Source organism: Burkholderia sp. AU33803, assembly GCF_002223095.1.
Taxonomy (GTDB): domain Bacteria; phylum Pseudomonadota; class Gammaproteobacteria; order Burkholderiales; family Burkholderiaceae; genus Burkholderia.
In genome coordinates, this window is sequence record NZ_NKFJ01000006.1 from 1,133,626 (window position 1) to 1,364,311 (window position 230,686).

Consider the following 230,686-nt stretch of genomic DNA (forward strand, 5'->3'; position numbering starts at 1 on the left):
TCCAGCAGCGGCCGGTCGACGTATTGATGATGCCGGCCAGCACGGCCGGATCGATCCCGAGCGCCGCGCCGAGCGCCATCGCCTCCGATACGCCCATCATCGAGATCCCGAGCAGCAGGTTGTTGCAGATCTTCGCGATCTGCCCGGTGCCCGTGCCGCCGCACTGCACGACGTTCTTGCCCATGTCGAGCAGCACGGGGCGGATGCGCTCGAACAGCGCGGCGTCGGCACCGACCATGAAGGTCAGCGTGCCGGCCTGCGCGCCGCCCGTGCCGCCCGACACGGGCGCATCGGCGAGCGGGAAGCCGCGCTGCGCGGCGGCCTCGGCCACCGCGCGCACGGTGCCCGGATCGATCGTGCTGCAGTCGATCAGCGCAGCGCCGGCGCGTGCGCCGGCCAGCACGCCGTCATCGCCGAGGTAGACCGCGCGCACGTGCTGCGCGGCCGGCAGCATCGTGATCACGATCGCGCCGCGCGCGGCCGCTTCGCGCGGCGAGCCGGCGGCCGTCGCGCCGGCGCGCACCGCGACGTCCACTGCGTGCGCGTCGAGGTCGAACACCGTCAGCGCGTGGCCGGCTTTCAGCAGGTTGGCGGCCATCGGGCCGCCCATGTTGCCGAGTCCGATGAATGCAATTTCCATGTGCAGGCTCCCGGAGTCAGCGCAGCGCGATCGTCGTGTTCACGCCGCCCGCCGTCGCGTCGTCGTCGAACCAGCGCGCGGTGACCGTCTTCGTCTGCGTATAGAACTGCACGACCTGCTTGCCGTACGGGCCGAGATCGCCGAGCTTCGAGCCGCGCGAGCCGGTGAAGCTGAAGTAGGGCACCGGCACCGGGATCGGGATGTTGATGCCGACCTGGCCGATGTCGATCTCGCTCTGGAACTTGCGTGCAGCCGCGCCGCTCTGCGTGAACAGGCCCACGCCGTTGCCCATCGGGTTGCGGTTGACGAGCGCGATCGCTTCGTCGAGCGTGTCGGCTTCGAGCACGACCACCACCGGCCCGAAGATTTCCTCCGTGTAGATCGACATGTCGGTCGTCACGCCCGAGAAGATCGTCGGGCCGACGAAGTTGCCCTGCTCGTAGCCGGGCACCTTCACGTTGCGGCCGTCGAGTTCGAGCTTCGCGCCGGCCTTCACGCCTTCGTCGATCAGCGACAGGATGCGTTCCTTCGCGGCCTTCGACACGACCGGCCCGACGTCCGTGCCGGCTTCCGCGCCCGCATTGACCTTCAGCGCCTTCGCCTTTTCGACGAGCTCCGGCAGCCAGTCGCGCGCCTTGCCGACCAGCACGACGACCGACGTCGCCATGCAGCGCTGGCCGGCCGCGCCGAAGCCCGCGCCGACGAGCGCGTTGATCGACTGTTCGCGATGCGCATCGGGCAGCACGACCGCGTGATTCTTCGCGCCCATCATCGACTGCACGCGCTTGCCGTGCTGGCTGCCCAGGTTGTACACGTGCGTGCCGACGCGCGTCGAGCCGACGAACGAGATCGCCTTGATGTCCGGGTGCGTGCAGAGACGGTCGACCACCGTCTTGCCGCCGTGCACGACGTTCAGCACGCCCGGCGGCACGCCGGCCTCGATCGCGAGTTCGACGAGCTGCATCGTCGACAGCGGATCCTGCTCCGACGGCTTCAGCACGAACGTGTTGCCGCACACGATCGCCATCGGGAACATCCACAGCGGGATCATGCCGGGGAAGTTGAACGGCGTGATGCCCGCGCACACGCCGATCGGCTGGCGCAGCGTGTAGGTATCGACGCCGCCCGCGACGTTCTCCGCGAATTCGCCCTGCTGCAGCGTGCCGATCGAGCACGCGTGCTCGACCACTTCGAGGCCGCGGAAGATGTCGCCCTGCGCGTCGGGCAGCGTCTTGCCTTGCTCGGCCGTCAGCGTGTGCGCGATCCGTTCGAGATTGCGGCGCACGAGATCCTGGAACTTCAGCATGATGCGCAGCCGCGCGCCGATCGGCGTCGTCTTCCAGGTCTGGAACGCGCGCTGCGCGGACGCGATCGCGGCATCGACCTCGTCGAGCGTCGCGAACGGCACGCGGCCGATCACTTCCTGCGTCGCCGGGTTGACGATGTCGCCCCATTCGGCGCTTTGCGATTCGACGAACGCGCCGTCGATCAGCAGCTTGGCGGTGGGCAGGGCGAGGGTGGTCTGGGGAACTGCGGCGTTCATGGATGTCTCCGTAAAGCGGTGTGACGACGAAAAGGGTGTCTGCTTGCGCCGCGCGTGCATGCGCGGCGGGCAGCAGGCTGAACTGAAGTCGATCGAATGCGGGCCGGCGCGCTCACGCACGTGCCGGTCGCATCAACGCGGTACACATGAGCGCGAATACGCCGAAGCCGACGAGGTACGCGATCACGTAGTGCGGCTGGCCGCCGCCGGCCTTGAGCAGCGACGTCGCGATCATCGGCGCGAAGCCGCCGCCGATCACGCCGGCGAGTTGCACCGACAGCGAGATGCCGCTGTAGCGGATTTCCGCGGGGAACTGCTGCGCGAACAGCAGCGATTCCGGCGCATAGAGAATCGGGAACACGACGCCGAGGCCGAGCACGATCGCCCACCACGCGTACGACGTCTGCTGCGTGCCGAGCATCATGAAGAACGGCGCGGCGAACGCGCACATCAGCACGAGGCCGATCGCGAACATCCGGCGCTGGCCGATGCGGTCGCTCAGGTGGCCGCACAGCGGCATCGTGACGAGCGACAGCGCCGCGCCGGCCGTGATCGCGTGCAGCATCTCGGCCTTCGGCAGGTGCAGCTGCTGCGTCGCGTAAGCGAGCGCGAACGTGACGACCATGTAGAACCAGGTGTTCTCGGCGGCGCGCGCGCCGACGATCGTCAACACCTCGCGCGGATGGCGGCGCAGCGCGGCCGTCACCGGCGACTTCTCGGCCTTGCCCTGGCGCTGCATCTTCTCGAAGTCGGGCGATTCGGGCACCTTCGCGCGGATGAACCAGCCGAGGCCGACGAGCGCGATGCTCGCGAGGAACGGCACGCGCCAGCCCCACGACAGCATGTCGGCTTCCGGCAGCGCGGCCACCGCGGCCATCGCGACCGACGACAGGATCAGGCCGAGCCCGACGCCCGTCTGCGGCAGGCTGCCGAACAGCCCCTTGCGGCCCTTCGGCGCGTGTTCGACGGCCATCAGCACCGCGCCGCCCCATTCGCCGCCGACCGCCATCCCCTGCAGGAAGCGCATCGCGATCAGCAGCGCGGCGGCCCAGTAGCCGATGCGATCGTACGACGGGATCAGCCCGATGATCATGCTCGGCACGCCCATCAGCAGCAGCGTGATCATCAGCATCGACTTGCGGCCGATGCGATCGCCGAAGTGGCCGAACACGATGCCGCCCATCGGCCGGCCGATGAAGCCGACCGCGAACGTGCCGAACGCGGCCAGCGTGCCGACGACCGGGTCCAGCGACGGGAAGAAGATGCGGTTGAAGACGAGGGCGGCGGCGGTGCCGTAGAGGAAGAAGTCGTACCACTCGATCGTGGTGCCGGCCATGCTGGCCCAGCCGGCCAGCAGGTAGTGCTTCGCGGTGCGCTCGGGCGCCGGCGTCGCGATGGTCGCATGCTCATCGAGGGTGGATCGGGTCTGCATGGTGTCTCCGGTTTTATTGCCCGCGGCTCATGGTCCGCAGGTCACGGTCGAGTATAGTTATGCGCAGATTCATGATGTACCGATAAAGAAACCGGTTGGATGTGCATTTATGCATATCGACGTCCGGCCCGGAGACATAGGGTCTGTTTGCATATGGAACGCCCATGCGAATGCCCGAAATCGCTCGTAGGGCAAGAAGTGAGGAGCGCCGTTTGGCCGAGCCAAACAAGCGACGAGCGACGCCGCCATACGGGCGATTTCGGGCATTCCCGTGACATGTTCTTTTTAGTTTGGGGTTGCCACGAGAACGGCCGCTCGCCGCGTTGCGCTCCTTGCGAATACGTCAGTATTCGCGGCGTCACGCGCCTCGCGAGCGGCCGTTCTCGTGGCAACGCATGGGCGTTCCATATGCAAACAGACCCTTACCCCTTTTTCCCTCGCTAATGCGACACGCCACCGAGCCGGTTTCCGGCAACCTGAACTGGGACGACCTGCGCTTTTTCCTCGAAGTCGCGCGCACGCAGCGCGCGAGCGGCGCCGCGAAGCGGCTGGGCGTCGACTACACGACCGTCGCGCGGCGCATTCGCGCGCTGGAGGCCGCGATGGGCACGCTGCTGTTCGACAAGTCGCGCTCCGGCGGCTTCACGCTGACGGCCGAAGGGCAGCGGCTCGTCGCGTATGCGGACGCGATGGAGACGACCGTGCAGTCCGCGTGCGACCAGGTCGCGAACACGGGCGAGGCGCTGTCGGGCCATGTGCGGATCGGGTCGACGGAAGGGTTCGGCTGCTTTTTCCTCGCGCCGCAGCTCGCGCAGTTTCGTGCCGAGCACCCGCACGTGACGGTCGACCTGCTGCCGGTGCCGCATTTCGTCAACCTGCCCAAGCGCGAGGCCGACCTCGCGATCACGCTCGAGCGGCCCGAGCGCGGGCCTTACGTGGTCACCAGGCTGTGCGACTACCAGTTGCGGCTCTATGCGACGCGCGACTATCTCGCGAACCATGATCCGATCACCTGCACCGACGATCTCGCGCAGCACGCGTTCATCAGCTACGTCGACGATCTCGCGTTCAGCAACGAGCTGCTGTACCTGGACCGCGCGGTGCCGGGCGCGACGGCCGGGCTGCGCACGACGAGCGTGATCGCGCAGTATTTCGCGGCGTTGCAGGGCGGCGGGCTCGCGATCCTGCCGTGTTTCATGGCGGCCACGCAGCCGGCGCTGGTGCCGGTGCTGCCGGACGACGTGGTCGTCACGCGGTGCTTCTGGCTGACCTGCCGCGAGGATCTGCGCAAGCTGCGGCGCGTGACCGCGCTGTGGGATTACCTGCGCGCGGCGGCGGACGCGAATCGCGCGCTGCTGTCGGGGGAATCGGGGAAGCTGAGATTCGTCGGCGAGCCGGAATAGCGCGTGACGTGGCCGCGGCGAAGGCGGTTGTGCGATTCATTGCGTGAACACGACCCGGCGGCGAACCTGCCGGCAAGCGAAGCATTGAAGAATCGGGGAATCGGGGAACCGGGGGCAAGACAGATGGCATTGACGCATGCGGGCAAGGTCTTCGTGGTGTGTGTGGCGGTCTTTGCCGTGGCCGCTTATTGGCTCGCGTCGCGCATGGTGCGCCGCCAGTCCGGCGCCAGGCGCGGTGCGAAGGGGGCGGCGAATTGCGGCGCGGTCGCATTCTGGTGGCTCGTGTGCTTCTGCCTGGTGTCGCTGTTTTTCCCGTTCGCGTACTGGATCGGCGACGAACTCTACGTACTGGCCGTCTCGCCGAAATACGAGGCGACTGTCGTGTCCTACACGTCCGAGTGGGATACCTGCGAGCGCCGCGACAGCGACGGGCGGACCGAACGGTATCAGTGCCTGAAATACACGTCGATACTGGAAGCGGCGCTGCCCGACGGCAAGCGCGTGGTGATGCCGGGCAACGTCCGTTCCGGCGGCGCGCCGGAAATCGGCGAGCGGATCGATGTCGTGTTGCCGCCCGGTGCGGATCAATGGCACGAACGCAGCGTGCGCAGTGTCGGCCTGCTGGCCGGCGGCGGGCTGATGGTCGCGATGATCGGGTACTTCCTCTACCTGATCGCGGCGTACGGCGCCGGCCGGAACATCGACCGCGCGGCTCGCTTCGGCGTGGCGGTGGTGATGAACGGGCTCGTGCCGCTCGGCGCGCTGCTGATGGAAATCGGATTCCTGAGCGTGCCTTACCGCTACTGGGCGCGAGGGAATCCGGAAGATTGGCCGGTGTGGGTGCTGGCGCTCAGCCTGCTGTTCGCGCTCGCGCTGCTGCCGTTGCTGCTCATCTACGCGCGCACCGCGTGGCGGGCGGTCGTGAAGTAACGGAGGCGGCGGGGCGGTTGTGCCATCATTGCCGCACCGACAGCCGCCAGGAGACGGTCGTGGAAATTCATTCGCAGTGGACGTTCGATTGCCGGCCCGAGCATGTCTGGCCGCATTTCCTCCATGCCCGGATGGACGACACGCGGCCGTTGCTGTTCCGCCTCGGCGTGCCGAAGCCGGTCAGTTGCCGCGTGCTCGAAGGCGTGCCGGCCGTCGGCAACACGCGGCAGTGCACGACTGATCGCGGCACCATCGACCAGCGGATTCTCGTGCTCGACGAGCCTCGCCGGCTGCGTTACCGGATGGTGGCGTCGACGGTGTGGTGCCGCGACTGGGTCGGCCTGCTCGAGGACGAATTCACGCTGACGCCGATCGAAGGCGGCAGGACCCGCGTCGAGCGGCGCACCGTGTTCAGTGCACGCGGCCTTTTCAAGCCGGTTCGGCAGATCGGGTTGTGGCTCGCACTGCAGCAGGCGCACCGGTATGCGGCGCGCAACTGGCGGCGCCTCGCGATGGCGGCGCAGGGGCGAGCGGTCGAGACGGCGTCGGCGCGCTAGGCTTTGGGAGCCGGCGCCCCACGAGCCGCCGGCCACCCCGCGACCGCGCACCGGAACCCGGTTTTCAACGCGGGCATTCGAGCCGGTCCGCGAGCTCGTTCAGATCCCTGACGTCGAAGTCCCACGCATCATCGGCTTTCAGGTCGGTCGTCTGGCCCGGGCCGTGTTCGGTCGGCCGCAGCACGAACGCGGTCGACAGCCCCTGCCGGCGCGCGGCCGCGAGATCGCCGTTGTGCGCGGCGACCAGGCACAGCTCGGCCGGTTCGACGCCGAGAATCTCGACCGTATCGCTATACACCTGCGGCGACGGCTTGTACGCGCGGACCACCTCCGCACCGAGAATCGCATCCCACGGCAGCCCCGCGCGTTTCGCGACGTCGACCATCAGCCGGATGTTGCCGTTCGACAGTGGCGCGATGATGAAGCGTCGCTTCAGCCGTTGCAGCGCCGCGACGGCGTCGGGCCACGGGTCGAGGCTGTGCCACGCGAGGTTGAGCGTGTCGATGTCGGCGTCGGGCACGTCGTCGATCCCGTAGCGGTCGAGCGTGCGCACCAGGTTCTCGCGGTGCAGGACGTCGAGGCGCACGTAGCGGCGGCGGCCGCTGCGGATTTCTTCCATCGACGGCGAATATTCGGCCCGCCACGCATCGGCGAATTCGAACGGGTCGAGCGCGGGGGCATGGCGGTCGAGGAACGCGGCGGCGCCGCGTGCGACGCCGCTTCTCCAGTCGACGATCGTTCCGAAGACATCGAAAACGAGCGCCTTGATTTCGGTTGTGGGCATCATGCGATCCTTTGCAGCGGCAGGTGATCGGGCATGGGCCGCTGCGTTGTCTACACGAACGAGCGCGGCCTTCCGCCGACATTAGATCATGTATGCAAGGGTACGCGCTGTGGCTGCGGCCCGTATCGGGTCAGCCGGCGTGCCGCTGGCACGGCGCAAACCGATGTTGCGCGAGTTGCAGCAGCACGCAATCGACCGCCTCGCCGGTTTTCGCGTTTCGGCCTTTCCCCTCGATGCGGAAGTCGTTGCCGGCGACCCAGGCCGCGTCGGTCGTGCTGTCGCTGGAAAACAGATAGTCGCCGACGGCCGTGTCGCTGTCGGCGAAGTTGGCTGACCACGTTTTCAGATCGAGTGCGGGGCCGTATGTCGCCCGCATGGCGCCAAACCGGATGCCGATCACGTTGGCGGGCGGCGCGTCATGATCGACGCCGAGCCACGACAGCATCCAGTTGCCATCGTTGCCGCGGTTGACGCGGGTGACGGCGGGCCAGTCGATCGCGCCAATCGTCCTGGGCGCGGCAAGCGCGCATTGATAGAGCTGCCGCTGCGTGGAGTCGGGTTGCCATCGCATCACGACACTGTCGGGTGCGCAGGACCAACCGTCGATGGTTTGCGGCCGGGTCAGCGTGACGCTCCAGACGTCGGCATCGAAATCCTGGCGCAGAAGCCCCTTGATTTCCAGCGCGCCCATTCTGACGCTCGTGTCGGACCGTGCGCCGATAGGCTGGCGGTTCCAGAATCCGCCGCCGGTCTGCACGTATTGCACTTTGCTTCCAGCCGGAAACGACACACCGGCCACGACGACGGGGCGATCGGCCGTGCCGTCGACGTGATGCCCCGGTGTGCCCAGAAACTGATCGAGCGCGCCCCAGCCGAACAGGACGAGTACTGGCAAGCTGAAGAACAGCAGCGTCAGCCCGCCGCGTTTGCCGGGCGGCTGCTTGCGCAGGAGCCACGAGACGGCACCCGTCAACAGTGCCCAGACCACGAAGAAAATCAGCAGGTAGAAGGCCAGATCCACGACCCCACCCAGCTCGCCGGCTTCGGCGTTGCAGATCGAGGGTGCGAGCAGCGGCAGCGTGAGCAGGGGGCGGACGGGAGGAGTCTTTATTTCCACGAATTCGATCCTTGTCTGTGGCAGGCATATTGGTTGAAAAGTCGACCCGCCACGCATGCCGCACATACTATCCGACTGCACAAGCGAATCGTGGCCGAGCAGTCGCCTTGCCTGTTCGTGCAGTCGGCCCGCGCGTTCGAGCTCGCCGCGAGTGCGGGGGAGCGCGTCGGCCGGTTGACGCTGAAGCTGTCGACGATGCCTGAAACGGTCGGCGCGCTGTATGCGGCGCCCTCGAGCGGGTCGGTCGCGGCCGCGATCGACGCGTTGAAGGCCGTGACACGCACGCATCCCGGCATGGACGATTGAATGCGAATGGAGCACAGCGCCGCCACAATCTGACAAACCGTTTGCAAAAGCGGTGCGCGCAACGCGTGGCGCTGCCCCGGGCCGTCGCGCCGCGTGCAAGTCTTTCGGCGAGCTGACTGTCGGCTGCGAGCACCGCATCGACCACGCGTAACCCCTGATGCACGTGGATGCGCCGCTGGTCACGGATTGGTGTTAAATGTATTTCGGCGCGCGTTGGCACCGCGCGCAATACGGGGCGCACCGGGCATCGGCGTAAACCCGGAGCGAAATTCGGCACGAAGGATCGAAAACGAATCGGGCGCATCAGACCCGATCGGACAGACGGCAGGATTCATCTTGAATACCGAACCGCAAAGTTCTCGTTACAGTCCCGGGCTCGCGGCGGAAGTGCTCGCATCCGAGCAAAGCGTGCTGAGGCTGATCACGCGCAACACACCGCTGCCGGAACTGCTCGTCGAGGTCTGCCGGCGCGCCGAGGCGTTGCTCGGCGACGGCGCGTCATGCACGATCCTGCTGCTCGATCGCGACGGCGTGCACGTGCACGTCGGTGCCGCGCCCTCGCTGCCGGTGCGGTACAGCACGGCGATCGAAGGCGCGTCGATCGGGCCTGCCGCCGGCTCGTGCGGCACGGCGATGTACCTGCGCCGGATGGTCGTCGTCGAAGACATCGAAACCGATCCCCTGTGGGCCGACTACCGGGCCGTCGCATTGCCGCTGGGCTTGCGCGCGTGCTGGTCGGTGCCGTTCCTCGACGACGCGGGCGTCGTGCTCGGTGCGTTCGCCGTCTATTACCGCACACCGCGCCGGCCGGGCGACGAGGCAACGGAACTGTTGCGCGACATCGGCAACAGCGTCGGCCTCGCGGTGCACCAGGACCGGATCGCGCGACAGCTCGCGCGCAGCGAGGAACATCACCGGCTCGTGGTCAACAGCCTGAACGAAGGGATCGTCGTGGTGTCGCGCGACGGCGTCGTCGTCGCGAGCAACCCGAGTGCGAACCGGATGATGCGCGTGAAGGGCGACCTCGTCGGCCGGCGGCTGTCGACGGTGATCCTGCGCAAGCTGCACGAGGACGGTACGCCGATCGCGCCGGACGAGTGGCCGAGCCGGCGCGCGCTCGAGACGGCCACGCCGATGCTCGGCTACACGGTCGGCTTCGGCCTGGCGGACGGCGACATCATCTGGGTGCGCGGCAACGCGGTGCCGATCGTGAAGCCGGGCGAGCAGCAGGCCGATTCGGTGATCGTGTCGTTCAACGACATCGGCCCCGTGCGCGAAGCGCAGCAGCAGTTGCGTTACCTCGCGACGCGCGATGCGCTGACGGGCCTCTACAACCGCCGCTGGCTGGGCGACCGCATGCGCGAGCTGTTCGGCGGACACGATGCGGCGGGCGGCCCCGCGCGCGTCGCGATCCTGTTCATCGATCTCGTCGGTTTCAAGAAGGTCAACGACACGGCCGGCCACGACGCGGGCGACGCGCTGCTGCGCAGCGTGGCCGCGCGGCTCGCGGCCTGCGGCGGCGGCCAGCACGCGCTGACGCGGGTCGGCGGCGACGAGTTCGTGATCCTCGTCGACGACTGCGACGATCCCGACCGGCTCGAGGTGCTCGCGCGCGAGGTGATCGACGCGATCGCGAAGCCGTTCGCGATCGCGAACAACGAATACTGGCTCGGCGTGTCGATCGGGATCAGCGTCGCGCCGCGCGACGGCGACGATGCCGTCACGCTGATGCGCAATGCCGATTCGGCGATGTACGACGCGAAGCAGCGCGGCCGCAACCACTTCACGTTCTTCACCGCGCAGCTCAACCTGCGGCTGCAGCGCCGCTTCGCGATCGAGCAGTCGCTGCGGCGTGCGTTGTCGTCGGACATGCTGCGGCTCGCGTATCAGCCCGTCGTCGACGCGCGCAGCGGCCGCACGGTCGGCGCCGAGGCGCTCTTGCGCTGGACGAGCCCCGAGCTCGGGCCGATGTCGCCGGCGGAGTTCATTCCGGTCGCGGAAGATACGGGGTTGATCGTCGCGATCGGCCAGTGGGTGCTCGAAACCGCGTGCCGGCAGGCGGCCGAATGGCGCCGCACGATCGCGCCCGACCTGATGCTGGCCGTCAACCTGTCGCCGCGGCAGTTCCATGAAGGGCTCGTCGAATCGGTCGGTCGCTGCCTCGCGCAGACGCGGCTCGATCCGTCCGCGCTCGAACTCGAGATTACCGAAGGACTGCTGATGAACGACACGGACACCGTGCTGCCGATGCTCGAGGCGCTCACGGACATGAACGTGCGGATCTCGGTCGACGATTTCGGCACCGGCTATTCATCGCTTGCGTACCTGAAGCGCTTTCCGCTGCACAACCTGAAGGTCGACCGCTCGTTCGTGTCGGGCGTGCCCGATCATCACGACTCGGTGGCGATCACGCAGGCCGTGGTCGCGATGGCGCATTCGCTCGGAATGAAGGTCACGGCCGAAGGGGTCGAGACGCAGGCGCAATCGTGGTTCCTGCAGCAGATCGGCTGCGACATGCAGCAGGGCTATCTGTTCAGCCGCCCGCTGGATCCGGGCGACTACGCGCGCCGGCTCGGCGCCGTGTGAGCGCGGCGCGCGTTCGGCGTTCGGCGCTCAGTCGACGCGCGGGCCGCCGAACCCGCCGGGGACCGGCGTCGTCGGCGTCGCATCGATCTCGACGCGGTTCTTGCCTTCGTGCTTCGCGCGATAGAGCGCGCGGTCGGCGGCTTCGATCAGCAGCGTCGTCGGCAGGCCGGGCATCGGCACGATGGTCGCGCCGCCGATGCTGATCGTCACGGTGTTGCCGGTCGACGAATGCGCGTGCCGCAGCCGCAGCGCCTCGACCGCGAGGCGGATCTTCTCGCCGAGCAGCCGCGCGGCGCCCGGCGACGTGGCCGGCATCACGACCGCGAATTCCTCGCCGCCGAAACGCGCGGCGAGATCGCCCGACTGGCCGAGGCAGCGCTCGATGGTCGACGCGATCTGCTTGAGCACGCTGTCGCCCGACACGTGGCCGTACGTGTCGTTGTACAGCTTGAAGTTGTCGACGTCGATCATCAGCAGCGACAGCTCGCTGCGCTCGCGCGTGCCGCGCCGCCATTCCGCGGCGAGGTATTCGTCGAGATAGCGCCGGTTCGACAGCCCGGTCAGGCCGTCGGAATGCGTGAGGCGCCGCAGCTCGAGATTGGCTTCGAGCAACTGCTGCTGCGATTGCCGCAGCGCGCGGTAGGCCTCGTCGCGTTGCAGCAGGTTCATGTACGAGCGCGAGTGGTAGCGCACGCGTGCGACGAGCTCGATGCGGTCGGGCAGCTTCACGAGGTAGTCGTTCGCGCCGGCGGCGAACGCGGCGCTCTTGATCACGGGCTCTTCCTGCGTCGACAGCACGATGATCGGCACGTCGCGCGTCGCCGGATTCTCGCGGTACGCCCTCACGAGGCTCAGCCCGTCGGTGCCGGGCATCACGAGGTCCTGCAGGATCACGGTCGGCCGTGTCTCGATCGCGGTGGCCATCGCGTCGTCCGAACGCGGGCAGTAGTGGAAATCGATGCCGTCCTCGTCGACGAGCGCGCGCCGCACGGCTTCCGCGACGATCGTCTGGTCATCCACCAGCAGCACCATCGCCGGCACGTCGACGGGCGGCGTGTAGGGGCCGCCTGGCGGGCGAGTCAGGTCAATCGTCATGGTCGATGCGGGTTGTTGCGGTTGTTGCAGGGGCGGACATGGGTGTTGCGCGTGTTCATCGTCGGGCTCAGATTCTCGCGAGCGCCGCCAGCTCGCCCGCGATGCGCCCGAGCGGCAGGATCGCGCGTGCCGCGCCGAGCGTCGCGGCCGCTTTCGGCATGCCGTACACGGCGCTCGTCGCCTCGTCCTGGGCGATCGTATGGTAGCCCTTCATCCGCAGCGCCTTCAGGCCGATCGCGCCGTCGCGGCCCATCCCGGTGAGCAGCACGCCGATCACGCGGCCGGGCCAGTGCTCGGTCAGGCTGTTGAAGAACACGTCGACCGACGGGCGATACGGCGTGGCGGCCGGTTCGCGCGTGTATTCGAGCGTGCCGGCACGGGTGATGCGCAGATGGTCGTCGGTCGCGGCGAGCAGTGCGACGCCCGGCTGCGGACGGTCGCCTTCGCGCGCGACGCGCACGGCGAGCGGTGTCTGGCCGTCGAGCCATTGCGCCATGCCTTCGGCGAACGCGCGGTCGACGTGCTGGACGATCACGATCGGGGCGCTGAAATCGGCCGGCAGGCCGCCGAGGACCGACGCGAGCGCGCCGGGGCCGCCGGCCGAGGCGCCGATCGCGACCAGCGGGCCGCCGCCGGCGCGGGCGGCCGTGCCGGCGAGGCGCGTGCCGCCGGGCGCGTCGAGCAGGCGGCCGATCTGGTCGATCTTCGCGAGCAGCAGGCGGGTCGTGTCGCCGGCCGCGCCGTCGCCGAGCCGCGGCGTATCGACCGCGTCGAGCGCGCCGGCGCCCATCGCCTCGAACACGCGCCAGGCATTCGCGCCGATGCAGCTCGTCACGATCAGGATCGCGCACGGTCGTTCGGATCGCATGATCCGCCGCGTCGCTTCGATCCCGTCGAATTTCGGCATGATCAGGTCCATCAGCACGACGTCGGGCGGCTGCGCGGCGCACAGCTCGACGGCTTGCGCGCCGTCGGTCGCGACCCACAGCACGCGGTGCTCGGGCCGGCGCGCGATCGCGCGGCGCATCGCCTCGACGGCAAGCGGGAGGTCGTTGACGATGCCGATGTTCACAAGCGGAATTCTCCGGTCGGTTCGTAGTGTTGGAGGTGGGCCGGGTTCATGGAAGGGGCTGCCTGTTCGGCGCCGCCGGACGGCATCGGCGGCCGGACGGCACGACATTCTTTTCGGTTGGCGACGCCCGCATGCTGTCATGCGGCGCGGGCGGCGGCAATCGAAAAATTCGCGCATGGTGCCGTTTCAGTGCGTTTCCTCTATGACGGTGCGTGCCGGAAGGCCCGTGAAAGCCGGTCTCCGCTGGCAGGCGGACGGTACGCCGTGCGATCATGACGCGCCCTCCGCGACACGGAATCCGCCGAACGACATGAGCCTGAAGCCCCGTTTTCGAATGACCGTGCGTGCCCTCGCCGTGTGGTTGTGCATCGGGCCGCCGATGACGTTTGCCGAAGCGGCCGAACCCATTGCGTGGCCGTCGGGCTGGGAAGTGTCGCCAGGTCCCGCACCGACCACCCGCGCCGGCAAGACGCTGCCCGGTTCAAATGACGTCGCGGTGAAACGTGGCCCATCGGGCACGGCCGAGGCGGTGATTTCGCTGATGCGGATCGTCCGGACGGATCACGGCGCGGCCCGTCTCGATCACGAGTTCGACACGATGCAGCACACGATCGTCGACGGTTACCGCCATCGCGGCTGGACCGCGCAGTGCACGTCACCCGGGCAGATGGCGCTGGGCGGCCGTGCGGGACTCGCGACGACCTGCGACATGCATCGCGCGGATGGAACGGCGATCCGGCAGACGCTCGTCGCGACGATGAGCGAGACGACCGTGTACGGGCTGTCCTATACGGCGCCTGTCGACCGGTTCGACGCGAGCAAGCCGGAATTCGATACGATGCGCGCGCATTTGACGGTGCAATAGCGCGCGATCCCTCCAGGCGCGACGAAGCGCGCCGACGCGTTCATGACGGAACGCGACCGCGCCGGCAACCGGGCGGTCGCGAACCTGCCGAGGATCTTCACGCAGGCCGACTACCGGCCACTGCGCGCGGGTCGGTGGTTCGGCATGGGCGCCGGGACACCGGCCGCGTAGCGCTCGCGCCCGCCCGTCATCCGCTTCGACGGGCGAGGGCGGAAACCGGTCGCGCACCCGATGGGCGGCCGCGCGGTCAATGGCTGCGCGCGTACCCCTGGATCAGCGCGCGCATCATCCCCTCGACCGTCGCGTCGAGCAGGTCGGCTTCCTGCTCGGACTCCTCGACGAGCGCGGCATACGCGGTCGCGAGCGTCACGCGATCGACCTCATGGCGTTGCTCCATCAGCGTCACCATCCCGTCCTTCGCCAGATGAGCGGAGAACGCGCGGCTGCCGATGGTCTGGAATACGTCAATCATGGCGGCTCTCCCGTCCGTTGCCGATGCTTTCCAGTGTAGTCGGCGCACCGAGGCTCCGCCACGCGCGACGGCCCGCTGCACGCCGCCGGCCGGGGCGCTGACGCGCGTGCCACGACCGGCGCGCTCGCGCCTTCCGGCCATCCCCCGATTCCTCGGACGAAACCCCACCGACACATGGCCCAGGCACCGTGTTCGCACGCTTCAACGTTTACCCGAAGCAGTAAATTGTCGACTTTTTGTCGATAAAGTCTCGTGTTAGATTGCGCCGTCAGAGCCCGGTCCAAACCGGGCAGGCGGCGCAGGCCAAGGCGCCGCGCGTCCGATCCAAGGAGGAGCAATGCTGGTGCTGATTGGGGTGCCGATCGTCGTGATCGGTTTTGCGCTGCGCTTCAACGCGCTGCTGGTGGTCACGATCGCGGGGCTCGCGACGGGGCTGGCGGGCGGGCTGAATCTCGTCGATATCGTCAGCGCGTTCGGCAAGGCGTTCACCGAAAACCGCTACATGGGGCTCATCTGGCTGACGCTGCCGGTGATCGCGCTGCTCGAGCGCAACGGGCTCAAGGAGCAGGCGAAGCGGATGATCTCGCGCGTGCAGGCAGCCACTACGGGCCGCGTGCTGATGCTGTACTTCGTGCTGCGCCAGGCGACGGCCGCGCTCGGCCTCACGTCGCTCGGCGGCCATGCGCAGATGGTGCGGCCGCTGATCGCGCCGATGGCGGAGGCCGCCGCGGTCAACCGGCATGGCGAACTGCCCGAATCGGTGCGCCAGCAGATCCGCGCGCATGCATCGGGCGCCGACAACGTCGCCGTGTTCTTCGGCGAGGACATCTTCATCGCGATCCAGTCGATCCTGCTGATCAAGGGCTTTCTCGAACAGAACGGCATCTCGATCGAGCCGCTGCACCTGTCGGTGTGGGCGATCCCGACCGCGATCGCCGCACTGCTGATCCACTGCACGCGCCTCGCGTTGCTGGATCGCCGGCTCACGCGCGGTTTCGGCCTGGTGGGGCAGGAGGGCACGCGATGATCGGCCTCGAATCGCTGTACACGCTCGCGGGGCTGATGTTCGCCGCGTTCGCCTACTTCAACCTGACGGATCGCACGAACCCGCGCCGCGTCGTCAATTTCGCGTTCTGGGCGATCTACGCGGCCACGTTCCTGTTCGGCGCGCTGCTGCCGCATTTCGTGACGGGCTGCCTTGCGATCGCGCTCGCGGTGATCGCCGGTTCGGGCAAGCTCGGGCGCGGCAAGTCCGATGAAGCCGGGGAGGCCGCGGCCGTGCGGCGCGAGACGCTCGCGCAGCGTTTCGGCAACAAGTTGTTCCTGCCCGCGCTGCTGATTCCGGTCGTCACGCTGATCGGCACGTTCGCGCTGAAGCTCGTGCCGTTCGTCGAGCAGAAGAGCGTGACGCTGATCTCGCTCGTGCTCGGCACGCTCGTCGCGTTCGCCGTCGCGCTCGCGATGCTGCGCGATTCGCCCGTGCATGCGGTGAAGGAGGCACGCCACACGATGGACGCGGTCGGCTGGGCCGCGATCCTGCCGCAGATGCTCGCGGCGCTCGGCGCGCTGTTCGCGGTCGCGGGTGTCGGCGGCGTGGTGTCGGGGCTCGTCAGGGAGTGGGTGCCGATCGATTCGCCGCTCGCGGTGGTCGCGGCCTACACGGTCGGCATGGCGCTGTTCACGATGATCATGGGCAACGGCTTCGCCGCGTTCCCCGTGATGACGGCCGGCATCGGCCTGCCGCTGATCGTCCACCAGTTCCACGGCAACCCGGCGATCGTCGGCGCGATCGGGATGCTGAGCGGCTTCTGCGGTACGCTGATGACGCCGATGGCCGCGAACTTCAACATCGTGCCGGCGGCGCTGCTCGAACTGAAGGACAAGAATGGCGTGATCAAGGTGCAGTGGCCGACGGCCTTGCTGCTGCTCGCCGTGAACACGCTGCTGATGTACGCGTTCGCATTCCGCTTCTGACGAGATCCCCATGACCGACCGACTGACCCCCGAACTCGCCTCGAAATTCGCGTCGCTCGCGCTCGCGCACCTGACCCGCGAATATCCGAACAAGCTGACGCATGCGCTCGAAGGTCCGCACGACGTGCAGGGGCCGCGCGCGTTGCACCCGATCTTCTACGGCAGCTACGACTGGCACTCGTGCGTGCACGGCTACTGGCTCGTGCTGCGCGTGCTCGAACGCTATCCGGCATTGCCGGAGGCCGAACGCATCGTCGCGATCGTCGATGCGCACTTCACCGACGCGAACGTCGCCGGCGAGCGCACGTATCTCGCGCGGCCGCACAACGCCGGTTTCGAGCGGCCGTACGGCTGGGCGTGGCTGCTCGCGCTGTCGGCGCAACTGGAGCGGCTCGCGCTGAAGGGGGCGATGCCGCAGGCCGCGCGCTGGGCGAAGACGATGGCGCCGCTGACCGACCTGTTCGTGTCGCGCTTCGAGACCTTCCTGCCGAAAGCGACCTATCCGCTGCGCGTCGGCACGCACTTCAACACCGCGTTCGCGCTGGCGCTCACGCTCGACTTCGCGCGCGACACGCAGCGCGACGGGCTCGCGGCGCTGATCGTCGATACCGCGAAGCGCTGGCACCTGAACGATGTCGCATGCCAGGCGTGGGAACCGTCGGGCGACGAATTCCTGTCGCCCGCGCTGATGGAGGCGGAGCTGATGCGGCGCGTGCTGCCGGCTGCCGAATTCGACGGCTGGTTCGCGCGCTTCCTGCCCGATCTCGCGCGCGGCGAACCGGCGACGCTGTTCGAGCCGGCGACGGTCAGCGATCGCAGCGACGGGAAGATCGCACACCTCGACGGGCTGAACCTGAGCCGCGCGTGGTGCCAGCGCGCGCTCGCCGGCGCGCTGCCGGAAGATGATGCGCGGCGCGCGAAGCTGCTCGACGCGGCCGACCGGCATCTTGCGAGCGCACTCGCGCACGTGGCCGGCGACTACATGGGCGAGCACTGGCTCGCGACGTTCGCGTTGCTCGCGCTGGAGGCGTAGCGCGCGAAACCCCGCCGGCGGCAAGGTCTTCGGCACGCGGCTATACTCGCCGCTCGGGCCGTATCGCGCAGCATGCGTTGCGCGATGCGGCCATCTGTTTCCCTGCCGCCTCGCCATGGACAAGCTCATTTCCTACGTCGCCGCGATTCACGGACTCCCGGGCCCGGTGTCGATCGTGTCGCACACGACGTCGCACGATCGCTGGACCGACGACGATGTCGAAGTCATGCGCGACGAAACCGAATACCGCTTCGACAACGGCGCGATCGTGCGCCGCTCGGTCGAGCAGGATCGCGCGCCGTCCGACCTGCTGTGCGCGGAATGCTGGATCGACTACGACGTGCTGCGCCATCCCGATGCGCAACCGATCGGCCCGACGCGGATCACGTTCGACAACGCCTGCCGTGAGACTTTCTGGCTGCGTTACCACCTGGCTTGAAAATTCCAACGCTTTCGCGCATCACGGCAATCAACCCGGCGGCGCGCCCTCGGCCGCATGCAGCAGCGGCGCGAGCCGCGTCGCCGCTTCCCGCATTTTCGGCACGTTCTCCAGCAGGTCGTTGAGCGTCGCGCGCGCGGTCGGCGCATGCACGGCGAGCGCCGCGAGCACGCGGCCGCTTGCTGCCTCCTTCACCGGCACCGCCACCGCCACCATCCCGCGCACGAACTCCTCGTTGTCGATCCCGACGCCACGCGCGGCGAGCCGATCGAGCTCGGCCGCGAGCAACTGCGCATCGGTCAGCGTCCGGTAGGTCATCTTCTTCAGCGTGAGCCGCGCGAGCATCGCGTTGCGCTCCAGCGCATTCAGCTGCGACAGGAACAGCTTGCCGCTCGCCGTGCAATGCAGCGGCACGCGCATGCCGGGCCGCATCTCGAGCCGTAGCGGCTCGGTCGTCTCGACGCGTTCGACGTACAGCACCGTGTCGCCGTCGAGCGCGGTGAGGTTGCAGGTCTCGCCGAGCACGTCGACGAGCGAGCGCAGCACCGAGCGGCAGCCGCGCGTGAAGGTGTTGTTCGACAGTGCCGCGAGCGCGAACTGCGCGGCGCGCGGGCCGAGCGCGATGCCGCGATCGTGGCCGCGCGAGTCGGGCAGGTGGATCACGTAGCCGCGCGTTTCGAGCGATTCGATCAGGCGCAGCAGTGTCGCCTTCGGGATATGAAGCCGCGCGGCGAGCTGCGACAGCGTGTAGGGCTGGCCGGCCGACGCGAGTGCTTCGAGCACCGCGAGCGCGCGCAGGACGCGCGCGTCGTCGGCGGGCGCGCCATCGGGCGGCGCGGGGGCGGTTTCGCGCATGTGTCTCCTCCGCCGGGATCGGCGTGCGTCCCGGGATGGTGTGTGCGACGGAAATGAAACAAATTGAACGGTTTTTGTACCACATTCGCGGCGTGGACAATAAATCGGCTTGTACGCGTTCCGTGGGCTCAATAAATTTGGACGAAACATACCGGATTTTTCCAAAACCCCGGAACGGAGACACGAATGACACGCAGCTTCGACTATGTCGTGGTCGGCGCGGGATCGGCCGGTTGCGTCCTCGCCAACCGGCTGTCCGACGGCGGCCGCCATACGGTGTGCCTGCTGGAAGCGGGCCCCCCCGACCGCTACATGTGGATCCACGTGCCGATCGGGTACGGCAAGACGATGTTCCACCCCGTGTACAACTGGGGCTTCCACACCGATCCCGATCCGAACATGCACAACCGCCGCCTGTACTGGCCGCGCGGCCGCACGCTCGGCGGCTGCAGTTCGATCAACGGGCTGATCTACGTGCGCGGGCAGCAGCAGGATTACGACCACTGGGCCGCGCTCGGCAATCGCGGCTGGAGCTGGCGCGAGTGCCTGCCGTATTTCCGCAAGCTCGAACACAACACGCTCGGCGAAGGGCCGACGCGCGGCACCGGCGGCCCGCTGTGGGCGTCCGCGATCCGGCAGCGGCACGAACTCGTCGATGCGTTCGTGGCCGCGTCGAACCGGCTCGGCGTGCGCACGGTCGACGATTTCAATACGGGTGACCAGGAGGGCGTCGGCTATTACCAGCTCACCACGCGCAACGGGCTGCGCTGCTCGACGGCGGTGGCCTACCTGAAGCCCGCGCGCGGGCGGCCGAACCTGCACGTCGAAACCGATGCGCAGGCGCTGAAGGTGCTGTTCGACGGCGCGCAGGCGTCCGGCGTGCGGTACGTCCAGCATGGCAACGTGCACGAGGTGCGCGCGCTGCGCGAGGTGATTCTCGCGGCCGGCGCGCTGCAGTCGCCGCAACTGCTGCAGGTGTCGGGCGTCGGGCCGGCCGCGCTCTTGAGCCGGCACGGGATTCCGGTTGTCGCCGATCGCGCGGGCGTCGGCGAGAACCTGCAGGATCATCTGCAGATTCGTCTGATCTACGAAGTGACGAAGCCGATCACGACCAACGACGAACTGCATTCGTGGATCGGCCGCGCGAAGATGGGGCTGCAGTGGGCGCTGTTCCGCGGCGGCCCGCTCGCGATCGGCATCAACCAGGGCGGGTTGTTTTGCCGTGCGCTGCCGGACGAATCGGCGACGCCGGACATCCAGTTCCATTTCTCGACGCTGTCGGCCGATTCGGCGGGCGGCAGCGTGCATCCGTTCCCCGGCTGCACGTATTCGATCTGCCAGCTGCGGCCCGAATCGCGCGGCACCGTGCGCATCCGCACCGACGATGCGCGCGACGCGCCGTCGATCCAGCCGAACTATCTCGACACCGAGCGCGACCGCCGCACGACGGTGGCCGGCGTGCGCTTCGCGCGACGCGTCGCGGCCACCGAGCCGATGGCGCCGCTGATGAAGCGCGAGGTGCGGCCGGGCGCGGACGCGCAGACCGACGACGAACTGCTCGAGTTCTGCCGGGAATACGGGCAGACGATCTTCCATCCGTCCGGCACCGCGAAAATGGGCGTCGCGAGCGATGCGCTCGCTGTCGTCGACGAGCGGCTGCGCGTGTACGGCACGCGCGGGCTGCGCGTGGTCGACTGCTCGATCATGCCGACCCTCGTATCGGGCAACACCAACGTGCCGATCGTGATGGTCGCCGAGAAGGCGTCCGACATGATCCTCGAGGACGCGCGCGAGGCCGATCGCGGCCGCAGTGTCGCGCCGGCCGCCGAGGCGCTCGCGTAGCGCGTCGCCACGCATCACCCCGCGTGGCCCGTGCGCCTGCGCCCGGACGGCCGCCGCGCGTTCATCGATGCCCCCGCCGGTACGGCGCCGGGGCAGGTTGCGGCGCATCCTTACCTGGAGAAGCTCGCATGGCAATCGATTCCCGGGTCGTCCGACGCGTGGCCGCGGCCAGCGTGATCGGCGCGACCGTCGAGTGGTACGACTTTTTCCTGTACGGCGTGGTCGCCGGCATCGTGTTCGACAAGCAGTACTTTCCGGCCGGCGACGCGTTCGTGTCGACGATGCTCGCGTATGCGACGTTCGCGGTCGGCTTCGTCACGCGGCCGCTCGGCGGCTTGCTGTTCGGCCATCTCGGCGACCGCGTCGGGCGCAAGTCCGCGCTGATCCTGACGATGCTGATCATGGGCGTGTCGACGGCCGGCGTCGCGTTCCTGCCGACCTACGCGCAGATCGGCATGTGGGCGCCGGTGCTGTTGCTCACGCTGCGCGTGCTGCAGGGCATCGGCCTGGGCGGCGAGTGGGGCGGCGCGGTGCTAATGGCGTACGAGTACGCGCCGCCGCACCGGCGCGGGCTGTATGCGAGCCTGCCGCAGATCGGGCTCGCGATCGGGCTGTGCCTCGCGGCCGGCGTGGTCGCGGCGCTGTCGCGTGCGCTGCCGGACGCCGCGTTCCTCGCGTGGGGCTGGCGCGTCGCGTTCGCGGCGTCGCTGCTGCTGGTCGCGGTCGGCTTCTACATCCGCACGCGCGTGGCCGATACGCCCGAGTTCGTCGCGCTCAAGCGCCAGCGGCGCGCGACGAAGCTGCCGGTCGTCGAGCTGCTCGCCCACTATCGTCAGGCGATCCTGCTCGGGATGGGCGCGCGCTATATCGACGGTGTGTTCTTCAACGTGTTCGCGGTGTTCTCGATCGGCTACATGACGCGCAACCTGTCGATTTCGCGCGGCGACGCGCTGCTCGGCGTGATGAGCGCGGCGGTCGTGATGTGCGTGTTCATCCCGGTGTTCGGCGGGCTGTCGGACCGGCTCGGCCGTGCGCGCGTGTACCGGTGGGGCGCGACGCTGTGCGGGCTGTCGGTGCTGCCCGCGTTCTGGCTGTTGCAGACGCAGTCGACCCACCTGCTCGCCGTGTGGCTCGCGCTGGTGATCCCGTTCGGGATTTTCTACGCGATGGCGTACGGGCCGGAGGCCGCGCTGTTCGCGGAGCTGTTCGACGCGAACGTGCGTTACACGGGGATTTCGTTCGTCTACCAGGTGTCGGGCATCTTCGCGAGCGGCCTCACGCCGATCGTCGCGACCGCGCTGCTGCGCATGAACGGCGGGGCGCCGTGGCTCGTCGGGGTTTACGTGATGTTGTCTGCACTCCTGTCGATCGTGTCCGCACGGGCGATCGAGAAGCGCGGCGGCGTGGACGGCTTAGCGGTGCGCGCGATGTGACGGTGGAAGGGGCGGATAGGGCAGGGCGCGGCGTGGGGGCGTATCGGCGGCCCGGTCTTCCGGCGGCGTCGTGCCTGCGCCGCTGACCGACGCTGTCTGCCGGTCGCCCGCTGCCGCCCGCCGTTCGGTGCCCCGGTCGTCCGGCCGCGTCGTGCTCATGCTGCCGCGCCTTGCCGAGCGACTCCGTCTGCCGTCTGCCCGAGGTGGCCCGACGTTCAGCGTCCCGATCGCCCGGTGGCGTCGCGTCCACGCCGCCGATCCTTTGTGACCGACGCCGCGCACCTGTCGCCGGCTGTTACCAGCCGTTCGACGCCCCCACACGCTGGTCCAAGCGAATCCGGCCCACTGGCCCTACCTGCGACAAATCGGCCTGCCTACACTTTCCTCGACAGATCGCCGCATTGAAGCATCTGCACACGATCGACCCGAAGAGAACGATCAGGAGACAGGCATGACCAACAGGCAGTCGGCAGCATTCGCCCGTGCGGCGAGCGCGCGCCCCGCATCAGTCAGTCGAATCGCCTCGTGCGCCCGTTGCGGCGCGGCAGGCCAGCCCGTGTCGGAGGTCTGAGCATGTCGACCCCTTCCATCGAACGCACCGCGAGCGGCTTCGCCGGCGGCCGGCCGAGCGATACGCGTTACGACCCGACCTACGATCCGCTCGTGTCGCCGGGGCCCGGGTGCGGCAAGCAGTACGCGCCGACCTACTGGGTCGCAACCGCCGGCACCCCGCCGCCCGATGACGGCCCCGTGACGCGCGATCTCGATGTCGACGTCGCAATCATCGGCGCCGGCTACACGGGCCTCGCGACCGCGCTGTGCCTCGCGCGGGATCATGGCATCAAGGCCGTCGTGCTCGAAGCCAACCGCACGAGCTGGGGCTGCAGCAGCCGCAACGGCGGGCAGGGGCAGAACGCGTCGGGCCGGCTGTCGCGCTCGCAGTGGATCGAGCGCTGGGGCAAGGATGTCGCGCTGAAGATGCACGACGAGATCCTCGAAGGCTTCGAGCACTTCAAGTCGCTCGTCGCGGAAATCGACTGCGACCCGCAGCCGGGTGGCCATTTCCTGATCGCGCATCGCCCGCGCATCATGGCCAGGCTCGCGGCCGAGGCGAAGGTGTGGAAGGACGTGTTCGGCTATCCGTCCGAGCTACTGAGCGCCGAAACCTTCCGTCGCGAATTCATCAACGATCACGAAGCGGCCGGCGCGCTGCACGAGCCGAAAGGCATCGGCATCCACGCGCTGAAGCTCGCGTTCGGCTACCTGCGTCTCGCGCGCGAAGCCGGTGCGAAGGTGCATACGAGCAGCCCGGTGCTCGGCTTCGAGACGATCGATGGCGTGCACCACTTGCGTACGCCCGGCGGCGTCGTGCGGGCCCGCGCGGTGGGCATCGCGACCGGCGCGTACACCGCGCAGACGCTGCATCCGTCGCTGCGCAGCAAGGTGATGCCGATCCTGTCGAACTCGATGGTCACGCGCCCGCTCACCGACGCGGAGATCGACGCGTGCAATTTCCGCACGACGCAGGTGCTGACCGATACGCGCACGCTGCGTTTCTACTACCGTTTCCTGCCCGATCGCCGCTTGCAGATCGGCAGCCGCAGCGCGATCACCGGTGACGATGCGCCGAACCCGCGTCACTTCGAATTGCTGAAGGAAGGGATGGCGCGCAAGTTTCCCGCGCTGCGCGGCGTGGAGATCGACTACTCGTGGTGGGGCTGGGTCGACGTGAGTCACGACATGATGCCGCGCGTGTGCCAGCCCGACCCGCGGCAGTCGGTGTACTACGCGCTCGGCTACGGCGGCAACGGCGTGTCGTACTCGCAGCAGGCCGGCCGCCGGCTGGCCGAGCAGATTGCGGGGAAGGGCGCCCGCCAGACGCTGCCGATCTTCACGTCGCCGCTGCCTGGCCACCCGTTCGCGCCGTTCCGGCGCATCGGGCAACGGATGCTCTACCTGTCTTACTTCAGGAATGACGAAAAGCCCTGAACGCAGTGCCTATCGCCCGGCGTGACGTAACGCGTGCCGGGCGGTCGAACACAATAAAAGCAATAGAAATCCGTGCGGCCGGGGCGGCAGGCGCCCTTGCACGCGCCGTCGCCGGCGGCGCCCGCGCTCACTCGATGGTGGCGTGCGGGCGGCGTCCGGACAACTGGATATGGAGAAGACATGCAACCCTCGAATCAGAGTGACCTGAAGTGTGGACTCAAGCAGCGCCACATGACGATGATCGCGCTTGGCGGCGTGATCGGTGCCGGGCTGTTCGTCGGCAGCGGCGTGGTGATTCAGCAGACCGGGCCGGCCGCGATCCTGTCGTTCCTGATCACGGGCGGGCTCGTCGTGCTCGTGATGCGGATGCTCGGCGAGATGGCATGCGCGATGCCGGCCGTCGGTTCGTTCTACGAATACGCGCGGCTCGCGTTCGGCAACTGGCGCGGGCCCGGCAAGATGGCGGGCTTTCTGACCGGCTGGATGTACTGGTATTTCTGGGTGATCGTCGTCGCGCTCGAAGCGGTGGCGGGCGCGAAGCTGATCCAGTTCTGGCTGCCCGATACGCCCGCGTGGATCATCAGCCTCGCGCTGCTGGTCGTGCTGACGCTCACGAACCTGATCTCGGTCGGCAGCTACGGCGAGTTCGAGTTCTGGTTCTCGTCGATCAAGGTCGGCGCGATCATCGTGTTCCTGTTCCTCGGCGGCCTCTACGTGCTCGGCCTGTGGCCCGCGTCGATGCACACGACGTCCGTGCTGCCGACGCTGCTCGGCCACGGCGGCTTCATGCCGCTCGGCATCGGGCCGGTGATGAGCGGGGCGGTCGCGGCGACCGGCTTCTACTTCGGTGCCGAGATCGTCACGATCGCGGCGGCCGAGGCGAAGGAACCGGCGAAAGCGGTTGCGAAGGCCACCAATTCGGTGATCACGCGCGTGCTGGTGTTCTACGTCGGCTCGGTGGCGCTCGTCGTCGCACTGGTGCCGTGGAATTCGCATCAGATGGCCACGCCGTACGTGAGCGCGCTCGAAGTGATGGGCCTGCCGGCTGCCGCCAACGTGATGAACGCGATCGTGCTGACGGCCGTGCTGTCCGCGCTCAACTCGGGCCTCTATGCGGCGTCGCGGATGCTGTTCGCGCTGACCCGCCACGGCGACGCGCCGGCCGCGCTCGCGAAGGTCAACAAGCGCGGCGTGCCGGTGCGCGCGATCCTGCTCGGCACGGTGTTCGGCTACGTGTCGGTGGTGATGTCGTACGTGTCGCCCGATACCGTGTTCGCGTTCCTCGTCAATTCGTACGGCACCGTCGCGCTGTTCGTGTACGTGCTGATCGCGTTTTCGCAACTGCGCCTGCGCAAGCGTCTCGACCCGGTGGCCGCCAGCAAGCTGCGCGTCAAGATGTGGGCGTATCCGTACCTCACGTGGGTCGCGATCATCGGGATGGTCGGCATCCTCGTCGCGATGGCGTTCATCCCCGACCAGCGCAAGCCGCTGTGGCTCGGTGTCGCCAGCCTCGGCGTGCTGATCGTCGCGTACGGGCTCACGCGCCGCAGCCGCCGCGAGCCTCTCGACGACAGCGAACTGCTCGCCTATCCGCCGCGGTGATGCACGGTCATGCGCGGTAACGCCTGACCACGAAGGCCCGGCCCGCGTGCCGGGCCTTCGTGCATGCGGCTTCCGGCCCGAGCCGACGGATGGCCGGGGCAATTATCGGGGCAACTATCGGGCTGACCGATAGCACCGATCAGAGGATGCGACTTTATGTCGGCCGCGTGCCGGCATAGCATGGATGAACCGATTCACGGGTGCGCCCTGCTGGGCGCGCCCTCATCCGCGAATCCGCGAACGAGGACAGACGATGGAACATCGGGCACGCGAGCGGGACGAGCAGGCCGAGATCAAGACGACGACGTGCTACATGTGCGCGTGCCGCTGCGGCATCCGCGTGCACCTGCGCGACGGCGAGGTGCGCTATATCGACGGCAATCCCGCGCATCCGTTGAACCAGGGTGTCATCTGCGCGAAAGGCTCGTCCGGCATCATGAAGCAGTATTCACCCGCGCGGCTCACGCAGCCGCTGATGCGCAAGCCGGGCGCCGAGCGCGGCGACGCGCAGTTCGAGCCGGTGTCGTGGGAGGTCGCGTTCGACGTGCTCGAAAAGCGTCTCGCACACCTGCGCGCCACCGACCCGAAGCGCTTCGCGCTGTTCACCGGCCGCGACCAGATGCAGGCGCTCACCGGGCTGTTCGCGAAACAGTTCGGTACGCCGAACTATGCGGCGCATGGCGGGTTCTGCTCGGCGAACATGGCGGCCGGGATGATCTACACGATCGGCGGTTCGTTCTGGGAATTCGGCGGCCCCGATCTCGACAACGCGAAGCTGTTCTTCATGATCGGCACCGCGGAGGACCACCATTCGAATCCGCTGAAGATCGCGCTCGGCAAGTTCAAGCGCGCGGGCGGCCGTTTCATCGCGATCAATCCGGTGCGCACCGGCTACGCGGCGATCGCCGACGAATGGATTCCGATTCGCCCCGGCACCGACGGCGCGCTGTTCATGGCGCTGATGCACGAGCTGATCGCGCGCAACGCGTTCGACCTCGAATTCGTGTCGCGCTTCACGAACGCGGCGGAGCTGGTCGACCAGCGCGACGGCGCCGACACGTTCGGGCTGTTCGTGCGCGACGCCGGCGCGCCGGAGGTCAACGCGCTGTATCCGCAGAACCGGATGTGGTGGGACACGAAGACGAACCGCGCGGTGCTGCATCACACGGAAGGCGCGGCGCCCGCGCTCGACGGCCGCTATACGCTCGACGACGGCACGCCCGTCGCGCCGTCGTTCACGCTGCTGCGCGAACAAGTGGCCGAATGCACGCCCGAATGGGCGGCCGACATCACCGGCATCGCGGCCGACACGATCCGCCGCCTGGCGCGCGAGATGGAGACGGTCGCGCGCGACCACGCGATCGAACTGCCGGTGCGCTGGACCGATTCGTGGGGCAAGGAACACGAATCGGTGAAGGGCGTGCCGATCGCGTTCCATGCGATGCGCGGGCTCGCCGCGCATTCGAACGGCTTCCAGACGATCCGCGCGCTCGCCGTGCTGATGTCGCTGCTCGGCACGATCGACCGGCCGGGCGGCTTCCGGCACAAGGCGCCGTATCCGCGCGCGGTGCCGCCGTCGGCGAAACCGCCGAACGACCCGGCGCAGATCAAGCCGAACACGCCACTTGCCACCGGCCCGCTCGGCTGGCCCGCCGGCCCCGAGGATCTGTTCGTCCATCCGGACGGCACGCCCGCGCGGCTCGACAAGGCGTTCTCGTGGGAATACCCGCTCGCGGTGCACGGGCTCATGCATTCGGTGATCACCAATGCGTGGCGCGGCGATCCCTATCCGATCGACACGCTGCTGATCTTCATGGCCAACATGGCGTGGAATTCGTCGATGAACACGACGGAAGTGCGCAAGATGCTGGTCGACAAGCGCGACGACGGCGAATACCGGATCCCGTTCCTCGTCGTGTGCGATGCGTTCGCGTCGGAGATGACGGCGTTCGCCGACCTGATCCTGCCCGACACGACCTACCTCGAACGGCACGACGTGATGTCGGTGCTCGACCGGCCGATCTCCGAATTCGACGGTCCGGTCGACTCGGTGCGCGTGCCGGTCGTGCCGCCGACCGGGGAATGCAAGCCGTTCCAGGAAGTGCTGATCGAGCTTGCGAGCCGGCTGAAGTTTCCGGCCTTCACGACCGCGGACGGGCAGCGCAAGTATCGCGACTACCCGGATTTCGTCATCAACTTCCAGACCGCGCCTGATTCCGGCACCGGCTTCCTGATCGGCTGGCGCGGCAAGGACGGCGACAAGGCCGTCGTCGGCGAACCGAATCCCGACCAGTGGAAGCGCTACGCGGAGAACAACTGCGTGTATCACCACCGGTTGCCGGAGCCGCTGCAGTACATGCGCAACTGCAACGGCCCGTACATGCAATGGGCGGTCGACAACGGGATGCGCAAGTTCGGCGTGCCGATCGTGATCCAGCTCTACTCGGACGTGATGCAGAAATTCCGGCTCGCCGCGCAGGGCCGCACGTCGGGCCGCCAGCCGCCCGACCATCTGCGCGAGCGCATCGCGCGCTATTTCGATCCGCTGCCGTTCTGGCATCGCTCGCTCGAAAGCGGGCTGACCGATGCGGGCCGCTATCCGCTCGCGGCGATCACGCAGCGGCCGATGGCGATGTACCACTCGTGGGATTCGCAGAACGCGTGGCTGCGCCAGATCCACGGCGAGAACCACCTGTTCGTGAACCCGGTCACGGCCGCCGCGCAGCGGATCGACGACGGCGCATGGATCTACGTCGAATCGCCGTGGGGCAAGGTGCGCTGCCGCGCGCGCTACAGCGAGGCGGTCGAGCCCGGCACCGTATGGACCTGGAACGCAATCGGCAAGGCGGCCGGCGCGTGGAACCTCGGGCCGCAGGCGGGTGAGTCGCAGCGCGGCTTCCTGTTGAACCACGTGATCACCGACGAGCTGCCGGATGCGGCGCGCGGCGGTGCGCGGATGTCGAACTCCGATCCGATCACGGGGCAGGCCGGCTGGTACGACGTGCAGGTGCGGATCTATCCGGCCGAAGCCGATGCGACGACGACCTTGCCGCAGTTCGCGCCGATGCCGGCGCTGCCGGGCACGCCGCGCGTGCTGCAGCGCGTGCAGGCGTATTTCGCGGGAACCGGCGCATTCGCCGCGCGGTTGCGGCGCGCGGCGTCCGCCGGCCCGAAGTCTGAAGATCGCTGATCGAAGGAGCACCCCATGACCCAGATGGCCCTCGTCATCGACCTGAACGTGTGCGTCGGCTGCCATGCCTGCGTGACGAGCTGCAAGGAATGGAACACGTCGGGCGAAGCCGGCAGTCTCGCCGATATGCGCCCGTACGACGACGATCCGTCCGGCACGTTCTTCAACCGCGTGCAGACCTACGAAGCGGGCGTGTTCCCGATGACCGACACGATTCACTTCCCGAAGTCGTGCCTGCACTGCGAGGATCCGCCATGCGTGCCGGTATGCCCGACCGGCGCGAGCTACAAGCGCAAGTCGGACGGGATCGTGCTGGTCGACTACGACAAGTGCATCGGCTGCAAGTACTGCGCGTGGGCATGCCCGTACGGTGCGCGCGAGCTCGACGAAGGCCGCAAGGAGATGACGAAGTGCACGCTGTGCGCGGACCGCATCGACAACCAGGCGCTGCCCGAGCGTGACCGGAAGCCGGCCTGCGTGCTCGCGTGCCCGACGTCGGCGCGGCTGTTCGGCGACGTGCACGATCCGGAGTCGGACGTGTCGCGCGCGATCCGCGAACGCGGCGGCTATCAGCTGATGCCCGAATGGGGCACGCAGCCGTCGAACCACTACCTGCCGCGCGTGAAGACCGAAGCATCGTGCGGGTGCGGAAGTAGCGGCGGGTGCGGCAGCGCATCGAACGGCATCGGCGAAGACGATTCATTCGAGGCCCGCGCGACGCGCGGCGACATCGATCTCGTGTCGCTCGCGACGCAGCGCTGAACGCCAAGCCCTTCACTCATACGAAAAACCGGAGTCCCCATGCGCCCAGCCTTTTCGGTCGTTTTCCTCACCACCCTGTGCGGTGCGGCACAGGGTCTGCTGCTGACGCTCGTGATCGTCGAGGCACTGGCAAGCGCGGCAGGCGTCGATATTGCCGCGTCGTTCTACGTGACGGGTGCCGCGCTGTCGGTTGCGCTCGGCGCACTCGGCCTGCTGGCGTCGTTCTTTCATCTCGGCCACCCCGAGCGGGCCTGGCGCGCGATCGCGATGTGGCGCACGTCGTGGCTGTCACGCGAATGCATCGCGCTGCCGGTGTTTCTCGCATGTGCATTCGCGTATGGCGCGGCGCACCTGCTCGGCTGGCCCGGCACGTTGCTGATCGGCGCGGTGGGCGCGCTCGCGAGCGTCGCGCTGTTCGTATGCACCGCGATGATCTACGCGTGCCTGCGCTTCCTGCAGGAGTGGGCCAGCCCGCTGACGCTCGTGAACTTCGTGCTGCTCGGCTGCGCGTCGGGCTGTACGCTGGCGACGGCATGCGCCGCGTGGCTCGCGCCGGCGCTGGTCGGCCGGCTTGCGATGGCAGCCTGCGTGCTGACGCTCGCGGGCGGCGTGGCACGGCTCGCGTCGCTCGCGCGCAATGCGCGGCTGCGGCCGAAGTCGACCGTGCAGAGCGCGACCGGGATCCGAAGCGACAAGGTCGAGCAGAAATCGCGCGGCTTCACGGCCAGCGCGTTCAATACGCGGGAGTTCTTTCACGGGCAGGGCAACGGCACGCTGCACGCGGTGAAGGCCGGCTTCCTGATCGGTGCGTTCGCGGTGCCGTTCGTGCTGACCGGCGCGGGTGCGCTTGCGCTCTCGCCGACGTCGGTCGCGGCCGCCGTCGCGCTCGGCGCGGCATTCGTGATCCAGTATGCGGGGCTGGTCGCGGAACGCTGGTTCTTCTTCGCGGATGCGCGCCATCCGCAGAACATCTACTACCAGCGCGCGTCATGACGTTGCGCGTGCGCCGCCACGCCGTGCGGGAACTAGAACGTTTCCGCGAGCGCGCGCGCTGCTTCCTGCAAACGCGGCACGTGGTCGAGCAGCTGCGACAGCGGTGCGCGCGACACGGGCGCATGCACGGCGACCGCGGCGATGCACGCGCCGTCGTCGCCGACGATCGGCGCCGCGATGCACACGATGCCCGCGACGAATTCCTCGTTGTCGATCGCGACGCCCTTGTGCGCGGTGCGGTCGAGTTCGGCTTCGAGCAGCTCGGGGTCGGAGATCGTGTTCGGCGTGTAGCGCGGCAGCGCCAGTGCGCGTACCAGCGCGGTGCGTTCGTCGCGCGGCAGCAGCGCGAGCAGCAGCTTGCCGCTGGCGCTGCAGTGCGCGGGCACGCGCGAGCCGGGCTTCAGGTCGAGGCGCAGCGGCCAGTCGGCTTCGACGCGGTCGAGATAGGCGACTTCCGTGTCATGCAGCGCGGTGAGGTTGCAGGTTTCGCCGAGATCGGCGACGAGCCGTTCGAGGATCGCGTGGCGCAGCCGGCGCGCGCCCGCATGCAGTATCACGCCGGTGCCGAGCCGCGCGAGGCGCGGGCCGATCGCATACGCGTTCTTGCGGCCCGGCTCGCGGATCACGAGGCCGCCGGCTTCGAGCGACGCGAGCATCCGGTGCAGCGACGCCTTCGGGAGATCGACTTCGCGCACGAGATCGGCGAGCGACACGGCGTCGCCGGCCTGGACGAGATGTTCGAGCAGCGCGAAGGCGCGCAGCGTGGGCGTATCCGCGGGCAGCATGGCAGGCGTTCCGGAAACTGGATGGCGGCCATTGTACCGAACGGCCCGGCAGGCCGGCCGCGTGGGGCGGTGGGCGCGGCAACCCGGCACGCATTTTCAGCGATGGAACGAATCGTTCCATAAACGCGACCGGCGCAGGCGCGACGATCGATGCCCGCGCGGCCAGCAACGACAGCAACGACAGGAGCGCAACGCAATGGATGGGGTGGCGAACAAGCCGGACTGCATGGTGCCGGTCCGCGAACGGTTCGGGTTCGATTCAGACCTGATGGTGCCCGCGTTCAGCACGCGCGACGACCACGTGCCCGATATCGACGACGCCTACCGCTTCAACCCGGACGTCACGCTCGCGATCCTCGCGGGCTTCGCGCGCAACCGCCGCGTGCTCGTGCAGGGGATGCACGGCACCGGCAAGTCGACGCATATCGAGCAGGTCGCTGCACGGTTGAACTGGCCGTGCGTGCGCGTGAACCTCGACGGCCACATCAGCCGGCTCGATCTGGTGGGCAAGGATGCGATCGTCGTGCGCGACGACGTGCAGGTGACCGAATTCCAGGAAGGGATCGTGCCGTGGGCGCTGCAGCGGCCGGTCGCGCTGATCTTCGACGAATACGACGCGGGGCGGCCCGACGTGATGTTCGTGATCCAGCGGATTCTGGAGCGCGACGGCAAGTTCACGCTGCTCGACCAGAACCGCGTGATTCACCCGCATCCGTCGTTCAGGCTGTTCGCGACCGCGAACACGGTCGGGCTCGGCAACCTGAACGGGCTCTACCACGGCACGCAGATGCTCAACCACGCGCAGATGGACCGCTGGAACGTGGTCGCGACGCTCGACTACCTGCCGCGCGACGAGGAGATCGGCATCGTCCGTGCGCGCGTGCCGGAACTCGCGGACGAAGCCGGCCGCCCGCTGCTCGAATCGATGGTGAGCCTCGCGGAGCTGACGCGCAACGGTTTCGCGACCGGCGACCTGTCGACGCTGATGTCGCCGCGCACGGTGATCAACTGGGCCGAGAACTGCCAGATCTTCCGCGATCCGGCGCTCGCGTTCCGGCTCACGTTCCTGAACAAGTGCGACGACGCGGAGCGGCCGGTCGTCGCCGAGTATTACCAGCGCTGTTTCGGCGAGGAGCTGGCGGTTGCGTCGCGTGCCGGCGGCGGCGAGCCGGGGGCAGGGCGGTGAGCGCCGATCGCGATGCCGCGCGCCGCACGTCGGCGCGCGAAGCGCTGGGCGCGTCGACGGTACGCGCGCTGACGCGTGACGCGGCGCTGCATTACCGGGCGGGCCGCGTGTGCCGCGGCCTGCGGCCGTTGCCGATCCATGCGCCGCACCTGCGCGCGCAGGCCGCCGACGACGATCTCGCGTCGTGGCGCGGTGCGGCCGACGGCGTCGCGCTGCGCATCCTGCATTCGGATGCGGACCTGCATCGCGCGTTGTCCGGCGACGATCCGGTCGAACGCGTGCTGTTCGAGATGCTCGAGCAACTGCGCTGCGAATCGCTCGCGCCGCCCGCCATGCGCGGTGTCGTGCAGAACCTGCGTCATCGCTTCGAGACCTGGTCACGCGCGTTTCATCGATCGGGGCAGGCCGACACGCATGTCGGGATTCTCGTGTACACCGTCGCGCAGATCGCGTGGTCGCGGCTGACGGGCTGGCCCGTGCTCGAAGAGACGGAAGACCTGATCGAAGCGTCGCGCGCGGCGATCGTGCCCGAGATCGGCGTGCAGCTTGCCGGGCTCAAGCGCTGCCGGCACGATCAGCGCGCCTTCGCGGAACACGCACTCGCGCTCGCGAAGTGTATCGCTGCGATGATTCGCGACGCGCGTGCGGCCGTCGTGGAAACGGAGACGGAAGACGCGCGCGAGCAGGACGACGCGTTGACGAATTTCTCCCTGTGGGTCGATTTCGACGAGACTGGCGTCGATATGCCTGCACTCGTGGAGACGGGCGACAGCGTCGTGCTGCAGGGCGGCGATGCCGTCTATCGTGCCTATACGACGCGCTACGACCGCGAGCTTCGACCGGCCGCGCAGATCCGCACGGCACTGCTGCGCGAGTACCGCGACCGGCTCGACGGCCAGGTTGCCGCGCAGCGGATCAACGTCACGCGGCTCGCCCGCGTGCTACGCGCGGCGCTCGTCGTGCCGCAGGCCGACGGCTGGTCGTTCGGCGAAGAGCATGGCCGCCTCGACGGCCGCCGGCTCGCGCAACTCGTCAGCTCGCCGGCCGAACGGCGGCTGTTCCGGCTCGAACGCGTGCGGCCGCACGCCGACTGCGCGCTCGCATTCCTGATCGACTGCTCCGGGTCGATGAAGACGTGGATCGACGGCGTCGGGCTGATGGTCGACACGCTGGCCCGCGCGGGCGATGCCGCCGGTCTCGCAACCGAAGTGCTGGGCTTCACGACGCTCGCCTGGAACGGCGGGCGCGCGCGGCAGGACTGGCTCGCGCGCGGTAAGCCGCGTCATCCGGGCCGGCTCAACGAAACCGGCCACCTGGTGTTCAAGGACGCGGATACCCGCTGGCGGCATGCGCGCACGGGCATTGCCGCGCTGTTCAAGGCCGATCTGTTCCGCGAAGGGGTGGACGGCGAAGCGGTCGAATGGGCGTGCGCGCGGCTCGCGGCGCGGCCGGAGGCACGCAAGATCCTCGTCGTGATCTCGGACGGCAGCCCGATGGACGGCGCGACGGCGCTCGCGAACGATCCGTTCTACCTCGACAACCATCTGAAGCAGGTCGTTGCGCGCCAGGAGTCGGCGGGCCGCGTCGAAGTGCTCGGGTTGGGCATCGGGCTCGATCTCGGCCCGTATTACCGGCACCGGCTCGCGATCGATCTTGCGTCGGCGCCCGATATGAAGCGGCTCGTCGAAATCGCCGGATGGATCGGCGCGCGGCGGTGATGCGGATGTCTGCATTCGAAGCGCAGGCGTCGAGTCCGAATCGATTACCGGGACCAAGGCGGTTCGACGTAGCGCACGCCGCGCGGCATCAAGCGCGATGCAGCAACGGCGGCAACGACGTCGCGATCAGCCCGAGACCGATCGCCATCAGCACGCCGAACGCAAGCCGGCGCAACGCGACCGGCGACAGCGGCGGCGGGTACTGGCGGGCGGCCACCGTCGTCAGCATCACGACCGGCGTCGCGATCGCGGCCAGCAGCCAGATGTCGCGATCGAGCTGGCCTTCGCATGCGCTGTACAGCACGCGCGTGGCCGAGGTCGTCGTGAACAGCACGATCAGCGCGCAGCGGATCTGCACGAGCGTCAGCGGCTGCCGGTAGAACTGGAAGATCAGCGGCGGCCCCGACACGCCGAACATCCCGCTCAGCAAGCCGCCGAACAGGCCGCTGACGAAGAAGCTGCGGTTGTCGGAGCGCTCGGTGAGCGGCGTGGGGCGCAGCGCCGCGCTCAGGCCGCCGTACAGCACGACCGCGCCGAGGATCAGCTGCAGCAGGTCGGCCGCCGAGCGGCTCAGGCATTCGAGCAGCAGCACGCCCGCGACGACGGACGGCAGGATGCCGAGCGTCGCCGCCCCGACCGCGCGCCAGTCGATGTGATGCAGCCGTCCGGGCAACGCGGTCGCGCCGTTCGCGAGCGACACGACGCTCATCAGCGTGGCGACGGTCGCAAGCGGCGCGAGCCCGAAGCCGCTCGTCGCGCCCATCACGATCATCCCGAGCCCGAAGCCGGTGACGGTCTGGAAATAGCTGCCGGCGCCGATCACCGCGATCAGGATCGCCAGTTTGTCGGCGGTCATGCGTGTGCGGCCTCGCCGGTTGCGGCGCGCTGCGCGGCCGCTTGCGCCTGGACGGTGGTTGCCGCGATCACGTGATACACGTCGTCGGCGCTGCAGCCGCGCGACAGGTCGTTCGCGGGCCGGCGCAGCCCTTGCAGCAGCGGGCCGACGGCCTTCGCGCGGCCGATCCGCTCGGCGAGCTTGTAGCCGATGTTGCCGGCTTCGAGGCTCGGGAACACGAGCACGTTCGCGTGGCCGCCCACCTGCGAATGCGCGATCTTGCGCTCGGCGATTTCCGCGACGATCGCCGCGTCGAGCTGCACGTCGCCGTCGATCGCGAGCGCGGGGCGGAGTTCGCGCACGTGTGCGGTCGCGGCCGTTACCTTGTCGACCGCCGCGTGATGCGCGCTGCCGCTCGTCGAGAACGACAGCATCGCGACGCGCGGCTCTTCGCCGAGCAACGCATGCGCGCTGTCGGCGGCGGCCATCGCGATCTCGGCGAGCTGATTGGCGTCCGGATCGACGACCAGCGCGCAGTCGGAGAAGATCAGCCCGCCCTTGATCGTGTGGAACGGTTCGCACAGCATCATCAGGAAGAAGCTCGACACGATCCGGAACGCCGGATCGACGCCGATCAGCTGGATCGCTGCGCGCACGACGTCGGCCGTCGCATGCACGGCGCCCGCGACCGAACCGTCCGCGTCGCCGAGCCGCACCATCAGGTTCGCGTGGCAGAGCGGGTCGAGCACCGCGCCGCGCGCGGCAGCGGCCGTCATGCCCTTGTTCTTGCGCAACGCATGCAGCGTGTCGGCATAGGCGTCGCGTTGCGTGGCGGTGGCCGGATCGACGAGCGTCATGCCGGCGAGATCGATCGCGTCGCGCGCGGCCGCCGCGTGAATGGCCGCACGGTTGCCGACGAGCACGATGCGGGCGATACCGTCGCGGGTCGCGCGCGCGGCGGCCTGCAGCACGCGCGGATCGTCGGCTTCGCACAGTGCGATGCGCATCGGCTGGCGGCGCGCGACGTCGAGAATGCGGTCGAGGGCTTTCATCGTTCGCTCAGAGAAAAAGAAAAAACGGCCGGATGCGGCGGCCCGCACGGGGCACGGCGTCCGGCCGGAGGGCCGGCCTCGCGAGCGGGGCGCGCGGCCGGCAACGGGGTTGCGTCGACGACGCGGCGTTACACGTAGTCCTTGTACTTGTCGAGCATGCGAACCGGCTTCGACAGCGCATCGCGACGGAACGGATCGCCGAGTTCGCGCGTGCACATGATCTCGATGATCGTGGTCTTGCCTTGGTTCATCTGCATGTCGATGGCGCGCTTGAGCGCCGGGCCCACATCCTCGAGGCGGTCGACCGTGATCCCTTCGGCGCCCATCGCCCGCGCGATCGCCGCGAAGCTCTGGTTGTCGAGTTCACCGGCGACGAAGCGGCGGTTGTAGAAGTCGACCTGGTTCTTCTTTTCCGCACCCCATTGACGGTTGTGGAACACGACGGCCGTCACCGGGATGTTGTGACGCACGCAGGTCATCGTTTCCATCAGGCTCATGCCCCACGCGCCGTCACCCGCATACGACACGGCCGGGCGGTGCGGCGCGGCGACCTTCGCGCCGATGATCGTCGGGAACGCATAGCCGCAGTTGCCCCAGCTCATCGCTGCGAAGAAGCTGCGCGGCTTGTTGAAGCGCAGGTAGCTGTTCGCGACCGAGTTGATGTTGCCGATGTCGGTCGACACCATCACGTCCTCGGGCATCGCCTTCTCGAGCTCGCGCAGCACCTGGCGCGGATGCAGGTACTGGCCGCCGCTGAACGGCTTCTCGTGCTTCTGTTCCTCGATCATGTCGAGGCTGTACGCGTCGCGCTCGTGCGTCCAGTCGTCGAGTTCCTTTTCCCACGCGGCCTTCTCGGTCGCGATCTGGTCGGCGCGCTCGCCGCGCGAGCCGTCGCACGCGAGCGTGCGGCCTTCGAGACGTTGCGTGAGTGCGATCGCCGCGGCCTTCGCGTCGCCGCAGATGCCGACCGAGATCTTCTTCACGAGGCCGAGCATCTTGTGATCGGCGTCGATCTGGATGATCTTCGCGTCCTTCGGCCAGTAGTCCATTCCGTGCTGCGGTAGCGTGCCGAACGGCCCGAGGCGCGAGCCGAGCGCGATCACGACGTCCGCGCGCGACAGCAGCTTCATCGCCGCCTTCGAGCCCTGGTAGCCGAGCGGGCCGCACCACAGCGGGTGGTTCGCCGGGAACGAGTCGTTGTGCAGGTAGCTGTTGACGACCGGTGCGCCGAGCCGTTCGGCGAGCGCCTTGCATTCCTCGATCGCATCGGCCATCACGACGCCGCCGCCCGAGATGATCACCGGGAACTTTGCCTGCGCGATCAGCGCGGCCGCGTCGTCCAGGCTCTGTTCGCCGCCGGCGCCGCGATCGAGCCGGCGCGGTTGCGGAATCTCGACCTTGACCTTGCCGTAGAAGTAGTCGCGCGGGATGTTCAGCTGGGTCGGACCCATCTCGGCCTGCGCGCGGTCGAAGCAGCGCGCGGTGAATTCGGCCATCCGCGCCGGGTGCGTGACGTGGCCCTGGTATTTCGTGAACTCCTGGAACATCGGCAACTGGTTCGCTTCCTGGAAGCCGCCGAGGCCGATCCCCATCGTGCCGGCTTCCGGCGTGACGATCACGACCGGGCTGTGCGCCCAGTACGCGGCCGCGATCGCCGTCACGCAGTTGCTGATGCCGGGGCCGTTCTGGCCGATCACGACGCCGTGGCGGCCCGACACGCGCGCATAGCCGTCGGCCATGTGGCCCGCGCCCTGTTCGTGCACGACCGGGATCAGCCGGATGCCGGCCGGCGCGAAGATGTCCATCGCATCCATGAACGCGGAGCCCATGATGCCGAACATGTCGGTCACGCCGTTGGCCGCGAGGGTCTCGACGAAGGCTTCGGACGGCGTCATGTCCTGCGGACCGTTCGCCGATGCACGCAGGGAAGTGGATTGTTCGCTCATGGGTTGTCTCCGATTGTTCAATTAATGGAACGTCTTGTTCCAGATGCTATTTGCTGGGGAAGGCCGGTCAAGTCATTCCGCCCGCTGCCGGGGAATGTGGAATGAAATGAATCGATTCGTTTCAAAATGCACGTGGGGCACGGTGGCCCGGCCGCTGCGCTCAGGCCGGCTGCTTCGGCCGTTCCTTGCGGAAGGCGCGCTTGACGGCGATCAGTCCGTCGCGGAATTCGAACAGGTCGCAGCCTTCGGCCTCGATGCGCCAGCCTTCGGCGTGCGTGCCCGTGAACACCCATTCGGAGACGCCGCGCTCGCCGGCGACGGTGTGGCGGCCGTGACCCCAGTGCGCGTCGGGGAAGGTCTTGAACACGGCTTCGAACGCGGCGCGTACCGCGTCACGGCCGACGAAACGCGTGCCGTGGATGTCGGGGCCGCCGGCCGCGTCGAACACGCAGTCCTCGGTCATGAAGCCCATCAACGCATTGGTGTCGTGCCGGTTGAAGGCGTCGGAAAATGCCGCGAGCGTGGCGGCCGTGACGGGGGCGGTGAGCGTGTCTGCCATAACGTGTCTCCTGTCGAATGGTGAGCGGTGCGCAAGGCGCTGGCGCGCATGCGGCACGCGGTATCGACACGTTAGTGAGCGCTCGTTTTTGGCGGTAGCGCCAGTGGGGGGGATTCGCTTGGGCCAGCGGGAGAAGCCGGGGGCCGGTGCGCCTGTCTACCGGCGCCCGGTGGGTGCCCGCCGGCGGGTTCGTTGATACGCATCGACGGAAATCATCGGCGCGGAGCAATGGGCAAAAGGATCAGCCGCAGGGGAGTATCGCGAATGCGTCGCCGTTGCGCGATGAGTCACGGCGGCCGTGGGCCGCACGGCAGCAGCACCGGCCGGCGAGGGGATACATCGGAAGGCCCGATGCATCCCCGACGGTCAGGCGGGCATCAGGAAGCCGCCATCCCGATCCCGAACACATGCATCTTGCCGGCGCTCACCTGGCGCGGCAGCACGATGCTCGTCACCACCTTGCCGGGCGGCACCGGAATCTTCTGCGCGAAGATGTAGGTCTTCACGTTGTCCTGCTGACCGCTGCCCGAATTGCGGTATGCCATCGTGACGGCGATCGCCGCGCTGGCATGCGCGCTGCCGCCATTCAGCGTCCAGTCGTCGAACGCCAGCGTCACAGCCTGACTCGATCCATCCGCAAAATTCAGCTGCGCCGTGCCGCTGCTCGGGCCATTGTTGGCCGAGCCGAGCACCACCACGCCGGTGCCGGCCGATCCCGGCGGCAGCATCACGGTCTGGCCGACGGTCACGGTGTTGTCGAGCGAGAGCGGCCCGCCCGCCACCGCCACGCTCGCGCCGGCCACCGCGAACGGCTTGCCGGGCTGCACGCCCGCCGCTGCCAGCGCATTCAGCGAGTAGCTGAACAGGCTGCCGTCGAAGTCCGCGCCCTGGCCGTCGGTATTGGTCGCGCCGTCCGCGCTGAAGCCGCGATTGTTGTAGCTGTCGACCGCGTTGACCGCCACCGGCACGCCGAACGACGGCGGCTGTTTCCGGCTGCCCCATTGCGACGGCGTGCTGCCCATCGCGAAGTGCAGCGTCGCGCCGTTCGCGATGTCGTCGTAGGCGACCCACGGCACATCGTGGGCGCGACCGTTGATCGACAGCGACTGCACATAGCTGGACGCAGGCGCGCCCTCGGCGCGAATCCGCCACGTGCGGCCGTTGCCGAGCCGCACATCGATCTGCGGGAACTGCGGGCTGCCGATCGCCAGGCCCGCGACGCCGGGGATCTGCGGATACAGGCCCAGCGCACCCCACACATACCAGCCCGACACGGCGCCGAGGTCGTCGTTGCCCGGCAAGCCGTCGGGGCCGGTGCCGAACGCGCTCGCGAGGATCTGCTGCACCACGCGCTGCGTGCCCGACGGCTGCCCGGCCCAGTTGTAGAGCCAGGGCACCTCGAAGGTCGGCTCGTTGCCCATGTAGAAGTTGGGCAGGCTCAGGCCGGCATTGAGCACCGTGAAGAACTGGTCGAGCCGCGACGTCACCGCCGCATTGCCGCCCAGCTGCGCGAACAGGCCGGTACCGTTGTACGGCACCATCCACGTGTACTGCTCGGCATTGCCTTCCACGTAGTTGTCGCCGCTGCTCGGCGTCTCGGGAATCCACGCGCCGTTCGACCGGCGCGCCGCGATCAGCGGCGGCGTCAGCGCGGTATTGAGCAGGTTCTGCCAGTAAGCCGAGCGGCTCAGCAGCATGCGCTGCGTGGCGGTATCGCCGAGCGCGCCGGCGAAGCGCGAGATCGCGAAATCGCTGCTCGTGTATTCGAGCGTGGACGAAGCCTGTCCCCACTCGCCGTTGGTGATGTAGCCGGTCTGCAGGTAGCTCGCGCGGCCACCGTTGGTGGTCACGTTGTTGCAGGCCGTGCCGGGGATGTTCGCCATCTTCACCATGTGCTGCAGCGCGGACCGCGTATCGAAGCGCCGCGCGCCGAACGCATAGGCATTCGAGACGATCAGTGAACCGGCGTCACCCGGCATCACGCCGTCCTCGACGTTGTCGTTGACCCAGTGCGGAATCGCGCCGCACTGGTCCGCGTCGTTGATCAGCGACTGGATCATGTCGCTGGTCTCGGACGGGTTGAGGATCGACTTCAGCTGGATCAGCGAGCGGTAGATGTCCCAGCCCGAGAACGACGAATACTGGGCCTGCTGGCCCTTGGCGACCTGATGCACGGTGTTGTCGAAGCCGATGTACTGGCCGTTCACGTCACTGAAGATGCTCGGTGCCCACAGCGCGTGATAGAGCGCCGTGTAGAACTTTTTCTTCGCGTCGAGCGTGCCGCCCGCCACGCGGATGCTGTTGAGGCGGTCGTTCCAGATGCGGTCGGCCTGCGTGCGGACGCCCGCGAAGTCCCAGCCGCGATTTTCCGCGTCGAGGTTGGCTTTCGCGTTGGCGACGCTGACGTAGGAGAGTCCGATCTTCATCCTGACCGTCTGGCCCGAGCGGAAGCCCAGTTGAGCCACGCCGTGCGAAATCGACGCCGACGTGAAGGCCTGGTCGAAGGCGGCGTAGAAGTAGACGGGCACCGGCACCGAGTTGCCGCAGAAGCCGCCGCCGATCGTGCTGCCGGAGATGGCGCTGTCGGAAACTTGCGTGATGGCGCCCGTGGTCGAGGTCTTGGTGTTGGTGCGGGTCGCGTCGAGTACCAGCAGCGCGGGTTTGCCGGCCGGGTACGCGAATTGGCCGAAGCCGGTGCGCAGCGTAGCGGTCAACTCCACCTTGATCTGCGAGTCGAGCAGCACGGAATAGTAGCCGGGCCTGGCCGTTTCGTTCGCATGACTGAAGGTTGGCGCGAGCTGCGTCGGGTCGGTGGTCGGCATGACCGGAAATTCGCCGTTGTTGCCGCTGCAGCCGGCACCCGGCATGTGCGTCAGGCTGAAACCCTGGATCGAGTGGATGTCGTAGTAGTAGCCGGCGGGCGAGTTCGGCTCCTGGCTGTTGCTCGGCGCCGGCGTGGTGTTGGTGTCGGGCGCCCACTGCACCATGCCCGACGGCAGGCCGGCGGCCGGTTCGACGCTGCCGGCCTGTCCCGCCGGCACCGGGTTCGGCGAGTTGCTCGCGAGCGTGCCGATCAGCGGATCGACGTACTGCGTCAACGACAGGTTGCGGTTGTCATCGAGATTGGTCGTATCGGCCGCGGCATCCGACGGGCGTGCCGCCAATACCGACGCCGCGGTTCCGTCGCTGCCGTCACCGCCTCCGCACCCGCTCAACGTGCACGCCGCGGCCAGGATTGCCGCGAGCGTCGTGAATCGAATCATGATCGCCCCTCCGGTTGTCCACGCACTTTTTTCTTTGGCAATCCAGTCGATCGAACCGTTGCTGCGTCGTCGCTTGTTGCCGTCTTTCAGCGTCGTAACACTAGGATTTGGACGAATCCGTTGTCAATCGGATTTGGAGAGTTGTAATGTTTTTATTGGATTTACTAAACGAATCGAAACGCAATGAATTCAGGCGATGTCGTGTTGAAGTCGCACTGTATCGGCGTGTGGGAGCGAGTGGCGTAGGCGGAGTTCGATGAGGCAGCGGAACATCACCTGTTGGTCGAAGCGATGCGTCTTGTGCTCACGTCTGCGGTTCATCGATACCCGACGAGGCGGTCAGCACGCATGTGGCCGTGAGTCACGCTGCAGGATGACTCGCGGCCGATCGTTGAAACTGTTTTTCCAGCTGCAGCGCGCAAAACATGCGTGCTTCCAGGTGAGTGCGCCGTGCCGGCGCACGACGCCTTTTCGCCGCCGGTCAGGCCCCCGGACGTTGCGAACGCACGCATTGCGCGAGCGCCCGCACGCCCGGTTCGATCCGCTCGAGCGGGATCGCGGAAAACCCCATCCGGAAGCAGCGCCGCGCGTCGCCTTCATCGTTCATGAAGAACACGCTGCCCGGCTCGATCAGGATGCGGGCTTCCTGTGCATCGGCGGCGAGGCGCGTCGCATCGAGCCACGGCGGCCCCTCGACCCAGCACGACGCGCCGCCCGTGACCGGCACGTAGCGCGCTTCCGGCAAGTGCGCATCGAGCGCGGCCATCAGCGCCTGCGAGCGCTCGCTGTACGCATGCGCGAGCCGGCGCAGCAGCGCGTCGTGATGACCGAGCGCGAGAAAGGTCGCGAATGCGCGCTGGATATACGCAACCGGGTGGCGCACCATCAGCCGCCGCAGCGCGCGCAGTTCGCGGATCAGCTCGCGCGGCCCGACCACGTAGCCGAGCCGCAGCCCCGGCGCGAACGTCTTCGACAGGCTGCCGACGTAGATCACGCGGTCGGCCGTATCGAGGCTCTTCAGCGCCGGATGCGGCGTGCCGGAGAACGTGTTCTCGCTCTCGTAGTCGTCCTCGATGATCACGAAGTCATGCTGCTGCGCGCAATCGAGCAGTGCGCGGCGGCGTTCGACCGGCATCGTCGCGGTAGTCGGGCACTGGTGGCTCGGCGTCACGTACACGTAGTCGCAGCGCGAGAGCGTCACGCCGAGCGCGTCGGGCGCGATCCCGTGGCCGTCGACGGGCAGCGGCAAGAGCCGTGCGTTGCGGTTCTCGAAGATGTTGCGCGCATCCGGATAGCCGGGGTTCTCGAAACCGACCGTCGTGTGCTTGCCGCACAGCAGGTCCGCGATCAGGTACAGCGCCTGCTGGCAGCCGTTCGTGACGACGATCTCGTCCGGCATCGCGAACACGCCGCGCCGCGGCAGCACGCGCGTGCGGATCTGCTGGATCAGCGATTCGTCGTCGCGTTCGATCAGGTCGGGCGCCCAGTTGCGGATCTCCATCACCGACAGCGCCTTCAGGCAGCATTCGCGCCAGTCGTTGGTCGGAAACAGCGACTGGTCGAATTGCCCGTAAATGAACGGATATTCGTAATGCTGCCAGTTCGCGGGTTTCACGATGTTGCGCTGCCTCGACGGCGGATGCGCGATGCGCTTGTCCCATGCCGGGCGGCCTGGAGCTTCTTCGCTGCCGCCCGGCTGCACAGTGGGCTTGGCGGCCGAGAAGCCGGGCACGCCCTCGAGCATCTTCGGGTTCACGAAGTGCCCGCTGCGTTCGCGCGAGATCAGGTAGCCCTCTTCGACGAGCATCTGGTACGCGAGCACGACGGTGTTGCGCGCGACGCCGAGCTGGTCGGCGAGCTCGCGGCTCGACGGCAGCGCGGCATCGGGCGCGAGCTGGCCGTCGAGGATCGCGGCCACGAGCATCCGCCGGATCTGGTCCTGCAGGCTCGACGCCGACGACCGCCGGAACTGCTGGGCCCATAAGGCGGTCGGGGTACGACTCGGCATGCTTCCTCCTGTGATCGGTACGGGAAACGCGAGGCGGTGCGCGTGGCGTGCGTGCGGCCCGCGAGGGGCGCGATGTCGCGAGAATACGCGCGCCGCGCCGCGGATGTGGACTCAATGAAAGGTACCGTCTGGCACTACTGCGCGCCGACGTGGCAAGACGATACTCAAACCGTCGCCGCTGGACGATCCGGATTAGTCCCCGGTTCGCGGGCGCAGGGAGGCGTGCGCGCATCGCGTTCGTCTGCAACGTGATGCCAGGGAGAGGCGCGCCATGCACGTCGTCGTGTTCAGGGATCGCTGCGAACGCGTGATCCGCATCGTGTTCGACGATGCACGTGCGACGGCGGTCGCGTATCGCGACGACGAGGCGATCGGCGAACTCGGCATCGACGACGACAGTGGCGGTGCGGTGCGATCGCCGTCGCTCACGCGGCTGTACGTCGAACCCGCGTATCGGCGCAGCGGCATCGCGCACACGCTACTCGCGTGCGCGTCGCGCGAATTCGGGCGGCCGATCCGCATCGATGCCCTTGCGCGTGAATGGCCCGATACGCCGGCCTGGGCGACGCTGTGCCGCTGCCTCGAATACGAAGGGCTGGTGGTGGTGCGCTAACCGACAGCGTGACCACGATCACGCTGCATCAAGACGGAGACGACATGAGCACGGTCCTGAAGCCGATTCCCGCATCCGACGTGCGGCACGAAGCGCTGCGCATCGACGGGCAGCGCGTGTGGCGCGACGCGGTCATCGACGTGCGCAACCCGTACGACGGCACGCTGGTCGGCACCGTGCCGAAGGCGACGCTGGACGACGTGCGGCGCGCGTTTGCCGCCGCACGTGCCTACCGGCCGACGCTGACGCGCCACGATCGCGCGGCGATCCTGCGCCGTGCGGCCGACATCGTGCGTGCGCGCACGGCCGAGATTGCAGCGCTGATCACGGCCGAGGCCGGCCTGTGCATCAAGGATTCGACGTACGAAGCGGGGCGCGTGGCCGACGTGCTGACGTTCGGTGCCGGTGAAGTGCTGAAGGACGACGGTCAGATCTTCTCGTGCGACCTGACCCCGCACGGCAAGAAGCGCCGCGTGTACACGCAGCGCGATCCGCTGCTCGGCGTGATCTCGGCGATCACGCCGTTCAATCACCCGATGAACCAGGTCGCGCACAAGATCGTGCCGTCGGTGGCCACCAACAACCGGATCGTCGTGAAGCCGTCGGAGAAGGTGCCACTGTCGTGCTACCTGTTCGCGGACATCCTGTACGAAGCCGGCCTGCCGCCGCAGATGCTGCAGGTGCTCACCGGCGACCCGAAGGAGATCGCCGACGAGCTGATCACGAACCCGGCGATCGATCTCATCACGTTCACGGGCGGCGTGTCGATCGGCAAGTCGATCGCGTCGCGCATGGGCTACCGCCGCGCGGTGCTCGAACTCGGCGGCAACGATCCGATCATCGTGATGGAAGACGCCGATCTCGACGAAGCGAGCACGCTCGCGGTGTCGGGTTCGTATAAAAACTCGGGCCAGCGCTGCACGGCGATCAAGCGGATGCTCGTGCACGAGGCGGTGGCCGATCGCTTTACGGAACTCGTGGTCGAGAAAACGCGTGCGTGGTCGTACGGCAATCCGTCCGATCCGTCGGTCGACATGGGCACGGTGATCGACGAGGCCGCCGCGAAGTTCTGCGAGCAGCAGGTGAACGACGCGATCGCGCGCGGCGCGCGGCTGCTGGTCGGTAACGTCCGCGACGGCGCGCTGTATTCGCCGACGGTGATCGATCGCGTGACGCCCGACATGCCGCTCGTGAAATACGAAACCTTCGGCCCCGTGTCGCCGATCATGCGCTTTCGCGACATCGACGAAGCGATCCGGATGTCGAACAGCACTGACTACGCGCTGTCGTCGTCGGTCTGCACGAACCGCTTCGATCACATCACGCGCTTCATCACTGAGCTGGAAGTCGGCAGCGTGAACGTGCGCGAAGTGCCCGGCTACCGGCTCGAAGTGACACCGTTCGGCGGCGTGAAGGATTCGGGGCTGGGCTACAAGGAAGGCGTGCAGGAAGCGATGAAGAGCTTCACGAACGTGAAGACATACTCGCTGCCGTGGTGAGCGCGGCGGGGAAGGGCGCATCGCGCCCGCCCGCCGCCAACCGCATTACTGATAGAAGTTGAGCGTGACCATCGCCGAACGGCCCGGCGCCCACGTCGCGTAGATCGGATACGCGCTCGAGTAATACTTCTTGTCGAACAGGTTCTGCACGTTGAGTTGCACGTCCATCGTCTTGTTCACGCGCCACGTCGCGGCTGCGTCGAAGCGTGCGTAGCCGGGCGTCCATTTCTTCGTCGTCGCCGATACCGACGCATAGGTCTGGCTCATCACCGTCGCACCGGCGCCGAGCGTGAGCTTCGGCAGCACGTCGTAGCTCGTCCACAGCGTGAAGTTGTGCTTCGGCACCATCACCATCGGCAGGCCCGATGCGCCCGGGCTGCCGGGGCCGGCATCGGTCGTGATCGCGTTCAGGTACGAGTAGCCGCCGAACACGTGCCACTTCGGGCTCAGGTTGCCCGCGAAACCGAATTCGACGCCGCGCACGCGCTGCTTGCCCGCGTTGACCGTGTGACCGAGGCCGTCGCTCACGCGTGCGTTGGTCTTCTCGGTCTGGAACAGCGCCGACGTCAGCGACAGCTGATCCTGCAGCACATCCCACTTCGCGCCGATCTCGATGTTGCGCGAGCGTTCCGGCGCGAGATCCTGGTTCGTCGCGGTGATCTGGTCGGTGCCGCCGCCGAGGCCGCCGTTCGAACCCGGCGGGTTCGACGACGTGCCGTACGACGCATACAGGCTCACGTTGCTCACCGGCTTGAACACGAGGCCGAACTGGTAGCTGAACAGGTTCGACGTGTTCGACAGGTCGGCCACGCCGGCCTGCTTGCCGGTCGTGTCATAGCGGTCGAAACGCAGCCCCGTGTTGAACTGCCAGCGCTCGGACAGCTTCACGGTATCGAAGAGGTACGCGGAAACCGTGTCGGTGCGCGTGTTCGTCGTCGCGCCGGGGAAGCCCTTGTCGCCGTTCAGCACGATGTTGCCGGTCCACGGCATGTTCGGGTTCCAGCCGCCCGCGAGCGGCGTGCAGTTGCCGGCCACCGAGCACGGGCCGCCCGAGCGGATGTTGTTGCCGGCCGAATCCGACACGAGGTAGCCCTCGTAGCGCGCCTGCTCATGGCTGAACTCGACGCCGGCCGTCATCGTGTGCTTCATGCCGAACAGGCTGGCGCTGCCGGTCACTTCGGTCTGGTTCGAGAAGCCGTTGAGCGCGTACTTGCCGCTCTTCGCCTGCAGGCTCAGCATGGCTGGGTTCGACGCGAGGATCTGCGGGTTCGTCGCGACGTAATCGAGCGTCGAGCGGCCGAACATCGTCGTGTTCTTCAGCTTCCAGTCGTCATTGAGCTTGTGCTCGACGCGCACCTGGGCGGTGTCGGTCTGCCCGTAGCGGTAGTCGCGCGTGTTCAACCCGAAGAACTGCCCGCGATCGGTCGGCACCGGCGTGCCGCCCGACGCGCGGAACGGCACGCTGAAGTCCGGCATGTCGTACGAGTTCATGTGGTAGTAGCTGACCGTGACCGTGGTCGGCGTGTTCAGCCCGAACACGATCGACGGCGCGACGCCCCAGCGCTTGTTGTACACGTCGTTGCGGCCGGCCTGGTTCGCGTCGTGACCCATCACGTTCAGGCGCACGGCCGTCGTGTCGTTGATCTTGTGGTTCGCGTCGACCGTCGCGCGCTTGTAGCCATCGGTGCCGAAGCCGATGCTGCTGTTGATGAAGTTGTCGTTCTTCGGCGTCTTCGTGACGATGTCGATGCTGCCGCCCACCGAGCCGCGGCCCGCGTAGACCGAGTCGGGGCCCTTGATCACGCTGATCTGCTCGACCGCGAACGTTTCGCGGTTCTGCAGCCCCGAGTCGCGCATCCCGTCGACGAAGATCGAGTTGCGCGATTCGAAGCCGCGGATCACCGGGCGATCGGCCGACGGGTTCGCGGCCGCATCGCCGCCGAGGAACGTGATGCCCGGCACCGTGCGCAGCGCGTCCGCGAACGACGTGACGTTCTTTTCCTTGATGAGTTGCTCCGGGATCACCGTGACCGAGCGCGGCGTGTCGAGCAGCGGCGCGGTGAACTTGTACGACGGCGAACGCTTCACCTGCATGTCCGACGGCGCGGTCGACTTGACGTTGATCGTCGGGAGCGTCGCCTGCACGTCGGCGGACGGGGCCGGCTGATCGGCGGCGGGTGCGGGAGCAGGGGCGGTTTCGGCGGAAGCGAGCAGCGGGGTCAGGAACACGGAGCAGGTCAGCGCCGACACGAGGGCGCGAGGCCTCGTCTTGAACTGGGCGGGCATATCGAGAGGCAGCAGAAAATTCGGTGAGCGGGCGCGTCTTCTCGATGCCGGGCGGCAGCACGGAACATCGGAAAACGTCAATGTAAATGCGTATGATTCGCGTTTGCGGTCGCAATTGTACGGATTGGTACTAATTCTGTAAACGATCGAATGGGTTTTGTACTAATTTGGTCAGGCTTTCGTGGGGGACGGATTGCCTTTGCGTGGCGTGCAACACCACTTTCCATCACCGGCCAATGCGCGGCGGCGGGGACTCGATACACTGCCGTACCGGTTGGACGGGCCCCGGCAAGCAGGCCCCGAGCATGGAGACAACACACGATGGACACCCAACGCGCAGCAGTCGTCACGTACCGAGGCGATGCGATCGAGAACACGCACGTCGCCCATGTGGCGGTGGTCGATGCACGCGGCAGGTTGCTGGCCCGGTTCGGCGATCCGTTCCGGATGACGCTCGCGCGCTCGGCGGCCAAGCCGGCGCAGGCGCTGTCGGTGATCGAGACGGGCGCGCCCGAGCGTTTCGGCTTCGACGATGCGGATATCGCGCTGATGTGCGCGTCGCACAGCAGCGAGGACCGGCACATCGAACGCACGCGCGCGATGCTCGCCAAGGTCGCCGCTCACGAATCGGACTTGCGTTGCGGCGGCCATCCGCCGTTGTCGGACGCGGTGTACCGCGCATGGATCAAGCGCGACTACACGCCGACCGGCGTGTGCAGCAACTGTTCGGGCAAGCACGTCGGGATGCTGGCCGGCGCGCAGGCGATCGGCGCCGCGATCGCCGATTACCATCTGCCCGAGCATCCGATGCAGGTACGCGTGAAGCACGTGGTGGCCGATGCGTGCGGGCTGCGCGACGACGAGGTCGAGTGGGGCATCGACGGGTGCAACCTGCCGACGCCGGCGTTTTCGCTGGACCGGCTCGCGCGGCTTTACGCGTCGCTGGCCGACGGGGCGGACACGGTGGAAGCGGGTGGAGGCGACATCACCGGTCGCGTGCGCGCGCTGGCGCGCATTCATCATGCGATGACCGCGTATCCGGAGCTGGTTGCCGGCGAAGGGCGCTATTGCACGGTGCTGATGAACGCGTTCGACGGGCAGGTGGTCGGCAAGCTCGGCGCCGATGCGTGCTACGGGATCGGCGTGCGGGCGTCCGAGCGCACGCGGGCGCTGGGCGCCGACGGCGCGCTCGGCATCTCGGTGAAGATCGAGGACGGCAATCTCGACGTGCTCTACATGGTCGTCAGCGAACTGCTCGAGCGGCTGCAGATCGGCACGGCCGAGCAGCGCGCGCCGCTGGCCGGCTTCCACCGGCCGCGGATGCTCAACACGCAGGGTGTCGAGATCGGGCACGTCACGTTCCCATTCGAATTGCAGGCGGCCTGAACGGCGCGGATGCACGGCTGCGCGGCTGCCGGTGGTCCGCGACGCGGGCCGTGCGCAGCGGCGCGAACCTGACCCAGGGCGCGTGCGCTACACGCTCGCGCCGCGAATCTTCGCCAGCTCCAGCGCTGACAGCTCGCCGATATGCGCGAGGTGTTCCGCGAGAAAGTCCTTCAGCACACGCAGCTTCGCCGAACTGCGCCGGTTCGCCAGGTACGCGATGTAGATGTATTCGCCGGTCAACCGGTTCTGCAGCCGGTAGCGCGGCAGCACGGCTTCGAGCCGGCCGCTCGCGAGCAGGTCGCGCACCAGCCAGATCTCGAACTCCGCGATGCCGAGCCCCGCGCAGGTCGCTTCGAGCAGCAGCTCCGAATGGTCGGTGACGAGGTTGCCGGCCGGCAGCACGCTGTGATGCGCGTCGCCGTTCACGAGATCCCAGCGCGGATCGCCTTCCGGATGCACGTAGCGCAGGCAGTTGTGTTGCTTGAGGTCGTCCGGTGTGGCCGGGCGCCCGCAGCGGTCGAGATAGCCGGGCGTCGCGCACAGGATGCTGTCGTTGCGTGACAGGCGGTGGACGACGAGGTTGTCCAGGTAGTTCTCGCCCTCGTGAATGTCGAGATCGAAGCCGCCGGCCACGAGGTCGTTGTGGTTGTCGGTGAGCCGCACGTCGAGCTGGATCGTCGGGTAGCGCGCGAGGAACGGCGCGACCAGCGGCGCGAGATGGCGGCGGCCGAACGCCACCGGCGCGGTGAGCTTCAGCGGGCCGCTCGGCTGCGCATTCAGCTCGGCGACCACGCGCAAGGTGTCGTCGAGATCGGCGATCAGCGTGACCGCGCGTTCCAGGTAGATATGGCCGGCTTCCGTGAGCGTCACGCTGTGCGTGGAGCGGTGCAGCAGCGCGACGCCGAGCGCCTCCTCGATCGCCGTGACCTTGCGTGCGACGGTGGACGTCGACACGTGCATCTCCTTGGCGACCGCCGAAAAACTCCCCGTTTCGACCACCCTGACGAACGCGCGCATCGCGCCCATGTGATCGATGCCGGTTTCCCTTGCGCCTTTTTTCATTCGAGTCTCGTTGTTGCGTCCCACGCAAAACCGCTTTCGATAATACAGAAGTGAGGTTGTTTTTGCAAAGGCATAGAATGCGAACCCGTCGCATCGGGAAGCGACGCACGACGAGCGGCACGAGACACCCAGGAGGGCACGATGGCAGAAAACGGCTTCCGCGTCGAAGCGGATCTTTTAGGTAAGCGAAGCATTCCGAACGAGGCCTACTACGGCGTCCATACGCTGCGCGCGAAGGAGAATTTCGACATTTCGGGCCGCACGATCGCGTCGCTGCCGTACCTCGTGATGGCGCTCGCCGCGGTGAAGGAGGCCGCGGCCGACGCGAACTGCGAACTCGGGCTGCTGCCGCAGCCGCTGCGCGATGCGATCGCCGCCGCGTGCGTCGAGATCCGCGAAGGGCGCCTGCACGACCAGTTCGTCGTCGACATCATCCAGGGCGGGGCCGGCACGTCGACCAACATGAACGCGAACGAGGTGATCTGCAACCGCGCGCTCGAAATCATGGGGCACGCGCGCGGGCAGTACGAATACCTGCATCCGAACGAGCACGTGAACCTCGCGCAGAGCACCAACGACGTCTATCCGACCGCGATCCGCGTCGCGACCTGCTTTGCGGTCGAGCACCTGCTCGAAGCGATGGCGCGCCTGCGCGATGCGTTCGCGGAGCGCGCCGACGCGTTCGCCGGCTTGCTGAAGCTCGGCCGCACGCAGCTGCAGGACGCGGTGCCGATGACGCTCGGCCAGGAATTCTCGACCTACGCGGTGATGCTGACGGAAGACATCGCGCGCCTGCAGGAAGCCGGCTGGCTGATTCGCGAGATCAACCTCGGGGCGACCGCGATCGGCACGGGGATCACCGCGCATCCGCAGTACGCGGAGAAGGCGCTCGCGGCGCTGCGGCGCATTACCGGTCTCGACCTGAGCACCGCGCCGAACCTGATCGAAGCGACCCAGGATTGCGGCGCGTTCGTGCAGGTGTCGGGCGTGCTCAAGCGGATCGCGGTGAAGCTGTCGAAGATCTGCAACGACCTGCGGCTGCTGTCGAGCGGCCCGCGCGCGGGGTTCGGCGAGATCAACCTGCCGCCCGTGCAGGCCGGCTCGTCGATCATGCCGGGCAAGGTGAATCCGGTGATCCCGGAAGTCGTCAACCAGGTTGCCTTCGAGGTGTTCGGCAACGACCTGACCATCACCTTCGCGGCCGAGGCCGGACAGCTTCAGTTGAACGCGTTCGAGCCGGTGATCGCCTGCGCGCTGTTCCGCAGCTTCAGCCACCTGACGGCTGCCTGCACGACGCTCGCGCAACGCTGCGTGAGCGGCATCACCGCGAACCCCGAGCGGCTGCGCGAAACGATGGAGCGCTCGGTCGCGCTCGCGACCGCGCTGAACCCGTACATCGGCTACAAGCGCGCGACCGCCGTGGCGGCCGAAGCGCACGCGACCGGCAAGTCGATCCGCGAGGTCGTGCTGGAGCGTGAGTGGATGACCGCTGCGCAGGTCGAAGAAGCGCTGCAACCCGAAGCGCTGATCCGGCCGCGCGTGCTTTGACGCCGGCCGCGCGGGCCGCCGCGGCGTGACGCCGGCGGCCTGCGCGCGGCTGCATCCGACGCGCCCCCGCGCGGGGCGCGACACATCAAGAAACAACGGAGACACACGATGACCCACAGCAGCGAGCGCCCGGCCGATTCGGCCGGCGGCGCGGATTCCCGACATGCCGACCCCGATGCGATGTTCGCGTCGCACGAAGCCGGTTATGCGAAGCAGTTGAAGCCCCGGCACGTGCAGATGATCGCGATGGGCGGCGCGATCGGCACCGGCCTCTTTCTCGGTGCGGGCGGGCGCCTGCAGCACGCGGGGCCGGCGCTCGCGCTCGTGTACCTCGTCTGCGGCGTGTTCGCGTTCCTGATCATGCGCGCGCTCGGCGAGCTCGTGATGCACCGGCCGACCAGCGGCAGCTTCGTGTCGTATGCGCGGGAGTTCATGGGCGAACGCGCCTCGTTCGTCGCGGGCTGGATGTACTACCTGAACTGGGCGACCACCGGCATCGTCGACATCACCGCGGTCGCGATCTACATGAAGTACTGGGCCGTGTTCACGGACGTGCCGCAGTGGGTGTTCGCGCTCGGCGCGCTCGGGATCGTGTCGGTGATGAACATGATCGGCGTGAAGGTGTTCGGCGAGATGGAGTTCTGGTTCTCGCTCGTCAAGGTGGGGACGCTCGCGGTGTTCCTCGCGGTCGGCGCCGTGTTTCTCGCGAGCGGCCATCCGGTCGCCGGGCAGATGCCGGGGCTTCACCTGGTCGCGGATCACGGCGGGATCTTCCCGCACGGCATCCTGCCGGCCGTGCTGATCGTGCAGGGCGTCGTATTTGCGTACGCGAGCATCGAGCTCGTCGGCGTCGCGGCGGGCGAGACGGCCGATGCGCGCAAGGTCTTGCCGAAAGCCATCAACAGCGTGATGTGGCGCATCGCGCTGTTCTACGTCGGCTCGGTCGTGCTGTTGACGATGCTGCTACCGTGGACGGCGTACAGCGCGCACGAAAGCCCGTTCGTGACGTTCTTCAGCAAGCTCGGCGTGCCGTACGTCGGCACCGTGATGAACGTCGTCGTGCTGACCGCCGCGCTGTCGAGCCTGAACTCCGGCCTCTATTCGACCGGGCGCGTGCTGCGCTCGCTCGCGATGGGCGGATCGGCGCCGCGCTTCGTGTCGCGGATGAACGCACGCGGCGTCCCGTACGGCGGGATCCTGATCACGGTCGCGATCAATGCGATCGGCGTGCCGCTGAACTACATCGTGCCGGCCCAGGCGTTCGAGATCGTGCTGAACATGGCGTCGCTCGGGATCATCACGACGTGGGGCTTCATCGTCATGTGCCAGATCCTGTTCCGTCGCGCGGTCGATCGCGGCGAGCTGAAGGCCGTGTCGTTCCGGATGCCCGGCGCGCCGTTCACGTCGTGGCTCACGCTGGCCTTCCTCGTCGGCGTGCTGGTGCTGATGGCATTCGACTATCCGGGCGGCACGTGGACCATCGCAACGATTCCGGTCGTCGTGCTCGCGCTGGTGGTCGGCTGGAAGCTGGCGAAGCGCGGTGCCGCGCGGGAGCAGGCGGCGGATGCGCTTGTGTCGGCGGCTACGCGCGCCGTTGCCGATCCGGCGCGGGGCGCCTGAAGACGGTATGCGCCGGGCGCGCCGGGTCGTTCGCGGCCGGCGCCCCGGCGTGCCGCTCAGGTCAGTTCAAACCGGCTCGTTCGCCGACCCATCGGGCGAACGAGCCGGCCATCTCCGCGGTCAGTTCGTGGCCGGCCGCATACAGCCGCGTATCGTGCGCGACGCCGAGCGCCGTGAGTTTCGCGTCGGCGGTGTCGGCCCACGCGACGGGCAGCTTGTCGTCGAAGCGGCCGTGCACGATCAGCGCGTGGAGCGGGCGAAGGGCATCGCGCGGCGCGATCAGCGGATCGATTTCGGGCAGGATGCGCCCGCACAGCACTGCGAATGCGGTGACGTCCTGCGGCGACGTGAGGCCGACGCTCGCGCTCATGATGCCGCCCTGGCTGAAGCCGGCAATCACGGTCGGTAACGCGGCGCCTGCGTCATCGTTGCCACGGAAGCTGCCGAGCAGCGTGATCAGCTTGAGTCGGCTCGCGTCCGCGCAGGCCGCGTCGATTTCGGGGCCGTTCGGGCCGAAGCGCACCGGAAACCACGCGTGCTGGTCGGGCCCGAACGCGAGCGGCGCGCGCAGGAAGGCGATCTCGATGCGCGGATCGATGACGTCGGCCAGGTTCAGCAGGTTGGTTTCGTTGCCGCCGACGCCATGCAGCAGCAACAGGCGGGCAGCGGGGCGGCCGGCGGCCGGGCGCAGCCGGTACTGGAGGCCCGACTCGGGATCGGTGGTCAGCGGCAGGACGTCGGTCATTGGGTGGGGTCCGGAAAGGGGAGCGATGCGACAGTCTAGGGCGTGCGGGCGGCGACGTGAATCGCCGGCGTGCGTTGATTGTTTCCTGTTGGGAATGAATCGGGCGTTCCGCGACGCCCTGTTGCTCGTTGTTCATATACCGATCGGGCGACTCGTCATCGGCGCACGGAATGGCTAAAATAGATACATTTCATAGATACACGAGGGGCGAGGATGGATACTGCCAAGATTTTCAAGCATGGCGGATCGCAGGCTGTCCGTCTGCCGAAGGATTTCCGCTTCGACACGACCGAGGTCCGGATTCGTCGCCACGGTTCATCCGTGATTCTCGAGCCGGTGCCGCAAGACTGGGCCTGGCTCACGCCGCTGATCGGCCCGGTGGACGCCGATTTCGAAGCCGCCGCCACGACCGAGCCTGCCGCTCAGGAGCGACCGGATCTGGACGTCTTTGAATGAAATTTCTGCTGGATACCAACGCGGTAATCGCCATCCTGAAAGGCGAGCCGGCCATGCTGGCCCGGCTCCGCATGTATCAGCCAGCCGATTTCGGCATGCCGGCGATCGTCGCGCATGAACTCTATTACGGCGCCTACAAGAGCCAGAGAGCGGCTGCGAACGTGGCACGTGTCGAGGCACTTCAGTTCGAGGGGGTGTCGTTCGATGTCGAAGATGCTCAGCACGCCGGCGAGATTCGTGCGCATCTGACCGCGGCGGGCACCCCGATCGGTCCGTACGATGCGTTGATCGCAGGGCAGGCACGCGCTCGGCGTCTGGTGCTCGTCACGCATAACGTGCGCGAGTTTGCTCGAGTCCCGGGGCTACAGGTCGAGGATTGGCTCGCCGACGCGCGTGAAAACTGATCGCGTGACGGTCAGGCTGCAACGCGCGTGGATTCGTCCGGCGAGCGGGCGCCCGGACCTCACCGCAACCGAATCACCGTCGACTTCAACTCCGTATATTTCTCCAGCGCGTGCAGCGAGTTGTCGCGCCCGTTGCCCGATTCCTTGAAGCCGCCGAACGGGAAGTTCATGTCGTCGGTTTCCTCGTAGCCGTTCACCCACACCGTGCCGGCCCGCAGCCGGCGCGCGGTTTCGTGCGCGGTCGTGAGGTTGGCCGTCCATACCGATGCCGCCAGCCCGTAGCGCGTGTCGTTCGCGTGCGCGATGGCCGTATCGAGGTCGTCGAACGCCGTGACCGCCAGCACCGGCCCGAAAATCTCCTCGCGCACGATCCGCGCGTCGGCACGCGGGCAGTCGAACACGGTCGGTTCGACGTACTGGCCGCCGCTCCCGGCGCGCGCCCGCTTGCCGCCCGCGAGCAACGTCGCCTCGTCGCGGCCCGCGTCGATGTAGCCGAGCACGCGTTCGACCTGCGCGGCATCGATCAGGCTGCCCATGCGCGTCGCGGGCGACAGCGGATCGCCGGGCGCGTACTCGGGGGCGATCGCGAGCACGCGCGCGACGAGTTCGTCACGGATCGCACGATGGACGAGCAAACGGGAACCCGCCGTACACATCTGCCCGGTGTTGTAGAACACCGCATGCGCGACGGTGCGCGCCGCGCGTTCGAGGTCCGGACAGTCGGGCAGCACGATCTGCGGCGACTTGCCGCCGAGTTCGAGCCACACGCGCTTCAGGTTCGAATCGGCCGCGCAGCGCGCGACCTTGTGGCCGACCGCGGTCGAGCCGGTAAATGCGATGCAATCGACGTCCGGATGCCGCGCGAGCGCTTCGCCCGCATCGCCGAAGCCCGGCAGCACGTTCAGCACGCCGGCCGGCAGCCCGGCCTGCGCGGCCAGCGCGGCGAGCCGCAGCGCACTGAGCGGCGATTTCTCCGACGGTTTCAGCACGACGCTGTTGCCGGCCGCGAGCGCCGGCGCGCATTTCCACATCGCGATCATCGCGGGGAAATTCCATGGCACGACCGCCGCGACCACGCCGATCGGCTCGCGCGTGACGAGCCCGACGAGATGCGCGTCGGCCGGCGCGACTTCGCCGCCCGTCTTGTCGATCGCTTCGGCGAACCACTCGGCGCAGTAGGCGGTCGACGGGATGTCGATCGTGGTCGTGTCGCCGATCGGCTTGCCGGTGTCGAGCGTTTCGAGCAGCGCGAGATCGTCCGCGTGCTCGCGGATCAGCGCGGCCCAGCGCAGCATCACGCGCTTGCGTTCGCGCGGCGACGCGTCGCGCCACGCACCGCTTTCGAATGCGCGCCGCGCGGCCGCGACCGCGAGGTCGGCGTCGGGCTGCCGGCAATGCGCGACCTGCGCGAGCGCCCGGCCGTCGATCGGGCTCGTGCAGGCGAAGGTGGCGCCGTCGTGCGCGTCGCGGAACGTACCGTTCACGAAGGCGCGGGAATCGATGTCGAGCTGGCCGGCGCGCGTGCGCCAGGCGTCGTTCGTCTGCATGAGAACACTCCGTCGTGGGTCGGCGAGATCAGCGTGAAGCGGGCGTCGGGCGGCGGATCGCGATCGCGCGGCCCGCATGCGGCTCGTGCGGCGCACGCGCATGTTCGGCGTGAATCGCGTCGAGATGCCGGCGGATCGCGGCCGGGAACGGCGCGGAGCGTTTCGCGCGCAGGTCGACGTGGGTCAGCAGTTGCTCGCCGGTCGCGAGGGGGGCGCCCGTCGTCGTGTGGTGCATCGAATGGAACACGTGCAGCCGCCGGTCGTCCATGTCGAGCAGCCGCACCGTGAGCCTGAGCGGTTCGCCGAGCATCGCTTCGCGCAGGTGGCGGATATGCGTTTCCGCCGAGTAAATCGAGTAGCCGGCCTCGCGATAGTCGTCGTCGATGCCGAAGTAGCGGAAGAACGCATCGCTGCTGTCGCCGAACACGAGCAGATAGCACGATTCGCTCATGTGGCCGTTGTAGTCGACCCACTCGGGCCGCACGGTGCAGCGATGCAGTTCGAGGGGCGTCGCGATCGGTGCGGCGGGGTCGTACGGACGCGCCTTCTGTCCTTCGTAGGCCGAGCGCAGGCGCGGCTCGGCGGCGGGGCTGAGGTGGGTCGTCATCCAGTGCACTCCAGGGTTCGGAACGGGCCCGCACGTCGTCCGCGGGGGCTGCCGGTCGATGGTATGACGGGTTGAACGTTTTTTCAATAAAGAGATCGCCGATACGTGTAAACACCGGTGCGGATTCATCGCTCAATCAATTGAACATTCATTCAACGGAACCTATACTCGCCAGCGCCGCGATGCCGAAACGAAGCAGGGCGGGCGGCGCATCTGCACGATACGCACAACGAAAAATCGATCCGCCTCGCGCGGAAACCGGAGACACCGAAAAATGAAGAAGCGCTTCCTGCTGGCCGGCATGATGTCGGTGATGGTCCACGGCTACGCACACGCCCAGAGCAGCGTCTCGCTGTACGGGATCATCGACGGCGGCATCACCTACGTGAACAATACGGGCGGCGCGCACGCGTACCTGTTCGACGACGGCGTGTCGTACGGCAACCGCGTCGGCCTGATGGGCACCGAGGATCTCGGCGGCGGCAACAAGGCGGTGTTCAAGCTCGAGAACGGGTTCCGGCTCGGCACCGGCAAGCTGAACCAGGGCGGCGCGATGTTCGGGCGGCAGGCGTACGTGGGGCTCGGCAACGACTGGGGCACGCTGACGTTCGGCAACCAGTACGACTTTGCATTCGATTTCACCGCGAACTACAACGTCAGCGCGTTCGGCAGCGGCTACGGCGTGCACCTGGGCGACTTCGACCGCCAGAGCGGCGACCGGCTGCAGAACGCGGTGAAGTTCGTCAGCAACAGTTTCCACGGGCTCGTGGTCGGCGGCATGTACTCGTTCAGCAACGATGCGGGCAGCTTCCACGACGGCAGTGCGTGGAGCCTGGGCGCGAGCTACACGCACGGCGATTTCTCGGCAGGCGGCAACTATACGCGGCTCAACGCGCCGCGCCGGCTCGCGGCGCTCGATCCGTATGCGCAGATGGGCGTGAGGACGATGCTCGGACAGACGGTCGCGACCGTCGATCCGGCGACGGGCGCCGTCACCGACCTGCACGATTCGACGCCGTTCTCGATCGACTCGCAGTCGATCTTCGGGATCGGCGCGTCGTACACGCTCGGCAAGCTGACGCTCAACGCGGATTTCAGCAACACGACGTTCAAGGGCTACGGGCAATCGTCGACGATGCGCGTGTACGAGGCGGGTGGCCTGTACCAGGCGACCCCGGCGCTGTCGCTCGTCGCGGGCTACCAGTACACGACGTTCGAAGGCCATCACTGGCACGAAGTCGCGCTCGGCACGCACTACGCACTGTCCAAGCGCACCGACGTCTATGCGGCCGTCGACTGGATGCGCGCGTCGAACGGCGTCGATGCGGTGATCGGCTACAGCTTCACGCCGTCGACGAGCCGCACGCAAGCCGCCGCGCGCATCGGCATGCGGCACAACTTCTGATCGTTTTCCCCGCACGGCCCGGCCCGGGCCTGCGTTGGACGGTGACGTCGTCGCCGCGCTGCGCGATGTGCGCGGCGACGATGGCGTGAGCACGGACGGCACGCCCGGCGAGCGTCATCGAACGCACTGCGGCGAAGACCCGCGCACGGTTGCCACCGGCCCGCCGGGGCGATACATGAGCGGGCCGGCGGGTGTCAGGCGTCGAGCCTCACCAGCGCATCGACGGCCACCGCGCCGCGTTCCATCACCAACAGCGGATTGACGTCGAGTTCGACGAGCGTGTCGGCGTGTGCCTGCGCGAAGCGTGCGATCGCCATCACGTTCGCCACCACCGTATCGAGATCGGCCTTCGGCCGTCCGCGATAGCCGGTCAGCAACGGGCCGAGCTTCAGCCCGAGCAGCGCGTCGCGCACGTCGCTTTCACGCACCGGCAGCAGGAGCGTCGCGGTGTCGCGGATCAGCTCGACCAGCACGCCGCCGGCGCCGAGCACGAGCGCAAGACCGAAATTCGGCTCGCGCTTCACGCCGACGATCAGTTCGAGCAGCGGCGCGTCGGCCATCTTCTCGACGAGGATGCGCTCGACGCGCACGTCCGGCGCGTAGTGCGCGACCTGTTCGGTCATCCGCTCGACCGCGGCGGCGACGGCGTCGGGCGACGCGAGCTTCAGCACGACCGCGCCGGCCTCGGTCTTGTGCGGCAGGCGATCGCTGACCACTTTCACGCAGACCGGAAACCCGAGCCGCTGCGCGGCGGCCGCCGCATCGGCGGGCGCGACGCATTCCGCTGACGGTACGTCGAGCCCGTGCGCGGCCAGCATCCGCTTGCTCGCCCATTCGTCGTGCAGCGTCGTGGCGCCGTGATTGCCGCCGCCGTTGCCGGCCCGCAGAACCGGCAGCGCGTTCAGCGCATCGGCGTCGAGCACGCGACGGCGCGTCTCGCCGTAGGTCATCGCCGCGCCGATTGCGTCGATCCCGTCGGCGAGCCCCTGCAGCGGGGCGATGCCGGCCGCGGCCATGCGTGCGGCGTGATCGGGCGGCGTGAGGTCCGGAAACACCGAGATGACCGCGCCGACCACGCCGTGCTGGCGCGCGGAGGCGGCGAACGCTTGCGCCGCGACGTCGCACAGCGGCCGTTCACCGGTCGCTTCCTGCGGATAGTCGAGGATCATTGCGGCCGCGCCGGGTCGGTCGGCGAGCAGCGCGTCGCAGCACGCGCGCATCTTGTCGGCGTCGCCCCACGGTGTCGTCGTGAAATCGAGCGGGTTCGCGATCGTCGCATAGGCGGGCAGCACGTTGCCGAGCGCGTCGCGCCCGGCGTCGCCGACCGGCGGGAACGCGATGCCGCGCACTTCGCCGAGATCGGCGACGAGCCCCGCATCGCCGCCGGACGTCGCCAGCGCGGCGAGCGTGCGGCGCTCGGGCACACCGGCGATCGCGAGCAGCTTCAGCGTTTCGACGAGGCCGACCGGGTCCTTCACGCGGATCACGCCGAGCCGCCGGAACAGTGCGTCGTACAGCGCGTCCGAGCCCGCGAGCGAACTCGTGTGGCTGATCGCGAGCTGCGCGCCGAGCGCCGAGGTCCCGCTCTTCAGCGCGACGATCGGCACGCCGCGCGCGAGGGCGCGGGCGGCGGCCTCGCTGAACGCGCGCACGTCCTTCAATCCTTCGAGATGCACGCCGATCGCGTGGATGCGCGGATCGTCGACGAAGGCATCGACGAGGCGCGCGATGTCGACCGACGCCTGGTTGCCGACGCTCGCCAGGTACGCGAACGGCACCGAGCGTGCGCTCATCGACAGGTTGTACGCGAGGTTGCCGCTTTGCGTGATCACCGCGACGCCCGACTCGACGCGCGGCGCGCCGTGCGCGACCGGCCACAGCGCGCTGCCGTTCAGGCCGTTGATCAACCCGTAGCAGTTGGGCCCGAGCACGGCCATGTCGCCGGCGGCGTCGACGAGCGCCTGCTGCAGCGCGGCGCCGTCGGCCCCGGTTTCGGAGAAACCCGACGCGTACACGATCGCGCCGCCGGCGCCGCGCTCGGCGAGCGCGCGCACGACGTCGATCGCCTGCCGCGCGGGAACCGCGACGAACGCGGCATCGGGCGCGGCGGGCAGGTCGGCGACGCTGGCATGGCAGCGCACGCCGTCGATCTCGGCATGGTTCGGATTGACGAGCCAGATGTCGCCGGCATAGCCGTGGTGGCGACAGCGCTGTACGGCGCCCGCGATGCCGCGCCCGCCGACGAACGCGATGCGGGCCGGCTCGAGCAGCCGCCGCAGGTTGGCCGCGGCGGCGGCACGGCGATCCCTGACTTCAGGGGAAGAGGTCATGATGGTCCTTTCGGAACGCGCGCCGGCTTGCGCGCCGGCGCGACGATTCGCGTCAGCTGTAGCGTCGGAGGATTTCCTTGGACAGGATGTGGCGCTGGATCTCGGACGTGCCTTCCCAGATACGCTCGATGCGCGCATCGCGCCAGAAGCGCTCGATCGGCAGTTCGTCCATCAACCCCATCCCGCCGTAGATCTGCACCGCGTGATCGGTCACGCGGCCGAGCGTCTCGGTGGCCAGCAGCTTCGCGAGCGCGGCGTCGCCGTCGGTCATCGTGCCCTGGTCGAGCTTCTGCGCGGTATAGAGCGTGACGAGTTCGGCCGCGCGAATCTCGGTCTGCATGTCGGCGAGCTTGAACGACGTGCCCTGGAAATCGCCGATGCGCTTGCCGAACTGGTGGCGCGTCGCGGCCCATTCGGCGGCCATCTCGAACGCGCGCTGCGCGCGGCCGATGTTGTTCGCGGCGACCATCACGCGGCCGGCGGTGAGCCAGTCGTTCGCAAGCTCGAAGCCGCGATGCTCTTCGCCGAGGATCTGCGCGGCGCTCACGCGGCAGTCGGACAGGAAGATCTCCGACTGGTGGTAGCCGCGCAGGCTCGTGCAGTGCGGGCCGCGCCGCACGGTCATGCCCGGCGTGTCCTTGTCGATCAGGAAGCAGGTCACGCGCTTGCGCTTCTGGCCGCGCACCTCCTCCTCGCCGGTGACGGCGAACAGGATCACGAAGTCGGCCGTATCCGCGTGGCTGATGAAATGCTTGCTGCCGTTGATCACGTAGTCGTCGCCGTCGCGCACCGCGCGCGTGCGGATGCCCATCGCGTCGGAGCCCGCGCCCGGTTCGGTCAGCGCGAAGCAGTCGACGCGCTCGCCGCGCACGGCCGGCTTCAGGTAGCGCTCGATCTGGTCGCCCTTGCAGGCCATCAGGATCTTGCTGGGACGCGCGACGAACACGTGCAGCGCCCAGCTCGTGCGGCCGAGCTCGCGCTCCACCAGCGCCTGCGTCACGTAGTCGAGGCCCGGGCCGCCCGCGCTCTCGGGCATGTTGAACGCGTAGAAGCCGAGCTCGAGCGACTTGCGGCGGATCGAATCGGCGAGTTCGGCCGGTACGTCGTCCGCGCGATCGACTGCGAATTCATGGGGCTGGAGTTCCTTCTCGACGAACTGACGCAGCGACGTCACCAGCATGTCCTGCTCTTGGGTCAGCGAAAAATCCATCAATCATCTCCCGACAAAATGGGGGGCGCGACCTTCGACCGACGCGCGAAGCGCTTCCTGGCCGTCCTCGCTGTGACCGCAAGCGACGCCGGCCGCCAACTCGCCGCGCAGTTGCTCGGCAAGGGTATGCGTGAGCGACTGCGCGAGCAGCGCCTTGGTATGACCGAACGCGACGCTCGGCCCTTGCGCGAGCCGCGCGGCGAACGCGGCGACGTGCTCCGCGAACGCGTCGGCGTCGACGACTTCGGAGACCAGTCCGGCCGCGAGCGCATCCTGCGCGTTCCAGCGTTCGTTCAGGAAGATGAAGCGGCGTGCGACGTCGGGGCGCGCGAGGCGCGGCAGGAACCAGCTTCCGCCCATGTCGGGGCTGTAGCCCATGCCCGTATACCCGCAGCGCAGCGTCGCGGCCGTGCTCGCAATGCGGAAGTCGCACGCGAAGCCGATGTCGGTGCCCGCGCCGACCGTCGAGCCGTTCAATGCGGCGACGGTGGGGCGCGGAAACGCGGCGAGCGCCTGCACGAAACGGTGCGCGCGTTCGGTCCACCCGTAGGTGTCGAGTTCGCCGTTGCGCTCGGCCTCGGCCCACTCGTCGACGTCCGCGCCCGCGCAGAATGCGCTGCCGGTGCCGGTCAGCACGACGCAGCGTACCGATGAATCGTTCGCGAGCGCGTCGAACGTTTCGCGAAGAAAGTCGAGATGCGGCCGCGCGAGCGAATTGCGCTTCGCCGGGCGATTCAGTCGAAGGGTCACGACGCCGTCGTGCCGTTCGATTCGGATGTCCTCGATGCTCATGCTGATCACTGTCTCCTGGTTGTTGTGTGTCGGGGTGTGTCAGAGCCGGCAAGGGTCGCCGCTACTTGCGGACCGCATTTCGGCATAGTATAAGTTCTGTTAAATGAACGTTCAACCCAATTGTGAGTCGACCAGGAGACACACGATGAGCGCGGTGATGGAGACGTCGGCAGGTGTGGAGGAAGGAAGGGCCGGGGCGCATGCGGTACGCACCGCATCGGCGGAGCGCATCGCGAGCGGCGCAGGCCTGCAGATCGATCGCGTGTCGAAGCGCTACGGCAGCGTGCATGCGTTGCGGGAAACGTCGATCGAGATTCCGCGCGGCGAATTCCTGACGATCCTCGGGCCGTCGGGTTCCGGCAAGACGACGCTGCTGACGATCGTCGCGGGCTTCGAGCATCCGACCACCGGCGACTTGCGCGTGGGCGGCCGCAGCATCGTCGCGTTGCCGCCGGAGAAGCGCAACTTCGGGATGGTGTTCCAGGGCTATGCGCTGTTTCCGCACATGACGGTCGAACAGAACGTCGCGTATCCGCTGATGGTGCGCAAGCAGAAGGGGCCCGACGCGGTGAAGCGCGTGAAGGCCGCGCTCGATCTCGTGCGGCTCGGCCATCTTGCGGATCGGCTGCCGCGCCAGTTGTCGGGCGGCCAGCAGCAACGCGTCGCGATTGCGCGCGCGCTGGTGTTCGATCCCGATCTCGTGCTGCTCGACGAACCGCTCGGCGCGCTCGACCGCAAGCTGCGCGGCGAGGTGCAGGTCGAACTGAAGGCGCTGCACGAACGGCTCGGGGCGACGTTCCTGTTCGTCACGCACGACCAGGAGGAAGCGCTGTCGATGTCGGACCGGATCGCGATCATGCGCGACGGCCGGCTCGAGCAGATCGGCACGCCGGACGGGCTGTACGAGCAGCCGGCCAACCGCTTCGTCGCGGATTTCCTCGGCAAGAGCAACTTCATCGAAGGCGTCGCAGTCGGCGGCGATGCGGACACCACGCACTATCGCGTCGGCGATACACGGTTCGTCGCGCCCGCGAGCGACGCACGAGCCGACGACACGCTGCTGTTCGCGCTGCGTCCCGAGAAGGTCGCCGTGTCCGCGACGTCGTGCGGCGGCGCGCACAACGAAGTGGCCGGCCGCATCCGTCATTGGAGCTATTTCGGTTCGTCGTACCGCTTCGAGATCGAGACGTCGGCGCTCGGCTGCATGACGGCGGACGTGCCCGCGTGGCGAGGGCTCGCGTCGCCGCGCACCGGCATGGACGTGTTCGTGCAGTGGGAGCGCGACGCGACCTGCCGGATCGCGGCCGACTGACGCGGCGAACGCTGCATCCCGCGCGACGCGGCGGCTGCCGTCGTCGCCGGCCGATTCCCCGTGCCCGACAACGCCGAGATGCGTGCGGGCGCTGTTCAGCCTGGAGGAGACACCATGACGAACCGCCATCTGCAGGATCTGCTCGACCAAGCACGCGACCTTCAACCCGTGACCTCGCAACGCCGCCGCGATTTCCTGCGGCTGTGCGCGGCCGCCGGCATCGCGCCGACGCTGCTGTCGCTCGGCGCGAAGGACGCGCTGGCATCGAACCCGAAGGAAATCGTGCTGAGCGCATGGGGCGGCGAAGCACGTTCGGCGTTCCGCTCCGCATACATGGACCCGTTCACGAAGGCGAGCGGCATCAAGATGGGTTACGACTCGTCGCCGGAGGACGGCAAGATCAAGGCGATGGTCGAGAACCGGAACGTGATCTGGGACGTGATGGACCTCGACGGCTTCGCGGCGATCAAGCTCGGCAAGCAGGGCTTCCTGCGGCCGATCGACTACTCGGTCGTGGGCCGCAACGCGCTGCCGGGGCTCGCGTCGGATTTCGGCGTGCCGTCGTACCTGCTGAGCTACGTGCTCGTCTACGACGCGCGCAAGTTCGGCGCGAATCCGCCGAAGAACTGGGCCGATTTCTGGAACGTCGGCAAGTTTCCGGGCAAGCGCGGGCTGTGGAAGTGGATGGGCGGCGCGCTCGAAGCCGCGCTGATGGCCGACGGCGTCGACAAGGACAAGGTTTATCCGATCGATGTGCCGCGCGCGCTGAAAAAACTCAAGGAGCTGCGCTCGAACGTGCTGCTGTGGGATTCGGGCGCGGACAGCCTGCAACTGCTGCGCAACGGCGAAGTCAGCATGGCGTGCATCTGGCATACGCGCGCGAACGTGATCCAGCGCGAGAGCAACGGCCGGTTCCGCTATACGTGGGAGCAGGGGCTCGCGTCGTGCGACGTGTGGGGCGTGCCGAAGAACAACCCGTCGGGCGACGCCGTGTGGCAGTTCATCAAGTTCGTGCAGGGTGTCGAGCCGCAGGTGCGCCTGCTGTCCCTGCTCGGCAACGGGCCGGTGACGCCGGCCGCGACGGCGGCGGTGCCGCAGGCGCTGCGCGCCGACAATCCCGGCACGCCGGAGAACTGGGCGAAGCAGTGCAAGGTGAATCCCGAATGGTGGGCGCAGCATTACGAAGCGACGCTCGCGCAGTACACCGACCTGATGTCGTCCTGATCCGCCGTCTCGTGAGCGTGACGCCATGACTACCCTGTCTCCTCCCGCCGCGGGCACCGTCCCGCTCGGCCGCGCGAAGGCCGACCGCTACTGGCTGCTCGTCGTGCCGCTGCTCGCGGTGCTGATCGTGCTGTACGTGGTTCCGCTCGTGCGCGTGCTGTGGCTCGGCTTCACGGTGCCGGCGCCCGGCCTGCAGAACTACGCGCGGCTGCTGGAGAACCACGGCGTGCACCGCGTGCTGTGGACGACGCTGCGCGTGTGCGCGGTCACCACGGTGTTTTCGGTCGCGCTCGGCTACGCGATCGCCTATGCGATGGCGCACGTCGGCCCGCGTCAGCGGATGGCGCTGATGTTCGGGTTGCTCGTGCCGTTCTGGGCGTCGGTGCTGGTGCGTGCGTTCTCGTGGCTGTTCCTGCTCGGCGAGCAGGGGCTCGTCAACACGCTGCTGATGCGCGTCGGGCTGATCGATGCGCCGCTGCCGCTGATGCGCAACGAGATCGGCGTCGTGATCGGGATGATCCACTTCATGATTCCGTATGCGGTGCTGCCGCTGTACGCGAACATGAAGGGCATCGACCCGCAGCTCGCGCGTGCGTCGCAGGGGCTCGGCGCGGGCGCGTTCGTCACGTTCCGCAAGGTGTATTTCCCGCAGACGCGGCCGGGCATCGTCGGCGCGGCGATCCTCGTGTTCATCTTCTCGCTCGGTTTCTACGTGACGCCGGTGATTCTCGGCGGCGGCCGCACGGTAATGATCGCCGAGTACATCAGCACGCAGATCCTGCAGCTCGTGAACTGGGGCAGCGGGGCGGCGCTCGCGTCGCTGCTGCTGGCGTCGATCCTGGCGGCGCTCGCGTTGCTCGCGCGTTTCGTCGACCTGCGCGAGCTGTTCGGCGCGCGCTGATTCGAACGGAGGACGAACCGATGAAGAACCGAATGACCGCAGGGCGCGCGCTGGTGGTCGGGGTCGCGTGGGCCGCGATCCTGTTCCTGATGCTGCCGCTGCTCGTGTCGGTGCCCGTCTCGCTGACGCCGAGCGACTACCTGTCGATGCCGGACGGCGCGCTGTCGTTGCGGCACTACGGCGTGCTGCTCGACGACGACGGCTGGGTGTCGAGCTTCCTGCAAAGCGGGCTGATCGCGCTGGCGTCGTCGGCGATTTCGGTCACGCTCGGCACGCTGTGCGCGATCGGGCTGTGGAAGGTCGCGTCGCGGCGCGGCGAGTTCGTGCGCGGCGTGATCCTGTTTCCGCTGATCGTGCCGCCGATCGTGTCGGCGCTCGCGTTCTATCGGCTGTGGGGCGAGCTCGGGATGCTCGACAGCCTGCCGGCCGTGATCCTGTCGCACGTCGTGCTGTCGGTGCCTTACGTCGTGGTGGCCGTGTCTGCGTCGCTCGCGACGGTCGGCCTGCGGATCGAACAGGCGTCGCGCAGCCTCGGCGCGAACCTCGCGCAGACGCTGCGCTACGTGATCCTGCCGTCGATCCGGCCGGGGGTGCTGTCCGCGGCGGTGTTCGCGTTCATCCTGTCGTGGGACGAGCTGGTCGTCACGCTGTTCATCTCGAGCCGGAGCGTGTACACGCTGCCGCGCCGCATGTGGGACGGGATGCGCGAGAACGTCGACCCGGCGATCGCGTCGGTGTCCACGCTGCTGCTCGTCGCGACCTGCGTCGCGATCGGCCTGTCGCTGCTGCGCAAGCGCGCGGCCGGGGCCGTGTGAGTTCCACCCTTCAACGTTACGTTGCGGAGAAAAATCGCATCATGAAAGTCCTGATCGTCCACGCCCATCCCGAACCGCAGTCGTTCACCACGTCGATGCTGCACCGCGCAGTGAGTACGCTCGAGGCGCAGGGGCACACCGTGACGGTGTCCGACCTGTACGCGATGCAGTGGAATCCGGTGGCGAGCGCGGCCGATTTCGGCGTGCGCAAGAACCCCGACTACCTCGTCTACGCGCTGGAGCAGCGCGAGAACGTCGCCGCGCACGCGATCGCGCCGGACATCGCCGCAGAACTCGACAAGCTGTTGGCGTGCGACCTGCTGATCCTGAGCTTCCCGCTGTTCTGGTGCTCGGTGCCGGCGATCATGAAGGGCTGGATCGACCGTGTGCTCGTGTCGGGCAAGGTGTACGGCGGCGTGCGCTTCTACGATCGCGGCGGGATGCGCGGCAAGCGCGCGCTGCTTGCCTACACGTGTGGCGGCCGCGACTACATGTTCGGCGCGGATGGTGTGCATGGCGACATGGACCTGATGCTGCGCCACGTGCTGCGCGGCACGCTCGGCTACGCGGGCTTCGACGTGCTGCCGTCGTTCGTCGGCTATCACGTGCCGTATATCGGCGATGCCGAGCGCGCGGCCGTGCTCGACCGGTACGGCGACTACCTGGCGCGGCTCGACCGGCTCGAACCGATGGCGTTCCCGACGCTCGACGATTTCGACGGCGACATGCGGCCGCGCGAGCGCGCGCCGCAGGAAGCCGCGCAGGACTGATCGCGACACCCGGCCACGATGCCGATACGCGTCTCAACCATCCGACCGCTTGAGAGTTCGAGCAATGACCCTGACGTCGAGCGACCTGCTACTGTTCCTGACCGGCCTGCTGACGCTGTTCTGCCCGCCGGTCGCGATCCCGATGTACGCGGCCGTCACCGGGCATTTTCCCGACGTGACGCAGCGGCAGATCGCGTTCAGGCTGTTCGCGTGGATCGCGGCGCTGATGGTCGGCGCGGTCTGGGGCGGGCAGTTCCTGCTGCGCATGCTCGGCCTCACGCTCGGTGCGCTGACGCTGACGGGCGGCCTCGTGCTGTGCCTGTGGTCGATTCCGATGATGCGCGGCACGGCCAACGACGAACGCAGCGGCGGCGACCGGCGGCTCGAATATGCGCAGTGGCGCAACTACATCGCGGTGCCGCTGATCTTCCCGCTGTCGATCGGCAGCGCGGTGATGTCGCTCGTGATCACGACCGCGACGCGCTTTCATACGCCGTCCGACCTGCTCGCGCTGAGCGCGGCCTGCGTGCTGCATGCGGGCGTGATCGGGCTCACGTATGCGTGCTCGGCGTCGTGGTGCCGGCGGCTCGGCGAGATCGGCAGGACGCTCGTCGAGCGGCTGTCGGGGATCGTGCTGACCGCGATCGCGTTCCAGATGCTCGCGCAGGGCGTGCGCGAATTGTTGCCGGGGCTCGCGCATTGACGGTGGCCGCGCCGGCCGGTACGCGATTCAGAAACCTACCTTGAACGTTGGAAAAGACATGAAAACAGTAGGCATGTATCTCGTCGACCTGCTCGCCGCCTACGGCGTCGATACGGTGTTCGGCATTCCCGGCGTGCATACGATCGAGCTGTATCGCGGCCTGGCCGGCAGCACGCTGCGTCACGTGAGCGCGCGCCACGAGCAGGGTCTCGGCTTCATGGCGGACGGCTATGCGCGCGCGACCGGCAAGCCCGGCGTGTGTTTCGTGATCACCGGCCCCGGGATGACGAACATCGCGACGTCGATGGCGCAGGCGTATGCGGATTCGATTCCGATGCTGGTGATCTCGAGCGTCAATGCGTCCGGCGATATCGGCTCGGGCAACGGCCATCTGCACGAACTGCCGGACCAGCACGCATTCGCCGGGAACGTTGCCGCGTTCAGCTATACGGTGCCGCGCGCCGACGCATTGCCGCAGGCGATCGCGCGCGCGTTCGCGGTGTTCTCGGGCGGTCGGCCGCGCCCGGTGCACCTCCAGATCCCGCTCGACGTGCTCGCGGCGTCGGCCGACACATTGCCGCCCGTGCCGGCTGTGCCACCGCGCGTCGCGCCCGGCCCCGCGTCGGCCGACGGCATCGACGCACTGCGCGCGAAAGCGGCTGCCGCGCGCGCACCGCTGATCCTCGCGGGCGGCGGCGCGCTCGACGCCTCCGACGACGTACGGTGGCTCGCCGAAGCACTCGATGCGCCGGTCGTGATGACGATCAACGGGCGCGGCGTGCTGCCGCCCGCGCATCCGCTCGGCATCGCGTGGTCGGCGTCGAGCGACGCGGTGCGCGCCCTGATGCGCGACAGCGACCTGATCGTCGCGCTCGGCACCGAGCTCGGACCGACCGATTACGACCTGTATGCGACGCGCAGTTTCTCGATGCCCGCGCCGCTCGTGCGGATCGATATCGATCCCCAGCAGCTGTGCCGCAATGCGGTGCCCGCGCTGCCGTTGCTCGGCGACGTCGGCGAAACCCTGCGCGCGCTGCGGCGCGTGTGGCCCGGCGACGCGCTCGCCCGTGCGGAGCGCGGCGGCGTCGAACGCGCGACGAAGTGCCGTGCGGCGGCGCGACAGGAACTGAACGACGAAATGCGCCGCGATCTCGCGCTGCTCGACAGCGTGCGCGACGCGCTGCCCGATGCGGCGATCGTCGGGGATTCGACGCGCATCGTCTACGCGGGCAACGTCGGCTTCGCGGCGCCGCGCCCGCGCAGCTGGTTCAACGCGTCGGTCGGGTTCGGCTCGCTCGGCTACGGGCTGCCGGCGGCCGTCGGCGCGAGCCTCGGCGATGCGTCGCGGCCGGTGGTCTGCGTCGCCGGCGATGGCGGATTCCAGTACACGCTTGCGGAGCTCGGCACCGCGGTGCAGCATCGGGCGCGCGTGATCGTCGTGCTGCTGAACAACGGCGGTTACGGCGAAATCAAGCGTGCGATGGTCGACGGCGGGGTCGAGCCGGTCGGCGTGGATCTGCATACGCCGGATTTCGTCGCGATCGCGCGGGCGTATGGATGGGGCGCGCAGCGGGTCGAGGAGGGCGCGTCGCTGGCCGGGGCGCTCGGCGAGGCGGCGGCGCATGACGCGCCGTATCTGATCGAGATTCGCGCGCGCTGAAAACGCGAACGGCCTCGCGATGCGAGGCCGCCGGGTGCGCCGCCGGGTTGCCGGCGGCGATGAAGCGTCATGTCGCCGGTGGCGCGCCGCGTTACGCGCGCTTGCGGGCCGTCTTCGGCGGCGGCAGGAACGTATCGACGACGCGCAGGCAGCTCGTCAGCGCGTCTTCCGCGGTAAAGGACGTCGGGTCGCGCGCGAGCTCGAGCCAGAACCCGTCGATCACGGCCGTCAGCGTCAGTGCGGCGAGATCGCTGTCGACGGTGCCGCCGCGTACTTCCGCGATCTGGTCGAACAGTTTCTTCAGGGCTTGCCGGTAGCCCGCATACAGCTCCTTGTGCGCCTTGCGGATCACCGGGTCGCTGTGCGCGACGCTCCAGAAGCCGAGCCACACCTTCACGTTCTTCGGCGCGAACACCGGCGCGGCGAAACACACCTTGATGATCGCGTCGAGCTTGTCCTCGGGGCCGGTCGCGTTCGCGGCCGCTGCACGCGACACGTCGAGCAGGTCGGACGCGAGCCGCTTGTAGGTCTGCGCCATCAGCTCGTCTTTCGACTGGAAGTGATGGTTGATCAGCCCGCGCGACACCTTCGCTTCCGCGCAGATGCGGTCGATCGTGGTTTCCGAATAGCTGTAGCGCGCGATGCAGCGCATCGTCGCGTCGATGATCGATTGCTGCCGCACCGCGGGCGTTTCGCGGATGCCGCGGCTGCGGGCCTGAACCGGTGCGCTGCCAGGAGTCTTTTTCACGGGGTGACCTTACGGAATCGTCATGGCACCGATTATATGGGAGTGTCGGACGCTTGTTCAATTACACCATCGAAAGCGGCGTGGAACCCGCGAAAACCCTTGCTTCCCGATTATTGAAATCTGTTGAACCACCGTTCAACAGCGCCTATACTCGACTCCGCATGAGGTTGGTCGGCCATTCAACAGGACGCCGCGATCCCGCGTGGGACGGGCATCGGAATTCGACACGGGAGACAGCATGTTGGCGCGGGTGGAGAGCGTGAAGGCGGCCGTCGAAGAGCGCGTGCAGGTGACGGACCTGCACAAGCGGTTCGGCGAGCTGGAGGTGTTGAAGGGCGTGTCGCTGAGCGCGCGCGAAGGCGAAGTGATCTCGCTGATCGGCGCGAGCGGCTCGGGCAAGAGCACGCTGCTTCGCTGCATCAACCTGCTGGAAACGCCGACCCGCGGACGCATCGTGGTCGATGGCGAGGAGATCGGCCTGAAGGTCGACCGCAAGGGTCGCACGGTGCCGACCGATCCGCGCCAGGTCGAACGCATTCGCACGCGGCTCGGGATGGTGTTCCAGAGCTTCAACCTGTGGGCGCACCGCACGGTGCTCGAGAACGTGATCGAGATGCCCGTGCACGTGCTGCGCGAACCGCGCGCCGAAGCGATCGCGCGCGCCGAGCAGCTGCTCGAACGCGTCGGTCTTGCCGACAAGCGCAACGTCTATCCCGCGTTCCTGTCCGGCGGCCAGCAGCAGCGCGTCGCGATTGCGCGCGCGCTGGCGATGCGGCCCAGGGTGATGCTGTTCGACGAGCCGACGTCCGCGCTCGATCCCGAACGCGTCGGCGAAGTGCTGAAGGTGATTCGCGATCTCGCGTGCGAAGGCCGCACGATGATTCTCGTCACGCACGAAATGGCGTTCGCGCGCGACGTGTCGAACAAGGTGCTGTTCCTGCACGAAGGGCGGGTCGAGGAGAGCGGCTCGCCGGCCGAGATCTTCGACGCGCCGCAAAGCGAGCGCTGCCGCCAGTTCGTCAACGCGCACCGGCAACGCCACTGAACCGTGGGGGCGACCCGTGCGTGCCCGCGCGGCCGGCTGCCCCGATTCCTATCTTTCCCGCAAGGAGTCCGACCATGAAACGTGTCGTACGCAGTCTGCTGTGCCTGTTGAGTCTCGTCCTCGCGGCGCTCGCGCCGTTCGGTTCCGCGCACGCGTCGTCGGGCGTGCTGCGCTTCGGGGTCGCCGCCGAGCCGTATCCGCCGTTCCTGATGAAGAGCCCGACGGGTCAGTGGAGCGGCTTCGAGGCCGACCTGATCCGCGCGCTGTGCGACCAGATGAAGGCGAAGTGCGAGATCAAGGAGGTTGCGTGGGACGGCATCATCCCGGCGCTGCTCAGCGACAAGATCGACGTGATCTTCAACTCGATGTCGATCACGCCGGAGCGCCAGAAGGTGATCGCGTTCTCGCGGCCGTACTACGAGACGCCGGGCACCTTCGTCGGCGCGAAGAACCAGAAGCTCACGCTGACGCCGGACGGGCTGAAGGGCAAGGTGATCGGCGTGCAGGGCTCGACCGCGAACGCCGAGTTCATCAAGATGGCCTACGGCAAGACCGCGACGGTGCGCCTGTACAACACGCAGGACGATTGCAACGCCGACCTCGTCGCCGGCCGCATCGACACGATCTATCTCGACCAGCTCGGCATCCTCGATTTCCTGAAGTCGAAGGATGGGTCCGCGTTCGAGCTGAAGGGCCCCGGCAGCGTGAAGATGGACCCGGCGATCTTCGGCTACGGGGTCGGCGCGGGGATGCGCAAGGCCGATGCACCGCTCAAGCAGCAGATGGACCAGGCGCTCGAGCAACTGCATGCGTCGGGCAAGTACGCCCAGATCGCGAAGAAGTATTTCCCGATCGACCTCTGGCCGCACTGAGCGAGCGCACACGGGCGTCACGCACGGACGAGGAGGCGGCATGGACGGTTGGGGATGGGTGAGCTACCTGGGCATGGACCCGGAAGGCTGGGGCGTCGCGCTCTTGCAGGGCGCGGGCGTGACGCTCGAGATTTCGCTCGGCGCGTTCGTTGCCGGGATCGTGCTCGGGCTGCTGGGTGCGGCCGCGAAGCTGTCCGGCGTGCGCATGCTGGAGCGGCTCGCGCAGGGCTACACGACGCTGTGCCGCGCGGTGCCCGAGCTGCTGCTGATCCTGCTGCTCTATTACGCGGGCACCGACGCGATCAACCTGCTGATGACGGCGATCGGCGCCGGGCCGGTCGCGGTCAACGGCTTCGCGGCGGCCGTGATCGTGCTCGGCATCGTGCAGGGTGCGTATGCGGCCGAGATCATCCGCGGTGCGATTCTCGCGATCCCGTATGGGCAGATCGAGGCGGCGCGCGCATTCGGCGCGCCACCGTCGCTCGTGTTCCGCCGCGTGACGCTGCCGGCGATGGCGCCGTATGCGCTGGCCGGTTTCACGAACCTGTGGCTGATCCTCGTGAAAGACAGTGCGCTGATCAGCGTGGTCGGCTACAGCGAGCTGCTCTACACCGCGAAGCAGGCAGCCGGGTCGACGCGCGAGTACATGCACTACTACCTGATGGTCGCGGCCGTGTACTTCGCGATCACGTCGCTGTCCGGCATGCTGTTCCGCGAGATCGAGCGGCGTTTCGGCCGCTGGATGCCGGCATCGTGAGCCGCGCCGGGTCTTCTCACGCATTGTCTGACCGAACCGGATCAACCTCATGGATCTGAGCGTACTGTCTTCCTACGGATCGCTGCTGCTGCTCGGCGTGCTGACCACCGTCAAGCTGCTCGTCATCTCGGCCGTGTTCGGCTTCGCGCTCGCGATCGTCGTCGCGTTCGCGCGGCTGTCGGGCGACCCGGTGGTCGCGCGCGTCAGCAAGGCGTTCACCGAAGTGATACGCGGCACGCCGCTGCTCGTGCAGATCTACCTGATCTACTACGGCGTCGGCTCGCTGTTCGCCGGCTGGCCCGCGCTGCGCGACAGCGTGCTGTGGCCGTTCCTGCGCGACGGCTTCTGGTATGTCGCGTTCGCGCTGGTGATCAGCGTCGGCGCGTATGTCGGCGAGGTGCTGCGCGCGGGCCTGCGCGGCGTACCGAAGGGCGAGATCGAGGCGGCGCGCGCGATGGGGATGCGCCCGTCGATGATCGCGCGGCGCGTGTGGTTGCCGCGCGCGATCCAGATCCTGTTGCCAACGCTCGCGGGCGAGACGGTGATGCTGCTGAAATCGACCGCGCTCGCGTCGACGGTCGCCGTGATGGACGTGCTCGGCGCCGCGAACTACATACGCGCGCAGACGCTGCGGACCTACGAGCCGCTGCTGGCGATCGCCGTGATCTATGTCGTGCTCGCATTCGTGATCGAACGCGCGTTCGGCCGGCTCGAGCGGCGTGTGCCGGTACGCATGCCGCGTTGAACGAACCCTTGAAGACGCGGCGGCCGCCCGGGCGCCGCGCGACGGAGAACGCATGAACTATTCGAAGCTGGTCGATCGCCTGCAGGGCAAGCGCACGACTGCATGGGACATTCATTACGCGGCACAGGCGGCCGTCGCGGCGGGCGAACCGGCGATCATCCTGAGCGTCGGCGATCCGGATTTCGCGACGCCCGACGTGATCGTCGAGCGCGCGGTGACCGCGCTGCGCGGCGGCGATACGCACTACAGCGAGGTGCGCGGCCGGGCGGAGTTGCGCGCGGCGATCGCGCGCGAGCATGCGAAGGCGTCCGGGCAGGCGGTCGGTGCCGAGCACGTGATCGTGACGGCCGGCGCGCAGAACGCGCTGTTCGCGATGGCGATGTGCCTGTGCGAGACGGGCGACGAGGTGATCGTGCCGGAGCCGATGTACCTGACGTACGAGGCGAGCGTGCGCGCGTCGGGCGCGACGCTCGTGCCGGTGCCGGTCGATGCGTCGCGCGGCTTTCATCTCGACTTCGACGCGCTCGAAGCGGCCGTGACGCCGCGCACGAAGGCGATCTTCTTCGCGACGCCGTGCAACCCGACCGGCGTCGTTTTGCCGCGCGCCGATCTCGAACGCATCGCGCGGCTCGCCTGCGAGCGCGATCTGTGGGTCGTGTCCGACGAGGTGTATGCGGAACTGACGTTCGAGCGCGACCTGGTCAGCATCGCGTCGCTGCCGGGGATGGCCGAACGCACGGTGACGATCGGCAGCCTGTCGAAATCGCATGCGATGCCGGGCTGGCGGGTCGGCTGGGCGATCGGCCCGGCCGAGCTGATCGAGCACGCGGAGCGGCTGGCGCTGTGCATGCTGTACGGGCTGCCGGGCTTCATCCAGCAGGCGGCCGTCACCGCGCTCGACAACAAGGCCGCGATCGTCGCCGACATGCGCGAGCTGTACCGGCGCCGCCGCGACCTGGCCTACGCGCGCCTGCGCGACGTGCCGGGGCTGCGTTGCCTGCTGCCGGAAGCCGGCATGTTCATGATGGTCGACGTGCGCGGCACCGGGCTCGACGCGCACGCATTCACGTGGGGATTGTTCCGCGCGAAGCAGGTCGCGCTGCTCGACGCGAGCGCGTTCGGCGATACCGCATCCGGCTTCGTGCGCTTCGGCTTCGTCGTCGACGATGCGAAGCTGGCCGACGCATGCGAGCGCATTGCGGCATTCGTCGCGAGCCTCGGCGCGGATTCGCGCGCGGCGTCGTGATGGGCAAGCCGAACCCAAAGGAGAACGGACGATGATCGAGGTGCTGACCTGGCCGGTGCCCGGCGACGCCGGGCAGCCGCTCGCGATCCGCGCGTGGCGGCTGTCGGGAGGCGACGGGCCGCGGGTGCATCTGCAGGCCGGCGTGCATGCGGACGAGATCGCCGGCATGCTCGTGCTGCACCGCTTGCTGCCGCGGCTGTGCGCGGCGCACGATCGCGGCATGCTGCGCGGCACGGTGACGGTGGTGCCGCAGGCGAACCCGCTCGGGCTTGCGCAATTCCGGCAAGGGCGGCTGCTCGGCCGCTTCCACGATGCGACGCAGCGCAATTTCAACCGGCATTTTCATGAATCGGCCGCGGCGCGCCGGCCCGCGACGACATTCGCCGCCTGGCAGCGCACATTGTTCGACGCCGCGTGCGACGCCGATATCGTGCTCGACCTGCATACCGATTCCGAAGCGCTGCCGTATCTGTACGTGCAGCGTGAGATGTGGCCGGTCAGCCGCGATCTCGCGGCGGCGCTCGGCGTCGACGTCGCGATTCTGTGGGACGAGGACGACGACGGCGCGTTCGAAGGCGCGATCGCCGCGCACTGGGCGCGCAACGGCGGCCTGCGCGAACGGCTCGTCGCGACGGTCGAGTTGCGCGGGCAATCCGATGTATCCGATGCGCTCGCCGAGCGCGATGCCGACGGCGTGCTGGCGTTCCTGCGTGGCCGCGGCGTGATCGCGGAGCCCGCCGGCGCGCACGACTGGCACGGCGAGGCCGTGCCGATCGCGCACATGGAGACGGTGCTCGCGCCGGCGTCGGGCGTGCTCGTGTACGAACGCGAACTCGGTGCGACGGTCGCCGCGGGCGAACGCATCGCGCGGATCGTCGCGCATCCTGGCGTGCCCGGCAGCGAGCACGTGCTGGTCGCGCCGCAGGCCGGACGTATCGTCACGCGCAATCGCGAGCGGCTGGTCGCGCAGGGCGACGTCGCGCTGAAGCTGACGGGTTCGCGTCCGTCGGCGGGATGGTCGGGCGGCGCGCTCGATCCGTGAGCGACGCTGCGCGCGACACTCCGCCTGTCGAGAACGATCGAACGCTTGCATCTGCGCCAACCCGCGTCGCGGCGCCGAAAAACTGACGTCGACGTGACGGCGCGCCCCGCGCATGGCCGCGTACACCCGTCAAGCGTCTCGCGTGCGGCAGCGTCGCGACGCCCCGTTCCGCTAGGGAAAACCATAGTGCGTCCTCGAAAGACCGAGTAAGCACGCAGTCAGCTTCGCCGTCCAGAATCGCCACACTCATTCAAAAAGCAAACCAGGAGACAGGCGATGCATGATGGGTTGGTGAAAAAAATCGAAGCGCATCCGAAGTATGCGCAGCTCAAGCGGCGGCGCAACACGCTCGGCATCTGCCTGACCGTGCTGATGCTGATCGTGTACTACGGCTACATCGCACTGATCGCATTCGACAAGTCGTTCCTCGCGAAGCCGGTGAGCACCGGCGTGACGAGCGTCGGCGTACCGGTCGGCATGGCGGTGATCGTGTTCACCGTCGTCATCACCGGCATCTACGTGCGCCGCGCGAACAACGAATACGATCAACTGACGCAGGACATCCTGCAGGACGTCGCCCAATGAAGAAGACTCTTTCGATGACGCTGGTCGCGCTGCTGGCTGCGGGCGTATGCGGCGCGGCCGTCGCGGGCGGCGGCGATGTCGGGCAGACCGCCAAGCAGGCCACCAACACCACGGCCATCGTCCTGTTCGCGCTGTTCGTGGCCGGCACGTTGTGGATCACCAAGTGGGCGGCGTCGCGCACGCGTTCCGCCGCGGATTTCTACACCGCCGGCGGCGGCATTACCGGGTTCCAGAACGGCCTGGCGATCTCGGGCGACTACATGTCGGCCGCATCCTTCCTCGGCATTTCCGCGGCGGTGATGACGTCGGGCTACGACGGCCTGATCTACTCGATCGGCTTCCTGGTCGGCTGGCCGATCATCACGTTCCTGATGGCCGAGCGGCTGCGCAACCTCGGCAAGTTCACCTTCGCCGACGTCGCGGGCTATCGCTTCGAGCAGGGGCCGATCCGCAGCTTCGCCGCGATCGGCACGCTGGTGGTGGTGGCGTTCTACCTGATCGCGCAGATGGTGGGCGCCGGGCAGCTCATCAAGCTGCTGTTCGGTCTCGACTACTGGGTGGCGGTCGTGATCGTCGGCGCGCTGATGATGGTCTACGTGCTGTTCGGCGGCATGACGGCCACCACCTGGGTGCAGATCATCAAGGCGTGCATGCTGCTCGCGGGCGTGACCTTCATGGCGATCATGGTGCTCGCGCAGTACGGCTTCAGCCCGGAGGCGCTGTTCGCCCATGCGGTGGAAGTCAAGACCGCGATCGCCGCGAACGCCGGCAAGGCGCCGGACGACGCGACCCGCATCGGGCTGTCGGTGATGTCGCCGGGCGGGTTCATCAAGGATCCGATCTCGGCCATTTCGTTCGGCATGGCGCTGATGTTCGGCACCGCCGGCCTGCCGCACATCCTGATGCGCTTCTTCACGGTGCCGGATGCGGAGGAAGCGCGTAAATCCGTGTTCTGGGCCACCACGTGGATCGGCTACTTCTACGTGCTGATCTTCATCATCGGTTTCGGTGCGATCACGCTGGTGCTGACCAACCCGGAGCTGGCCGACGTGGCCAAGGGCGTGATCAAGGGCGGCGCGGGCACGGCCAACATGGCCGCGGTGCTGGTGGCCAAGACGGTGGGCGGCGACGTGTTCTACGGCTTCATCTCGGCCGTGGCGTTCGCGACGATCCTGGCGGTGGTGGCCGGGCTCACGCTGTCGGGTGCGTCCGCGGTGTCGCACGATCTCTACGCCACCGTCTTCAAGAACGGCAAGGCCAACAGTGCCGACGAGCTGAAGGTGTCGCGCATCACGACGCTGGTGCTCGGCGTGATCGCCGTGCTGCTGGGCATCGCGTTCGAGAAGCAGAACGTCGCGTTCATGGTGTCGCTGGCGTTCGCCGTTGCGGCGTCGGCCAATTTTCCGGTGCTGTTCCTGTCGATGATGTGGAAGGGCTGCACCACGCGCGGCGCGGTCATCGGCGGCTTCCTCGGGCTGGTCTCGTCGGTGGGGCTGACGATCGTGTCGCCGTCGGTGTGGGAAGCAACGCTCGGTTATCCGAAGGGTTCGGCGTGGTTCCCGTACACGTCGCCCGCGTTGTTCTCGATGACGATCGGCTTCGTGGGCGTGTGGCTGTTCTCGGTCCTCGACACGAGCCTGCGCGCGAAGGCGGAGAAGGGTGCGTTCGCCGCGCAGCAGGTGCGTTCGGAAACGGGGCTGGGGGCGACGCGCGCCAGCAGCCATTGACCGGTCGTGAGTCGCTCACGCCCGCTCCGGGGCCCACGATGCAGTTCATCGCACCGCGGGCCCCGGAGCGGGCGGTATCGTTTTCATCGGTCCGTCGAATGGCGGCCCGACAATAAAAAATCGTGAATTCGCCTGAATTCGCCGATAATGCGCAAACGTTTTACGAAAGCCCGATTGCGGCTAATTCGCGGATTAAATAAATAAAAATAAAATATCCGAAGCTGGAATGTCCAGGCCGCGCAGGATCGCCGATCGAAGCCGTGTGGCATGAGGTTAACGGCAGATACCGGCAAATCTTTAGGGTGCTTTCGGCACAATTATTCATTTCGTTTTTATCAATGAATGATTGATTTCCGGTCATCGGAGCGTCATACACCATCCCCGATAATTCGGCGCTCACATTCTTTCAATAGACCAAACGGCGATCGAAGCCGGATCGCTGCGGGGAGCTGTACTCATGACCATCCGTCATCGCATTACGCTGCTAGTCGTCCTGACGTTCTTCGCGCTGTCCGCGATCGGCATCTATGCCGTGTACCAGACCCGCAAGAGCGCGTCCGAGGTACGCCAGGTCACCCAGGGAATCGTGCCGAGCGCGCTCGCGTCCGCGGATCTCGTCGCCGATGTGAAGAACATCCAGATCGCGACGATGACGCTCGTCTATGCGCCCGACGCGAACACCGCCGCGCAGGCGCGCGACGAGCTGAAGGCGAAGCAGGGCGCGCTGCGCGCCGCGCTCGACGTGCAGGCGAAGTCGGCGGTCGGCCAGGCGCAGGTCGGGCTCGTGTCGCAGGCGAAGGAGAGCGCGACGAACTATTTCGCGGCGATCGACGACACCGTGAAGATGAAGGCCGACGGCAAGCCCGAGATGGCGCAGGCGTACCTGTTCGCGAACGTCGCGCAGTATCGCGACGAACTCGAAAGCATCGTCGACACGCTGCGCGTCGAGAAGAACCGCCAGAAGGACGACGCGATCAGCGCGCTGAACGGGATGCTGTCGACCACCGCGACCGCGATCGCGGGTGTCGCCGGCACGGTGATCGTGCTGCTGACCGCACTCGGCCTGCTGCTGTATCGCCAGATCACGCGCCCGCTGATCGGGATGCAGACGGCGATGAGCGAGATCGCGACGAGCCAGGATTTCACGCGCCGCGTGCCGGTGGGCCGGATGGACGAAATCGGCCATTCGATCGTCGCGTTCAACGGGATGATCGAGAAGATCCAGGAGAACTCGGCGCAGCTCAAGCAGAAGACGGCCGACATCCAGGCGATGCTGCAGAACATGCAGCAGGGGATCCTGACCATCGTCGAGGGCGGCGTCGTGCATGCGGAGTATTCGGCGTACCTCGAAACCATCTTCGAGACGAACGATATCGCCGGCCGCGACCTGATGACGCTCGTGTTCGACGACTCGAACATCGGTTCCGATGCGCGCTCGCAGGTCGATGCGGCCGTGCATGCGTGCCTCGGCGAAGACAGCATGAACTTCGCGTTCAACGAGCACCTGCTGGTGAACGAAGTCGCGAAGCGGATGCCGGACGGCCGCGACAAGTGGCTCGACCTGAGCTGGTCGGCGATCACCGACGAGACCGACACGGTCGTGCGCCTGATGCTGTGCGTGCGCGACGTGACCGAGATTCGCGAGCTGACCGCGCAGGCCGGCGAGCAGCAGCGCCGCCTCGAGATGATCGGCGAGATTCTGTCGATCAGCCAGGACAAGTTCCACGACTTCGTGCACAGCGCGAAGGGCTTCCTCAGCGAGAACGAGCGGATGATCCGCCAGCACGAGCGCGCCGATCACTCGATCGTCGCGGCGCTGTTCCGCAACATGCACACGATCAAGGGCAATGCGCGCACGTACAGCCTCCAGCACCTGACCAACATCGTCCACGAAGCGGAACAGGCGTACGACTCGCTGCGCCGCGCGGACGGCGGCCCGGAGTGGAACCGCGACGCGCTGATGGACGACCTGGCCCGCGTGCGCGACGCGGTCGAGCACTACGCGACGATCAACGCGGTCACGCTCGGCCGCAGCGGCGAAGCGGTGCAGGGCGCCGACTTCCTGATGGTCGAACGCGCGCACATCAGCGAGAGCCTGCGCGTGCTCGACGGCGCCGATCCGGCGAACGCGTCCGACTGGCACGCGGCGCGCGACGCCGTGCGCCGCATGCTGAGCCAGCTCGGCACGCAGGGCATCGGCGATGCGCTCGGCGGCGTGATCGAGTCGCTGCCGTCGCTCGCGGCCGAACTCGGCAAGCCGGCGCCGGTCGTGCATATCGACAGCCACGGCCACCGCGTGCGCAGCGAAATCGTCGCGACGCTGAAGAACGTGTTCATGCACCTGCTGCGCAATTCGATGGACCACGGGATCGAATCGTCCGACGAGCGGCGCGCGGCCGGCAAGGCGGCGTCCGGCACGATCGACATCGCGGTCGGCGTGGGCGGCGGCGAGCTGTGGTTCGTGCTGAGCGACGACGGCCGCGGCCTCGCGCTCGACCGGATTCGCAGCATCGCACGCGAGCGCGGCTGGATCGATGCAGACCACGACGCGGCGCTGTCCGACGACGAGGTGGCCGAGCTGATCTTCCGGCCGGGTTTCTCGACCGCGAGCACGGTGACCGAAGTGTCGGGGCGCGGCGTCGGCATGGACGCGGTGCGCAACTTCCTTAAGCGCGACGGCGGCGACATCGCGCTGCGCTTTACCGACGATCGCGTCGGCGCGCCGTATCGCGCGTTCGAGACGATCGTGACGCTGCCGGCCCGCTTCGCGGCCGACGGCGCCGCCCAGGGCGTCGTGCACGAGCGTGCACGCAGCGCGGACATCGGCGCGGCGGAGTGACGACGTGATCGGGCAGGCGTGGATGATCCAGATGGCCGCTGCACTGGCGGGCGGTGTCGTCGTCGCCATCGTGGCGGCGGTCGTATTTAGCGTGACGCGCAAGCGGCTCGTCGCGGCGCACGAGCGCGATACGGCGCAGTTGCGTGGCGCGCTCGACGCAGCCGATGCGCGCGCCGCCGATGCCGCGTCGGCGCATGCGGAGGCGGCCGACGCATGGGCGCAGCGCGAGGCGCAGCTCGAGGATGCGCTGGCGCGCGAGACGTCCGCCGCCGGCTCGCAGCGCGACGCCGTGCAGGCGCTGTCGGCCGATCGAGCGGCGCTCGCGCAGCACGCGATGAAGATCGCCGACGAAGCCGCGCGCCTGCGCGGGCTCGCCGGCACCTTCGAGCGCTGGCACGAGCAGATGATCTCGCTGACCACGCAGAACCAGGACATGCGCACGAAGAACCAGGAGCTGTCGGCGATCGTCGCGCACGTGTCGATCGTGTCGCTGAACGCGTCGATCGAGGCCGCGCGCGCCGGCACGGCCGGGCGCGGCTTCTCGATCGTCGCGAGCGAGGTTCGCGGGCTGGCCGCGCGCTCGCAGCAGCTGTCGAACAGCTATCGCGACAGCCTGAACCGCAACGATCTCGTGACGGCCGCGACGTTCCAGGACATCCAGGCCGGCGGCAAGATGATCACGGCCGCGCTCGCGACCGTCGAGACGCTGGCCGGGCAGTTGCACGCGCGGATCGAGGGAGAAGCCGCGTGATCAGTGCGCAGGCGAGGGCCGGGTTCGAACGGATCTTTTTCGATGCCGCGCGCACGCGGCTCGCGGCAGGCGGCGCGTGCGACATCCGGCCGCGAGCCGGGCACGAACACGACGCGCCGGAACGCGCGCACGCGAAGTCGCGATCGAAGCCGCAGGCGCCCGAACATGTGGTTGTGCTGACGATCTCCGCACTGCATTTCCGCCTGCTGCTCGCGCTGCGCTTCAGCGACGACGACGCGACGCGCCGCCATTTCGCCAGCGCGACAGCGGGCACGAACAGCCAGCGACCGTTGACCGACGCGTTCATGGAAGTCGCGAACCTGTGTTGCGGCGCGATCAACCAGGCGCTGACCGCGTCGTTTCCCGACCTCGGGATGTCGACGCCGTACCTGCTGAGCGGCGCGAGCATCGACTTCATGCACGCGCTCTCGCCCGATTACGTGGCCGCCTATGACTTGACGCTCGATGGCGACGTGCGGGTCGGCGCGACGTTGTGCGTGTGCGCGAACGCGCCGGTCGATTTCCATGTGCCGGAGACGGCCGTGATGGAAACCGGCGGCGAACTCGAACTGTTCTGACCGACCCTGATCGACCATGAGGAAACCTTGAGATGACCCTGGACAAACCCGTCAGCAAGGTGCTCGTACTCGACGACAGTCGCGCGCACGCCGACGCGATCAAGCGCTTCTGCGACGAGCACAACCTGGTCGGCCTGACCGTGCGGCGCAGCCGGTTGCTGAAGGTGCTGCGCTCGAACATCGACCTCGGCGCGATCCTGCTGGCCGAGGATTACGGCGGTTCGGCCGCCGAGAGCGCCATCATCGCGACGCAGATCGATGCGCTGCGCCCCGAATTGCCGATCATCCTGCGCCGCGAATCGCTCGCGTCGCGCGACGGGCTGCCGGAGGCGCTCGCGCGCGTCGCGTGCGCGGCCTACGTCGCGGACGACATGACGCCGCTCAAGCGCGCGATCGACGAATACCTGTTCGGCCGCGACTACCCGAACGCGCTCGTGCGCGGCATCTCGGAGATCACCGAGGCGCGCATCGACAGCCTGTTCCCGGGCATGACGATCGAGCACGAAACGCCGTGCATCGTGCGCGACCAGATCATCTTCGGCGAAGTGTTCAGCCTGATCGCGCTCGAAAGCGCGTGGTGCCGCGGCTACATGCTGCTGCAGACGAGCGAGCAGCCGCTGCTCGACATGCTCGGCGGCACGCGCGAAGGCGGCCGCGCGCCGGATTTCCGCGACGTGAACAGCGTGCTCGGCGAGCTGACCAACCTCGTATGGGGCGCGTTCAAGAACCGCTATCTCGGCGACGCCGAGGCACTGGCGCGCCATCCGGTGCAGGTGCCGCTCGTCGTCAATCACAAGCAGAAGTTCATTTCGTTCGGCGGCGATTGCCCGCAGCTCTGCTTCAAGTACCGGATGACCGATCCGGCATCGGGGCGCTCCGCGTGCCTCGACCAGCGCTTCGTGTTCAGCCTGAGCTGGTCGCCGGAGGATTTCCGCGAATCGGTGCAGGACGTGGGGCCGATGGTCGAATCGGGTGAACTCGAACTGTTTTGAAGACTGAAGTCAGCAACAAGGAAAGGAAGGGGAAGACGACATGGCAAAGATTCTGGTGGTCGACGATTCGGGCACGGTGCGCGACGAGGTCGCGGGCTTCCTGCGCAATCACGGGCTCGACGTCGCGACGGCCGTCGACGGCAAGGACGGGCTCGCGAAGCTCAAGGCGACGCCCGGCGTGCGCCTCGTGATCAGCGACGTGAACATGCCGAACATGGACGGCCTGACGATGGTCGAGAAGATCCGCGGCGAACTGGCGAATTCGACGGTCAACGTCGTGATGCTGACGACCGAAAGCAGCCCGGCGATGAAGGAACGCGGCAAGGCCGCCGGCGTGAAGGGCTGGATCGTGAAGCCGTTCAAGGGCGACGCGGTGCTCGACGCGCTGAAGAAGCTCGCGGGCTGACACCTATCGGGCTGCGGCGCACCCGCGCCCGCCCGCGCATTCAGCGCGGCGGTTCGGGTTGCGCGGCTGCCGCGTCGCCGGCGGCGGCCGGCACGCGCGGCGCGGGCGTCTGCCATTGCACGACGATCATCCCCGCGAAGATCAGCGCGACGCCCGCGATGCGGCCGGGGGTCGCGAGCCGCTGCGCGAGCCCCATCAGCCCGTAGTGGTCGATCAGCAGCGACGCGAGCATCTGCCCGGCGACGACGCAGGCGATCCGCGCGCAATTTACAGCGCGCCGCGATCTCCGTATCCTGCCGGATGCCGAGGGCGGCGTGCCCGCGCGACCTGCGCGGCACGCCCGGCATCCACGACAATCAGGAACGGGGCACCTTTCCATGACAATCAGGATCGATCGGGCGGCGCGCGTGCGCGGCGCAGGCAACGGCCCGTATGAACGCGTGACCGACGAAACGGGGCACGGCGTGACGTGCCGCTGCAAGGCGCAGTCGACGATCGACGTGTCGTTCCATCAGTCGCGTCCTTGAGGTGAACGCAATGGTGCCGGGATCCAGCCGCACCGACGCGCAGCAGACGGAAATGCTGATCGCGAAGGGCGTCGTCTTTACCATCGTCGGTACGTGCCTGCTGATTGGCGCTGCCCTGTACGCGCAGTCGACGCGCGAATTCCTGCGGACGTCGATCGTCGTGCCGGGGCGCGTCATCAAGCTGAATGCGGGCCCGCATCATCCGGAGATCGCGTTCACGACGCTCGCGGGCGAGCATGTCGAATACCCGAAGGGCGGCTCGGTCAGCGAGGAGGACGGTGCGACCGTCGAGGTGCGTTACGCACCGGACGCGCCCGCGATGAGCGCGCGGTTGAATACGTTCGGCGCGATCTGGGGGGACGTCCTGATGATAGGCGGGATGGGCGTTGTCTTTTTCGTGGGTGGCCTCGGTCAACTGCGCTCGGGCCTGCGCGAGTGGCGCCGTGGACGCAAGCGGACGTGACCGTGTGTGCCTGCTGCACCACGACTGGACGTCGCACGGAATGTGGAGGAGCATTTCATCACCACGGTGCCGTGAACGTGCACGCATCATCGCCACGTATTCGCGCCGCATCGAATCCTGCCGAACCCCATCGAGCGGAACATCATGAAATCCGATCAAGACACGGCCGAGCCGATCCTGTTGCGCGACGCGCACGACGGCGTCGTCACGCTGCGGCTGAACCGTCCGCAGCAGTTCAACGCATTGTCCGAGGCGATGCTCGCGAGCCTGCACGATGCGTTCGAGTCGCTGGCGGCCGATCCGCACGTGCGCTGCGTCGTGCTGGCCGCGGAGGGCAAGGCGTTCTGCGCGGGCCACGACCTGCGGCAGATGCGCAGCCGGCCCGAACTCGATTACTACCGCACGCTGTTCGCGCAGTGCAGCCGCGTGATGCTTGCGATGCGTGCGTTACCGGTGCCGGTGATCGCGCGCGTGCAGGGCATCGCGACGGCCGCCGGCTGCCAGCTCGTCGCCGCGTGCGACCTGGCGATCGCGGCCGATACTGCGCGCTTCGCGGTATCGGGCATCAACGTCGGGCTGTTCTGTTCGACGCCGGCTGTCGCATTGAGCCGCAACGTCACGGCGAAGCGCGCATTCGACATGCTCGTGACCGGGCGCTTCGTCGACGCGGCGACGGCCGCCGCATGGGGCCTCGTCAACGAGGCCGTGCCCGAGGATGCGCTCGACGCGGCCGTCGCGCGCAAGGTCGCGGAGATCGTCGCGAAGAGCCCGGCCGCGGTGCGGTATGGCAAGCAGATGTTCTATCGCCAGCGCGAGTTGCCGCTCGACGAAGCCTATGCGTATGCGGGCGACGTGATGGCGCGCAACATGATGGAGGAGGATGCGGGCGAAGGGATCGACGCGTTCCTCGAGAAGCGCAAGCCGACGTGGCGTTCGTAGTGCGTTGAACGAAGCGGAAGCGCCGTCACCCACGCCATTCGCTCGCACGGAAAAGCAAACGGGCCGCCCGAGGCGACCCGCAACCGAAGCGCACGTCAGGCGGCGCTACAGCGCGTGCGCGGCCGCATCTGAGCCGGTCAGCGCCCGTAGCTCCCGGTCCGCAGCGTCGGCTGCTCGCTCGACGCACCCGGCGGCACGATCACGACCGGCACGCGGCGGGCGAGCGCGCACATCAGCTCGTAGCCGATCGTGCCGCTGGCTTCCGCCACGTCATCCACCTTCACCTGGTCGCCCCACAGCTCGACACGCGACCCAATGCCCGCGTTCGGGCATGGCGTCAGGTCGACGGTCAGCATGTCCATCGATACGCGGCCGACGACGCGCGTCATCACGCCGTCCACCGCGATCGGCGTGCCGGTCGGTGCGTGGCGCGGATAGCCGTCCGCATAGCCGCACGCGACGACGCCGATCCGCATCGGCCGGTCGGCCGTGAAGCGGCGGCCGTAGCCGACGGTCTCTTCCGGCGACAGCGTCTGCACACCGATGATCTTGCTCGTCAGCGTCATCGCGGGCATCAGCGGCGTGTCGGCGATACCCCGCGACGCACCCGTCGGCGACGCACCGTACAGGATCGTGCCCGGCCGCACCCAGTCGCGGTGCGCGCGCGGATGCCACAGCACGGCGGCTGAATTCGACGTCGAGCGCTCGCCGGGAATCCCCGCCGTCGCCGTATCGAACTGGTCGAGCTGCCAGTCGACTTCGCCTTCGTCGGCGTTCGCGAAATGCATCATCAGCGTGATCTTGCCGATCGACGGCGCGCTCGCCGCGCGCTCCCACGCGGCGCGGAACACGGCGGGGCGGTAGCCGAGCCGGTTCATCCCGGAGTTCATCTTGAGCTGGATGTCGATCGGTTGCTGCGGCTTCGCCGCGATCAGCAGGTCGAGCTGCTCGTCGCAGTGCACGGCCACCGTCAGACGGTGGCGATCGGCCAGCTCGACGTCGGCCGGCTCGAAGATCCCTTCGAGCAGCAGCACCGGCTTGTCCCAGCCGAGTTCGCGCACGCGCACGGCTTCGTCGAGATCGAGCAGCGCGATGCCGTCGGCGGCGGCGAGGCCCGGGTAGATCCGCTCGATGCCGTGACCGTACGCATTGGCCTTGATCACGGCCCACACGCGCGATTGCGCGGCGGTGCGGCGGATGAAGTCGAGGTTGTGGCGGACGGCGTCAGGGCGGATATGGGCGACGATGGGACGGGGCATGGCGATGTCTCGGATCGGATGTCGTTCGGCGCGCGCGGCGGCGCGGGTTCGGCGGCCTGGCGCGACAACGCGTCGGGCCAGTGTTGAGCGCTATCTTATTGGTGTTCGACCAGTTTTAATTAACGTTTTTGTCGACGATTTGGTGGAAATTTTGGTGTCGAACCACGCGCGTCGCGGCTGTCGGCGGGCCGTGCAGCCGAGTCTCCCGTCTAGAAAACCGGTGCGCGAACAGCACGACGCAATGCTAAGCTCTCGGCGATCTTGTCATTGATCAATGTAATCATAAAGGAGGAGACTTTTGATGACGACGTCCCAGCTGTGCCTGTTCATCGTGGCGCTGTTGCCGTTCTCGATGACGTTTCTCGCGAAGGCCCGCAAGGGCTACGACAACCGCACGCCGCGCGACTACCTGGCGAAACTCGAAGGCTGGCGCGCCCGCGCGCAGGCCGCGCACCAGAACGGGTGGGAAGCGCTTGCGCTGTTCACGGCCGCGCTGGTGGTGGCATGGCACAACGGCGCGAACGTGCATCGCGTCGACCAGCTGGCGATGGCGTTCGTCGCGATCCGTGTCGTCTACATGCTGATGTACCTGCTGAACTGGGCGTCGCTGCGTTCGCTCGTGTGGTTCGGCGGGATGGCGTGCGTGGTCGCGTTGTTCTTCGCTGCGCCGTAAGCGGCGCAAGCAGGCGAGGCCGGCGCGTTACTTGCCGGTCGCGCCGCCCGTGCCGCGCACGCGGCTGTCGTTGGATGCGGGCGCAACGATCGGGCCCGCGATGGGCGCTGCTTCCGCTTCCGCGTGGGCTTCCGCTTCGCGGCGCAGGAACGCGATCAATGGATCGAGCAGCCGGTGCCGCGTCGACGGGTTGCGGCGCAGCACGAAGCGCCACGACGCGGTGCGTTCGAGGCCCGGCCTCAGCGGCACGAGGCGCCCGCTGCGCAGCTCGGGCTCGATCAGCGGCGCGCGGCCGAGCGCGATGCCCGCGCCCCCGACCGCTGCGCCGATGACCTGGCTGAAACTGCTGTAGCGGACGATCTTCGTCTCGAAGTCGCCCGGCAGGCCGAACTCCGTGGACCAGTTGTGCCAGTCGATCTCGGGGCTGTGCTCGTGCATCTCCTGCAGCAACCGCGAGCGGCACACGTTCACGGAGGCAAACGGATGCAGTTCGGGGCTGCATACCGGGAACACCGTTTCCTGCAGCAGGATGTCGTCGTCGGCCTGCAGCCGGTGCGCGGGCACGTGCACGATCGCCAGATCGACGCCGCTGCGCGCGAAATCCGGTTCGTCGTCGAGCACGACGGCATGCAGCGGCGTGTCGGGATGAAGCGACGAGAATTCCGCGAGGCGGCGGGCGAGCCACATTGCCGAAAACGGCGCGTTGGCGGATACGGTGAGCCGTTGCGCGGTGCCGCGAATGTCGGCACAGGCGTCGGTCAGCCGCGACAGCGCATCGCTGACGGCCGGCAGCAGGCGTGCGCCGGCCGGCGTGAGGCTGATGCCGCCGAGCCCCGTGCTGCGTTCGAGCAGCCGCGCGCCGAGCGATTCCTCGAGCGCGCGAATCTGGTGACTGACCGCACTCGTCGACACGTTCAGCTCCGCCGCCGCGCGCGCGAATCCGCCGAGGCGGACGGCCGCCTCGAAAGCTCGCAATGCGCTGAGGGGAGGGAGGTGCGACATGCGGGGTATTGTAGTTGACTCAACACCCGTTGAAAAATCATCTTTTGCCGCGCGCGGGCCGCGCGGGTAGCCTCGATCCGGTCAAGAAAAATCATCATCGGACACCACCGGAGGGCTTCATGTATTTCGACCGACGACTATGGGCAATGATGGCGGGACTGCGCTGGCGGGTGGCCGCGGCCGTCGCGCTCGGCCTGCTCGCGATGGGTGTCGGGATCCTGCGTTTCGTCTTTCTCGGCCGCGTGCTGGCGCTGGTCTTTGCCGGTGCGCCGGCACGCAGCATCGGCGAAGCCGTCGTTGCAACGGCGGCCTGCGTGTTGCTGCGCGCGTGGCTCGACCATCGCCGCACGGTGCTTGCGCAGCACACGGCCGGGCGCGTGCAGGCCACGCTGCGCGCGCGGCTGTTCGACCGGATCGCCGCGCTCGGCCCCGCGTGGTTCAGCGGCGAACGCACGGGCGGCGTGATGCTGGCCGTCGTGGACGGCGTCGAGCAACTGCAGACCTTCTTCGGCACCTATTTGCCGCAGCTCGTGATCGCCGCGTGCGCGCCGGTGATGATCTTCGCGGTGCTCGCGTGGTGGGACGTGCCGACGGCCGCGATCCTGCTGGTCGCGGCACTCGTCACGCTCGCGCTGCCGCAACTCGTGCATCGCGCCGACAAGCGTGCGGCGCTCGCGCGCTCGGCCGCCTTCAAGGCGTTCGGCGAGGAGTTCCTCGACGCGGTGCAAGGCCTGCCGACGCTGAAGGCGTTCGGGCAAAGCACGGCATTCGGCGCGAAGCTGGCCGCAAAGGCGCGCGCGCTGTCCGACAGCACGTTCTGGGTGCTCGCGCTCGGCCTGCTGACGCGGCTCTTCACCGATCTCGGCACCGGCCTCGGCGCGGCCGCCGCGATCGCCGTCGGCGCGTGGCGCGTGCGGCACGGCGACATGAGCCTCGAGGCGCTGCTGATCGTGCTGATGGCCGGCAGCGAGATCTTCCGGCCGCTGCGCGACCTGCGTGCCGTGCTGCACCAGGGGATGATCGGCCAGTCGGCGGCGAATGCGATCCACGCGCTGCTCGACGCGCAGCGTCATGCACCGGCCACCGACGCGCCGCGCGTCGCGGGCCTGCGGCCCGAGATCGCGTTCGACGCCGTCAGCTTCGCGTATCCGGGGCGCCGCGCGGACGCGCATGCGGCGCTGAGCTTCTCGGTGCGCGAAGGCGAGACGGTGGCGATCGTCGGGCCGAGCGGCGCGGGCAAGTCGACCATCGTGCGCCTGCTGTTGCGCCAGCACGATGCGCAGGGCGGCGCGATCCGCATCGGCGGCCACGACGTGCGCACGCTCGATGCCGGCCAGGTGCGCGAGATGATCGCGGTCGTCGCGCAGGATGCGACGCTGTTCGACGGCAGCGTGGCCGACAACCTGCGGCTCGGCCGCCCCGACGCGAGCGACGCGGACATGATCGCCGCTGCGCGCGCGGCCAACGCGCACGATTTCATCTCGGCGCTGCCCGACGGCTACGCGACGCGCATCGGCGAACGCGGGCTGATGTTGTCGGGCGGCCAGCGCCAGCGTCTCGCGATTGCCCGCGCGCTGCTGCGCGATGCGCCGATCCTGCTGCTCGACGAGGCGCTGTCGTCGGTCGACGCGGAGAACGAAGCGCTGATCCAGCAGGCGCTCGACCGGCTCACGCGCGGGCGGACCACGCTCGTGCTCGCGCACCGGCTGTCGAGCGTGATCGGCGCCGACCGTATCCTGGTGCTCGACCAGGGGCAAGTGGTCGACGAAGGGACGCACGCGGCGCTGATCGCGCGTGACGGCCCGTATCGCCGGCTGATGGGGCCGCAACTGGAAGCGGTCGCCGAATCGGTCGGCGTGGCAGCAACGGCCGGCGCGACCGCGCGCGCGTCATCGGGCCCGCAAGTGCGGCCGCTGAACGACGATGCGGCCGAGATCGGCTGGCCGGAAACCCTGCGGACGCTGCTGCGCTTCGTGCGCCCGTGGACGGGCAAGGTCGTGCTGACGGTGCTGTTCGGGATCGGCCGCGTGCTCGCATTCATCGGCGTCGGCGTGATCGGCGCGCTGGTGGTCGGTGCGGTACCGAGTGGCCACGTGAGCCCGGCGCTCGTCACCGCGCTGCTCGTGATCGCGCCGGTGGCGGCCGTGCTGCACTGGCTCGAATCGTGGCTCGCGCACGATATGGCGTACCGGCTGCTCGCGGAAATGCGCATCGCGCTGTTCGCGACGCTCGAACGTCTCGCGCCGGCCGGGCTGCTGCGTCGTCGTTCGGGTGATCTCGTGTCGCTCGCGACGCAGGACGTCGAGACCGTCGAGTATTTCTATGCGCACACGCTGGCGCCCGCGTTCGTCGCGGTGCTCGTGCCTGCTGCCGTGTTGGTGCTGCTCGCGTCGGTGGCGTGGCCGCTCGCGCTCGTGCTGCTGCCGTTCCTGTTGTGGGCCGGGCTCGCGCCGGTGCTGGCGCGGCGCGACGTCGACCGGCTCGGCACCGGCGCGCGAGAAGCGCTCGGCCAGCTCGGCGCGCACCTGACCGAAACGATCCAGGGGCTCGCGGAACTGACCGCGTTCCAGGCCGTTGCACGCCGGCGCGCAGCGTTCGTGGCCGAAGTCGATGCGTATCGCAAGCAGCGCGCAAAGCTGCTCGACGATCTGTCGGCGCAAAGTGCCGCGCTGGAAATCGCGAGCGGGCTCGGCGGGCTGGTCGTCGCGGCGCTCGGCGCGCTGCTGTGCGCACGCGGCTGGTTTCCGCGCGAGTCGTTGCCGTTGCTGGTGCTGGTAGCCGTGGCCGCCTTCATGCCGGTGGCCGAAATCGGCCAGGTCGCGCGCCAGCTCGCCGACACGATCGCGTCGACGCGACGCTTGCGTGCGCTGGAGAAGGAGCCGGTGCCGGTGACGGACGGCACGCATGCGATGCCTGCCGATCCGGCGGTGCGGTTCGAGGCCGCGTCCTTCACGTACCCAGGCCGCAGCGTGCCCGCGATCGACCGTGTGAGCTTCGACGTGCCGCCCGGCAGCACGGTCGCGCTGGTCGGGGCGTCGGGCGCCGGCAAGTCGACGGTCGCGAGCCTGCTGCTGCGCTTCTGGGATCCGCAGCAGGGCCGCGTGACGCTCGGCGGCGTCGACCTGCGCGACTTGCGGCTCGACGACCTGCGGCAGCACATCGCGCTGGTTGCGCAGGATACCTATCTGTTCAACGACACGCTCGAAGCGAACATCCGGCTCGCCGCGAACGATGCGTCCGACGCCGACGTGCAGCGCGCGATCGACCATGCGGCGCTCGGCGACTTCGTCGCGCGGCTGCCGGACGGGCTCGCGACGCGCGTCGGCGAGCGCGGCGTGCAGCTGTCGGGCGGCCAGCGCCAGCGTGTCGCGATTGCGCGTGCGTTCCTGAAGGATGCGCCGGTGCTGATCCTCGACGAAGCGACGTCCCATCTGGACACGCTCAGCGAGCAGCAGATTCGCGCGGCGCTGGAAGACCTGATGACGCAGCGCACGTCGATCATCATCGCGCACCGGCTGTCGACCGTGCGCAACGCCGACCTGATCCTCGTGATGGAGCACGGCAGCGTGATCGAGGCCGGGCGGCATGCGGACCTGATGGTGCGGCAGGGCGCGTATGCGCGGCTCGTGTCGCATCAGGCGAGCGGGGTGGCGGCGTAAGCGACGCGGCATCGGCGCACCGTCGTTCGGCGATGCCGCGCGCATCCCGCAACCTGCGTTGAGCCGCGCCGGCGGTTGCCGGCTTGGCGCGCACGTTCGTCCCGACAAGACGCCTGGTTGAATCGCCGGCCGCCGCGCAAACCGATGTGCGGGTGGCGGCGATGGCGCGGTCGTCATCCTGCAGCGCGCGTTGCACTGGACGGCCGTCGTGCCGGCCCGCACCAGCGGCTGCGATCCTCCCTTAAGCCCTCTGCCTTGAGCCCGCCTGCGCATGACTCTTCCGTACGTCGTATGAAACCGGGGAACGTGTCGATCTCAAGTTCACGTCTTTGCCGTTCGATAACGAGCTGTTCCAGGTATTCAGGGACTTCAGGATCGAACTGACCGCACGCGGTTACTACGTCGCGCCGATCGATGAGGGCGCCATTTACGTGCAACCGGAAGACGTGGACGACGAGTCATTAGCAAAAAAGCCCGCGCAAGGCGGGCTTTAACTGAATAGGGATCCGGACCAAAGCCGGTTTCTCGTTAAGCACGCACTGCCTCTGAAGGGGCAGGCTTAACCTTCGTCGGCGCATGCTTTCGTGCCTGCCACAGGTCATAGTCCAACTGCATGCCGAGCCAGAAATCCGCTCGGCCGCCGCGCTCCGCACCAAGCCACTGCTCGAGGCGTAGCGCCATATCGGGCGAGATACTCGCCCTTTCGTTGAGAACACGGGACAACTGGACGCGCGAAACGCCCAGTTGTTCTGCCGCTTGAGTCACCGTCAGGTTCAGTGCCGGAAGCACATCTTCCCGAAGGATTGCCGCGGGATGCGGCGGATCAAACATGATGGACATAGCCGTTGTAATGAACGCTGTACTGTAGAACCGTAGTAGAGGCGGCCTGTCAGTGAGGATCGAGATAATCGACGAGGACTGCATCCTCCCCATCGAACTCGAACGTCAACCTCCAATTTCCGTTCACGTCGACCGACCATACACCGTCGCCGGTTCCCTTCCAAGGGTGCAACCGCCACCCCGGTTGGTTCATGTCGTTCGGGCTTTTCGCCCGGTTCAACGCAGACAGTAGCCGCTTGAGTTTGCTCATGTGCGCCGCTTGAATGCCCGCTGTGGAGCCAGATTCAAAGAAGCGCTGAATGCCTTTATGGCGAAAGCTCTTGATCATAGAAATTACGCATAGTGGAAGCCCCTTTTTTGTGGTGAATCGAAGCGTCTCGCACTAGACGCAAAGCAAGTATAGCCTGTAACGTTACGCGTTACAACCATTGTGAATGCGATCAACCACGACGGATTTGCTCCCCATCAATCCGCCGATTTTTGCGGGGGCAGCGCCCGCGCAACCCGTTCATCCATTACCGTCGACAACGCCTCCAGGGCGGCCCTGCCGCGGGAGCCCGAACACGGTTCCGCCTCGTTCCCGCGCCCGATCGTACGCTGTTGGCAACTCTGAGGGGTGGGCTTCGGAAAGCCCAAGGGGACGGCTGCCCCAGAGGGGGCTGCGCGGCACACGCCGGCCCGGGCATTTCGCCTTCCATCCGTCGCTTTCTTCCGATCTATCCGCGCCGCACCGATCGGGTTTGTCTCGACGCACTTACCTGTTGCGCACATTTTTGTTGTCGTAGTATCGCCATTGACAACATTTGTTGCACTAAGGTCTAATTCGACACCGCATGTTGCGGTGCGGCTTGATGTCGTCGTTCCGCCGGCCGTCTGGCCGGTCACATCGCTCAATCATGCGGAGAGAAACCATGAGTCGCCGTTCCTTCCTGAAAGCCGTCGCGGTCGTTGCCGCGCTCGGCGCCAGCCTCGCGCACGCGGATACCAAGACGCTCGTCGTCGGCACCGACACGTCGTTCATGCCGTTCGAGTTCAAGCAGGGCGACAAGTACGTCGGCTTCGATCTCGACCTGTGGGCGGAGATCGCGAAGGACCAGGGCTGGAAATACACGATCCAGCCGATGGATTTCGCGGGCCTGATCCCGGCGCTGCAGACGCAGAATATCGACGTCGCGCTGTCGGGCATGACGATCAAGGAGGAGCGCAAGAAGGCGATCGACTTCTCCGCGCCGTACTACGACAGCGGCCTCGCGGCGATGGTGCAGACGGGCAACACGACGATCAAGTCGATCGACGACCTGAACGGCAAGGTGATCGCCGCGAAAACGGGCACCGCGACGATCGACTGGATCAAGGCGCACCTGAAGCCGAAGGAGATCCGCCAGTTCCCGAACATCGACCAGGCCTACCTCGCGCTCGAGGCCGGCCGGGTCGACGCGGCGATGCACGACACGCCGAACGTGCTGTTCTTCGTGAACAACGAAGGCAAGGGCAAGGTGAAGGTCGCGGGCCAGCCGGTCAGCGGCGACAAGTACGGCATGGGTTTCCCGAAGGGCAGCCCGCTCGTGCCGAAGGTCAATGCATCGCTCGTGAAGATCCGGGCCGACGGCCGTTACGCGCAGATCTACAAGAAGTGGTTCGGCGCCGAACCGCCGAAGATGTGAGCGTGACGCCGCAACAGCGCGCGGCCGGGCGGCCGCGCCGGTCTTGAATCGAACGGGGAGCGACAAGTGAATTTCGATTGGTCGGCGATCTGGGCGGCGTTGCCGGACCTGATGGACGGGGTCCGGTTGACGGTGTTCATCGCATTTTTCGGGCTGGTGGGCGGCTTCATCGTCGGGATGGTCGCGGGCATGTTCCGCGCATACGGACCGAAGGCGATGAACGTGCTCGCCCAGGTTTATATTGAATTGATCCGCGGCACGCCGATCGTCGTGCAGGTGATGTTCCTGTACTTCGCGCTGCCGCTGCTCGCGCATATCCGCATCGACGGCCTGACGGCCGCGATCATCGCGATCACGGTGAATTCCGGCGCGTATCTCGCGGAAGTGGTGCGCGGCGCGCTGCTGTCGATCCCGAAGGGGCTGACGGAAGCCGGGCTCGCGATGGGCTTGTCGATGCCGCGCGTGCTGCTGAAGATCGTCGGGCCGCTCGCGTTCCGGCGGCTGATTCCGCCGCTCGGCAACCAGTGCATCGTAAGCCTGAAGGACACGTCGCTGTTCATCGTGATCGGCGTCGGCGAACTGACGCGCAAGGGGCAGGAAATCATCGCGGGCAATTTCCAGGCGGTCGAGATCTGGAGTGCGGTGGCCGTTATCTACCTGATACTGACCGGCGTGATGACGCTGACGCTTCGGCTCGTCGAAAAGCGGATGAAAATCTTATGAGCATGATCGAATTCCAGAACGTGTCGAAGAGCTTCGGCCACGTGCCGGTGCTGAAGAACATCGACCTGAAGATCGACGCGGGCGAGGTGGTCGTCGTGGTCGGCCCGTCGGGTTCGGGCAAATCGACGATGTTGCGCTGTATCAACGCGCTCGAGAAAATTACCGGCGGCGAGCTGCTCGTCGACGGCCAGAGCGTGCGCGGCAACGCGACGACGATCCGCAACATCCGGCTCGAAGCCGGCATGGTGTTCCAGCAATTCAACCTGTTTCCGCAGATGACCGCGCTCGAGAACGTGATGTTCGGGCCGATCCAGGTGCGTGGCGCGTCGCGTGCCGACGCGCGCGACCAGGCGATGGCGCTGCTCGACAAGGTCGGCCTCGAATCGCGCGCGAATCATTACCCGTCGGAGCTGTCGGGCGGCCAGCAGCAACGCGTCGCGATTGCGCGCGCGCTCGCGATCCGGCCGCGGCTGATGCTGTTCGACGAGCCGACCTCGGCGCTCGATCCGGAATTGCGCCACGAAGTGCTGAAAGTGATGCAGGATCTTGCGACCGAAGGGATGACGATGATCGTCGTCACGCACGAGATCGGCTTCGCGAAACGGGTCGGCACGCGCCTGCTGTTCATGGATCAGGGCGGCATCGCCGAGGACGGTCATCCGGTCGAGCTGATCGACCGGCCGCCGACTCCGCGCCTGAAGGAATTCCTGAAACACGTGTCCTGACCGAAACCGAAATACCGACATGCCGCTTTCCCTTTCCCCCGTCATCGCCGGCGCGCCGTTCGACATCGGCGTGCGTCTCGGCGAGCTTGCCCGCCCCGTATTCGATGAATACATGCAGCAGAGCAGCGCATGGCAGGCCGTGCGCCGCTGGCGCGGCCATCCGTTCGTCGCCGCGCTGCGGCAGGCCGCGCTGGCCGCGTATCCGGAGCTCGTCGCGGAGCTGGACGGGATCGCGGCGGGTGTCGGCTGGCCGGCCGAGGACATCTTCTTGTGGAACTGCCGCGGCGAGCTGATCCACAACGCGCCGGACGGCTGCACGACGCTTGCCGCGCGCGACGCGGCCGGCACGCGCTGGATCGCGCACAACGAGGACGGCGACCCGTACCTGCGCGAGCGCTGCCTGCTCGTCGACGTGCAGCCGGCGGGCAAGCCGGGCTTCATCAGTTTCTATTACCCCGGTTCGCTGCCGGGCCATACCTTTGCGGCGAACCGCGCGGGCATCGCGCAGGCGATCAACAACCTGCGGATCCGCACGCCGGCAGCGGGCGTGCCGCGCATGATCCTCGCGCGCGCGGTGCTCGATGCCGTGTCGCTCGACGCGGCGGCCGACGTGCTGCGTAGTCATGCGCGTGCAAGCGGCTTTCATCACACGCTGGGCGCGACCGGCGATGCGCGGCTGCTGAGCATCGAGGCAAGCGTCGCGCGCTGTTCGGTGATCGACGTCACGCGGCTCGCGGGGCATGCGAATCATCTCGTGCATCCCGGCTGCGACGCGCAAGCGCAGATCGTCACGCAATCGTCGGCCGACCGCCAGCGCCGCGTCGACGCGCTCACGCCCGCCATCGACGCGATCGACGAAGCCGCGCTGCTGCGCGTGCTCGGCGATCGCGCGCCGCAAGGGCTGCCGATCTACCGCGACGATCCGGCCGACCCCGACGACGAGAACACGCTGGCCACGGCCGTGTTCGCGATCGGCGCGGCATCGATCGATTTCACTCTTCACCAACACGGCACGCAGCGTTTCGCGACGCGCATCGTGCCGTCCGGGCGCGCGCACGACGCGCCCTGATCCATGAGGCAACGCATGACGACCGTTTTCCATCGCGCACCGCGCGCCACCTTGCCCGTTGCCGTCGCAGGCGACGGCATCGAGATCATCGACTCGACCGGCAAACGCTATATCGACGCGTGCGGCGGCGCGGCCGTCTCGTGTCTCGGCCACAGCAACCAGCGCGTGATCGACGCGATCAAGCGGCAGGCGCAGCAACTGGCGTACGCGCACACGTCGTTCTTCACGACCGACGTGGCCGAAGAACTGGCCGACCGGCTCGTCGACGCCGCGCCGGCCGGCCTCGAACACGTGTATTTCGTGTCGGGCGGTTCCGAGGCGGTCGAGGCCGCGCTGAAGCTCGCGCGCCAGTATTTCGTCGAGAAGGGCGAGCCGCAGCGCCGCCATTTCATCGCGCGGCGCCAGAGCTATCACGGCAACACGCTCGGCGCGCTCGCGATCGGCGGCAATGCGTGGCGGCGCGAGCCGTTCCTGCCGCTGCTGATCGAGGCGCACCACGTGAGCCCGTGTTATGCGTACCGCGACCAGCAGGCGGGTGAAACCGACGAAGCGTATGCGCAGCGCCTTGCGGACGAGCTCGAACGGAAGATCGTCGAACTCGGCGCGGACAACGTCGCGGCGTTCGTCGCGGAGACGGTGGTGGGCGCAACGGCCGGCGCGGTGCCGCCGGTGCGCACGTACCTGAAGAAGATTCGTGCGGTGTGCGACAAGTACGGCGTGCTGCTGATCCTCGACGAGATCATGTCGGGGATGGGCCGCACCGGCTACCTGTACGCGTGCGATGAAGACGGCGTCGCGCCCGACCTGCTGACGATCGCGAAAGGGCTCGGCGCGGGCTATCAGCCGATCGGCGCGACGCTCGTCAGTGATCGCATCTACCGGACGATCGTCGACGGCTCGGGTTTCTTCCAGCATGGCCACACGTACCTCGGCCATGCGACCGCGTGCGCGGCCGCGCTCGAAGTGCAGCGCGTGATCGCCGAGGAGAAGCTGCTCGACAACGTGAAGGCGCGCGGCGAGCAACTGCGCGCGTCGTTGCGCGAGCATTACGGCGCGCATCCGCATATCGGCGACGTGCGCGGCCGCGGGCTGTTCGTCGGCATCGAGCTCGTGCGTGATCGCGACAGCAAGGCGACGTTCGATCCGGCGCTGAAGCTGCATGCGGCGGTCAAGCGCGAAGCGATGCAGCGCGGCCTGATGGTGTATCCGATGGGCGGGACGATCGACGGCGTGCACGGCGATCACATCCTGGTCGCGCCGCCGTTCATTTGCACCGCGCAGCAGATCGATACGATCGTCGAGCGGCTGTCGGGCGCGATCGGTGCGGCGCTCGCGTCGGCCGGCGCGTGACCGTATTCGTCGAACCTTGTCAGGACTTCGCCATGACCAACAGATTGCCTCCGTTCGATCCCGCATCGGCCACCGATGAACAGAAGGCCGTGCTGGCCGACATTCTCAGCGGCCCGCGCGGCAACCTGAACGGGCCGTTTCTCGGCTGGATCGCGAGCCCCGAGCTGGCGCAGCACGCGCAGAAGCTCGGCGCGTTCTGCCGCTATCGCACGGGCCTGCCGCTGCGCCTGTCGGAACTCGCGATTCTCGTGACGGCCGCGCGCTGGCGCTCGCAGGCCGAGTGGCACATCCACCATCCGATCGCACTCGACGCGGGCGTGCCGGCCGCGACGGCCGATGCGATCCGGCGCGGCGTCGCACCCGCATTCGAGTCGGACGACGATGCGCTGATCCATGCATTCGCGAGCGAGCTGTACGACACGCGGCGCGTGAGCGATGCGACGTTCGCACGGGCGCAAGCGCGCTTCGGCCACGAAACCGTCGTCAATCTCGTTGCGTTGCTCGGCTACTACGCGCTCGTCGCGATGACGCTGAACACGTTCGGCATGCGCGCGCAAGGGCAGACCGAACTGCCGTTTCCGGAGTGAGGCCCGCGCGTTGATCGTGCCGGAGCAGCGGAAGCGATACGTCTGACGAACGTGTTGCCGACCTGTTCCGGCACAATGCAACCAAATGTATTCGTGCGGGATCGACGGCCCATCGCCGCGTATGATGGCTTGTTCACGTCGATATGAGCGGTGAGCAAGCATGACGAGTACCCGCAAAACCTTGATGATCGCCGGTGGGCTCCTGGTAGCCGCCGCCGGCACTGCCTACGTGATGCTCCTGCGTGCGGATCACCGCGCGATCGAGGATGCCGGCATCGGCGATTCGGCCGCGCCCGTTGCCGCGGCGCCCGCAGGCAACGATCACGCTGTGCAGGGCACCATCGCGCCGCCGGCCCCGGCCGCCGCGATCGCGCCGAAACAGACGGCTGTCGCGCCGCCGCCACCCGCACCGGCGCCTGCTCCGCCGGCCGAAACCGCGCGCGTCAGTGCAGCGCCGGCCGTGCCGGTCGTCAGCGACAAACCGCAGCCGGTGACGAAGCCGAGCGCGCCGCCGCCGAAGGTCAACGTCGTGACGGTCGATGCGCAGGATTCGACCCCATCGGCACCGCCGCCAGCCGCCAAACCGGTGCAGCAGGCCGCACCGGCACCCGCGCCCGCGCAGGTCACGCAACGCGCGCCGCGCAAGCGCGACGGCCTCGAACGCCACGCCGCCGCCGCACCCTCCGCAACGAAATCCGAAACGCCGGAGACGGCCGCGCTCGTCAGGGAATCGGCGAAACTCGACCCGTCGTTGCCGCCGCCGTCGATGTCATCGGTATCGTCGATGCCGGCGAGCACCGGTTCGACCCGGCAGGGCAGTTCGTCATCGGGTGCGAATCCGGTTGCCGCCGCGATGACCGAGCAACTGGTCAGGCAGTCGAGCAGTTTCAAGTCGACGGCGCCTGCGCCCGCGGACGGCGGCCCGACCGCGACCAAGTAACCGCGAACGCCTTCGGCATAAAAAGGACCCCGCATGCCGACCAAAGCATGCGGGGCCAAGAGAGACAAACTGTTGTGCCGACGGGCTGACGCGCGTTACGCGGCGACGGCTTCCTCGGCCTGCGGCTGCGCGGCGGCAGCCGGCGCAACGTCCTGGCGGATCAGGTGGTCGAACGCGCCGAGCGATGCCTTCGCGCCTTCGCCCACGGCGATCACGATCTGCTTGAACGGCACCGTCGTCACGTCGCCGGCCGCGAACACGCCCGGTACCGACGTCGCGCCGCGTGCATCGACGACGATCTCGCCGTGCTTCGACAGTTCGACCGTGCCCTTCAGCCATTCGGTGTTCGGCACGAGGCCGATCTGCACGAACACGCCTTCGAGATCGATGCGCTGCGTATCACCCGAACGCAGATCCTTGTAGACGAGCCCGTTCAGCTTGCTGCCGTCGCCGGTCAGCTCGGTCGTTTGCGCCTGCGTGACGATCGTCACGTTCGGCAGGCTGCGCAGCTTGCGCTGCAGCACTTCGTCCGCGCGCAGTTGCGCGCCGTATTCGATCAGCGTGACTTCTTTCACGATGCCGGCGAGGTCGATCGCGGCCTCGACGCCCGAGTTGCCGCCGCCGACCACCGCAACGCGCTTGCCCTTGAACAGCGGGCCGTCGCAGTGCGGGCAGTACGCGACACCGCGGTTGCGGTATTCGCGCTCGCCCGGCACGTTGATTTCACGCCAGCGCGCACCGGTCGCGAGGACGATCGTCTTCGCCTTCAGCACCGCGCCGTTCGCGAGGCGGATCTGGTGCACGTCGCCGGGAATCAGCGCATCGGCGCGCTGCACGTCCATGATGTCGACGTCGTACTGCTTCACGTGCTGTTCGAGCGCGGTCGCGAACTTCGGCCCTTCGGTTTCCTGCACCGACACGAAATTCTCGATTGCCATCGTGTCGAGCACCTGACCGCCGAAACGCTCGGCGACGACACCCGTCGCAATGCCCTTGCGCGCCGAGTAGATCGCAGCCGCCGCGCCTGCCGGGCCGCCGCCGACGATCAGCGTATCGAACACCGGCTTGGTCTCGAGCGACTTCGCGGCACGTGCGCTGGCGCCCGTATCGAGCTTCGCGAGGATTTCCTTCACGCTGCTGCGGCCCTGGCCGAACGAGGCGCCGTTCAGGAACATCGTCGGCACGGCCATGATCTGGCGCGACTCGACTTCACCCTGGAACAGCGCGCCGTCGATCGCGACGTGACGGATGCGCGGGTTGATCAGCGACATCACGTTCAGCGCCTGCACGACTTCCGGGCAGTTCTGGCACGACAGCGAGAAATACGTCTCGAACGCGTAGTCGCCGTCGAGCGCGCGGATCTGTTCGATCACGTCGTCGTCGAGCTTGATCGGATGGCCGCCCGTCTGCAGCAGCGCGAGCACGAGCGACGTGAATTCATGGCCCATCGGGATGCCGGCGAAGCGGATGCCGGCCGGCTTGCCGGGCTCGCCGATCGAGAACGACGGCTTGCGCTCGGCGTCGTCGCGGCGTTCGGTCACGGTCACGCGATCCGTCAGCGACGCAATCTCGTTCAGCAGCGCCAGCAGTTCCTGCGATTTCGCGCTGTCGTCGAGCGATGCGACGAGTTCGATCGGGCGCGTGATCTTTTCGAGGTACGCTTTGAGTTGATTCTTGAGATTGGCGTCGAGCATGGCGTTTCGGATTCCGTATTAATGATTCTGGTCGGGCACGTCGTGCCGGAGGAGGGCGCGGGCCGCATGCCGCGGCGGCCCGAAATCGGGAGGCTCGCGCGCCTCGTGCGAGGCGCGCGGCGCGATCGTCAGATCTTGCCGATCAGGTCGAGCGACGGGGTCAGCGTTTCCGCACCCGGCGTCCACTTGGCCGGGCACACTTCACCCGGGTGCGCCGCGATGTATTGCGCCGCCTGCACCTTGCGCAGCAGTTCGCCTGCGTCGCGGCCGATGCCGTTGTCGTGGATTTCGCACAGCTTGATCTCGCCTTCCGGGTTGATCACGAACGTGCCGCGCAGGGCCATCCCTTCTTCCTCGATCAGCACGTCGAAGTTGCGCGACAGCGTGAGCGTCGGGTCGCCGATCATCGGGTACTTGATCTTGCCGATCGTGTCCGACGTGTCGTGCCATGCCTTGTGCGTGAAGTGCGTGTCGGTCGACACGCCGTAGATTTCGACACCCAGCTTCTGGAATTCCGCGTAACGGTCGGCGAGGTCGCCCAGCTCGGTCGGGCAGACGAACGTGAAGTCGGCCGGGTAGAACACGACGACGGACCACTTGCCCTTGAGGTTCTCTTCCGAGACGGGCACGAATTCGCCGTTGTGGTAAGCGGTTGCCTTGAACGGCTTGATTTGGGTGTTGATGATCGGCATCTGGACAATTCCTTTTCGTCAGGGGTGAGTGGAGTGTTGCCAGTATCCGGGTTCACCCTGAGCTTGTGAAATTGCTTGTTTCAATCCGGGGCATCAGGAATTTCTATCTGCTTCCGGCCCTTGATTGGGTGGGGGCGGGGCAGGTCATTGACGCGCGGGTGGGTGGACGAGCGGTAACCGGGCGGAGATGCGGCGAGCGGGAATGCGCAGAAAGTCAAAAGCCGCGGTGGGTCGGCTCCAGGCGGCACCGAAGGTCGTCAGGGGCGCGTTCACCACTCCGAGCGCAAGTCTTCCTGGGTGACGGCATTGCACCCCTTCCAGAGGCCGAACACATTGTCAGCAAGTGTCCGGTTCCGTAGCGCGATGTAGGCGTCGATCGCGTCCCGGACGACCTCGGCTGAGGATCTGTTCTGGTGCGTGGCGATGCGGGTCAACGCGGCATGCTGGTCATCCGATAGATCGACTGGAATGCTGTTCATTTCAACCTCCGTGACGGGACACGACCATCGTGGCAATCCGGTCGGCCAAGTGCAAGTGCGCGGCACGTCCGATGCAAATGCGGCTTCCCGATTCGGCCGGTTGTCGGAGCGGCGTCTTCGTGCCCCGCTCAAATCCCCGCCATCTTCCTCAACCACGCCGCCAGCCGCCTGGCCCCGTCCGGCATGTCCGCGTCCTCGCGGGTGCACAGGTAGTAATCGCGCCCGTCGTCGAGCGCGTGATCGAACAGCTTCACGAGCTCGCCATTCGCCAGCTCGCGCTCGACCAGCGGCGCGCGCAGCAAGGCCGCGCCGAGATCCGCGCGCGCGGCGCTCAGCGTGAGCTGGCCGTCCTCGAACATCGGCCCCACCGCATGTGACACATGCTTGACGCCCGCGCCCTGCAGCCAGTTGACCCACGTGCTGCGATCCTCGTCGTGCACGAGCGGCGCGCGTGCGAGATCGGCCGGCGTGCGGAACGGCCCGTGGCGCTTCAGGAACGACGGGCTGCACATCGGCACCATCGCGCCCGGCAGCAGCCGTTCGCAGCGGTAGCCGGGCCAGTCGCCGGTGCCGAAGCGGATCGACAGGTCCGATGCGTCGCTGCGGTAGTTGCGGTGATGCGCGTACAACACCGTCACGTCGACGTCCGTGTTGTCGGCCAGGAACGCGTGCAGCCGCGGAATGAACCAGCCGATGCCGAGCAGCGGAATCAGGCTGACGGTGATCTGCCGCAGCGACGAGCGGTCGCGCACGAAGCGCGTCGCGCTGCGCAGCACCGAGAACGCGGCGCTGATCGAGCGGTAGTAGTCGCGGCCTTCGTCGGTGAGCGCGAGCAGCCGACCCTCGCGCACCGTCAGCGGCGTCTGGATGAATGCTTCGAGCAGCTGCAACTGATGGCTGACCGCCGACGGCGTGATGTCGAGCTCGCCCGCCGCCGCGGTGACCGACCCGAGACGCGCGAAAGCTTCGAACGCACGCACCGCGCGCAGCGGTGGATCGTGCGGCAATTGTTCGATATTTTTCATGTGTCGAATTTTATAGAAAAGTCAGGGTAAGCGACAACATGAAAATACCCTGTATTTACAGCGATGTAGGTTAATGTGTCGGGAGCGGCATAAGCATCCAACAATTGGGTATTTGGGGTTTGGGTGCCGAATATTTAATATTTTTCATGTTTTGATTCGATTCGCTGATCCCCACACATGAAAATCGCCTTTCTCCCCGCCAGCCTCGCATTCTCGGCCGCCGCTCTGGTCGCCTCCGTTCCCGCGTTCGCGCAATCCGCGCCGCAGACCATCCTGATCGGTCTCGCCGCGCCGCTCACCGGCCCGTCCGCACGGATCGGCAAGGACTTGCAGAACGGCGCGCAACTCGCGATCGACGACGCGAACGCGAAGCATCCGACCATCGGCGGCAAGCCGGTCGTCTACAAGCTCGTCGCGGCCGATGATCAATCCGATCCGCGCACGGCCGTCGCGGTCGCGCAGCAGCTCGTCGACAAGCACGTGATCGGCGTCGTCGGCCACTGGAACACGGGCTGCAGCGTGCCGGCCTCGCGCGTCTACCGCGATGCGGGCATCCCGCAGATCGCGCCGGCGTCCACCGGCCATCAATACACGCAGCAGGGCTATGCGACGGCCTTCCGCATCATGGGTCACGACGATGCGGGCGGCAATTTCACCGGCGCGTATGCGGTGAAGACGCTGAAGGCGAAGCGCATCGCGGTGATCGACGATCGCACGTCGTTCGGCTCGGGGCTTGCCGACCAGTTCATCAAGGGCGTGCAGGCGAACGGCGGCGCGATCGTCGATCGCCAGTACGTGAACGACAAGACGACCGACTTCAGCGGCGTGCTGACCGCGATCAAGGGCAAGCACGCGGATCTCGTGTTCTTCGGCGGTCTCGATGCGCAGGCTGCACCGATCTCGCGGCGGATGCGCCAGCTCGGCGTGAACGCGCCGCTGCTCGGCGCGGGCGGCTTCGTGAGCCAGACCTTCCTGTCGCTCGCCGGCAAGGACGGCGACGGCGTGACGGCGCTCGAACCGGGCCTGCCGCTCGACCGGATGCCGGGCGGCAAGGCGTTCGACACGCAATACCAGGCGCGCTTTCACGCGCCGATCGAGCTGCATGCGCCGTTCGCGTACGACGCGGCCGCCACGCTGATCGCGGCCGCGCAGAAGGCCGGTACGACGCAGCCGGCGAAACTCGTCGCGGCGGTGCATGCGATCGACCGGCCCGGCGTGACGGGGCGGGTCGCGTTCGATGCCGAAGGCAACCTGAAGGACCCGGCCTTCACGATCTACCAGGTGCGTGGCGGCAAGTGGGCCGTCGTCGACGTGCTCGGCGGCTCGCGCACCGCGGCCAAGTAATCCACAACAAGACGACAAACACGATCCCCATGACCGAAGCCACCCAGACATCCGCCGCCGCACCCGAGGACGCGCGCCTCGGGATCCTCGCGCGGCGCCGCATCGAAGCGGAAATCATCAAGCCGATCTACGAGATCATGAAGCGCGAGTTCGGCGCCGAGCGCGCGCAGGCCGTGATCGCGGAAGCCGTGCGCGGCGCGGCGGTGGACGCCGGCCGCACGTTCGCCGCGCAGGAACCTGGCGGCACGAGCGTGAAGTCGTTCATCGCGCTGCAGGTGCTGTGGGAGAAGGACGATGCGCTCGACGTCGAGGTGCGGCGCGCGGACGACGCGCATTACGACTACGACGTGCATCGCTGCAGCTATGCGGAGATGTATCACGCGATGGGGCTCGGCGAGATCGGGCACCTGCTGAGCTGCGCGCGCGACAGCTATTTCATCCAGGGCTATGCGCCGGACATCGCGCTCACGCGGACGAGCACGATCATGCAGGGCGGCAAGCGCTGCGATTTCCGTTACGCGCTGCAGGCCGCGCCGGAGAACGGCGATGCGTGACGACACCACGATTGCCGAACGAGTGAGCGCGCCGCGCGTCGACGGCGCCCGCCTGTGGGCGTCGCTCGAGCGGATGGCGCAGATCGGCGCGACGCCGAAGGGCGGCGTCTGCCGCCTCGCGCTGACCGATCTCGATCGCGAGTCGCGCGACCTGTTCGTGCAGTGGGCGCAAGACGCCGGCTGCACGGTGCGCGTGGACCGGATGGGCAACGTGTTCGCGCGCCGCGCGGGGCGCAACCCCGACGCCGCGCCGGTCATGACCGGCTCGCACGCCGATTCGCAGCCGACGGGCGGTCGCTACGACGGCATCTACGGCGTGCTCGGCGGGCTCGAGGTCGTGCGCGCGCTGAACGACGCGGGCATTGAGACCGAGCGCCCGATCGACGTCGTGATCTGGACCAACGAGGAAGGCTCGCGCTTCGCGCCGGCGATGGTGTCGGCCGGCGTGTTCTCGGGCGTCTATACGCTCGAATACGGGCTGTCGCGCACCGATGGCGCAGGCAGGACGATCGGCGAGGAACTGGCGCGGATCGGCTACGCGGGCGCCGAGCCCGTCGGCGGCTATCCGGTGCATGCGGCGTACGAACTGCATATCGAACAGGGCGCGATTCTCGAACGAGCCGGCAAGACGATCGGCGTCGTGACGGCCGGGCAGGGGCAGCGCTGGTACGAGGTGACGCTCACCGGTGTCGACGCGCATGCGGGCACGACGCCGATGGAATTCCGCCGCGATGCGCTGGTCGGCGCCGCACGGATGATCTCGTTCGTCGAAGTGCTCGGCCGCCGTTACGCGCCGTACGCGCGGGCGACCGTCGGGATGATCGAGGCGCGGCCGAACTCGCGGAATACCGTGCCGGGCGGCTGCTTCTTCACGGTCGAATTCCGTCATCCCGATGACGCGGTGCTCGACGAGCTCGACGCGACGCTGCGCGCGGAACTCGCACGGGTGGCCGACGAAACGGGCCTCGGTGCGCAGATCGAGCAGATCTTCACGTATGCGCCGATTCCGTTCGCGCCGCGTTGCATCGACACGGTGCGTGAGGCGGCGCAGGCGCTCGGGCTGTCGCACATGGATATCGTGTCCGGCGCCGGTCATGACGCGTGCTATGTCGCGCGCGTCGCGCCGGCGGGGATGATCTTCGTCCCGTGCGTCGACGGGCTGAGCCACAACGAAGCCGAAGCGATTACGCCCGAGTGGGCGGCGGCGGGCGCCGACGTGCTGTTGCGTGCGGTGCTGCGAAGCGCGCAGGAAAGCTGAACCGGAGTGTGACGGTAGTGGTCCGGCGGGAGCATCCGCGCCAGGCTGCGCCGGTCAATGCCTGACGATGCGAACGCGTGGGTTGCGTCGTCAGGCGCCCGGCGAATGCCGATCGATGTACCGCCGCATCACATGGAACGCGAGATCGGTGCGCTCCGGAATCGTGATCGTCGCATGATCGGCTGCGAAGCCGAGTTTTTCATAGAACCGGTACGCGGATTCGCGTGCCGTACACCACACGAGTGCGGCCCCGTGTGCTTCCGCGTGCCGTACGCAGACCTGCACCAGCACACGCCCGAAGCCCATGCCACGGACGGCAGGATGGACGGCCATCCCGCGAAGCCGCCACGCCGGTCGCGCGGGATCGTCTTCGCGCACCTCCTCGCAGATCGACGCAACCGCGACGATGCCCGACGAATCACGGACGCCAACGTGCAGCGTCGTCGGCGCATGGTCGCCGGCCAGATCGCACGCGTTCAGATCGTCGTTCAGCAGGATCATCGCGCGGAGCGGGTGCGTCTGCGCGGCATCGATCGGCGCGATGGTGAACAGCGTGTCGCCTGACGCCATCAATCTTCCTCGAGTCATTCGATTCAGCCGCACGTTACTGAGCGGCCTTGCGCCGCGCCATATACGCGAGATACGCGACGATCTGGTCGAGCTCGCGGTCGCTCAGCTGGTCGGGCGGAAACGCCGGCATGCTGCGGGCCGGCCAGTCGCGCACCGACGCCGGGTTGCGGATATAGCGGCGCAGCGCGGCCGGCTGGAAGTAGTCGACCGGATTCATCGGCGCGTTCAGGTCGGGGCCGGCATGGCTGCTGCCCGCGCCGTCGAGGCGGTGGCACGCGAGGCATTGCGTGACGAACAGGCGCTGGCCCGCGCGAGCCGGATCGTTCGCGGGCAGCGCGGCATCGACGGCGAGCGACGGCCAGCGCGCGAGCGGCGACGATTCGATCGTGATGCGCACGATCTGGTACGGCCACTGCTCGCCGCGCACCGACGACGCGTCCGGCCCGAGCCAGACCAGGTAGAACGGCCCGGCGCTGACCTGTTTGCCGGGCAGCTTCGGCCATGGATGCGCCGGATCCTCGATCGCGAGCCACGGGACGGCGCCGGCCTGCGGGCGGCGGCGCACGAGATCCAGCGGCAGTTGCGCGGCGAAGCCGTCGGCGGCGCGGGTTTCGAGCACGCCGTCGGCCGGCAGCGTGTCGCCGAGCAGGTCGGCGAACGGGACCGCGCGGAACGTCATCGGCCGGCCGTACGCGATGTCGCGCGGCACGTGGATGTCGGCGGCATCGGGGCGCGCGAGCAGCGTCTGCCGGGTGAGGGCGCGGGCCGTGCCGTCGGTCTCGAGTTCGAGCGCGGACTGGGCCGACGCGCGTTGTCCGATCAGGCAAACCGTCAGCAGCAAAAGCGAAAACCACCGGCGCTTCAGCATTCGTTCTCCGGGAAAGGGCGTTCCGGCGGCGACCGGAGTGGCTGGCCGCGGCCGATGGAAGGAATCGGGCGACAGTCTATCCGGTACGCGCGGCGCTGGCGACTGCGGCGCGGGGATGCGGGCGGCGGTCATGATCGGGCCGTCCGGCGGCAGCGCGGCTGGCGGCCGGCCCGCGAGAGGGAGGCAGCATTGCGGGGCGAGGTTTGAGCACGAAGGAGCGGAAGAGGCGGAAGAGGCGGAAGGAGCGGAAGGAGCGGAAGGAGCGGAAGGAGCGGAAGGAGCGGAAGGAGCGGAAGGAGCGGAAGGAGCGGAAGGAGCGGAAGGAGCGGAAGGAGCGGAAGGAGCGGAAGGAGCGGAAGGAGCGGAAGAGGCGGAAGAGGCGGAAGAGGCGGAAGAGGCGGAAGAGGCGGGCGAGCCGGGGTGAGCGCATGCCGGCCCGCCGCGTCCACGGCGATCGCGCTACAGAGCCACCGTCAATGACTCGAACAAGTCACTTCGTTCTTCGGCAACGGCGTTTCGTGCGCCGGGTCGAAATCGGCTTCGCGCGTGCCCGACGGCGTCAACGACACGAAATGCATCGCGGTGCCGCTTCCGGGGAAGCCGGCGATACCGGTCAACCCCCACGGAATCGGCGAGCGCTGCACGCCGCTCGCTGAAATGTTCGCCGGCCCGAGCGCCAGCGTCAGCAGCCGCCCGTCGCGGATCGGTACGTACGCATGCGAGCCGGACACCCCGATACCGGATTCGCGCACCGACGCCGGCAGGCAGTCGAGCGTCGCCGTGCGGCGGCCGTCCGGCGCGATCAGCATCGCGACGCCGCGATCGTCCGCCGTCGTCGTGACGACGATGAAGCGGTCGATCTCCGGCACGTAAGCCGACGAATAAACGTAGTACTGGATCGCGTCGTTCAGCGTCCCCAGCTTGTCCAGCTTCGCCGTGACCGGGTCGAACATCGCGTATTCGAGCGTGGCGTCCGTGCTGCCCTCGATGTATTTCTGCCACACGAGCAGCGCGGTGTGCGGCGAGCCCGCGACGACGGGCCACCACTCGCGGCGGTGCGGCACGACCGCGACATGGTTCAGCACGCGCCCGGCCGCGTCATAGGTTTTCACGTACACGCCGTTGCCGGTGCCGAGGTTGTCGACGCCGCCGCCGTCGACCCAGTCGGCCGAATAGAACACGACGAAGCGGTCGACCGCCGTGGCGACATGCCCCGAGTGGCCGCCCGATTCGACGTCGTTCGGGTAGGGCTTGATCGGCTTCAGGTCGCGGCGGTAGACGCCGTAGCGCTGGCTGACTTCCTGCGGCGCATTCCAGCCGTCCTCGAACGTGACGAAGATGTCGCCGCGTGCGTTCTGCGCGATCGACACGGGCTCCTGCGCCTCGGGGCGGCTGATGAACGTGCGGACGTGCAGCAGGTTCGGCTTGCCGGGCAGCCATTCGCCGACGTACACGTCATGCGGCCAGCTGCCGCCGCGCATCGCGCCGCGCGGCACGATTCCCGAGCTGCTGAAGAACACCCAGCGCTTGCCGTTGCCGGCGTCGGCCACGCCGATGCCGTGCATGAAGCTGCGCGGATCGACGGCCGGGCGAGATGAAGGCGCGCCCTGCACGGTGACCGTATGCACGGCCGGCGTGGCGGCGAAGGCGGGCGGCATCGCCGTGACGATGCCGCATGCGCCGCACAGCGCGGCCGCGACGCACTGCGCGACCGCCTGTGCCGGGCGCGTTCGCCCCTTCATTCGACGGTCACCGATTTCGCGAGGTTGCGCGGCTTGTCGACGTCGGCGCCGCGCGCGCAGCCGACGTGATAGGCGAGCAGCTGCAACGGAATCACGTTGACGATCGGCGACAGCACGTCGCCCGATTCGCGCACGCGGATCAGGTGCGTGTCGCGGTCGGCGTCGATGCCGAGCTGGTCGCCGGCCAGCACGTAGAGCCGTCCGCCGCGCGCGCGTACCTCGGCCATGTTGGATTTCAGCTTATGGAACAGGCGGTCGTCCGGCGCGATCGTGACGACCGGCATCGCGCTCGTGACGAGCGCGAGCGGGCCGTGCTTCAGTTCGCCGGCCGCATAGCCTTCCGCGTGGATGTACGACACCTCCTTGAGCTTCAGCGCACCCTCCATCGCGATCGGGAAATGAATGCCGCGCCCGAGGAACAGCGCATTCTCGGTGCGCGCGAACTTCGTGGCCCAGCCCATGATCTGCGTTTCGAGCGCGAGTGCGTGGCCGATGCGCTCGGGCAGCGCATGCAGCTGCTTCAGGTGCAGCGCGACCTGCTTCGCGTCGAGCCGGCCGCGCAGCTGCGCGAGTGTCAGCGTCAGCACGAACAGCGCGACGAGCTGCGTGGTGAACGCCTTGGTCGACGCGACGCCGAGCTCGATGCCGGCCCGCGTCAGGAACCGCAGCGGCGCGTTGCGCGCGATCGTGCTGGTCGCCACGTTGCAGATCGCCATCGACAGTGCCTGGCCCATGTCGCGCGCCTGCTCGATCGCGCCGATCGTGTCGGCCGTCTCGCCCGATTGCGAAATGCCGACGACGAGCGTGCGCGGATCGGGTACCGTCTCGCGGTAGCGGAATTCGCTGGCGATCTCGACCTGGGCGGGCACGCCCGCGATGGCCTCCAGCCAGTACTTCGCGGTCAGCCCCGCGTAGTAGCTGGTGCCGCAGCCGAGCAGCAGCACGTTCCTCACTCGCGACAGCAGCGCGCGCGTGTCGTCGGTCGCGTCGAACAGCGCCGGCGAAATCGTGTCGATGCCGTCGAGCGTGCTGGCGATCGCCTTCGGCTGCTCGAAGATCTCCTTCTGCATGAAATGCTGGTACGGGCCGAGCGCGGCGTCGCCTTCGCGCGCCTTCACTTGGCACAGCGGGCGCTGGGCCTCGTGCCCGCCCGAGTCGACCACGGCGATCCGGTCCGGCGTGATCAGCGCGACGTCGCCGTCTTCCAGGTAGACGAAGCGGTCGGTCAGGTCGCCGAGCGCCGCGCAGTCCGACGCGAGGTAGTTCTGTTCGGCGCCGATGCCGATCACGAGCGGCGAGCCGGCGCGCGCGGCGACGAGGCGCTGCGGCTCCTTCGCGCTCAGCACCGCGATCGCGTACGCGCCATGCAGCCGCTTGACGGCGCGCACGACGGCGTCGAACAGGTCGTCGCGATAGAGGCTGTGGATCAGGTGCGCGATCACCTCGGTGTCGGTCTGGCCGCGAAACGTATAGCCGCGCTCGCGCAGCTCCACGCGCAGCGCGTCGTGGTTCTCGATGATGCCGTTGTGCACGACCGCGATCGTGTCGCCCGACATGATCGGATGCGCGTTCATTTCGGACGGTGCGCCGTGGGTCGCCCAGCGCGTATGCGCGATGCAGGTTTGCGCTTCGAGGCCGAGCGTCAGCACGCGGGCCTGCAGGTCGGTCACGCGCCGCAACGTGCGTTCGCTGCGCAGGCGGCCGTCGTCCTGTACGGCAATGCCGCACGAATCGTAGCCGCGATACTCGAGCCTGCTCAGCGCATTGACCAGTTGCGGCACCTGATTGTTCAGGCCGCTTGCTCCGACGATTCCGCACATGATTCACCTCGTCCACAAAAGGTTGCCGGGCTGCCGGCGAAGTGCGGCAGCACGGTATCTGGAGCGGCGCCGCGTCGCACGAATGACGTCCCGTGCGCAGCGACGCGTCTCCGCTGACCTACTCGCGGGGCTGCGGCCCCGCATGGGCTACCCATTCGATGTCGGAAATCGAGCCGTTCGCGTCGTGCGACGCGACGAGAATGCGCGTCGTGCGCCGCGCGCCGCGCCGGCGGGCGCTTGCCAGCACGGTCGGCGGCACCGAGCGCACCTTCGCGCTGGCCGAGCGCCGCAGCATCTTCGACACGCGCAGCCGGTAGGCCAGCGGATGCACGACGCGTCCGGCGATCAGCCACATGACGATGGTGCCCGCGATGAGCGCGATGCTGGTCGCGTAGAACACCATCTGCTCGATCGGCATCTCGGCCGGATTGAACGGCAGCAGGTAGCGGTACGTGTAGATGCAGATCGATGCCCACACGGCGCCCACCAGCGCCGGCCGCAGGAGCCGGAACCAGATGGTCAGCACGGACCCGACGACGCGGCCGCGCTCGGCGATCAGTTCGCGCGGTGCGCGCAGGGAAAGGTCAATAATCGGTGCGTTCTTCATGTTGAATGCCTCGGTCGGGGCTGACCCATACGGCCCGCTTGCCGCGGCCCCGCAGCACGATGGCCGGCAGGGCGACGACGGTGGTGATCATGCTGATCAGCCAGAAGGCGACGGGATACCAGATGGTGTCCAGGAAATACATCAGGAGTTTTTCGTCGTAACGACGATCGATCATGCTGCCGATGATCAGTTGCAGGATGCAGGTGGCGACCAGCAGCATGCCGTGCCAGTGCGGCACGACCGATACGTGCCAGTCTTGCGGCAGCGGGTACACGACATTGATGAGCGCGAGCAGCAGGATGAACGTCATCGAGTACGCCCATGCGATGCCGATCAGGTACTCGGCGAACAGCGGCCACATCATCATCTGCGTCGGCCGCGCGAGCGTGCCCGCGTACTTCATCAGCACCTGGATGCCGCCCTTCGCCCAGCGCAGCCGCTGCCGGTACAGGCCCTTCACCGTCTCGGGCATCAGGATCCAGCTCAGCGCATGCGGCTCGTACACGACGCGCCAGTCGCGGCACTGCAGCTTCCAGCTGATGTCGATGTCCTCGGTCAGCATGTCCGAGCTCCAGTAGCCGACGTCGGCGAGCGCGGTCTTGCGGAACATCGTGATCACGCCGGATACCGTGAAGATGCGACCGTACACCTGCTGCGTGCGCTTGATCAGCCCGACGATCGACGAGAATTCGCCGACCTGCATGCGGCCGAGCAGCGACGTGCGCGTGCGGATGCGCGGGTTGCCGGTCACGGCGCCGACGCCCGGATCGGTCAGGAAATGCTCGAGCATCCAGCCGATCGCGTCGTGCGCGAGCAGCGCATCGCCGTCGATGCAGAGCAGGTATTCCGCGTTCGACACGGCCGCCGCGGTCGTGAGCCCGACCGCCTTGCCTTCGTTGCGCGCGTGATGGATCACGAGCAGCCGCGGGATCTCGACGGCCAGCTCGTTGAGGATCTCGCCGGTGCGATCCTGGCTGCCGTCGTTGACCGCGATGATGTCGTAGTTCGGATACTGCATCCGGTCCAGGTGGCTGATCACGCTGCGCGCGTTCGCGGCTTCGTTGAAGCAGGGCACGACGATCGAGATCTTCGGAATGCCGCTCGACGCGATCGTCCGCGTGGACAGCTCGCGGCCTTCCTCGAGCAGGAAGTAGTGCACGACGCCGCCGATCATCCACAGGTACGACATGAAGAACGGGTAGTAGAAGACGAAATCCTGCAGGCGCTGGATGATGCTGTGGGTGGTCATGGCGTCTTCGTCCCCTGCGTATGTTGTTGCATCAGCGCGTTGATCGAGGTCGGGTCGAGGCGCGACTTCAGCGACATCACGTCGCGCATCGCGTCGAGTTCCGGCTGCCCGTTCAGGAAGTTGTCCGGGTAGTAGCCGAAATTCACCGCGCCTTCGCTGCGCAGCCGCCGCATCTGCGCGAGCAGCGTGCTGGCCGGCACCGGCTTCTGTGCGTGCCAGTCGTACGACTGCAGTTCGAACACGGTGCGCTGCAGCCCGCGCTGCTTCGCGTGCACGGCTTTCACGAGCTGGTCCAGCCAGCCTTCGGGATCCTTCGCCTGCTCCATGTACGGCATCGCCATCAGTGCGACGTAGTCGTAGCTGGCGAGGAAATCGTCGTAGTTCTGCGCGTACCACGCTTCCGATTCGGGCTTGAGCACCGGCATCGCGAAGATGTTGCGCGCGGTCAGCACGTCGCCCACGTTCTGATGGGCCAGCACGATCTGCTCCAGCTGCCTGGTCAGGTCGATCAGGTAGCGCGACTTCTGCCGGGTCCAGCGCTTCAGCAGGTCGGGGTTCTCGCGGATCTTGCCGACGTCGGCCGGCAGCCCCCATTGCGAATAGATGCGCAGCGCGTGCCGGCCCGCATCCTCGTAGTCGTCGAGCACCGCGTCGTCACTGAACAGGATGCCGCTGAACGACGCGTGCTTGCTGAGATCCTCGTAGACCTGCTGGATCATCAGCCGCGCATCCGGGTCGAACGGGCTCAGCCGGAACGTGCGCGTGCCGTTCTCGCGGGCCGGCGCACCGCCGTAGGCGCTCACGGCCTCGAGCCCGCGCAGCTTGTCGGCCGGCGGCCGGAACGCGAGCACCGGCATCCACGCGTACACCTGCACGTTGGCGCGCGTATTGAGCTGCCACGCGGCACGCGAGAACAGGTCGGCGCGCATCGGCAGGTGCCGGTTCGGGAAATACACGGATTCGGCCACGCCGGTGCCTTTCGGGTCCGCATACGCCTGCAGGTACACCGATTTGGGCTGCATCCGGTAGATGCGTTCGATCAGCTTGCCGAGATTCGCTTCCTGCCGCGCGGGGTCCGGATCGTAGACCTGGTCGAGATCGACCTGCACGGTGCGCTCGGGCACGTCGACGTCGCCGCGGTTCGACGCCGGCTCGCGCATCGAGCGCTCGAACCCGCCGATGTCGACGTCGTACATCATCAGGATCCGCCGCAACCGGTCCAGTGGCACGTCCGGCGTATTCGGGCCGGCATCGAGACTGAACTGGATGTCCATCCCGAGCGACGTCGAGATCCGGCGCACCGGCTGGTTTTCCGCGCCGTATGGCCACACCATCGACCGTGCGACGATGCCGGTGCGTTCGCGGATCTGCCGCACGCAAGTCTGCAGGTCGTTGTGCACGCGCGCTTCGAATTCGGCGTCGGTTTCATAGCGCTTCTGGTCTTGCAGGTAGAGATGCGACGTGGTCGCCGGCAATTCGTTGCCCTGCGGATTCGCGACCGCGCCGTGATGGAGGTTGTGGGTGTGGCAACCGAGCTCGACGAACTCCGACTGGCCGAGTTTCTTCACCTCGTCCCACGACAGGAAATAGTCGCGCGGCACCTGGACCTTGTCGCTGATGCGGATCGGCGTATCCGGCGGGGTGTCGATCCACGCGGTGACGAGGCCCATCACCGCCGGATACTTGAAGCGCTCGAGCAGCGGCAGCACTTTCGTGTAATGGCTGCGAAAGCCGTCGTCGAACGTGAGCAGCACCGAGCGCGGCGGCAGCGGCTTGCCGCCGTGCCGCGACTCCTCGATCTGCTTGACCGTGATGGTGTGGTAGTTGTTGGTCTGCAGCCACGAGAAGATGGCGGTCAGCGTGCCGGTATCGACCGCGAACGCGTCGACCATCGCCGTACCGGAGTTGAACGTCGCCATCAGGTTGTCGCGCACGTCATGCATGCAGATCACGCGAAACGTCTTGCCGTCGGCCGGATCGGACGGCGGAAGCAGGTCGATCATCCTGGCGCTGGTCACGCCCGGAAACAGCGAACAGGCGGCAAATGCGCCCATGCATCCGCACATGAAGGTCCGTCTGGATTGCAGCATGGCTCGATCTCCTTGCTAGAACGGCAGGTTGACCGACATGAAGCCGGTTTCGGAGCGTTCGCGCTGGCCGTCGTACGCGTGGCTGCTGACCTCCACGCCATAGCTCAGCGTGATGTCGTGCTTGAAGGTCCACGCGTGCTCGAGGCGCGCGCTCCACAGGGCGCTGGTGCCGAAGCCGCGCTCGTTGTACATGCCGCCGGACACCGAGACGCGCTGCTGCAGCCCCATGTCGCCCTTCTTCCACAGCGTCAGCTGGTGCATGACGGTGGCCGCGGCCGCGTAGTCGCGGCCCGGGCTGAAGTAGGGCGCGTTCGTGCGCGTGTTGCTGTCGGTGCCGAGATCCAGCGAGACGTTGACCTGCTGGGTGGCGGTCGTGTACACGCGTTGCGTGGCGGTCGCCGAGATCTCCTGGTGGAAGTTCGAATCGCTGTAGCGGCTCACGCCGTAGCTCAGCTTGACCTCGCGACGGTCGTTCTGGCGATACACCACCGACACGTTCGCCGAGCGGCCCCAGATGTGCGCGGCGTACGCCTTCCACGGCAGCGAGTTGTCGTTGGAATCGAGTCCGCCGCTGACGGTCCAGTAGTCGTTCAGCGCATACGCGATCGATCCGCGGCCGCCCGTGCGTCCGTCCCCGCCGAGCGAGCGCGTGACTTCGCCCTGCACGGTGAGCGGCCCGTGCCGGTAGTCGCCGCCGATGCCCGTGCGCGTGCGGCTGACGCTGCCGCCGTCGGTTTGCGCATGGCCGTAGAACGTGTGCGCGAAGACCCGCCAGTTGTCGCCGAACGGTTGCGAATAGAGGTAGCTGTCCGACGTGAAGCTGTTGTCGGCCAGTGCGCTGTTGCCGTGCTCGAAGCTCAGGTCGGTGGTGAACACCGGGCTGCGGTACGCGTTGTAGTCGCGCTTGAAGCCCCGCACGGCGCCGCTGTCCGGGAACGTATTGTCCAGCGTCTGGTCGACGTACTTCGCGGTCGCGTAGTCGTCGGCCGTGAGCGACGCGCGGCCGAGGCCCGCGAGCATCTCGACGCTGTCGGGGTGGTCGGTCAGCGACGCGCGATACATCGCGATCGCCTGGCGCGGATGCGCCTGGCCCGACACTGCGTCGGCGTGCGCGGCGCGAACCTCCGCGTTGAACGGCACCTCTTTCTCGAGTTCTTCGAGTGCGGCGATCCCTTCATCGGGGTGGCCCGTGAAGACCAGGTATTGCGCACGCAGCCGGTAGTAGCGCAGATAGTCGCTTTCTCCCGGACCGACGTTGGTCACCTGCTTGGCCGGTGGCAGCGACGCGCCCATGTCGTCGAGCGCCCGCTTTGCGTCCGCCGCGCGTCCCTGGTCGACGTACGACCAGAACAGCCCTTCGCGCAGTTCGATCGGACGCGTGCGCTCGCCGTACTGGAAGCCGCGGGTCGCGCGATCCGTCGGCGACGCGGTCGCCTGCTTCAGCGCGCGCTGGTACACGGCATTCGCCTTGCCCGGTTCGCTCAGGTACAGGTAGGCGTCGCCCACGGCCGCCAGCGCGTCGATCGAGATTTCCGCGTTGGACGGAATCGTCTCGAACGTCGCGACGGCCTGCTTCATGTCGCCGCGTGCCGCAAGGGCGACCGTCCGGTCGCCCGCGAGCGCAGTCCTGACCGGCGTGTACTCGGGCGTGGCCGGCATCCGCTTGTCGAGGTCGTCTGCCGCGCGCAGTGCGTTGTCGATCCCGTCGAAGCGGTCGGCACTCGTCATCGAGCGCGACTTGTCGCGGCCGCCGCGCACCTGCTGGCGAATCGACAGTTCTTCCAGTTGCGCGATGTCGACGGCGGAGAACGCATCGGGGCGGGCCTTCGCTTCATCGAGCGCCTTGACCGCGCCGCCGCTCGCCGCGAGGCCGAACACGTCGTTGCGCACGGTCTCGACGTCGGCGGTACGCAGGTTCGGTGCCTGGGCATTCGGCGTCTCGACGTCGGGCCCCTGCGATCGCTGGGTCGGCTCGCCGGGCAGCTGGGCGCCGGGCGTCTGCGCGTTCGGCGCCGGGGACGACGGCGGCGGCGCGCCAGGCATCTGGGGAACGGGCGCGGGCGAGTTCGGCATCGGGGTGCCGGATACTTGCGCGGTTTGCATCGGCGCGAGCGGCGGCGTGGCGGGTGCGGCTTGTTCGCGCTTCGGCGGGGTGGCCGAAGGCGGCGCGATCGGCGTCGGCGAAGGGGAGGCGGACGTGTCGGACATCGTCGAGGCGGCAGACGTCGTCGCTTCGGGCGGGCGGGCGTTCTCGGCCTGCGCAAGCAGCATCGGCGCTGTCGATGTGTGCGCGACCGGTGCCGGCGTATTCGCCGTATTCGCCGCATGCGCCGACTCCGTCGATCGCGCATCCGGTGCCGCGGCGCTCGATTGCGGCGCCTCCGGTTCCACTACGATCGTGGTCGGCAGGGTCGGCGGCTGCGGGTTCGACGCCTGCGCGATCTGCATCGACGCATCCGAAGCCTGCGCGATCGGCGTCGGCGCATGCGGGGGCGGGGGGACCTCGGCCTGGGCAATCTGGATCGACACGACCGTCGGCTGCGCACCGCGCGGCACCGCATCCGGGGCGCCGTGGGTCCCGGCGAATTCATTGACGCGGCCCGCTTCCGGATCGCCGTCGGCGGCGAAGCAGGGGCCGGACGCGACGAGCAGCAACACCAGCGGCGCATGCTGGAGGAGCCGTCGGCTGGACGGAGCGACGGTGGTGCATTGTTGTTTCCGATTGTTGTCCACGAGGTGTCCTCCTGTTGAAACGATCACGTCGGTGGCCCGCGTGACGACGCATGTCGTCGCAAGTCGCGCGGCCGGGCTGCGAGCGCCCGGCGATGCGGACCCGACTTACAGCCGGTTGCGGATCGCCTGACCGAGCAAGGCGCGCGATTCGCTGTTCCTGGGGTCGATCGCGAGCGCCCGGCTCGCGTTGTGTTCCACACAGTCCCATTCGTCGATCACCGCGCACGAGCGTGCCTTCGCCAGCGCACGCGCGCTTTCCAGCTCCGCATGCGTGATGCTGGCCGTCTGCATGCGCAGGGTGTCGGTGCCATACGGTCGGGGCTTGGGCGCGAAATCCATGCGCCTGCTCGTGCCGGCCAGCGCTTCGGCGCGCTGCACACGGGGCGCGGCGCCGTGCCGCGTGGCGGCGCGACCGTAGGCCGATGCCGCATGCGTACCGGCCGCGAGCGTCACGGGCGGCGCGTGTGCCGACTGCCGCTGTTTCGCGACGGCGTGGGGGGCGGACTGCGGCGCGGTGTCCGGTTTGACCGCGAGGGTGACGGGCGGCACGGTGGAGACCTCGGGCGCACCCGAAGTCGACGCGATCTGCGGCAGCGGCGCGGGCGGTGAGGCCTGCGCGTGTGTCGCGGCTGGCCCGGGCTCGGCCGATGTACCGGACGTACCGGTTGCGGTTGCCCTCGACGCAAGCGTCATGATCGCGTTGCGGGTTTTCCCGACGGCGGTGCCGATCGCGCCGGCAATGTCGTGCGTCACGCTCGCATGGCCAACCGTCGTGTCCCGTTCGGCGTACGCGAAGATGCCGAAGATCGCGGCGAATGCGGCGAAGCTGAGCGCCGCGTTCTTTCCGGGACCCCAGGAGGGTTTCGGCTGGTGGGCGGGCGAGCCGTCCTGTCGTTCTGCACGCGTCATTCATGTCTCCTCGGTTCGATACGGTGTGATGCAAGACGTGAGGGGTGCGCTCAGATGGCGCTCACCATTTCAACTGCGTGGTCAGCGCACCGGTTTCGACGATCGCGAACTGGGTCGCGCCCTGATAGGTTCCTTCGACCCGGTAGCTCGCATCGGGCACGCTGAACAGGCAACGCGACCCCGACGCATTGAATTCGACGAGCACGCGGCCATGTCGCCGCAGGCGCACCTGGACGTTGGAGAGCGGCTGCCCCGTCTTGGCCGAAGCAAACGACACACCCAGGTTGTACGGCCGGCCGTCGGGCGGCAGCGGCGCGGTACCGTCGATCCGCGCATCGCCGCAGATATACGAAATGACGTAGCGATCCCCACCCGGGCCGGATGCAGGCGCGGGCGCGGATGCGGGTGGCTGGGACGCGAGCGTCTGGGCCGTTGCATTCATGCAGAGCGTACAGATGAAGACGCCCAGCAAAGGGCGAGCATGCTGTCGAAACGAGGAAGACATCGCAACCTCCCATCCGGAATGAATGGCGAGCATTTATTCCGAGTCAGATTTGCCAACGTTCTTTTTGCGACACGCTATTGATACACGATGGCTTTTGAACCAACAACCGCGTGTGGCCTGAATGGGACGCCGTTAAATGATCCTATTTAAATAGGATAACGACGGATTTGTATGATTCTCTTAACTATGAAGAAAGTCGATATTGCCGAATATGAAAATTGCTATTCGGTAGCGATGATCCTGCACGCATTGAATCACGTCGGATGTATCGACATTCGTGCCGAAAAATAACGACTGATAAAAGGAATTTTTGCGACTGTGTCCCGGCAGAATTGATATCGATCCAGATACAGGTCGCGCAATATGAAACGCGGAAGAGGTGTTGTCGGTAGTTTAGATTGTTACAGGTAAATCGAAACTTTTAATTTGTTCTGTAACAGGTTATTTCTGTCCAGATAATCAGACTGAAAATGCCGGTGTGCGCTGTCGGACGTAAAAAGTTCATCTTCGGAATGCAAACGATTGCGATTCGTCTGATATCGATTACGCGTCCGGAACGGGCATTTTTCAGGCTAAAGCGGGATCGTCGCTTGCTACCGAAAAGCGGGTCGTGTACTCCGGGAAGCGGCGCTGCGCGCATGCACGCGCATATCGGATTTCCGCCAACCGGACTGCGTTCGCGTCGTCCACGGGAACGACGCGAACGCGACGATCAGCGGCTGCCGCCCGCGCTGCGCCGGGCGATGCGCATCGCCGGTGCGGCTGCGGGTTCGGCCGCGCCGGCGGCCCCTTCGACCGCCGTGCGCGGCCGGTTCATGATGTAGGTCCACAGCTGCTCGGCCGCGAGCCCGCGCTTGCGGGCCGACCGGTACAGGCGGATTTCGAGCTCGGTGATCCAGTCGCCGGAACCCGCGCACACGAGCGTGCCTTCCGCGAGTTCCTTCGCGACGCAGCTTTCCGGCAGCCAGCCGATCCCGTGCCCGGCCACGACCATGCCCTTCAACGCCTCGGACATGTGCGTCTCGAAGCAGCGATGCAGCACGTACGGCTCGGTGGCGTTCAGCAGCAGCATCTCGACGATGTTGCCGAGAAACGCGCCCGACGAATACGCGAGCAGCGGCAGCGGGGCCTCGGGGGTGCCCGGCAACTGGAACACGGGCTTGCCGCGCGCATCGGGTGTCGACACGGGCAGGATCCGTTCGACGCCGAGGCTGACGAACGGGAAGTGGTTCGGGTCGAGCACGATCGGCAGCTGCGGATGGTGATAGCCGAGCAGCAGGTCGCATTCACCTTCGACGAGCTGCTGCACGCCTTCCGGCACGTTCACCGCGTTGACGCGCGCGGTGACGTGGCCGACTTCGCCGTTGAGCTGCTTGAGCCATTCGGGAAACAGCGTGAAGACGAGCGTATGGGCCACCGCGAAACGCACGACCTGGTCGCTGGCCGCGAACTGGTCGTAGCCGTTCACGAGATTGCGCGCCGCATACATGCTGCGCAGGATGTCCGCGGCGAGGCCGCGGAACATCTGGCCGGCTGGCGTGAGCGTGATCGGGTTGATGCTCCGGTCCACCAGCTTCGCGTCCATCCAGGTTTCGAGTGCCGCTATTCGTCTGCTGAATGCCGATTGCGTGAGGTGCCGGTTACGCGCGGCCCGGGAAAAGCTCTTGGTATCCGCAAGGCTCAGGAAATCTTCCAGCCACTTTGCTTCCATTTCGATCTTCGCTTTTTATAGTCGGGCGCCTGAAAGGCGGCGGCACCGTGTGCTGCACGAACGTTCTAGCGTACCGCGCCTCGCGCCGCTCGGCCCGATGTTTTTTTTCGATGGGTGTCAGTCGAAATATGCATGGGCGTTGTCGGCGGGATTACGGCTGCATAGCGTTGAGGTGCCGGACCCGGCTAACCGGACAGTTCATCGCGTCGAACTGCCGGTGCGGCCGCAGACGGTACTTCCCCCAGGGCCGGTTGCGCCGTGCGCGTGCCGGCCCGCCTTCCCAGTCTTTCGTTCCGGTGGCCCGATGCCGGGGCGAGCCGTTTTTTGTGCAGTGCAGATTGCACATTCGTGACACGCGGGGGAACTATGTTCGACAGACGCGGCGCAGCATGAACCGTGCGCGCCGGCGACGCACCGTCGTCGCCCGTTGCGTCGGACGCTGCACCGTGATGGTGCGCAATGCCGCGCGGGCGTGCCCGGCGCGGCGCAAAAACGGGGGGATATCGAGGGGATCGCGCAAGGCACGTTCCTTGCAAAGCATTCATTACGCCGGTCCGGCATGCGCAATGCCGGGGAAAACGATCGATGGAGAAAAGATCGATGAAGCCATTCGATGAAATGCTGCAATCCGGCGACATGGTAAGGGCGCCCTACGCGCGCCTGAAGCAGTGGCTCGACACGCAGAATCCCGCGAGCCTCGCCCAGAAGGCCTACGACGCGGAAGGCGTATTCCGCAAGACGGGCATCACGTTCGCCGTCTATGGCGACGCGGAGGCCGCCGAGCGGCTGATTCCGTTCGACATCGTCCCGCGCATCATCTCGGGCGCCGAATGGAGCCGGCTGTCGCTCGGCATCGAGCAGCGCGTGATGGCGCTCAACGCGTTCCTCGACGACATCTACCACCGCCAGGAAATCGTCCGCGCGGGCATCGTGCCGAAGCACCTGATCGCGCACAACGAGGCGTTCATCCCGGAAATGATCGATTTCCGGCCGCCCGGCAACGTTTACACGCACATCATCGGCGTGGACATCGTGCGCACCGGCGAGAACGAATTCTATGTGCTGGAGGACAACGCGCGCACGCCGTCCGGCGTGTCGTACATGCTGGAAAACCGCGAGACGATGATGCAGCTCTTCCCGGAGCTGTTCCAGCAGGTGAAGGTGCGCCCGGTCGAGACCTATCCGCAGATGCTGCGCCAGTCGCTCGCGGCCGTGTGCCCGCCGGGCGGCAATGCCGACAACCCGACCGTCGCCGTGCTCACGCCCGGCATCCACAATTCCGCGTACTACGAACATTCGTTCCTCGCCGACCAGATGGGCGTGCATCTCGTCGAGGGCAGCGACCTGCAGGTGATCGACGGCCGCGTCGCGATGCGCACGACCGAAGGCTTCCAGCCGATCGACGTGCTGTATCGCCGCGTCGACGACGCGTTCCTCGATCCGCTCACGTTCCGCCCCGATTCGGTGCTCGGCGTCGCGGGGATCATGGACGTGTACCGCGCGGGCAACATCACGATCGCGAACGCGCCCGGCACCGGCATCGCCGACGACAAGGCGATCTACTCGTACATGCCGGAGATCGTCGAGTTCTACACGGGCCGCAAGGCGCTGCTGGAGAACGTGCCGACCTGGCGCTGCGGCGAAGCCGACAGCCTGAAATACGTGCTCGACCATCTCGACGAACTGGTCGTGAAGGAAGTGCACGGCTCGGGCGGCTACGGGATGCTGGTCGGGCCGTGCGCGTCGAAGGCCGAGCTCGAAGCGTTTGCCGCGAAGCTGCGCGCGCGCCCCGCGAACTACATCGCGCAGCCGACGCTCGCGCTGTCCACGACGCCGATCCTGACCGAAGCCGGCCTCGCGCCGCGCCACGTCGACCTGCGGCCGTTCGTGCTGGTGTCGGACCGGATCCGCATCACGCCGGGCGGGCTGACGCGCGTCGCGCTGAAGGAGGGATCGCTCGTCGTCAACTCGAGCCAGGGCGGCGGCACCAAGGACACCTGGGTGCTGGCCGACTGAGCCGGACGCGACCGCGCGCCCCGCGACCGGGGCGCCAACCGAACGAAGACGGAGTGGACACGAGATGCTTCTGGGACGTACTGCAAGCGGTCTCTACTGGATGTACCGCTATATCGAGCGCGCGGAGAACATCGCGCGCATCGTCGATGCCGGGCTGCGGATGGCGCTCACGCGCACGTCCGACGCGCCGGCCGAATGGTCGTCGGTGCTCGTCAGCTCGGGCACGGACGACGGCTACCGGCAGAAATACGACGCGTATGCGGCCGAAACCGTGACCGACTACCTGCTGCGCGACCGCGACAACCCGTCCAGCGTGCTGTCGTGCATCGACGCCGCGCGCTCGAACGCGCGGATGGTGCGCACGGCGCTCACCCGCGAGGCATGGGAGAGCGTGAACGGTGCGTGGCTCGCGCTGCGCCGCGCGCTCGCGCAGCCGGTGCCGGAGAGCGAGCTGCCGGCCGTGCTCGACCAGGTGAAGCGCGAAACCGCGCTGATCCTCGGCAGCTTCTACAGCACGATGCTGCGCAACGAGATCTTCGATTTCGCGCAGATCGGCGCCTTCGTCGAGCGCGCCGACAACACCGCGCGGATCATCGACGTGAAATACCACCTGCTGCTGCCGTCGGTGTCGCACGTCGGCACGATCCTCGACAACTACCAGTGGGAGACGATCCTGCGCTGCGTCGCCGCGCACCGTTCGTACCGCTGGGTGTACGACGTGCAGTACAAGCCGATGAACATCGCCGACTACCTGATCCTGAACGGCCGCATGCCGCGATCGCTGCGTTATTGCTACGGGCGCGTCGTGTCGAGCCTGAACCTGCTCGCAAAGGATTACGGCGTGACACACCCGTGTCACGACACGGCCACGAAGATCCTGCAAATGCTGTCCGATACCTCGGTCGAGCGGATCTTCAAGAGCGGCCTGCACGAGTTCCTGACCGACTTCATCGGCCGCAACAACAGCCTCGGGCTCGAAATCGCCCAGGCTTACAACTTCGACTGAGACTTGCCATGCGACTCGCCATCCGACACATCTCGCGTTATCAGTTCGACGATCAAGCCACCCATGCGCTGCAACGGCTGCGGCTGCGCCCGCAGTCGGGCCCCGGGCAGACGGTGCGCGCGTGGCAGGTCACGATCGACGGCGTCGAGCCGTCGCTGTCCTATGCCGACGGGCTCGGCAACCGGATCGACCTCGTGCGGCACGACCGCGGCGCGAAGGCCGAGATCGTCGTCGTCGCGGCCGGCGTCGTCGAGACGCAGGACCGCGCGGGCATACTCGGTCATCCTGAAGGTTATGCACCGCCGTGGATCTTCGAGCGCGAAACGGCGCTGACGAAGGCGGGCGACACCGTGCGCGCGCTGGCGCAAGCGCTGCCGATCGAACCGCACAGCCTCGACGCGCTGCACTGGCTGATGACGGAAGTGCACGACCGCATCGCGTATGCACCGAACCTGGCCGCCGACGCTCCGGTCGACGCGGAAACCGCATTGCAAAGCGGCGAGGGCACGAGCCGCGACCATGCGCATGCGTTCATCGCGGCCGCGCGCGTGCTGAAGATTCCCGCGCGCTACATTTCGGGTTACGTGCTGGCGGACAGCGCGATGCAGCGCATCGCCGACGCGAAGCAGAACGCGGGCGACGTCGAGGAGGAAGAAGCGCTCGCGCTGCAGAGCGGCGAGGGCATGCAGCAGGTGCTCGGTGCATCGCATGCCGCGCAGTCCCAATCCCAGTCGCAATCGCAGGGGATGCCGCAGCCGGCGCACGGCGCGCAGTCGCAGGCGGCCGGGCTGACGCAGCAGCCCGCTGGCCATGCGTGGGCCGAGGCGTATGTGGAGGGGCTCGGCTGGGTCGGGTTCGATCCGTTCATGAATCGCTGCCCGGACGAGCGCTACGTGCGCATCGCGGTCGGCCTCGACTATCGCGACGCGCAGCCGGTGACGGGGCTCGGCGCGACGGCCGTCGGTGTCGAGATCAGCGTCGTGCAGACGCCCGAGCTCGTCTGACCTCGCGCACGTTTTCGCCGAATCCGCCAGGCCGGGGTGCCGCGTCGCATCGAGCGCGACGCGGCGCGCGGCCGGCCCAACCCGAACCGAGCTCCCATGTCCATCCACGTCGCGCTGCATCACACCACCCGCTATCGCTACGACCGGCTCGTCAATCTCGGCCCGCAGGTCGTGCGCCTGCGGCCCGCGCCGCACTGCCGGACGCCGATCCTCGCGTATTCGATGACGGTCGAGCCCGCGCAGCACTTCATCAACTGGCAGCAGGACCCGTTCTCGAACTATCTCGCGCGGCTCGTGTTTCCGGAGCGCACCGAGCACTTCGAGATCACGATCGATCTCGTCGCCGAGATGTCGGTGTACAACCCGTTCGACTTCTTCCTCGAAGCCAGCGCGGAGCAATACCCGTTCAGCTATGACGACGCGCTGAAGACCGAGCTCGCGCCGTATCTCGTGTGCGATCCGCAGGCGAGTGGGTCGGCGCTGTTCCGCGCGTATCTCGACGGCGTCGACCGCACGCCGGCCGGCACCGTGAACTTCCTCGTCGCGCTGAACCAGCAACTGCAGCGCGACATCGGCTATCTCGTGCGGATGGAGCCGGGCGTACAGACGCCCGAGCAGACGCTCGAACGGGCCTCGGGCTCGTGCCGCGACAGCGCATGGCTGCTCGTGCAGCTGTGCCGTCATCTCGGCATCGCCGCGCGCTTCGTGTCGGGCTACCTGATCCAGCTGACGCCCGACGTGAAGTCGCTCGACGGCCCGAGCGGCACGTCGGTCGACTTCACCGACCTGCACGCATGGTGCGAGGTCTACCTGCCGGGCGCCGGCTGGATCGGCTTCGATCCGACCTCCGGCCTGCTCGCCGGCGAAGGCCACATTCCGCTGGCCTGCACGCCGCAGCCGACCAGCGCCGCGCCGGTCGAGGGGCTGATCGACGAGTGCGAGGTGTCGTTCGAGCACGAGATGACCGTGACGCGCGTGTACGAATCGCCGCGCGTGACGAAGCCGTACACGAAATCGCAATGGGATGGCGTGCTGGCGCTCGGCACGCAGGTGGACGGCGCGCTGGCGGCCGGCGACGTGCGGCTCACGCAGGGCGGCGAGCCGACCTTCGTGTCGATCGACGATCGCGACGGCGCCGAGTGGAACACCGACGCGCTCGGCCCGACCAAGCGCGGCTACGCGACCGAACTCGTGCAGCGGCTGCGCGCGGAATATGGCGACGGCGGCTTCCTGCATTTCGGGCAGGGCAAGTGGTACCCGGGCGAGCAACTGCCGCGCTGGGCGCTGTCGATCTTCTGGCGTGCCGACGGCCAGCCCGTGTGGCACGATCCGTCGCTGTTCGCCGACGAGCGCGAGCCGTCCGCCTATACGACCGACGACGCGAAGCGCTTCATCGACGCGCTCGCCGCGCGGCTGAACCTGACCGGCGAATTCATCCGGCCCGGCTACGAGGACGTGTGGTACTACCTGTGGCGCGAGCGCCGGCTGCCGGTCAACGTCGACCCGTTCGACTCGCGTCTCGACGACGAGCTCGAACGCGCGCGGTTGCGCAAGGTCTTCGAGCAGCAACTCGACAGCGTGGTCGGCTACGTGCTGCCGGTCAAGCGTACGGAAGCCGCGCCCGGCCTCGACGGCCCGCGCTGGCAGACGGGCCCGTGGTTCTTCCGCGACGAGCGGATGTACCTCGTGCCCGGCGATTCGCCGATGGGCTATCGGCTGCCGCTCGATTCGCTGCCGTGGGCGAGCCGCGCCGACTATCCGTATCTCGTCGAGCGCGACCCGTTCGCGCCGCGTGACGCGCTGCCGGATGCCGCCGCGATCCGCGCGCGCTACGCAGGCCCGGCCGATGCGCCGCGCTACCTGTCCGGCGTGCATCGCGAGGCATCCGCGCAGACCGTGATGCAGTGGCGAGACGACGGCACGGCCGGCAACGGCCAGCCGGCCGCGCGCGATCCGGGTCGCCAGCCCGAGCGTTTCGAATCGGCCGCGTGGATCACGCGCACCGCGCTGTGCGTCGAAGTGCGCAACGGCATCCTGTACCTGTTCATGCCGCCGCTTGCCGCGCTCGAGGATTATCTCGAGCTGCTCGGCGCGATCGAGCTGACCGCGCACGCGCTGGGCGTGAAACTCGTGCTGGAAGGCTATCCGCCGCCGCGCGACGCGCGGCTGAAGCTGCTGCAGGTGACGCCCGATCCCGGCGTGATCGAGGTGAACATCCATCCGGCCGGCAACTTCGACGAGCTCGTCGACCACACCGAATTCCTTTACGACGCCGCGTGGCAATCGCGGCTGTGCAGCGAGAAGTTCATGGTCGACGGCCGCCACGTCGGCACGGGCGGGGGCAACCACTTCGTGCTCGGCGGCGCGACGCCGGCCGACAGCCCGTTCCTGCGTCGCCCGGACCTGCTCGCGAGCCTGATCGCGTACTGGCACAACCATCCGTCGCTGTCCTACCTGTTCTCCGGGCTCTTCATCGGGCCGACGAGCCAGGCGCCGCGCGTCGACGAGGCGCGCAACGACCAGCTCTACGAACTCGACATCGCGTTCGCCGAGATCCAGCGCAACAAGCTGCTGTTCGGGCAGGACATGCCGCCGTGGCTCGTCGACCGCGTGCTGCGCAACCTGCTGATCGACGTGACCGGCAACACGCACCGCAGCGAGTTCTGCATCGACAAGCTGTATTCGCCGGACTCGTCGACCGGCCGGCTCGGCCTGCTCGAACTGCGCGCGTTCGAGATGCCGCCGCATGCGCGGATGAGCATCGTGCAGCAATTGCTGCTGCGCGCGCTGGTCGCGCGTTTCTGGGCCGCGCCGTACACGACGCCGCTCACGCGCTGGGGCACCGCGCTGCATGACCGCTTCATGCTGCCCGCGTTTCTTCAGATGGATTTCGACGACGTGTTGACCGAACTGCGCGATGCCGGTTTCGCGTTCGATCCGGCGTGGTTTGCGCCGCACTTCGAATTCCGCTTCCCGCTGTTCGGCCAGATCGCGGTGAACGGGATGCAGCTGTCGCTGCGCGGCGCGCTGGAGCCGTGGCACGTGATGGGCGAGGAGGGCGCGCCCGGCGGCACGGTGCGCTACGTCGATTCGTCGGTCGAACGGCTCGAAGTGCGCGTGACGGGCCTGAACGACAACCGGCACGTCGTGACGGTCAACGGCCGCGCGCTGCCGCTGCAGCCGACCGGCACCGTCGGCGAATACGTCGCGGGCGTGCGCTACAAGGCGTGGTCGCCGCCGTCCGCGCTGCATCCGACCCTCGGCGTGCACGCGCCGCTCACGTTCGACATCGTCGATACGTGGCTGCAGCGCTCGCTCGGCGGTTGCCGCTACCACGTCGCGCATCCGGGTGGGCGCAACTACGCGACGTTCCCGGTCAATGCGTACGAAGCCGAGAGCCGCCGGCTCGCGCGCTTCGTCGAGATGGGGCATACGCCGGGGCGGATGGATGTCGCGGCTGCCGCGCCGAGCCGCGAATTCCCGTTCACGCTCGACCTGCGGCGGCCGTGACCGGACGATGACGACGCGGATGACGATGCGCGGTTCGCGATACCCGGCGGTTTCGGTCGCTGGCGGCCGTGCCGGAATGCTAGGATGCGGGCAGATTGCGGCCGCGCGCCGCAGCCCGCTGCCCGGGTGGCGGCGCGCGTGCGCGGCCGCGCCCTGACGACGGAACGACATCGTGCCGCCCATTGACACCGATCATCTCGCCGCCCTCGACGCGATGCCCACGCTTTTCGATACCGGCGCGCAGCCGGATGCCGCGGAACTGGCCGCCGCGCTCGCGGCGCCGGCTGCCGCCGGCCGCTACGACGAACTGCGCGGCAGCGCGGCCGGCCTGAACGCGCCGGCGCTGGCGCCCGCGTGGCGCAGTTTCTTCACGTCGATCGGCAGCGACGGCGTGGCCGACCTCGATCGCCGCGCCGACGCGCTGCACCGGCGCATGCGCGAGAACGGCCTGTTCTATCAACTGCACGAGCAGCGCGCCGGCGACGGCGCGGCCGGCCCGTGGTCGCTTGACCTGCTGCCGATGATCGTCACGCCCGAGGACTGGGTCGCGATCGAGCGCGGCGTGCTGCAGCGCGTGCGGTTGCTCAACGCGACACTGGCCGACCTGTACGGGCCGCAGACGATCCTCGAGCGCGGGCTGCTGCCGCCCGCGCTCGTCACCGGGCATCCCGGCTACCTGCGCGCGATGCGCGGTGCGCGCGTGCCGGGCGATACCTGGCTGCACGTCGTCGCGTTCGACCTCGCGCGCGGCCCGGACGGGCAGTGGCGGATCGTCGCGCAGCACACGCAGGGCGCGGCCGGCCTCGGCTACCTCCTCGAAAACCGCCTGATCGTGTCGCGGCTCTTTCCGCGTGGGTTTCGCGGGCTGCGCGTGCAGCGGCTCGCGTCGGCATACCGCGCGCTGCTGCAGAGCATGCAGGCGCTCAGCCCGACCCGAAAGAATTCGCGGATCGTGCTGCTGACACCGGGCCCGCACAGCGCGACGTATTTCGAGCACGCGTATCTTGCGCGCTACCTCGGCCTCACGCTCGTCGAAGGCGGCGACCTGACCGCACGCGACAACCGCGTCTTCCTGAAGACACTGGCCGGGCTCGAACCGGTGCACGGCATCCTGCGGCGCGTCGACGACGCGTGGCTCGATCCGCTCGAACTGCGGCCCGATTCGATGCTCGGTGTGCCGGGGCTGCTGCAGGCGGTGCGCGCGGGCAACGTGCTGCTCGCGAACGCGCCGGGCTCGGGCTTCCTCGAATCGCCGGCGATGCTCGGCTTCATGCCGCGTCTCGCGGAAGCGCTGCTCGGCGAAACGCTGACGCTGCCGGCCGTGCATTCGTGGTGGTGCGGCGAGGCGGCCGCGTGCGACGACGCGCTGCCGCAGCTCGCGCGCGGCATCGTCAAGGCCTCCTATCCACCGGACGTGCAGGCCGGCGGGCCGTTCGAGCCGGTGATCGGCGCGCGGCTCACGCAGGCGCAGCTGGCCGAGTGGCGCGCGCGGATTCTCGCGCGGCCCGAGCACTACACGGTGCAGGCCGACCTGCCGCTGTCGCAGGCGCCGACCTGGCCGGGCCACGACGCGCCCGACAGCAACGGCGGTGCGCGTATCGTGCCGAAGCCGATGCTGCTGCGCGTGTTCGCGCTCGCCGACGGCGCGCAGCGCTGGCGGCTCCTGCCCGGCGGGCTGTCGCGGGTCGGCACGCGCGACACGCTGTTCAACGCGCCGATGCCGCGCGGCGGCAGTACCGTCGATACGTGGGTGATGACCGAGGGCATCGTCGATTCGACGACGCTGCTCCAGACGCACCTCGGTCCCGACGATCTCGTCGAACGCCCGCGCGCGATCGCGAGCCGCGCGGCTGAAAACCTGTTCTGGCTCGGCCGCTATACCGAGCGCGCGACCAACCTGATGCGCCTCGCGCGCGCCGCGCTCGAACGGCTGCGCGGTGAGGACGACGTCGACAGCCCCGCGCACCTGGAACTGCTCGACACGCTGTGCCGCGAGACGGGCCTGATCGCGGCCGACGCGCCGAACGCCGTCGATGCGCCGCGTGCGTTCCAGCACACGCTCGCGACGTCGCTGACGCGCGGCGCGGATCGCACGTCGGGCATTGCGTCGTGCCTGTTCGGCATGCGGGGCGCGGCCGCCGCGATCCGCGAGCGACTGTCGAGCGATCAGTGGCGGCTGATCGACGACGCGACCCAGCTGTTCGCCGACAGCGCGGGCCTGCCGGAAGCCGAGGAGCAGATCGGCAACGAGGCGCTGCAGTTGCTGGAGCGCCTCGGCCTGCTGCTCGGCGCGATCACGGGCGCGCAGACCGACAACATGACGCGCGACGACGGCTGGCGATTGCTGTCGATCGGCCGGCAGATCGACCGGTTGGACTTCCTGTGCAGCGTGCTGAAGGCGGCCTTCGACGAAGGCGCGGTGCACCGGCAGGACGGCTTCGAGCTCGTGCTGGAACTGTTCGACAGCACGATCACGTTCCGCTCGCGGTTCCAGCGCGGCTTCGACGTCGCGCCGCTGCTGTCGCTCGTCGTGCTCGATACCGACAATCCGCGCTCGCTCGGCTGGGTCGTGCAGGCGCTGCGCGGCCGGTTGACGAAGGTCGAGCGCAGCGAAGGTTATGCGCTGTCCGAGCTGGCCGAGACGATTCCCGACGTCCCCGCGTGGTCGCTGCACGAGCTGTGCGAGACCGCCGACGGCGGCCGGCACGACAAGCTGCTCGAAGCGCTCGACACGACGGTGAAGGCGGTATGGGAGTTGTCGAACCGGATCGGCGAGCGCTATTTCAGCCACGTGCGCGAGGCGGGCAGGACGTTATGGTGACGACGAAAGGCGCGGCGAAAGCGCCGCACGGTTCGGGCACGGCGCGGAATACATCGGCACCGCCATCGGCGCCGGCCGCAAAGGCCGACGTCGCGCCCGGCCGGTTGCTGCGCGTCACGCACGACACCGAATACCGTTACGCGGCGCGCGTCGAATCGGCGCAGCACCAGGCACGCCTGCAGCCGCTCGTCACGGCGCGCCAGCAGGTGCTGTCGTTCGCGCTCGACATCGACCCCGCGCCGGAATCGGTCGGGACCGAGGTCGACGCCTTCGGCAACGCGCGCGCGTCGTTTGCGTTGAACCAGCCGCACGATGCGCTGCTCGTGCGCAGCCGCAGCACGGTACGCGTGACGCCGCCGGTGTGGTCGCGCGGGGCGCGCGGCGAGCCGCCGCCCGCCATCGCGAAACCCGACCCAAAACAGGCGATGGCGTGGGAAGCGGTGCGCGACCGCTTGCGGTTCCGCGCGGGGCAGCCCTACGACGCGGCGAGCGAATTCGTGTTCACGTCGCCGCATGTCGCGTGCGATCCCGAACTCGCCGCGTATGCGGCGTCGAGCTTCACGCCGCAACGGCCGCTCGTGCAGGCCGCGTGGGAGCTGATGCGGCGCGTGCATGCTGATTTTGCGTATACGCCGAACAGCACCGACATCACGACATCGGCGCTCGATGCGCTGCGCTTGCGCAAGGGTGTGTGCCAGGATTTCGCGCACGTGATGATCGGCGCGCTGCGCTCGCTCGGGCTGGCCGCGCGTTACGTGAGCGGCTACCTGCTCACGCAGCCGCCGCCCGGGCAGCCGAGGCTGATCGGCGCCGACGCGTCGCATGCATGGGTCGAGGTGTACGACCCGGCATGGCCGGAGGACAACGGCTGGCTGCAGCTCGACCCGACCAACGATCGCGCGCCGGGCGACGACTACGTGATGCTGTCGATCGGCCGCGACTATGCGGACGTGACGCCGCTGCGCGGCGTGATTCGCGGGGGTGGCGCGGATCAGGAGCTGAAGGTCGGTGTGACGGTGGAGCCGCTCGAGGCGCCCTGACGTATCCGGCATGCCGCGCGCCCACGCGATTGCCGTTTAAGTCTTCGTTAATACTGCACGCCTAGCATGATCATGCCGGCGAACGGATCGGACTCGATCCGGGGCACCGGCGGCACGCGCGGGTGCGTCGACGTCACGGCGCCGCACCGTCGCGCATCGCCATTCCCTTGCAACGGCGGCGGATCATGATCAAGAACTTCGACTACCCACTCGGCAGCGACACGATTGCACTCTGCGCGAGCTTCGGCGCGGGGCCGGCGTGGCGCCGCGTGCTCGTGAGCCGTGCGGATTCGATGGAGACGCTGGTGGTGCTCGACGCGCGCGGGCTGTCGGGCTTGCTGAAGGTGGCGACCGAGGCGCCGGAAGGATTGCTCGACGATGCGATCCGCAAGGTCGGCGACGAGCAACTCGTCGAGCGGGCGATCAGCGGCAAGGCGATCGTCGAAGCGTCGCTTTGACCGGGCGGTGCGTGAGCGTGCCGACAGGCACGGCCGCACGCACCGCGTTGCATTGCGTTGATGACGCTTACGCGGCGAACCGGTCTGTCGCCGCGACCAGTGCTTCCAGAATTCCCGGCTCGTTGTACGCATGCCCCGCACCGGGCACGATCTCGAACGTCGCATCGGGCCACGCCTTCGACAACTCCCATGCGGTGCGCGCGGGTGTCGCGACGTCATAGCGACCCTGCACGATCACGCCCGGGATGCCGGCGAGGCGATGCGCGTCACGCAGCAACTGGCCTTCCTCGACGAAGCCGCGGTTCACGAAGTAGTGGTTCTCGATCCGAGCGAACGCGAGCGCGTAGTGACCGTCCGCGAAGTGCGCGGCGAGTTTGGGGTCGGGCAGCAGCGTGATCGTGCGGCCTTCCCAGATACTCCACGCACGTGCGGCTTCGAGCTTCACGGCTTCGTCTTCGCCGGTCAGCCGGCGATGGTAGGCGGCCATCAGGTCGCCGCGCTCGGCTTCCGGGATCGGTGCAACGAAGTCTTCCCACAGGTCGGGGAACAGCCACGATGCGCCTTCCTGGTAATACCACAGCAATTCCGCGCGACGCATCGTGAAGATGCCGCGCACGACCAGTGCGCTCACACGCTCCGGGTGCGTCTCTGCATAGGCGATCGACAACGCACTGCCCCACGAGCCGCCGAACACGAGCCACTTTTCCGCGCCGACCATCTCGCGCAGACGCTCGATATCGGCGACCAGATCCCAGGTCGTGTTGTTCTCGAGGCTCGCATGTGGTGTCGAGCGCCCGCAGCCGCGCTGGTCGAACAGCAGGATGTCGTAGCGCTCGGGATCGAACAGGCGGCGATGGTCGGGGCTGCAGCCGGCGCCGGGGCCGCCGTGCAGGAACACGGCGGGCTTGCCGGCCGGGTTGCCGCAGCGCTCCCAGTAGATGCGATGGCCGTCGCCGGTGTCGAGGTGGCCGTGGGCGTAGGGTTCGATCGGTGGGTACATGACGTTTCCTGATTGAAAGGTCGGTGGGGTGCAGGGCAGCCGGTGCCGAAAGCAGTACGCCATTATGCCCAACTCGTCGAAATGGCGCGTTCCGGTTCCCGCATGCGGGACGACTGCCGTGTGGTCGATCGGTAATGAAAAAATCCGTAAAAAAACGCATCGCATCGGTCACGCATTCCGATTCAATATGCCTGTGTATTTCATGTGCGTGCCACACGTGAAATGCACTCATGACGCTGGCCATGCGTCGCGGATCAATGAGAAATCAAAATAATTCCGGGGATTGTGAATGGATAGCGATTCTCTGACGAGGAAGGAGCGCGAGATCGTGTCGTTGATCGCACGGGGGATGCGCTGTACGGAGATTGCCGCGGCATTGGGAGCCGCGCCGATGACGGTGCGCAAGCATCGCGCGAACATCGTGCGCAAGCTCGGCCTGACCGGCACCGCGCAACTCGTGGCCTACGCGGTCGAACACGCGCCGCCGCTCGCGGACGACGTCTCTCCTTGCGAGGATCGCCGCGCTCGGGCCGCGTGAGCGGGATGTGCTGCGCCTGATCGGCGCGGGTCTCGCGAGCAAGGAAATCGCAAGATTGCTCGATGTCAGCCCGCGCACGATCAGCAAGCATCGTGAAAACATCATGCGCAAGCTGTCCATTCACGAACTTGCCCGTCTGGTGAAAATCGGTCGCGAATTGTGATTCCGGTGATCCGTATTTTCGCTACGCAATCGGAGGTATTGAGGGGTATTCGCATTCGGCGCAATTTGAATGCCGGGCGGATATTGCATTGCATTCGCTCGCGGACGGGAGAATGCGCGATATTCCGAGGGCGAATTCACCCGATTTTCATCATGAAAAGGAGTGAAAAATGGAAAGCGAAAAAGTGATTGTCTGGAAGGACGATCCGGCCACTCAGGTCGAGGTGGCGACATTCGTCAATCAATCCACTGCGGCGTTCGTGGTCGATGTCACCGAACCGCAGCAAGTCAAGGAGTGGACGAAACTGCTCGAGTCGACGACCGCCGACGATCACGCGCAAGGCGATGCCGCGCTGCTTCCGTGGCCTCGTCGCGTGCCGAACGCCGCGATTTATGGCGGGGTGGTGGCCACGACGGTCAGCACGTTCGCGCTGCTGACCGGCTTTGCGATCTGGCGGCGCTACACGGTGGATGCGGAACTGAGCCAGAACCGCATGCGCTTCCGCCTGCGCCCGCCGCCGCAGCAAGCATAACCGCCGGCCCGGCCGTCGCCCCATCGGGCGCGGCGGCCGCGTGACGCACCGCACGCGCCGGCGGGACAGCACGGCGGCGCGTGCGGAACCGGAATCACAGGAGATCAATCATGCCAGTTGACAATTCGGCGGCCGAGTCCGCCCGGAGTCTGTTGAACGGTATCGACTACAGCGCCCTGATCGGCGGCCCGTTGCAGGCCGCGATCACCGCGCAGGCGATGGCCGCGAAATCCACCTATGAGTTCATCGACAAGGTCGGCCTCACGACCGACAAGGACGGCGTGAAGCAGGCCGTCAACGTCACCTTCCTGTACCAGAAGGACGGGCAGATGGTGAAGCTGATCGTGCCGCTGCTGACGATCGTGCCGGTGCCGCTGATCCTGGTCGACGAAGTGACGATCCAGTTCAAGGCGAACATCAACGCGGCGGCGTCGTCGACGTCGGAAGAGTCGAAGTCGGAGGCGATCGCGGGTGAACTGTCGGCGCAGGGCAAGATCGGCTGGGGGCCGTTCAGCTTGTCGGCGCAGATGAAGGCAAGTTACTCGAGCAAGAAGGATTCGAAGGCGACGCAGGATTCGCGCTATTCGGTCGAGTACACGCAGGACGTGTTCGTGCATGCGTCGCAGGCCGGCGTGCCGGCCGGGCTTGCGACCGTGCTCAACATCCTGTCGAGCGCCGCGACCGGTGCGAGCCGCAACGGGGACATGCAGGTCAGCCCGGCGTTGTCGACCGTGATGTCCGGCGATCCGTCGCAGCAGCAGATGCTGCAGGTGCGTCTGCAGAATTCGAGCGGGCTGTTCGCCGGCGATACGCAAGTCGTGTTCCAGATCGATCCTGCGCTCGCCGACAAGTTCCGGATGAGTCGGGCGCCGTTCGGTTCGACCATCCCGTTCGATCAAACCGGCAAGATCGCGTCGTTCAAGACCGACGGCGACGGTTCGTTGTCCGTCCTGTTCTGGGCCGAAGGCGAGGTCGCCGCGCAGGCGATCGACCTGACGGTGTCCGCGTCGATCCCCGCACCGGACGGTGGCAACGCCGACGCAAAGACAGTCGTCGTGCCGGTGCGCGTGCTGCACCGGTTGCCGCCGCCGGCGGCGCCGTCGCTCAAGAGCGCGCAGGCGATGCTGTCGATCGCCAAGGGGGACACCGGCAAGGACGTCCTGACCGCGCTGAAGCCGGACGGCACACCGGCGGTGGGCGTCGAGCTGAATTTCACGTTCGACACCGGCGGCACGGCGTTCGAGGTCGAGGCGAACGGCAAGAGCGTGGAGGGCAATTCGCCGAAGACGGATGCCAACGGCCAGGTCGAGATCGTCTGCAAGGCGCTTGACGACAGCAGCAAGTCGGTCATGACCGTCAACGCGACGATCGACGGCGCCACCGCGTCCACGAGCATCACGCTGCAGGCCAAGCCCTGATCCGCCCGATGTGACAACCCGCCCGCGCCGGCCTGCCGGCGCGGGTTAGAGGAGAACACCGATGACCAATCTGCGGGATATCGCCGCCGCGTTCCTCGACAGTCTCGCGGGCGCGCAGCACGAAGCGAACCTGTATTCGAAGCGCCTTGCGGTGCAGTATCGCGAGGATCCGTTGCTCAAGTATTTCCCGGTGCCGAACGGCCTGCTCGACGAAGCGAACGTGACGCTGCGCTTCGCGGTGCCGCCGGGCGCCGACGGCGACGAACGGGCTTCGCGGCTCGACGCGGATACGCCGGCGGCCGATGCGCTGCCGTCGCAGGTCGCCGTTGCCGATCTGGCGACGGAGGCCGGCGCGCTGCTGCTGCGGGATCTCGCCGACGCGCTCGGCTCCGTGCGCGGTGTGAGCGGGGCGGCCGGTGAGGGCACCGACCCGATCCGCGACCGGATCGACGCATTGCGTTCGTCTCGCGTCGCGCGCGAGCTGGGCAGCAACCTGCATGCGCTGCTCGGCGACGTACTGACGCAGGCCATGCGCGGTACGGAGCCGTCGCTCGATGCGCTGCGTGCCCGACTGCTCGACGTGCTCCATGCGTCGCTGGACGGCAGCCTGGCGGACGTGTTCGACGCAGACGGTCGCACGGACGCGGGACGCGCGTCACTCGCTGCGGCGGTCGATGCGAGCTGGGAGGCGCTGCGCGGCCTAGTCGACGCGGCCGCCGAGCGGCAGCGCCGGATCCAGGCGGAGACCGCGCGCGTGCCGTCGCTCGCGGTGACGCTGGACCCGGCCGCGCTGCAGGGCATTCCGGCCGAATTCGTGCAGACCTTGACGCTGCGCGCGAAGCTGCGCAACTACAAGTGGGTGCTCGTCGGCGAAGGCGGCCGCGAGCGCGACGAACTGGTCGTCACGGAGTGATGCCATGACCGATTCCATCAGCCCCGTCGTCGATCTGCAGTACTTGTTTGCCGCGCCGATCGAGGCCGTGATCGAGGCCGACTTCATGGCGGCGCGCCAGTTCGTCCGGTACGTCCGCGAGTTTGGCTTCGTGCAGAACGCGTCCATTGTCTGCGAACCGGGCGACCCGAATGGCACCGACTTCGGCGAACTGAGGATGATCACGTTCTTCTACGAACAGGTGGTCGGCAAGGACAAGACCGAATGGCGCCGCGTGCAGGTTCCGGTGCTATCGCTGATTCCGCTGCCGCTGCTCGAAGTGAAGACCGCGACGTTCGATTTCGGCGTGCGTCTGCTGCTCGCCGAGCGCGTGCAGGCGCCGTGCGCGATCCCGCTGCTGCCCGACGATGCGGACGACACTGCGCCGCGCCGGTATCGCTGGAGCGCAATGCTCGCGCGTGGCCGGCCCGAGGCCGGCAGCCACGCGCGTGAGGACGTGTCGCCGTTTCTCGAGGCGAACATCGGCGCCAAAGTCGAAGTCGGGCAGGCCGGCATCCCGGCCGGCATCGGCAACCTGCTGGCGCTGCTGGGCATGAATACCCAGGTAAGCGGCGTCGGCACCCAGGCCACCGGCGACGGTGGCGATCACTCCAGGAGGGAGTCATGAAGACGAGCGAGAAGATGCTGAACGACGCGCCGGGTTTCGCGTGCCCGGTTTGTGCACGCGGGCGGGTGAAATTGTCGCTGGCGGATTTTCTCGGCAGCAGCGAGGTCCGCTGCCCGATGTGCGGCACGTCGTTCCAGATGGACAAGACGGGCTGCGAGGAACTGGTGGATCGGCTGCAGGATCTCCAGGTCGCGCAGCAGAACGTCCGGCTGCTGGAGAAGAAAGCCGACCGGTGAAAACGGCGCCGCGACTTTGCTGCGGCCCGCGGGTCGTTGCGCCGCAGCAGACGGTCAACCGATCGCCACCCGCCCCGGGCGTCCCGCCGGGGCGGCCTGCGTGCCGGAGTGGCATCGGGAATTTTGAAGCAATTTCATTCGGATATTTTTCATACAAAATCGCGGCGACGTGTCGACCGGCCAGTTGGGCGTCGACCGAATCCTCTTCCTTTACCGTGCCAACGGAAACCAGCCGATGAACCATCGCGTCACGCAGTTGACCGGGTTGCGCGCCGTCGCGGTCGCGATGGTGGTGGTCGGGCACGCCGAGCACGTGCTGCCCGGCGGCTACACGGGGTGGTACGCGCCGTTGCGACTGATCGCCGACGGCCGGCTCGGCGTGCTGATCTTCTTCGTCCTCAGCGGTTTCCTGATCACCAACGTGCTGCGTGCCGAGTTCGCGCGCACGGGCGGCATCGCGCTGACGTCGTTCTACGTGCGCCGCGCGCTGCGGATCTGGCCGGCCTGCTATGTCTATCTCGCGGCGGTGGCGATCGTGGCTTTCACCGGCTGGTTCGACGTCGATCGACGACAGTGGCTGTATGCGGCGCTGCATCTGTGGAATTACTCGGCGTGGTTCGGGCTGACCGGCGACAACGCGCTGCATCCGGACGGCGCGTGGTATCTCGGCCATTTCTGGTCGCTCGCACTCGAGGAACAGTTCTACTGGTTCTGGCCGCTGCTGTTCGTGTATGGGATGCGGCGCGGCGGCACGCGCTGGCTGGCTGCGTTGATCATGGTCGTGCCGCTGGTGCGCGCCGTGACGTATTTCGTGGCGCCTGCGCTGCGCGGGCAACTCGGGATGATGCTGCATACGGGCGTCGATCCGATCCTGATCGGCTGTTATGTGTCGCTCAATCGTGAGCGGCTTGAAGCGTGGATTCGTACGTGGCGCAGCGAGGCGCGCATCGTGACCGCGATCATCGTCATCGTGCTGATCGGCATGCCACTCGCCGAACATCGGCTCGGCGGGTTCTGGAATGCGACTTACGGCGTGACGGTCGAAGCCGCGTTGATCGCAATCGTGATCGTCGTACTGAATTTCCGCAGCGAGTTCTGGTGTGCGCGGTGGTTGCGCGCGCAGCCGGTTGTGTTCGTCGGCACGATCTCGTTCAGTCTTTATCTGTGGCAGCAGCCGTTTGCGAACCCGGATCTGCAGGTTCCGCATGCGTTTCCGCTTGGGATCGTGTGGGCGTTGATGGCGGCGACGGCCAGCTACTTTCTCGTCGAGAAGCCGTTCCTGCGGTTGAAGGATCGTTATTCGGCGCGCGAGGCGCGGCGTGAGCGTGACGATGGGTTACGGATGCCGGCTTCGGGCGAGGCGATCGGAGCGAAGGTGGCGGAGTAGGTGGGCGGGGCGGTGCCCCGCCTGGGCGTTACTTGAAGCGCTGCATTGCGGCAGGCGAATACCAGAAGTTTCGGAACATATCGATTCCGTACGACTTGCCGTCGTAGTGGACGATCGTGCGTGCGGTGCGCTTGCCCGTCTCCGAATAATCACCGTCCTTGCGCTGCGTCTTCGTAATATGGGCGGTGATCGACAGATCAGCAAAGCCGTGGCTCGATGTTTTCTCCACGGCGATCGTCATGCTTGCCTCTTCGCTGCGCGCGTCGCCGACACCGGGGCCGCAGGCGTCGCCCTCGACGCTGACCCACCCGTACAGGTTGGTGCCGAACACCGGACGGATGCGGTTGCCGTCGCGCACCCAGAGCGTGAGTTCCTCGCTGGCGTTGGCGTCGGGGCAGCTTGCCCCGCGCGCGCTGCTCGTGAACACGACGCCGAACGCGCGCACATCGGGCGACAGCCGGTAAGGCGCTGTATCGATGCGATAGCTGCTCTCGCCGATTTCCGTCGCAGCGTCCTCTTCGACGACCGACTTTTCGGCGGCCACGACCTTGCTGCCTTCGACGAGCGCGATGACCTGCAGCTTTTTGCTTTCGTCCGGGCTCTTGCTTTTGGGAAGCGAGTCGAACGCAACGGCCGCGATCGTCGTTTCGGGCGCATTTGGCATGACCTTGCAGGCCGACGCGACGACGAGCCGGTTCGCGTCGCGTGTGGTGATGCTCGCGTTCGCGATACCGGCCCAGCGGGCGACGGATGTGATGGTCACGTCGTCGCAAGGCTGATTGGTGGCGGCCTGAACCACCGGGGCGGCGGCGAGCACTAGAAGCGGGGCGAAACGAGGGATTTTCGGGGGCATGAGGGAGAAAGTTTCTTCATGGATTTCCGTGGGTATCAATTAACACCTCACGCTGCCTTTTGATAGTTGGCGAACTTTATGTCTTTTCCTGATGTACCACCCTCAGTCGCCAGTTTGCGTCGCGGTACTGCCCTCAACCTTGTAAGAGTCATAGGGTCGTGCTTCAAGCCGCTCCTTTTGCGTTAGATTTTGCTACATCCTTGCGCTGTACCACATATCCGCATGCGGTGTAATCGGATTCCACAATGTGACCGATTTCGGACGCGCCGTGCTTGTGTTGCGAGCCTACACTAGCGTTGCGACCACCTTGCCTAGCGGAACTTGTTGGCTTGCTCGCGCGTTTCAATTTTTTCACGCATTGCTTCGAAGAATTGATCCTCGAAAGAACCCGCGATTGTAAAAATTTCTCGATGTCCGTTATCGAGAGGCACCCCTTGTCGCCGGGCTTCCGCTAGTACGCGATCTGCGAACTCTTCGACGAGAGCGGGCAGTTCCATCGCCATTGCCTCATCGTAGGACTGCAGGCAGCGAGCGGTGAAGTATTGTCTGATTTCATTTGCTTTTTCAGACACACGCGCCCCCCACATCAGATGTGCAAGGCCCCGCTCATTTCCGTCAATCCCGACCAACAGGTCAATCAGCTGCGTCAAGCCGACGTGACTAATCATGTACGCGGCTACATGCTTATACGGGCCTGCTGCAAGGATCTCACGAAGTCTCTTGTCGGCCGTTACGAACACAACTCGATCGCCAATCTCAATGTCACGGCGAAGAGCTGCTAGCTGAAGAGCATCGTGGTCTATAAGCATGACGTTTTTGCGTTGGGTAAGATCCTGCCCATATTGCTTTTGCAGCTCAACAGTCATCGAAGCCACATCTAGGCCATCTGATGCGAAATTCTTCACGGTGAGAACACCGCGGGCATGTAACCATTTCGCGAGCTGGTTTTCGTCAGTGTATGGAGCGTATTCTCTTATAAATTCAGGGAAAGTTATTGACTTATTATTCAAGACGAAATTCGCGAACGCACCTTTGAACACGTTAATGTTCGCGGAGCCGAAGAAGATGGCTTCTCGGTTCAGGTCGTCAGCAAAGAACTCTGTATTGGCTTCGTATTCTTCGATTGCGAGCCGGCGGTGACTGATAACCTCGTTAAGATAGCCCGTCGTCGTGCAAATCCGTGCACCACCCACTTTGCTTGCGGCAACCCCAAGCCTGCCTAGCATGTCCTCATAAACTGTATTGAGTGGGTGCCCTCGCGTAAAGGCCGGCATCAGCACGTTTGCATCTAGGTAGATCTTCCTAGGCAATACGTCGGCGTGGAAGAAGTGACTGTGGGGCGCCTTCAGTGCCAACTCTAGGGCGAAACTTGCTCGGCCCAATTCGCTTAGAATTTTTGCTTCCCGTTCGGTGGGCGAATTAAGCATAGTCTCGCAAACGCGCACCAGCGCTTGCGTATCCATTGTGCTAAGCTTCGCGCCAGCGATAGCGAACATTTGACGATTAACGTTTGCGTCCTCTGGGGTTCTGCCAGCTGCGAATGCAGCGCCGAGGTCCCATCCGCGCTGTAGGACAAGATGCTTGAAGAAATTCACGAGAATTTCATTCGTAGCTTCAGTGATGCGAAGCCCTTCTTGTACTACGGCTCTATCCGTTGCGCTACGCACAAGCGACGCAATAGCATTATCGAGTCGATTTTCGTCGTCCGCTTTGCCATTCCACGCGACAGTAGGATTATCTGCTTTCCTATGCCAATTGCAAAGCCTTTCGTCTGAAAGTGCTTTAAGGCAATTTTGGACGACCTCCGTTGCTTCATGCTTGGATATTCCGAAGTCGCGGTGAATCGCATCAACTATGTCGCTCACGAGAACAGCTTTAGGCGCCTCACCTTGAATAATCGCGCTAACCGTACCTTCGATGACGGCGTCACGGAGAGGCGTAATCTGGGTCCCAAGGTTGAGTCGTGCATAACAAGACGCGAGATAACGCTTAGCCGTGCCGAACAAAGCGGGGGATGTTGACACGTCTGCGGTTACGGAACTCGGAGCCGTGAGCGCTCGATTTGTCTCAGCGAGCAACGTCCACAAGTTGACGTGGGTGCGATCGCTGCTTTCGTGAGTATATGTAAGCTGTTCGACATTAAGCCGACGAAGCTTGCTCGCAGTCTCTGACGACAAATCGCTCGGAACAATTGCGAGGTGTGCTCCCTGGGTCAGTGGCCCATAAATGCGATTGATATCAGTCAAGATACTATCAATTGCCGGGTCGGCAAAAGAGAACCCGACGAAAAGAAGGTTAGATCGGGTTGCGAAATGGGTGAGTACGTCTTTGTAAGTCGTATCTTCGGCCAATTTTCCGAAATCGCTCTTGCTCAGTATGATGGTCTGTGGAGATTCAACGAAGCCGTGTATCCGTGAGACAAATAGTTCCTCAGTCCACAGAGTTTGTTGGAACGAGGGATCGCCTCGGCGAAAGTCTAGCGCCGCAAGGTGTTTCGTTGCGGCAAAGCCATCGTTTAGCAAGCGATCAAAATTAGTTGTCAACGCACCCTTCACAGGCAATGCACATAAAGGATTGACTGCCGCTGGATTCGTTGGCTTTAAGTTATCAAGCAGAACCTTGTAGCGTTCGGCGTCAGTCGCGTCACTAAGATAAAAAAATTCGGCTGCGCGCAAGAAGTCGCCTGTACGTACTAATTCAATAATCTTGTTAGCGGTTAGGGCGTCCTTGGGGCGAAGCCATTCAGCTAAAGTATTCAGCAATTGGCCCCAAATCGGCACACCTGCGGCTGCTGATACCCCGGCGCCAACGAAGAGAATAGGTCGCTTTGATTCTTCGAAAAATCGCACTAGGCGGTTAACTGCTGTCTCTTCCACGTGATCCCCGACTAAGTTATTTGAATGAACCAGCTATTCTACCGTTGTGCGTCGATGTTCGAATAGCTTTACTCTTGACATCACATTCGACACACGGCTGGCTTGACCGGGGCAGCCGTCGATAAGCATAGGATTTGCCGTAGCAAAGGCTAAGATCAACATGCGCAGGGAAGGGGTAAGCGCAAACGACCGTTCCTCTCCTTGCGCTTGTCGGTCGCCCAAAAGGCGATCCTAAGGGCATCGAATGCCCGAAAGTATGATCGATTTGGCCAAAAATCCAACGTTAAAGACGAGAGGGTATTTTCAGTGCGGAGCAGTAGCCTGAATTGCACGTGGTCTCGATCGCAATTATTGGCTCCTTGCTGCTATGCCGCCTTAAATGCGTTGCATCGAAGGAGCGAATCCGCAGCCAAAAGCAGCCGATGTGTCCATCTTTCCCGGAATATCGAGAGGGAAAAACGGCCCTTTCGGGCCCCTCGTCGACGAAGTTCCGGGTAGCACTCATCGCGTCAACGCCGTAAACCCTTCCAGCAACCGTTCAACATCAGCCGCCTGAATCGCCCCCATCGTCGAAATCCGGAACAGTTCCTTCGACAATCCACCTTGTCCCGCATAGATCACGAATCCACGCGCTTTCAGCCCGTCATGCAGCGTTTCGTACGTCACACCTTGCGGCAACCGATACGCACGCAGCACAACCGACGATTCACCTTCCGGCAGCACCAGCGGCATCCCGCGCGCCGCGAGCCCGGCTTGTGCCTGATCGGCGAGCGCCTTGTAATGCGCATGCCGCGCCCGCCAGCCGCCGGCTTCGTCAAACTCGCGCAGCGCCTCGACAAGTGCGTAATACGCATGCACGGAAGGCGTGAACGGCGTATTCCGCTGATCCTGCAGCTTCGCGAGACGACCGAGATCGAGGTAGTAAGTACGGCTTGCAGCCTTCACGAGCGCACTACGACGCACGATCACGAACGCTGCTCCCGGCACACCATGCAGGCACTTGTTCGCGGTCGCAGCAACAGCGTCGATATCGCCACCGGCAAAATCAATCGCTTCCGCGCCAAAGCTGCTGACGCCGTCGACGAGCATCTTCACGCCACGCGAACGGCAGACTTCCGCGATCGCGCCGAGATCATTCAACCGACCCGTCGTCGTTTCATGATGAATCACCGCAACGTGCGAATACCCACCCGCATCGAGCTTCGCACCAATCTGCGCAAGATCAGGCGCCTGCATCCACTCGTGCTTGAGCACATCATGCGCGATCCCATACTGCGTCGCGATCTGCGTAATCCGCTCACCATAGACACCGTTCTCGATCACGAGCAGCTTGCCGTCTTTCGGCACGAGCGCCGCGATCATGCTTTCAACGGCAGCCGTGCCCGACCCAGTCATCAGCACAGCCGTCCACTCAGCCGGATCAAGCTCATACGCAGCGACGAGACGCGCACGCGCCTCATCCTGCAGATCGAAGAATTCGCTTTCGCGATGGCACAGGTCGGGTTGCAGCAGGCTGCGGCGCACGCGTTCGGTGAGCGTGACCGGGCCGGGGTTCAGCAGCAGCATCAATGGGCTCCTTCAACGTGGGCTTCGGTCTGCGCGGCGCCGATGTGCCGCATCAGACGGGTCTTGACCTCGACCGGCGTGACGGTCGGGCGGGGCAGGCCGTCGGGCACGCCGGTGCGGATCGCCAGTCGCACGAACTGCGCACCATCGGCCGACGAAGCAAGCGCCGTATCGAGCACGTCCAGCGTGTCGCCTTCGACCGCCGATGCATACCCGCACGCGGCAGCCACGCCCGCGAACGAAACATGCTGCGACACGGTGGCCTGGCCGCCCGTCGATTCGTGCGCGCCGTTGTCGAGCAGCACGTGCGTGAGGTTGGCCGGGCCGTAGGTGCCGAGCGTCGCGAACACGCCCATGCGCATCAGCGCGGCGCCGTCGCCGTCGACCGCGACCACGCGCAGGTCGGGGCGCGCGAGCGCGAGGCCGAGCGCGAGCGGCGTCACGCAACCCATCGAGCCGACCATGTACAGCTGGTTCGGACGATCGTCGATGGCGTAGAGTTCGCGGCCGCAGAAGCCGGTCGACGCGAGCACGACGGTCGAATCGACCGGCGTGTGCGCGATCACGCGCTGCAGCGCGTCCTGGCGGGTCGGCCAGGCTTCGGCCGACGCGGCGCGCGGCGACGACTGCGCGGCGACATGCGCACGCGGCTTCGCGGCCGGGTTCGATTTCAGTTCATACGGTGCGACGCTGCCTTTCTGCATCACGAGCGCGTACGGGCGGCCCGTCGCGTCCATGTGCGCGATCGCGCGGTCGAGTGCCGGGCCGACCTGTTCGGGGTCGGTCGGGAACGTTTCCCACGGGATCTCCATCGTGTCGAGCATCGCGGGCGTGATCGGGCCCATCAGCGCGTGCTGCGGCTCGTCGGCCACGCCCGGCTGGCCGCGCCACGTGACGATCAGCAGCTGCGGCAGCCGGAACGTCCAGGTGAGCGACGTGAGCGGGCTCACCGCGTTGCCGAGCCCCGAGTTCTGCATCATCGCGATGCCGCGCTTGCCGCCGAGCGTCGCGCCCGCGATCAGCGCGACCGCGTCGCCTTCGTTCGCGGCCGACACGTAATTCAGCGTCGGGTCCTGCAGCACGTAATTGATGAACGGCGTCAGGTACGAGCAGGGCACGCCCGCGTACCAGTCGAAACCGCGCTCGCGCGCGGCCTCGACGAACTGGGCCGCTTCGATCATTGCGCGCCCCCGTTGCCGGCACCCGGTTCGGACAGCGGCGTCTGGCCGTGCGCGAAGTCGCCCGCGCGGCGGAAGTCTTCGAGATCGTTGACGCCGCGCCAGTGGCCGTGCACGTACTGCACCTCGATCTTCTCGCCGGCGGCGATCAGTTCGTTGAGCAGCGACGGGATGTCGAGCGTGTCGAAATCAGGGCGCGCCTGCAGCGTCGCGAGCATCGCCTTCAGGCGATCGACACCGGCGCCGCGCACGTTCAGCAGGCCGATCCAGCGGCCGTGCGGCGTGCCTGCGGCGACGTCGCTCGATACGCGTTGCAGGTAGGTCTTCTGGCCGAACAGGCCGCGATCGTCCGCGGCGGAGCAGAGTGCGAAATCGCGCACGCTCTGGTTGGTCTCGGTGAGCGACGAATCGACCACCACGCTGAACTCGGCCTCGCTCTCCGCGAGGTCGCGCACGATATAGCTGCGGAACAGCAGGTCGCCGTACGAGATCACGGTGTCGCCGGTCAGGCGGTCGGCCGCGCAGGCGAGCGATGCGAGCTCGCCCGTCTGTGCATGGCGTTCGTTGACGACGAGCTTGATGCCCGACGTGTCGATCGCGTCGGCGCGATAGCCGCCGACCACGGTGATGTCGTTCACGCCGTGCGTCTTGAAGCCGTCGACGAGCCAGCGCAGCAGCGGCTTGCCGGCGACCGGCAGCATGACCTTCGGCTTGTCTTCGGTCACGGCTTCGAGGCCCTTGCCGCGGCTCGCGGCGAGCACGATCGCCGCGTTCGACGCGCGCGACGACGACGACAGGTAGATACGCTCGGCCGCCGAGTATTCGTCGGCGTCCTGCAGGCGGAAGATCTCGTTGACCGAGGCAACGCGGTCTTCGACGTTGATCAGCGTTTCGCTCTCGTGGATCTCGCGTGCGGTCGCCTGCATCGCGGAGGCCGACGCGCGGATCAGGTGGTTCGCCCAGATCACGGTGCTGATGCCGGCCTGGCGGAACACGTCGGTCGGCGTGCTGTAGTACTTGGTCGGCACGATCACGAGCGGCGCCTTGCCGCTCCATTCGCGCGCGAACTGCAGGATCTCGTCCGGGCGGGACAGCTTGCTGTGGATCAGGATCGCGTCGGCGCCGGCTTCCGCATACGCGTTCGCGCGGCGCAGCGCCTCGTCCATCCCCCAGCCGGCGATCAGCGCTTCGACACGCGCGACGATCGAGAAGTCGGGATCGGTCTGCGAATCCTTGCCGGCCTTGATCTTGCCGCAGAATTCGTCGATTTCCGCGAGCGGCTGGCGCTCGCCGCCGATGAAGCTGTTGGTCTTCGGGAACTGCTTGTCCTCGATACACACGCCCGCGATGCCGCGCTGCTCGAGCTTCTTGACGAGGCGGCGCACGTTGTTGAAGTTGCCGTAGCCGGTGTCGCCGTCGAGCAGGATCGGCAGGTCGCTCGCGTCGGCCATGAATTCGAGCACGTCGACGACCTGGGTCCAGCTCGCCTCGTTGTTGTCACGCACGCCGAACTGCGCGGAGATCGCGAGGCCCGATGCCCAGATGCCCTTGAAGCCGGCTTCGCGGACGATCCGCGCGGACAGGCCGTTGTGCGCTTCCATCAGGAATTCGAGGTCGCTGCTGACGAGCATGCGGCGCAGGCGTGCGCTGCGCGATTCGGTGAAATTGGGTTCGCGTGCGTTCATCGTGCGACTCCTGCGGTAGTGCGTTGAATCAGGGGGAGGATTTCCTGCGTGGCGCGAGCGACGTCGTTCGGGAAGTCGATCTCGATCCACGGCGAGCCGGTGACGTCGGCGACGTCGAACGAGTGACCGCCCTCGAGCAGCAGGTCGCGCACGGCTTCTTCGTGCGGCATGTTCGCGCGGCCGCTGTCGACGTAGCCCGCGACGATCGTCGCGAGGCGGCGCGCGGTGCCTTCGGTGAAGCGGAAGAAGCCGACCGATTCGCCGATCGTGTCGTAGTCGAGATCGACTGCAAGCTGCTTGCGCAGCTCGACCGGCACGCCGTCCTTCAGGCACAGCTTGACGGGCTCGTCGCCTGCCTCGAAATCGCGATCGATCAGCAGGCGGTCGACCGCCTTGTCGGAATCGGCCACCAGCGCATGCAGGATGTTCTCGTCATACAGCACGTCGGCGTCCATCAGCAGCACGTCGCCGCCGCGCGTCATCGCATCGGCGACGGTATGCACGGTCAGCACGCTGCCGAGGTCGTAGCGGTCGTTGATCACGATCTCGGCCTGGCGGCCAAGGCGCTTCAATTCCTGCTCGACCTTCTCGTGCTGGAAGCCCAGCCCAAGCACGATCTCGTCGACGCCCGCGGCGTCGAGTACGCGCAGATGGCGCTCGAGCAGCGACACGTCGTCGAAGCGCAGCAGGCACTTCGGGAACTGCGCCTCGGGCGGTTGTTGCAGGCGCAAGCCGAGGCCTGCCGCAAGAATGATGGCTCGCATGGGTTCTCCAACCAAAAAGCCGGCGGATCTGAACGATCAGTCGGCGAGCGGCTGCGGCGCACGGCGCCGCTGCCAGTTTCTTTCGCTGAAATGCAGATAGAGCAGGCCGGGCAGGCCGAGCGCGAGTTCGCGCGCGCGTTTCGCAAGCGACAGCGCGAGCGCCGCGTCGGGCGGCAGTCCGACCAGCGGCGCGAGCAGCAGGTAACCGCCTTCCTGCGCGCCGAGCGAGCCCGGGATCGCGAAGGCCGCACCACGAATGGCCTGGCCGACACTCTCGAGCAGCAGCGCGTCGAGCCAGCTCACCGGATGCCCGAGGAAGTGCAGCGCGAGCCACACTTCCGCGGTGCCGACGATCCAGCCGACGAGACTCAATGCGAAGGTCTTCGCGACCTTCGCACGATCGCGGTACAGCGCGCCGACCGCATCGTCGATCGCGTCGGCGCGGGTGGCCAGCGACGACCAGTCGCGCGGGCCGAGCAGCTTCGACGCGAGGCGCAGCCCGCGGCCGAACAGCCCGCGCCGCTGTGCCGCATAGAACGCGACGGCGAGGGCGCCGAGCACGCCGGTGGCGATCAGCGCGGGCGTGCGCAGGTGCGCGACCGATTCGTGCGTCGCATACAGGCTGAACGCGGCAATGCCGATCAGCGCGAACGCCATCTGCGAGAGCGCCTGCATCGTCGTGCTGACCGTGACGGCTGCCGCCGCGTCGGCCATTCGCGTGCCGCGCTGCGCGAGGTGGCGCACCATCAGCACCGGGCCGCCGATCTGCCCGGCGGGCAGCAGGCTGTTCACCGATTCGCCGACCCAGCGCGCGCGCAGCGCGTTGCCGAGCTCGGCGCCCGGCTGGCCGGGGCGGAACATCACGGAGATCGCGATCGCGTCGATCACGAGCGGCACGACGTGGAACGCCGCGACGAGCGCGAGCCCCCAGCCGGCCGCGAGGAACGTGGACGCGACCGCGCCGACGCCCTGCCAGGCAAGGAGTGCAACGAAGAGTGCGGTCCCGAGGGACAGCAGGATCAGGCCGGCGCGTGTCATGACCCGGTCGTGCGTCGCGTCGCCAGTTGCTTGAACACCTGGCGGAAACCGAAATACGCGATCGCGTCCTTCATGTTCGAGATGAAGCGCTTCCACGGCCGCATGCCGGGGTTCGTCACGTATTCGAAGGTGAGCGACACGCGCATCTCGTTCTGGCCGAGCGGCGTGATGCGGTGGCGCAGCTTGTCGCCGTCGAACAGCACGATGCCGCCATCGGCGATCTGCACGGAGCCCGGTTCGTCGGCGACGTCCGGATTGCGCGTGTGCAGCTCGTAGTCGAGCCGGCACGACGATTCGTCGATCACGCCGATCAGCAGCGTGTAGCGGCGGCCGTCGTAGTACGACGTGTCGTAGTGCCAGCCGATGTGGTCGCCGGGCTTCGTGTAGTAATACAGCGCGTACGCGTGCGGATCGTCGTCCGGCGACAGCATCAGCTTGTCGCCCGTGACTTTCTCGAGGAACGAGATCAGCGCCTTCGAGCGATACAGTTCGGCGATGTACGGCGCCTGCTCGTCGATCGTATGACGGCTGACGCTGCCGCCCTGCTTGTGGCCGGGCAGGTAATTGCGGTTCAGGCCGGCCTGCATCGCGCGGGCGGCGTCGGCCAGCTTCGCGTGCGCGTCGGCCGGCAGGAAGGTGTCGAGATAAAGGAACGAGCCCTGGCGCGCGTAGTCGCCGCGCAGGCGGTCGAGGTCGAGCTGGCCGACACGGTCGGCCACGGTGCGATCGGGATCGGCTGCGGCCGCGCGCACGGGCGCGGGGCGTGCCGGGCTCAGCACGGAGTCGTCGCGCGTGCTAGGAGTCATTTGGAAGCCTGGATTTCGGTTGGGTTCTGCGTGGCGGCCGGGTTCTGCGGGAGGTTGCCGCGCCGCACGATGCGCCACCAGTCGAACACGACCCACGCGGCGAACAGCGGGGCGCCGATCGACGCCGCGAGCAGGAACGGCTCGACGCCGTCGAACAGCGTCACGAGCGGCAGCAGGTACAGCACGTCTTCGGTCTCGAAGCCGCCGGCGAATGCCTGCTTGGTGCCGGCCTTGCCGGCGAACGATTCGATCCGCATGCGCAGGAAGAAGATCAGTGCGACGGCCGCGCCGGCCACCGCGCCGAGCAGCACCGGCGACGCGGCCATCTGGCCGCCCTGGGCGACGATGCCGACGCCCATGCTGACGAACAGCGCGACCGTGACGAGCGCGTCTGCCGCGAGGTCGTAAAAATGACCGATCTTGCTGGATTTCCCGCTGATGCGCGCGAGCTCGCCATCGGTGTGGTCGACGAAGTTCGACAGCACGATCAGGAACGCGCCTGCATTGCTCCAGCCGAAGCCGCCGTGCGCGAGGCACCAGGCGCCGGCGAGGCCGATCAGCAGGCGAACGGTAGTGAGGTGATTCGGGGTGACGGGCGTGTCGACGAGCGGTCGGACAAGCGAGCGCGCCAGCCGCGCATCCCAGGTGCGCGGCAGGGGCGGTTCGGAGCGTGTGGCGGTTTTTCTTTGGTCCATCGGCGAAATATATACGGAATTGTAATTTGGTGCTTTTTATTCGATCAATGTCCTGACATGAAGGAGTGTTACCGCGTCTTGTCGCGATCGGCCGGCCGAAAAACGCGTGCGCGAAAGGGTGGCCAAACGGGGCGGCGGCATCCGTATTCCAGTGTGGTTCGCGTCGCGCGACTGTCAAGGACGGACGGGCCTCACAGGCCGGTGCGGCGGCGCGTTTCGCGCTTCCCGATGCGCATCGCGCGGCGCGTGCGCGCTTGACGTGCGTCAGGTCGGGACAAGCCGCATCGGGTGACAATTGGCCGCGCCGGACGAGCGTCGGTCATTGCCGATCCGCAGGCGATAAAGCGCGGTGGAAATTCATCGATTGATGCGTGTGAGTTGTCGATCGGTAACCGTCTTTCTGTCCGATGCTTTCGCGTACCTTTCGTGGGCCTTCGATTTAAACGGCGCGCCTGTCACAGAACGGTCGTTCGATACCCGGCAAATCCGGCAAGGATCTTTTGCATTTAGCGGACATTTCGCGGCGATGGCCTCTGCGATACTCCGACCGTGCCTGTGGTGCCGGCCGCCCCTCGCGGCCCCAAGGGCTTCATGTCGCTCAGGAGACACCCCCCGCGACGTCAACGACAGACCCCACGCGTCAGAAACCAGCCATGTCTTCATCACGCATCCTCGCTCCCGCCCTGCGTTCGCTCGTCCGCACCGCCGACGAAGCCGCCGCGCTGATCCGTCCCGGCATGACCGTCGCCATGAGCGGCTTCACGGGCTCCGGCTATCCGAAGGCCGTCCCGGCCGCGCTTGCCGCCCACATCGACGCGGCGCACACGCGCGGCGAGGACTTCCGGATCAACGTACTGACGGGCGCATCGACCGCGCCGGAACTCGACGGCGCGCTCGCCCGCACCAACGGCATCTCGATGCGCCTGCCGTACCAGTCCGACCCGACGTTGCGCGACAAGATCAACGGCGGCGAAGTCGACTACCAGGACGTCCACCTGAGCCACGTCGCGCAGTACGCCTGGTTCGGGCTGTACGGCGATCTCGATGTCGCGATCGTCGAAGTCGCGGGCATCCGCGAGGACGGGCTGCTGATTCCGTCCGCGTCGATCGGCAACAACAAGACCTGGCTCGAACGCGCGAAGCACGTGATCCTCGAGGTCAACTCGCGCCAGCCGCTCGGGCTCGACGGGATGCACGACGTCTATTACGGCACCGCGCTGCCGCCGCACCGCAAGCCGATTCCGCTGACGAAGAGCGACGACCGGATCGGCGAGCCGTACCTGCGCTGCCCGGCCGACAAGATCGTCGCGATCGTCGAGACCGACGCGCCGGACCGCAGCAACGCATTCTCCGCGCCGGACGCGACGTCCAAGCAGATCGCGCTGCAACTGATCGACTTCCTGCGCCATGAAGTGAAGCGCGGCCGCCTGCCGGAAAACCTGCTGCCGCTGCAGTCGGGCGTCGGCAACATCACGAACGCGGTGCTCGCGGAGCTCAGCTCGGCCGGCTTCTCGAACCTGACCGCGTACACCGAAGTGATCCAGGACGGCATGCTCGACCTGCTGCAGGACGGCACGCTGAGCTTCGCGTCGGCCACCGCGTTGTCGCTGAGCCCGGCCGCCGTGCAGCGCTTCGCCGACGAAATCGCGACGTTCCGCGAGAAGATCGTGCTGCGCCCGCAGGAGATCAGTAACCATCCGGAGCTCGTGCGCCGGCTCGGCTGCATCGCGATGAACGGGATGATCGAGGCCGACATCTACGGCAACGTGAACTCGACGCACGTGATGGGCACGAAGATCCAGAACGGCATCGGCGGCTCGGGCGACTTCGCGCGCAACGGCTACCTGTCGTGCTTCATGTCGGCGAGCACCGCGAAGGGCGGTGCGATCTCGCGGATCGTGCCGATGGCGAGCCACGTCGACCACACCGAGCACGACGTCGCGGTGGTCGTCACCGAGCAGGGCCTCGCGGACTTGCGCGGCCTGTCGCCGAAGCAGCGCGCACGCAAGGTCATCGCGACCTGCGCGCATCCCGACTACCGGCCGATGCTCGAGGATTACTTCGAGCGCGCGTCGCGCGAAAGCTTCGGCAAGCACACGCCGCACCTGCTCGCCGAGGCGCTGTCGTGGCACGAGCGCTACGTGCGCACGGGCACGATGAAGGCCTGACGCGGGGCGAAGCGGGCGCGCGCCGTGCGTGCGCCCGTCAATCCATCGCCGCGTGCGCGATCTCCACGCTCGCCGCTTTCTGCGGTGGGCGGATCAGCAGCAACAGCGGAATCATCAGCAGCGTCGCGACGAACATCAGCTTGAAGTCGTTCAGGTACGCGATCATCGACGCCTGCTGGTTGATCGTGCGGTCGAGCAGCGCGATGTCGAGGCGGCTGCCGGCCATCGCCTGCACGGCCGGGTTGAACGGCGTGATGTGGGTCGCGAGATCGGCATGCGCGACCTGCGTGTTGCGCGTCATCAGCGTCTGCACGATCGAGATGCCGATACTGCTGCCGATGTTGCGCATCAGGCTGTAGGTGGCCGTGCCGTCCGCACGCAGCTCGGGCGGCAGCGTCGAGAACGACAGCGCGCTCAGCGGCACGAATACGAGCCCCAGCCCGAAGCCCTGCACCACGCCGGGCCGCACGATGTCCGCTTCGGACAGCACGACCGTGTACTGCATCATCTGCCAGAGCGCGAGCGCGGAGATCGACAGCCCCGCAAGCAGCAGCAACCGCGCATCCACGTATTTCAGCAGCCTGCCGACGAACAGCATCGCGATCATCGTGCCGGCACCGCTCGGCGCGGTGACGAGGCCCGTCGTCGCGACCGGATAGCCCATCAGGTTCTGCAGCATCGGCGGCAGCAGCGCGCGGGTCGCGTACAGCACCGCGCCGACCACGAAGATGAACAGCGTGCCCGTCGCGAAGTTCGGGTCGCGCAACAGTTCCGACTTGAAGAACGACGCCTTGCCGACGGTCGCCGTATGCACGAGGAAGAACGCGAAGCTGAGTGCCGCGACGATCGCCTCGATGCGGATCTCGTACGAGCCGAACCAGTCGAGCTGTTCGCCGCGGTCGAGCATCGCCTGGAACGCGCCGATCGCGAGCGCCAGCGTCGCGAAGCCGAATGCGTCGAATTTCACGTGCGGGCGCGGCGCGCGTGCGGGCAGGAAGGTCATCACGCCGGCGAGCGCGAACGCGCCGATCGGCACGTTGATGAAGAACACCCAGCGCCAGTTGTAGCTGTCGGTGAGCCAGCCGCCGAGCGTCGGGCCGAGGATCGGGCCGACCATCACGCCCATTCCCCAGATCGCCATCGCCTGGCCTTGTTTCTCGCGCGGATTGATGTCGAGCAGGATCGACTGCGACAGCGGCACCAGCGCGGCGCCGAACACGCCCTGCAGCAGGCGCGCGCCGACGATCTGCACGAGCGTCTCGGACAGCCCGCACAGCGCCGACGCGACCGTGAAGCCCGCGATCGACACGATCAGCAGCCGTTTCACGCTGAGCCGGTCGGACAGCCAGCCGGTGAGCGGGGTCGCGATCGCCGCGGCGACGATATACGAGGTCAGCACCCACGTGATCTCGTCCTGCGACGCGGACAGCGTGCCCTGCATGTGCGGCAGCGCGACGTTCGCGATCGTGCTGTCGAGGGTCTGGATCAGCGTGGCGAGCATGATCGACAAGGTCAGCATCGGCCGGTTCAGGGCGGGCGAGGCGGGGGCGTCGGCGGCGGGGTTCAAGCGGGGTGTCTCCGTGGGGCGGTCGCCGTGGGCGGCGATCCGGTATGGCTCGAATTATAAGCACGCTTATTATATATCCGCTTATCGCCGAGGCATGGCCGGCTTGACCCCTATAATCGCCGCATGGACAAGACTTACGAGAACCGGATCGGCTATCTGATCGCCGACGTCGCCCGCCTGAACGGACGCCTGTTCGACCGGCGCGCGAAGCGCATCGGGCTGACCCGGGCGCAAAGCCGCGTGCTCGCGTACCTGACGTGGAAGGGCGAGATGAATCAGGCGCGGCTCGCCGAATGGCTCGAGATCGCGCCGATTTCGCTCACGCGGTTGCTCGACCGGATGGAAAGCTACGGCTGGATCGAGCGCGTCGCGAACGACGACGACCGCCGCGCATTCACGATCCGGCTGACCGACAAGTCGCGCGAGATCTTTCCGCAGATGCTCGAAGTGGGTGACACCGTCGCCGACGACGGGCTGCGCGGCTTCACGCCCGACGAGCGCGACACGCTGGTGCGGCTGCTCGGGCGCGTGCGCCACAACCTGATCGATTGCGGCGGGGAGTGAGGTAGGCCGCCATTCGGGCGGGCCGGATGAACGACCTGAAAACACCGGGTGGCAGCGCGCGAGCCCGCCGCGTTTGCGCCCATGCCGGCACGCGGCGTGGTCATTGCCGTTGCGCTGGTGCCGATGTCCGGCGTGGCCTTTGTCCGGGTGGCACGGGACGCGACGCCCGTCAGGCTCGACAAAGCGCTTGCGTAGGTGTCGATGTCCGCTCGGTTGAGCCGACGCCAGTTGTCAAGGCCTTGGGGCGTCCATGTGCTCAACGGGCCAGCGCCGCGAGCGTGTACGCCGCAAGATAGAGCCCCACTCCGTACGACAGATGCGCGACGACGCTGCGCCGGCGCGCGACGCCCGGCTGTGGTGTGCGCGACGCCGCGATGCCGAGACCGAACGCCGGCTGCATCACGAAGAACGGGGCGACGACGCTCGCGAGCCCGGCGACGAGGGCCGGCAGCGGCGTCGGTGCGTCGATCCACCCTTGGCCGGCGATCAGGAGAGGCAGTGCAGCGAACGCGATGCCGATCGCGTAATGGGCGACCCAGCCGAGCGCGCGTTCGCCGGGAACGGGTGCCGAGGCGACGATCGACGCATGCCCGAACCGGCCGTGCATCATGTGACCGATCCAGCGGCCGACCAGTGCATAGTCGAGCGACGGAATGCCGAATGCACGCCGCCGGAATAGCGTCCACAGATCCATCACGAGCGTGGCGCCCGTGCCGATCAGCAGCAGGTCGAGCAGGAGGGCGGGCAGGCTCATCGCGTCCCTCCGCAGAGAAGGGAACAGGCTGCGTCGCGCAGCGGAATACAGCGTGGTCTCAACGGTTTCATGGCAGTCCGGGCTTGTCTTCATGGAGTCGAACGACTATCTTGCAACTTCAAGTTCACTTGAGGTCAAGCATGAGCCGGCTGGACATTGCAGAGGTGGCGCGATGCTCGGGATTGCCCGCGTCGACGCTGCGCTATTACGAGGAAAAAGGGCTGATCGTGCCGATCGGCCGCCACGGGCTGCGGCGGCAATACGACGAGTCGGTGCTGGAGCGCCTGGCGCTGGTCGCACTGGGCCGCGAGGCCGGCTTTTCGCTCGACGACATCCTCGCGATGGTCGGCACGGACGGCCTGCCTGCGATCGATCGCGCGAAGCTCGACGGCAAGGCCGACGAACTCGACCGCACGATCCGCCGTCTCGGCGCCGTGCGCGACGCGTTGCGGCATGCGGCCGTGTGCCCGGCATCGAACCATCTCGACTGCCCGTCGTTCCAGAAGCTGCTGCGCATCGCCGCGCATCGCCATCCGGCGCGTCGCACGAAGACGGAAGGCGCGTAGCGGAACGCGCACAGGCGGCGAGCGCGCATCGGTGGGCTGGCGTGGCGGCACGATGGCAGGGAGGTGCGCCGAGTCATGCGGTGCCGGACATCGCAGACGATTCCGGCCGCCGTTCGCACACGCTCACCCATGCATGTCGCGAGATCGCGTCGGTGCTCGGCGTCCCGTTCGACATCGACGAAACCGGCGACGATTGACTCAGCCCGCGTAGTACACGCGGCATTCCCGCTCGCGCCCGCGCACGATGCGCTTGCCGACGAGCGAGCCGTACGTTTCGGTGAAGACGGTGCGCTGATGCTCGCGCTGCAGGGCGTCGTAGAAATAGAGCGAGACCCAGTCCGTCGGGCGGGAGGCCTCCGGCGTGCGCATCGCGGCATGCAGGCACAGCGCGGTGAAATGCCAGCCGCCCTTGGTCATGTGCATCACGGGGCGCGGCACGCCGTCGTCGGCATTCGGGCGCCGATGCGCGGTGACGCGTTGCACGAAGCCCGGTGTCGGCAACACGCCGGCGGCGGCCTTGTTGCGGTACAGGCGGTCGATGTAGAGCAGCAGTTCGACGGGCGGCTCGGTGCCGGGGCCGGCGTCCTGCACGTGGCCCTGCCAGCGCCGGCGGCGGCTCAGCACGTCGTCGAGCGCGGCGCGGATGCCGGCCGCGCGCCGCGGGCCGACGCCCGAGATCGTTTCGAGCTGGCCGTTGCGGGCCGCGCGTTCGAGTTCCTCGAGCGTATCGATGTGCAGCAGGTCGTGAATGCGCAGCGCGAGCGCGTGGCCGATGCCCGGTACCGCTTCGAACGCGGAGGTGCGTTCGGCGTCGCCGCACAGCCGGTCGAGCTGGCGCCAGCGCCCCGTCACCAGCAGCTCGGCAATCGCCTGGGCGACGCCCGTGCCGATCTCGGGCAGCGTGCCGAGCGCATCGACGCCACTGGCTTCGAACAGGGTGCGGATGTCGAGGTCGAGCGCGTCGACCGTTTCGGCCGACGCGCGGTACGCGGCGACCCGGTACGGATTCGCGCCCTGGTCAGCCAGCCGCTGCGCCGCCTCGCGCAGGCAGGCCGCGATATGGCGGTTTTCCTCAAACGTTTGGCTGACGGTCGTCTGCATGGCGAGGGACCCGGGGAAGCACAAACGGAATGGACACGGCGAACGATGCGCCGGTCGGCTTTTCATCATTGTCGCGACACGCGATGAAGAAAACTTGACGTATGTCAATGGCAAACGTAGCACAGGTTCGATGCGCACGGTCGTGCCGGAAAGCGGCACGACCGTGCGTCGCGTGATGCCGTCACGCGTCGAGGAACGACTGCGCGTTCTCGGCCTCGGCGGCCGTGCGCAACGCGGCGAGTGCCCGCTTCTCGATCTGCCGCACGCGTTCGCGCGACATGCCGGCGTCCTGCGCGATCGCGTCGTAGGTGTCCGGCTCGGCGCCGCCGAGCCCGAACCGCCGGCGCAGCACGTCGGCCTCGGCCGGCGTGACCGACCGGAGCAGCGACCTCACGCATTCGCGCATCCGCGTGTCGGCCAGTTGCTCGAACGGGCTGGCCGACGCCTGGTCCTCGATCAGCTCGACGAGGCCGGTGTCCGCGTCGGGCAGCGGCGCGTCGAGCGACACGGGCTCGGCAGGCAGCGCGAGCACCGCGCGCAGCTTGTCCTCGTCGAGGCCGGTTTCGGCCGCGAGGTCGGCCGGCGTCGCCCGGCGGCCCGTGCGCTGCCGAAAACGCAGCGCATGCCGCCGCACCCGCTGGTACTGGTCGCCGACGTGCACGGGCACGCGTATCGTGCGGGCGCGATCCGCGACCGCGCGCGCGATCGCCTGGCGGATCCACCAGGTCGCATAGGTCGAGAACTTGAACCCGCGCCGGTATTCGAATTTCTCGATCGCGCGCATCAGGCCGAGACTGCCGTCCTGCACGAGATCGGGCAGGTCGACGCCGCGGTTCATGTACTTGCGCGCGATCGACAGCACGAGCCGCAGGTTCGCCTCGAGCATCGCGCGCGTGGCGTCGCGCACTTTCTGCTGGCCGTCTGCGAGCGCGGCGGCGAGTGCCCGTCGTGCGACCGTGTCGAAGCAGGCGGCTTCGCCCGCGGCGGCGTGTTGCGGCGCGGATGCGAGCATGCGCACGACGCCGCTCGCGTCGTCGACGGCCGGTGCGACCCACGCGATCGAGCCGAGCAGGGCGGCGACGTGGTTGCGGGCGTCACGGTATTCGTCCGAGCGGTAGCCGTGCGCGTGCAACGCGCCGCGCAAGGCCGTGACGGCCGCCTGCAGCGCGTCGTAGCTGGCCGGCGCAGGCGTGTCGCCGGCGTCGTCGTCGGACGACCCGGCTGCGCCGGTGGGAGCCGTTGCGCGATGACGCGCGAGCAGCGCGTCCACCGCCGCCGGATAGCCGGCGAGCGCGTGCAGGATCTGGTGGCGGCCCGTCTCGATCTCGCGCGCCAGCACGATTTCGCCTTCGCGCGTGAGCAGCGGCACTGCCTGCATGCGGCGCATGTAGAGGGCAAGCGGATCGGTGGACGCGCTCGTGCCGCGTGCGAGGTCGCCGAGCATCGCGCGGCCTTCGTCGAGCGCATCGCGATCGACGTCGACAGGCGCCGAGCCGGCGAACGGCGCAGGCGCGGCCGGCTCGTCGAGCACGGCGATGCCGATGTCGGCGAGCGCGGCGCGCACGACGTCGAGCGCGTCGGGGCTGTCGCTTTCGGGCGGCAGCGCGTCGACGAGGTCGGCGTGGGTCAGATAACCCTGTTCGCCGGCGAGCGCCAGCAACTGGATGATCGGATTGAGCGGCGTGTCCGCCCGGGGAGTGGGGCGTGGCGTAGTCATGTCGATGGCGGCGTGAGCCGCGTTCCTGTCTGGGCGGGCCGAAGTCCGCTGGTTTCGGGCTGCCGGTTGCTCGCGAACCCCGTCCGCGCCGGCCAGCCTGACATCGTTCAAGTTGAGGGCATTTGCGCGAACTTCAACGCGAGCGTGGCAGTCGGGCCAGCACGCGGCATGCCCGCGCCCTGTCCAGTGCAGGAAACAAAAAGTAACCGATCATACCGAGCGGAAATCTGCAGGGGACGTAAGCTAGAGTCAGGCGCGCGCCTGGCGGCGATGCGCGGATTCTGCCGGAGTAACCGATGACCCCGATTCCTGCCGCGAGGTATGCGGTATTCGCATTGACGACGCTGACCCTCGGCGGCTGTTATTACACGCGTCCGTATGGCTATGCGCCGTACTACACGCCGGCGCCGGCCACGCTGACGCAGCGCGAGATCCCCGTCACGCCGGCTGCACCGGCCGCCACTGCGCCAGCCACCGCTGCACCGGCCACCACTTCGCCGGGCCCGGCAGCGGCGGTGGTCGATCCGGCTCCCGTCTACGTCGCGCCGGCCTATCCGCCGCCGTATCCCTATCCCTATCCCTATCCGTATCCGTACTATGCCCCCGCGTATTACCCGGGCTGGTACGGCTGGGGCGCGCCGGCGATCTCGGTCGGTTTCTGGGGCGGATGGGGCGGCGGCTGGCGTGGACGCGGCGGGTACTGGCATCGTCCGTGGGGCGGCGGCCACTGGGGTGGCGGCTGGGGCGGGCATCGGCATTGACCGGCGCGCGGCGGCACCGCGCGGGAGAGCATCATGAGGAACACGATTGTCCGAAGTCTGTGCGTCGTCCTGCTCGGCCTCGCGGCCGTGCCGGGTATGACACAGGCACAGAGCACCGGCTACACGAATGCGCCGGCCGAACTGTTCGCCGGGCCCGCGCCCGACTATCCGGTCGTCGCGCAGATCCCGCCGGGCACCGCGCTGGACGTGTTCGGCTGCCTGAGCGACTACACGTGGTGCGACGTCGCGCTGCCGGGCGCGCGCGGCTGGATCGACGCGCAACTGATCGACTATCCGTACCAGGGCGGTTACGCGCCGCTGGTCGAATACGGCGCGATCATCGGCGTGCCGATCACGGGGTTCGCGATCGGTGCGTACTGGGATCGCTACTACCGTCACCGGCCTTGGTTCCATGACCGCGATCGGTGGGAACACCGCGCGGAACCGCGACTCGGCCCCGGCGGCGTGCCGCCGGGACAGGGGCACCCGCAACCGGGCGGGCTGCCTCAGGCTGCACCGGGCGGCCCGCCCCCCGTGCATGACGCGCGGCCGTCCGCTGCACGCGGCGGCTGGAACGGCGCGATTCGCACGCCGCCGCAGCCGGCTGCACCTGCGCCCGCGCCGATGCCGGGTGCAGCCGGCAATCCGCGTCCGGCAGCGCCGCCGCAGGCCGTCATGCATCCGCCACCGGCTGCCGTCATGCGTCCGCCGCCCGCGCCGGGCGGTGAGGGCCGCTCGATGCCGGTACCGGTGCATCCGGGCGGTGGTGGGGGTGGTGGCGGTGGATACGGTGGCGCGCGACCGCAAGGCGGCGGGAACGGCGGCGGAAGCCACGGCGGTGGTGGTGGCGGAGGTGGCGGCGGCGGTCCGGAAGAATTCCGTCACTGACGATGCCCGGCGCTTTCCACTGGCGCCGGACGAAAAAAAAGCCGCTCCGGAGAGCGGCTTCTGGATCGGGCGAGCGGGCGGTCGTATGGTCCGCAGCCCGACCGGCTAGGTGTTACAAGCAGCCGGCCTTTCGGGTTGTTACCCCCGATCAGTCGTCGAGCAGCGACAGGTCGCGCACCGCACCCTTGTCGGCGGACATGACCAGCTTCGCGTAGGCCTTCAGCGCAGCGGACACCTTGCGCGGACGCGGCTGCGCCGGCTTCCAGCCCTTGGCGTTCTGCTCTTCGCGGCGGCGCGCCAGTTCCTCGTCCGACACCAGCACGTTGATCGTGCGGTTCGGGATGTCGATGCGGATCTTGTCGCCGTCGCGCACGAGGCCGATCGCGCCGCCCGCTGCCGCTTCCGGCGAGCAATGGCCGATCGACAGGCCCGACGTGCCGCCCGAGAAGCGGCCGTCCGTCAGCAGCGCGCATGCCTTGCCGAGGCCCTTCGACTTGATGTAGCTGGTCGGGTAGAGCATTTCCTGCATGCCGGGGCCGCCCTTCGGGCCTTCGTAGCGCACGATCACCACGTCGCCGGCCTTGACCTTGTCGTTCAGGATGTTGTCGACGGCCTCATCCTGCGATTCGGTCACATGTGCGGTGCCTTCGAACACGAGGATGCTCTCGTCGACGCCGGCCGTCTTCACCACGCAGCCGTCGAGCGCGATGTTGCCCGTCAGCACGGCGAGGCCGCCTTCCTTCGAGAACGCATGCTCGTACGAGCGGATGCAGCCTTCGGCGCGATCGAGGTCGAGGCTCGGCCAGCGCGTGTTCTGGCTGAACGCGACCTGCGTCGGGATGCCGGCCGGGCCGGCCTGGTAGAACGTGCGGACCGCGTCGTCCTGCGTGCGGACGATGTCCCACTGGTCGAGCGCGTCCTTCAGCGTCGGCGTGTGCACGGTCGGCACGTCGGTGTGCAGCTTGCCGGCGCGGTCGAGCTCGCCGAGGATCGCCATGATGCCGCCTGCGCGGTGCACGTCCTCGATGTGGTACTTGTTCGTGTTCGGCGCGACCTTGCACAGCTGCGGCACGACGCGCGACAGGCGGTCGATGTCCTTCATCGTGAAGTCGATGCCGGCTTCCTGCGCGATCGCCAGCAGGTGCAGGATCGTGTTGGTCGAACCGCCCATCGCGATGTCGAGCGTCATCGCGTTCTCGAACGCCTTGAAGCCCACCGAGCGCGGCAGCACGCGTTCGTCGTCCTGCTCGTAGTGCTGGCGGGTGAGTTCGACGATGCGACGGCCGGCGCGCTTGAACAGTTGCTCGCGGTCGGCGTGGGTGGCCACCACCGTGCCGTTGCCGGGCAGCGACAGGCCGAGCGCTTCGGTCAGGCAGTTCATCGAGTTCGCGGTGAACATGCCCGAGCACGAGCCGCAGGTCGGGCAGGCCGAGCGTTCGACTTCGGCGACTTCGGCGTCGGAATACGACGGGTCGACCGCGATCACCATCGCGTCGACGAGGTCGAGCTTCTTCACCTCGATGGCCTTGGTGACCGGGTTCGCGAGGCGCGTCTTGCCCGCTTCCATCGGGCCGCCCGACACGAAGATCACCGGGATGTTGAGGCGCATCGCGGCCATCAGCATCCCCGGCGTGATCTTGTCGCAGTTCGAGATGCAGACCATCGCGTCCGCGCAGTGCGCGTTCACCATGTATTCGACCGAGTCGGCGATGATGTCGCGGCTCGGCAGCGAATACAGCATGCCGTCGTGGCCCATCGCGATGCCGTCGTCGACCGCGATCGTGTTGAATTCCTTCGCGACGCCGCCGGCAGCCTCGATCTCGCGCGCGACCAGTTGGCCGAGATCCTTCAGGTGCACGTGCCCCGGCACGAACTGAGTGAACGAGTTGACGACCGCGATGATCGGCTTCGAGAAATCGTCGTCTTTCATGCCGGTGGCGCGCCAGAGCGAGCGCGCCCCTGCCATGTTGCGGCCAGCGGTGGAGGTTTTGGAACGGTAAGTGGGCATGGTCGTTGCTGAAGAAATATCGCGGGAAAAGGGTGGAGGCACGGGAATAAAGGCCTCTCTCGCGCCCGTGCGAACAACCTCTTGAGCTGCGCCCTGGGCAAACTTCGTGATTATCCCACAGCCGCCGGGCGGGCGGCGCCGGCGGGTAAGGCCGACCGGTGCAGGTGGCGCGCGGCGGGCAGCGCGTGGGCGTACAAGCCGAAAGAACCGAACAAAGCGAACAAAGCGCGACGCGAAGACGGAATGGCAGGAACACGCGAAGCCGGCAGCCTGCCATCGCCAGCGCAGCCCGGCCGCGGCTTCATCGCCCGTCTTGCCGACGACGAAGCCGCGCCGCTCGATCGCGCGTCAGTCGAGCAGCGTCAGGATCTCGTCGTACAGCGCCTTCGGAATCCGCACGCCGTTCGCGAGGCTGCGCGCACGGGCGTCGAAGCGGCGTTGCGACGGCAGCCGCGCACCCTGCGCGACGATCGATTCGAACATCCGTTCGCCACGCGCGAGCCCCGTGTCGAGATCGTCGCCGAGGAACACCTTCGGGTCGAACGCGATCACGAGCTCGCCATGGCACGGCGTCGCGCCGACGCCTTCGTCGAAGTCCATCGATTCCCGGCTCGTCATGTCGCCGATCAGCGCGCCGCCGAGCAGTTCGACCATCGCCGCGAGCGCCGACCCCTTGTGGCCGCCGAACGTACGCATCGCACCCTGCAGCGCGGCTTTCGGGTCGGTGGTCGGCCGGCCGTCGGCGTCGATCGCCCATTCCGGCGGGATCGCCTTGCCTTGCTTCGCATGCAGCTCGATGTCGCCGCGCGCGATCGCGCTCGTCGCGAAATCGAACACGAACGGCACGCCGCCCGGGCGCGGCCATGCAAACGCGATCGGGTTCGTGCCGAACACCGGCTCCTTGCCGCCTTCCGGTGCAACCCAGCTATGGCTCGGGTTCATCGCGATGCCGACCAGCCCCTCGGCCGCGATGGCCTCGACCTCGGGCCACAGCGCGGAGAAGTGGTAGCAGTGGTTGATCGTCATCGCGGCGATGCCGTGCTGCTTCGCCATCTCGACGAGCACCGGCAGCCCGGTCTCGAAGCTCAGCAGCGAGAAGCCGCGATGGGCGTCGACCGAGACGATCGACGACGACAGCCGGCGCAGCGTCGGCACGGCTTGCGGATCGACCTTGCCCTTCTTCAGCGAACGCACGCAGACGAGCAGCCGGTACACGCCATGCGAATGGCATTCGTCGCGCTGGCCTTGCGTGATCACGTTGGCGATGGCACGCGCATGCGCGTCGGACATCCCGTGGTGCGTCAGCACGCGCAGCGCGAGCGCATGGACTTCATCGAGCGACAGGACGATTTCGTCGGTGGATGCGGTCATCTCACGCCCCCCGCGGCGCGGGCACGCCGTCGATGCGTTGCGGCACGTTCAGCGGATTGCCGTTGCGGATCGCGTCCGGCAGCAGCGCGTCAGGCAGGTCCTGGTACGACACCGGACGCAGGAAGCGCTCGATCGCGCGGGCGCCGACGGACGTCGTGCGCGTATCGGACGTGGCCGGGAACGGGCCGCCGTGCACCATCGCATGGCCGACCTCCACACCCGTGCCGAAGCCGTTGACGAGAATGCGGCCGGCCTTGCGCTCGAGCAGCGGGCGCAGCGCGGCGAACAGCGGCGCGTCGCCATCGGCGAGGTGGGCCGCGATCGTCAACTGGCCTTCGAGCGACTTCAGCACGCGATGCAGCGTGTCGGCGTCCGGGCAACGCACGATCAGCGAAGCGGGGCCGAACACCTCGTCGCGCAACTCGGGATGCGCGACGAACGCGTCGGCCGAGGTCGCGAGCAGCGCCGCGCGGGCCTGCAGGCGGTTGCCTTCGGCGCCTTGTGCGAGCAGCTCGACGGCCGCGTGATCGCGCAGCGCCGCGACGCCCTGTTCGTAGCTGGCGTGGATGGGCGGCGTCAGCATCGTTTGCGCGGGCGCGGCACGCACCGCGGCGGCGGCCGATTCCTCGAATGCGCGCAGCGCGGGCCCGTCGACGGCGAGCACGAGGCCCGGGTTCGTGCAGAACTGTCCGGCGCCGAGCGTGAGCGACGCGACGAACTGCGGCGCGATCGCATCGTGGCGCGCGTCGAGCGCGGCGGGAAACAGCAGCACGGGATTGATCGAGCTCATTTCCGCATAGACGGGAATCGGCTCGGGGCGCGCGGCCGCGATGTGCATCAGCGCGACGCCGCCGCGGCGCGAGCCGGTGAAGCCGACGGCCTTGATGCGCGGATCGGCGACGAGCGCCTGACCGATCTCGCGCGACGCGTCGAACAGCAGCGAGAACACGCCGGCCGGCATCCCGCATTCACGCGCGGCTTGCTGGATTGCGCGGCCGACGAGTTCCGAGGTACCCGGATGCGCCGAATGCGCCTTGACGATCACCGGGCAGCCGGCCGCGAGCGCCGAGGCGGTATCGCCGCCGGCGACCGAGAACGCGAGCGGGAAGTTCGACGCACCGAACACGGCTACGGGCCCGACCGCGACGTTGCGCAGACGCAGGTCGACGCGCGGCAGCGGCTTGCGCTCGGGGCGCGCCGGATCGATCCGCGCGTCGAGAAAGCCGCCGTCGCGCACGAGCGACGCGAACAGCGCGAGCTGGCCGACCGTGCGGCCGCGCTCGCCTTCGATGCGCGCGCGCGGCAGGCCCGTTTCGATGACGCAGCGCTCGATCAGGTCGTCGCCGAGCGCCATGATGTGGCGGCCGATCGCGTCGAGAAACGCGGCGCGGGCGTCGAGCGACGTTTCGCGATAGGTGTCGAAGGCGTCGTCGGCGAGCGCGCAGGCCCTCTCCAGGTCGTGCAGGGTCGCGCCGCCGAAGGCGGGTTCGAGCCGCTCGCCGGTGGCGGCGGCGATCGCGTGGAGGGTGCCGTTCTGTCCGGCGACGGCGGATGGGCCGATCAGGAGCTGACCTGTGAGTTGCATGGTTTTCCTCGGAAAAAACAGGAGCCGGGCGTGGAGCGCCCGGCCGAAGGGATCATGGGAAAGGGCGCGGATGCGTCAGTCCTCGTCGTCGTCGAGTTGCAGCTTCTCCGAGCGCACGCCGGTATTCGCCCCCCAGTAGTAGATGACGAGTGCGACGGCCGCGACGACGACCGTGTCGTAAGGGTGCGCAAGCTGGCCCGTGCCGCCGAAGCCGCCGAGATACGACAGCACGATCATCGCGGCATAGAACGCGATCAGCCACGCGGACGAGCGCACCTGCTCGGCGAGGCTCAGGTGCGCGGTCGGCACCCAGCGGCGGCACGCGAGATAGATCACGAACATCACGATCTGCAGGCCGAGCAGCCAGGACACCGTGCTCCAGCCCGACCAGTAGACGATCAGCGCGGCGATCACGAACGACGCGGGGCCGGTGATGCCGAACGCGCTGGCGCGGAACGGCCGGGGCAGGTCGGGGGCGGTGCGGCGCAGCGCGGCGACCGACACCGGTGCGACCGCATAGCTCAGCACCAGCGCGGCCGACACGATGTTGATCAGCGCTTCCCACGACGGGAACGGCAGCGTCCAGAAGATCGCGAGGCCGAACGTGAGCCACAGGCCCGCGCGCGGGATGCCCGACGCTTCGTCGACGCGCGTGAACACCTTGAAGAACGTGCCCGTCTTCGCCCAGCCGTAGACCACGCGCGGCGTCGCGTTCATGTAGATGTTGCCGCAGCCGCTCGGCGAGATCATCGCGTCGGCGACGACCATCACCGCGAGCCAGCCGACGCCGAGCGCCAGCGCGATGTCGCGGTACGGCAGCGAGAACGCCTTGCTCACGTCATGCCAGCCGGCGGCGAGCATGTCGGTGGGGATGCTGCCGATGAACGCGAGCTGCAGCAGCACGTAGATCAGCGTGGACAGCAGGATCGACAGGATCAGCGCGATCGGGATCGTGCGTTGCGGATTGCGCACCTCGCTCGCGACCGACACGATCGGCGTGAGCCCGAGGTACGCGAAGATGATGCCGCCCGCGGACACCGCCATCTCGATGCCCGGCATGCCGAACGGCGCGAAGCCCTGGATCGTCAGGTTCGCGGGTTTGAAGAACGTGAACAGCACCGCGATCACGGCCAGCGGCACGATGAACTTGAAGATGCTGATGATGTTGTTCGCCTTCGCGAACGTCTTCACGCTCGAATAGTTCAGGTAAAAGAAGAAGCCCAGCAGCGCGGCCTGCACGAGCCAGCCGAGGGTGGTCGGGTCGCTCGATCCTGCGGCGGTCAGGCCCGGAAACCACGCGGCCGCATACTGGCGCGCGGCGACGACTTCGATCGCGATCAGGCTCGAAAAGGCGATCAGCGTGATGAAGCCCATCAGGTAGCCGAGCAGCGGGCCGTGCGAGAACACCGGGTAGCGCACGACGCCGCCCGCGCGCGGCAGCGCGGCGCCGAGTTCGCAGTAGACGATGCCGAGCAGCAGCACCGCGAAGCCGCCGAGCAGCCACGAGAAGATGCCGGCCGGGCCGGCGATCGTCGACACGTGACTCGCGGCGAACAGCCACCCCGAACCGAAAATGGCGCCGAGACCGATGAACGTGAGATCGGTCAGCGACAGCTGTTTCTTGAACTTGCCGTGACCCGCGTCGGGGTGCGCGGAACGGGAAAGCGGGACAGACGGGTGAGCGTTGCCTTGGCCTGGCATGGGCGTGTCTCCTGGAGGAATATCGGCACAGGCTCGAGGTGCGCCGCGCTCCGACGGAGCAGCGGCGCGAGCCTGCCGGCCGGCGTCGCCCGGTTCGAACGACCGGGGCGGGCTGCGGGGCGCTCACGCGCGGCGCGCTCGGGCGCCGGTATGAACGGGCCCGCAGGCCATGCCGGACCGGAGACGGCGGCGTGCAGGGGGGAAAGCCCGCGCGCCGCCGCAGGGGGAGTCGATCAGAGACCGACGTCGGGCAGCGCCGGGCGCGTTTCGAGCGCCTTCGCGACGATGGCCTTCACTTCCGCGAGCGTGTCGCCCTGCAGCGCGAGGCGCGGCGGCCGCGTGATCGCGCTGCCGCGGCCGACCAGCTCTTCGCACAGCTTGATGCACTGCACGAGGTCGGGGCGTGCGTCGAGGTGCAGCAGCGGCATGAACCAGCGATACAGTGCGAGCGCTTCGTCGAAGCGCTTCTGCTTCGCGAGGCGGAACAGCGTCTCGCCTTCCTTCGGGAACGCGTTCGACATGCCCGACACCCAGCCTTCGGCGCCGACGGCAATGCTCTCGACCACGACGTCGTCGAGGCCCGCGAACAGCACGAAGCGATCGCCGACCGCGTTGCGCAGGTCGATGAAGCGGCGCGTATCGCCCGACGAATCCTTGAAGCAGACGATGTTCTCGCAATCCTGCAGCGCGATCAGCACGTCGGGCGTCACGTCGTTCTTGTAGATCGGCGGGTTGTTGTAGACCATCACCGGCAGGTCGGTGCTGGTCGCGACCGCGCGGAAGTGCGCGGCGGTTTCGTGCGGCTTCGCCGAGTAGACCAGCGCGGGCATCACCATCACGCCGTCGACACCGACGCGCTGCGCCTCACGCACCGTGTTGCGCGCGAATTCGGTCGTGAATTCGGCGATGCCGGCGATCACCGGAATCTTGCCGCCGGCCGCGTCGCGTGCGGCCTCGATCACCTGGAGCTTCTCGCTCGTCGACAGCGACGTGTTCTCGCCGACCGTGCCGCAGACCACGAGGCCCGAGACGCCGTCGTTCACCAGGTTCTTCACCACGCGGTGCGTGGCGTCGATGTCGAGGGAAAAGTCCGGCTTGAACTGGGTGCTGACAGCCGGGAAAACCCCGGTCCACTGAATGGCGTTTCGGCTCACTTCAATCTCCTACGTGTTTGTATCGGTCGGCCGACAGGTGTCGGTGTGGCAACCAGTATCGCCGCGCAAATGCCCATCACGCTTGAGTCGTATCGCGGAGCAAAATGACGAAATCGGCACAGCGGCCGGGCCGCGCGGGAAGGGCGCTTCGCGCTATGCCGATTTCGTCGTCGTCCTCATCGAAAAGCCACAAGCGGGCGGACGCGCGACGGAGGAAGCTGTGCTCCTTTCCCCACTTCGGACGGCTCATGATGAAGCGCATCCAGATCATCGATTCGCACACGGGCGGCGAACCCACTCGGCTCGTCGTGTCCGGTTTCCCCGCGCTCGGCAGCGGCACCATGGCCGAGCGCCGCGACGTGCTCGCGCGCGAACACGACCGTTACCGCACCGCCTGCATTCTCGAACCGCGCGGCAGCGACGTGCTGGTCGGCGCATTGCTGTGCGAACCCGTGTCGCCCGAGGCGGCGGCCGGCGTGATCTTCTTCAACAATAGCGGCTATCTCGGGATGTGCGGGCACGGCACGATCGGCGTCGTGCGCACGCTGCACCATATGGGGCGCATCGCGCCCGGCGTGCACCGGATCGAGACGCCCGTCGGCACCGTCGAGGCGACGCTGCACGACGACCTGTCGGTCAGCGTGCGCAACGTGCCCGCGTATCGCCATGCGAAGGGCGTCGCGCTCGACGTGCCGGGTTACGGCCCCGTGAAGGGCGACATCGCGTGGGGCGGCAACTGGTTCTTCCTGATCAGCGACCATGGGCAGCGCGTGGCCGGCGACAACGTCGCGGCGCTCACCGCGTATGCGTCGGCCGTGCGTGAAGGGCTCGAACGCGCGGGCATCACCGGCGCGAACGGCGGCGAGATCGACCATATCGAGCTGTTCGCCGACGATCCCGAGCACGACAGCCGCAGCTTCGTGCTGTGCCCGGGCCTCGCGTACGACCGTTCGCCGTGCGGCACCGGCACGAGCGCGAAGCTCGCGTGCCTCGCGGCCGACGGCAAGCTCGAACCGGGCGCCGTATGGCGGCAGGCGAGCGTGATCGGCAGCGTGTTCCAGGCGAGCTACGAGCCGGCCGACGGCGGCATCGTGCCGACGATTCGCGGCAGCGCGCACCTGAGCGCGGAAGCGACGCTGCTGATCGAGGAAGACGATCCATTCGGCTGGGGTATTGCGCCGTGAGCGACACGAAGACGGATGTCGTCGTGATCGGCGCCGGCATCGTCGGCGCGGCGTGTGCGCACGAACTCGCGCAGCGCGGGCTGCGCGTGCTCGTCGTCGACGACGCGAGCGGCGGGGCAACCGGCGCGGGCATGGGGCACCTCGTCGCGATGGACGACAACGCGGCCGAACTGGCGCTCAGCCATTACTCGATCGAACTGTGGCGCGCGCTGAGCGGCGAGATGCCCGAAGGGTGCGCGTACCGCAACTGCGGCACGTTGTGGCTCGCTGCCGATGCGCACGAAATGGATCTGGCGCGCGCGAAGCAGTCGACGCTGGCCGCGCATGGCGTGGCGGGCGAACTGATCGACGCGGCGACGCTCGCGCGACTGGAGCCGATGCTGCGCACGAGCCTCGGCGGTGCGCTGAAGATTCCCGGCGACGCGATCCTCTATGCGCCCGTCACCGCGAACTGGCTGCTGCAGCGCGCGCCGCGCATCACGTTGCGGCGCGACCGGGCCGTGGCAGTCGATGGCCCGAGCGTGACGCTCGCGAGCGGCGACACGCTGCGCGCGGAGCGGGTAGTCGTCGCGAACGGCGTGGCCGCGCGCACGCTGCTGCCCGAGTTGCCGCTGCGCCCGAAAAAGGGCCATCTGCTGATCACCGACCGCTATCCGGGCCAGGTGTCGCATCAGCTCGTCGAGCTGGGTTACGCCGCGAGCGCGCATGCGAGCGACGGCACGTCGGTCGCGTTCAACGTGCAGCCGCGGCCGACCGGCCAGTTGCTGATCGGGTCGTCGCGCCAGTTCGACACCGAGGACGCGCAAGTCGACCCGCCCGTGCTCGCGCGCATGCTGCGCCGCGCGGTGGGTTACCTGCCGGACCTCGCCGACCTGAACGGGATCCGCGCATGGACGGGGTTCCGTTCCGCGAGCCCCGACGGGCTGCCGCTGCTCGGCGAGCATCCGGCGCGGCCGGGCGTGTGGCTCGCGGTCGGGCACGAAGGGCTCGGCGTGACGACCGCACCGGGCAGCGCGCGGCTCGTCGCTGCGCTGATGGCCGGCGAACGGCCGCCCATCGATATCGAACCGTATTTGCCGGGACGCTTCCTGAGCGCGTCCCTCGTCGCCGGAGCGCTGACATGAAACGACCCCCTCGCTCACTTTGCTCGCTGTCGAACGGTGTTGGCGCTTCAGCGCTTGCGCCAGTCCCATGCGCGACGCTTCCCGCGGGGGCGGTTAACCCCGTTCGGGCGGCTCGACGGAGGCTGAGATGAAACGACCCTCACGCTCTCTTCGTTCGCTGTCGACCGGTGTTGGCGCTTCAGCGCTGACTCCGGTCCCATGCACGGCGCCCCCCGTGGGGGTGGTCAGCCTCCTTGGGGCGGCCCGGCGGAGGTTGACATGATCATTCATCTGGACGGCCGCGCGCTGACGGTGGCCGACGGCGCGACCGTCGCGGCCGCCGTCGCGGCGAGCGGCGACGACACGACGCGCGTGTCGTGCACGGGGGCGGCGCGTGCGCCGTTTTGCGGGATGGGCATCTGCCAGGAGTGCAGGATGACGATCGATGGCCGTCGCCGGCTGGCTTGCCAGACACTGTGCCGCGACGGGATGCAGGTGGAGCGCACGCGATGAAACAGGAACGACTGAGCGTCGACGTCGCGATCGTCGGTGCGGGGCCGGCCGGGCTGTCGGCCGCGCGGGCCGCCGCGCGCAGCGGTGCGACGGTTGCGATCGTCGACGACAATCCGCGCGCAGGCGGGCAGATCTGGCGGCAAGGCGCGGCGACGACGCCGACGCCGACGCCGGCCGCCGCCGCGCGCCTCGCCGTATTGCGGCAGCCGAATGTCACGCATCTCGCGGCGACGCGCATCGTCGCTGAGACGCAGCCGGGTACGCTGCTGCTCGAAGACGACGAACGCGGGCTGCTGCTCGACTTCCGTACGCTGATTCTCTGTTGCGGCGCACGCGAGCTGCTGTTGCCGTTTCCGGGCTGGACGCTGCCGGGCGTCACCGGTGCGGGCGGTTTGCAGGCGTTGATCAAGTACGGCCTCGACGTGCGCGGGCAGCGCACGGTGATCGCGGGCAGCGGGCCACTGCTGCTGGCGAGCGCGGCGACGGCCCGTCAGGCCGGCGCGCGCGTGTCGCACGTGCTCGAACAGGCCACGTGGGGCGACGTGGCCGGGTTCGGGGCGGGGCTGTGGCGCTGGCCGTCGAAGCTCGCGCAGGCCGCGAAGCTCGTCACCGGCGCCTATCGACCCGATGCGCATGTCGTCGAGGCGTTCGGCGCCAAGCGGCTCGAACGCGTGCGGATTCGTCAGGGCGATCGCGAGTTCGACGTCGACTGCGACCGGCTCGCGTGCGGCTTCGGGCTTGTGCCGAATACCGTGCTGCCGAGTCATCTCGGCTGCCGGATCGATAACGGCGCGGTGGCGGTCGATGTGCACCAGCGCACGAGCCGCGATGGTGTTTTTGCGGCGGGCGAGTGTACGGGCGTCGGCGGCAGCGAACTGGCGATGGTCGAAGGCGAAATCGCCGGTTTGGCGGCGACCGGGCAGACGGCGCAATTGGCTGCGCTGGTTACGCAGCGGGCGCACTGGCAGGCGTTTGCCGATGCCGTACGCGAGCGCTTCGCGATCCGCGAGCCGATCCGCCGGCTCCCGCGGGCCGACACGTTGCTGTGCCGTTGCGAGGACGTGCGTTTCGATGCCGTCGCGCAAGCGCCGGGCTGGACGGCCGCGAAACTGCAATCCCGTTGCGGGATGGGCGCGTGTCAGGGCCGTGTGTGCGGCGCCGCCGCGCAGGCGCTGTTCGGCTGGACGCCGCCGGTGCCGCGCACGCCGCTCGTGCCCACGCGGGTCGGCACGCTGATGCTGGACGGTACGGCATCCTGCGACGGCGCGTGACGCGTCGCGGCCCCTCGAGCTGGCTGCCGACGCTGCTGCGCACGACCGGCGCGACGCTGCAGACGGCCGCGCGCGTGACCGCGATGTTCCAGATCGGCGGCACCCTCGGCGCGATCGTCCTCGGCGGGCTGATGGACCGCTTCGATCCGCATCGCGTACTGGCCTGCAGTTATGCGGCGGCCGGCGTATTCGTCGCCGCGATCGGCGTGTTTGCCGCATCGCCGTGGGGTGCCGGGCTCGCCGTGTTCGCGGCCGGCTTCTGCGTGTCGGGTTCTCAGGTCGGTGCGAACGCGCTGTCGGCTGCGTTCTATCCGACCGAGTGCCGCACCACCGGCGTGAGCTGGGCGAACGGGATCGGCCGGGGCGGCTCGGTCGTCGGATCGATGGCGGGTGGCGCGATGCTGGCGATGGGCGTGCCGTTGTCGACTGCGTTTGCCGTCGTCGCGGCGCCGTGCTTGATTGCGGGGATGGCGGTGCTGGCGCTCGGTGTGGTCCGTGCCGATTCGACGCGCGTGACTGCCGCGAAGGCGATGGCGGGCGAGCAGGCCACTTGAGCGAAGGAGGCGGTGTAAGGCCGTCTGCCGGCAAACGGCGGGGAGCATCATTATATAAATCAATATAATATTGATGCTTTAATTGTTCCCCTGCGCCGATGAACGACGATCTTTCCGCCGGGTTGCCGGAACCCGACCCGATGCGCGCGGCCGCCGAATCGGCCTGCGCGCTGCTCAAGGTGCTGTCGAATCCCGACCGGCTGCTGCTGCTCTGCGAACTGTCGCAGGGCGAGCGCTGCGTCAGCGATCTCGAGACGGCGCTGGATATCCGCCAGCCGACCCTGTCGCAGCAGCTCGGCGTGTTGCGTGACAACGCGCTGGTTCGCACACGCCGCGAGGGCAAGAACATCCATTATTCGCTCGACAGTCCGGCCGCGATCGCGGTGATGGGCGTGTTGTACGAACAGTTCTGCGGCCCGGCCGCGAAGGGGCGGCGCGATGCAGCTTGATGCGCTTCATTTCACGCCGTGGCTGTCGCTGGCCGGCGGCGTGCTGATCGGGCTCGCGGCTGCTTGGCTCGTTGCGTTCAACGGCCGGATTGCCGGCATCAGCGGCATCGTCGGCGGTCTGCTCACGGCACGCGCGGGCGAGCGCGACTGGCGCGCCGCGTTCGTCGCCGGGCTGATCGCCGCACCGCTTGCGATGTACGTCGCAGGGAATCGTGTGACGCCGCAGGTCGATGCAGGCTGGGTCGACCTGGTGGCGGCCGGGCTGCTGGTCGGCGTCGGCACGCGCTATGCGGGCGGTTGCACGAGCGGCCACGGCGTGTGCGGGATGTCGCGCGGTGCGCTGCGCTCGGTGGTCGCGACGGTGGTCTTCATGGTTGCGGGCTTCGTGACCGTCTTCGTGCGACGGCACGTGCTGGGAGGCTGACATGCAGGCAGGATTCGCGTTTCTGGCGGGGCTGCTGTTCGGCGTCGGTCTCATCGTGTCGGGCATGGCCAATCCGCGGAAGGTGCTCGGTTTTCTCGACCTGGCGGGCCGCTGGGATCCGTCGCTCGCGTTCGTGATGGCCGGCGCGATAGGCGTGGCCGTGTTCGCGTTCGCGTGGGCGAAGCGCCGGACGCGGACGTGGCTCGGCTTGCCGATGCAGTTGCCTGCCGCGCGTGCGATCACCGTGCGGCTGGTTGCCGGAAGTGCGGTGTTCGGCATCGGCTGGGGGATCGCCGGGTTCTGCCCGGGGCCCGCGATCGTGTCGATCGGCTTCGGGTCGGCGAAGGGGATCGTGTTCGTCGTCGCGATGCTGGCCGGGATGGCCGTATTCGAATGGGTCGAGCGGCGCAGCAGCGTGCGGTGATGTCGGGGCCGCCGCGTGCCAGGCAGGGTGCGGCGGTTGCGCGTGCAGCGCGACGTGACGACTGATGCGATTGTGCGGCATTTCCCGGCCGGAACGCGGATGAACCAGCCGCCGGGCGGGATGCTGCTGTGGATCGCGCTGCCGGACGGCGTGCGCTCGGAGCCGCTGTTCGACGCCGCGCTCGCGCACGGAGTCAGGATCGCGCCCGGTTCGATCTTCTCGAATTGCGACCGCTTCGACGGCTATATCCGGCTCGCTTGCACGCGCGTGTTCGATGCGGCGTACGAAGCGGCATTTGAAACGCTCGGCCGCCTCGTACGGGAAGCCACCGCGGCCACGTAAGCACGGTGTCGGCCGGCCGGGCTAGCGAATGCGCAGACCCACCGGCTTTCCGGGCCACCGACGCGGCGAGCCGCCGCCATTTCATCGGCTGGCCGAGTGCGTGGCGAGGTGCTGGCGGATCAACGACAGGTAACGATCGCCGACCGAGAAATCGCGCGCGGCGCGCGGCCGTTCGGTCTGGCGCAGCGTGGCCGGTGCGCTCATGCCCAGATACCGGCATACGGCGGACGGGAAGGGCTTGCGCGTATGCCCGAGCTGGCGAGCCGCGCGCTCGACGCGGGCATCACCGACCTGAGCGCGGAGCCACGCCAGCACTTGGCGATCGGCTTCGTTGACGATACGGACCAGATGTTCCATCGCGCACCTCACTGTTCATAAATACAGTACTGTAAATATAACCAGTGTTTGCGGCGACCGCAAGCGAGTCCGTCCAGGCTGGCCGTTCGGCCAGGTCAGCGAGCCGATACGGCGGTTCGCGTGATCCGGCCAGCAGGGGCCGCGGGCGCCACGGGAGCAGCAATCTTCGTATAGCGCGCGTCAGTCAGCGTGCCGAGGAACGCGACGATGTCGTCGATTTCCGCGTCGCTCAGCGCAGGCGGCGTGCCGGGCCGGCGGTTCATTGGCGTCGAGTTGGCGTTGATGTTGCCGCGGTAGGCGGCCGGCACGTCGTCGAACGTTCTGGCCCCGTGATACCAGAAGCCCGGGTCGGTCGAGCGCGTGTTGTAGAACGCGACCGCGTCGCGCAGCGTCGTGAACACGCCGTTGTGCATGAACGTCTGCTTGACCGCGACGTTGCGCAGCCCCGGCGTGCGCAGGTAGCCGCACCATTGCGTCGGCTCGGGCCAGCGCAGCCGCCTTGCGGTGTCGCACAGCCCGTTGTCGAAATGGCGCGGATCGCGGTTCGCCGGCAGCGCGCGGTTACGCGGCACCGCGATCGCGTCGTAGCCGAAATCAGTGAAGAGCGAACGCTCCGGGCGGCTCGATGTTTCCGACAGCGTATGGCAGCTCATGCAGTTGCCCTTGTCGGGATTCCGGAACAGCGCGAGGCCGCGCATCTCGGCCGGCGCCAGCGGCTTGCGGGTGCGCAGGAACGCGTCGAAGCGCGACGTGAACGGCGCCATCTCGTCGCTCTGCAGATAGGCCTCGACGGCCAGGCCCAGCGCACGCACCAGTTGCTCGGGATCGCGCCGCACCGGCGCGCCGAAGCGCGCGGCGAGCTCGGGCGCGAGTTCGGTCGCGTCGACCTTGCGCAGCAGCGCGGCCGGCGATGGGTTGTTCATCTCGTTCGGATCGAACAGCGGCCCGCGGATCTGCTCGGCGAGCGTATCCGCGCGGCCATCGCTGAACAGGCCGCCGAACGGCGACGGCGCGGGCGCGTCGTCATCCTGATAAAAGTGGCGGCGCGGCACGTAACGCACGTAGAGCAGCGAAGGCGCGTTGCGCTGGCTGAAACGTCCGGGCCGGCTGCCTTCCGGCACGCCGGGCCCCGCGAGCGAGGCGGCCGACAGCGTCGGCGCGAACGCGCGGCCCGGATCGTGGCAGCCCGCGCACGACATGCCGCGCGGCTCGGACAGCCGCGGATCGAAGAAGATCCGGCGGCCGAGCGCGACGAGTGTCGGGTCGGGCGCGAAGCGCGCGGTCGCCGCATCGATCTTGCCTGTCACCTGCGGCGTGCCGTTGCCGATCGTATCGACGACCCGTGACGGCGGCGCACCGGGAAGCAGGACCGTTTCGGCCGGCGCGGCGTGAGCCGCGAGCGCCAGGCCGGAGAATACGGCCGCCGCGGCCAGCGTCCGCAGCGTTTGCAGGCCGCCCGCATGGCGGCCGTCACATCGAACCCCTTCACTCACGGCGCAATGAACCCCGTCTTGTCGCAGGCGAGCGTCGTGCCCGACTGGTTGCACGACGCGAGCAGCTTGCCGGCCGCCGAATACGCGTGGAACACCCAGCCGGTCGCCGGTGCGGCGCGGCGTTCCATGATCAGGAACCCGAAGCTGTTGTTGTGCGACAGCCGCTCGATCACGGCGCCCGGGGCGGGCGTCAGGTCGGCCGGGAACGGGTCGGGCAGCGCGACGTCGAGATTGTCGCCGCCGTTGCCGGACACGATCGTCGCCGGATGCCCGGACGAGAAGTTGATCGCCTGGAAATCGTGCACGTGCCCGTGCAGCGCGACGTGCACGCCGGGCGGGTAGTACGCCTGTGCGTTGAGGCTCGACATCACCGACTGCAGCGCGAGGTTGCCCGGCGCGGGCGTGCTGCCGGCGATCGGCGCGAATGCGAGGATCGGATGATGGTTCGTGAAGATCGTCGTGGTCATGCCGGCCTTCGACGCGAGCGCGGCGACCGTCTGGAACTGTTTCTGGTAGATGCCGAATTGCGCGTCGGTCGTCTTGAGCGGCGTGCGGCCGACCTTCGCGGTGTCGAACACGATCACCTGCGAGCCGCCGCCGAGCGACACCGCATAGGGTTCCGAATAGTTCGCGTTGTTGTCGTTGGCCGGATCGTCGCACGAGCGCGCGGCCGAATACGGGCGCGGATCGAGGAAGCGGAACCAGCCTTGGCCCGCCCGCGCGCATTCCTCGTGGTTGCCGCGTACGACGACCCACGGCGCCTTCGCGAACAGCGGCGCGGCCGGGCGGAACAGGTCGGCCTGCCACGTATCCCAGCCATAGCCCCACGGGCTGTCCTTGCAGCCGGCGATGTCCGGCGGGCACGCGTTCTCGCGATAGTGATAGTCGCCGATGTGCATCACGAGATCGGGCGACAGCTTCGCGACGCTGGCCGCGATCGTGTCGAGCGGCCATACCGATGCGTCGTTGCACGCCTGCCACGCGTTGTCGGCTTTCTTCATGCGGCAGCCGGTGTCGGCGATGATCGCGATGCGTTGCGGCTGCGCCTTCGGCAGCGGCAGCGTGCGGCCCGCGACGCTTGCTGACTGCGCGCCGGCCGGCAGCGTCATCTCGCAGACGGACACAGGGAAGCTCGACGGCTTCGAATCGGCCGGATCGCTGGCGGTCGGCCGCTGGGCGAGGGTCGCGGCGCCCGCGCGCAGGGACATGCGCGACAGCTTGCCGTCGACGGTCAATTGCGGGCACAGCGGATCGCCGTCCGACGCGGGCGTGTAGTTCGTGATGACGCGCGCGATCGCCTGGTTCGACTCGCCGATCTCGACCCATGCGGCCTGGACGTTGACCGACGCACTCGCTGGATCGGCCGGCGAATCGATGTGGTTCGAGCACGCGAACAGCGCGGCGAGGGCAGCAAGGGGAGCGCAGCGCACGAGCAGCGCGCGCGTGAGGAGTCGTCGCATGGGAGGCACCGTAGGAAAGTCGTCAACGATACGCAGCGCGAATGTAAGAAATGTGAAAAGACAGGGCGCTTGCGTACAGGCCGGGCATCGACATCGCGATGGCAGGTCGCGGCCGGAGGGCCTTGACTTCAAGCCGGCTTGAAGCAGCAAAGTGCGATGCACGATCAACGAACCAGAAGGGGAATCGACGATGGAAACCAGCCGGCCCAATGACGAACAATCCGCGCTGTGGAACGGCCCGTCGGGGCGCGCGTGGGTCGACACGCAGGCGCCGATCGACCGGATGTTCGAACCGCTGGCGCAGTTGCTCGTGGATGCAGCGGCCACGTCGTCAGCGCGCAGCGTGCTCGACGTCGGCTGCGGCACGGGCGCGGTCACGCTCGCGATCGCGCGGCGGCTCGGCGCGGACGCGCAATGCACGGGCATCGATATCTCGGCCCGGATGATCGACGCCGCGCAGGCGCGCGCCGAACGCAGCGGCGTTCACGCCCATTTCGTGCGTGCGGATGTGCAGACTCACGCGTTCGAGCCCGCGAGCGTCGACCTGATCGTGTCGCGCCTCGGTGTGATGTTCTTCGACGATCCGGTGCGGGCCTTCGCGAATCTGCGGCAAGCGGCACGGCCGAATGCGCAGATGCGGTTCGTCGCATGGCGCAGCGCGGCCGACAATCCGTTCATGACGATCGCCGAGCGGGCCGCCGCGCCGTTGTTGTCGAACCTGCCCGCCCGGCGGCCCGGCGCGCCGGGGCAATTCGCGTTCGGCGACCGGCAGCGCGTTGCGTCGGTGCTGTCGGACAGCGGCTGGGCGGACATCGCGATCGAGCCGGTCGATCTGGCGTGCGCGCTGCCTGCTTCCGCGCTGGACGACTACATCTCGCGGCTGGGCCCGGTCGGGCTGGCATTGCTGGAGGTGGACGAGGCGACCCGGCGGCGCGTGGTCGACACGATGCGTGCCGCGTTCGCGCGTTACGTGGAGGGTGCCGATGTGCGCTTCGACGCGGCATGCTGGCTCGTGACGGCGCGGGCACCGTCCGCGTGACGCGTCGCGGTAAAGAGGCAGGTCAAGGAAGGGGCGGCCGGTTCGCCCCGCGCGTGGCCGTTCGCGCGGGACGAAGCCGGGCCGCGTGACGTACGCGCGTCAGTGTCGCCGCGCGCGCAACATCAACCACGCGCATCCGCCGGCCACCAGGGCGAGACCGAGCAGCACGGCTTCGACGCCGAGCGCAAATCCGGGCGGCATGTTCCCGGTATCCGGCATCGGCGACAGGTTGATGCCCATCGCGATGACGCCGCCGGCGAGCAGCGCCGCGCAGACGATCCAGTAGACCTTGCCGCGGGGTGCCGCGGCCCGGATTCGCCACAGCGCGATGCCGGCGCCGCCGAGGTAGAGCACGGCGAGCGTGCCGAGCGCGATGACGTCGGAGGCGCGGCTTTGCAGGAGTCCGGTCATCGTGCCGCTCCGTCGTGGATGGCGAACCGCCACGGCGTGGCAAGGGCGGCGTTCATTCGGCCTCCGTCGCATGCCCCGGCGCGCGGCTCAGCAGATGCGTGCGCTTGTCGGCCGCGAGCGACACGTAGCGTTCGTACTGGCGCAGCACATCGGCAATCACTTCGTCGCCACGCAGGTATTCGACGTCGTAGCCGAGCCGCCCGTCCTCGAAGAACGTGACGATCCCGTACACGTGGGCCCGTTCCGCTTCCGGCTCGGCCGCCTCGCGCACCAGGAACGCGGCGGCGGATTTCACCGTCACGCGCACGCCGTATACGAAATCGCGGTGGTCGGCGGTCGGCACGGTGAGCCGCACGGCGTCGTCGTTGTCGCGCTGCACGTTCGCATCGACACCGCTCGCGCGCAGCTCGTCGGCGACCTTGCGCAACGCGGGCTCGACCGTCTCGGCGACGAACTGGCGCGCTTCGGCTTCGGTCGTCTGCCGCAGGATGTGCGTGAGGCGATGGCGCCAGTGCTGGCCGGTCCAGAAGCTCGTCGCGGGCGCGACGTCCTGCGAATAGTGCACGCGGTCGGCCGCGAGCCCGCGCCACAGCCCGTAGCAGAGCGCGATCATGATGATCGCCACAGGCAGCGCGGCGATCAGCGTCATCGCCTGCAATGCGCCGAGCCCGCCGGCGACGAGCAGCACCGCGGCCGTCACGCCGAGCAGCGCGGCCCAGAACAGCCGTTGCCACACCGGGGAGTGGGCATTGCCGCGCGTCGCGATCTGGTCGATCACGAATGCGCCCGAATCGGCGGACGTGACGAAGAACACCGCGATCAGCACGATCGCGACGATCGACAGCCCTTGCGACAGCGGCACGAAGTCGAAGAAGCGGAACAGCAGCGCGTCGACATTGGTGGCCGTCTGCGCGAGCGCGCCGGCCGCGCCGTGCGTATCGAGCCAGATCGCGCTGTTGCCGAACACCGTCATCCACACGAGGTTGAACGCGGTCGGCACGAGCAGCACGCCGATCACGAACTGGCGGATCGTGCGGCCGCGCGAGATGCGCGCGATGAACATGCCGACGAACGGCGACCACGACACCCACCACGCCCAGTAGAGGATCGTCCAGCCGCCGAACCAGCCTTCCTCGCGCGGCGACGCGTACGCATAGGTGCGGAACGACAGGTCGACGAGATGCGACAGGTACTGGCCGATGTTGTCGCCGAGCGCGCGCAGCAGGAACGACGTCGGGCCCGCGACGACCACGAATGCGAGCAGCAGGAACGCGAGCAGCAGGTTCAGCTCGGACAGCCGCCGCACGCCCTTGTCGAGGCCACTCGCGGCGGAAGCACCCGCGAGCAGCACGACCAGCACGACGAGCCCGATGCGGAACGCGTTGCCGCTGGTATCCCAGCCCACGACCGTGTGCAGGCCGGCGCTGATCTGCATCACGCCGTAGCCGAGCGTCGTCGCGATGCCGGCGACCGTGCCGACCAGCGCGAGCGCGTCGACGGTGTGGCCGATCCAGCCGTTGATGCGCTCGCGCAGCACCGGATACAACCCCGAGCGCAGCGTCAGCGGCAGGTTGTAGCGGAAGCCGAAGTACGCGAGCACAAGCCCCATCAGCCCGTAGATCGCCCACGCATGGAAGCCCCAGTGGAAGAAGGTCATCAGCATCGCCTCGCGCGCGGCGGCGGGCGTGCCCGGGTCGACGGTCGGCGGCTTCAAGAAATGCTGCATCGGCTCACCGACGCCGAAATACATGAGGCCGATGCCCATGCCGGCCGCGAACAGCATCGCGGTCCACGACACGAAGCTGAATTCGGGTTCGGCGTCGTCGGGGCCGAGCCGGATGTTGCCGAAGTCGCTGGCGGCGATCAGCACGAGAAACACGAGGAAGCCGGTCACGGCGAGCACGTAGAACCAGTCGAAGCGTGCGATGACCCATTGTTGGCCGGCGGAGAACAGCGCGCCGGCTTCGCTCGGGCGCAGCGCGCAGACGACGAGCAACGCGCCGATGACCGCGAGCGCGGGCAGGACGACCTGCGGCTTGAATGTCGTGCGGGGCGAGGGACGGGAGTCTGGCATGGCTGGCATCCAGTTGTGGGCGCAACGAGGCGCGACGCCGCCCGGCGCGCGTGTCGCGCGTCGGACCCTGATACGGCGTGCGTCGAGTGTACCGCGGTGTCAGGACTGCAAGAAGGGGCATGCAGAAGGGAAAACCTGACGGATTGTAAGGTATTGGCGAGGTCGAGAAAACCCGCGCGGTTCGCGCGGTGGGCGCACGGGCCGCCGAAAACGCTTCGTGGGCCGTGTGCGAGGTGCACGGACGGCACGCATGGAATGCGCGAAATGCGTGTCGCCCGGGGCAGGGGCAGCGCGCCGAAGGCGCTGCCGCGAGGGTTCAGAACGTGACGGCGATCCCGGCCATCCCGACGAACTGGCCATGCGTGGTCGATGGCGTGAGCTGCTGCGAATCGCCGACGATCGGCGCCGCATCGATCACGTGGCCGGCGCCTTGCGCACCGAGCGTTTGCCCGCTCGAATGCGTGTACGCCTGCAGCGCATAGAGCGTCGTGCGCTTCGACAGGCTGTACGACTCCTTCAACGAAACCTGCTGGTAGCGGGCCGCACTGTTGATGCCGTTCGCCTTCGACGCGAGCGTGTACGCGAACGCGCCGGCCACCGAGAATGCCGGCGTGAAGCGGTATGCGGCGAGCGCGCCGTAGGTGTTGAACACGGCCGTGTCCGTGAACGCCGAGCCGTTGCCGGGCAGGTACTTCACGTTCGAGTAGTTGAGACCCATCGTCAGGTCGCCGAGCGTGTAGTTGCCGGCCGCCGCGACCTGCTCGACGGCCTTCGCGGTCAGGTAGCCCTGGTTCAGCACGGATACCGCGAAGCTGCCCGACGCGGCGGTTGCCGGATTCAGGAAGCCCGCCGACGAGCCCGAGCTGTTGATGCGCAGGTAGCCGGCCGCGACGCCGATCGGCCCGTTCGCATAACGCAGCGCGGCGCTGAACGTGTTGCCCTTGCCGGTCGCGCCGGCAATGCCGCCGAAGGCATACATCGCGCTGGCGGTCAGCCCGGCGAAGGTCGGTGACGTATAAGTGACCGAGTTGTTCACGCGTGTCGTCGTGTCGAGGCCGTCGATGTCGCCCGGATGCGCGCCCGTCGCGCCGGTCAGCCAGCTGCTCGATGCGTACGGGCCGACGAACAGGAAGTACGGTGTGTACTGGCGGCCGGCCGTCATCGTGCCGTAGTGATCGTTGCGCAGGCCGACGAACGCCTGGCGATTGAAGATCAGGCCGGCGGCGGATTGCGCGCCGTTGTTCAGGTTGAAGCCGGATTGCAGGTCGAAGATCGCATGCGTGCCGCCGCCGAGATCCTCGTCGCCGCGCAGCCCGAACTTCGACGCATACAGGTTGCCGTCGCGCATGTAGATGTTCGAGTGGCCCTGCTGGTTGTTCACGTACGCGAGCGAATCGTCGACGACACCGTACAGCGTCACGCTGCTCTGCGCGTGGGCGGCGGTCATGCCAAGCGAGGCGGCCGATAAAATCAGGATTGCATAGCGGTTGACGGGTGCTTTCATTGACGATCTCCAGATCTCTTCATCTTCTCAAGGTGGGCGGGAGGCTCGGTCGCCTTCTCTGTGGCGGGTGGCGGGCCGCGCGAACGGCCCGTCTTGCGTGGGTGATGCGGTTCAGTTGTCGAATGCGACGACGAGGCGGCGCCATGCGCCGTCCTGCGCATCCCGCTCGACGCGCGCGCCGTGCACGGCGAGCGGGCCTTGCAGCGAAGCGGGCAGCAGGATCTCGACGCGATCGGCCGGGCGTGCCGGGCGGCCGTCCCAGCGCACCGATACGCCGAGCGCGCCCGACGCCTCGCGGCCGGTTTCGATGCGCCACAGCCCGTATTCGCCGTCGCGCCATGCTTCCGTCTCGCCGTCGTCCTCGACGCATTCGCCGTAGGCGATGCCGTCCTCGATGCGCGGCGCGACGAGGAAGCCGCGCGTGTCGCCACGCGCGCCGAAATGCTGTTCCGCGACGTTCAGCGGCAGCACGCGGCCCTCGCGCAGCAGCATGACCGGCGAGTCGAGCGGCGCGGGCAGCGTCACGCTCGCGCCGCCGTCGAACGCTTGCGCGCTCGCGCAGCACATCCAGCGCGCGCCCGACGGCAGGTACACGGTGCGCGCCGTCAGGCCGGGATCGACGACCGGCGCGACGAGCAGCGCGTCGCCGAGCATCATGTCGTCACATTCGTCGTAGCAGCGCGCATCGCCGGGGAAGTCGGCGAAGGTCGGCCGCAGCACGGGCTCGTAGCGCGTCGTCGACAGCCACAGCAGGTGATAGAGGTAGGGCAGCAGCCGGTAGCGCTGCTTGATCAGCGACGCAATCTGCGCGGTGATCTCCGGGTACATCCACGGTTCGTTGACGGTGCCGTCGTCGTTCCACGAATGGATGCTGAAGCGCGGCATGAAGATGCCGAACTGCACCCAGCGCAGCAGCAGTTCGGGCGACGGCGCGGGCCCGGAGAAGCCGCCGATGTCGTGGCCGATGTTCGACACGCCCGACAGCGCGAGCCCGAGGCCCATCTTCAGGTTGTAGCGCAGCGTTTCCCACGACGTATAGTTGTCGCCGGACCAGGTCTGCACGTAACGCTGCATGCCGGCGCCGCCGGAGCGCGACACGAGGAACGGCCGCCGCGCCGGCGCATGCGCGCGCTGCGCGTCGCGCGACGCGCGCATCATCAGCATCGTCTGCAGCACCTTCGCTTCGCGCGCGGGATACGGCTGGCCGAAGCCGTGCGCGATCGCGTCGGGCGACCAGATCTCGTACTCGTTGTTGTCGTTCCAGGTCGACTCGATCCCGTATTCGAGCAGCGCCGACGTGACCTGCTCGCGCCACCAGCGGTACGCGTCGGGCTGCGTGAAGTCGAGATACGCGCCCACCTCGTCCCAGAACTGCACCCATGCGGGCTCGCCGGACGCCGAGCGGATCAGCAGCCCGCGCGTGGCCGCCTCTTCGAATGCGGGATGGTCGCGCAGCAGGCACGGCTTGATGTTCGCGCACAGGCGGATGCCGTGGTCGCGGTAATGCTTCACGAAGCCCTTCGCGTCGGGAAACTTGTCGCGGTTCCAGTTGAACACGTAGCGCTTCGCGCCGATCGACGTGTAGCCCGACGACAGATGGAACGAATCGCACAGGATGTCGTGCGTGTCGCATTGCTCGACGAACTGGTTCATCTGCTGCTGCGCGTCCGGCGCATCGGTATAGCTCATCGTCGAGCCCGAATAGCCGAGCCCCCATTTCGGCGTGCGCGCGGGGCGCCCGGTGAGCCACGTGAAGCGTCGCGCGGCCGCGAGCGGCGTGTCGGGCGACGCGATGAAGTAGTAGTCGAGATCGCCGTGCTCGGCGACGAAATAGCGGTACGGGCCGTGATAGTTGTCGAGCTCGCGGCCCATGTCGAACGCGCAGTCCGACAGCGTGTCGTAGAACAGCCCGAACCCCTGGCAGGCAGCGGGCGACCACGTGATGTAGAACGGGATGTGCTTGTACAGCGGGTCGGTGTGCTTCGCGCTGTAGCCCATCGCGTCGATGTTGCGCATCTCGAAGCGCGCGCCGGTGCGGTCGAGGTCGCCTGCGCGTTCGCCGAGGCCGAACACCTTGTCGCCGCGCTCGCGGGCGACGTAGTGATACGCGCGATCGTCCCACCAGCCGAAGTTGTACGCCTGCGTCGCGCGGTCGGCGAGTGCGACGCGCCACGTACCGTCCGCGCCGCGCATCGACCACGTGCAGTGGCCGCCTTGCCGGCGCACCACGACGCGGATCTGCGCGGTTTCGATGCACGCGGCATCGTCGTCTTCGACGAGCGTATAGGCGGGCAGCGCGAAGCCGTCGAGATCGAGGCGGTCGCGCCCGTCGAGCGGCACGTCGTCGAGGCCCGGCGCGATCGACCACGTGCGCGGGTTGCGCGCCGTCGCGTCGGGCAGCACGCGCACCCGCACGATGTCGTCCTCGAGCACGAAGATTTCAACGGTCGCGCCTGCGTCGGACGCGAGCAGCACACGGTTCGCGTGCTGGCCGGCGACGCGGAACACGGGCGGATGAAGAAGCGAAGTCATGAATGCGATTCCTGGTAAAGGCGAAGGTCAGGCATGCTGGGCGAGCAGGCGTTCCTGCTTCGACTGCCCGCGGATCAGCACCGCGAGCAGCGTGACGCCGATGATGTCGAACAGGCCGAGGCACGCGAACAGCGGCGCGTAGCCGATCTTGTCGGCGAGCGCGCCGACCAGCAGCGAGAAACCGAGCCCGCCAATCCACGCGGCCATCCCGGCGAAGCCGCTCGCGGTGCCGACTTCCTCGGGATCGAACACGTCGGCCGACAGCGTGTTGACGAGTGCGGAGATCATCTGGTGCGCGAAGCCGCCGACGCAGAACAGCGCGATGGCCATGTACGGCGACGCCACGAGCCCGATCATCGCGGGACCGAGCATCAGCACCGCGCCGAGCGCAACGCCGGCAACGCGCGACCACACGAGCGGCAGCTTGAACCGTTTCGCGAGATACGGCGACAGGTAGCCGCCCGCGATGCCGCCGAGGTCGGCCGCGAGAAACGGCATCCACGCGAAGATCGCGATCTGCTTGAGCTTCATGTGGCGCTCGGTCGCGAGATACAGCGGAATCCAGAAGCTGAAGGTCTGCCACGCGGGCTCGGCGAAGAAGCGCGGCAGCGCGATGGCCTAGAAGCGCCGCGCGGTGACGACGTCGCGAATGCGGCGCTTCGACACGGGCGGCATCGTCGCCTGGCCGTCGCGAATCAACGCGCGCTCCTGCGGCGTGATGCGCGGATGGTCGGCCGGCGACCGGTACTGCGCGTACCAGAGCGCGGCCCACACGAAGCCGAGCGCGCCGGTGGCCATGAACGCGGCCTGCCGGCCGAACCGCATCGACAGGAACACGACGAGCGGCGGCGCGATCGCGGCGCCGAGCGACGTGCCCGCGTTGAAATAGCCGACCGCGACGGATTTCTCGCGATCGGGAAACCATTCGGCGACCGCCTTCATCCCGGACGGAATCGCGGCGGCTTCGAACAGCCCGAGAAAGCCGCGCAGGATGCCGAGCGACAGCCAGCCCGACGCGAAGCCGTGCGCGACGCCGACGATCGACCACAGCATCGCGAACAGCGCGAACCCGAGCCGCAGCCCGATCAGGTCGACGACGAAGCCGCACACGGGCTGCATGATCGTGTAACCGATCTGGAACGCGCCGACGATATACGAATACTGCTGCGTCGAGATCGAAAAGACCTGCTTCAGCTCGGGGGCGAGCACCGCGAGGGAGTTCCGTGCGAGGTAGTTGAGGATCGTGCCGAGACATACGAGCACGATGATCCACCAGCGCAACGCCTTGACTGTCTTCACTGCTGTCTCCTGTCAGAGGGGCGGGCGCACGGCGGCCGCCGATCCGTAAGGACCATCCGCGCGGGATGGCTTATTCGTTTTATTTGTACGATGTCCGATCTTGATGGGAGCGGGTCACACCCGCTTATATCGAAAATACGGTATTCGAACGAACATTTTGTCGTCGTCGAGTTGCGATGTTATCTGACGACTGATCATTTTCGAGCATCCTATGTTCGAATTCGAATCCGGTCAACGTGAAAATGCATTCGAACGAACTTGATCGGGGTTTTCCCGAGGAGCGCGGCCACGCGGCGGAGTGGGCAACGCACGGTCATCACGCGCCAAGGGCCGAGCGGCGGGGCTGTGCGAGCGTCGAGTGAGCGAAAGGCGCGGGACCGGGCGTGACAAACCCTGATGAAAATTTATTTCTTTTCGAGACGGGAGTTGTGTAAATTCATTTTCATCATCCTTGCAACAACCCTTCGCATGACGCCTCTCATTCCGCCCGACGCCAGTCCCGACGAACCCGCGATCGCCGAGCGGATCGCGTCGGCGATGCCGTTGATGACGCCGATCCACCGCCGCATGGGCGAGTTCGTGCTCGCGAATCCGTTCCGCGCGGCGACGATGCGCATCGACGAACTCGCGCAGGCCGTGAACGCGTCGATCGCGACCGCGAACCGCTTCGCGAAGGCGCTCGGTTTCGACGGCTATCCGGCGATGCGCGCGGCGCTCGTGCGCGGCTTCGAGGCGACGCTCGGGCCGGTCGAGCGGCTGCGTTCCGCGCAGGAGCAGGAGCCGGGCGTGCGCGGCGCCGCGTGGATCGACGCGGTATTCGACCAGGCCGTCGCGAACATCGAGAACACGCGTGCGCAACTGGACGCAGCCGATGTCGAGGCCGCGGTCGAGGCGATCGTCGGCGCGCGGCGCGTGCTGATCCTGGGCGCGGGGTCGAGCGCGTTTCTCACCGGGCTGATGGAGCACGGGCTGTCCGTCTGTCACGACAACGTGCAGTCGCTCGCGCTGCTCGGCGGCCCGTCGCACGCGGCGCGGCGGTTGTATACGGCCGACTCGCGCGATCTCGTGATCGCGCTCGCGTTTCCGCGCTACGTGAAGGACACCATCGAACTGGCCCGCCGCGCGGCGGCGCGCGGTGCGCGCGTGCTGGGCATCTCCGACGGCCCGCAATCGCCGCTTGCGCCGATCGCGTCGCTGAACCTGTACGTCAAGGCCGAGCGGCGCTTCGCGGCGACGTCGGAAGCGGCCGTGCTCGCGATGATCGAGGCGCTGATCGACGCGGTCGCGCTGCGCACGCACCGGTCCGCGAAATCCGCGGCCGAGATGACCGAATTCCTGCTGCCGTGGCTCATCCAGCCGCAAGCGACGCCGCCGGCCGCCAACCCTTCTACTCACCGTCCGAAAAAAACATGACTTCACCCGCGATCGTGGCGATTCACGGCGGCGCAGGCACGATCCTGCGCGAGGCGATGGATTCCGACACCGAACGTCAGTACCGTGCCGAACTGACCGCCATCCTGACGGCCGCCCAGCAGGTGCTGGCCGATGGCGGCAGCGCGCTCGATGCCGTCACCGTCGCGGTGCGGATGCTCGAGGATTGCCCGCTGTTCAACGCAGGACGCGGCGCCGTCTATACGGCGGAAGGCAAGCACGAACTCGACGCGGCGGTGATGGATGGCGCGACGCTCGGCGCCGGCGCGATCTGCTGCGCGACGCGTGTGCGCAATCCCGTGCTGGCCGCGCGGCGCGTGATGGAAGTCAGCGAGCACGTGCTGTTCGCCGGTGAGGGCGCCGATGCGTTCGCAGCCGCGCAGGGGCTCGAACTCGCGGAACCGGGCTACTTCGATACCGAGGCGCGTCACGCGCAATGGGTCAAGGCGCGCGCAGCGGCCGGTGTGATGCTCGACCACGACGCGGCGACGTTCACGTTCGGCGCTCCGCAAGCGCAGCAGCAACCGGCCGAACCGCTCGACCCGGATCGCAAGCACGGCACGGTCGGCGCGGTTGCGTGCGACCAGCATGGCCACATTGCAGCGGCGACGTCGACGGGCGGCATCACGAACAAGCAGCCGGGGCGTGTCGGCGATTCGCCGATCATCGGCGCGGGCTGCTATGCGGACGACGCGACCTGCGCCGTATCCGCGACGGGCACCGGCGAGATGTTCATCCGGCTCGCGACCGCGCATGACGTGGCCGCGCAGATCGCGTATCGCGGCGCGTCGCTCGCCGATGCCGCGCACGACGTCGTGATGAACAAGCTGCCGCGCCTCGCGGGTCGCGGCGGGATCATCGCGGTCGATGCGCACGGCAACGTCGCGATGCCGTTCAACACCGAAGGGATGTACCGCGGCTATGCGCGCGTCGGTGAAGCACCGGTGGTCGGCATCTATCGCGACGACGACACGGCCTGATTCCCGACCGCACGAGAAGGAGACCCACGATGACTTCGAGCCGTAACCCGTCCGGCCTGGTGCTGCCCGAGCAGCGCGTGGTGGCCGTCGACGACCTGTCGGTCACGTTCCGCCGCGAAGGCGCGACGTTCGACGCGGTACGCAACGTGTCGTTTCACGTCGATCGCGGCGAGACGCTCGCGATCGTCGGCGAATCGGGCTCGGGCAAGTCGGTCACGTCGCTCGCGCTGATGCGGCTCGTCGAGCACGGCGGCGGCGCGATCACGAACGGCAGGATCGCGTTCCGTCGGCGCGGCGGTGCGATCGTCGATCTCGCGCAGGCCAGCGGCGCGACGATGCGCGGCATTCGCGGCGCGGATATCGCAATGATCTTCCAGGAGCCGATGACGTCGCTGAACCCGGTGTTCACGGTCGGCGACCAGATCAGCGAGGCGATCGCGCTGCACCAGTCGAAAAGCCTGTCGGAAGCGCGCGCGGAAACGCTGCGGCTGCTCGAGCTCGTGCGCATCCCCGAGGCGCGCCGCGTGTTCGCGCGCTATCCGCACCAGTTGTCGGGCGGGATGCGGCAGCGCGTGATGATCGCGATGGCGCTGTCGTGCCGGCCGTCGCTGCTGATCGCCGACGAGCCGACCACCGCGCTCGACGTGACGATCCAGGCGCAGATCCTGCAGCTGGTGCGCGGGCTGCAGGACGAAATGAACATGGGCGTGATCTTCATCACGCACGACATGGGCGTGGTGGCCGAAGTGGCCGACCGCGTGCTCGTGATGTATCGCGGCGAGAAGGTCGAGGAGGGCGAATCGGATCGCATCTTCGCGGCGCCTGAGCATCGCTACACGCGCGCGCTGCTCGCGGCCGTGCCGAAACTCGGTTCGATGCAGGGCACCGATGCACCCGAGAAATTCCCGCTGCTGAAGGTTGACGGCGCAAACGCGGCAACCCCGGCGGCGTCGCCCGTACCCGCGGCGAACGACGTTGCGCAGCCGCCCGTCGACCCGTCCGCGTCGCCGATCCTGCGCGTGCGCGATCTCGTGACGCGCTTCCCGGTGAAGAGCGGCGTGTTCGGCCGCGTGTCGCAATACGTGCACGCGGTGGAACGCGTGAGCTTCGAACTGCGCGCGGGCGAGACGCTCGCGCTGGTCGGCGAATCGGGCTGCGGCAAGTCGACCACCGGCCGCTCGCTGCTGCGCCTCGTCGAATCGCAGAGCGGCTCGATCGAATTCGACGGCCGCGACATCAGCGCGATGAAGGGCGCGGACCTGCAGGCGCTGCGCCGGAACATCCAGTTCATCTTCCAGGATCCGTTCGCGTCGCTGAACCCGCGCCTGACCGTCGGCTTCTCGATCATGGAGCCGCTGCTCGTGCACGGCGTCGCGAGCGGCCGCGAAGCGCAGGCGCGCGTCGACTGGCTGCTCGACAAGGTCGGCCTGCCGCCCGAGGCCGCGCGCCGCTATCCGCACGAATTCTCGGGCGGCCAGCGCCAGCGGATCGCGATCGCGCGCGCGCTCGCGCTGAACCCGAAGGTCGTGATCGCCGACGAATCGGTGTCGGCGCTCGACGTGTCGGTGCAGGCGCAGATCGTCAACCTGATGCTCGACCTGCAGCGCGAGCTCGGCGTCGCGTACCTGTTCATCTCGCACGACATGGCGGTGGTCGAGCGCATCAGCCATCGCGTCGCGGTGATGTATCTCGGCCAGATCGTCGAGATCGGCCCGCGCCGCGCGGTGTTCGAGGCGCCGCAGCATCCGTACACGAAGAAGCTGATGAGCGCGGTGCCGGTGGCCGATCCGGCACGCCGGCACGCGCCGCGCCAGCTGGCGGCGGACGAAATCCCGAGCCCGATCCGTGCGGTCGGCGACGACCCGGTCGTCGCGCCGCTCGTCGCTGTCGGCCCCGATCATTACGTCGCGACGCATCGCGTCGGCGGCGCGTACTGAAGCAATGCGTCGCCACGGCGATGCGCGAGCGTGCAGGAAGTCGAAACCGAAACGCCCGTGAGGCGTCACCGATTCACCGATAGGAGCCCAGCAACATGACCAAGCAGCATCCGTTCCCGATGTTTCGTCCGCGCGCGTGTTTCGTCGCGCTTGCCGGCGCGTTCGCGCTGTCGGCTGCGGTGCCCGCGTTCGCGCAGCAGACCGCGGTGATGGCGGTGGATTCGACGTTCACGACGATGGACCCGTACGACGCGAACGACACGGTGTCGCAGGCCGTCGTCAAGTCGTTCTACCAGGGGCTGTTCGGCTTCGACAAGGACATGAAGCTCGTCAACGTGCTGGCGACGAGCTACGACGCGAGCCCCGATGCAAAGGTCTACACGATCAAGCTGCGCCAGGGCGTGAAGTTTCACGACGGCACCGATTTCAACGCGGCGGCCGTGAAGGCGAACTTCGACCGCGTGACCGATCCCGCGAACCACCTGAAGCGTTACAACATGTTCCGCGTGATCGAGAAGACCGAAGTGGTCGATCCGTACACGGTGAAGATCACGCTGCGCGAGCCGTTCTCGGCGCTGATCAACACGCTCGCGCACCCGTCGGCCGTGATGATCTCGCCGGCCGCGCTGAAGAAGTGGGGCCGCGACATCGCGCTGCATCCGGTCGGCACCGGCCCGTTCGAGTTCGTCGAATGGAAGCAGACCGACGACCTGAAGGTGAAGAAGTTCGCCGGCTACTGGAAGAAGGGCTATCCGAAGATCGACGCGATCGACTGGAAGCCGGTGGTCGACAACAACACGCGTGCGGCGCTGATCAAGACGGGCGAAGCCGATTTCGCGTTCCGCATTCCGTTCGAGCAGGCGGCCGACCTGAAGGGCAACCCGAAGGTCGACATCGTGGAGCGGCCGTCGATCGTGCAGCGCTACGTGTCGCTGAACATGCTGCAGAAGCCGTTCGACAACCCGAAGGTGCGCCAGGCGCTGAACTACGCGGTGAACAAGGAAGCGCTCGCGAAGGTTGCTTTCTCCGGCTTCGCGACGCCGTCCACCGGCGTGGTGCCGCAAGGCGTCGACTATGCGACGAAGCTGGGCCCGTGGCCGTACGACCCGGCGAAGGCGCGCGCGCTGCTGAAGGAGGCCGGCTATCCGAACGGCTTCGAGACGACGCTGTGGTCCGCGTATAACAACTCGACGTCGCAGAAGGCGATCCAGTTCGTGCAGCAGCAGCTCGCGCAGGTCGGCGTGAAGGTGCAGGTGCAGGCGCTGGAGGCCGGCGAGCGCGTCGCGAAGGTCGAGAGCGCGCCGGATCCGGCGAAGGCGCCGGTGCGGATGTACTACATCGGCTGGTCGTCGTCGACGGGTGAAGCGAACTGGGCGATCACGCCGCTGCTCGCCGGCGCGTCGGCGCCGCCGAAGCTCGTCAACACCGCGTACTACAAGAACGACACGGTCGACGGCGATCTGACGAAGGCGCTCGAGACGGTCGATCGCGCGAAGAAGACCGACCTCTACGCCGATGCACAGAAGCAGATCTGGACCGATGCCCCGTGGATCTTCCTCGTGCAGGAGAAGATCGTGTATGCGCGCAGCAAGCGGCTGCAGGGTGCGTACGTGATGCCGGACGGCTCGTTCAACTTCGACGAAATCTCGCTGAAATGACAGTGGTGATGACGGCGGTTCGTCCGCCACGCGGTGCCGGCGGCGCGAGCCGCCGGCACGCTGATTCGATCGGTGCCCCATGCTGAATTTTCTCGTCAAACGCCTGTTCGGCCTGCTGCCCACGCTCGCGATCGTCGCGGTGCTGGTGTTCCTGTTCGTCCACCTGCTGCCGGGCGACCCGGCGCGGCTCGCGGCCGGCCCCGAAGCCGACGACGCGACGGTCGCGCTCGTGCGTGCCGATCTCGGGCTCGACCGCCCGCTGCCCGCGCAGTTCGTGAACTTCTTCACGAAGATCGCGCACGGCGACTTCGGCATGTCGACGCGCAGCAAGCGGCCGGTCTCGACCGAGATCGGCGAGCGCTTCATGCCGACGCTGATGCTGACGCTCGTCAGCATGGTGTGGGCGACGGCCTTCGGGATGGCGATCGGCATCGCGTCGGCGGTGTGGCGCAACCGCTGGCCCGACCGACTCGGCATGACGCTCGCGGTGTCGGGCATCTCGTTTCCCGCGTTCGCGCTCGGGATGCTGCTGATGGAAGTCTTCTCGGTGAAGTTCGGCTGGCTGCCGGTCGTGCCGGACGGCTCGTGGAAGAGCTACGTGCTGCCGTCGCTGACGCTCGGCGCCGCGGTCGCGGCCGTGATGGCGCGCTTCACGCGCGCGTCGTTCGTCGAGGTGCTGAACGAGGATTTCGTGCGCACCGCGCGCGCGAAGGGCGTGCACGAGCCGATGGTGGTGCTCAAGCACTGCCTGCGCAACGCGATGATCCCGGTGGTCACGATGATGGGGCTGCAGTTCGGCTTCCTGCTCGGCGGCTCGATCGTCGTCGAGGTCGTGTTCAACTGGCCGGGGCTCGGCCGCCTGCTCGTCGACGCGGTGACGATGCGCGACTACCCGGTGATCCAGGCGATCGTGTTGCTGTTTTCGCTCGAGTTCATCCTGATCAACCTGACCGTCGACGTGCTGTACGCGGTCATCAACCCGACCATCCGGTTCAAGTGAGGCGCGCATGAACGCGACAGTCCAGACCGCGGCGCCGGCCGCACCCGCCGCGATCCGCACGCCGTGGCGCGAATTCTGGCGCAAGTTCCGCAAGCAGACCGTCGCGCTCGTCGCGGGCGGCTTCGTGCTGGCGCTCGTCGTGCTGGCGTTCGTCGGCCCGCACATCGTGCCGTTCGATCCGGAGAACTATTTCGACTACGACGCGTTGAACGCGGGGCCGTCGGTCGTGCACTGGTTCGGCGTCGATTCGCTCGGCCGCGACATCTTCAGCCGGATCATCGCGGGCACGCGCATCTCGCTCGCGGCCGGCTTCTTCTCGGTTGCGCTCGGCGCGGTGATCGGCACGTTCTTCGGGCTGCTCGCCGGCTACTACGAAGGCTGGTGGGACCGCATCACGATGCGCGTGGCCGACGTGCTGTTCGCGTTCCCGGGCATCCTGCTCGCGATCGGCGTGGTGGCGATCCTCGGCAACGGGATGGTCAACGTGATCTGTGCGGTCGCGATCTTCAGCATCCCGGCGTTCGCGCGGCTCGTGCGCGGCAACACGCTGATGCTCAAGCACATGACCTATGTCGAGGCCGCGCGCAGCATCGGCGCGTCGGACTGGACGATCATCATGCGGCACATCCTGCCGGGCACCGTGTCGTCGGTCGTCGTCTACTTCACGATGCGGATCGGCACGTCGATCATCACGGCCGCGAGCCTGTCGTTCCTCGGGCTCGGCGCGCAACCGCCGACGCCGGAGTGGGGTGCGATGCTCAACGAGGCGCGCGCGGACATGGTGACGGCGCCGCACATCGCGATCTTCCCGAGCCTGGCGATCTTCCTGACCGTGCTCGCGTTCAACCTGCTCGGCGACGGGCTGCGCGACGCGCTCGATCCGAAACTGGAGCGCCGCTGATGCGCCATTCTCCGATGTGGACGGCGACGCTGCCGGCCGGGCCGCGCGGCACGATCGCCGACGTGCCGGGCGTGACGGTCGGCCATTGCACGCTCGATGCGGGCAACGTGCAGACGGGCGTGACCGTCGTGAAGCCGCATCCGGGCGACGTGTACCGCAGCAAGGTGCCGGCGGGGGCGGCGGTGATCAACGGCTTCGGCAAGAGTGTCGGGCTCGTGCAGGTCGACGAGCTCGGCACGCTCGAGACGCCGATCGCGCTGACCAATACGTTCGGCGTCGGCGCGCTCGCGCAGGCGCAGATCCGCGCGGCGATCGCGGCGAATCCGCAGATCGGCCGCGACTGGTCGACCGTCAACCCGCTCGTGTTCGAGTGCAACGACGGCTATCTGAACGATATCCAGGCGTTCGCGGTCACGCCCGCGCATTACGACGACGCGTGCCGCGCGGCATCGCGTGACGTCGCACGCGGCGCAGTGGGCGCGGGGCGCGGGATGTCGAGCTTCGACCTGAAGGGCGGGATCGGTTCGGCATCGCGCGTCGCCGTTGCGGCCGGGCGGCCCTATACGGTCGGCGCGCTCGTGCTCGCGAATTTCGGCCGGCTGCCGATGCTGACGCTCGGCGGCGTGCCGGTCGGGCGCATCGTCGCGCAACGGCGTGCGGCCGAGGCCGCGCATGCGGCGGCGCCGGAGCAGGGCTCGATCATCCTGCTGCTGGCGACCGATGCGCCGCTCGATGCGCGACAACTGGCGCGGCTCGCGCGCCGAGCCGGTGCGGGGCTGGCCCGCACGGGCTCGGTCTACGGGCACGGCAGCGGCGACATCGCGCTCGCCTTCTCCACCGCCTACACGATCGCGCACGACGCATCGACTCTCGCGCTGCCGGCCCTCGTCGCCGATGCGGCGCTCGATCCGCTGTTCATGGCCGCGGCCGAAAGCGTCGAGCATGCGATCGCCGACGCGTTGCTGCAGGCCGTGACGGTGGCCGGGCGCGACGGCCACGTGCGGCAATCGCTGCGCGATGCGGTGCCCGATCTCGATCGCCTGTTCAACGAAGGCCACGAAGGACGTCTTACCCAGTCATGAAAATCCTGATTTCGACCGACATCGAAGGTGTCGCCGGCGTATTCGCCATCGAGCAGACGCGTGCCGGTAATCCGGAATACGAGCGTGCGCGCCGCTGGATGACCGCCGAGGCGAACGCGGCGATCGAAGGCGCGTTCATGGGCGGCGCGCAGGCGGTGTGGGTCAACGATTCGCACGGCGGTTTTCGCAACCTGCTGCCCGACGGGCTCGATGCGCGTGCGCGTGTCGTGCTCGGCAAGCCGCGCATGCTCGGGATGATGACGGGCGTCGAGCAGCAGCCCGATCTCGTGTTCATGATCGGCTATCACGCGAAATCGCAGACGCGCGGCGTGCTCGCGCACACGATCAACAGCTTTGCGTTCACGCAGGTCTGGCTGAACGGCGTCGAACTCGGCGAAGCCGGGCTGTACGGTGCGCTGGCGCGCGAATACGGCGCGCACGTCGCGCTGGCCACGGGCGACGACGTGTTCGCGGAGGAAACGCAGCCGCTGTTTCCGGATGCGCATTTCGAGACGGTCAAGACGGCCGGCGGCGCGTCGAGCGGCGATACGCTCACGCCCGCCGCGTCATGTGCGCGGATCGCCACGGCTGCGCGCGAAGCGGTTGCGCGCGCATTGTCGGCAGGCGTGCGCGCCGGCGCCCATCGGCCCGCGCCGGCCGCGTGCACGCTGCGCGTGCAGACGGCGGCGCTGGCCGACCTGTTCTGCGTGCTGCCGTCGCTGGAGCGCGTCGATGCGGTGACGCTGCGCTTCGACGGGCCTTCGGTCGAGCATGTGGTGCGCACGCTGAACAGCTTGTCGGCGATGTCGTTCATGCTGCGGTGATGCGCATGACCGCCATGCTCGTTGCGCGCCGCGCGTCGTCAGGGGTTGCCGACGGGGTTCGCCGTCACGGCGAGCAGGAACGCTTCCATCGCGGCGACCAGCGCGAGCGGCGTCTCGTTCATCGGGTAGTGGCCCGCGTTGCGCAGCACGTCGACGGTGGCGAGCGGATAGCGCCGCAGGTAGGTGCGGGCCATCAGTGCCGCGTCGAACGCCGGATCGTGCTCGCCGATCAGCACTTTCACCGGATGGAGGCCGACGATCTCGTCGCCGAAATCCGTATCGGCCCACGCGCGGAAGTACGCGCCGAACGCCGGCGACGACGAACGGGCTGCCGAATACGCCGCTTTCCACTCGACCCAGGCGGCGGGCAGGCGGCCGCCGGTGCTGCGATCGATGATGGTCCGGCGATCGGCGACGTGGTCGGCGGCGCGCTCGAATAGCGCACGTTTTTCGGCATCGAACGGCAGGCCGCCGCACGGCACGGGCGTGACCGGCACCAGCGCGCGCACGCGTTCGGGCGCCATGACGGCGATTTTCTCGGCCGCCATCGCGCCCATCGAATGGCCGACGATGCTGAAGGTCGCGAAATCGAGCGTGTCGGCCAGCGCGAGCGCGTCGGCGGAGATCTCGTCGATCGTGAAGAGGCCCGCCGCGTCGCGCATGCGGCCGTAACCTCGGTAGTCCATGAATACATAGCTGAAGTGTTCACGCGACAGCCACGCTTCGACGGGTTCGAACGCGTGGGCGTCGCCGAACCAGCCGGGCAGTACAAGAACAGGGTGGGGGCCGTCCCCCACGCGATGAAACGTATTCGGCATGTCCGCTCCGATGCAGTGGTAATCCGGCCGATCAGGCCGACGGGTCTTGCGGCCGCGAGGTCGCGCAAGGGTGGAGCGGATCGTAGATCGCGCGAAGGAGACCCGCCTTCGATATCGGGTCATTGATGATGGAATTCGGGCCGTGAGAAATACGCTGCTAGATCCCTACGAAAACATTCCGCGAAGCGTGGTCGTGACCGCGAACGACTACGCGGCGGGCACGACGTTTCCGGAACACGCGCACGGGCGCGGGCAATTCGCGTTCGCGTCGCGCGGCACGATCAGCGTGTCGACGCCGCACGGACGCTGGCTGGTGCCGCCGCAGCGCGCGTGCTGGGTGCCGGCCGGTGTGCGGCACGAAATGACGATGACCGGGCCGGTCACGATGCTCAACACGTTCGTGTCCGGCGACGCCGCGCAGGAGGCGGGCCTGCCCGACCAGTGCGGTGTGTACGGCGTATCGGCGCTGCTGCGGCAACTGATCGACGATGCGATCGACCTGCCGGCCCTGTACGACGTCGACGGGCGCGCGGGCAAGCTGATGGCGCTGCTGGTCGCGGAAATCGCGACGATGCCGCGCCTGTCGCTGCATGCGCCGCTGCCGGCCGACGCACGGCTGGCGAAGGTGTGCCGGCACCTGCTCGCGTCGCCGTCGATCGCGGCCGATCTCGACCAGGTGGCCGCGGACGCGGGCTTGAGCCGCCGCACGTTCACGCGGCAATTCCGTGCGCAGACGGGCGTGAGTTTTGCCGTATGGCGCCAGCAGGTGTGCATGCTCGCGGCGATCGCGCGCCTGAGCGACGGGCAGCCGGTGACGCGCGTCGCGCTCGATCTCGGGTATGCGAGTGCGAGTGCGTTCACGTCGGCGTTTCGCCGCATTCTGGGCGATACGCCGAGCCGCTATCTGGAGATTCGGCGTTGACCGGAACGAAGTGACGCACGCCACGCCGGTGTGCCGCTCGCCGCAAAAAAATACGCGCCTGCCAACTTCGGTCAGACGCGTTTCAAGGCACCCGGTCAGAAAAAATGCGCGCATGGCCTGTCGGGCGGTGTCGCGCATGACATGTGTAATTGTTTCCTGTTCCGATTCAATCTCGTTGAAGCGTTGCGGATAGTGAAGAATACGCCGCGTAACGCGCAAACGATATCGTGTCGGACGAACGACTTGTGTGCTATCGCAGCATACGTTTCAACCGTGCGTTCGATGCGGGGGCGGAAGGCCCGTGGCAAGGCCGTCCGCACCCGTGACGGGGCTGGATGCACTGCAGCATCGAATGATGGCGACGGACCAGGAAAAACGCCGTGTGGCGCGATGCCTGTCGGTATCGCGCCACACGGCGGTGCGGTACTGGGCGAAGCCGGCGTGCGCCGGCCCGCGCGTCACACGTCGAAGAACACGGTTTCGTCCGGCCCCTGCATGCGGATGTCGAAGCGGTAGACGACCGGGCGGCCCGGCTGCGCGTCGCGTTTTGCGACGAGCGTCGCGCGGCGTTCGGCCGGCACGGCGTTCAGCACGGGGTCGGCTGCGTTCGCGGCGGCTTCGTCGTCGAAGTACACGCGCGTGAACGCGTGGGTGAGGATCCCGCGCATCATCACGGTCACGTTGATGTGCGGCGCTTCGCCGGCGGCGAGGCGGCCCGGCTTCACCGTCTCGACGACGAAGCGCTGCTGCGCATCGGTGCCGGTGCCGACCCGCGCGAAGCCCGTGAAGCCGGATTTCGCGATGTCGTCGCGCGACGCCGGGTAGCGGCCCGCGCTGTCCACCTGCGTGAATTCGAGCACCGCGTCGCCGACGACGTTGCCGTCACCGTCGAACACCTGGCCGACCAGCAGCACGTGTTCGCCTTCGGCGTGGGCCGCGGCGATCGTCGGCGTGAACAGGCTCTTCAGGTCGTAGTCGTATTGCTGCGGGCACAGGCCGTACGCGAAATACGGGCCGACCGTCTGCGAAGGGGTTTGCTTCAGCGTCGTCATGGTTCAGCGCTCCATCGGGGTAGCGTCGCGGCCGCGCAGCACGATGTCGAATTCGTAGCCGAGCGCATAGCCTTCTTCGGTGATGTCCATCGAGAAGCGCGAGATCAGGCGCTCGCGCGCGGCCTCGGGCGTGCCCTGGAAGATCGGGTCGTACGCGAGCAGCGGGTCGCCGGGGAAGTACATCTGCGTGACGAGACGCGAGCCGAAGTAATCGCCGAACAGCGAGAAGTGGATGTGATTCGGGCGCCACGCGTTCGGATGGTTGCCCCACGGGTATGCGCCGGGCTTGATCGTCAGGAAGCGGTAGCGGCCTTCGTCGTCCGTCAGGCAACGGCCTGCGCCGAGGAAGTTCGGGTCGAGCGGCGCGTCGTGCTGGTCGACCTTGTGCACGTAGCGGCCGGCTGCGTTCGCCTGCCACACCTCGACGAGCGTGTTGCGCACGGGCTTGCCGCCTTCGTCGAGCACTCGGCCCGTGACGACCATGCGCTCGCCGAGCGGCTCGCCGTTCTTCACGGCGTTCTTCGTCAGGTCATGGTCGAGCGCGCCGAGATCTTCGGCGCCGTAGACGGGCGCGTACTGGTCGCGGAGCTTCTCCTTCAGCGGGATCAGCGGGCGCGTCGGGCCGCGCTTCACCGACGAACGGTACTCGGGGTGGATATAGGCCGGATGCGACGGCCAGTCGCGCGGCGTGAGGATCGTGGGGGAATCCATCGGGCGTCTCCTGATAGGTCTTTCGCGAAGTGGATGGCACGACTGTAGCCAATCCGGAAAGTTATGCAAAATGACCTTTTTTAGCGAATCGCATAACCGTTCGTTATGTCTGACGCGCCAATGAAAATTCCGCCGGACAGGATGCCCTGTCCGGCGGAAAAAGCGATCGGGCTTCGCGTCGTCGGTGACGACCCCGTGCACGGCCCTCCAGCCAGCCCGTCACTGCTTTTTTATGGTGTCGTTCTTGTTGTTATCCGGTCTCCCTGAGCGCCTGTCATGACGGGCGGCCGGGATCGAACACGATCCCGTCGAATTCGAGTGACAGCGTGCCGCTGCGCAGCAGCGCGGCCGGCGTCGCATCCCGGTCGGCACCGAGCACGTCGCTCACGTAGCGCGCGCAGAACCCGCGCCGCGTCCGCAGGTTGAAGCGGTTGCCGAGCAGGGCGTCGATCCGTTGTTCGGCGATTGCATGCACCTGGCGCTGCGCATCGGCGCTCGGCGCCGCGACGCGCCGGGCCAGCGCGATGCGTCCGCCGTCGGTCCGGGCGACGAAGCGCGACAGCGGCGTGAGCTTCGTCCACGCCAACGCCGATTCGGCGATCACGGGCTCGTCGCCCGACGTGTCGACGACGATGCCGAAGCGATTGGCCCACGCACCCGTCGCGCCTGCCGCGTCGCGCGGCGCATTCGCCGGCACGCGGATGAACACGAGATCCCCGACGTGCGCGCTGGCGGCCAGCGTGCGGACCGTGGCGAGCGGCATCGAGCGATCGGTGTCGCGGGCATCGCGCGGGGCGGGGTGATGCGATTCGTAGGCAGCGGTGTCGGTTCGGGTGGTCATGTCGGCTCCGTCGTTCGGTGACAGCACGGAGCGGATTATGCAGACAAGTATCCGAATGTGTTCATCGGCGCGCGCAGGTAGCCTAATATCTGACCTCGAGCATCACTTTTCGATACCAAAATGACCGAAACCGCCCAACTCATCGACATGCTGAAGCGCCAGCTGAAGGCGCAGGGCATGACCTACCGCGACGTCGCACGTGCGCTCGACGTTTCCGAGACCAGCGTGAAGCGGCTGTTCGCCAGCGGCCGCTTCACGCTGGAGCGCGTCGTGGAGATCTCCCAGCTGCTCGGCTATACGCTGGCCGAGCTCGTGCAGGAGGCGTCCGCGTCGGCGCCGAGGCTGCACGTGCTGACCGAGCAGCAGGAGGCGCTGCTCGTGTCCGACGACAAGCTGCTGCTGGTCGCCGTCTGCGCGATCAACTACTGGACGGTGCAGGACATCGTGTCGGCCTATCAGGTGACGAAGGCCGAGTGCGTGAAATACCTGTTGATGCTCGACCGGATGAACGTCATCGCGCTGTTGCCGGGCGACCGGATTCGCGTGCGCGTCGCGCGCGATTTCGACTGGCTGCCGGGCGGGCCGATCCGCCGTTACTTCCATGCGCACGCGCTCGGCGATTTCCTCGACAGCCGCTTCGACGGCGAAGGCGAGACGATGACGTTCTCGCAGGGGATGCTGACGGAAGCCGCCTCCGCGGAGCTCGAACTGGAATTGCGCCGGCTGCGCAGCAAGGCGGCCGCGCTGCATGCGGAATCGTCTTCCGCGCCACTCGCGCAGAAGCGCGGCACCAGCTTGCTGATCGCGAAGCGGATGTGGGAGCCGGCCGGTTTCCAGGCACTGCGACGCAACGCGTGACGCGTGACGTATCGTCGAGCGCTTGGGTCTATCCGGAAAGTTATGCAAAATGGCATTTCATCGTCAATCGCATAACCACCCGTTATGAATAACCGTATCGCCGACGGCCGCGTCAAGTTTCGGCACCTGCAGTGCTTTCTCGCGGTCGCCCAGTTGGGCGGCGTGCAGAAGGCAGCCGAAAGCCTGTCGATCACGCAGCCGGCCGTGTCGAAGACGATCGCCGAGCTGGAGGCGATCCTCGGCGTGAAGCTGTTCGAGCGCGGCCGGCAGGGCGCGCAGCCGACCCGCGAGGCGCAACTGTTCATGCCGCATGCGAACGCGTGCGTGCTGGCGCTGCGGCAAGGTGTCGGGCTGCTCGCGCGCGAAGGCGGGGCCGCCGCGGCGACGCTGGAAATCGGCATGCTGCCGACTGTCGCGGCATCGCTCGCGCCCGCGTTGATGAAGGCGCTCGCGGCGCGCTGGCCGCGCGTCGTCGTGCGGATCGCGACGGCCGCGAACGCCGATCTGCTCGAGCGCCTGAAGTCCGGCGCGATCGAGTGCGCGATCGGGCGGCTGTCGGAGCCGGAGCGGATGATCGGGCTCGCGTTCGAGCAGTTGTACAACGAGCCGCTCGTCGCCGTCGTGCGCGCTGGGCATCCGCTGCTCTCGCATGCGGCGCCGGCGGCCGAGCTTGCGCGCTATCCGGTCGTGCTGCCGCCGTTCGGCACGCTGATCCGCCAGTCGGCCGAGCAGCTGCTTGGCGCGTGCGGCGTGCCGCCGCTGGATGCGTTCATCGAGGTGTTGTCGGTATCGGTCGCGCGTGCGCTGGCACTCGAAAACGACGCGGTCTGGTTCGTGCCGCTCTATGCGGCCGAATACGACCTGTCGGCCGGGGCGCTGGCACGCTTGCCGCTGCCTTCGGCAGGCACCGATGAGCCGGTCGGGCTGGTGCTGCGCACCGATGCGCAGCCGTCGCCGGTCGCGCGGACGCTGATCGATGCCGTGCGCGACATCGCGCGGTCGCGGTTCGGCGAGACGCGTGAACGCGGGACGTCACGCTCGGCGCGCAAGCCGGCTCGTCGCGACGATTGAGCCGGCGGGCCGCCTCCCGTTCCCGGCTGCCGGATTGGCCATCCGGTCAGTAGCCGACCTCATGGTGCTTGGCATATCGTACCGATTTTGGTACGATTGGTGTCAGGACGATGACGAGAGAGCAGATCCAGGTCACGCTCGGCGTGCGGTTCTTCCAGACGGCCCGTGGCAACGAGCCGGTGCGCGAATGGCTGAAGGCGCTCGGGCAAGCGGAGCGAAGGGCGATCGGCGAAGAGATCAAGACCGTTCAACTCGGCTGGCCGCTCGGCATGCCGCTGGTCCGGAAGATGGCGCAGGATCTGTGGGAGATCCGCGTGATGTTGCCGGGGCGAAGCGCCCGCGTGCTGTTTACGGTCGTCGGCGACACGATGGTGCTGCTGCACGGCTTCTTCAAGCAGTTGCGGGCCACGCCGTCGAACGATCTCGATGTCACCGTCGCGCGCCTGAAAGCGCTGATGCGCGCCATCTGAATTCCCCGGTTGCGCCGGAACGCACCGTCTTCGACGGTCAGGCCGCCGGCAACGCCATGCACTGGAGTACCCATGACGACCACGAACAATCCGCATATCGGCAGCGATTTCGATACCTTCCTCGAGGAGGACGGCAATCTCGAAGCGGCCACCGCCACCGCGATCAAGCGCGTGATCGCCTGGCAGATCGGGCAGGAAATGAAGGCGCAGCACATCACGAAAACCGCGATGGCCGCGCGGATGAAAACCAGCCGCGCCGCGCTCAACCGTCTGCTCGACGAAACCGACACGAGCCTCACGCTGGCGACGCTCGCGAGCGCGGCCACCGCGCTCGGCAAACGGCTCAGCTTCGAGCTGGTGCCTGCCTGACGGGCGCGAAGCATCGGCGGACGGCCGAGGCAGCGCCCCCGCGCATGATGCACGCGCCGGCGTGGCCGGCGATCCGGCCGGCGGTTCGGGGATGATCAGCCCGCGCGTCGCCGCCAGCAGGCGCGTGTCGGCCCGCGCGCAGCTGCCGGGTCACTCGCGCGGCCCGGCCACCTGCAGATAGAGCAGCGCCCCGCCCGCGAGCAGCAGCGGGCACAGGATGTACCAGCCGGTCGTCAGGAACAGCGCGGCCACCGCGACCAGCGAAATCCATGCACAACGGTGCGCGATGCCGCCGTGCGGCAACAGTTTCAGCGCGGCGGCCGCGCCGAGCCCGTACACCATCACGAAGCACCCGGAGGTGACGAGCACGAGCGGCTTCGGCCCGACGTCCGACAGCGTCGTCGCAGCGAGTGCGACCACGGCGAGCAGGGCGATCACACCGAGGCTGCGGCGCGGGACGCCGCCGACCTGGCTGCCTTGCGCGAGCCACGCGGGCAATGCACCGTCGCGCCCGAGCGCCGCGCCGAGCTTGGCCGCGCCCGCGAAGTACGCGTTCATCGTACCGAGCGTGAGCAACAGTGCGGCTGCGGCGGCCAGCACCTGCGCATGGCCGCCGATGCCGCCCGCGATCAGTTCGGCGAGCGGCGCACCCGATCCGCCCGCGGACGGCCCGAGCACCGTCACGCTCGCGGCAGCAACCGACAGATACAGAAACCCGACCACCACGACCGCGATTCCCGCCGAGCGCGGCATGTCGTGCGCGGGCCGGCGGAATTCGGCCGCGAGATGCGTGATCGCTTCCCAGCCGGCGAAACTCCATACGAGCAGCGCGGCAGCCTGGCCGACCGCGAGCCAGCCGTGCGGCGCGAACGGATGCAGGTTCGCGGTGCGTGCGTGCGGCGCGGAGGCGAGCACCGCGGCGAGCAGCAGCGTGACGAGCAGTGCCGACAGCACGAGCTGCATGCGGCCCGAAACCGTGACGCCGAATGCATTCGCGGCCGACACGGTCGCGATCAGCGCGGCAGCGGTGACGATGACCGTGGTGTGCCCGCCGCCCGTGACGGCTGCGACGTAGGCGCCGCCGAACATGGCGGCGGCCGGTGCGCCGGCCGGTACCGCGAAGTAGAAGCACCATCCGACGATCGCCGCGGCTTTCGGCCCGAATGCGCGCCGCGCATAGGTCGATACGCCGCCTGCGTCGGGATAGCGCGCGCCGAGTGCGGCGAAGGTGGCCGCGAGCGGCCCGGACAGTACGACCAACGCCGCCCACGCGAGTAGCGAGGCGGGCCCCGCCACCTCGGCGGCCAGTGCGGGCAACGCGATCACGCCGGTGCCGAGCACCGCGCCGATATAGAGCGCGGCGCCCTGGAAAATCGTCAGCGAGCCCGCGTGATGAGCGGCGGGCGATTCGACATGCGAGGGCATGGACAGCAGTCTCCGGAAGTCTTGTTGTGTTCGAGCGCGGGCGCTCGTGCGGAAAGTCGTTCGATGCTACCCGAACGACGGCGGCCGCGCGGCCCGGCGATCAGTAGTCCGTGCGGTGTCGCGTGTCAGCCGATGTCAGCAGTGGCGTGCGAGCCGCAGGCGGGCATCCTCGCGCGCGGCGGGTGACAGTTCGGGGGCGTAGTGGAACGCGCCCGAAACCAGCGACGCGACGGGCACGCCGTCGCGGAACAGCACGCGATTGCCGGCCAGCGCCGGCACCTTGTCGCCGGGCAGCAGCGTGCCGGCGAGATTCAGCGGATCGGCGCCCGTCACGCATACGTACTGTCCGTCGCCCGGTTGCCGCCGCAGTTCGCGCAGGATCGGAATCGCTTCGGGCAGCGCGAACTGTTCGCCCGCGAGCCCGGCGACGAAGCGTCCGCCGCGAATCTCGCCGCGCGCTTCGAGGCGCTGCAGCACGCGCACGAGTTCGCGCCAGCTCGGCAGCCAGTCGGCCTCGCGTTCGAGCAGCCGCCAGAACACGACGCCGTAGCGGCGCAGCAGCGTCCACGCGATGTGTTCGAGCGCGTCGGGGTCGGTCGCGGCCTGGCCGCGTTTCGGCACGGGCGCATCGTCCGGCGGCGCGTGACGTTGCACGAGTGCCCAGCGGCCGGCGTCGTCCATCCCGCCGATCAGCGCGCCGCCGCGCCGGGTGCGTGGCGCATAGGTCGCGCTGCGCTTGACGGCGGGCTTCAACAGCGCACGCAGGCCCGCGTAGCTGTCCGCATTCACGAGGCCGGCCGACACGAGCTCGCCGAGCGCCTGTTCGAGTTCGACGGGCAGCATGTGCAGGTCGTCGAGCAGCGCATCGAAGAACATCGCGCCATGCGCGGCGAGGGCGTCGCGTACCTGCGTGGCGCGCGCGGACAGCGCCGGTTGCGCGTCGGGATCACGCAGCGCCTGCCATGCCGAGAGGTGGCGGCGCGGCAGCAGCACGATCGGCGTCGTCTTCACGGGTGTGCCGGCCGCGCGCGCCGGTGCGCCGATGCGTGTCCACACGAGCTTGCCCGAGCGGCACAGCTCGTCGAGGCCGCCCGCCATGTAGTCGGTGAGCCGCGCCGGCAGCAGCGCGTCTTCCCAGGCGCTCGCCGCGGCCTCGTAGCCTTCGAGCTGTTCGACCACGGCCGCGAGTGCGTCGCGGCCCGTACCGCGCGTGTCCGGCGTCAGGTGTTGCCAGTGGAACAGAAAGCGCATGAAGTCTGCACGCTCGACCGGCTCGATCTCGCGGCGCAGCCGCTTCACCGTATAGCGATGAATGCGTGCAAGCAGATGGCGTTCGCACCATTCGTCCGTCGTTGTGCCCGGCGTGAACCGGCCGCGCATCACATAACCTTCGCGTTCCAGCGCCGCGAGTGCCGTCGCGACCGACGCGGGCGGCAGGCCGAGCGGTGCCGCGATCGCGTCGAGCGCAAGCGGCCCGAAGCCGGTGAGCCGCGCGCGGATCACGTCGACGAGTGCGGCATCGGCTTCCCACGGCTGCGCGCAGGCGGCCGGCACCTTGAGCGCCGGCGCGATGCGTGCGTCGGGATGCAGCGCACGCATACAGACGAGTCGTTCGACCGGTACCCATAGCGCGGCGTGGCCGGGTGTCACGAGTTTCGTCGCACGGCGGCGTTCGGCGAGTTCCGCGAGCCGGTCGAGCCAGCCATCGCGTTGGCGTGCTTCGCTGTCGGCGATGCACGCGAGCGTGAGCAGCGCGTCGTGCATTTCGTCGGCGTCGCGCACGAGCGGCCAGGCTTCGTCGCGCACGGCATCGATCGCGTCGGCGTCGAGCGCGCCGAGATCGTCGGCCGATTCGGGATCGCTCCAGCGGCGCGACTGCACGGCCTGCGTGCGGCGTTCCTCGAGCGGGGCATCGTCGAGGAACGCGTAGGGTTTCGCGTTCAGGATCTCGGCCGCGAGCGGCGACGGCGCGGGCAGGTCGCGCGCGACGAGTTCGATCGCGCCGCTCTCGATCCGGCGCAGCAGCGCAAGCCAGCCCTCGGTGTCCATCGCGTCGTGCAGGCAGTCGTCGAGCGTCTGGTCGACGAGCGGGTGATGCGGGATCTCGCGCTCGCCGACGATGTTCTCGAGGCACGCGACCTGATCGGGGAACACGGTCGCGAGCAGGTCGTCGCTCTTCATCCGCTGCAGTTGCGGCGCGGTGCGCTTGCCGCCGGTGAAGCGCGGCAAGGCAAGCGCGGTCGTCGCGTTCCAGCGCCAGCGCACGCCGAACATCGGCGCGTCGAGCAGGGCCTGGATCAGCACGTGCTCGGCGCTCGCCGAGCGCAGGTAGCGCCACACTTCGTCGAGCGCGAAGCTGTGCGCGAGCGACAGCGACAGGATGATCGCGTCGTCGGTCGCGGCCGCTTGCAGCTCGAAGTTGAAATTGCGGCAGAAGCGCTTGCGCAGCGCGAGCCCCCACGCGCGGTTGATGCGGCTGCCGAACGGCGAATGGATCACGAGTTGCGTGCCGCCCGATTCGTCGAAGAAGCGCTCCATCACGAGCGTGTCCTGCGTCGGCAACGCGCCGAGCGCGGCGCGCGTGCGCGCGAGATACTCGGCGATCTGGTGCGCGGCGTCGGGCGACAGGTGCAGATCGTCGACGAGCCAGCGCAACGCCGGCGCGAGACGGCTGTCGGCCGGGTTGGCAGGGGCGACCCGGGCGACGTCGTTTCGTACACTGATCGCGGCTTCGGCTTCGGCTTCGGCTTCGGCTTCGGCTTCAACACGTCGCGTCGATTTTGCGCCGCCTTTGGTCTTGGCTTTGGTCGTCGCCCTTGTTTCAGCCGTCGTCTTCCCGCGGATCTCGTCGTCAGTGCGTTCACCGCCTCGGGCATGTCCTTGCCGGTCGCCGTCGGCGAACAGCCCGTCGAGCCGCGCGCGCAGCCGGCCGACCGCCGCCGACAGCTCGTCGCTGCGCCCCGGCGCCTCGCCGAGCCAGAACGGAATGCTCGGCGACTGGCCTTGAGCGTCCTCGACACGCACGCGGCCCGTTTCGACGCGAATGATCCGGTACGACTGGTTGCCCAACTGGAACACGTCGCCGGCCAGGCTCTCGATCGCGAAATCCTCGTTGACCGTGCCGACCTGAATGCCCTGCGGTTCGAGGAGCACCGCGTAGTCGGCCATGTCGGGGATCGTGCCGCCCGACGTGGTGGCGGTCATCATCGCGTTGCGGCGCCCGCGCACGGTGCCGCCGACCACGTCGCGATGCAGGTACGCGCCGCGCACGCCGCGCCGGCTCGTGAAGCCTTCGGCGAGCATCTTCATCACTTCGTCGAAGCGCTCGCGCGTCAACCGCGCATACGGCGCCGCGCGCGTGAAACTCGCATACAGCGCGTCTTCCTGCCATTCCGTGCACGCCACTTCGGCGACGATCTGCTGCGCGAGCACGTCGAGCGGCGCTTCGGGAATGCGCAGCGTGTCGAGCTCGCCGCGCTGCACGCAATCGAGCAGCGCCGCGCATTCGACGAGCTCGTCGCGCGACAGCGGGAACAACCGGCCCTTCGGCACGCCGCCGACATGGTGCCCGGAGCGGCCGACGCGCTGCAGGAACGGTGCGATCCCGCGCGGCGAACCGACCTGGCAGACGAGGTCGACGTCACCGATATCGATGCCGAGTTCAAGTGATGCGGTGGCGACGAGCAGTTTCAGTTCGCCGCGCTTCAGGCGCTGCTCGGCGTCGAAGCGATGCTCCTTCGCGAGACTGCCGTGATGCGCGGCGATCGCCTCCTTGCCGAGCCGATCGGCGAGATGGCGCGCCATGCGCTCGGCGGTGCGTCGCGTGTTGACGAACACGAGCGTCGTGCGATGCGCGGCCGCCAGCCCGGCGATGCGGTCGTATACCTGTTCCCAGACGTCGGTTGCCATCACGGGTTCGAGCGGCACGTTCGGCAGTTCGAGCGCGAGGTCGCGCTCACGCGTGTGGCCCGTGTCGACGATCGTGCAGTCGCGCGGCGCGTCGGCCGGGCCGCCAACCAGGAAGCGTGCGACCGCATCGATCGGTTTTTGCGTGGCCGACAGCCCGATGCGCGGCAGCGCGCGGCCGGCGAGCGCGTCGAGACGTTCGAGCGACAACGCGAGATGGCTGCCGCGCTTCGATGACGCGAGCGCATGGATTTCGTCGACGATGACCGAGCGCACGTTCGACAGCATCTGCCGCCCCGACGTGGACGACAACAGCACGTACAACGACTCGGGCGTCGTGACGAGAATGTGCGGCGCGCGCTTGCGCAATGCGGCGCGCTCGGCCTGCGTCGTGTCGCCGGTGCGCACGGCGGTGCGGATCGCCGGCACCGGCAGGCCGAGTTGCGCGAGCGATTCGGCGATGCCGGCCAGCGGCGCATCGAGGTTCACGTGGATGTCGTTCGACAGCGCCTTCAGCGGCGACACATACACGACGAGCGTCGCATCGGGCAGCGTGCTGTCGTGCGCCAGCGCATCGCGCACCAGATCGTCGATTGCACACAGGAACGCGGTGAGCGTCTTGCCGGAGCCGGTCGGTGCGGCCACGAGCGTCGAGCGGCCGGCCTTGATGTGCGGCCACGCGAGCGCCTGCGCGCCGGTCGGTGCGGCGAACGTGCGCCGGAACCACGCGGCGACGGCCGGGTGGAACACGTCGAGCGCACTGACAGCTGGGCGGGTCGTGGTGACGTCCATCGGAGCGTTGAAATGGGGTGCAAGCGCGCGGTGGGCGCGGGTGCGAATCGAATCGTCAGTGTGCCAGACGTCGCGTATGCGCGCGCGGCACGTGTGTCGACGATTCCGCTTCAGATGGGGGCCGTCACCGCACTTTCAATGAACGGAAAGTTGCATGCACGTCGGCACGCGGATCGCGTGCCGAATTGCGCCCAATTGCAACTAAACGCGATGCAGCCAGCCGATCCAGTGTTCGAGCAACGGCGCACGCGAGCACAGCGACTGCGCGAGCCACAGCGTGCCGCCCCATGCGGCGGCCACGACGATCAGGTCGCAACGCCCGCTCTTCCACAGGTTGAGCGAATGACGCCGCCAGATCCACGGCACGCCGAGCGGGTTCGGCCAGTCGGCGAGCAGGTGCATCAAGCCGCCGCATGCGAAGCCGAACAGCGGCGCGGCCCACAGCGGATGCGGATCATGGATGAGCCCGTGCCACCCGAGCGCCAGCAGCGCGATCCAGCCGATGCCCCAGTGCGTGACGGTGCGATGCGTGATCCACAAACGGCGCTTGCGGCTCCACCATGCGACTTCGAGCCAGTCGGGCGCGGTGCCGCCCGCGACGCCGGCCGCGAACGCGGCGAACAGGCCCGAATGCCACGGGCCGGTTGCGCCGGTTTGTGCGACGAGGACGGCGGCGGCGACACCGGCCGCGAAGCCGGACGCATGATGCGCATTGTGTGATGCCATAGGAAGCGAGACGAAGAAACGTGAAGCGACGCGTGCACGAAAAATGATGCACCGCGAAAGCGGGGCGCTATCTTCGCAGATCGGCCCACGCAGTGGGACGGGCCGTTTGCAGATTTTTTTGCACGGGTCGCGCAGCCTTCCGCGCAGTTCGCAACTTTCGGTTTTTTGTGCATTGCGTGACGACGTGTTCCGCGTGCCATTCGACCGCTCCGCATCGCTGTTCGGACGCCTCGACATGATCTTGCGCACATGACGAATGCGCTTTCGTTGCACGCCCCGTGTTCGACCCTTTTTGTCCCCCTATACTACGAGACCGGATGTGGCCGTCGGCGCGCCAGCGGCCATGAGCGGAACAGGTGCTTTTCCTGCCTGAAGGAGATCCACATGGGGGACATGCAATGACTACGCTGAATCGCTTCAAATCATCCGCTGTCGTGCTCGCGACGGTGGCCGGCATCGGCTTCCTGCCGAACGCGCCCGTCTATGCGAAGGGGCCGCAGCCGGCCATCCTGACGAGCTCGGCGGTCGCGGTGGCCGACAAGTACAGCGCGGATGCCGCGGAGCGAATCTTCAAGGAAGGCGGCAACGCGATCGACGCGGCCGTCGCGATCGCATTCACGCTCGCCGTCACGTATCCGGAAGCCGGCAACATCGGCGGTGGCGGCTTCATGACGATCTACAAGGACGGCAAGCCGTACTTCATCGACTACCGCGAGCGCGCGCCGCTCGCCGCGACGAAGGACATGTATCTCGACAAGGACGGCAACGTCGTCAAGGGCATGAGCCTGTACGGCCCGCGCGCGGTCGGCGTGCCGGGCACGGTCGCGGGCATGTGGGAAGCGCAGAAGCGCTTCGGCAAGCTGAAGTGGAAGCAGGTGCTCGCGCCGGCGATCCACTATGCACGCGACGGCTTCGTCGTCGACGAGCAGCTCGCGCAGCGCGGCGTCGACGCCTCGAAGGAGTTCGGCGGCAAGACCAACTTCGACAAATATTTCTCCGGGCTGAAGGCCGGTGTGAACTTCAAGCAGCCCGATCTCGCCGACGTGTTGACGCGCATCGCGGACGGCGGCGCGGAGGGCTTCTACAAGGGCAAGACGGCCGAGCTGATCGCCGCGTCGATGAAGACCGGCGACGGCAACGGGCTGATCACCACCGAGGATCTCGCGCAGTACCGTGCGGTATGGCGCCAGCCGGTGCAGGCGAAGTGGAACGGTTATGACGTGATCACCGCGCCGCCTCCGAGTTCGGGCGGCATCGGCCTCGTGCAGCTGCTGAAGATGAAGGCCGACCTCAAGCAGGACTTCGAGGGCGTGAAGCTCAACTCGCCGCAGTACATCCACCTCGTCGCGGAAATCGAGAAGCGCGTGTTCGCCGATCGTGCGCAGTATCTCGGCGATCCGGATTTCTACAAGGTGCCGATCGCGCAGCTGACCGACGACGCGTACATCGCGAAGCGGGCAGGCGAAGTCAACCCGAAGGAGCCGTCGGATACGAAGAGCGTGCAGCCGGGCCTCGGCACGACGATGCCGGAGAAGGCTGAAACGACGCACTTTTCGGTGGTCGACAAGTGGGGCAATGCAGTGTCGAACACGTACACGATCAACGGCTATTTCGGCTCGGGCGTGATCGCCGACGGCACCGGCATCGTGCTGAACGACGAGATGGACGACTTCTCCGCGAAGCCGGGCGTCGCGAACATGTTCGGCGTGGTCGGCAGCGACGCGAACGCGATCGAACCGAAGAAGCGCCCGCTGTCGTCGATGTCGCCGACGATCATGACCAAGGACGGCAAGGTGTCGCTCGTGATCGGCACGCCGGGCGGCTCGCGCATCTTCACGTCGATCTTCCAGGTGATCAACAACATCTACGACTTCAAGATGCCGTTGAAGGAGGCCGTCGGCGCGATGCGTTTCCATCACCAGCTGCTGCCGCCGAACACGATCTTCTGGGAGCCGTACCACCCGATCGAAGGCGAACTCGCGAAGCAGATCGAGGCGCGCGGCTATACGCTGAAGGGGCAGGATTTCAGCGGCGACATCCAGGTGATCAAGATCGACGGCAAGACGCCGGAAGCGATGGCCGATCCGCGCGGGCGTGGCGTGACGCGGATCATCCGGTGACGTGAAGCGGTGCGTGCGCGGTGGCGAAGGCGGCCGCGCACGCGGTGATCCGCAGCCGGGCATCGTGCCGCCGGCTGCGGAATACCCTCAGCCGGTGGCTCGGACGAATTCGGCGATGCGTGACGCGATGACGTCGGGCGCATCCTCGAAGCAGTAGTGCCCGACTCCCGCCAGCCGTTCGACGGGCGCGGACGGAAACAGTGCCGTGAAGAGCGGCAGGAAGTGTTCGGCGCCGAGCGTTCGATCGGCGTCTCCCCAGATCGCGAGCGCGGGCTTGTCGCGTATCGCGCTCAGCGCCGCCGCATCGGGCACCTCGAACCGATGCGCGCCAGCGGCAAACCCGCGGGCCCATCCGATCGCGCCGGCGCAGTCCGCCGGTTGCGCGAACGGCGCACCGTATGCGGCGATCCACGTGTCGTTGATCACCGCGTGATTTTCAAACCCGTTCAGCTTCAGCGTGCTCAGGATATTGAAGCCGAGCTGACCGAGCACCGTCTCGAGCGTATCGTCCGACGCCGCGCGCGCGATCCACTGGAACCACGGTGCGGCGCGACCGTTCGCGTTCAGCCGCTCGACCAGATCGGGCTGGCCGAATGGCGTCGGCCCGTTCGCGGACACGATCCGCCGGATGCGATCCGGATGCCGCGCGGCCAGCCCCATGCCGACCGGGCCGCCGAAGTCGTGCATCACGAGCGTGATGCGATCGAGGCCGCGCGCGAGCACGAAGCGCTCCAGGTTGTCGATATGGTCCTGCAGCCAGTAGCTGCGGTCCTGCGGCGTCGCGCTTTTGCCGAAGCCCATGTGATCGGGGACGACGACGCGGTGCGTCGGACTCAGCGCGGCAATCAGATGGCGGAACAGATAACCCCACGTGGGTTCGCCATGCAGGCACAGGAGGGTTTCGCCGTCGTGCGGACCTTCGTCCACGTAGTGCATCCGGAAGCCGGATGCGTCGTCGAAATGGGGGGCGAATGGAAAGGTGCCGTCGAACGTGGCATCGGACCGGATCATCGAATGCTCCTTCGGATAGTCGGATAGTTTGGTTTCAAGTTGAAACCGAATCGAAGCGTAGGATATTGGGTTTCAAGTTGCAACCAAAAAGATCGACGCGCTGGCCGCCGAATGACCGAGCCGTGGGCGCGTGATGACGCATCGGAAGGGAGCTGTGCCGGAATTTACCGGCCTGAAAGAGGAGGTGGAGTGCTAATCGGGCTCGAATCGGCCGTTCCATTCGGCCATCGCGAACAGTCGGGCCGCGGGAGATTGATCTTTCGTGTGGTGAGTTTTATATTGCAACCATTCATTTCAACGAAAACGACCGCCGTTCCGCCCGCATACCGGGAACGGCATCGCCCCATGCATCGATGAACAGACGAACCACGCACGAGGATTCCCCTTGCGGGGTTGCCCGCCCGCTGGACGCGATCGGCGACTGGTGGTCGCTGCTGATCGTCCGCGACGCGTTCGACGGGCTGCGCCGCTTCGGCGAATTCCAGAAGAACCTCGGGCTGGCCAAGAACATCCTGGCCGCGCGCCTGCGCAACCTGGTCGCGCACGGGATCATGGACATCGTGCCGGCCGCGGACGGCGGCGCGCATCACGAATACGTGCTGACCGAGAAAGGGCGTGGCCTGTTTCCGTTGCTCGTCGCGCTGCGGCAGTGGGGCGAGGATTTCTTCTTCGAACCGGACGAGGCACACGTGCTGCTCGTCGACCGGAAGAGCGGGTTGCCGGTCAGGAAGCTCGAACTGCGTTCGCAGGACGGGCGCGTGCTCGGGCCGGAGGACACGGTCGTGTTGCCGCCGCCGGACTGACGAGCGGCGACCGGGCTCGTGCCGCGTTCAACTCCGGTCGCTCGCCGTGTCGCATTCGAGGAAGCGGGTGACCTATATCCCGTTACGTACGAAGATTACGCTGGACATCGACCAGCCGAATCGGCAACTCGCATCGAACACGTTCGATATTTCCGCGAACCCCGTGCTGGCCAGCGTGCTGCTCGCGTTCCGCTTCTGACCGGCGCGCCGGCCCTTTTTTCATGAATTTGACGCGCGACACTGGGATAATGTCGGAGTTTGCCTGCGTCAATGATGGAAGGAGGCCCCATGGGCGACAACGATACCCGCACCGAGACCGACGACCGCACCGAGGTGGAGTCGATGGAATCGATGGAGGCGCGCCAGCGCCGCTTCGAGGAAGATCTGGTCGATGCCTACGACGAAGAGCTCGAGATGGAGCTCGACGATCGCCGCTTCGACGACAGCAACGACCTGCTGTTTTCGCAGGAGCGCCGCGAGGCGCGCAAGGAGTATTTCCGCGAGCTGTTCCGGCTGCAGGGCGAGCTCGTCAAGCTGCAAGACTGGGTCGTGAGCACCGGGCACCGGCTCGTCGTCATTTTCGAGGGGCGCGACGCAGCCGGCAAGGGCGGCGCGATCAAGCGCATCACGCAGCGGCTGAACCCGCGCGTCTGCCGCGTGGCGGCGCTGCCGGCGCCGAACAACCGCGAACGCACGCAATGGTATTTCCAGCGCTATGTCGCGCATCTGCCGGCCGGCGGCGAGATCGTGCTGTTCGACCGCAGCTGGTACAACCGCGCGGGCGTCGAGCGCGTGATGAACTTCTGTACCGACGAGGAATACGAGGAGTTTTTCCGTTCGGTGCCCGAATTCGAGAAGATGCTGGTGCGTAGCGGGATCCAGATCGTCAAGTACTGGTTCTCGATCACCGATCACGAGCAGGAAGTGCGTTTCCAGAGCCGGATCGAGGATCCGCTCAAGCAGTGGAAGCTGAGCCCGATGGATCTCGAGAGCCGCCGCCGCTGGGAAGCCTACACGGCCGCGAAGGAAGAGATGCTGCTGCGTACGCACATTCCGGAGGCGCCGTGGTGGGTCGTGCAGGCCGTCGACAAGAAGCGCGCGAGGCTGAACTGCATTCACCACCTGCTGCAGCAAGTGCCGTATCACGAGGTGCCGCACGCACCGATCGACCTGCCGCCGCGCGAGCATCACGAGGATTACATCCGTCGACCGGTGCCGGACAACATGATCGTGCCGGACACTTACTGAGCGGCCGGCGCGGATTCGATGCGATGAAGGGACGCGCCGCGCCACGCGGCGCGCATTACTCCCGAATCAGAAACGCGGTGCGGTCGCGCCCGACGATCCATGTGGGTGCACGGCCGCGGCCGCTCCATGTCGCGCCGGTTGCCGGGTCGCGATACTTCGCGCCGACGGTGAACAGCTTCGCGCGATCGCTGTAACCCTGCCCGAAGATTTCCCGCGCGGTCAGCGCGTAGCTCGTGACGAGTTCGCGTACCTGCGCCAGCACCGCATTGCGTTCGCGGCTCCGCGCCGCCTTGATGCGCCGATCGAGTTCCGCAAGCTGGGCTTGCAGTGTCTGCACTTGATGCATGCGTCCGTTATCCCGTAGCTGAATTTTGATTATTGGCGACGCGTGACGCACCGCACGTCGGCACACCCGGCCCTGGCGTGCCGACTCGGCCGGTGGCGGTTGCGTGCTGCCTGTGCCGGCCTGCGGATAAAACGTATGCGGCGCGAGTCGCCGGGAACCCGGTGAGATTAAGTGGCGGCGTGCGGTTTTTCTATCGGACGTATCTGATTTTTCGGCGGAATTTTCAGGCGGCGGGGTGACGGCGCGGTGACGATAGCGGCCGCTCGTTACAGATCGGGAAAGCCCGATCGCCCTTGCGTCAGGTCGAACAACTCGGTCCGCGCGTGCGCGTCGGCGGTTTCGGGCAGCTTGATCACGAGCTTGACCGTCATCCCGTACGCGCTGTCCACCAGTTCATAACCCGCCTGTTCGATCCAGCGGCGCACGCGCGCCTCCTCGGGATAACCGATCTCGATGGCGAGCCGCGTGTAGCGGATGCGCTCGACGCGCTCGGCATCGAGCAGCGCCGACGCGATTGCATCGGTGTACGCGCGCACCAGCCCGCCCGCGCCGAGCTTCACGCCGCCGTAGTAACGCACGACCGCACCGAGCACACCGTCGAGATCGTGATGGCGCAGCACTTCCAGGATCGGCCGGCCCGCCGTGCCGGACGGCTCGCCGTCGTCCGACATCCCCGATTGGCCGCCCGCCAGCAATGCCCAGCACACGTGCGTGGCTGCCGGATGCTCTTCGCGCAGGCGTTGCAGCGCCTGCATCGCGGCGTCGCGGTCGTCGACGGGAATCGCGTAGGCGATGAACCGGCTCTTGCGGATTTCGAGTTCCCGGATGTAGGTGGTGGCGAGCGAGTACATCATGCGTCGCGACGGGGAAAGGGTAGGGAAATCAAGGTGATGATGGCGTGTCGGTTCTTTGGGAGGGCGGCCCGCGCAGGCAGGGGGCCCCTGCATGGGCGCGATGAAGACGGAATTTTACCGTGGCGCGCGTCGAAGCCTTTCGAGGCCGTCACGGCCTGATCCGGGTGAGGTGCCGGATACCGAATGGAGAAGCGCCACTGTGCATGGTGCGGCAGCGGCCGTTCCGATTTTTTCTCCGATGGTTCAAGCACGCCATCACCGCGCGCCGACCGACGACCGCAGCGCTGCGCCCAGCGTGCGCAGCGCCTGCCGGGCCCGCGCATCGGTCAGGTTCGAGTAGAGCACCACGTCGCGCGCCGGCAACGGCGGCAGCCCGTATCGCGCGCCCACGTCGACCGTCCCGACGGGCGCCACGCGATGCCCGAGCGCGGCGACGGCCAGCCCCGCGGACACCGCCGCGCCGATCGTCGCCACGCCGCCGCCGACGAACACTTCAGTCCACGCGACACCGGCTTCGTCCAGCGCGCCGATCGCCATGTGGCGCACGCTGCACGGCTCGGCCTGCGTCGCGAGCCGCAGCGGTTGCGGCGGATGGTAGTCGAAATCGGTCGCGGCCATCCAGCCGAACGACTCCGACAGCAGGGTTTCCCCATCGAGCCGCCGGCTGCCGTGCTGCAGCGCGACGGCGGCGTCGAGCTGGCCGCGATCGAACGCATCGAGTACGTCGCGCGACGCGGCGACCCGGATCTCCAGCACGAGCCCCGGTTCCGCTTCGCTCATGCGCCGAAGCAGCATCGGCAGATCGGCGCCGATGGCATGATGGCTCACGCCGATCACCAGCCGCCGCTGGCCGGCGCCGAACGCGCCGACCGCACCCTGGTGAGCCGCTACGAGCTCGCGCGCGGGTTCCAGGAACGCGGTGCCGTCGGCCGACAGGCGAACCTGCCGCGGCGTGCGTTCCAGCAAACGGCGGCCGAGGCCGTCTTCAAGTCGCTTGATCTTCAGGCTCACCGCGGACTGCGTCGTGTCCATCGCCTCGGCGGCCCGCGTGAAGCTCTTGAGGTCGGCGGTCAGCACGAACGCCTGCACGGCTTCGATGTCGAGCGTTTTCATCACGCACTCATCCATTAAGAAAATGAATCATTGAAATATTCTGCCATCGTCTTTTCAAATGATTCAAGGTCTTCTACGCTGTTCTCGAGCCGTTCGGAATCTCCCTTGTCAATCCCAGGAGTCGATCATGCTGACCGCGTACTACGTGCACCGCCTGCCGGCGGACTACGACCTCGACATCATCCGCAATCGCGTGCGCGAGCGCGGCAGGCTCTGGGACGACACGCCGGATCTCGTGTTCAAGGGGTTTCTGCTGCGTGAGGCGGGCCGCTACGGTGCGACGGAAAACGGCTATGCGTCGCTTTATCTGTGGCGCAATGAACAGGCGTTCGCCCGGTTCGTCACGGACGGCCGCTATCGGGTCGTGACGGACAGTTTCGGGCGCGCGCCGATCGATGCGCAGGTCGCGCTCGATGCACGCAAGGGCAGCGCGTCGACGGGACGCTTCGTGCGGCTGGAGGCCGTCGATATTCCGGCGGACGCCGACCTCGATGCGACGCTGGCACGGGAAGTCGAGCGCAATCGCGATGCGGCGGCGCGGCAGGGTACGGTTGCGGCCGCCGTCAGCCTCGATCCGCTGCGCTGGCGGCTGACGCGCGTGCTCGTATCGGAGCAGGAGCCGGACGACGGCGGCGCGGGCACGGTGTATCAGGTTTTGCATCTGGCCCGGCCGTTGCTCGATACGCTCGAAGGGAGTGGGGTGTGATGGTTGGCGCTGTGTTCCGATCGCGGGCCGGGCCGGCGGGTGAACCCTGCGGCCCGGCATCCGCGCGATTGCCGGCCGGCCTGGTGATCGTCGCGCATCTCGCCGGGTTGGCGGTGGGGATCGCCGCGATTGCCGCGCTCGCGACGGTGCTGGCGCTGTTGTTCCGGTAAGGTGCGCGTTTGCGGATGAGTGAATACGGAAGCGCCGCACACGACGCACGCGGCGCTTCCGTCGGGTGATGACCGCTCAGTGCCCCTGCAACCGGATATCCCGCGACGACGCACCGACGTACACCGTCCCGCCCGGCACCACGCGCCAGCCGTTACGCGACGTATCCCACACGCTCTGCATCCGCGGCGACACGGTCACGCGCACACGCCGCGCCTCGCCCGGATTCAGCCGGATCTTCTCCCAGCCGACCAGCCGCTTCGGCGGTTCGTCCTTGTACGGCACGCCGAGATAGACCTGCGGCGTTTCCGCGCCGGCGACGCGCCCGTCGTTACGCACCGTGAACGCGACGCTCAGCGATCCGTCCCATTGCTTCGACACCGACAGCCCCGAATACGCGAAGTGCGTGTACGACAGCCCGTAGCCGAACTCGAACATCGGCTTGATGTTGTGCGCGTCATACCAGCGATAGCCCATGTTCAGCTTTTCCGCATAGACGGGATCGTTGTCGAACGCGCCGTTTTGCCCCCAGGTCGGCGAATCCTGATCGCGCGCGGGGAACGTCACGGGCAGCTTGCCGGACGGATTGACCGCACCGAACAGCACGTTCGCGATCGCCTTGCCGCCGGCTTCGCCCGGATACCACGCCTCGACGATCGCGGAGACCTGGTCCTTCCACGGCATCAGCACCGGGTTGCCGCTCTGGACGACGACGATCGTGTGCGGATTCGCGCGGGCGACGGCTTCGACCAGAGCATCCTGGTTCGACGGGTTCGCGAGGCTCAGGCTCTGGAGATCGCCGAAATCCTCGCCGGCCGGCTGCGCCACCACGACGATCGCGACGTCCGAACGGCCCGCGAGTGCCGCGGCCTGGTCGATCTCCTGCTGCGTGTACGCGCGGAACGGCGACTGCTGATCGCTGTTGCCGGCATACGTGACCTGCGCGGCCGGTGCGAGCGCGCGGATCGCCGCGACGATCGGCACGTCGACCTTCAGCCACGGATTGCGCCACCAGCTGCATCCCGTCGATGACCCGAACGTCAGGCCGCCGCACCCCGCGAACGATCCGGATACGGGGTCGCGCGTGTTGCCCGAGCCGCCGCCCGACAGCACGGCCGCATCGGCATGGCCGCCGATCACGGCGATACGCGACAGCGCCGACGCGGCGAGCGGCAACTGGTTGCCGTCGTTCTTCAGCAGAACGATCGACTGCTCGGAAGCGGATTGCGCGAACCGGTTTCCGGCCGCGAAATCGATCGTGCCGCCGCCTTTGGCCGGGTCGTCCATCACGCCGACGCGGATCATCACGGCGAGCTTGCGGCGCACCATGTCGTCGAGGCGCGCGGTCGACACCGAGCCGTTCGCGATCGCCTGCTTGACCGCCGCCGGCGTCAGGTACACGCTCGGCCCGACGTCTTCTTCCTCGTCGAGCCCGGCGTTGATCGCGGCGGCGGTGCTGTGCGTGGCGCCCCAGTCGGACTGCACCTGGCCCTGGAAACCCCATTCGTTCTTCAGCACGTCGTTCAGCAGATGGGGGTTCTCGCACGCATAAGTGCCGTTCAGGCGGTTGTAGCTGCACATCACGCTGCCGGGCCGCCCGCGCTTCGCGGCGATCTCGAACGGCAGCAGGTAAAGCTCGCGCAGCGTGCGTTCGTCGATCTGCGTGTTGCCGCCCATCCGGCCGTGCTCCTGCTCGTTGCCCGCGTAGTGCTTGATGGTCGCGATGACTTTCTGCCGCTGCGTGGCGAGCGTGCGTTCGGCGAGCAGGTCGCCGGCCAGCAGCGGATCCTCGCCGAGGTATTCGAACAGGCGGCCGCCGCGCGGTTCGCGCGCGAGGTTGGTGCCGCCGCCGAGGCCCATGCCGAATCCTTGCGCGCGCAACTGGATCGCGACCTGCTTGCCGAAGTCGTACGACAGGCGGCGATCCCAGCTCGCGGCGACGGCGATCGTCGCGGGGAACGTCGTGCTGGCCTGCGACGTGCTGCCGGAACCCGTCGCCGAGTCGACCATGTTCAGGTCGGGAATGCCGAGGCGCGGCACCCCCTGTATGTAGCCGGCGCCGCCGCCCGGCACCTTGGACATTTCGTATTGCGAATGAATGAATTGAAGTTTTTCGTCGAGCGTCATCTTGCGCACGAGCAGGTCAGCGCGCCGAGCCGCCGCGGCCGACGCGAATGCATCGGTCGCGTCGGCCTGCGCGTTGAAATCGGCGTCGCCCGCGTAGGCGGTGGTGCAGAGGGTCGCTGCCAGCACGACGGCCGGCCAGAGTGTGTCCCGCATGTTGCTCTCCATGATCGTATTGCCGGTTGTTCGGATGATGTCTGGAGCTGCGCACGTCCGGTGGATTCGCACCGGACGCAATTGGCCGGCAATGCTGGGTGGTTGCGCGTCGGCATGCCGGGCCAGGCGGGGAATCGTTACGGCCGGTTGGGCCCGATCGAACATCGAGGACGGCGACGCGGACCGCCCGGCGCTGCCGAATCGGATGTAGCGATTCTCTGCAGCGACCAATCGTACAAATGTAGTTTGACTACAGCATCGGTGTTTCTACCGATACGTGTGATCTTTATTTCGTAGGGGCGCGTAGCGGGGCGGAAAGACGGTCATCGTTCCCGATCGAGCGTGCGCGGAGGAGTAAGAAGTACCCGTGTGCGAGCGTGCGGAGGCGGCGGGCAATCAGGGGGCGCTTGGTCGCACGGTGCGGTTCGTTGCGCTCGCATCGAACGGAACGCCGTCCGATGCCGGCCACCTCGCGCTAGCCGCGTCGCGCGACCGGACTGCCGGGAAGCGGAATCCCGGCGCGATAGACGACGGTGGCGAGTGCCGCGGCGACCGCCGCCTCGGCCGTCAGCACGGCGGCGGCTGCGCCCAGCTCGGCGAAGTACTTGGCGAGCACGGGTACCAGCACGATGTTCAGAATGCCCGATGACATCAGGATGCGCGTGAATGCGGACTTCATCCCGAGCGGCAGCATCGTCTGCACACCGAACAGGTCGGTCATGCCGGCCATGAACGGAATGAAGGCCATCCAGCGCAGCACCTGGACCGTCGGTTCGTACGAAGGGCCATACAGGATGCGCACGGCGAGCGGCGCGCCGAAGAAGATCACGAGCGAGATGCCGAGCACCATCGCAACCTGCACGACGAACAGCTTGCGCAGGAACGAGAACGCATCGTTGCGCGCGTGCCGCATCAGGTAGTTGATGCGCGGATAGGTGGCGGCCTTCAGCGGTTGCAGCATGCTGAGCGCCGCACGGATCAGCTTGTCGCCGGCGGCGAAGTAGCCTGCCGCGACGTTGCCCGATACGAAGCCGAGCAGCACGGTGTTGGTCGACGCATAGAACGCGATGGACGTCGACGCGAGGAACACCTGCCAGCCGCCTTTCAGCGATTCCGCGATGTCGGAGAACTCCACGCGAATGAAGTCGATTTCGCGCTGCGCATAAAGGTAGATGGCCAGCACGATCGCGGACAGCGTCGGGACGGCTGCGTTGACGATCATCGCGCGGTCGATGTCCGCCGGGCTGTGCACGAGCGCGAACATCGCGGGCAGGCTCAGGATGCGGCCGATGAACAGGATCACGCTCAGCGCGCGCAGTTTCTCCATGCCCTGGAAATACCAACCCGGCGTAAACGCCACGCCGGCCACCATGCCGAAACCGATCAGCAGCAGATCGCGGTCCTCGCCGAAGCGCTTGAACAGGAAAGTCAGCGCGACCAGCACGATGAAGCAGATGATGGCGATGCCGATCTGGGCGTACAACGTCGCCCAGAAGATACGGGAGCGCTCGGCGCGGTCGTCGCGGGCGAGCGCGATGCGCGGCGTGGCGGTCAGGTCGAAGCTGTAGCTCGTGCAGTTGGTCAGGTAGGCGATGACCGCGAGCGAGAACGCGAGTTGGCCGTAGCCTTCAGGCCCCAGTGCGTGCGTCAGCAGCGGTGCGATCATCAGCGGCACCGCGTACATCGAAATCTGCAACGTCAGCAGCAGCAGGAAGTTCTTCTTGAGGTTAGACATTCGCTCGGTCGGCGCCGTGGGTGTCGCGGTGCGGCGGCATGGGGCCGCGATGCGTGTGTGCATCCGGTCGGCGCTGACCCGGGTGCATGGGTGGGTGGCGCGTCCGGCGTCGCCGGGCACGGCCACATCATCGTATGGCGGCCATGATACCGGCCGCACGAGACGCCTGTGTTCGCGAGCCTACCGTTCGCGGATGCCGTGCGCACGGCATGCGTGGATCCCGACACCGCGCACGCCGTCGCGCGTCGTCTCGTCGTATCGCGACAGGGATGAATCCATTTGTAAGCTGGCGCACCGAAGGACGCTCGAACCGGGTGCTTTAATCGAACGCACAGTTTTGGCTCACGCCGCACGGGTTCCCGGCGCAAACCGTGACGGCGTGCCGGGCACGCAACATCACCTCCCGCGGGCATGCGGGCAGGGTAACGAACGAAACAGGGCGGGCCGCGCAGGGGCGCGGCTGGGGGCGCCGCCGTGTGTTCGTCGAGCAGTCGCACGATCGTGGAATCGCTCATTTCGGTGGAGCCGCCGGAACACGCGTCCGCGTCCGATAAAAATACCGATCCGAGGAGTACCGATTGAAGCCGATTACGTTCGGCAGCTGCGTGGGGTGGCTGCACGAGGGACAGACGACACAAGGGGTGGTCCTGTGCGAAGCATTGGGCCACGAGGCATCGTGGACGCACAAGCTCATGCGGGCGATCGCCGAGCGCCTTGCCAGTAACGGCGTCACGGTGTTGCGATTCAACTATCCGTGCAGTGGTGACTCCGCGGGCGACGATCTCGATGCCGGTCGCTATGCCGCGTGCATCGACAGCATTCACGATGCGATCGACATGCTGCGCGACCAGGTCGGTGTCGCGTCGCTGACGCTCGTCGGAATCCGTGCAGGCGCGCTGTTCGCGATGCTGGCCGCCGCGGGCAACGGCCAGCGTCCGTTGCCGCGCGTCGACGCATTGGCGGCCTTCGCGCCCGTCGTGCGTGGGCGCGCGTATCTCCGCGAGATGTCGTTCGTGCATCGCCAGTGGCTCGACATCACGTCGCCGGCCATTCGTGCCGCACATCGCGACGAACCGTGCATGAACGTGCTCGGGCACCGCTTTCCCGACGATTTCGTCGATGCGCTGAAGGCGGTCGATCTGTGCGACGTGGTGCGCGATGCAGCGGCGTTGCCCGCTGCGGTGCTGCTGATCGATCCCGATCAGGGGGACGGCCCTGCGTTGCGCGATGCACTGCTCGCGCGCGGCGTCGACGTGGCCACCGACTCGTTCCGCGAATGGTCGACGACGATGCTGGACGGTACGCGCTCGCGCCTGCCGCTCGACGCGATCGACACGCTCGCGAACTGGATCGCCGAACGGGCGCCGCGCGCGGCGACAGGCATCGACCCCGCGCGGCCGCTGGATCCGGCATGGAATGGCGAGTCGGCTGTCGCGCTCGACATGACGGACATGACCGAGCAGGTCGTCGCGGTAGGGCCGGACCGGGTGGTCGGCGTGCTGTGCCGTCCCGCCGATACGGGGCCGGCAAATCCCGTCGCTCCGGCACTCGTGATCGCGAACACGTCGACGAATCCGCGCAGCGGAGAAGGGCGCTTCAGCGTGCGCCTCGCGCGCACGCTCGCACGCGCCGGCGTGACGACGCTGAGGATCGACGTGCATGGCGTGGGCGACAGCGGGGCTGCCGCGCCCGACGACCAGGCGCCGGTCGTGTATGCACCGCAGTCGAGCGACGACGTGGCGGCCGCCGCGGACTGGCTGCGTGCACTCGGCTACCCGGAGGTGATCGCAACCGGCATCTGTTCGGGCGCCTATGCAGCATTGCATGCGGCCGTGAAGACGCCGTCGCTCGGCGGCGTGATCGCGATCAACCTGGCGCGTTTCGTGTGGCCGGCCGGGCTCTCGCTGGAGGCGGTGCAGAAGCAGCGGAACAATTCGGTGCGCGGCTACTGGCTATCGGTGCGCGACTGGAAAAAGTGGAAGGGCCTCGTGCGCGAACGGCGCGATTTGCGGCCGATCGTGGGGGCCGTCGCCGCCAATGCGATCGCGCGGATCAGCGTGCCGATGAAAGAGGCCGCCGCGCGCTTCGGCTGGAAGCCGCGCGCCGGCACGCCACGCGGCGTGATGCACGTGCTGGCGCAACGCAATGTCCGGACGACGCTGGTGTACGGCGCGCTCGATCCCGGCATCGACGACGTGCGGCGCCACTTCGGGGCGATCGAGCGCGCGTTCAGGCACTCACGTCACGTGCGACTGCATCTCGAGCCGCAGGTCGATCACGCGGTGTACGGCGCGGTCGGCACGGACATCGTGATCGGGCTTTGCATGCAGGCGCTCGGCCGTGATTCGGGGAGGCCGGTCGTGCGCGTCTCCGATCCTGCCACGCTCGAAGCGGCCGCAGGATCGTACGGGAGCGTGTCGGTCGGCAGGCCGTGACGTGCGCTGTGCCGCATGCGTCGCATGCAGTGGTGCGTCGGGGTGCGATCGCGCTCGCGTATGAAGATGGGCGTTCGGTGGGGTTGCTCACAGACGCGCCGTTTGCCGTGGTGTCCAATCCCTTATCGATGCATGCGCGGTCATGCCGAGGCATGACCGGCCGGGTGCTTCAGTCCGGATCGGCTGGCGCGTCAAAGGGTGATTTCGCGTAGGGCGATGCGTACAACGTGCCACTGCCCCATACGTCGTCGGCCGGTGTACTGGCCACCTGCGCGCGATGCGGGCGCGCCGGGACGAGCGGCCGGCGCAACGTGCCGTGGGCGCGCGGGTCGGGCTGAACGGCGGCGCTCGCGGCGGGGCGCGTGAGCGCGGGCGCGGCAGTCGCGGACGCGGGCGTGGCAGGTTCGGCGGCCGCGCGTGCGACCGCCGCTTGCGCCGAACGTTGTGGCGGCACCAGGCCCGGTAGCGTCGACGACGCAAAGGACGGGGTGTCGGCGGGGCTGCTGGACAGCGTCTGCGCACCGGCGGCACAGACGAAGCCGGCCGACACGATGCAGACGAACGACGAAAGCGATGAAGAGAAGTTCATGACGAATCGTATGGAGTGACGTGCGGTGAAGAGGGCGGTGCGGCGATGCAATGCGAGCCGCGCTGGGCAAGCGTAATGCCGGAATTCGCCGCGTTCGGCGGGTTACCGCACAGTTTTGGAAGGACATCATGTCAATCACCACGCAACCGGAATCGACGCTCGGCACGCCTGGGCCACGCCGGGCCGTCGCCCGTCGCGCATCGTGGCAGTCGCGCCTGGCGATCGCGGCCGCCGCGTGCGCACTGAGCGCATGCGCGCTGTCGCCGGGCATGACTTATCACCCGCCGGCCGAGCGCGACGCGAATGCGCGCGTGAGCGCCGACGCATCGGGATCGGGCGGCCTCGACGGCGTGCAGAACGTGTCGAGCGAGAATCTGATCGAGATCACGCCGGCCTTCGTCGCGCAGCACCATGCGGGGCGGCCGGCCAACGTCGACGCGGAAATCCGCCAGCTGTTCGGCAAGCCGGTGCCGTACACGATCGGCCCTGGCGATGTGCTGGGCATCGTCGTCTGGGACCACCCCGAGTTGAACCTGCCGACGACGCAGACGGTCGGTGGCGGCGACGGGGTCGGCGCCAGCTCGGTCGCGACGGGCTACACGGTCGATGCGAACGGCAACGTGCAGTTCGCTTACGCGGGCCTCGTTCACGTGGCCGGGTTGACCGAGGCGCAGGCAGGCGCGCTGCTGATGAAGCGGCTCGGCGAATACGTGCGCAAGCCGCAGCTCTCGCTGCGCGTGCAGAGCTACCGCAGCAAGCGCGTCTATCTCGACGGCGAGGTGCGCACGCCGGGTCTGCAGATCGTCAACGACATGCCGATGACGCTGCCCGAGGCGATCGACCGTGCGGGCGGTTTCACCCCGACGGCAGACCGCTCGCAGGTTTCGGTGACGCGCGGCGACAAGACCGTGAACGTGAGCCTGCCCGCATTGATTTCGGCGGGCGTGAATCCGTCGAACATCCTGTTGCGCGACGGCGATCTCGTGCGCGTGCGCGCGGCGAGCGACGCGAAAGTGTTCGTGCTCGGCGAGGTGTCGCGACCCGCGACGCTGACATTGACCGACGGCCGGATGAGCCTTGGTGAGGCACTTGGCGACACGGGCGGCGTGAGTCAGTACACGTCCGACGCGCGCCAGGTGTTCGTCGTGCGCCGTGGCCCGGACAACCGTCCGCGGGTGTACCACCTCGACGGCAGCTCGCCCGCGTCGTTCGCGCTCGCCGACCAGTTTCCGCTCGAGCGGCGCGACGTCGTG

196 protein-coding genes and 3 pseudogenes (2 of these 199 running past the window's edge) are annotated in these 230,686 nt (G+C 67.6%); 113 read left to right on the forward strand and 86 right to left on the reverse strand.

Annotated features, from left to right (window positions below):
- From mmsB to CFB41_RS22410, 3 genes are all read right to left on the reverse strand, one after another.
- On the reverse strand, positions 1 to 640 hold the 5' portion of the coding sequence (mmsB, locus tag CFB41_RS22400) for a 3-hydroxyisobutyrate dehydrogenase (protein WP_089442875.1). 251 nt of this gene lie to the left of the window's left edge; 640 of the gene's 891 nt are visible here — the first part of the coding sequence; it begins with the start codon at positions 638 to 640; the stop codon falls past the left edge of the window.
- Between the two features lie 16 nt (positions 641 to 656).
- Positions 657 to 2,183 (reverse strand): CoA-acylating methylmalonate-semialdehyde dehydrogenase, encoded by a 1,527-nt coding sequence (locus CFB41_RS22405; RefSeq protein WP_089457904.1) that lies wholly within the window; start codon positions 2,181 to 2,183, stop codon positions 657 to 659.
- Positions 2,184 to 2,295: 112 nt separating this feature from the next.
- The gene (locus CFB41_RS22410) at positions 2,296 to 3,615 is read right to left on the reverse strand and encodes an MFS transporter (protein ID WP_089457905.1); all 1,320 of its coding nucleotides are present in this window, start codon (positions 3,613 to 3,615) and stop codon (positions 2,296 to 2,298) included.
- Between the two features lie 443 nt (positions 3,616 to 4,058).
- Here CFB41_RS22410 and CFB41_RS22415 point away from each other — a divergent pair, with 443 nt between their 5' ends.
- From CFB41_RS22415 to CFB41_RS22425, 3 genes are all read left to right on the forward strand, one after another.
- Positions 4,059 to 5,018 (forward strand): LysR family transcriptional regulator, encoded by a 960-nt coding sequence (locus tag CFB41_RS22415; protein WP_089457906.1) that lies wholly within the window; start codon positions 4,059 to 4,061, stop codon positions 5,016 to 5,018.
- 123 nt (positions 5,019 to 5,141) lie between these two features.
- Entirely contained in the window at positions 5,142 to 5,948 is an 807-nt protein-coding gene (locus CFB41_RS22420) for a uracil permease (RefSeq protein ID WP_089457907.1), read from the forward strand.
- A gap of 59 nt (positions 5,949 to 6,007) precedes the next feature.
- Positions 6,008 to 6,505 (forward strand): SRPBCC family protein, encoded by a 498-nt coding sequence (locus tag CFB41_RS22425; RefSeq protein ID WP_089443364.1) that lies wholly within the window; start codon positions 6,008 to 6,010, stop codon positions 6,503 to 6,505.
- Between the two features lie 64 nt (positions 6,506 to 6,569).
- Here CFB41_RS22425 and CFB41_RS22430 read toward each other — a convergent pair whose 3' ends face one another.
- Together CFB41_RS22430 and CFB41_RS22435 are read right to left on the reverse strand one after the other, a co-directional pair.
- Entirely contained in the window at positions 6,570 to 7,292 is a 723-nt protein-coding gene (locus CFB41_RS22430; RefSeq protein ID WP_089457908.1) for a haloacid dehalogenase type II, read from the reverse strand.
- 127 nt (positions 7,293 to 7,419) lie between these two features.
- Positions 7,420 to 8,406 (reverse strand): hypothetical protein, encoded by a 987-nt coding sequence (locus CFB41_RS22435; protein ID WP_089457909.1) that lies wholly within the window; start codon positions 8,404 to 8,406, stop codon positions 7,420 to 7,422.
- Between the two features lie 90 nt (positions 8,407 to 8,496).
- Here CFB41_RS22435 and CFB41_RS22440 point away from each other — a divergent pair, with 90 nt between their 5' ends.
- The gene (locus CFB41_RS22440; RefSeq protein WP_256941128.1) at positions 8,497 to 8,712 is read left to right on the forward strand and encodes a hypothetical protein; all 216 of its coding nucleotides are present in this window, start codon (positions 8,497 to 8,499) and stop codon (positions 8,710 to 8,712) included.
- Positions 8,713 to 9,048: 336 nt separating this feature from the next.
- Positions 9,049 to 11,298, forward strand: a complete 2,250-nt coding sequence (locus tag CFB41_RS22445) for a bifunctional diguanylate cyclase/phosphodiesterase (RefSeq protein WP_089457910.1) — start codon at positions 9,049 to 9,051, stop codon at positions 11,296 to 11,298.
- 27 nt (positions 11,299 to 11,325) lie between these two features.
- Here the strand turns inward: CFB41_RS22445 and CFB41_RS22450 are convergent, their stop codons facing one another.
- Positions 11,326 to 12,393 carry a diguanylate cyclase domain-containing protein gene (locus CFB41_RS22450; RefSeq protein WP_089442865.1) on the reverse strand — a complete coding sequence of 356 codons (1,068 nt, stop codon included), beginning with the start codon at positions 12,391 to 12,393 and terminating at the stop codon, positions 11,326 to 11,328.
- Positions 12,394 to 12,460: 67 nt separating this feature from the next.
- Complete coding sequence (locus CFB41_RS22455; protein WP_089457911.1) at positions 12,461 to 13,465, reverse strand: chemotaxis response regulator protein-glutamate methylesterase; 1,005 nt, start codon at positions 13,463 to 13,465, stop codon at positions 12,461 to 12,463.
- 334 nt (positions 13,466 to 13,799) lie between these two features.
- Between CFB41_RS22455 and CFB41_RS22460 the strand changes: the two genes are divergently transcribed.
- The gene (locus CFB41_RS22460; protein ID WP_089457912.1) at positions 13,800 to 14,330 is read left to right on the forward strand and encodes a DUF4946 domain-containing protein; all 531 of its coding nucleotides are present in this window, start codon (positions 13,800 to 13,802) and stop codon (positions 14,328 to 14,330) included.
- Between the two features lie 42 nt (positions 14,331 to 14,372).
- Positions 14,373 to 14,501 carry a hypothetical protein gene (locus tag CFB41_RS38720; RefSeq protein ID WP_256941129.1) on the forward strand — a complete coding sequence of 43 codons (129 nt, stop codon included), beginning with the start codon at positions 14,373 to 14,375 and terminating at the stop codon, positions 14,499 to 14,501.
- Positions 14,502 to 14,577: 76 nt separating this feature from the next.
- Here CFB41_RS38720 and CFB41_RS22465 read toward each other — a convergent pair whose 3' ends face one another.
- Complete coding sequence (locus CFB41_RS22465; RefSeq protein WP_039357299.1) at positions 14,578 to 14,802, reverse strand: hypothetical protein; 225 nt, start codon at positions 14,800 to 14,802, stop codon at positions 14,578 to 14,580.
- Positions 14,803 to 15,139: 337 nt separating this feature from the next.
- Here CFB41_RS22465 and CFB41_RS22470 point away from each other — a divergent pair, with 337 nt between their 5' ends.
- From CFB41_RS22470 to CFB41_RS22485, 4 genes are all read left to right on the forward strand, one after another.
- A complete protein-coding gene (locus tag CFB41_RS22470; RefSeq protein ID WP_089442862.1) occupies positions 15,140 to 15,829 on the forward strand; it encodes a DUF969 domain-containing protein in 690 nt (229 codons plus the stop codon).
- Entirely contained in the window at positions 15,826 to 16,776 is a 951-nt protein-coding gene (locus CFB41_RS22475) for a DUF979 domain-containing protein (RefSeq protein WP_089457913.1), read from the forward strand. Before CFB41_RS22470 ends, CFB41_RS22475 begins: the two co-directional genes overlap by 4 nt.
- A gap of 10 nt (positions 16,777 to 16,786) precedes the next feature.
- Complete coding sequence (locus CFB41_RS22480) at positions 16,787 to 17,809, forward strand: DUF2891 domain-containing protein (RefSeq protein ID WP_089457914.1); 1,023 nt, start codon at positions 16,787 to 16,789, stop codon at positions 17,807 to 17,809.
- A 115-nt stretch (positions 17,810 to 17,924) separates the two neighbouring features.
- Complete coding sequence (locus tag CFB41_RS22485; RefSeq protein WP_089457915.1) at positions 17,925 to 18,248, forward strand: hypothetical protein; 324 nt, start codon at positions 17,925 to 17,927, stop codon at positions 18,246 to 18,248.
- A gap of 30 nt (positions 18,249 to 18,278) precedes the next feature.
- Here the strand turns inward: CFB41_RS22485 and CFB41_RS22490 are convergent, their stop codons facing one another.
- On the reverse strand, positions 18,279 to 19,103 hold the full coding sequence (locus tag CFB41_RS22490) for an IclR family transcriptional regulator (RefSeq protein ID WP_089442858.1): 825 nt from the start codon (positions 19,101 to 19,103) through the stop codon (positions 18,279 to 18,281).
- A 186-nt stretch (positions 19,104 to 19,289) separates the two neighbouring features.
- On the opposite strand from CFB41_RS22490, the gene CFB41_RS22495 reads away from it, so the two are divergent.
- From CFB41_RS22495 to CFB41_RS22535, 7 genes are all read left to right on the forward strand, one after another.
- Positions 19,290 to 20,945, forward strand: a complete 1,656-nt coding sequence (locus CFB41_RS22495; RefSeq protein WP_089457916.1) for a GMC family oxidoreductase — start codon at positions 19,290 to 19,292, stop codon at positions 20,943 to 20,945.
- A 128-nt stretch (positions 20,946 to 21,073) separates the two neighbouring features.
- Complete coding sequence (locus tag CFB41_RS22500; RefSeq protein WP_089457917.1) at positions 21,074 to 22,378, forward strand: MFS transporter; 1,305 nt, start codon at positions 21,074 to 21,076, stop codon at positions 22,376 to 22,378.
- A 573-nt stretch (positions 22,379 to 22,951) separates the two neighbouring features.
- The gene (locus CFB41_RS22510; RefSeq protein WP_089457919.1) at positions 22,952 to 24,367 is read left to right on the forward strand and encodes an FAD-binding oxidoreductase; all 1,416 of its coding nucleotides are present in this window, start codon (positions 22,952 to 22,954) and stop codon (positions 24,365 to 24,367) included.
- A 180-nt stretch (positions 24,368 to 24,547) separates the two neighbouring features.
- Positions 24,548 to 25,969 carry an amino acid permease gene (locus CFB41_RS22520; RefSeq protein WP_089457920.1) on the forward strand — a complete coding sequence of 474 codons (1,422 nt, stop codon included), beginning with the start codon at positions 24,548 to 24,550 and terminating at the stop codon, positions 25,967 to 25,969.
- Positions 25,970 to 26,222: 253 nt separating this feature from the next.
- Entirely contained in the window at positions 26,223 to 29,159 is a 2,937-nt protein-coding gene (locus CFB41_RS22525; RefSeq protein WP_089457921.1) for a molybdopterin oxidoreductase family protein, read from the forward strand.
- A 15-nt stretch (positions 29,160 to 29,174) separates the two neighbouring features.
- Positions 29,175 to 29,921, forward strand: a complete 747-nt coding sequence (locus CFB41_RS22530) for a 4Fe-4S dicluster domain-containing protein (protein ID WP_089457922.1) — start codon at positions 29,175 to 29,177, stop codon at positions 29,919 to 29,921.
- A 39-nt stretch (positions 29,922 to 29,960) separates the two neighbouring features.
- Entirely contained in the window at positions 29,961 to 30,914 is a 954-nt protein-coding gene (locus tag CFB41_RS22535) for a DmsC/YnfH family molybdoenzyme membrane anchor subunit (protein WP_089457923.1), read from the forward strand.
- Between the two features lie 32 nt (positions 30,915 to 30,946).
- Here the strand turns inward: CFB41_RS22535 and CFB41_RS22540 are convergent, their stop codons facing one another.
- Positions 30,947 to 31,699, reverse strand: coding sequence for an IclR family transcriptional regulator (locus CFB41_RS22540; protein ID WP_089457924.1), 753 nt, complete (start codon positions 31,697 to 31,699; stop codon positions 30,947 to 30,949).
- Positions 31,700 to 31,895: 196 nt separating this feature from the next.
- On the opposite strand from CFB41_RS22540, the gene CFB41_RS22545 reads away from it, so the two are divergent.
- On the forward strand, positions 31,896 to 32,885 hold the full coding sequence (locus CFB41_RS22545) for an AAA family ATPase (protein WP_089457925.1): 990 nt from the start codon (positions 31,896 to 31,898) through the stop codon (positions 32,883 to 32,885).
- Positions 32,882 to 34,603, forward strand: a complete 1,722-nt coding sequence (locus CFB41_RS22550; protein ID WP_089457926.1) for a cobalt chelatase — start codon at positions 32,882 to 32,884, stop codon at positions 34,601 to 34,603. The genes CFB41_RS22545 and CFB41_RS22550 overlap by 4 nt, the downstream gene beginning before the upstream one ends.
- Before the next feature lie 88 nt (positions 34,604 to 34,691).
- Here the strand turns inward: CFB41_RS22550 and CFB41_RS22555 are convergent, their stop codons facing one another.
- From CFB41_RS22555 to CFB41_RS22580, 6 genes are all read right to left on the reverse strand, one after another.
- Entirely contained in the window at positions 34,692 to 35,459 is a 768-nt protein-coding gene (locus tag CFB41_RS22555) for a sulfite exporter TauE/SafE family protein (RefSeq protein ID WP_089457927.1), read from the reverse strand.
- Positions 35,456 to 36,490: a phosphate acetyltransferase gene (gene pta, locus CFB41_RS22560; protein ID WP_089457928.1), complete on the reverse strand. Its 1,035-nt coding sequence runs from the start codon at positions 36,488 to 36,490 to the stop codon at positions 35,456 to 35,458. Before pta ends, CFB41_RS22555 begins: the two co-directional genes overlap by 4 nt.
- A gap of 128 nt (positions 36,491 to 36,618) precedes the next feature.
- A complete protein-coding gene (xsc, locus tag CFB41_RS22565) occupies positions 36,619 to 38,436 on the reverse strand; it encodes a sulfoacetaldehyde acetyltransferase (protein ID WP_089442844.1) in 1,818 nt (605 codons plus the stop codon).
- Between the two features lie 160 nt (positions 38,437 to 38,596).
- Positions 38,597 to 38,995, reverse strand: a complete 399-nt coding sequence (locus tag CFB41_RS22570) for a nuclear transport factor 2 family protein (RefSeq protein WP_089457929.1) — start codon at positions 38,993 to 38,995, stop codon at positions 38,597 to 38,599.
- A 377-nt stretch (positions 38,996 to 39,372) separates the two neighbouring features.
- Entirely contained in the window at positions 39,373 to 42,258 is a 2,886-nt protein-coding gene (locus tag CFB41_RS22575; RefSeq protein WP_089457930.1) for a GH92 family glycosyl hydrolase, read from the reverse strand.
- A 481-nt stretch (positions 42,259 to 42,739) separates the two neighbouring features.
- Positions 42,740 to 44,266 (reverse strand): PLP-dependent aminotransferase family protein, encoded by a 1,527-nt coding sequence (locus tag CFB41_RS22580; RefSeq protein WP_089457931.1) that lies wholly within the window; start codon positions 44,264 to 44,266, stop codon positions 42,740 to 42,742.
- A 271-nt stretch (positions 44,267 to 44,537) separates the two neighbouring features.
- Here CFB41_RS22580 and CFB41_RS22585 point away from each other — a divergent pair, with 271 nt between their 5' ends.
- Positions 44,538 to 44,879 carry a GNAT family N-acetyltransferase gene (locus CFB41_RS22585; protein WP_089457932.1) on the forward strand — a complete coding sequence of 114 codons (342 nt, stop codon included), beginning with the start codon at positions 44,538 to 44,540 and terminating at the stop codon, positions 44,877 to 44,879.
- A 44-nt stretch (positions 44,880 to 44,923) separates the two neighbouring features.
- Positions 44,924 to 46,378: a phosphonoacetaldehyde dehydrogenase gene (gene phnY, locus CFB41_RS22590; RefSeq protein ID WP_089457933.1), complete on the forward strand. Its 1,455-nt coding sequence runs from the start codon at positions 44,924 to 44,926 to the stop codon at positions 46,376 to 46,378.
- A 45-nt stretch (positions 46,379 to 46,423) separates the two neighbouring features.
- On the opposite strand, the gene CFB41_RS22595 is transcribed toward phnY, so the two are convergent.
- The gene (locus tag CFB41_RS22595; protein WP_089457934.1) at positions 46,424 to 48,664 is read right to left on the reverse strand and encodes a TonB-dependent siderophore receptor; all 2,241 of its coding nucleotides are present in this window, start codon (positions 48,662 to 48,664) and stop codon (positions 46,424 to 46,426) included.
- 321 nt (positions 48,665 to 48,985) lie between these two features.
- Between CFB41_RS22595 and CFB41_RS22600 the strand changes: the two genes are divergently transcribed.
- The gene (locus CFB41_RS22600; protein ID WP_089457935.1) at positions 48,986 to 50,050 is read left to right on the forward strand and encodes an asparaginase; all 1,065 of its coding nucleotides are present in this window, start codon (positions 48,986 to 48,988) and stop codon (positions 50,048 to 50,050) included.
- An 87-nt stretch (positions 50,051 to 50,137) separates the two neighbouring features.
- Here the strand turns inward: CFB41_RS22600 and CFB41_RS22605 are convergent, their stop codons facing one another.
- Complete coding sequence (locus tag CFB41_RS22605) at positions 50,138 to 51,112, reverse strand: LysR family transcriptional regulator (RefSeq protein ID WP_089457936.1); 975 nt, start codon at positions 51,110 to 51,112, stop codon at positions 50,138 to 50,140.
- Between the two features lie 141 nt (positions 51,113 to 51,253).
- Between CFB41_RS22605 and CFB41_RS22610 the strand changes: the two genes are divergently transcribed.
- Both CFB41_RS22610 and CFB41_RS22615 read left to right on the forward strand, forming a co-directional pair.
- Positions 51,254 to 52,660, forward strand: coding sequence for an aspartate ammonia-lyase (locus CFB41_RS22610; protein ID WP_089457937.1), 1,407 nt, complete (start codon positions 51,254 to 51,256; stop codon positions 52,658 to 52,660).
- 108 nt (positions 52,661 to 52,768) lie between these two features.
- Positions 52,769 to 54,280 (forward strand): amino acid permease, encoded by a 1,512-nt coding sequence (locus CFB41_RS22615; RefSeq protein WP_089457938.1) that lies wholly within the window; start codon positions 52,769 to 52,771, stop codon positions 54,278 to 54,280.
- 61 nt (positions 54,281 to 54,341) lie between these two features.
- On the opposite strand, the gene CFB41_RS22620 is transcribed toward CFB41_RS22615, so the two are convergent.
- A complete protein-coding gene (locus tag CFB41_RS22620) occupies positions 54,342 to 55,025 on the reverse strand; it encodes an alpha/beta hydrolase (RefSeq protein ID WP_089457939.1) in 684 nt (227 codons plus the stop codon).
- Positions 55,026 to 55,238: 213 nt separating this feature from the next.
- Between CFB41_RS22620 and CFB41_RS22625 the strand changes: the two genes are divergently transcribed.
- Both CFB41_RS22625 and CFB41_RS22630 read left to right on the forward strand, forming a co-directional pair.
- On the forward strand, positions 55,239 to 55,481 hold the full coding sequence (locus CFB41_RS22625) for an antitoxin (protein WP_089442828.1): 243 nt from the start codon (positions 55,239 to 55,241) through the stop codon (positions 55,479 to 55,481).
- Positions 55,478 to 55,885, forward strand: a complete 408-nt coding sequence (locus tag CFB41_RS22630; protein WP_089442827.1) for a type II toxin-antitoxin system VapC family toxin — start codon at positions 55,478 to 55,480, stop codon at positions 55,883 to 55,885. Before CFB41_RS22625 ends, CFB41_RS22630 begins: the two co-directional genes overlap by 4 nt.
- Before the next feature lie 59 nt (positions 55,886 to 55,944).
- On the opposite strand, the gene CFB41_RS22635 is transcribed toward CFB41_RS22630, so the two are convergent.
- Together CFB41_RS22635 and CFB41_RS22640 are read right to left on the reverse strand one after the other, a co-directional pair.
- Positions 55,945 to 57,432 carry an aldehyde dehydrogenase gene (locus CFB41_RS22635; RefSeq protein ID WP_089457940.1) on the reverse strand — a complete coding sequence of 496 codons (1,488 nt, stop codon included), beginning with the start codon at positions 57,430 to 57,432 and terminating at the stop codon, positions 55,945 to 55,947.
- 28 nt (positions 57,433 to 57,460) lie between these two features.
- On the reverse strand, positions 57,461 to 58,039 hold the full coding sequence (locus CFB41_RS22640; protein WP_089457941.1) for a thioesterase family protein: 579 nt from the start codon (positions 58,037 to 58,039) through the stop codon (positions 57,461 to 57,463).
- Positions 58,040 to 58,313: 274 nt separating this feature from the next.
- Between CFB41_RS22640 and CFB41_RS22645 the strand changes: the two genes are divergently transcribed.
- A complete protein-coding gene (locus CFB41_RS22645) occupies positions 58,314 to 59,444 on the forward strand; it encodes a porin (RefSeq protein WP_089457942.1) in 1,131 nt (376 codons plus the stop codon).
- Positions 59,445 to 59,638: 194 nt separating this feature from the next.
- On the opposite strand, the gene CFB41_RS22650 is transcribed toward CFB41_RS22645, so the two are convergent.
- From CFB41_RS22650 to CFB41_RS22660, 3 genes are read right to left on the reverse strand one after another with little or no spacing between them, the layout of a single operon-like run.
- A complete protein-coding gene (locus CFB41_RS22650) occupies positions 59,639 to 61,774 on the reverse strand; it encodes an acetate--CoA ligase family protein (protein WP_089457943.1) in 2,136 nt (711 codons plus the stop codon).
- A gap of 52 nt (positions 61,775 to 61,826) precedes the next feature.
- A complete protein-coding gene (locus CFB41_RS22655; protein ID WP_089427807.1) occupies positions 61,827 to 62,984 on the reverse strand; it encodes an acyl-CoA dehydrogenase family protein in 1,158 nt (385 codons plus the stop codon).
- Positions 62,985 to 62,987: 3 nt separating this feature from the next.
- A complete protein-coding gene (locus tag CFB41_RS22660) occupies positions 62,988 to 63,776 on the reverse strand; it encodes an enoyl-CoA hydratase/isomerase family protein (protein WP_089457944.1) in 789 nt (262 codons plus the stop codon).
- A gap of 145 nt (positions 63,777 to 63,921) precedes the next feature.
- On the opposite strand from CFB41_RS22660, the gene CFB41_RS22665 reads away from it, so the two are divergent.
- The 7 genes from CFB41_RS22665 to CFB41_RS22695 all read left to right on the forward strand — a co-directional run bounded on the left by CFB41_RS22665 (position 63,922) and on the right by CFB41_RS22695 (position 71,161).
- A complete protein-coding gene (locus CFB41_RS22665) occupies positions 63,922 to 65,088 on the forward strand; it encodes an ABC transporter ATP-binding protein (RefSeq protein ID WP_089457945.1) in 1,167 nt (388 codons plus the stop codon).
- A gap of 114 nt (positions 65,089 to 65,202) precedes the next feature.
- Positions 65,203 to 66,312, forward strand: a complete 1,110-nt coding sequence (locus CFB41_RS22670) for an ABC transporter substrate-binding protein (RefSeq protein WP_089457946.1) — start codon at positions 65,203 to 65,205, stop codon at positions 66,310 to 66,312.
- Positions 66,313 to 66,337: 25 nt separating this feature from the next.
- Complete coding sequence (locus CFB41_RS22675; RefSeq protein ID WP_089457947.1) at positions 66,338 to 67,213, forward strand: ABC transporter permease; 876 nt, start codon at positions 66,338 to 66,340, stop codon at positions 67,211 to 67,213.
- Positions 67,214 to 67,233: 20 nt separating this feature from the next.
- Positions 67,234 to 68,028 carry an ABC transporter permease gene (locus CFB41_RS22680; RefSeq protein WP_089427802.1) on the forward strand — a complete coding sequence of 265 codons (795 nt, stop codon included), beginning with the start codon at positions 67,234 to 67,236 and terminating at the stop codon, positions 68,026 to 68,028.
- 41 nt (positions 68,029 to 68,069) lie between these two features.
- Positions 68,070 to 68,798 carry an NAD(P)H-dependent oxidoreductase gene (locus CFB41_RS22685; RefSeq protein ID WP_089457948.1) on the forward strand — a complete coding sequence of 243 codons (729 nt, stop codon included), beginning with the start codon at positions 68,070 to 68,072 and terminating at the stop codon, positions 68,796 to 68,798.
- A 64-nt stretch (positions 68,799 to 68,862) separates the two neighbouring features.
- Positions 68,863 to 69,501, forward strand: a complete 639-nt coding sequence (locus CFB41_RS22690) for a MarC family protein (protein ID WP_089457949.1) — start codon at positions 68,863 to 68,865, stop codon at positions 69,499 to 69,501.
- Between the two features lie 58 nt (positions 69,502 to 69,559).
- Entirely contained in the window at positions 69,560 to 71,161 is a 1,602-nt protein-coding gene (locus tag CFB41_RS22695) for a 5-guanidino-2-oxopentanoate decarboxylase (RefSeq protein ID WP_089457950.1), read from the forward strand.
- A 91-nt stretch (positions 71,162 to 71,252) separates the two neighbouring features.
- Here CFB41_RS22695 and CFB41_RS22700 read toward each other — a convergent pair whose 3' ends face one another.
- The gene (locus tag CFB41_RS22700; RefSeq protein ID WP_256941130.1) at positions 71,253 to 71,909 is read right to left on the reverse strand and encodes a TetR family transcriptional regulator C-terminal domain-containing protein; all 657 of its coding nucleotides are present in this window, start codon (positions 71,907 to 71,909) and stop codon (positions 71,253 to 71,255) included.
- A gap of 259 nt (positions 71,910 to 72,168) precedes the next feature.
- On the opposite strand from CFB41_RS22700, the gene CFB41_RS22705 reads away from it, so the two are divergent.
- From CFB41_RS22705 to CFB41_RS22770, 13 genes are all read left to right on the forward strand, one after another.
- The gene (locus CFB41_RS22705) at positions 72,169 to 72,954 is read left to right on the forward strand and encodes an ABC transporter ATP-binding protein (RefSeq protein WP_373453166.1); all 786 of its coding nucleotides are present in this window, start codon (positions 72,169 to 72,171) and stop codon (positions 72,952 to 72,954) included.
- 74 nt (positions 72,955 to 73,028) lie between these two features.
- The gene (locus tag CFB41_RS22710; RefSeq protein WP_089457952.1) at positions 73,029 to 73,826 is read left to right on the forward strand and encodes a transporter substrate-binding domain-containing protein; all 798 of its coding nucleotides are present in this window, start codon (positions 73,029 to 73,031) and stop codon (positions 73,824 to 73,826) included.
- A 40-nt stretch (positions 73,827 to 73,866) separates the two neighbouring features.
- Complete coding sequence (locus tag CFB41_RS22715) at positions 73,867 to 74,583, forward strand: ABC transporter permease (RefSeq protein ID WP_089457953.1); 717 nt, start codon at positions 73,867 to 73,869, stop codon at positions 74,581 to 74,583.
- Between the two features lie 49 nt (positions 74,584 to 74,632).
- Complete coding sequence (locus CFB41_RS22720) at positions 74,633 to 75,328, forward strand: ABC transporter permease (protein WP_089457954.1); 696 nt, start codon at positions 74,633 to 74,635, stop codon at positions 75,326 to 75,328.
- Positions 75,329 to 75,380: 52 nt separating this feature from the next.
- The gene (locus tag CFB41_RS22725) at positions 75,381 to 76,574 is read left to right on the forward strand and encodes a pyridoxal phosphate-dependent aminotransferase (protein ID WP_089457955.1); all 1,194 of its coding nucleotides are present in this window, start codon (positions 75,381 to 75,383) and stop codon (positions 76,572 to 76,574) included.
- A 31-nt stretch (positions 76,575 to 76,605) separates the two neighbouring features.
- Complete coding sequence (locus CFB41_RS22730) at positions 76,606 to 77,616, forward strand: succinylglutamate desuccinylase/aspartoacylase family protein (protein ID WP_089457956.1); 1,011 nt, start codon at positions 76,606 to 76,608, stop codon at positions 77,614 to 77,616.
- A 276-nt stretch (positions 77,617 to 77,892) separates the two neighbouring features.
- Entirely contained in the window at positions 77,893 to 78,201 is a 309-nt protein-coding gene (locus tag CFB41_RS22735; RefSeq protein WP_043179330.1) for a DUF485 domain-containing protein, read from the forward strand.
- Entirely contained in the window at positions 78,198 to 79,928 is a 1,731-nt protein-coding gene (locus CFB41_RS22740; RefSeq protein ID WP_089457957.1) for a cation acetate symporter, read from the forward strand. The genes CFB41_RS22735 and CFB41_RS22740 overlap by 4 nt, the downstream gene beginning before the upstream one ends.
- A 457-nt stretch (positions 79,929 to 80,385) precedes the next feature.
- Positions 80,386 to 82,767 (forward strand): MCP four helix bundle domain-containing protein, encoded by a 2,382-nt coding sequence (locus CFB41_RS22750; RefSeq protein WP_089457959.1) that lies wholly within the window; start codon positions 80,386 to 80,388, stop codon positions 82,765 to 82,767.
- 22 nt (positions 82,768 to 82,789) lie between these two features.
- A complete protein-coding gene (locus CFB41_RS22755; protein WP_089458961.1) occupies positions 82,790 to 83,518 on the forward strand; it encodes a methyl-accepting chemotaxis protein in 729 nt (242 codons plus the stop codon).
- Positions 83,515 to 84,096 carry a hypothetical protein gene (locus CFB41_RS22760; protein ID WP_089457960.1) on the forward strand — a complete coding sequence of 194 codons (582 nt, stop codon included), beginning with the start codon at positions 83,515 to 83,517 and terminating at the stop codon, positions 84,094 to 84,096. Before CFB41_RS22755 ends, CFB41_RS22760 begins: the two co-directional genes overlap by 4 nt.
- Before the next feature lie 32 nt (positions 84,097 to 84,128).
- Positions 84,129 to 85,088, forward strand: a complete 960-nt coding sequence (locus CFB41_RS22765; RefSeq protein WP_089457961.1) for a chemotaxis protein CheX — start codon at positions 84,129 to 84,131, stop codon at positions 85,086 to 85,088.
- 40 nt (positions 85,089 to 85,128) lie between these two features.
- Entirely contained in the window at positions 85,129 to 85,494 is a 366-nt protein-coding gene (locus tag CFB41_RS22770; RefSeq protein ID WP_011355572.1) for a response regulator, read from the forward strand.
- A gap of 40 nt (positions 85,495 to 85,534) precedes the next feature.
- Here CFB41_RS22770 and CFB41_RS38980 read toward each other — a convergent pair whose 3' ends face one another.
- Entirely contained in the window at positions 85,535 to 85,873 is a 339-nt protein-coding gene (locus tag CFB41_RS38980; protein ID WP_373558628.1) for a DMT family transporter, read from the reverse strand.
- Here CFB41_RS38980 and CFB41_RS38260 point away from each other — a divergent pair.
- The 3 genes from CFB41_RS38260 (at position 85,872) to CFB41_RS22785 (ending at position 87,423) form a co-directional block, all read left to right on the forward strand.
- Positions 85,872 to 86,021, forward strand: coding sequence for a hypothetical protein (locus tag CFB41_RS38260; RefSeq protein WP_179250132.1), 150 nt, complete (start codon positions 85,872 to 85,874; stop codon positions 86,019 to 86,021). The genes CFB41_RS38980 and CFB41_RS38260 overlap by 2 nt on opposite strands.
- A 10-nt stretch (positions 86,022 to 86,031) precedes the next feature.
- Positions 86,032 to 86,484, forward strand: a complete 453-nt coding sequence (locus CFB41_RS22780) for a DUF3592 domain-containing protein (protein ID WP_089457962.1) — start codon at positions 86,032 to 86,034, stop codon at positions 86,482 to 86,484.
- A 144-nt stretch (positions 86,485 to 86,628) separates the two neighbouring features.
- Positions 86,629 to 87,423: an enoyl-CoA hydratase gene (locus CFB41_RS22785; RefSeq protein ID WP_089457963.1), complete on the forward strand. Its 795-nt coding sequence runs from the start codon at positions 86,629 to 86,631 to the stop codon at positions 87,421 to 87,423.
- Between the two features lie 137 nt (positions 87,424 to 87,560).
- Here the strand turns inward: CFB41_RS22785 and alr are convergent, their stop codons facing one another.
- Positions 87,561 to 88,682, reverse strand: a complete 1,122-nt coding sequence (alr, locus tag CFB41_RS22790) for an alanine racemase (RefSeq protein WP_089457964.1) — start codon at positions 88,680 to 88,682, stop codon at positions 87,561 to 87,563.
- A 301-nt stretch (positions 88,683 to 88,983) separates the two neighbouring features.
- Between alr and CFB41_RS22795 the strand changes: the two genes are divergently transcribed.
- Positions 88,984 to 89,355, forward strand: coding sequence for an MAPEG family protein (locus CFB41_RS22795; RefSeq protein WP_089442817.1), 372 nt, complete (start codon positions 88,984 to 88,986; stop codon positions 89,353 to 89,355).
- 27 nt (positions 89,356 to 89,382) lie between these two features.
- Here CFB41_RS22795 and CFB41_RS22800 read toward each other — a convergent pair whose 3' ends face one another.
- On the reverse strand, positions 89,383 to 90,357 hold the full coding sequence (locus CFB41_RS22800) for a LysR family transcriptional regulator (RefSeq protein ID WP_089457965.1): 975 nt from the start codon (positions 90,355 to 90,357) through the stop codon (positions 89,383 to 89,385).
- A 119-nt stretch (positions 90,358 to 90,476) separates the two neighbouring features.
- On the opposite strand from CFB41_RS22800, the gene CFB41_RS22805 reads away from it, so the two are divergent.
- Positions 90,477 to 94,016, forward strand: coding sequence for an ABC transporter ATP-binding protein (locus CFB41_RS22805; protein ID WP_089457966.1), 3,540 nt, complete (start codon positions 90,477 to 90,479; stop codon positions 94,014 to 94,016).
- 528 nt (positions 94,017 to 94,544) lie between these two features.
- On the opposite strand, the gene CFB41_RS22810 is transcribed toward CFB41_RS22805, so the two are convergent.
- Both CFB41_RS22810 and CFB41_RS22815 read right to left on the reverse strand, forming a co-directional pair.
- Positions 94,545 to 94,856, reverse strand: coding sequence for a HigA family addiction module antitoxin (locus tag CFB41_RS22810; protein WP_065503714.1), 312 nt, complete (start codon positions 94,854 to 94,856; stop codon positions 94,545 to 94,547).
- 49 nt (positions 94,857 to 94,905) lie between these two features.
- A complete protein-coding gene (locus CFB41_RS22815; protein WP_074803724.1) occupies positions 94,906 to 95,184 on the reverse strand; it encodes a type II toxin-antitoxin system RelE/ParE family toxin in 279 nt (92 codons plus the stop codon).
- A 583-nt stretch (positions 95,185 to 95,767) separates the two neighbouring features.
- On the opposite strand from CFB41_RS22815, the gene glnH reads away from it, so the two are divergent.
- The 7 genes from glnH (at position 95,768) to CFB41_RS38725 (ending at position 101,914) form a co-directional block, all read left to right on the forward strand.
- On the forward strand, positions 95,768 to 96,520 hold the full coding sequence (gene glnH / locus CFB41_RS22820; protein WP_089427779.1) for a glutamine ABC transporter substrate-binding protein GlnH: 753 nt from the start codon (positions 95,768 to 95,770) through the stop codon (positions 96,518 to 96,520).
- Between the two features lie 66 nt (positions 96,521 to 96,586).
- Positions 96,587 to 97,243, forward strand: coding sequence for a glutamine ABC transporter permease GlnP (gene glnP / locus CFB41_RS22825; protein WP_089457967.1), 657 nt, complete (start codon positions 96,587 to 96,589; stop codon positions 97,241 to 97,243).
- Entirely contained in the window at positions 97,240 to 97,968 is a 729-nt protein-coding gene (gene glnQ / locus CFB41_RS22830; RefSeq protein ID WP_059455259.1) for a glutamine ABC transporter ATP-binding protein GlnQ, read from the forward strand. Before glnP ends, glnQ begins: the two co-directional genes overlap by 4 nt.
- Positions 97,969 to 97,987: 19 nt before the next feature.
- Positions 97,988 to 99,037: a C45 family peptidase gene (locus tag CFB41_RS22835; RefSeq protein ID WP_089457969.1), complete on the forward strand. Its 1,050-nt coding sequence runs from the start codon at positions 97,988 to 97,990 to the stop codon at positions 99,035 to 99,037.
- 15 nt (positions 99,038 to 99,052) lie between these two features.
- Complete coding sequence (locus CFB41_RS22840; RefSeq protein ID WP_089457970.1) at positions 99,053 to 100,387, forward strand: aspartate aminotransferase family protein; 1,335 nt, start codon at positions 99,053 to 99,055, stop codon at positions 100,385 to 100,387.
- A 32-nt stretch (positions 100,388 to 100,419) separates the two neighbouring features.
- Positions 100,420 to 100,974, forward strand: a complete 555-nt coding sequence (locus tag CFB41_RS22845; protein WP_089457971.1) for a carboxymuconolactone decarboxylase family protein — start codon at positions 100,420 to 100,422, stop codon at positions 100,972 to 100,974.
- 160 nt (positions 100,975 to 101,134) lie between these two features.
- Positions 101,135 to 101,914 carry an extensin gene (locus tag CFB41_RS38725; protein ID WP_089457972.1) on the forward strand — a complete coding sequence of 260 codons (780 nt, stop codon included), beginning with the start codon at positions 101,135 to 101,137 and terminating at the stop codon, positions 101,912 to 101,914.
- Between the two features lie 95 nt (positions 101,915 to 102,009).
- Here the strand turns inward: CFB41_RS38725 and ahpF are convergent, their stop codons facing one another.
- The 4 genes from ahpF to CFB41_RS22870 form a co-directional block, all read right to left on the reverse strand.
- Positions 102,010 to 103,608 (reverse strand): alkyl hydroperoxide reductase subunit F, encoded by a 1,599-nt coding sequence (ahpF, locus tag CFB41_RS22855; protein ID WP_089457973.1) that lies wholly within the window; start codon positions 103,606 to 103,608, stop codon positions 102,010 to 102,012.
- 128 nt (positions 103,609 to 103,736) lie between these two features.
- Positions 103,737 to 104,300 (reverse strand): alkyl hydroperoxide reductase subunit C, encoded by a 564-nt coding sequence (gene ahpC, locus CFB41_RS22860; protein WP_089457974.1) that lies wholly within the window; start codon positions 104,298 to 104,300, stop codon positions 103,737 to 103,739.
- A 269-nt stretch (positions 104,301 to 104,569) separates the two neighbouring features.
- A complete protein-coding gene (locus CFB41_RS22865; RefSeq protein ID WP_089457975.1) occupies positions 104,570 to 104,779 on the reverse strand; it encodes a hypothetical protein in 210 nt (69 codons plus the stop codon).
- Between the two features lie 128 nt (positions 104,780 to 104,907).
- On the reverse strand, positions 104,908 to 105,804 hold the full coding sequence (locus tag CFB41_RS22870) for a LysR substrate-binding domain-containing protein (RefSeq protein WP_089442808.1): 897 nt from the start codon (positions 105,802 to 105,804) through the stop codon (positions 104,908 to 104,910).
- A gap of 177 nt (positions 105,805 to 105,981) precedes the next feature.
- On the opposite strand from CFB41_RS22870, the gene CFB41_RS22875 reads away from it, so the two are divergent.
- From CFB41_RS22875 to CFB41_RS22885, 3 genes are read left to right on the forward strand one after another with little or no spacing between them, the layout of a single operon-like run.
- Positions 105,982 to 107,148 (forward strand): branched-chain amino acid ABC transporter substrate-binding protein, encoded by a 1,167-nt coding sequence (locus tag CFB41_RS22875; RefSeq protein WP_089457976.1) that lies wholly within the window; start codon positions 105,982 to 105,984, stop codon positions 107,146 to 107,148.
- 29 nt (positions 107,149 to 107,177) lie between these two features.
- Positions 107,178 to 107,702: an L-2-amino-thiazoline-4-carboxylic acid hydrolase gene (locus CFB41_RS22880; protein ID WP_089457977.1), complete on the forward strand. Its 525-nt coding sequence runs from the start codon at positions 107,178 to 107,180 to the stop codon at positions 107,700 to 107,702.
- Positions 107,695 to 108,960, forward strand: a complete 1,266-nt coding sequence (locus tag CFB41_RS22885) for a Zn-dependent hydrolase (protein WP_089457978.1) — start codon at positions 107,695 to 107,697, stop codon at positions 108,958 to 108,960. Before CFB41_RS22880 ends, CFB41_RS22885 begins: the two co-directional genes overlap by 8 nt.
- A gap of 90 nt (positions 108,961 to 109,050) precedes the next feature.
- Here CFB41_RS22885 and CFB41_RS22890 read toward each other — a convergent pair whose 3' ends face one another.
- The 11 genes from CFB41_RS22890 to CFB41_RS22950 form a co-directional block, all read right to left on the reverse strand.
- Positions 109,051 to 109,563: a GNAT family N-acetyltransferase gene (locus tag CFB41_RS22890; protein ID WP_256941136.1), complete on the reverse strand. Its 513-nt coding sequence runs from the start codon at positions 109,561 to 109,563 to the stop codon at positions 109,051 to 109,053.
- A 1-nt stretch (position 109,564) separates the two neighbouring features.
- Positions 109,565 to 110,398, reverse strand: a complete 834-nt coding sequence (locus CFB41_RS22895; RefSeq protein WP_089457980.1) for a cytochrome c — start codon at positions 110,396 to 110,398, stop codon at positions 109,565 to 109,567.
- Positions 110,399 to 110,871: 473 nt separating this feature from the next.
- Positions 110,872 to 112,140: a hypothetical protein gene (locus CFB41_RS22905; RefSeq protein WP_089457981.1), complete on the reverse strand. Its 1,269-nt coding sequence runs from the start codon at positions 112,138 to 112,140 to the stop codon at positions 110,872 to 110,874.
- The gene (gene glmS / locus CFB41_RS22910) at positions 112,137 to 113,960 is read right to left on the reverse strand and encodes a glutamine--fructose-6-phosphate transaminase (isomerizing) (RefSeq protein WP_089442801.1); all 1,824 of its coding nucleotides are present in this window, start codon (positions 113,958 to 113,960) and stop codon (positions 112,137 to 112,139) included. Before glmS ends, CFB41_RS22905 begins: the two co-directional genes overlap by 4 nt.
- Positions 113,961 to 114,078: 118 nt before the next feature.
- Complete coding sequence (locus CFB41_RS22915; RefSeq protein WP_089442800.1) at positions 114,079 to 114,567, reverse strand: Biofilm PGA synthesis auxiliary protein PgaD; 489 nt, start codon at positions 114,565 to 114,567, stop codon at positions 114,079 to 114,081.
- Positions 114,545 to 115,816, reverse strand: coding sequence for a poly-beta-1,6-N-acetyl-D-glucosamine synthase (gene pgaC, locus CFB41_RS22920; RefSeq protein ID WP_089442799.1), 1,272 nt, complete (start codon positions 115,814 to 115,816; stop codon positions 114,545 to 114,547). Before pgaC ends, CFB41_RS22915 begins: the two co-directional genes overlap by 23 nt.
- Positions 115,813 to 117,903, reverse strand: a complete 2,091-nt coding sequence (gene pgaB / locus CFB41_RS22925) for a poly-beta-1,6-N-acetyl-D-glucosamine N-deacetylase PgaB (RefSeq protein WP_089443355.1) — start codon at positions 117,901 to 117,903, stop codon at positions 115,813 to 115,815. The genes pgaC and pgaB overlap by 4 nt, the downstream gene beginning before the upstream one ends.
- An 18-nt stretch (positions 117,904 to 117,921) precedes the next feature.
- The gene (gene pgaA / locus CFB41_RS22930) at positions 117,922 to 120,639 is read right to left on the reverse strand and encodes a poly-beta-1,6 N-acetyl-D-glucosamine export porin PgaA (RefSeq protein ID WP_089457982.1); all 2,718 of its coding nucleotides are present in this window, start codon (positions 120,637 to 120,639) and stop codon (positions 117,922 to 117,924) included.
- 105 nt (positions 120,640 to 120,744) lie between these two features.
- Entirely contained in the window at positions 120,745 to 121,548 is an 804-nt protein-coding gene (locus CFB41_RS22935; protein WP_089457983.1) for a hypothetical protein, read from the reverse strand.
- A gap of 61 nt (positions 121,549 to 121,609) precedes the next feature.
- The gene (locus tag CFB41_RS22940; RefSeq protein ID WP_089457984.1) at positions 121,610 to 122,053 is read right to left on the reverse strand and encodes a hypothetical protein; all 444 of its coding nucleotides are present in this window, start codon (positions 122,051 to 122,053) and stop codon (positions 121,610 to 121,612) included.
- A 712-nt stretch (positions 122,054 to 122,765) separates the two neighbouring features.
- Positions 122,766 to 123,764, reverse strand: coding sequence for a LysR substrate-binding domain-containing protein (locus CFB41_RS22950; RefSeq protein ID WP_089457985.1), 999 nt, complete (start codon positions 123,762 to 123,764; stop codon positions 122,766 to 122,768).
- A gap of 600 nt (positions 123,765 to 124,364) precedes the next feature.
- Between CFB41_RS22950 and CFB41_RS22960 the strand changes: the two genes are divergently transcribed.
- The 7 genes from CFB41_RS22960 (at position 124,365) to CFB41_RS22990 (ending at position 135,619) form a co-directional block, all read left to right on the forward strand.
- Positions 124,365 to 125,780: a circularly permuted type 2 ATP-grasp protein gene (locus CFB41_RS22960; protein WP_046547558.1), complete on the forward strand. Its 1,416-nt coding sequence runs from the start codon at positions 124,365 to 124,367 to the stop codon at positions 125,778 to 125,780.
- A gap of 64 nt (positions 125,781 to 125,844) precedes the next feature.
- Positions 125,845 to 126,786: an alpha-E domain-containing protein gene (locus CFB41_RS22965; protein WP_089457987.1), complete on the forward strand. Its 942-nt coding sequence runs from the start codon at positions 125,845 to 125,847 to the stop codon at positions 126,784 to 126,786.
- An 8-nt stretch (positions 126,787 to 126,794) separates the two neighbouring features.
- The gene (locus CFB41_RS22970) at positions 126,795 to 127,790 is read left to right on the forward strand and encodes a transglutaminase family protein (protein WP_089457988.1); all 996 of its coding nucleotides are present in this window, start codon (positions 126,795 to 126,797) and stop codon (positions 127,788 to 127,790) included.
- Positions 127,791 to 127,886: 96 nt separating this feature from the next.
- Positions 127,887 to 131,300 carry a DUF2126 domain-containing protein gene (locus CFB41_RS22975; protein ID WP_089458963.1) on the forward strand — a complete coding sequence of 1,138 codons (3,414 nt, stop codon included), beginning with the start codon at positions 127,887 to 127,889 and terminating at the stop codon, positions 131,298 to 131,300.
- 214 nt (positions 131,301 to 131,514) lie between these two features.
- Positions 131,515 to 134,121 carry a circularly permuted type 2 ATP-grasp protein gene (locus CFB41_RS22980; RefSeq protein WP_242808639.1) on the forward strand — a complete coding sequence of 869 codons (2,607 nt, stop codon included), beginning with the start codon at positions 131,515 to 131,517 and terminating at the stop codon, positions 134,119 to 134,121.
- The gene (locus tag CFB41_RS22985; protein ID WP_089457989.1) at positions 134,115 to 135,161 is read left to right on the forward strand and encodes a transglutaminase family protein; all 1,047 of its coding nucleotides are present in this window, start codon (positions 134,115 to 134,117) and stop codon (positions 135,159 to 135,161) included. Before CFB41_RS22980 ends, CFB41_RS22985 begins: the two co-directional genes overlap by 7 nt.
- Before the next feature lie 185 nt (positions 135,162 to 135,346).
- Positions 135,347 to 135,619, forward strand: a complete 273-nt coding sequence (locus CFB41_RS22990) for a hypothetical protein (RefSeq protein WP_089457990.1) — start codon at positions 135,347 to 135,349, stop codon at positions 135,617 to 135,619.
- 67 nt (positions 135,620 to 135,686) lie between these two features.
- Here CFB41_RS22990 and pip read toward each other — a convergent pair whose 3' ends face one another.
- Positions 135,687 to 136,619, reverse strand: coding sequence for a prolyl aminopeptidase (pip, locus tag CFB41_RS22995; RefSeq protein ID WP_089457991.1), 933 nt, complete (start codon positions 136,617 to 136,619; stop codon positions 135,687 to 135,689).
- Positions 136,620 to 136,908: 289 nt separating this feature from the next.
- On the opposite strand from pip, the gene CFB41_RS23000 reads away from it, so the two are divergent.
- The 8 genes from CFB41_RS23000 (at position 136,909) to CFB41_RS23035 (ending at position 142,452) form a co-directional block, all read left to right on the forward strand.
- A complete protein-coding gene (locus CFB41_RS23000; protein ID WP_089442787.1) occupies positions 136,909 to 137,157 on the forward strand; it encodes a helix-turn-helix transcriptional regulator in 249 nt (82 codons plus the stop codon).
- A 7-nt stretch (positions 137,158 to 137,164) separates the two neighbouring features.
- On the forward strand, positions 137,165 to 137,320 hold the full coding sequence (locus CFB41_RS23005) for a LuxR C-terminal-related transcriptional regulator (protein ID WP_236862379.1): 156 nt from the start codon (positions 137,165 to 137,167) through the stop codon (positions 137,318 to 137,320).
- A 169-nt stretch (positions 137,321 to 137,489) separates the two neighbouring features.
- Positions 137,490 to 137,852, forward strand: a complete 363-nt coding sequence (locus CFB41_RS23010; RefSeq protein ID WP_089457992.1) for a hypothetical protein — start codon at positions 137,490 to 137,492, stop codon at positions 137,850 to 137,852.
- Between the two features lie 110 nt (positions 137,853 to 137,962).
- Positions 137,963 to 139,270, forward strand: coding sequence for a DUF2589 domain-containing protein (locus CFB41_RS23015; protein ID WP_089457993.1), 1,308 nt, complete (start codon positions 137,963 to 137,965; stop codon positions 139,268 to 139,270).
- A 61-nt stretch (positions 139,271 to 139,331) separates the two neighbouring features.
- On the forward strand, positions 139,332 to 140,183 hold the full coding sequence (locus CFB41_RS23020; RefSeq protein ID WP_089457994.1) for a hypothetical protein: 852 nt from the start codon (positions 139,332 to 139,334) through the stop codon (positions 140,181 to 140,183).
- 4 nt (positions 140,184 to 140,187) lie between these two features.
- Positions 140,188 to 140,829, forward strand: a complete 642-nt coding sequence (locus CFB41_RS23025; RefSeq protein ID WP_089457995.1) for a DUF2589 domain-containing protein — start codon at positions 140,188 to 140,190, stop codon at positions 140,827 to 140,829.
- The gene (locus CFB41_RS23030; protein WP_089442781.1) at positions 140,826 to 141,065 is read left to right on the forward strand and encodes a hypothetical protein; all 240 of its coding nucleotides are present in this window, start codon (positions 140,826 to 140,828) and stop codon (positions 141,063 to 141,065) included. Before CFB41_RS23025 ends, CFB41_RS23030 begins: the two co-directional genes overlap by 4 nt.
- 235 nt (positions 141,066 to 141,300) lie before the next feature.
- A complete protein-coding gene (locus CFB41_RS23035) occupies positions 141,301 to 142,452 on the forward strand; it encodes an acyltransferase (RefSeq protein WP_089458964.1) in 1,152 nt (383 codons plus the stop codon).
- Positions 142,453 to 142,480: 28 nt separating this feature from the next.
- Here the strand turns inward: CFB41_RS23035 and CFB41_RS23040 are convergent, their stop codons facing one another.
- From CFB41_RS23040 to CFB41_RS23080, 9 genes are all read right to left on the reverse strand, one after another.
- A complete protein-coding gene (locus tag CFB41_RS23040) occupies positions 142,481 to 143,305 on the reverse strand; it encodes a multidrug ABC transporter ATPase (protein WP_089457996.1) in 825 nt (274 codons plus the stop codon).
- 311 nt (positions 143,306 to 143,616) lie between these two features.
- The gene (locus CFB41_RS23045; RefSeq protein WP_179250135.1) at positions 143,617 to 146,181 is read right to left on the reverse strand and encodes an SIR2 family protein; all 2,565 of its coding nucleotides are present in this window, start codon (positions 146,179 to 146,181) and stop codon (positions 143,617 to 143,619) included.
- A gap of 501 nt (positions 146,182 to 146,682) precedes the next feature.
- A complete protein-coding gene (locus CFB41_RS23050) occupies positions 146,683 to 147,747 on the reverse strand; it encodes a 2-aminoethylphosphonate aminotransferase (protein ID WP_089457998.1) in 1,065 nt (354 codons plus the stop codon).
- Positions 147,747 to 148,928, reverse strand: a complete 1,182-nt coding sequence (gene aepY / locus CFB41_RS23055; protein ID WP_089457999.1) for a phosphonopyruvate decarboxylase — start codon at positions 148,926 to 148,928, stop codon at positions 147,747 to 147,749. The genes CFB41_RS23050 and aepY overlap by 1 nt, the downstream gene beginning before the upstream one ends.
- Positions 148,925 to 150,610 (reverse strand): phosphoenolpyruvate mutase, encoded by a 1,686-nt coding sequence (gene aepX / locus CFB41_RS23060; RefSeq protein ID WP_039357130.1) that lies wholly within the window; start codon positions 150,608 to 150,610, stop codon positions 148,925 to 148,927. The genes aepY and aepX overlap by 4 nt, the downstream gene beginning before the upstream one ends.
- Positions 150,607 to 151,374: an NTP transferase domain-containing protein gene (locus CFB41_RS23065; RefSeq protein WP_089458000.1), complete on the reverse strand. Its 768-nt coding sequence runs from the start codon at positions 151,372 to 151,374 to the stop codon at positions 150,607 to 150,609. Before CFB41_RS23065 ends, aepX begins: the two co-directional genes overlap by 4 nt.
- Before the next feature lie 36 nt (positions 151,375 to 151,410).
- The gene (locus CFB41_RS23070) at positions 151,411 to 152,412 is read right to left on the reverse strand and encodes an HpnL family protein (RefSeq protein WP_089458001.1); all 1,002 of its coding nucleotides are present in this window, start codon (positions 152,410 to 152,412) and stop codon (positions 151,411 to 151,413) included.
- Complete coding sequence (locus CFB41_RS23075; protein ID WP_089458002.1) at positions 152,409 to 153,218, reverse strand: 2OG-Fe(II) oxygenase; 810 nt, start codon at positions 153,216 to 153,218, stop codon at positions 152,409 to 152,411. The genes CFB41_RS23070 and CFB41_RS23075 overlap by 4 nt, the downstream gene beginning before the upstream one ends.
- Positions 153,215 to 153,913, reverse strand: coding sequence for a CDP-alcohol phosphatidyltransferase family protein (locus CFB41_RS23080; protein WP_089458003.1), 699 nt, complete (start codon positions 153,911 to 153,913; stop codon positions 153,215 to 153,217). Before CFB41_RS23080 ends, CFB41_RS23075 begins: the two co-directional genes overlap by 4 nt.
- 653 nt (positions 153,914 to 154,566) lie before the next feature.
- Between CFB41_RS23080 and CFB41_RS23085 the strand changes: the two genes are divergently transcribed.
- The gene (locus tag CFB41_RS23085; protein ID WP_089432532.1) at positions 154,567 to 156,081 is read left to right on the forward strand and encodes an acetyl-CoA hydrolase/transferase family protein; all 1,515 of its coding nucleotides are present in this window, start codon (positions 154,567 to 154,569) and stop codon (positions 156,079 to 156,081) included.
- 37 nt (positions 156,082 to 156,118) lie between these two features.
- Here CFB41_RS23085 and CFB41_RS23090 read toward each other — a convergent pair whose 3' ends face one another.
- Positions 156,119 to 157,648 (reverse strand): DHA2 family efflux MFS transporter permease subunit, encoded by a 1,530-nt coding sequence (locus tag CFB41_RS23090; RefSeq protein ID WP_089458004.1) that lies wholly within the window; start codon positions 157,646 to 157,648, stop codon positions 156,119 to 156,121.
- Between the two features lie 123 nt (positions 157,649 to 157,771).
- Between CFB41_RS23090 and CFB41_RS23095 the strand changes: the two genes are divergently transcribed.
- The gene (locus CFB41_RS23095) at positions 157,772 to 158,212 is read left to right on the forward strand and encodes a MarR family winged helix-turn-helix transcriptional regulator (RefSeq protein WP_089458005.1); all 441 of its coding nucleotides are present in this window, start codon (positions 157,772 to 157,774) and stop codon (positions 158,210 to 158,212) included.
- A gap of 256 nt (positions 158,213 to 158,468) precedes the next feature.
- On the opposite strand, the gene CFB41_RS23100 is transcribed toward CFB41_RS23095, so the two are convergent.
- Positions 158,469 to 158,966: a DUF2938 domain-containing protein gene (locus CFB41_RS23100; protein ID WP_089458006.1), complete on the reverse strand. Its 498-nt coding sequence runs from the start codon at positions 158,964 to 158,966 to the stop codon at positions 158,469 to 158,471.
- A 140-nt stretch (positions 158,967 to 159,106) separates the two neighbouring features.
- Between CFB41_RS23100 and CFB41_RS23105 the strand changes: the two genes are divergently transcribed.
- Positions 159,107 to 159,532: a helix-turn-helix domain-containing protein gene (locus CFB41_RS23105; RefSeq protein ID WP_089458007.1), complete on the forward strand. Its 426-nt coding sequence runs from the start codon at positions 159,107 to 159,109 to the stop codon at positions 159,530 to 159,532.
- 198 nt (positions 159,533 to 159,730) lie between these two features.
- Here the strand turns inward: CFB41_RS23105 and CFB41_RS23110 are convergent, their stop codons facing one another.
- Positions 159,731 to 160,633, reverse strand: coding sequence for a helix-hairpin-helix domain-containing protein (locus CFB41_RS23110; protein WP_089458008.1), 903 nt, complete (start codon positions 160,631 to 160,633; stop codon positions 159,731 to 159,733).
- A gap of 181 nt (positions 160,634 to 160,814) precedes the next feature.
- Positions 160,815 to 162,350 (reverse strand): sigma-70 family RNA polymerase sigma factor, encoded by a 1,536-nt coding sequence (locus CFB41_RS23115; protein ID WP_089458009.1) that lies wholly within the window; start codon positions 162,348 to 162,350, stop codon positions 160,815 to 160,817.
- Positions 162,351 to 162,646: 296 nt separating this feature from the next.
- Between CFB41_RS23115 and CFB41_RS23120 the strand changes: the two genes are divergently transcribed.
- Entirely contained in the window at positions 162,647 to 163,111 is a 465-nt protein-coding gene (locus CFB41_RS23120) for a hypothetical protein (RefSeq protein WP_089458010.1), read from the forward strand.
- A 33-nt stretch (positions 163,112 to 163,144) separates the two neighbouring features.
- Positions 163,145 to 163,999, forward strand: coding sequence for an SH3 domain-containing protein (locus CFB41_RS37685; RefSeq protein WP_144029960.1), 855 nt, complete (start codon positions 163,145 to 163,147; stop codon positions 163,997 to 163,999).
- 148 nt (positions 164,000 to 164,147) lie between these two features.
- Here CFB41_RS37685 and ilvD read toward each other — a convergent pair whose 3' ends face one another.
- The 5 genes from ilvD to CFB41_RS23155 form a co-directional block, all read right to left on the reverse strand.
- The gene (ilvD, locus tag CFB41_RS23130; protein WP_089442700.1) at positions 164,148 to 166,007 is read right to left on the reverse strand and encodes a dihydroxy-acid dehydratase; all 1,860 of its coding nucleotides are present in this window, start codon (positions 166,005 to 166,007) and stop codon (positions 164,148 to 164,150) included.
- Between the two features lie 348 nt (positions 166,008 to 166,355).
- A complete protein-coding gene (locus tag CFB41_RS23135) occupies positions 166,356 to 167,378 on the reverse strand; it encodes an Ldh family oxidoreductase (RefSeq protein ID WP_089442699.1) in 1,023 nt (340 codons plus the stop codon).
- 1 nt (position 167,379) lies between these two features.
- Positions 167,380 to 168,963 (reverse strand): aldehyde dehydrogenase (NADP(+)), encoded by a 1,584-nt coding sequence (locus CFB41_RS23140; RefSeq protein ID WP_089458011.1) that lies wholly within the window; start codon positions 168,961 to 168,963, stop codon positions 167,380 to 167,382.
- 75 nt (positions 168,964 to 169,038) lie between these two features.
- Positions 169,039 to 170,664, reverse strand: a complete 1,626-nt coding sequence (locus CFB41_RS23145; RefSeq protein WP_089458012.1) for an APC family permease — start codon at positions 170,662 to 170,664, stop codon at positions 169,039 to 169,041.
- Positions 170,665 to 170,897: 233 nt separating this feature from the next.
- Positions 170,898 to 171,818 (reverse strand): dihydrodipicolinate synthase family protein, encoded by a 921-nt coding sequence (locus tag CFB41_RS23155; protein WP_006484863.1) that lies wholly within the window; start codon positions 171,816 to 171,818, stop codon positions 170,898 to 170,900.
- Between the two features lie 251 nt (positions 171,819 to 172,069).
- Here CFB41_RS23155 and CFB41_RS23160 point away from each other — a divergent pair, with 251 nt between their 5' ends.
- The 9 genes and pseudogenes from CFB41_RS23160 to CFB41_RS23200 all read left to right on the forward strand — a co-directional run.
- Positions 172,070 to 173,002, forward strand: a complete 933-nt coding sequence (locus tag CFB41_RS23160) for a 4-hydroxyproline epimerase (RefSeq protein WP_089458965.1) — start codon at positions 172,070 to 172,072, stop codon at positions 173,000 to 173,002.
- Positions 172,999 to 174,126 carry an FAD-binding oxidoreductase gene (locus CFB41_RS23165; RefSeq protein WP_089458013.1) on the forward strand — a complete coding sequence of 376 codons (1,128 nt, stop codon included), beginning with the start codon at positions 172,999 to 173,001 and terminating at the stop codon, positions 174,124 to 174,126. The genes CFB41_RS23160 and CFB41_RS23165 overlap by 4 nt, the downstream gene beginning before the upstream one ends.
- 258 nt (positions 174,127 to 174,384) lie before the next feature.
- A complete protein-coding gene (locus CFB41_RS23170; protein WP_012338331.1) occupies positions 174,385 to 174,618 on the forward strand; it encodes a 2Fe-2S iron-sulfur cluster-binding protein in 234 nt (77 codons plus the stop codon).
- The gene (locus tag CFB41_RS23175) at positions 174,615 to 175,889 is read left to right on the forward strand and encodes an FAD/NAD(P)-binding oxidoreductase (protein WP_089458014.1); all 1,275 of its coding nucleotides are present in this window, start codon (positions 174,615 to 174,617) and stop codon (positions 175,887 to 175,889) included. Before CFB41_RS23170 ends, CFB41_RS23175 begins: the two co-directional genes overlap by 4 nt.
- A gap of 14 nt (positions 175,890 to 175,903) precedes the next feature.
- A pseudogene (locus tag CFB41_RS23180) lies at positions 175,904 to 176,443 on the forward strand (MFS transporter); the annotation flags it as partial.
- A gap of 98 nt (positions 176,444 to 176,541) precedes the next feature.
- Entirely contained in the window at positions 176,542 to 176,892 is a 351-nt protein-coding gene (locus CFB41_RS23185; protein ID WP_089458015.1) for a helix-turn-helix transcriptional regulator, read from the forward strand.
- Positions 176,882 to 177,316, forward strand: coding sequence for a YeeE/YedE family protein (locus tag CFB41_RS23190; protein ID WP_089458016.1), 435 nt, complete (start codon positions 176,882 to 176,884; stop codon positions 177,314 to 177,316). The genes CFB41_RS23185 and CFB41_RS23190 overlap by 11 nt, the downstream gene beginning before the upstream one ends.
- Position 177,317: 1 nt before the next feature.
- On the forward strand, positions 177,318 to 177,740 hold the full coding sequence (locus tag CFB41_RS23195; protein WP_089458017.1) for a DUF6691 family protein: 423 nt from the start codon (positions 177,318 to 177,320) through the stop codon (positions 177,738 to 177,740).
- Between the two features lie 33 nt (positions 177,741 to 177,773).
- Positions 177,774 to 178,082: pseudogene (locus tag CFB41_RS23200) on the forward strand (PLP-dependent aminotransferase family protein); the annotation flags it as partial.
- Positions 178,083 to 178,163: 81 nt separating this feature from the next.
- Here CFB41_RS23200 and CFB41_RS23205 read toward each other — a convergent pair.
- The 3 genes from CFB41_RS23205 to CFB41_RS23215 form a co-directional block, all read right to left on the reverse strand.
- Complete coding sequence (locus tag CFB41_RS23205) at positions 178,164 to 178,439, reverse strand: hypothetical protein (RefSeq protein ID WP_089458018.1); 276 nt, start codon at positions 178,437 to 178,439, stop codon at positions 178,164 to 178,166.
- Between the two features lie 95 nt (positions 178,440 to 178,534).
- The gene (locus CFB41_RS23210; RefSeq protein ID WP_256941273.1) at positions 178,535 to 179,872 is read right to left on the reverse strand and encodes a cytochrome-c peroxidase; all 1,338 of its coding nucleotides are present in this window, start codon (positions 179,870 to 179,872) and stop codon (positions 178,535 to 178,537) included.
- Positions 179,873 to 179,928: 56 nt separating this feature from the next.
- The gene (locus CFB41_RS23215) at positions 179,929 to 181,392 is read right to left on the reverse strand and encodes a metallophosphoesterase (protein WP_089458019.1); all 1,464 of its coding nucleotides are present in this window, start codon (positions 181,390 to 181,392) and stop codon (positions 179,929 to 179,931) included.
- A 190-nt stretch (positions 181,393 to 181,582) separates the two neighbouring features.
- Here CFB41_RS23215 and CFB41_RS23220 point away from each other — a divergent pair, with 190 nt between their 5' ends.
- Positions 181,583 to 182,431 (forward strand): class I SAM-dependent methyltransferase, encoded by an 849-nt coding sequence (locus tag CFB41_RS23220; protein WP_089458020.1) that lies wholly within the window; start codon positions 181,583 to 181,585, stop codon positions 182,429 to 182,431.
- Between the two features lie 99 nt (positions 182,432 to 182,530).
- Here the strand turns inward: CFB41_RS23220 and CFB41_RS23225 are convergent, their stop codons facing one another.
- The 5 genes and pseudogenes from CFB41_RS23225 to CFB41_RS23245 form a co-directional block, all read right to left on the reverse strand.
- Positions 182,531 to 182,842 carry a hypothetical protein gene (locus CFB41_RS23225; protein ID WP_089442683.1) on the reverse strand — a complete coding sequence of 104 codons (312 nt, stop codon included), beginning with the start codon at positions 182,840 to 182,842 and terminating at the stop codon, positions 182,531 to 182,533.
- A gap of 52 nt (positions 182,843 to 182,894) precedes the next feature.
- A complete protein-coding gene (locus CFB41_RS23230; protein WP_089458021.1) occupies positions 182,895 to 184,916 on the reverse strand; it encodes a BCCT family transporter in 2,022 nt (673 codons plus the stop codon).
- 316 nt (positions 184,917 to 185,232) lie between these two features.
- Complete coding sequence (locus CFB41_RS23235; RefSeq protein ID WP_089458022.1) at positions 185,233 to 186,420, reverse strand: porin; 1,188 nt, start codon at positions 186,418 to 186,420, stop codon at positions 185,233 to 185,235.
- Between the two features lie 111 nt (positions 186,421 to 186,531).
- Complete coding sequence (locus CFB41_RS23240; protein WP_089458023.1) at positions 186,532 to 188,952, reverse strand: glycoside hydrolase family 31 protein; 2,421 nt, start codon at positions 188,950 to 188,952, stop codon at positions 186,532 to 186,534.
- 27 nt (positions 188,953 to 188,979) lie between these two features.
- Positions 188,980 to 190,251, reverse strand: a pseudogene (locus CFB41_RS23245) (MFS transporter).
- A gap of 468 nt (positions 190,252 to 190,719) precedes the next feature.
- Here CFB41_RS23245 and CFB41_RS23250 point away from each other — a divergent pair.
- The 8 genes from CFB41_RS23250 to CFB41_RS23285 all read left to right on the forward strand — a co-directional run bounded on the left by CFB41_RS23250 (position 190,720) and on the right by CFB41_RS23285 (position 200,064).
- On the forward strand, positions 190,720 to 191,664 hold the full coding sequence (locus tag CFB41_RS23250; protein WP_089458024.1) for a MurR/RpiR family transcriptional regulator: 945 nt from the start codon (positions 190,720 to 190,722) through the stop codon (positions 191,662 to 191,664).
- Positions 191,661 to 192,662: an isoaspartyl peptidase/L-asparaginase family protein gene (locus tag CFB41_RS23255; protein WP_089458025.1), complete on the forward strand. Its 1,002-nt coding sequence runs from the start codon at positions 191,661 to 191,663 to the stop codon at positions 192,660 to 192,662. The genes CFB41_RS23250 and CFB41_RS23255 overlap by 4 nt, the downstream gene beginning before the upstream one ends.
- Before the next feature lie 29 nt (positions 192,663 to 192,691).
- Complete coding sequence (locus CFB41_RS23260; protein ID WP_089458026.1) at positions 192,692 to 194,599, forward strand: dipeptide ABC transporter ATP-binding protein; 1,908 nt, start codon at positions 192,692 to 192,694, stop codon at positions 194,597 to 194,599.
- A gap of 95 nt (positions 194,600 to 194,694) precedes the next feature.
- Entirely contained in the window at positions 194,695 to 196,257 is a 1,563-nt protein-coding gene (gsiB, locus tag CFB41_RS23265; RefSeq protein ID WP_089458027.1) for a glutathione ABC transporter substrate-binding protein GsiB, read from the forward strand.
- 79 nt (positions 196,258 to 196,336) lie between these two features.
- Positions 196,337 to 197,257: a glutathione ABC transporter permease GsiC gene (gsiC, locus tag CFB41_RS23270; protein WP_089458028.1), complete on the forward strand. Its 921-nt coding sequence runs from the start codon at positions 196,337 to 196,339 to the stop codon at positions 197,255 to 197,257.
- A 7-nt stretch (positions 197,258 to 197,264) separates the two neighbouring features.
- Positions 197,265 to 198,158 carry a glutathione ABC transporter permease GsiD gene (gene gsiD, locus CFB41_RS23275; RefSeq protein ID WP_089458029.1) on the forward strand — a complete coding sequence of 298 codons (894 nt, stop codon included), beginning with the start codon at positions 197,265 to 197,267 and terminating at the stop codon, positions 198,156 to 198,158.
- Complete coding sequence (locus CFB41_RS23280) at positions 198,158 to 199,240, forward strand: P1 family peptidase (RefSeq protein ID WP_089458030.1); 1,083 nt, start codon at positions 198,158 to 198,160, stop codon at positions 199,238 to 199,240. The genes gsiD and CFB41_RS23280 overlap by 1 nt, the downstream gene beginning before the upstream one ends.
- Positions 199,237 to 200,064, forward strand: coding sequence for a M55 family metallopeptidase (locus tag CFB41_RS23285; RefSeq protein ID WP_089458031.1), 828 nt, complete (start codon positions 199,237 to 199,239; stop codon positions 200,062 to 200,064). Before CFB41_RS23280 ends, CFB41_RS23285 begins: the two co-directional genes overlap by 4 nt.
- 38 nt (positions 200,065 to 200,102) lie before the next feature.
- On the opposite strand, the gene CFB41_RS23290 is transcribed toward CFB41_RS23285, so the two are convergent.
- The gene (locus CFB41_RS23290) at positions 200,103 to 200,882 is read right to left on the reverse strand and encodes an alpha/beta fold hydrolase (protein ID WP_089458032.1); all 780 of its coding nucleotides are present in this window, start codon (positions 200,880 to 200,882) and stop codon (positions 200,103 to 200,105) included.
- A 142-nt stretch (positions 200,883 to 201,024) separates the two neighbouring features.
- Here CFB41_RS23290 and CFB41_RS23295 point away from each other — a divergent pair, with 142 nt between their 5' ends.
- A complete protein-coding gene (locus CFB41_RS23295) occupies positions 201,025 to 201,804 on the forward strand; it encodes a helix-turn-helix domain-containing protein (RefSeq protein WP_089458033.1) in 780 nt (259 codons plus the stop codon).
- Between the two features lie 458 nt (positions 201,805 to 202,262).
- Here CFB41_RS23295 and pcaG read toward each other — a convergent pair whose 3' ends face one another.
- From pcaG to CFB41_RS23310, 3 genes are all read right to left on the reverse strand, one after another.
- Positions 202,263 to 202,856 carry a protocatechuate 3,4-dioxygenase subunit alpha gene (gene pcaG, locus CFB41_RS23300; protein ID WP_089458034.1) on the reverse strand — a complete coding sequence of 198 codons (594 nt, stop codon included), beginning with the start codon at positions 202,854 to 202,856 and terminating at the stop codon, positions 202,263 to 202,265.
- A gap of 3 nt (positions 202,857 to 202,859) precedes the next feature.
- Entirely contained in the window at positions 202,860 to 203,567 is a 708-nt protein-coding gene (pcaH, locus tag CFB41_RS23305) for a protocatechuate 3,4-dioxygenase subunit beta (RefSeq protein WP_089458035.1), read from the reverse strand.
- 274 nt (positions 203,568 to 203,841) lie between these two features.
- A complete protein-coding gene (locus tag CFB41_RS23310) occupies positions 203,842 to 204,408 on the reverse strand; it encodes a YiiX/YebB-like N1pC/P60 family cysteine hydrolase (protein WP_089458036.1) in 567 nt (188 codons plus the stop codon).
- Positions 204,409 to 204,528: 120 nt separating this feature from the next.
- Here CFB41_RS23310 and CFB41_RS23315 point away from each other — a divergent pair, with 120 nt between their 5' ends.
- The 4 genes from CFB41_RS23315 (at position 204,529) to CFB41_RS23330 (ending at position 207,176) form a co-directional block, all read left to right on the forward strand.
- Positions 204,529 to 205,266 (forward strand): helix-turn-helix transcriptional regulator, encoded by a 738-nt coding sequence (locus tag CFB41_RS23315; RefSeq protein ID WP_089442668.1) that lies wholly within the window; start codon positions 204,529 to 204,531, stop codon positions 205,264 to 205,266.
- Positions 205,267 to 205,350: 84 nt separating this feature from the next.
- The gene (pcaQ, locus tag CFB41_RS23320; RefSeq protein WP_089458037.1) at positions 205,351 to 206,337 is read left to right on the forward strand and encodes a pca operon transcription factor PcaQ; all 987 of its coding nucleotides are present in this window, start codon (positions 205,351 to 205,353) and stop codon (positions 206,335 to 206,337) included.
- 110 nt (positions 206,338 to 206,447) lie between these two features.
- Positions 206,448 to 206,807 (forward strand): type II toxin-antitoxin system RelE/ParE family toxin, encoded by a 360-nt coding sequence (locus CFB41_RS23325; RefSeq protein WP_089458038.1) that lies wholly within the window; start codon positions 206,448 to 206,450, stop codon positions 206,805 to 206,807.
- A gap of 72 nt (positions 206,808 to 206,879) precedes the next feature.
- Positions 206,880 to 207,176 (forward strand): XRE family transcriptional regulator, encoded by a 297-nt coding sequence (locus CFB41_RS23330; protein WP_011658604.1) that lies wholly within the window; start codon positions 206,880 to 206,882, stop codon positions 207,174 to 207,176.
- Positions 207,177 to 207,326: 150 nt separating this feature from the next.
- Here CFB41_RS23330 and CFB41_RS23335 read toward each other — a convergent pair whose 3' ends face one another.
- The 3 genes from CFB41_RS23335 to CFB41_RS23345 all read right to left on the reverse strand — a co-directional run bounded on the left by CFB41_RS23335 (position 207,327) and on the right by CFB41_RS23345 (position 214,025).
- Entirely contained in the window at positions 207,327 to 208,601 is a 1,275-nt protein-coding gene (locus CFB41_RS23335) for an APC family permease (protein WP_089458039.1), read from the reverse strand.
- 135 nt (positions 208,602 to 208,736) lie between these two features.
- Positions 208,737 to 213,299 (reverse strand): DEAD/DEAH box helicase, encoded by a 4,563-nt coding sequence (locus CFB41_RS23340; RefSeq protein ID WP_089458040.1) that lies wholly within the window; start codon positions 213,297 to 213,299, stop codon positions 208,737 to 208,739.
- Between the two features lie 201 nt (positions 213,300 to 213,500).
- Positions 213,501 to 214,025 carry a metal-dependent hydrolase gene (locus CFB41_RS23345; protein ID WP_089442663.1) on the reverse strand — a complete coding sequence of 175 codons (525 nt, stop codon included), beginning with the start codon at positions 214,023 to 214,025 and terminating at the stop codon, positions 213,501 to 213,503.
- A 398-nt stretch (positions 214,026 to 214,423) separates the two neighbouring features.
- On the opposite strand from CFB41_RS23345, the gene ggt reads away from it, so the two are divergent.
- The gene (gene ggt / locus CFB41_RS23350) at positions 214,424 to 216,145 is read left to right on the forward strand and encodes a gamma-glutamyltransferase (protein WP_089442662.1); all 1,722 of its coding nucleotides are present in this window, start codon (positions 214,424 to 214,426) and stop codon (positions 216,143 to 216,145) included.
- Between the two features lie 87 nt (positions 216,146 to 216,232).
- Here ggt and CFB41_RS23355 read toward each other — a convergent pair whose 3' ends face one another.
- Entirely contained in the window at positions 216,233 to 217,156 is a 924-nt protein-coding gene (locus CFB41_RS23355) for an alpha/beta fold hydrolase (protein ID WP_089458041.1), read from the reverse strand.
- A 353-nt stretch (positions 217,157 to 217,509) separates the two neighbouring features.
- On the opposite strand from CFB41_RS23355, the gene CFB41_RS23360 reads away from it, so the two are divergent.
- The 3 genes from CFB41_RS23360 to ppk2 all read left to right on the forward strand — a co-directional run bounded on the left by CFB41_RS23360 (position 217,510) and on the right by ppk2 (position 219,207).
- The gene (locus CFB41_RS23360; protein WP_069251376.1) at positions 217,510 to 217,959 is read left to right on the forward strand and encodes a helix-turn-helix domain-containing protein; all 450 of its coding nucleotides are present in this window, start codon (positions 217,510 to 217,512) and stop codon (positions 217,957 to 217,959) included.
- Between the two features lie 67 nt (positions 217,960 to 218,026).
- Positions 218,027 to 218,158, forward strand: a complete 132-nt coding sequence (locus CFB41_RS37690; RefSeq protein ID WP_256941145.1) for a hypothetical protein — start codon at positions 218,027 to 218,029, stop codon at positions 218,156 to 218,158.
- Positions 218,159 to 218,247: 89 nt separating this feature from the next.
- A complete protein-coding gene (gene ppk2 / locus CFB41_RS23365) occupies positions 218,248 to 219,207 on the forward strand; it encodes a polyphosphate kinase 2 (RefSeq protein ID WP_089458042.1) in 960 nt (319 codons plus the stop codon).
- A 55-nt stretch (positions 219,208 to 219,262) separates the two neighbouring features.
- On the opposite strand, the gene CFB41_RS23370 is transcribed toward ppk2, so the two are convergent.
- The 3 genes from CFB41_RS23370 to CFB41_RS23380 all read right to left on the reverse strand — a co-directional run bounded on the left by CFB41_RS23370 (position 219,263) and on the right by CFB41_RS23380 (position 221,520).
- A complete protein-coding gene (locus tag CFB41_RS23370) occupies positions 219,263 to 219,553 on the reverse strand; it encodes an H-NS histone family protein (RefSeq protein ID WP_089458043.1) in 291 nt (96 codons plus the stop codon).
- Positions 219,554 to 219,819: 266 nt separating this feature from the next.
- A complete protein-coding gene (locus tag CFB41_RS23375) occupies positions 219,820 to 220,407 on the reverse strand; it encodes a YigZ family protein (protein ID WP_089458044.1) in 588 nt (195 codons plus the stop codon).
- Between the two features lie 255 nt (positions 220,408 to 220,662).
- Positions 220,663 to 221,520, reverse strand: coding sequence for a LysR family transcriptional regulator (locus CFB41_RS23380; RefSeq protein WP_089458967.1), 858 nt, complete (start codon positions 221,518 to 221,520; stop codon positions 220,663 to 220,665).
- A 127-nt stretch (positions 221,521 to 221,647) separates the two neighbouring features.
- Here CFB41_RS23380 and CFB41_RS23385 point away from each other — a divergent pair, with 127 nt between their 5' ends.
- Positions 221,648 to 222,226 (forward strand): DUF4865 family protein, encoded by a 579-nt coding sequence (locus tag CFB41_RS23385; RefSeq protein WP_179250139.1) that lies wholly within the window; start codon positions 221,648 to 221,650, stop codon positions 222,224 to 222,226.
- Positions 222,227 to 222,472: 246 nt separating this feature from the next.
- Here the strand turns inward: CFB41_RS23385 and CFB41_RS23390 are convergent, their stop codons facing one another.
- Complete coding sequence (locus CFB41_RS23390; RefSeq protein WP_089442655.1) at positions 222,473 to 224,674, reverse strand: glycoside hydrolase family 3 C-terminal domain-containing protein; 2,202 nt, start codon at positions 224,672 to 224,674, stop codon at positions 222,473 to 222,475.
- Positions 224,675 to 225,149: 475 nt separating this feature from the next.
- Entirely contained in the window at positions 225,150 to 226,409 is a 1,260-nt protein-coding gene (locus CFB41_RS23395) for an oligosaccharide flippase family protein (RefSeq protein ID WP_089458046.1), read from the reverse strand.
- A 578-nt stretch (positions 226,410 to 226,987) separates the two neighbouring features.
- On the opposite strand from CFB41_RS23395, the gene CFB41_RS23400 reads away from it, so the two are divergent.
- Positions 226,988 to 228,844 (forward strand): serine aminopeptidase domain-containing protein, encoded by a 1,857-nt coding sequence (locus CFB41_RS23400; protein ID WP_089458047.1) that lies wholly within the window; start codon positions 226,988 to 226,990, stop codon positions 228,842 to 228,844.
- A gap of 169 nt (positions 228,845 to 229,013) precedes the next feature.
- On the opposite strand, the gene CFB41_RS23405 is transcribed toward CFB41_RS23400, so the two are convergent.
- Positions 229,014 to 229,433, reverse strand: a complete 420-nt coding sequence (locus tag CFB41_RS23405) for a hypothetical protein (protein WP_089458048.1) — start codon at positions 229,431 to 229,433, stop codon at positions 229,014 to 229,016.
- 128 nt (positions 229,434 to 229,561) lie between these two features.
- On the opposite strand from CFB41_RS23405, the gene CFB41_RS23410 reads away from it, so the two are divergent.
- On the forward strand, positions 229,562 to 230,686 hold the 5' portion of the coding sequence (locus CFB41_RS23410; protein ID WP_089458049.1) for a polysaccharide biosynthesis/export family protein. 102 nt of this gene lie beyond the right edge of the window; the window shows 1,125 of its 1,227 coding nt (coding positions 1-1,125); it begins with the start codon at positions 229,562 to 229,564; its stop codon lies beyond the right edge, outside the window.

Coding starts and splice junctions, on each gene's coding strand:
- CFB41_RS22405 (WP_089457904.1), bottom strand. CDS start 2,183: ATGAACGCCGCAGTTCCCCAGACCACCCTCGCCCTGCCCACCGCCAAG.
- CFB41_RS22410 (WP_089457905.1), bottom strand. CDS start 3,615: ATGCAGACCCGATCCACCCTCGATGAGCATGCGACCATCGCGACGCCG.
- CFB41_RS22415 (WP_089457906.1), top strand. CDS start 4,059: ATGCGACACGCCACCGAGCCGGTTTCCGGCAACCTGAACTGGGACGAC.
- CFB41_RS22420 (WP_089457907.1), top strand. CDS start 5,142: ATGGCATTGACGCATGCGGGCAAGGTCTTCGTGGTGTGTGTGGCGGTC.
- CFB41_RS22430 (WP_089457908.1), bottom strand. CDS start 7,292: ATGATGCCCACAACCGAAATCAAGGCGCTCGTTTTCGATGTCTTCGGA.
- CFB41_RS22450 (WP_089442865.1), bottom strand. CDS start 12,393: ATGACGATTGACCTGACTCGCCCGCCAGGCGGCCCCTACACGCCGCCC.
- CFB41_RS22460 (WP_089457912.1), top strand. CDS start 13,800: ATGACCGTGCGTGCCCTCGCCGTGTGGTTGTGCATCGGGCCGCCGATG.
- CFB41_RS38720 (WP_256941129.1), top strand. CDS start 14,373: ATGACGGAACGCGACCGCGCCGGCAACCGGGCGGTCGCGAACCTGCCG.
- CFB41_RS22465 (WP_039357299.1), bottom strand. CDS start 14,802: ATGATTGACGTATTCCAGACCATCGGCAGCCGCGCGTTCTCCGCTCAT.
- CFB41_RS22470 (WP_089442862.1), top strand. CDS start 15,140: ATGCTGGTGCTGATTGGGGTGCCGATCGTCGTGATCGGTTTTGCGCTG.
- CFB41_RS22475 (WP_089457913.1), top strand. CDS start 15,826: ATGATCGGCCTCGAATCGCTGTACACGCTCGCGGGGCTGATGTTCGCC.
- CFB41_RS22480 (WP_089457914.1), top strand. CDS start 16,787: ATGACCGACCGACTGACCCCCGAACTCGCCTCGAAATTCGCGTCGCTC.
- CFB41_RS22485 (WP_089457915.1), top strand. CDS start 17,925: ATGGACAAGCTCATTTCCTACGTCGCCGCGATTCACGGACTCCCGGGC.
- CFB41_RS22490 (WP_089442858.1), bottom strand. CDS start 19,103: ATGCGCGAAACCGCCCCCGCGCCGCCCGATGGCGCGCCCGCCGACGAC.
- CFB41_RS22495 (WP_089457916.1), top strand. CDS start 19,290: ATGACACGCAGCTTCGACTATGTCGTGGTCGGCGCGGGATCGGCCGGT.
- CFB41_RS22500 (WP_089457917.1), top strand. CDS start 21,074: ATGGCAATCGATTCCCGGGTCGTCCGACGCGTGGCCGCGGCCAGCGTG.
- CFB41_RS22510 (WP_089457919.1), top strand. CDS start 22,952: ATGTCGACCCCTTCCATCGAACGCACCGCGAGCGGCTTCGCCGGCGGC.
- CFB41_RS22520 (WP_089457920.1), top strand. CDS start 24,548: ATGCAACCCTCGAATCAGAGTGACCTGAAGTGTGGACTCAAGCAGCGC.
- CFB41_RS22525 (WP_089457921.1), top strand. CDS start 26,223: ATGGAACATCGGGCACGCGAGCGGGACGAGCAGGCCGAGATCAAGACG.
- CFB41_RS22530 (WP_089457922.1), top strand. CDS start 29,175: ATGACCCAGATGGCCCTCGTCATCGACCTGAACGTGTGCGTCGGCTGC.
- CFB41_RS22535 (WP_089457923.1), top strand. CDS start 29,961: ATGCGCCCAGCCTTTTCGGTCGTTTTCCTCACCACCCTGTGCGGTGCG.
- CFB41_RS22540 (WP_089457924.1), bottom strand. CDS start 31,699: ATGCTGCCCGCGGATACGCCCACGCTGCGCGCCTTCGCGCTGCTCGAA.
- CFB41_RS22545 (WP_089457925.1), top strand. CDS start 31,896: ATGGATGGGGTGGCGAACAAGCCGGACTGCATGGTGCCGGTCCGCGAA.
- CFB41_RS22555 (WP_089457927.1), bottom strand. CDS start 35,459: ATGACCGCCGACAAACTGGCGATCCTGATCGCGGTGATCGGCGCCGGC.
- pta (WP_089457928.1), bottom strand. CDS start 36,490: ATGAAAGCCCTCGACCGCATTCTCGACGTCGCGCGCCGCCAGCCGATG.
- xsc (WP_089442844.1), bottom strand. CDS start 38,436: ATGAGCGAACAATCCACTTCCCTGCGTGCATCGGCGAACGGTCCGCAG.
- CFB41_RS22570 (WP_089457929.1), bottom strand. CDS start 38,995: ATGGCAGACACGCTCACCGCCCCCGTCACGGCCGCCACGCTCGCGGCA.
- CFB41_RS22575 (WP_089457930.1), bottom strand. CDS start 42,258: ATGATTCGATTCACGACGCTCGCGGCAATCCTGGCCGCGGCGTGCACG.
- CFB41_RS22580 (WP_089457931.1), bottom strand. CDS start 44,266: ATGCCGAGTCGTACCCCGACCGCCTTATGGGCCCAGCAGTTCCGGCGG.
- CFB41_RS22585 (WP_089457932.1), top strand. CDS start 44,538: ATGCACGTCGTCGTGTTCAGGGATCGCTGCGAACGCGTGATCCGCATC.
- phnY (WP_089457933.1), top strand. CDS start 44,924: ATGAGCACGGTCCTGAAGCCGATTCCCGCATCCGACGTGCGGCACGAA.
- CFB41_RS22595 (WP_089457934.1), bottom strand. CDS start 48,664: ATGCCCGCCCAGTTCAAGACGAGGCCTCGCGCCCTCGTGTCGGCGCTG.
- CFB41_RS22600 (WP_089457935.1), top strand. CDS start 48,986: ATGGACACCCAACGCGCAGCAGTCGTCACGTACCGAGGCGATGCGATC.
- CFB41_RS22605 (WP_089457936.1), bottom strand. CDS start 51,112: ATGAAAAAAGGCGCAAGGGAAACCGGCATCGATCACATGGGCGCGATG.
- CFB41_RS22610 (WP_089457937.1), top strand. CDS start 51,254: ATGGCAGAAAACGGCTTCCGCGTCGAAGCGGATCTTTTAGGTAAGCGA.
- CFB41_RS22615 (WP_089457938.1), top strand. CDS start 52,769: ATGACCCACAGCAGCGAGCGCCCGGCCGATTCGGCCGGCGGCGCGGAT.
- CFB41_RS22620 (WP_089457939.1), bottom strand. CDS start 55,025: ATGACCGACGTCCTGCCGCTGACCACCGATCCCGAGTCGGGCCTCCAG.
- CFB41_RS22625 (WP_089442828.1), top strand. CDS start 55,239: ATGGATACTGCCAAGATTTTCAAGCATGGCGGATCGCAGGCTGTCCGT.
- CFB41_RS22630 (WP_089442827.1), top strand. CDS start 55,478: ATGAAATTTCTGCTGGATACCAACGCGGTAATCGCCATCCTGAAAGGC.
- CFB41_RS22635 (WP_089457940.1), bottom strand. CDS start 57,432: ATGCAGACGAACGACGCCTGGCGCACGCGCGCCGGCCAGCTCGACATC.
- CFB41_RS22640 (WP_089457941.1), bottom strand. CDS start 58,039: ATGACGACCCACCTCAGCCCCGCCGCCGAGCCGCGCCTGCGCTCGGCC.
- CFB41_RS22645 (WP_089457942.1), top strand. CDS start 58,314: ATGAAGAAGCGCTTCCTGCTGGCCGGCATGATGTCGGTGATGGTCCAC.
- CFB41_RS22650 (WP_089457943.1), bottom strand. CDS start 61,774: ATGACCTCTTCCCCTGAAGTCAGGGATCGCCGTGCCGCCGCCGCGGCC.
- CFB41_RS22655 (WP_089427807.1), bottom strand. CDS start 62,984: ATGGATTTTTCGCTGACCCAAGAGCAGGACATGCTGGTGACGTCGCTG.
- CFB41_RS22660 (WP_089457944.1), bottom strand. CDS start 63,776: ATGAGCATCGAGGACATCCGAATCGAACGGCACGACGGCGTCGTGACC.
- CFB41_RS22665 (WP_089457945.1), top strand. CDS start 63,922: ATGAGCGCGGTGATGGAGACGTCGGCAGGTGTGGAGGAAGGAAGGGCC.
- CFB41_RS22670 (WP_089457946.1), top strand. CDS start 65,203: ATGACGAACCGCCATCTGCAGGATCTGCTCGACCAAGCACGCGACCTT.
- CFB41_RS22675 (WP_089457947.1), top strand. CDS start 66,338: ATGACTACCCTGTCTCCTCCCGCCGCGGGCACCGTCCCGCTCGGCCGC.
- CFB41_RS22680 (WP_089427802.1), top strand. CDS start 67,234: ATGAAGAACCGAATGACCGCAGGGCGCGCGCTGGTGGTCGGGGTCGCG.
- CFB41_RS22685 (WP_089457948.1), top strand. CDS start 68,070: ATGAAAGTCCTGATCGTCCACGCCCATCCCGAACCGCAGTCGTTCACC.
- CFB41_RS22690 (WP_089457949.1), top strand. CDS start 68,863: ATGACCCTGACGTCGAGCGACCTGCTACTGTTCCTGACCGGCCTGCTG.
- CFB41_RS22695 (WP_089457950.1), top strand. CDS start 69,560: ATGAAAACAGTAGGCATGTATCTCGTCGACCTGCTCGCCGCCTACGGC.
- CFB41_RS22710 (WP_089457952.1), top strand. CDS start 73,029: ATGAAACGTGTCGTACGCAGTCTGCTGTGCCTGTTGAGTCTCGTCCTC.
- CFB41_RS22715 (WP_089457953.1), top strand. CDS start 73,867: ATGGACGGTTGGGGATGGGTGAGCTACCTGGGCATGGACCCGGAAGGC.
- CFB41_RS22720 (WP_089457954.1), top strand. CDS start 74,633: ATGGATCTGAGCGTACTGTCTTCCTACGGATCGCTGCTGCTGCTCGGC.
- CFB41_RS22725 (WP_089457955.1), top strand. CDS start 75,381: ATGAACTATTCGAAGCTGGTCGATCGCCTGCAGGGCAAGCGCACGACT.
- CFB41_RS22730 (WP_089457956.1), top strand. CDS start 76,606: ATGATCGAGGTGCTGACCTGGCCGGTGCCCGGCGACGCCGGGCAGCCG.
- CFB41_RS22735 (WP_043179330.1), top strand. CDS start 77,893: ATGCATGATGGGTTGGTGAAAAAAATCGAAGCGCATCCGAAGTATGCG.
- CFB41_RS22740 (WP_089457957.1), top strand. CDS start 78,198: ATGAAGAAGACTCTTTCGATGACGCTGGTCGCGCTGCTGGCTGCGGGC.
- CFB41_RS22750 (WP_089457959.1), top strand. CDS start 80,386: ATGACCATCCGTCATCGCATTACGCTGCTAGTCGTCCTGACGTTCTTC.
- CFB41_RS22755 (WP_089458961.1), top strand. CDS start 82,790: ATGATCCAGATGGCCGCTGCACTGGCGGGCGGTGTCGTCGTCGCCATC.
- CFB41_RS22765 (WP_089457961.1), top strand. CDS start 84,129: ATGACCCTGGACAAACCCGTCAGCAAGGTGCTCGTACTCGACGACAGT.
- CFB41_RS22770 (WP_011355572.1), top strand. CDS start 85,129: ATGGCAAAGATTCTGGTGGTCGACGATTCGGGCACGGTGCGCGACGAG.
- CFB41_RS38260 (WP_179250132.1), top strand. CDS start 85,872: ATGACAATCAGGATCGATCGGGCGGCGCGCGTGCGCGGCGCAGGCAAC.
- CFB41_RS38980 (WP_373558628.1), bottom strand. CDS start 85,873: ATGGAAAGGTGCCCCGTTCCTGATTGTCGTGGATGCCGGGCGTGCCGC.
- CFB41_RS22780 (WP_089457962.1), top strand. CDS start 86,032: ATGGTGCCGGGATCCAGCCGCACCGACGCGCAGCAGACGGAAATGCTG.
- CFB41_RS22785 (WP_089457963.1), top strand. CDS start 86,629: ATGAAATCCGATCAAGACACGGCCGAGCCGATCCTGTTGCGCGACGCG.
- alr (WP_089457964.1), bottom strand. CDS start 88,682: ATGCCCCGTCCCATCGTCGCCCATATCCGCCCTGACGCCGTCCGCCAC.
- CFB41_RS22795 (WP_089442817.1), top strand. CDS start 88,984: ATGACGACGTCCCAGCTGTGCCTGTTCATCGTGGCGCTGTTGCCGTTC.
- CFB41_RS22800 (WP_089457965.1), bottom strand. CDS start 90,357: ATGTCGCACCTCCCTCCCCTCAGCGCATTGCGAGCTTTCGAGGCGGCC.
- CFB41_RS22805 (WP_089457966.1), top strand. CDS start 90,477: ATGTATTTCGACCGACGACTATGGGCAATGATGGCGGGACTGCGCTGG.
- CFB41_RS22810 (WP_065503714.1), bottom strand. CDS start 94,856: ATGTCCATCATGTTTGATCCGCCGCATCCCGCGGCAATCCTTCGGGAA.
- CFB41_RS22815 (WP_074803724.1), bottom strand. CDS start 95,184: ATGATCAAGAGCTTTCGCCATAAAGGCATTCAGCGCTTCTTTGAATCT.
- glnH (WP_089427779.1), top strand. CDS start 95,768: ATGAGTCGCCGTTCCTTCCTGAAAGCCGTCGCGGTCGTTGCCGCGCTC.
- glnQ (WP_059455259.1), top strand. CDS start 97,240: ATGAGCATGATCGAATTCCAGAACGTGTCGAAGAGCTTCGGCCACGTG.
- CFB41_RS22835 (WP_089457969.1), top strand. CDS start 97,988: ATGCCGCTTTCCCTTTCCCCCGTCATCGCCGGCGCGCCGTTCGACATC.
- CFB41_RS22840 (WP_089457970.1), top strand. CDS start 99,053: ATGACGACCGTTTTCCATCGCGCACCGCGCGCCACCTTGCCCGTTGCC.
- CFB41_RS22845 (WP_089457971.1), top strand. CDS start 100,420: ATGACCAACAGATTGCCTCCGTTCGATCCCGCATCGGCCACCGATGAA.
- CFB41_RS38725 (WP_089457972.1), top strand. CDS start 101,135: ATGACGAGTACCCGCAAAACCTTGATGATCGCCGGTGGGCTCCTGGTA.
- ahpF (WP_089457973.1), bottom strand. CDS start 103,608: ATGCTCGACGCCAATCTCAAGAATCAACTCAAAGCGTACCTCGAAAAG.
- ahpC (WP_089457974.1), bottom strand. CDS start 104,300: ATGCCGATCATCAACACCCAAATCAAGCCGTTCAAGGCAACCGCTTAC.
- CFB41_RS22865 (WP_089457975.1), bottom strand. CDS start 104,779: ATGAACAGCATTCCAGTCGATCTATCGGATGACCAGCATGCCGCGTTG.
- CFB41_RS22870 (WP_089442808.1), bottom strand. CDS start 105,804: ATGAAAAATATCGAACAATTGCCGCACGATCCACCGCTGCGCGCGGTG.
- CFB41_RS22875 (WP_089457976.1), top strand. CDS start 105,982: ATGAAAATCGCCTTTCTCCCCGCCAGCCTCGCATTCTCGGCCGCCGCT.
- CFB41_RS22880 (WP_089457977.1), top strand. CDS start 107,178: ATGACCGAAGCCACCCAGACATCCGCCGCCGCACCCGAGGACGCGCGC.
- CFB41_RS22885 (WP_089457978.1), top strand. CDS start 107,695: ATGCGTGACGACACCACGATTGCCGAACGAGTGAGCGCGCCGCGCGTC.
- CFB41_RS22895 (WP_089457980.1), bottom strand. CDS start 110,398: ATGCTGAAGCGCCGGTGGTTTTCGCTTTTGCTGCTGACGGTTTGCCTG.
- CFB41_RS22905 (WP_089457981.1), bottom strand. CDS start 112,140: ATGAAGGGGCGAACGCGCCCGGCACAGGCGGTCGCGCAGTGCGTCGCG.
- glmS (WP_089442801.1), bottom strand. CDS start 113,960: ATGTGCGGAATCGTCGGAGCAAGCGGCCTGAACAATCAGGTGCCGCAA.
- CFB41_RS22915 (WP_089442800.1), bottom strand. CDS start 114,567: ATGAAGAACGCACCGATTATTGACCTTTCCCTGCGCGCACCGCGCGAA.
- pgaC (WP_089442799.1), bottom strand. CDS start 115,816: ATGACCACCCACAGCATCATCCAGCGCCTGCAGGATTTCGTCTTCTAC.
- CFB41_RS22935 (WP_089457983.1), bottom strand. CDS start 121,548: ATGACGCGTGCAGAACGACAGGACGGCTCGCCCGCCCACCAGCCGAAA.
- CFB41_RS22940 (WP_089457984.1), bottom strand. CDS start 122,053: ATGTCTTCCTCGTTTCGACAGCATGCTCGCCCTTTGCTGGGCGTCTTC.
- CFB41_RS22950 (WP_089457985.1), bottom strand. CDS start 123,764: ATGGAAGCAAAGTGGCTGGAAGATTTCCTGAGCCTTGCGGATACCAAG.
- CFB41_RS22960 (WP_046547558.1), top strand. CDS start 124,365: ATGAAGCCATTCGATGAAATGCTGCAATCCGGCGACATGGTAAGGGCG.
- CFB41_RS22965 (WP_089457987.1), top strand. CDS start 125,845: ATGCTTCTGGGACGTACTGCAAGCGGTCTCTACTGGATGTACCGCTAT.
- CFB41_RS22970 (WP_089457988.1), top strand. CDS start 126,795: ATGCGACTCGCCATCCGACACATCTCGCGTTATCAGTTCGACGATCAA.
- CFB41_RS22975 (WP_089458963.1), top strand. CDS start 127,887: ATGTCCATCCACGTCGCGCTGCATCACACCACCCGCTATCGCTACGAC.
- CFB41_RS22980 (WP_242808639.1), top strand. CDS start 131,515: ATGCCCACGCTTTTCGATACCGGCGCGCAGCCGGATGCCGCGGAACTG.
- CFB41_RS22985 (WP_089457989.1), top strand. CDS start 134,115: ATGGTGACGACGAAAGGCGCGGCGAAAGCGCCGCACGGTTCGGGCACG.
- CFB41_RS22990 (WP_089457990.1), top strand. CDS start 135,347: ATGATCAAGAACTTCGACTACCCACTCGGCAGCGACACGATTGCACTC.
- pip (WP_089457991.1), bottom strand. CDS start 136,619: ATGTACCCACCGATCGAACCCTACGCCCACGGCCACCTCGACACCGGC.
- CFB41_RS23000 (WP_089442787.1), top strand. CDS start 136,909: ATGGATAGCGATTCTCTGACGAGGAAGGAGCGCGAGATCGTGTCGTTG.
- CFB41_RS23010 (WP_089457992.1), top strand. CDS start 137,490: ATGGAAAGCGAAAAAGTGATTGTCTGGAAGGACGATCCGGCCACTCAG.
- CFB41_RS23015 (WP_089457993.1), top strand. CDS start 137,963: ATGCCAGTTGACAATTCGGCGGCCGAGTCCGCCCGGAGTCTGTTGAAC.
- CFB41_RS23020 (WP_089457994.1), top strand. CDS start 139,332: ATGACCAATCTGCGGGATATCGCCGCCGCGTTCCTCGACAGTCTCGCG.
- CFB41_RS23025 (WP_089457995.1), top strand. CDS start 140,188: ATGACCGATTCCATCAGCCCCGTCGTCGATCTGCAGTACTTGTTTGCC.
- CFB41_RS23030 (WP_089442781.1), top strand. CDS start 140,826: ATGAAGACGAGCGAGAAGATGCTGAACGACGCGCCGGGTTTCGCGTGC.
- CFB41_RS23035 (WP_089458964.1), top strand. CDS start 141,301: ATGAACCATCGCGTCACGCAGTTGACCGGGTTGCGCGCCGTCGCGGTC.
- CFB41_RS23040 (WP_089457996.1), bottom strand. CDS start 143,305: ATGCCCCCGAAAATCCCTCGTTTCGCCCCGCTTCTAGTGCTCGCCGCC.
- CFB41_RS23050 (WP_089457998.1), bottom strand. CDS start 147,747: ATGCTGCTGCTGAACCCCGGCCCGGTCACGCTCACCGAACGCGTGCGC.
- aepY (WP_089457999.1), bottom strand. CDS start 148,928: ATGATCGAAGCGGCCCAGTTCGTCGAGGCCGCGCGCGAGCGCGGTTTC.
- aepX (WP_039357130.1), bottom strand. CDS start 150,610: ATGAACGCACGCGAACCCAATTTCACCGAATCGCGCAGCGCACGCCTG.
- CFB41_RS23065 (WP_089458000.1), bottom strand. CDS start 151,374: ATGCGAGCCATCATTCTTGCGGCAGGCCTCGGCTTGCGCCTGCAACAA.
- CFB41_RS23070 (WP_089458001.1), bottom strand. CDS start 152,412: ATGACACGCGCCGGCCTGATCCTGCTGTCCCTCGGGACCGCACTCTTC.
- CFB41_RS23075 (WP_089458002.1), bottom strand. CDS start 153,218: ATGACTCCTAGCACGCGCGACGACTCCGTGCTGAGCCCGGCACGCCCC.
- CFB41_RS23080 (WP_089458003.1), bottom strand. CDS start 153,913: ATGGACCAAAGAAAAACCGCCACACGCTCCGAACCGCCCCTGCCGCGC.
- CFB41_RS23085 (WP_089432532.1), top strand. CDS start 154,567: ATGTCTTCATCACGCATCCTCGCTCCCGCCCTGCGTTCGCTCGTCCGC.
- CFB41_RS23095 (WP_089458005.1), top strand. CDS start 157,772: ATGGACAAGACTTACGAGAACCGGATCGGCTATCTGATCGCCGACGTC.
- CFB41_RS23100 (WP_089458006.1), bottom strand. CDS start 158,966: ATGAGCCTGCCCGCCCTCCTGCTCGACCTGCTGCTGATCGGCACGGGC.
- CFB41_RS23105 (WP_089458007.1), top strand. CDS start 159,107: ATGAGCCGGCTGGACATTGCAGAGGTGGCGCGATGCTCGGGATTGCCC.
- CFB41_RS23110 (WP_089458008.1), bottom strand. CDS start 160,633: ATGCAGACGACCGTCAGCCAAACGTTTGAGGAAAACCGCCATATCGCG.
- CFB41_RS23115 (WP_089458009.1), bottom strand. CDS start 162,350: ATGACTACGCCACGCCCCACTCCCCGGGCGGACACGCCGCTCAATCCG.
- CFB41_RS23120 (WP_089458010.1), top strand. CDS start 162,647: ATGACCCCGATTCCTGCCGCGAGGTATGCGGTATTCGCATTGACGACG.
- CFB41_RS37685 (WP_144029960.1), top strand. CDS start 163,145: ATGAGGAACACGATTGTCCGAAGTCTGTGCGTCGTCCTGCTCGGCCTC.
- ilvD (WP_089442700.1), bottom strand. CDS start 166,007: ATGCCCACTTACCGTTCCAAAACCTCCACCGCTGGCCGCAACATGGCA.
- CFB41_RS23135 (WP_089442699.1), bottom strand. CDS start 167,378: ATGACCGCATCCACCGACGAAATCGTCCTGTCGCTCGATGAAGTCCAT.
- CFB41_RS23140 (WP_089458011.1), bottom strand. CDS start 168,963: ATGCAACTCACAGGTCAGCTCCTGATCGGCCCATCCGCCGTCGCCGGA.
- CFB41_RS23145 (WP_089458012.1), bottom strand. CDS start 170,664: ATGCCAGGCCAAGGCAACGCTCACCCGTCTGTCCCGCTTTCCCGTTCC.
- CFB41_RS23160 (WP_089458965.1), top strand. CDS start 172,070: ATGAAGCGCATCCAGATCATCGATTCGCACACGGGCGGCGAACCCACT.
- CFB41_RS23170 (WP_012338331.1), top strand. CDS start 174,385: ATGATCATTCATCTGGACGGCCGCGCGCTGACGGTGGCCGACGGCGCG.
- CFB41_RS23175 (WP_089458014.1), top strand. CDS start 174,615: ATGAAACAGGAACGACTGAGCGTCGACGTCGCGATCGTCGGTGCGGGG.
- CFB41_RS23185 (WP_089458015.1), top strand. CDS start 176,542: ATGAACGACGATCTTTCCGCCGGGTTGCCGGAACCCGACCCGATGCGC.
- CFB41_RS23190 (WP_089458016.1), top strand. CDS start 176,882: ATGCAGCTTGATGCGCTTCATTTCACGCCGTGGCTGTCGCTGGCCGGC.
- CFB41_RS23195 (WP_089458017.1), top strand. CDS start 177,318: ATGCAGGCAGGATTCGCGTTTCTGGCGGGGCTGCTGTTCGGCGTCGGT.
- CFB41_RS23205 (WP_089458018.1), bottom strand. CDS start 178,439: ATGGAACATCTGGTCCGTATCGTCAACGAAGCCGATCGCCAAGTGCTG.
- CFB41_RS23215 (WP_089458019.1), bottom strand. CDS start 181,392: ATGCGACGACTCCTCACGCGCGCGCTGCTCGTGCGCTGCGCTCCCCTT.
- CFB41_RS23220 (WP_089458020.1), top strand. CDS start 181,583: ATGGAAACCAGCCGGCCCAATGACGAACAATCCGCGCTGTGGAACGGC.
- CFB41_RS23225 (WP_089442683.1), bottom strand. CDS start 182,842: ATGACCGGACTCCTGCAAAGCCGCGCCTCCGACGTCATCGCGCTCGGC.
- CFB41_RS23230 (WP_089458021.1), bottom strand. CDS start 184,916: ATGCCAGACTCCCGTCCCTCGCCCCGCACGACATTCAAGCCGCAGGTC.
- CFB41_RS23235 (WP_089458022.1), bottom strand. CDS start 186,420: ATGAAAGCACCCGTCAACCGCTATGCAATCCTGATTTTATCGGCCGCC.
- CFB41_RS23240 (WP_089458023.1), bottom strand. CDS start 188,952: ATGACTTCGCTTCTTCATCCGCCCGTGTTCCGCGTCGCCGGCCAGCAC.
- CFB41_RS23250 (WP_089458024.1), top strand. CDS start 190,720: ATGACGCCTCTCATTCCGCCCGACGCCAGTCCCGACGAACCCGCGATC.
- CFB41_RS23255 (WP_089458025.1), top strand. CDS start 191,661: ATGACTTCACCCGCGATCGTGGCGATTCACGGCGGCGCAGGCACGATC.
- CFB41_RS23260 (WP_089458026.1), top strand. CDS start 192,692: ATGACTTCGAGCCGTAACCCGTCCGGCCTGGTGCTGCCCGAGCAGCGC.
- gsiB (WP_089458027.1), top strand. CDS start 194,695: ATGACCAAGCAGCATCCGTTCCCGATGTTTCGTCCGCGCGCGTGTTTC.
- gsiC (WP_089458028.1), top strand. CDS start 196,337: ATGCTGAATTTTCTCGTCAAACGCCTGTTCGGCCTGCTGCCCACGCTC.
- gsiD (WP_089458029.1), top strand. CDS start 197,265: ATGAACGCGACAGTCCAGACCGCGGCGCCGGCCGCACCCGCCGCGATC.
- CFB41_RS23280 (WP_089458030.1), top strand. CDS start 198,158: ATGCGCCATTCTCCGATGTGGACGGCGACGCTGCCGGCCGGGCCGCGC.
- CFB41_RS23285 (WP_089458031.1), top strand. CDS start 199,237: ATGAAAATCCTGATTTCGACCGACATCGAAGGTGTCGCCGGCGTATTC.
- CFB41_RS23290 (WP_089458032.1), bottom strand. CDS start 200,882: ATGCCGAATACGTTTCATCGCGTGGGGGACGGCCCCCACCCTGTTCTT.
- pcaG (WP_089458034.1), bottom strand. CDS start 202,856: ATGACGACGCTGAAGCAAACCCCTTCGCAGACGGTCGGCCCGTATTTC.
- pcaH (WP_089458035.1), bottom strand. CDS start 203,567: ATGGATTCCCCCACGATCCTCACGCCGCGCGACTGGCCGTCGCATCCG.
- CFB41_RS23310 (WP_089458036.1), bottom strand. CDS start 204,408: ATGACCACCCGAACCGACACCGCTGCCTACGAATCGCATCACCCCGCC.
- CFB41_RS23315 (WP_089442668.1), top strand. CDS start 204,529: ATGACCGAAACCGCCCAACTCATCGACATGCTGAAGCGCCAGCTGAAG.
- pcaQ (WP_089458037.1), top strand. CDS start 205,351: ATGAATAACCGTATCGCCGACGGCCGCGTCAAGTTTCGGCACCTGCAG.
- CFB41_RS23325 (WP_089458038.1), top strand. CDS start 206,448: ATGACGAGAGAGCAGATCCAGGTCACGCTCGGCGTGCGGTTCTTCCAG.
- CFB41_RS23330 (WP_011658604.1), top strand. CDS start 206,880: ATGACGACCACGAACAATCCGCATATCGGCAGCGATTTCGATACCTTC.
- CFB41_RS23335 (WP_089458039.1), bottom strand. CDS start 208,601: ATGCCCTCGCATGTCGAATCGCCCGCCGCTCATCACGCGGGCTCGCTG.
- CFB41_RS23340 (WP_089458040.1), bottom strand. CDS start 213,299: ATGGACGTCACCACGACCCGCCCAGCTGTCAGTGCGCTCGACGTGTTC.
- CFB41_RS23345 (WP_089442663.1), bottom strand. CDS start 214,025: ATGGCATCACACAATGCGCATCATGCGTCCGGCTTCGCGGCCGGTGTC.
- ggt (WP_089442662.1), top strand. CDS start 214,424: ATGACTACGCTGAATCGCTTCAAATCATCCGCTGTCGTGCTCGCGACG.
- CFB41_RS23355 (WP_089458041.1), bottom strand. CDS start 217,156: ATGATCCGGTCCGATGCCACGTTCGACGGCACCTTTCCATTCGCCCCC.
- CFB41_RS23360 (WP_069251376.1), top strand. CDS start 217,510: ATGAACAGACGAACCACGCACGAGGATTCCCCTTGCGGGGTTGCCCGC.
- ppk2 (WP_089458042.1), top strand. CDS start 218,248: ATGGGCGACAACGATACCCGCACCGAGACCGACGACCGCACCGAGGTG.
- CFB41_RS23370 (WP_089458043.1), bottom strand. CDS start 219,553: ATGCATCAAGTGCAGACACTGCAAGCCCAGCTTGCGGAACTCGATCGG.
- CFB41_RS23375 (WP_089458044.1), bottom strand. CDS start 220,407: ATGATGTACTCGCTCGCCACCACCTACATCCGGGAACTCGAAATCCGC.
- CFB41_RS23380 (WP_089458967.1), bottom strand. CDS start 221,520: ATGAAAACGCTCGACATCGAAGCCGTGCAGGCGTTCGTGCTGACCGCC.
- CFB41_RS23385 (WP_179250139.1), top strand. CDS start 221,648: ATGCTGACCGCGTACTACGTGCACCGCCTGCCGGCGGACTACGACCTC.
- CFB41_RS23390 (WP_089442655.1), bottom strand. CDS start 224,674: ATGCGGGACACACTCTGGCCGGCCGTCGTGCTGGCAGCGACCCTCTGC.
- CFB41_RS23395 (WP_089458046.1), bottom strand. CDS start 226,409: ATGTCTAACCTCAAGAAGAACTTCCTGCTGCTGCTGACGTTGCAGATT.
- CFB41_RS23405 (WP_089458048.1), bottom strand. CDS start 229,433: ATGAACTTCTCTTCATCGCTTTCGTCGTTCGTCTGCATCGTGTCGGCC.